At 68.0% G+C, this 229122-nt stretch carries 220 protein-coding genes, 8 pseudogenes and 3 riboswitches (2 of these 231 only partly in view); of the genes and pseudogenes, 129 read left to right on the top strand and 99 right to left on the bottom strand.

Annotated features, from left to right (window positions below; all coding sequences use genetic code 11):
• Window positions 1-442 carry the 3' end of a recombinase family protein gene (locus W7U_RS17575; protein ID WP_072501373.1) on the top strand. Its footprint begins 998 nt before the window's first position, so only the last 442 of its 1440 coding nucleotides appear in the window; the start codon falls outside the window, past its left edge; the stop codon is at window positions 440-442.
• Here W7U_RS17575 and W7U_RS17570 read toward each other — a convergent pair.
• The 12 genes from W7U_RS17570 to W7U_RS17520 form a co-directional block, all read right to left on the bottom strand.
• Window positions 439-1065 (bottom strand): GNAT family N-acetyltransferase, encoded by a 627-nt coding sequence (locus tag W7U_RS17570; RefSeq protein ID WP_008260795.1) that lies wholly within the window; start codon window positions 1063-1065, stop codon window positions 439-441. The genes W7U_RS17575 and W7U_RS17570 overlap by 4 nt on opposite strands.
• Window positions 1066-1671: 606 nt before the next feature.
• The gene (locus W7U_RS17565; RefSeq protein ID WP_008260794.1) at window positions 1672-2646 is read right to left on the bottom strand and encodes an ImmA/IrrE family metallo-endopeptidase; all 975 of its coding nucleotides are present in this window, start codon (window positions 2644-2646) and stop codon (window positions 1672-1674) included.
• Window positions 2643-3233: a hypothetical protein gene (locus W7U_RS17560; RefSeq protein WP_225325531.1), complete on the bottom strand. Its 591-nt coding sequence runs from the start codon at window positions 3231-3233 to the stop codon at window positions 2643-2645. Before W7U_RS17560 ends, W7U_RS17565 begins: the two co-directional genes overlap by 4 nt.
• 203 nt (window positions 3234-3436) lie before the next feature.
• On the bottom strand, window positions 3437-3985 hold the full coding sequence (locus W7U_RS17555) for a hypothetical protein (protein ID WP_008260789.1): 549 nt from the start codon (window positions 3983-3985) through the stop codon (window positions 3437-3439).
• A 66-nt stretch (window positions 3986-4051) separates the two neighbouring features.
• Window positions 4052-4258 (bottom strand): hypothetical protein, encoded by a 207-nt coding sequence (locus W7U_RS17550; protein WP_008260788.1) that lies wholly within the window; start codon window positions 4256-4258, stop codon window positions 4052-4054.
• A gap of 104 nt (window positions 4259-4362) precedes the next feature.
• On the bottom strand, window positions 4363-4773 hold the full coding sequence (locus W7U_RS17545) for a hypothetical protein (RefSeq protein ID WP_041321066.1): 411 nt from the start codon (window positions 4771-4773) through the stop codon (window positions 4363-4365).
• A 308-nt stretch (window positions 4774-5081) separates the two neighbouring features.
• Window positions 5082-5825 carry a hypothetical protein gene (locus tag W7U_RS17540; protein WP_008260785.1) on the bottom strand — a complete coding sequence of 248 codons (744 nt, stop codon included), beginning with the start codon at window positions 5823-5825 and terminating at the stop codon, window positions 5082-5084.
• Window positions 5822-6763 carry a hypothetical protein gene (locus W7U_RS26535; RefSeq protein ID WP_014942904.1) on the bottom strand — a complete coding sequence of 314 codons (942 nt, stop codon included), beginning with the start codon at window positions 6761-6763 and terminating at the stop codon, window positions 5822-5824. The genes W7U_RS17540 and W7U_RS26535 overlap by 4 nt, the downstream gene beginning before the upstream one ends.
• Before the next feature lie 590 nt (window positions 6764-7353).
• Window positions 7354-7515, bottom strand: coding sequence for a hypothetical protein (locus W7U_RS26530; protein ID WP_008260783.1), 162 nt, complete (start codon window positions 7513-7515; stop codon window positions 7354-7356).
• Window positions 7508-9010, bottom strand: coding sequence for a replication initiator (locus W7U_RS17530; RefSeq protein ID WP_310917267.1), 1503 nt, complete (start codon window positions 9008-9010; stop codon window positions 7508-7510). Before W7U_RS17530 ends, W7U_RS26530 begins: the two co-directional genes overlap by 8 nt.
• 2 nt (window positions 9011-9012) lie before the next feature.
• Entirely contained in the window at window positions 9013-10449 is a 1437-nt protein-coding gene (locus W7U_RS17525) for an FtsK/SpoIIIE domain-containing protein (protein WP_008260781.1), read from the bottom strand.
• 83 nt (window positions 10450-10532) lie between these two features.
• Window positions 10533-10874 (bottom strand): hypothetical protein, encoded by a 342-nt coding sequence (locus W7U_RS17520; RefSeq protein ID WP_008260780.1) that lies wholly within the window; start codon window positions 10872-10874, stop codon window positions 10533-10535.
• Between the two features lie 248 nt (window positions 10875-11122).
• Here W7U_RS17520 and W7U_RS17515 point away from each other — a divergent pair, with 248 nt between their 5' ends.
• Both W7U_RS17515 and W7U_RS17510 read left to right on the top strand, forming a co-directional pair.
• Window positions 11123-11923 carry a helix-turn-helix domain-containing protein gene (locus W7U_RS17515; RefSeq protein WP_008260779.1) on the top strand — a complete coding sequence of 267 codons (801 nt, stop codon included), beginning with the start codon at window positions 11123-11125 and terminating at the stop codon, window positions 11921-11923.
• A gap of 7 nt (window positions 11924-11930) precedes the next feature.
• Window positions 11931-12398, top strand: a complete 468-nt coding sequence (locus W7U_RS17510) for an NUDIX domain-containing protein (RefSeq protein WP_008260777.1) — start codon at window positions 11931-11933, stop codon at window positions 12396-12398.
• 7 nt (window positions 12399-12405) lie between these two features.
• Here the strand turns inward: W7U_RS17510 and W7U_RS17505 are convergent, their stop codons facing one another.
• Entirely contained in the window at window positions 12406-12942 is a 537-nt protein-coding gene (locus W7U_RS17505) for an HD domain-containing protein (RefSeq protein WP_036429517.1), read from the bottom strand.
• A 650-nt stretch (window positions 12943-13592) separates the two neighbouring features.
• On the opposite strand from W7U_RS17505, the gene W7U_RS17495 reads away from it, so the two are divergent.
• From W7U_RS17495 to W7U_RS26805, 3 genes and pseudogenes are all read left to right on the top strand, one after another.
• Complete coding sequence (locus W7U_RS17495) at window positions 13593-14666, top strand: IS110 family transposase (protein ID WP_008256196.1); 1074 nt, start codon at window positions 13593-13595, stop codon at window positions 14664-14666.
• Between the two features lie 265 nt (window positions 14667-14931).
• Window positions 14932-15855, top strand: a complete 924-nt coding sequence (locus tag W7U_RS17490) for a cation diffusion facilitator family transporter (protein WP_008260765.1) — start codon at window positions 14932-14934, stop codon at window positions 15853-15855.
• A gap of 355 nt (window positions 15856-16210) precedes the next feature.
• A pseudogene (locus W7U_RS26805) lies at window positions 16211-16514 on the top strand (IS1380 family transposase); the annotation flags it as partial.
• Between the two features lie 128 nt (window positions 16515-16642).
• Here W7U_RS26805 and W7U_RS17485 read toward each other — a convergent pair.
• Complete coding sequence (locus W7U_RS17485; protein ID WP_225325533.1) at window positions 16643-16993, bottom strand: hypothetical protein; 351 nt, start codon at window positions 16991-16993, stop codon at window positions 16643-16645.
• A gap of 541 nt (window positions 16994-17534) precedes the next feature.
• Here W7U_RS17485 and W7U_RS17480 point away from each other — a divergent pair.
• A complete protein-coding gene (locus W7U_RS17480) occupies window positions 17535-19223 on the top strand; it encodes a cytochrome bc complex cytochrome b subunit (RefSeq protein WP_036429510.1) in 1689 nt (562 codons plus the stop codon).
• A gap of 606 nt (window positions 19224-19829) precedes the next feature.
• Here the strand turns inward: W7U_RS17480 and W7U_RS17475 are convergent.
• The 5 genes and pseudogenes from W7U_RS17475 to W7U_RS26800 form a co-directional block, all read right to left on the bottom strand.
• Window positions 19830-21428, bottom strand: a pseudogene (locus W7U_RS17475) (Nramp family divalent metal transporter).
• 74 nt (window positions 21429-21502) lie between these two features.
• Window positions 21503-22795 (bottom strand): CBS domain-containing protein, encoded by a 1293-nt coding sequence (locus tag W7U_RS17470; RefSeq protein WP_008260758.1) that lies wholly within the window; start codon window positions 22793-22795, stop codon window positions 21503-21505.
• A gap of 179 nt (window positions 22796-22974) precedes the next feature.
• Window positions 22975-25218 carry a manganese-exporting P-type ATPase CtpC gene (gene ctpC, locus W7U_RS17465; protein WP_036429508.1) on the bottom strand — a complete coding sequence of 748 codons (2244 nt, stop codon included), beginning with the start codon at window positions 25216-25218 and terminating at the stop codon, window positions 22975-22977.
• A gap of 8 nt (window positions 25219-25226) precedes the next feature.
• A complete protein-coding gene (locus W7U_RS17460; RefSeq protein ID WP_008257367.1) occupies window positions 25227-25508 on the bottom strand; it encodes a DUF1490 family protein in 282 nt (93 codons plus the stop codon).
• Between the two features lie 247 nt (window positions 25509-25755).
• Window positions 25756-25989, bottom strand: a pseudogene (locus W7U_RS26800) (IS21 family transposase); the annotation flags it as partial.
• 152 nt (window positions 25990-26141) lie between these two features.
• Between W7U_RS26800 and W7U_RS17455 the strand changes: the two are divergent.
• From W7U_RS17455 to W7U_RS17435, 5 genes and pseudogenes are all read left to right on the top strand, one after another.
• Window positions 26142-27980: an IS481 family transposase gene (locus W7U_RS17455; RefSeq protein WP_101930931.1), complete on the top strand. Its 1839-nt coding sequence runs from the start codon at window positions 26142-26144 to the stop codon at window positions 27978-27980.
• A 561-nt stretch (window positions 27981-28541) separates the two neighbouring features.
• Complete coding sequence (gene ltrA / locus W7U_RS17450; protein WP_306454289.1) at window positions 28542-30059, top strand: group II intron reverse transcriptase/maturase; 1518 nt, start codon at window positions 28542-28544, stop codon at window positions 30057-30059.
• Between the two features lie 257 nt (window positions 30060-30316).
• Window positions 30317-30541, top strand: a pseudogene (locus W7U_RS17445) (MGMT family protein); the annotation flags it as partial.
• Between the two features lie 52 nt (window positions 30542-30593).
• Window positions 30594-30902, top strand: a complete 309-nt coding sequence (locus W7U_RS17440; protein WP_008260736.1) for a hypothetical protein — start codon at window positions 30594-30596, stop codon at window positions 30900-30902.
• Window positions 30903-30925: 23 nt separating this feature from the next.
• Window positions 30926-31639 carry a hypothetical protein gene (locus tag W7U_RS17435; protein ID WP_008260734.1) on the top strand — a complete coding sequence of 238 codons (714 nt, stop codon included), beginning with the start codon at window positions 30926-30928 and terminating at the stop codon, window positions 31637-31639.
• 40 nt (window positions 31640-31679) lie between these two features.
• Here the strand turns inward: W7U_RS17435 and W7U_RS17430 are convergent, their stop codons facing one another.
• Entirely contained in the window at window positions 31680-32825 is a 1146-nt protein-coding gene (locus W7U_RS17430) for a PPE family protein (protein WP_008260733.1), read from the bottom strand.
• A 362-nt stretch (window positions 32826-33187) separates the two neighbouring features.
• On the opposite strand from W7U_RS17430, the gene W7U_RS17425 reads away from it, so the two are divergent.
• The 3 genes and pseudogenes from W7U_RS17425 to W7U_RS26270 form a co-directional block, all read left to right on the top strand.
• Window positions 33188-33487, top strand: a complete 300-nt coding sequence (locus W7U_RS17425) for a PE family protein (protein ID WP_008260731.1) — start codon at window positions 33188-33190, stop codon at window positions 33485-33487.
• A gap of 12 nt (window positions 33488-33499) precedes the next feature.
• Complete coding sequence (locus W7U_RS17420) at window positions 33500-34669, top strand: PPE family protein (protein WP_008260723.1); 1170 nt, start codon at window positions 33500-33502, stop codon at window positions 34667-34669.
• A gap of 124 nt (window positions 34670-34793) precedes the next feature.
• Window positions 34794-34948, top strand: a pseudogene (locus W7U_RS26270) (IS256 family transposase); the annotation flags it as partial.
• A 387-nt stretch (window positions 34949-35335) separates the two neighbouring features.
• Here W7U_RS26270 and W7U_RS17415 read toward each other — a convergent pair.
• The 7 genes and pseudogenes from W7U_RS17415 to W7U_RS17385 all read right to left on the bottom strand — a co-directional run.
• Complete coding sequence (locus W7U_RS17415) at window positions 35336-37003, bottom strand: NRAMP family divalent metal transporter (RefSeq protein ID WP_008260722.1); 1668 nt, start codon at window positions 37001-37003, stop codon at window positions 35336-35338.
• A gap of 31 nt (window positions 37004-37034) precedes the next feature.
• On the bottom strand, window positions 37035-37379 hold the full coding sequence (locus tag W7U_RS26795) for a CBS domain-containing protein (RefSeq protein WP_225325986.1): 345 nt from the start codon (window positions 37377-37379) through the stop codon (window positions 37035-37037).
• Between the two features lie 347 nt (window positions 37380-37726).
• Entirely contained in the window at window positions 37727-38011 is a 285-nt protein-coding gene (locus tag W7U_RS17405; RefSeq protein ID WP_008260719.1) for a WXG100 family type VII secretion target, read from the bottom strand.
• Between the two features lie 28 nt (window positions 38012-38039).
• Window positions 38040-38336 (bottom strand): WXG100 family type VII secretion target, encoded by a 297-nt coding sequence (locus W7U_RS17400; RefSeq protein WP_008260715.1) that lies wholly within the window; start codon window positions 38334-38336, stop codon window positions 38040-38042.
• A gap of 115 nt (window positions 38337-38451) precedes the next feature.
• Complete coding sequence (locus W7U_RS17395; RefSeq protein ID WP_008260714.1) at window positions 38452-39672, bottom strand: PPE family protein; 1221 nt, start codon at window positions 39670-39672, stop codon at window positions 38452-38454.
• 14 nt (window positions 39673-39686) lie between these two features.
• Window positions 39687-39986 carry a PE family protein gene (locus tag W7U_RS17390; protein WP_036429503.1) on the bottom strand — a complete coding sequence of 100 codons (300 nt, stop codon included), beginning with the start codon at window positions 39984-39986 and terminating at the stop codon, window positions 39687-39689.
• Between the two features lie 293 nt (window positions 39987-40279).
• Window positions 40280-40450: riboswitch (M-box (ykoK) riboswitch) on the bottom strand.
• A gap of 414 nt (window positions 40451-40864) precedes the next feature.
• Window positions 40865-41902 (bottom strand): annotated as a pseudogene (locus tag W7U_RS17385) (IS3 family transposase); the annotation flags it as partial.
• A gap of 81 nt (window positions 41903-41983) precedes the next feature.
• Here W7U_RS17385 and W7U_RS17380 point away from each other — a divergent pair.
• From W7U_RS17380 to W7U_RS17370, 4 genes are read left to right on the top strand one after another with little or no spacing between them, the layout of a single operon-like run.
• Complete coding sequence (locus W7U_RS17380; RefSeq protein ID WP_081614504.1) at window positions 41984-43099, top strand: tyrosine-type recombinase/integrase; 1116 nt, start codon at window positions 41984-41986, stop codon at window positions 43097-43099.
• Entirely contained in the window at window positions 43096-43923 is an 828-nt protein-coding gene (locus tag W7U_RS26790) for a hypothetical protein (protein ID WP_241767551.1), read from the top strand. Before W7U_RS17380 ends, W7U_RS26790 begins: the two co-directional genes overlap by 4 nt.
• 16 nt (window positions 43924-43939) lie before the next feature.
• Window positions 43940-45349 (top strand): tyrosine-type recombinase/integrase, encoded by a 1410-nt coding sequence (locus W7U_RS26785; protein WP_008260709.1) that lies wholly within the window; start codon window positions 43940-43942, stop codon window positions 45347-45349.
• A complete protein-coding gene (locus tag W7U_RS17370; RefSeq protein ID WP_008257513.1) occupies window positions 45339-45794 on the top strand; it encodes a DUF6262 family protein in 456 nt (151 codons plus the stop codon). Before W7U_RS26785 ends, W7U_RS17370 begins: the two co-directional genes overlap by 11 nt.
• On the opposite strand, the gene W7U_RS17365 is transcribed toward W7U_RS17370, so the two are convergent.
• Window positions 45760-46047 (bottom strand): transposase, encoded by a 288-nt coding sequence (locus W7U_RS17365; RefSeq protein ID WP_008257511.1) that lies wholly within the window; start codon window positions 46045-46047, stop codon window positions 45760-45762. The genes W7U_RS17370 and W7U_RS17365 overlap by 35 nt on opposite strands.
• 789 nt (window positions 46048-46836) lie before the next feature.
• On the opposite strand from W7U_RS17365, the gene W7U_RS17360 reads away from it, so the two are divergent.
• From W7U_RS17360 to W7U_RS17335, 7 genes are all read left to right on the top strand, one after another.
• Window positions 46837-48177 carry a pyridoxal-phosphate dependent enzyme gene (locus tag W7U_RS17360; protein WP_306454288.1) on the top strand — a complete coding sequence of 447 codons (1341 nt, stop codon included), beginning with the start codon at window positions 46837-46839 and terminating at the stop codon, window positions 48175-48177.
• Between the two features lie 145 nt (window positions 48178-48322).
• Entirely contained in the window at window positions 48323-49354 is a 1032-nt protein-coding gene (locus tag W7U_RS17355) for a cation diffusion facilitator family transporter (RefSeq protein WP_008260705.1), read from the top strand.
• 219 nt (window positions 49355-49573) lie between these two features.
• Entirely contained in the window at window positions 49574-49810 is a 237-nt protein-coding gene (locus W7U_RS26975) for a hypothetical protein (RefSeq protein ID WP_306454287.1), read from the top strand.
• Window positions 49811-49919: 109 nt separating this feature from the next.
• Window positions 49920-51065, top strand: a complete 1146-nt coding sequence (locus W7U_RS17350; RefSeq protein WP_036429502.1) for a PLP-dependent cysteine synthase family protein — start codon at window positions 49920-49922, stop codon at window positions 51063-51065.
• Entirely contained in the window at window positions 51062-52366 is a 1305-nt protein-coding gene (locus W7U_RS17345; protein ID WP_008260700.1) for an MFS transporter, read from the top strand. The genes W7U_RS17350 and W7U_RS17345 overlap by 4 nt, the downstream gene beginning before the upstream one ends.
• Complete coding sequence (locus W7U_RS17340; RefSeq protein WP_036429500.1) at window positions 52363-52662, top strand: PE family protein; 300 nt, start codon at window positions 52363-52365, stop codon at window positions 52660-52662. The genes W7U_RS17345 and W7U_RS17340 overlap by 4 nt, the downstream gene beginning before the upstream one ends.
• A gap of 14 nt (window positions 52663-52676) precedes the next feature.
• Window positions 52677-53867 carry a PPE family protein gene (locus W7U_RS17335; protein ID WP_008260696.1) on the top strand — a complete coding sequence of 397 codons (1191 nt, stop codon included), beginning with the start codon at window positions 52677-52679 and terminating at the stop codon, window positions 53865-53867.
• Window positions 53868-54245: 378 nt separating this feature from the next.
• Here W7U_RS17335 and W7U_RS25705 read toward each other — a convergent pair whose 3' ends face one another.
• From W7U_RS25705 to W7U_RS17325, 3 genes are all read right to left on the bottom strand, one after another.
• Entirely contained in the window at window positions 54246-54581 is a 336-nt protein-coding gene (locus W7U_RS25705; protein ID WP_014942886.1) for a zf-TFIIB domain-containing protein, read from the bottom strand.
• Between the two features lie 122 nt (window positions 54582-54703).
• Window positions 54704-55441 (bottom strand): DUF1275 family protein, encoded by a 738-nt coding sequence (locus tag W7U_RS17330; RefSeq protein ID WP_008260692.1) that lies wholly within the window; start codon window positions 55439-55441, stop codon window positions 54704-54706.
• 330 nt (window positions 55442-55771) lie between these two features.
• On the bottom strand, window positions 55772-56425 hold the full coding sequence (locus W7U_RS17325) for a cation transporter (RefSeq protein WP_043955849.1): 654 nt from the start codon (window positions 56423-56425) through the stop codon (window positions 55772-55774).
• Window positions 56426-57035: 610 nt separating this feature from the next.
• On the opposite strand from W7U_RS17325, the pseudogene W7U_RS17315 reads away from it, so the two are divergent.
• The 11 genes and pseudogenes from W7U_RS17315 to rplO form a co-directional block, all read left to right on the top strand.
• Window positions 57036-57422 (top strand): annotated as a pseudogene (locus W7U_RS17315) (hypothetical protein); the annotation flags it as partial.
• Between the two features lie 230 nt (window positions 57423-57652).
• Window positions 57653-58021, top strand: a complete 369-nt coding sequence (rplN, locus tag W7U_RS17310; RefSeq protein ID WP_003403649.1) for a 50S ribosomal protein L14 — start codon at window positions 57653-57655, stop codon at window positions 58019-58021.
• A complete protein-coding gene (gene rplX / locus W7U_RS17305; protein WP_008260626.1) occupies window positions 58022-58339 on the top strand; it encodes a 50S ribosomal protein L24 in 318 nt (105 codons plus the stop codon).
• A gap of 1 nt (window position 58340) precedes the next feature.
• Window positions 58341-58904 (top strand): 50S ribosomal protein L5, encoded by a 564-nt coding sequence (rplE, locus tag W7U_RS17300; RefSeq protein WP_008260625.1) that lies wholly within the window; start codon window positions 58341-58343, stop codon window positions 58902-58904.
• A 4-nt stretch (window positions 58905-58908) separates the two neighbouring features.
• Window positions 58909-59094 carry a type Z 30S ribosomal protein S14 gene (locus tag W7U_RS17295; protein ID WP_003873499.1) on the top strand — a complete coding sequence of 62 codons (186 nt, stop codon included), beginning with the start codon at window positions 58909-58911 and terminating at the stop codon, window positions 59092-59094.
• Between the two features lie 138 nt (window positions 59095-59232).
• A complete protein-coding gene (gene rpsH, locus W7U_RS17290) occupies window positions 59233-59631 on the top strand; it encodes a 30S ribosomal protein S8 (protein ID WP_008260619.1) in 399 nt (132 codons plus the stop codon).
• Window positions 59632-59642: 11 nt separating this feature from the next.
• Window positions 59643-60182 carry a 50S ribosomal protein L6 gene (gene rplF / locus W7U_RS17285; RefSeq protein ID WP_008260611.1) on the top strand — a complete coding sequence of 180 codons (540 nt, stop codon included), beginning with the start codon at window positions 59643-59645 and terminating at the stop codon, window positions 60180-60182.
• Window positions 60183-60223: 41 nt separating this feature from the next.
• A complete protein-coding gene (rplR, locus tag W7U_RS17280; protein ID WP_008260609.1) occupies window positions 60224-60592 on the top strand; it encodes a 50S ribosomal protein L18 in 369 nt (122 codons plus the stop codon).
• Window positions 60593-60629: 37 nt separating this feature from the next.
• Window positions 60630-61310 carry a 30S ribosomal protein S5 gene (rpsE, locus tag W7U_RS17275; protein WP_008260606.1) on the top strand — a complete coding sequence of 227 codons (681 nt, stop codon included), beginning with the start codon at window positions 60630-60632 and terminating at the stop codon, window positions 61308-61310.
• Window positions 61307-61507: a 50S ribosomal protein L30 gene (gene rpmD, locus W7U_RS17270; protein ID WP_008260597.1), complete on the top strand. Its 201-nt coding sequence runs from the start codon at window positions 61307-61309 to the stop codon at window positions 61505-61507. Before rpsE ends, rpmD begins: the two co-directional genes overlap by 4 nt.
• The gene (gene rplO / locus W7U_RS17265) at window positions 61504-61947 is read left to right on the top strand and encodes a 50S ribosomal protein L15 (protein ID WP_008260595.1); all 444 of its coding nucleotides are present in this window, start codon (window positions 61504-61506) and stop codon (window positions 61945-61947) included. Before rpmD ends, rplO begins: the two co-directional genes overlap by 4 nt.
• Here the strand turns inward: rplO and W7U_RS17260 are convergent.
• On the bottom strand, window positions 61944-62870 hold the full coding sequence (locus W7U_RS17260; protein ID WP_008260593.1) for an LLM class flavin-dependent oxidoreductase: 927 nt from the start codon (window positions 62868-62870) through the stop codon (window positions 61944-61946). The two genes, rplO and W7U_RS17260, sit on opposite strands and share 4 nt — an antisense overlap.
• Window positions 62871-62908: 38 nt before the next feature.
• Between W7U_RS17260 and sppA the strand changes: the two genes are divergently transcribed.
• Window positions 62909-64696, top strand: coding sequence for a signal peptide peptidase SppA (sppA, locus tag W7U_RS17255; protein WP_008260591.1), 1788 nt, complete (start codon window positions 62909-62911; stop codon window positions 64694-64696).
• Between the two features lie 13 nt (window positions 64697-64709).
• On the opposite strand, the gene W7U_RS17250 is transcribed toward sppA, so the two are convergent.
• From W7U_RS17250 to W7U_RS17240, 3 genes are read right to left on the bottom strand one after another with little or no spacing between them, the layout of a single operon-like run.
• Window positions 64710-65624, bottom strand: coding sequence for a class I SAM-dependent methyltransferase (locus W7U_RS17250; RefSeq protein ID WP_008260589.1), 915 nt, complete (start codon window positions 65622-65624; stop codon window positions 64710-64712).
• Between the two features lie 10 nt (window positions 65625-65634).
• Window positions 65635-66543 (bottom strand): class I SAM-dependent methyltransferase, encoded by a 909-nt coding sequence (locus W7U_RS17245; protein ID WP_008260587.1) that lies wholly within the window; start codon window positions 66541-66543, stop codon window positions 65635-65637.
• Entirely contained in the window at window positions 66536-67480 is a 945-nt protein-coding gene (locus W7U_RS17240; protein WP_008260575.1) for a class I SAM-dependent methyltransferase, read from the bottom strand. The genes W7U_RS17245 and W7U_RS17240 overlap by 8 nt, the downstream gene beginning before the upstream one ends.
• A 97-nt stretch (window positions 67481-67577) precedes the next feature.
• Here W7U_RS17240 and W7U_RS17235 point away from each other — a divergent pair, with 97 nt between their 5' ends.
• Window positions 67578-68342, top strand: a complete 765-nt coding sequence (locus tag W7U_RS17235) for an SDR family NAD(P)-dependent oxidoreductase (RefSeq protein WP_008260573.1) — start codon at window positions 67578-67580, stop codon at window positions 68340-68342.
• Window positions 68339-69571 (top strand): zinc-binding dehydrogenase, encoded by a 1233-nt coding sequence (locus tag W7U_RS17230; RefSeq protein WP_008260571.1) that lies wholly within the window; start codon window positions 68339-68341, stop codon window positions 69569-69571. The genes W7U_RS17235 and W7U_RS17230 overlap by 4 nt, the downstream gene beginning before the upstream one ends.
• A gap of 9 nt (window positions 69572-69580) precedes the next feature.
• On the opposite strand, the gene W7U_RS17225 is transcribed toward W7U_RS17230, so the two are convergent.
• The 3 genes from W7U_RS17225 to W7U_RS17215 are packed head-to-tail and all read right to left on the bottom strand — an operon-like array spanning window position 69581 to window position 72128.
• Window positions 69581-70498, bottom strand: a complete 918-nt coding sequence (locus tag W7U_RS17225; RefSeq protein WP_008260549.1) for an MBL fold metallo-hydrolase — start codon at window positions 70496-70498, stop codon at window positions 69581-69583.
• Window positions 70498-71151, bottom strand: a complete 654-nt coding sequence (locus W7U_RS17220; RefSeq protein WP_008260548.1) for an L-fuculose-phosphate aldolase — start codon at window positions 71149-71151, stop codon at window positions 70498-70500. Before W7U_RS17220 ends, W7U_RS17225 begins: the two co-directional genes overlap by 1 nt.
• Window positions 71148-72128: an NAD(P)-dependent oxidoreductase gene (locus W7U_RS17215; RefSeq protein WP_008260547.1), complete on the bottom strand. Its 981-nt coding sequence runs from the start codon at window positions 72126-72128 to the stop codon at window positions 71148-71150. The genes W7U_RS17220 and W7U_RS17215 overlap by 4 nt, the downstream gene beginning before the upstream one ends.
• 30 nt (window positions 72129-72158) lie before the next feature.
• On the opposite strand from W7U_RS17215, the gene W7U_RS17210 reads away from it, so the two are divergent.
• Window positions 72159-73520, top strand: coding sequence for an FGGY-family carbohydrate kinase (locus W7U_RS17210; RefSeq protein ID WP_036429609.1), 1362 nt, complete (start codon window positions 72159-72161; stop codon window positions 73518-73520).
• A gap of 9 nt (window positions 73521-73529) precedes the next feature.
• Window positions 73530-74198, top strand: coding sequence for a GNAT family N-acetyltransferase (locus tag W7U_RS17205; protein ID WP_008260545.1), 669 nt, complete (start codon window positions 73530-73532; stop codon window positions 74196-74198).
• 19 nt (window positions 74199-74217) lie between these two features.
• Here W7U_RS17205 and W7U_RS17200 read toward each other — a convergent pair whose 3' ends face one another.
• Window positions 74218-75141 (bottom strand): class I SAM-dependent methyltransferase, encoded by a 924-nt coding sequence (locus W7U_RS17200; RefSeq protein WP_008260544.1) that lies wholly within the window; start codon window positions 75139-75141, stop codon window positions 74218-74220.
• 246 nt (window positions 75142-75387) lie between these two features.
• On the opposite strand from W7U_RS17200, the gene secY reads away from it, so the two are divergent.
• Genes secY through W7U_RS17160 form a run of 8 tightly spaced genes read left to right on the top strand, consistent with a single transcriptional unit; the run spans window position 75388 to window position 81829 of the window.
• Window positions 75388-76713 (top strand): preprotein translocase subunit SecY, encoded by a 1326-nt coding sequence (gene secY, locus W7U_RS17195; protein WP_008260543.1) that lies wholly within the window; start codon window positions 75388-75390, stop codon window positions 76711-76713.
• Entirely contained in the window at window positions 76710-77255 is a 546-nt protein-coding gene (locus tag W7U_RS17190; RefSeq protein ID WP_008260542.1) for an adenylate kinase, read from the top strand. Before secY ends, W7U_RS17190 begins: the two co-directional genes overlap by 4 nt.
• Window positions 77256-77257: 2 nt before the next feature.
• Window positions 77258-78061, top strand: a complete 804-nt coding sequence (gene map, locus W7U_RS17185) for a type I methionyl aminopeptidase (RefSeq protein WP_008260541.1) — start codon at window positions 77258-77260, stop codon at window positions 78059-78061.
• Between the two features lie 39 nt (window positions 78062-78100).
• The gene (locus W7U_RS17180; RefSeq protein ID WP_036429496.1) at window positions 78101-78646 is read left to right on the top strand and encodes a sigma-70 family RNA polymerase sigma factor; all 546 of its coding nucleotides are present in this window, start codon (window positions 78101-78103) and stop codon (window positions 78644-78646) included.
• A 30-nt stretch (window positions 78647-78676) separates the two neighbouring features.
• Window positions 78677-79396, top strand: a complete 720-nt coding sequence (locus W7U_RS17175) for a zf-HC2 domain-containing protein (protein WP_036429494.1) — start codon at window positions 78677-78679, stop codon at window positions 79394-79396.
• Between the two features lie 14 nt (window positions 79397-79410).
• Window positions 79411-80619 carry an NAD(P)/FAD-dependent oxidoreductase gene (locus W7U_RS17170; RefSeq protein ID WP_008260538.1) on the top strand — a complete coding sequence of 403 codons (1209 nt, stop codon included), beginning with the start codon at window positions 79411-79413 and terminating at the stop codon, window positions 80617-80619.
• 23 nt (window positions 80620-80642) lie between these two features.
• Window positions 80643-81209 carry a DUF4389 domain-containing protein gene (locus W7U_RS17165; protein WP_008260537.1) on the top strand — a complete coding sequence of 189 codons (567 nt, stop codon included), beginning with the start codon at window positions 80643-80645 and terminating at the stop codon, window positions 81207-81209.
• Window positions 81206-81829: a class I SAM-dependent methyltransferase gene (locus W7U_RS17160; protein ID WP_008260536.1), complete on the top strand. Its 624-nt coding sequence runs from the start codon at window positions 81206-81208 to the stop codon at window positions 81827-81829. The genes W7U_RS17165 and W7U_RS17160 overlap by 4 nt, the downstream gene beginning before the upstream one ends.
• Here the strand turns inward: W7U_RS17160 and W7U_RS17155 are convergent.
• Both W7U_RS17155 and W7U_RS17150 read right to left on the bottom strand, forming a co-directional pair.
• Window positions 81816-84332 (bottom strand): ABC transporter permease, encoded by a 2517-nt coding sequence (locus tag W7U_RS17155; RefSeq protein WP_008260535.1) that lies wholly within the window; start codon window positions 84330-84332, stop codon window positions 81816-81818. The two genes, W7U_RS17160 and W7U_RS17155, sit on opposite strands and share 14 nt — an antisense overlap.
• On the bottom strand, window positions 84329-85024 hold the full coding sequence (locus W7U_RS17150) for an ABC transporter ATP-binding protein (RefSeq protein WP_008260530.1): 696 nt from the start codon (window positions 85022-85024) through the stop codon (window positions 84329-84331). The genes W7U_RS17155 and W7U_RS17150 overlap by 4 nt, the downstream gene beginning before the upstream one ends.
• Before the next feature lie 54 nt (window positions 85025-85078).
• On the opposite strand from W7U_RS17150, the gene W7U_RS17145 reads away from it, so the two are divergent.
• Genes W7U_RS17145 through W7U_RS17125 form a run of 5 tightly spaced genes read left to right on the top strand, consistent with a single transcriptional unit; the run spans window position 85079 to window position 90079 of the window.
• The gene (locus W7U_RS17145; protein ID WP_051070699.1) at window positions 85079-86854 is read left to right on the top strand and encodes a thiamine pyrophosphate-dependent enzyme; all 1776 of its coding nucleotides are present in this window, start codon (window positions 85079-85081) and stop codon (window positions 86852-86854) included.
• Window positions 86835-87482 carry a hypothetical protein gene (locus W7U_RS17140; RefSeq protein ID WP_008260527.1) on the top strand — a complete coding sequence of 216 codons (648 nt, stop codon included), beginning with the start codon at window positions 86835-86837 and terminating at the stop codon, window positions 87480-87482. The genes W7U_RS17145 and W7U_RS17140 overlap by 20 nt, the downstream gene beginning before the upstream one ends.
• A 7-nt stretch (window positions 87483-87489) precedes the next feature.
• A complete protein-coding gene (locus W7U_RS17135; protein WP_008260525.1) occupies window positions 87490-88509 on the top strand; it encodes a ketoacyl-ACP synthase III family protein in 1020 nt (339 codons plus the stop codon).
• Entirely contained in the window at window positions 88509-89564 is a 1056-nt protein-coding gene (locus W7U_RS17130; protein WP_008260524.1) for an aminotransferase class I/II-fold pyridoxal phosphate-dependent enzyme, read from the top strand. The genes W7U_RS17135 and W7U_RS17130 overlap by 1 nt, the downstream gene beginning before the upstream one ends.
• 8 nt (window positions 89565-89572) lie before the next feature.
• Complete coding sequence (locus W7U_RS17125; RefSeq protein ID WP_008260522.1) at window positions 89573-90079, top strand: MarR family transcriptional regulator; 507 nt, start codon at window positions 89573-89575, stop codon at window positions 90077-90079.
• A gap of 82 nt (window positions 90080-90161) precedes the next feature.
• Here W7U_RS17125 and mmsB read toward each other — a convergent pair whose 3' ends face one another.
• Genes mmsB through W7U_RS17110 form a run of 3 tightly spaced genes read right to left on the bottom strand, consistent with a single transcriptional unit; the run spans window position 90162 to window position 93778 of the window.
• Window positions 90162-91049, bottom strand: coding sequence for a 3-hydroxyisobutyrate dehydrogenase (mmsB, locus tag W7U_RS17120; RefSeq protein ID WP_008260520.1), 888 nt, complete (start codon window positions 91047-91049; stop codon window positions 90162-90164).
• Window positions 91050-91061: 12 nt separating this feature from the next.
• Entirely contained in the window at window positions 91062-92231 is a 1170-nt protein-coding gene (locus W7U_RS17115) for an isobutyryl-CoA dehydrogenase (protein ID WP_008260518.1), read from the bottom strand.
• Window positions 92232-92257: 26 nt separating this feature from the next.
• Window positions 92258-93778 carry a CoA-acylating methylmalonate-semialdehyde dehydrogenase gene (locus W7U_RS17110; protein ID WP_008260516.1) on the bottom strand — a complete coding sequence of 507 codons (1521 nt, stop codon included), beginning with the start codon at window positions 93776-93778 and terminating at the stop codon, window positions 92258-92260.
• Window positions 93779-93881: 103 nt separating this feature from the next.
• Between W7U_RS17110 and W7U_RS17105 the strand changes: the two genes are divergently transcribed.
• From W7U_RS17105 to W7U_RS17080, 6 genes are all read left to right on the top strand, one after another.
• Window positions 93882-95318 (top strand): hypothetical protein, encoded by a 1437-nt coding sequence (locus tag W7U_RS17105; protein WP_008260514.1) that lies wholly within the window; start codon window positions 93882-93884, stop codon window positions 95316-95318.
• A 78-nt stretch (window positions 95319-95396) separates the two neighbouring features.
• Window positions 95397-95912 carry a sigma-70 family RNA polymerase sigma factor gene (locus tag W7U_RS17100; RefSeq protein WP_224125954.1) on the top strand — a complete coding sequence of 172 codons (516 nt, stop codon included), beginning with the start codon at window positions 95397-95399 and terminating at the stop codon, window positions 95910-95912.
• A complete protein-coding gene (locus W7U_RS17095; protein ID WP_008260511.1) occupies window positions 95909-96607 on the top strand; it encodes a Rieske 2Fe-2S domain-containing protein in 699 nt (232 codons plus the stop codon). The genes W7U_RS17100 and W7U_RS17095 overlap by 4 nt, the downstream gene beginning before the upstream one ends.
• A 30-nt stretch (window positions 96608-96637) precedes the next feature.
• Window positions 96638-97036, top strand: a complete 399-nt coding sequence (locus tag W7U_RS17090) for a cupredoxin family copper-binding protein (protein ID WP_036429491.1) — start codon at window positions 96638-96640, stop codon at window positions 97034-97036.
• Window positions 97033-97968, top strand: a complete 936-nt coding sequence (locus W7U_RS17085; protein WP_008260508.1) for a metallophosphoesterase — start codon at window positions 97033-97035, stop codon at window positions 97966-97968. Before W7U_RS17090 ends, W7U_RS17085 begins: the two co-directional genes overlap by 4 nt.
• Complete coding sequence (locus tag W7U_RS17080) at window positions 97965-98351, top strand: hypothetical protein (RefSeq protein ID WP_008260507.1); 387 nt, start codon at window positions 97965-97967, stop codon at window positions 98349-98351. The genes W7U_RS17085 and W7U_RS17080 overlap by 4 nt, the downstream gene beginning before the upstream one ends.
• On the opposite strand, the gene W7U_RS17075 is transcribed toward W7U_RS17080, so the two are convergent.
• From W7U_RS17075 to W7U_RS17030, 10 genes are all read right to left on the bottom strand, one after another.
• Entirely contained in the window at window positions 98284-99372 is a 1089-nt protein-coding gene (locus tag W7U_RS17075; protein ID WP_008260506.1) for an acyltransferase, read from the bottom strand. The genes W7U_RS17080 and W7U_RS17075 overlap by 68 nt on opposite strands.
• Window positions 99373-99470: 98 nt before the next feature.
• On the bottom strand, window positions 99471-100637 hold the full coding sequence (locus W7U_RS17070) for an acyltransferase (RefSeq protein ID WP_008260504.1): 1167 nt from the start codon (window positions 100635-100637) through the stop codon (window positions 99471-99473).
• A gap of 94 nt (window positions 100638-100731) precedes the next feature.
• Entirely contained in the window at window positions 100732-101865 is a 1134-nt protein-coding gene (locus W7U_RS17065) for an acyltransferase (protein WP_008260502.1), read from the bottom strand.
• A 144-nt stretch (window positions 101866-102009) separates the two neighbouring features.
• A complete protein-coding gene (locus tag W7U_RS17060) occupies window positions 102010-103134 on the bottom strand; it encodes an acyltransferase (RefSeq protein ID WP_008260501.1) in 1125 nt (374 codons plus the stop codon).
• A gap of 200 nt (window positions 103135-103334) precedes the next feature.
• Entirely contained in the window at window positions 103335-103952 is a 618-nt protein-coding gene (gene rfbC, locus W7U_RS17055) for a dTDP-4-dehydrorhamnose 3,5-epimerase (protein ID WP_036429607.1), read from the bottom strand.
• A gap of 1 nt (window position 103953) precedes the next feature.
• Window positions 103954-104949 (bottom strand): dTDP-glucose 4,6-dehydratase, encoded by a 996-nt coding sequence (gene rfbB / locus W7U_RS17050; protein WP_008260499.1) that lies wholly within the window; start codon window positions 104947-104949, stop codon window positions 103954-103956.
• A 27-nt stretch (window positions 104950-104976) separates the two neighbouring features.
• Complete coding sequence (locus W7U_RS17045) at window positions 104977-105843, bottom strand: LLM class F420-dependent oxidoreductase (protein WP_008260498.1); 867 nt, start codon at window positions 105841-105843, stop codon at window positions 104977-104979.
• A gap of 20 nt (window positions 105844-105863) precedes the next feature.
• Window positions 105864-106712 (bottom strand): LLM class F420-dependent oxidoreductase, encoded by an 849-nt coding sequence (locus tag W7U_RS17040; RefSeq protein WP_008260497.1) that lies wholly within the window; start codon window positions 106710-106712, stop codon window positions 105864-105866.
• A gap of 39 nt (window positions 106713-106751) precedes the next feature.
• Complete coding sequence (locus W7U_RS17035) at window positions 106752-108278, bottom strand: ATP-binding protein (RefSeq protein ID WP_008260495.1); 1527 nt, start codon at window positions 108276-108278, stop codon at window positions 106752-106754.
• Window positions 108275-109939, bottom strand: a complete 1665-nt coding sequence (locus tag W7U_RS17030) for an FAD-dependent oxidoreductase (RefSeq protein WP_008260494.1) — start codon at window positions 109937-109939, stop codon at window positions 108275-108277. Before W7U_RS17030 ends, W7U_RS17035 begins: the two co-directional genes overlap by 4 nt.
• A gap of 253 nt (window positions 109940-110192) precedes the next feature.
• On the opposite strand from W7U_RS17030, the gene infA reads away from it, so the two are divergent.
• The 8 genes from infA (at window position 110193) to truA (ending at window position 114870) form a co-directional block, all read left to right on the top strand.
• Window positions 110193-110414, top strand: coding sequence for a translation initiation factor IF-1 (infA, locus tag W7U_RS17025; RefSeq protein ID WP_003418601.1), 222 nt, complete (start codon window positions 110193-110195; stop codon window positions 110412-110414).
• A gap of 51 nt (window positions 110415-110465) precedes the next feature.
• On the top strand, window positions 110466-110579 hold the full coding sequence (gene rpmJ / locus W7U_RS25700) for a 50S ribosomal protein L36 (RefSeq protein ID WP_003879483.1): 114 nt from the start codon (window positions 110466-110468) through the stop codon (window positions 110577-110579).
• A 158-nt stretch (window positions 110580-110737) separates the two neighbouring features.
• Window positions 110738-111112, top strand: a complete 375-nt coding sequence (gene rpsM / locus W7U_RS17020) for a 30S ribosomal protein S13 (RefSeq protein ID WP_008260257.1) — start codon at window positions 110738-110740, stop codon at window positions 111110-111112.
• Between the two features lie 6 nt (window positions 111113-111118).
• On the top strand, window positions 111119-111535 hold the full coding sequence (gene rpsK / locus W7U_RS17015; RefSeq protein WP_008260256.1) for a 30S ribosomal protein S11: 417 nt from the start codon (window positions 111119-111121) through the stop codon (window positions 111533-111535).
• A gap of 9 nt (window positions 111536-111544) precedes the next feature.
• On the top strand, window positions 111545-112150 hold the full coding sequence (gene rpsD, locus W7U_RS17010; protein WP_008260255.1) for a 30S ribosomal protein S4: 606 nt from the start codon (window positions 111545-111547) through the stop codon (window positions 112148-112150).
• Between the two features lie 76 nt (window positions 112151-112226).
• A complete protein-coding gene (locus tag W7U_RS17005; protein WP_008260253.1) occupies window positions 112227-113270 on the top strand; it encodes a DNA-directed RNA polymerase subunit alpha in 1044 nt (347 codons plus the stop codon).
• A 117-nt stretch (window positions 113271-113387) separates the two neighbouring features.
• On the top strand, window positions 113388-114032 hold the full coding sequence (rplQ, locus tag W7U_RS17000) for a 50S ribosomal protein L17 (protein WP_008260250.1): 645 nt from the start codon (window positions 113388-113390) through the stop codon (window positions 114030-114032).
• Entirely contained in the window at window positions 114019-114870 is an 852-nt protein-coding gene (truA, locus tag W7U_RS16995; RefSeq protein ID WP_081614503.1) for a tRNA pseudouridine(38-40) synthase TruA, read from the top strand. Before rplQ ends, truA begins: the two co-directional genes overlap by 14 nt.
• Here truA and W7U_RS16990 read toward each other — a convergent pair.
• Together W7U_RS16990 and W7U_RS16985 are read right to left on the bottom strand one after the other, a co-directional pair.
• A complete protein-coding gene (locus W7U_RS16990) occupies window positions 114867-115502 on the bottom strand; it encodes a cutinase family protein (protein ID WP_026071200.1) in 636 nt (211 codons plus the stop codon). The genes truA and W7U_RS16990 overlap by 4 nt on opposite strands.
• A gap of 42 nt (window positions 115503-115544) precedes the next feature.
• Complete coding sequence (locus tag W7U_RS16985) at window positions 115545-116426, bottom strand: cutinase family protein (protein ID WP_036429488.1); 882 nt, start codon at window positions 116424-116426, stop codon at window positions 115545-115547.
• Window positions 116427-116547: 121 nt separating this feature from the next.
• Here W7U_RS16985 and eccB point away from each other — a divergent pair, with 121 nt between their 5' ends.
• Window positions 116548-117918, top strand: coding sequence for a type VII secretion protein EccB (eccB, locus tag W7U_RS16980; protein ID WP_008260244.1), 1371 nt, complete (start codon window positions 116548-116550; stop codon window positions 117916-117918).
• On the opposite strand, the gene mycP is transcribed toward eccB, so the two are convergent.
• Entirely contained in the window at window positions 117883-119151 is a 1269-nt protein-coding gene (gene mycP / locus W7U_RS16975; RefSeq protein WP_051070698.1) for a type VII secretion-associated serine protease mycosin, read from the bottom strand. The two genes, eccB and mycP, sit on opposite strands and share 36 nt — an antisense overlap.
• Window positions 119152-119195: 44 nt before the next feature.
• Window positions 119196-120605 (bottom strand): type VII secretion integral membrane protein EccD, encoded by a 1410-nt coding sequence (gene eccD, locus W7U_RS16970; RefSeq protein WP_008260242.1) that lies wholly within the window; start codon window positions 120603-120605, stop codon window positions 119196-119198.
• Window positions 120606-120698: 93 nt separating this feature from the next.
• Between eccD and eccCb the strand changes: the two genes are divergently transcribed.
• From eccCb to W7U_RS26635, 9 genes are all read left to right on the top strand, one after another.
• Window positions 120699-124388, top strand: coding sequence for a type VII secretion protein EccCb (gene eccCb / locus W7U_RS16965; RefSeq protein ID WP_008260241.1), 3690 nt, complete (start codon window positions 120699-120701; stop codon window positions 124386-124388).
• Window positions 124385-125614: a type VII secretion-associated protein gene (locus W7U_RS16960; protein ID WP_036429605.1), complete on the top strand. Its 1230-nt coding sequence runs from the start codon at window positions 124385-124387 to the stop codon at window positions 125612-125614. Before eccCb ends, W7U_RS16960 begins: the two co-directional genes overlap by 4 nt.
• Window positions 125615-125657: 43 nt before the next feature.
• Window positions 125658-125975, top strand: coding sequence for a WXG100 family type VII secretion target (locus W7U_RS16955; protein ID WP_008260234.1), 318 nt, complete (start codon window positions 125658-125660; stop codon window positions 125973-125975).
• 9 nt (window positions 125976-125984) lie between these two features.
• Window positions 125985-126287: a WXG100 family type VII secretion target gene (locus W7U_RS16950; RefSeq protein ID WP_085976855.1), complete on the top strand. Its 303-nt coding sequence runs from the start codon at window positions 125985-125987 to the stop codon at window positions 126285-126287.
• A 262-nt stretch (window positions 126288-126549) separates the two neighbouring features.
• Window positions 126550-126993 (top strand): 50S ribosomal protein L13, encoded by a 444-nt coding sequence (gene rplM / locus W7U_RS16945; protein WP_008260230.1) that lies wholly within the window; start codon window positions 126550-126552, stop codon window positions 126991-126993.
• Window positions 126994-127073: 80 nt separating this feature from the next.
• Window positions 127074-127529, top strand: a complete 456-nt coding sequence (gene rpsI, locus W7U_RS16940; RefSeq protein ID WP_162288437.1) for a 30S ribosomal protein S9 — start codon at window positions 127074-127076, stop codon at window positions 127527-127529.
• Window positions 127530-127678: 149 nt separating this feature from the next.
• Window positions 127679-129013: a phosphoglucosamine mutase gene (gene glmM / locus W7U_RS16935; protein WP_008260219.1), complete on the top strand. Its 1335-nt coding sequence runs from the start codon at window positions 127679-127681 to the stop codon at window positions 129011-129013.
• 48 nt (window positions 129014-129061) lie between these two features.
• Window positions 129062-129391: a hypothetical protein gene (locus W7U_RS16930; protein ID WP_008260218.1), complete on the top strand. Its 330-nt coding sequence runs from the start codon at window positions 129062-129064 to the stop codon at window positions 129389-129391.
• Window positions 129392-129394: 3 nt separating this feature from the next.
• The gene (locus tag W7U_RS26635) at window positions 129395-130774 is read left to right on the top strand and encodes a hypothetical protein (RefSeq protein WP_008260217.1); all 1380 of its coding nucleotides are present in this window, start codon (window positions 129395-129397) and stop codon (window positions 130772-130774) included.
• 4 nt (window positions 130775-130778) lie between these two features.
• Here W7U_RS26635 and W7U_RS16920 read toward each other — a convergent pair whose 3' ends face one another.
• Genes W7U_RS16920 through W7U_RS16905 form a run of 4 tightly spaced genes read right to left on the bottom strand, consistent with a single transcriptional unit; the run spans window position 130779 to window position 133299 of the window.
• Window positions 130779-131819 (bottom strand): LLM class F420-dependent oxidoreductase, encoded by a 1041-nt coding sequence (locus tag W7U_RS16920; RefSeq protein WP_008260216.1) that lies wholly within the window; start codon window positions 131817-131819, stop codon window positions 130779-130781.
• A gap of 38 nt (window positions 131820-131857) precedes the next feature.
• A complete protein-coding gene (locus W7U_RS16915; RefSeq protein ID WP_008260215.1) occupies window positions 131858-132208 on the bottom strand; it encodes a nuclear transport factor 2 family protein in 351 nt (116 codons plus the stop codon).
• 10 nt (window positions 132209-132218) lie between these two features.
• Window positions 132219-133058, bottom strand: coding sequence for a dienelactone hydrolase family protein (locus W7U_RS16910; RefSeq protein WP_008260214.1), 840 nt, complete (start codon window positions 133056-133058; stop codon window positions 132219-132221).
• Window positions 133059-133101: 43 nt separating this feature from the next.
• A complete protein-coding gene (locus tag W7U_RS16905) occupies window positions 133102-133299 on the bottom strand; it encodes an Rv1535 family protein (protein WP_008260212.1) in 198 nt (65 codons plus the stop codon).
• Between the two features lie 443 nt (window positions 133300-133742).
• On the opposite strand from W7U_RS16905, the gene glmS reads away from it, so the two are divergent.
• The 14 genes from glmS to W7U_RS16835 all read left to right on the top strand — a co-directional run bounded on the left by glmS (window position 133743) and on the right by W7U_RS16835 (window position 148361).
• The gene (gene glmS, locus W7U_RS16900) at window positions 133743-135608 is read left to right on the top strand and encodes a glutamine--fructose-6-phosphate transaminase (isomerizing) (RefSeq protein WP_008260209.1); all 1866 of its coding nucleotides are present in this window, start codon (window positions 133743-133745) and stop codon (window positions 135606-135608) included.
• Between the two features lie 109 nt (window positions 135609-135717).
• Window positions 135718-136611, top strand: a complete 894-nt coding sequence (locus tag W7U_RS16895; protein ID WP_008260207.1) for a DUF4436 domain-containing protein — start codon at window positions 135718-135720, stop codon at window positions 136609-136611.
• Between the two features lie 66 nt (window positions 136612-136677).
• Window positions 136678-137388: a rhomboid-like protein gene (locus tag W7U_RS16890; RefSeq protein ID WP_026071203.1), complete on the top strand. Its 711-nt coding sequence runs from the start codon at window positions 136678-136680 to the stop codon at window positions 137386-137388.
• A 66-nt stretch (window positions 137389-137454) separates the two neighbouring features.
• The gene (locus tag W7U_RS16885; protein WP_008260202.1) at window positions 137455-138876 is read left to right on the top strand and encodes an NAD(P)H-hydrate dehydratase; all 1422 of its coding nucleotides are present in this window, start codon (window positions 137455-137457) and stop codon (window positions 138874-138876) included.
• Between the two features lie 21 nt (window positions 138877-138897).
• Window positions 138898-140280, top strand: a complete 1383-nt coding sequence (locus W7U_RS16880; protein WP_008260200.1) for a glutamate decarboxylase — start codon at window positions 138898-138900, stop codon at window positions 140278-140280.
• A 111-nt stretch (window positions 140281-140391) separates the two neighbouring features.
• The gene (alr, locus tag W7U_RS16875; RefSeq protein WP_008260199.1) at window positions 140392-141567 is read left to right on the top strand and encodes an alanine racemase; all 1176 of its coding nucleotides are present in this window, start codon (window positions 140392-140394) and stop codon (window positions 141565-141567) included.
• A 52-nt stretch (window positions 141568-141619) separates the two neighbouring features.
• The gene (locus W7U_RS16870; RefSeq protein WP_170320625.1) at window positions 141620-142669 is read left to right on the top strand and encodes an alpha/beta hydrolase; all 1050 of its coding nucleotides are present in this window, start codon (window positions 141620-141622) and stop codon (window positions 142667-142669) included.
• A gap of 40 nt (window positions 142670-142709) precedes the next feature.
• On the top strand, window positions 142710-143201 hold the full coding sequence (tsaE, locus tag W7U_RS16865; RefSeq protein ID WP_036429481.1) for a tRNA (adenosine(37)-N6)-threonylcarbamoyltransferase complex ATPase subunit type 1 TsaE: 492 nt from the start codon (window positions 142710-142712) through the stop codon (window positions 143199-143201).
• Complete coding sequence (tsaB, locus tag W7U_RS16860) at window positions 143198-143824, top strand: tRNA (adenosine(37)-N6)-threonylcarbamoyltransferase complex dimerization subunit type 1 TsaB (RefSeq protein WP_008260196.1); 627 nt, start codon at window positions 143198-143200, stop codon at window positions 143822-143824. Before tsaE ends, tsaB begins: the two co-directional genes overlap by 4 nt.
• Window positions 143821-144282, top strand: a complete 462-nt coding sequence (gene rimI, locus W7U_RS16855; RefSeq protein ID WP_008260195.1) for a ribosomal protein S18-alanine N-acetyltransferase — start codon at window positions 143821-143823, stop codon at window positions 144280-144282. The genes tsaB and rimI overlap by 4 nt, the downstream gene beginning before the upstream one ends.
• The gene (gene tsaD / locus W7U_RS16850; RefSeq protein ID WP_008260194.1) at window positions 144279-145304 is read left to right on the top strand and encodes a tRNA (adenosine(37)-N6)-threonylcarbamoyltransferase complex transferase subunit TsaD; all 1026 of its coding nucleotides are present in this window, start codon (window positions 144279-144281) and stop codon (window positions 145302-145304) included. The genes rimI and tsaD overlap by 4 nt, the downstream gene beginning before the upstream one ends.
• 239 nt (window positions 145305-145543) lie before the next feature.
• Window positions 145544-145846, top strand: coding sequence for a co-chaperone GroES (gene groES, locus W7U_RS16845; RefSeq protein WP_007167930.1), 303 nt, complete (start codon window positions 145544-145546; stop codon window positions 145844-145846).
• A 95-nt stretch (window positions 145847-145941) separates the two neighbouring features.
• Window positions 145942-147564, top strand: a complete 1623-nt coding sequence (gene groL, locus W7U_RS16840; protein ID WP_008260188.1) for a chaperonin GroEL — start codon at window positions 145942-145944, stop codon at window positions 147562-147564.
• A gap of 134 nt (window positions 147565-147698) precedes the next feature.
• Window positions 147699-148361, top strand: coding sequence for a hypothetical protein (locus W7U_RS16835; protein WP_008260187.1), 663 nt, complete (start codon window positions 147699-147701; stop codon window positions 148359-148361).
• A 95-nt stretch (window positions 148362-148456) separates the two neighbouring features.
• Here W7U_RS16835 and W7U_RS16830 read toward each other — a convergent pair whose 3' ends face one another.
• Window positions 148457-149029 (bottom strand): TetR/AcrR family transcriptional regulator, encoded by a 573-nt coding sequence (locus W7U_RS16830; protein ID WP_008260186.1) that lies wholly within the window; start codon window positions 149027-149029, stop codon window positions 148457-148459.
• Window positions 149030-149147: 118 nt separating this feature from the next.
• Here W7U_RS16830 and W7U_RS16825 point away from each other — a divergent pair, with 118 nt between their 5' ends.
• Entirely contained in the window at window positions 149148-150092 is a 945-nt protein-coding gene (locus tag W7U_RS16825; protein WP_008260185.1) for an oxygenase MpaB family protein, read from the top strand.
• A 49-nt stretch (window positions 150093-150141) separates the two neighbouring features.
• Here W7U_RS16825 and W7U_RS16820 read toward each other — a convergent pair whose 3' ends face one another.
• The 5 genes from W7U_RS16820 to W7U_RS16800 form a co-directional block, all read right to left on the bottom strand.
• A complete protein-coding gene (locus tag W7U_RS16820) occupies window positions 150142-150792 on the bottom strand; it encodes a DUF1345 domain-containing protein (protein ID WP_008260184.1) in 651 nt (216 codons plus the stop codon).
• A gap of 22 nt (window positions 150793-150814) precedes the next feature.
• The gene (locus W7U_RS16815; RefSeq protein ID WP_008260183.1) at window positions 150815-151228 is read right to left on the bottom strand and encodes a hypothetical protein; all 414 of its coding nucleotides are present in this window, start codon (window positions 151226-151228) and stop codon (window positions 150815-150817) included.
• A gap of 55 nt (window positions 151229-151283) precedes the next feature.
• Window positions 151284-152012, bottom strand: coding sequence for a superoxide dismutase family protein (locus W7U_RS16810; RefSeq protein ID WP_008260182.1), 729 nt, complete (start codon window positions 152010-152012; stop codon window positions 151284-151286).
• A gap of 70 nt (window positions 152013-152082) precedes the next feature.
• Window positions 152083-152562: a hemerythrin domain-containing protein gene (locus tag W7U_RS16805; protein ID WP_008260180.1), complete on the bottom strand. Its 480-nt coding sequence runs from the start codon at window positions 152560-152562 to the stop codon at window positions 152083-152085.
• Entirely contained in the window at window positions 152559-153350 is a 792-nt protein-coding gene (locus W7U_RS16800) for a Rieske 2Fe-2S domain-containing protein (protein WP_008260178.1), read from the bottom strand. Before W7U_RS16800 ends, W7U_RS16805 begins: the two co-directional genes overlap by 4 nt.
• Window positions 153351-153785: 435 nt before the next feature.
• Between W7U_RS16800 and W7U_RS16795 the strand changes: the two genes are divergently transcribed.
• Entirely contained in the window at window positions 153786-154283 is a 498-nt protein-coding gene (locus W7U_RS16795) for a GreA/GreB family elongation factor (protein ID WP_008260175.1), read from the top strand.
• An 8-nt stretch (window positions 154284-154291) separates the two neighbouring features.
• On the top strand, window positions 154292-154438 hold the full coding sequence (locus W7U_RS26510) for a hypothetical protein (protein ID WP_014381054.1): 147 nt from the start codon (window positions 154292-154294) through the stop codon (window positions 154436-154438).
• A 25-nt stretch (window positions 154439-154463) separates the two neighbouring features.
• Here the strand turns inward: W7U_RS26510 and W7U_RS16790 are convergent, their stop codons facing one another.
• The gene (locus W7U_RS16790; RefSeq protein WP_008260171.1) at window positions 154464-154766 is read right to left on the bottom strand and encodes a WhiB family transcriptional regulator; all 303 of its coding nucleotides are present in this window, start codon (window positions 154764-154766) and stop codon (window positions 154464-154466) included.
• A gap of 363 nt (window positions 154767-155129) precedes the next feature.
• On the opposite strand from W7U_RS16790, the gene W7U_RS16785 reads away from it, so the two are divergent.
• The 3 genes and pseudogenes from W7U_RS16785 to W7U_RS16775 all read left to right on the top strand — a co-directional run.
• Window positions 155130-155960 carry a hypothetical protein gene (locus W7U_RS16785; protein WP_008260168.1) on the top strand — a complete coding sequence of 277 codons (831 nt, stop codon included), beginning with the start codon at window positions 155130-155132 and terminating at the stop codon, window positions 155958-155960.
• 90 nt (window positions 155961-156050) lie between these two features.
• Entirely contained in the window at window positions 156051-156629 is a 579-nt protein-coding gene (locus W7U_RS16780) for a sigma-70 family RNA polymerase sigma factor (protein WP_014381051.1), read from the top strand.
• A pseudogene (locus W7U_RS16775) lies at window positions 156616-157203 on the top strand (anti-sigma-D factor RsdA); the annotation flags it as partial. The gene W7U_RS16780 and the pseudogene W7U_RS16775, both read left to right, overlap by 14 nt.
• A 20-nt stretch (window positions 157204-157223) precedes the next feature.
• On the opposite strand, the gene W7U_RS16770 reads toward W7U_RS16775, so the two are convergent.
• Window positions 157224-157637 carry a DUF5319 domain-containing protein gene (locus W7U_RS16770; RefSeq protein ID WP_007773416.1) on the bottom strand — a complete coding sequence of 138 codons (414 nt, stop codon included), beginning with the start codon at window positions 157635-157637 and terminating at the stop codon, window positions 157224-157226.
• Window positions 157638-157858: 221 nt separating this feature from the next.
• Here W7U_RS16770 and guaB point away from each other — a divergent pair, with 221 nt between their 5' ends.
• The 3 genes from guaB to W7U_RS16755 all read left to right on the top strand — a co-directional run bounded on the left by guaB (window position 157859) and on the right by W7U_RS16755 (window position 162459).
• On the top strand, window positions 157859-159454 hold the full coding sequence (guaB, locus tag W7U_RS16765) for an IMP dehydrogenase (RefSeq protein WP_008260154.1): 1596 nt from the start codon (window positions 157859-157861) through the stop codon (window positions 159452-159454).
• Window positions 159455-159461: 7 nt separating this feature from the next.
• Window positions 159462-160589 carry a GuaB3 family IMP dehydrogenase-related protein gene (locus W7U_RS16760; RefSeq protein WP_008260152.1) on the top strand — a complete coding sequence of 376 codons (1128 nt, stop codon included), beginning with the start codon at window positions 159462-159464 and terminating at the stop codon, window positions 160587-160589.
• A gap of 121 nt (window positions 160590-160710) precedes the next feature.
• Window positions 160711-162459 (top strand): GMC family oxidoreductase, encoded by a 1749-nt coding sequence (locus W7U_RS16755; RefSeq protein ID WP_008260142.1) that lies wholly within the window; start codon window positions 160711-160713, stop codon window positions 162457-162459.
• 50 nt (window positions 162460-162509) lie between these two features.
• Here W7U_RS16755 and W7U_RS16750 read toward each other — a convergent pair whose 3' ends face one another.
• Window positions 162510-163412, bottom strand: coding sequence for a TauD/TfdA family dioxygenase (locus W7U_RS16750; RefSeq protein ID WP_008260141.1), 903 nt, complete (start codon window positions 163410-163412; stop codon window positions 162510-162512).
• A gap of 60 nt (window positions 163413-163472) precedes the next feature.
• On the opposite strand from W7U_RS16750, the gene W7U_RS16745 reads away from it, so the two are divergent.
• Window positions 163473-164048, top strand: a complete 576-nt coding sequence (locus W7U_RS16745; RefSeq protein ID WP_008260139.1) for a TetR/AcrR family transcriptional regulator — start codon at window positions 163473-163475, stop codon at window positions 164046-164048.
• Here W7U_RS16745 and W7U_RS16740 read toward each other — a convergent pair.
• The 3 genes from W7U_RS16740 to W7U_RS16730 all read right to left on the bottom strand — a co-directional run bounded on the left by W7U_RS16740 (window position 164042) and on the right by W7U_RS16730 (window position 168942).
• A complete protein-coding gene (locus tag W7U_RS16740) occupies window positions 164042-166408 on the bottom strand; it encodes a glycoside hydrolase family 65 protein (protein ID WP_008260137.1) in 2367 nt (788 codons plus the stop codon). The genes W7U_RS16745 and W7U_RS16740 overlap by 7 nt on opposite strands.
• Window positions 166405-167154: a beta-phosphoglucomutase family hydrolase gene (locus W7U_RS16735; protein ID WP_008260135.1), complete on the bottom strand. Its 750-nt coding sequence runs from the start codon at window positions 167152-167154 to the stop codon at window positions 166405-166407. Before W7U_RS16735 ends, W7U_RS16740 begins: the two co-directional genes overlap by 4 nt.
• 204 nt (window positions 167155-167358) lie before the next feature.
• Entirely contained in the window at window positions 167359-168942 is a 1584-nt protein-coding gene (locus tag W7U_RS16730) for a PPE family protein (RefSeq protein WP_008260130.1), read from the bottom strand.
• A 267-nt stretch (window positions 168943-169209) separates the two neighbouring features.
• Here W7U_RS16730 and guaA point away from each other — a divergent pair, with 267 nt between their 5' ends.
• From guaA to W7U_RS16710, 4 genes are all read left to right on the top strand, one after another.
• The gene (guaA, locus tag W7U_RS16725; protein WP_085976864.1) at window positions 169210-170802 is read left to right on the top strand and encodes a glutamine-hydrolyzing GMP synthase; all 1593 of its coding nucleotides are present in this window, start codon (window positions 169210-169212) and stop codon (window positions 170800-170802) included.
• 179 nt (window positions 170803-170981) lie between these two features.
• Entirely contained in the window at window positions 170982-172187 is a 1206-nt protein-coding gene (locus tag W7U_RS16720) for a DUF1214 domain-containing protein (protein ID WP_008260126.1), read from the top strand.
• Window positions 172184-173329: a sulfotransferase gene (locus W7U_RS16715; protein WP_008260123.1), complete on the top strand. Its 1146-nt coding sequence runs from the start codon at window positions 172184-172186 to the stop codon at window positions 173327-173329. The genes W7U_RS16720 and W7U_RS16715 overlap by 4 nt, the downstream gene beginning before the upstream one ends.
• Complete coding sequence (locus W7U_RS16710) at window positions 173316-173996, top strand: TetR/AcrR family transcriptional regulator (RefSeq protein ID WP_008260120.1); 681 nt, start codon at window positions 173316-173318, stop codon at window positions 173994-173996. Before W7U_RS16715 ends, W7U_RS16710 begins: the two co-directional genes overlap by 14 nt.
• Here the strand turns inward: W7U_RS16710 and W7U_RS16705 are convergent.
• On the bottom strand, window positions 173941-174516 hold the full coding sequence (locus W7U_RS16705; RefSeq protein ID WP_008260118.1) for a carboxymuconolactone decarboxylase family protein: 576 nt from the start codon (window positions 174514-174516) through the stop codon (window positions 173941-173943). The two genes, W7U_RS16710 and W7U_RS16705, sit on opposite strands and share 56 nt — an antisense overlap.
• Window positions 174517-174525: 9 nt before the next feature.
• On the bottom strand, window positions 174526-175338 hold the full coding sequence (locus W7U_RS16700; RefSeq protein ID WP_008260117.1) for an SDR family oxidoreductase: 813 nt from the start codon (window positions 175336-175338) through the stop codon (window positions 174526-174528).
• An 85-nt stretch (window positions 175339-175423) separates the two neighbouring features.
• Between W7U_RS16700 and W7U_RS16695 the strand changes: the two genes are divergently transcribed.
• The 5 genes from W7U_RS16695 to W7U_RS16675 all read left to right on the top strand — a co-directional run bounded on the left by W7U_RS16695 (window position 175424) and on the right by W7U_RS16675 (window position 181001).
• On the top strand, window positions 175424-176428 hold the full coding sequence (locus W7U_RS16695) for an NAD-dependent epimerase/dehydratase family protein (RefSeq protein ID WP_008260115.1): 1005 nt from the start codon (window positions 175424-175426) through the stop codon (window positions 176426-176428).
• Entirely contained in the window at window positions 176425-177021 is a 597-nt protein-coding gene (locus tag W7U_RS16690; protein WP_008260113.1) for a TetR/AcrR family transcriptional regulator, read from the top strand. The genes W7U_RS16695 and W7U_RS16690 overlap by 4 nt, the downstream gene beginning before the upstream one ends.
• Window positions 177018-178217, top strand: a complete 1200-nt coding sequence (locus W7U_RS16685) for a cytochrome P450 (protein ID WP_008260112.1) — start codon at window positions 177018-177020, stop codon at window positions 178215-178217. Before W7U_RS16690 ends, W7U_RS16685 begins: the two co-directional genes overlap by 4 nt.
• A gap of 501 nt (window positions 178218-178718) precedes the next feature.
• The gene (locus W7U_RS16680; RefSeq protein WP_008260111.1) at window positions 178719-179399 is read left to right on the top strand and encodes a hypothetical protein; all 681 of its coding nucleotides are present in this window, start codon (window positions 178719-178721) and stop codon (window positions 179397-179399) included.
• 48 nt (window positions 179400-179447) lie between these two features.
• Window positions 179448-181001, top strand: a complete 1554-nt coding sequence (locus W7U_RS16675; protein WP_008260110.1) for a DNA polymerase Y family protein — start codon at window positions 179448-179450, stop codon at window positions 180999-181001.
• Here the strand turns inward: W7U_RS16675 and W7U_RS16670 are convergent.
• From W7U_RS16670 to W7U_RS16645, 6 genes are all read right to left on the bottom strand, one after another.
• Window positions 180992-182149: an alpha-hydroxy-acid oxidizing protein gene (locus W7U_RS16670; RefSeq protein WP_008260109.1), complete on the bottom strand. Its 1158-nt coding sequence runs from the start codon at window positions 182147-182149 to the stop codon at window positions 180992-180994. The genes W7U_RS16675 and W7U_RS16670 overlap by 10 nt on opposite strands.
• Window positions 182150-182208: 59 nt before the next feature.
• The gene (locus W7U_RS16665; RefSeq protein WP_008260108.1) at window positions 182209-185382 is read right to left on the bottom strand and encodes an FAD-binding and (Fe-S)-binding domain-containing protein; all 3174 of its coding nucleotides are present in this window, start codon (window positions 185380-185382) and stop codon (window positions 182209-182211) included.
• Window positions 185379-187190, bottom strand: coding sequence for a thiamine pyrophosphate-requiring protein (locus W7U_RS16660; protein WP_008260106.1), 1812 nt, complete (start codon window positions 187188-187190; stop codon window positions 185379-185381). The genes W7U_RS16665 and W7U_RS16660 overlap by 4 nt, the downstream gene beginning before the upstream one ends.
• Window positions 187191-187501: 311 nt before the next feature.
• Complete coding sequence (gene kasB, locus W7U_RS16655) at window positions 187502-188761, bottom strand: 3-oxoacyl-ACP synthase KasB (RefSeq protein ID WP_008260105.1); 1260 nt, start codon at window positions 188759-188761, stop codon at window positions 187502-187504.
• A gap of 117 nt (window positions 188762-188878) precedes the next feature.
• Complete coding sequence (locus W7U_RS16650) at window positions 188879-189331, bottom strand: hypothetical protein (protein ID WP_008260093.1); 453 nt, start codon at window positions 189329-189331, stop codon at window positions 188879-188881.
• Window positions 189328-190371 (bottom strand): nucleoside hydrolase, encoded by a 1044-nt coding sequence (locus W7U_RS16645; RefSeq protein ID WP_008260091.1) that lies wholly within the window; start codon window positions 190369-190371, stop codon window positions 189328-189330. The genes W7U_RS16650 and W7U_RS16645 overlap by 4 nt, the downstream gene beginning before the upstream one ends.
• 39 nt (window positions 190372-190410) lie before the next feature.
• Between W7U_RS16645 and cmaA1 the strand changes: the two genes are divergently transcribed.
• On the top strand, window positions 190411-191298 hold the full coding sequence (gene cmaA1, locus W7U_RS16640) for a cyclopropane mycolic acid synthase CmaA1 (RefSeq protein WP_014712303.1): 888 nt from the start codon (window positions 190411-190413) through the stop codon (window positions 191296-191298).
• Here cmaA1 and W7U_RS16635 read toward each other — a convergent pair whose 3' ends face one another.
• Window positions 191299-193317, bottom strand: a complete 2019-nt coding sequence (locus tag W7U_RS16635; RefSeq protein ID WP_008260087.1) for an SDR family oxidoreductase — start codon at window positions 193315-193317, stop codon at window positions 191299-191301. It abuts the gene before it with no gap.
• A gap of 50 nt (window positions 193318-193367) precedes the next feature.
• Entirely contained in the window at window positions 193368-194084 is a 717-nt protein-coding gene (locus tag W7U_RS16630) for a histidine phosphatase family protein (protein ID WP_008260081.1), read from the bottom strand.
• 93 nt (window positions 194085-194177) lie between these two features.
• On the opposite strand from W7U_RS16630, the gene W7U_RS16625 reads away from it, so the two are divergent.
• The gene (locus W7U_RS16625) at window positions 194178-195044 is read left to right on the top strand and encodes a MaoC family dehydratase (protein ID WP_008260079.1); all 867 of its coding nucleotides are present in this window, start codon (window positions 194178-194180) and stop codon (window positions 195042-195044) included.
• On the opposite strand, the gene otsB is transcribed toward W7U_RS16625, so the two are convergent.
• Window positions 195045-196187, bottom strand: a complete 1143-nt coding sequence (otsB, locus tag W7U_RS16620) for a trehalose-phosphatase (protein ID WP_008260078.1) — start codon at window positions 196185-196187, stop codon at window positions 195045-195047.
• A gap of 55 nt (window positions 196188-196242) precedes the next feature.
• Between otsB and W7U_RS16615 the strand changes: the two genes are divergently transcribed.
• Together W7U_RS16615 and W7U_RS16610 are read left to right on the top strand one after the other, a co-directional pair.
• The gene (locus W7U_RS16615; RefSeq protein WP_008260077.1) at window positions 196243-199530 is read left to right on the top strand and encodes an error-prone DNA polymerase; all 3288 of its coding nucleotides are present in this window, start codon (window positions 196243-196245) and stop codon (window positions 199528-199530) included.
• An 86-nt stretch (window positions 199531-199616) separates the two neighbouring features.
• Window positions 199617-200261: a nitroreductase family protein gene (locus W7U_RS16610; RefSeq protein ID WP_008260076.1), complete on the top strand. Its 645-nt coding sequence runs from the start codon at window positions 199617-199619 to the stop codon at window positions 200259-200261.
• Between the two features lie 59 nt (window positions 200262-200320).
• Here W7U_RS16610 and W7U_RS16605 read toward each other — a convergent pair whose 3' ends face one another.
• Both W7U_RS16605 and W7U_RS16600 read right to left on the bottom strand, forming a co-directional pair.
• Complete coding sequence (locus tag W7U_RS16605) at window positions 200321-200656, bottom strand: YciI family protein (protein ID WP_008260074.1); 336 nt, start codon at window positions 200654-200656, stop codon at window positions 200321-200323.
• A gap of 48 nt (window positions 200657-200704) precedes the next feature.
• On the bottom strand, window positions 200705-201169 hold the full coding sequence (locus tag W7U_RS16600; RefSeq protein WP_008260072.1) for a tRNA (cytidine(34)-2'-O)-methyltransferase: 465 nt from the start codon (window positions 201167-201169) through the stop codon (window positions 200705-200707).
• A gap of 17 nt (window positions 201170-201186) precedes the next feature.
• Between W7U_RS16600 and W7U_RS16595 the strand changes: the two genes are divergently transcribed.
• From W7U_RS16595 to W7U_RS16570, 6 genes are all read left to right on the top strand, one after another.
• Window positions 201187-201792, top strand: a complete 606-nt coding sequence (locus tag W7U_RS16595; RefSeq protein WP_008260070.1) for a class I SAM-dependent methyltransferase — start codon at window positions 201187-201189, stop codon at window positions 201790-201792.
• Window positions 201793-202048: 256 nt separating this feature from the next.
• Window positions 202049-204859: an ATP-binding protein gene (locus W7U_RS16590; protein ID WP_008260067.1), complete on the top strand. Its 2811-nt coding sequence runs from the start codon at window positions 202049-202051 to the stop codon at window positions 204857-204859.
• Window positions 204856-205266 carry a serine protease inhibitor gene (locus W7U_RS16585; protein WP_008260065.1) on the top strand — a complete coding sequence of 137 codons (411 nt, stop codon included), beginning with the start codon at window positions 204856-204858 and terminating at the stop codon, window positions 205264-205266. Before W7U_RS16590 ends, W7U_RS16585 begins: the two co-directional genes overlap by 4 nt.
• Before the next feature lie 6 nt (window positions 205267-205272).
• The gene (locus tag W7U_RS16580; RefSeq protein ID WP_008260063.1) at window positions 205273-205656 is read left to right on the top strand and encodes a DUF742 domain-containing protein; all 384 of its coding nucleotides are present in this window, start codon (window positions 205273-205275) and stop codon (window positions 205654-205656) included.
• Between the two features lies 1 nt (window position 205657).
• On the top strand, window positions 205658-206224 hold the full coding sequence (locus W7U_RS16575) for an ATP/GTP-binding protein (RefSeq protein ID WP_009956844.1): 567 nt from the start codon (window positions 205658-205660) through the stop codon (window positions 206222-206224).
• Window positions 206221-206784 carry a pentapeptide repeat-containing protein gene (locus tag W7U_RS16570; protein WP_008260061.1) on the top strand — a complete coding sequence of 188 codons (564 nt, stop codon included), beginning with the start codon at window positions 206221-206223 and terminating at the stop codon, window positions 206782-206784. The genes W7U_RS16575 and W7U_RS16570 overlap by 4 nt, the downstream gene beginning before the upstream one ends.
• 18 nt (window positions 206785-206802) lie before the next feature.
• On the opposite strand, the gene W7U_RS16565 is transcribed toward W7U_RS16570, so the two are convergent.
• Genes W7U_RS16565 through W7U_RS16555 form a run of 3 tightly spaced genes read right to left on the bottom strand, consistent with a single transcriptional unit; the run spans window position 206803 to window position 213099 of the window.
• Entirely contained in the window at window positions 206803-209154 is a 2352-nt protein-coding gene (locus W7U_RS16565; RefSeq protein WP_008260060.1) for an ATP-binding cassette domain-containing protein, read from the bottom strand.
• Between the two features lie 36 nt (window positions 209155-209190).
• On the bottom strand, window positions 209191-211854 hold the full coding sequence (locus W7U_RS16560) for an FHA domain-containing protein (protein WP_036429601.1): 2664 nt from the start codon (window positions 211852-211854) through the stop codon (window positions 209191-209193).
• Window positions 211855-211884: 30 nt separating this feature from the next.
• Complete coding sequence (locus W7U_RS16555) at window positions 211885-213099, bottom strand: NADH:flavin oxidoreductase (protein ID WP_008260057.1); 1215 nt, start codon at window positions 213097-213099, stop codon at window positions 211885-211887.
• A gap of 137 nt (window positions 213100-213236) precedes the next feature.
• Here W7U_RS16555 and W7U_RS16550 point away from each other — a divergent pair, with 137 nt between their 5' ends.
• Both W7U_RS16550 and W7U_RS16545 read left to right on the top strand, forming a co-directional pair.
• Complete coding sequence (locus W7U_RS16550) at window positions 213237-214082, top strand: bifunctional methylenetetrahydrofolate dehydrogenase/methenyltetrahydrofolate cyclohydrolase (protein WP_008260055.1); 846 nt, start codon at window positions 213237-213239, stop codon at window positions 214080-214082.
• Window positions 214079-214360: a DUF3017 domain-containing protein gene (locus W7U_RS16545; protein ID WP_008260053.1), complete on the top strand. Its 282-nt coding sequence runs from the start codon at window positions 214079-214081 to the stop codon at window positions 214358-214360. The genes W7U_RS16550 and W7U_RS16545 overlap by 4 nt, the downstream gene beginning before the upstream one ends.
• Here W7U_RS16545 and W7U_RS16540 read toward each other — a convergent pair.
• On the bottom strand, window positions 214357-214914 hold the full coding sequence (locus tag W7U_RS16540) for a DUF732 domain-containing protein (protein WP_170320609.1): 558 nt from the start codon (window positions 214912-214914) through the stop codon (window positions 214357-214359). The two genes, W7U_RS16545 and W7U_RS16540, sit on opposite strands and share 4 nt — an antisense overlap.
• A gap of 271 nt (window positions 214915-215185) precedes the next feature.
• Between W7U_RS16540 and W7U_RS16535 the strand changes: the two genes are divergently transcribed.
• Window positions 215186-216550 (top strand): HNH endonuclease signature motif containing protein, encoded by a 1365-nt coding sequence (locus W7U_RS16535; protein ID WP_008260048.1) that lies wholly within the window; start codon window positions 215186-215188, stop codon window positions 216548-216550.
• A 26-nt stretch (window positions 216551-216576) separates the two neighbouring features.
• On the opposite strand, the gene W7U_RS16530 is transcribed toward W7U_RS16535, so the two are convergent.
• The 4 genes from W7U_RS16530 to W7U_RS16515 are packed head-to-tail and all read right to left on the bottom strand — an operon-like array spanning window position 216577 to window position 220317.
• A complete protein-coding gene (locus W7U_RS16530) occupies window positions 216577-217011 on the bottom strand; it encodes a VOC family protein (RefSeq protein WP_008260047.1) in 435 nt (144 codons plus the stop codon).
• Window positions 217012-217034: 23 nt separating this feature from the next.
• Window positions 217035-217769 (bottom strand): class I SAM-dependent methyltransferase, encoded by a 735-nt coding sequence (locus W7U_RS16525; protein ID WP_008260046.1) that lies wholly within the window; start codon window positions 217767-217769, stop codon window positions 217035-217037.
• The gene (locus tag W7U_RS16520; protein WP_008260045.1) at window positions 217766-218914 is read right to left on the bottom strand and encodes a homoserine O-acetyltransferase; all 1149 of its coding nucleotides are present in this window, start codon (window positions 218912-218914) and stop codon (window positions 217766-217768) included. Before W7U_RS16520 ends, W7U_RS16525 begins: the two co-directional genes overlap by 4 nt.
• A 14-nt stretch (window positions 218915-218928) precedes the next feature.
• A complete protein-coding gene (locus tag W7U_RS16515) occupies window positions 218929-220317 on the bottom strand; it encodes a bifunctional o-acetylhomoserine/o-acetylserine sulfhydrylase (RefSeq protein WP_008260044.1) in 1389 nt (462 codons plus the stop codon).
• A 178-nt stretch (window positions 220318-220495) separates the two neighbouring features.
• Window positions 220496-220612: riboswitch (SAM riboswitch) on the bottom strand.
• 150 nt (window positions 220613-220762) lie between these two features.
• Here W7U_RS16515 and W7U_RS16510 point away from each other — a divergent pair.
• A complete protein-coding gene (locus W7U_RS16510; protein ID WP_008260043.1) occupies window positions 220763-223000 on the top strand; it encodes an NADP-dependent isocitrate dehydrogenase in 2238 nt (745 codons plus the stop codon).
• 18 nt (window positions 223001-223018) lie between these two features.
• On the top strand, window positions 223019-224260 hold the full coding sequence (locus W7U_RS16505; protein ID WP_008260041.1) for an NADP-dependent isocitrate dehydrogenase: 1242 nt from the start codon (window positions 223019-223021) through the stop codon (window positions 224258-224260).
• Here the strand turns inward: W7U_RS16505 and W7U_RS16500 are convergent.
• Window positions 224253-225074 (bottom strand): alpha/beta hydrolase, encoded by an 822-nt coding sequence (locus tag W7U_RS16500; RefSeq protein ID WP_008260039.1) that lies wholly within the window; start codon window positions 225072-225074, stop codon window positions 224253-224255. The two genes, W7U_RS16505 and W7U_RS16500, sit on opposite strands and share 8 nt — an antisense overlap.
• Before the next feature lie 240 nt (window positions 225075-225314).
• On the opposite strand from W7U_RS16500, the gene trpS reads away from it, so the two are divergent.
• Window positions 225315-226334 carry a tryptophan--tRNA ligase gene (trpS, locus tag W7U_RS16495; RefSeq protein ID WP_008260038.1) on the top strand — a complete coding sequence of 340 codons (1020 nt, stop codon included), beginning with the start codon at window positions 225315-225317 and terminating at the stop codon, window positions 226332-226334.
• 11 nt (window positions 226335-226345) lie between these two features.
• On the top strand, window positions 226346-227383 hold the full coding sequence (yhjD, locus tag W7U_RS16490; RefSeq protein ID WP_008260037.1) for an inner membrane protein YhjD: 1038 nt from the start codon (window positions 226346-226348) through the stop codon (window positions 227381-227383).
• Here the strand turns inward: yhjD and W7U_RS16485 are convergent.
• The 3 genes from W7U_RS16485 to W7U_RS16475 all read right to left on the bottom strand — a co-directional run.
• On the bottom strand, window positions 227380-227694 hold the full coding sequence (locus W7U_RS16485; protein WP_008260036.1) for a multidrug efflux SMR transporter: 315 nt from the start codon (window positions 227692-227694) through the stop codon (window positions 227380-227382). The two genes, yhjD and W7U_RS16485, sit on opposite strands and share 4 nt — an antisense overlap.
• 13 nt (window positions 227695-227707) lie before the next feature.
• A riboswitch (guanidine-III (ykkC-III) riboswitch) is annotated at window positions 227708-227770 on the bottom strand.
• 12 nt (window positions 227771-227782) lie between these two features.
• A complete protein-coding gene (gene nagA / locus W7U_RS16480; protein WP_008260035.1) occupies window positions 227783-228910 on the bottom strand; it encodes an N-acetylglucosamine-6-phosphate deacetylase in 1128 nt (375 codons plus the stop codon).
• Window positions 228901-229122, bottom strand: the 3' end of a protein-coding gene (locus tag W7U_RS16475) for a sugar porter family MFS transporter (protein WP_008260034.1). The gene runs 1131 nt beyond the window's last position; only the last 222 of its 1353 coding nucleotides appear in the window; its start codon lies off the right edge, out of view — the gene reads right to left on this strand; the stop codon is at window positions 228901-228903. Before W7U_RS16475 ends, nagA begins: the two co-directional genes overlap by 10 nt.

The raw sequence follows: 229122 nt of genomic DNA, 5'->3' as shown, positions 1-229122 counted from the left end.
CGTCGAGGACCTTCTCACGGACGCGGTGCTGACCCGGTTGGACTCTCCGGCACTGGCCGATGCACTAGTGGGGAAATCCAGCGTGGATGCCAATGTCGCAGAGTTGTCGGTTCAGCTCGACGCCGACACCGCCCGTTTGGATGAGCTGGCCGCGCTGTATGCGGACGGTGCCGTGACCGCGCGGGAGTGGATCGCCGCCCGTGACCCCATCACCGCCCGCATCGCCCAAACGCGTAAAGCGATCGCCGCGGCCACCGACACCGCAGACGTCAACGAACTCGCGGGCACCGGACACCTGCTCCGCGAGCAATGGGACAGCTTGGACATCGACCGCCAACAAGCGGTCATCAAGTCCGTGCTCGGTCACGCCGTGATCGCCCCGGGTACTCCCGGCGCACGCAGCCTCGACATCAACCGCGTCCATCCGCATTGGCGCATCTAGGTCAATCCGGTGACGAAGAGTCGGTCGCTGCCGGTTGGCTTTATCAGGGTGGGGAAGCCCATTACTTCGGTGAGGTTGAGCGCCTGGTCCGTTTCGAGTACTTCGAACCCGCACCGTTCGTAAAACGTTGGCAGGGCGGGCCGGTCAGCATGGAACTCACCGTAAAGGACGAGATATCCCGACTGGCGCGCAATGTCGGTCCCTACCCTGACTAGCCGCGATCCGATGCCCGTGCCGTGCACGGTTGGATCGACCGCTAGGACACCTAGTTTTGCGACGTGAAATAAGAACGCGGCATTCTGGCCATTGAATTGCGGTCCTCGTTGCAGCAGCGCTGGGGGCGGCCCGAGAAGCAACAGCCCCACTGTTTTTGCACCGCTTCGCGCCGACAGGACCAGAGTTCGCGCGCAGAGGCTGTCGAACATGTTGGCGTACTGGTTGATTGATCGCGCGTGCTTAATCCCCCCTCGTAGTGCGTGACTTAAGACGCCCGACTCCTTTGCCTCAGCGAGGTCTTCGCCCAGCGCACTGCCGGGCCCAATTCCAGCAAGTATTTGCCACCGTTCCAGGTCCTCAATTTCCGCGATACTGGCGTCCTGGATGCCGATCTTCTTCCTCGCCACCGATGTCACCTTTCCTTTGCGTCAAGCATGCTGGGAGTGATCGCCCGTGCCGCTTCGGCTTTGGCTGCGGATGCTAGCGGTTGCCTCCGACATGTCCGCCAAACGCATTTCGTTGAGCAGTCGCGACACGAATGCTGGTGAGCGGCCTCAGCTATCCTTGGCGCTACAGCCTGAGCGCCGCCGCGGCTGTCGGGGTGTCCACCTCGGTGACGCACCCGATGGTGGGTGTGCTTTCGTTCCCCGGCGCACCGCCACCGTGTGCCTGGGTCTGCTGAGCGGTCAAGGCCTAGCTCCGGTCGGTCGAACCACTGTTCGAACTCGGACAGCCCGCCTGCCCCATTGGAGCGGACAGTAGACGAATCGGTCAGCGCACGGAATCTGGCCTAATACAACCCTTTCCCTGGCCACAAGCGCATCCCGTTTCTGGACCTTGCGCGGGCAGTCTTCTTGAGTCTTGGCGCGCTGCATGACACCGGTATGAGGTCTACTGGTTCTCCTGAAATGGATCTTCCGGTGACCGGAGTGAAAAACTGAAGTGCCCCATAGCTTCATTGAACGCCGGCCTTGATTTGCCGGGGATTGACTATCGGGCTGTCGCCATCGTGTTTACGCTAGCCGAAGGTGGCTCCAGTTCACGACTGCAGCAAGGTGTTTGGGATTGATTCCGAGGCGTTTCGCAACGTCCTGCGTGCCTCCGTGGACCTCAACGAGGCGCTGAAATAGTGTTCCTGTCGCAGGTTTGAATTCGCCGGGCTCGGTTCGGCGCCACTTCGACATCTGGATTTGTAGGGCACGGTAGCGAGCATCGTCGATGTAGTCGAGTTCGTGTGCGCGGTAGATGATCGCGGCCACTGACATGCCCCATGAACTCTTCAACTGAATGAAGTCGGCCAACTTGGGCTTATCGATCATCGCGGCGTCGAAATCTGCACGCGGAAACAGCAGTGCACCTGCAAACTGATTCGCTTCGCTTTCCACGGAATCGTGACGACGATCGTGAAATATCAAGTGGCCGCATTCGTGTCCCAAACTGAACCGGAACCTATCGCCCGGAACTGCGGGATTGAGACCGATGACCGGTACACCATTCACCCACGCGGACAAGCCGTCTAGCCCGGGAAGGCTAGGAATCGGCACAAGACAGATCCCCGCGCGTTCGACGAGCGCGGTCAGATTGCGGATGGGCCCCGATTCCTCCTGGCCCAGCACAGCACGGATGTCGCCGGCCAGTTCCTCGATTTCATCGGGGCCGGCCCCTGGCCCATGTCGGTGCAGGAGAATATCGGGGGCCTTCGGCGTGACGTTAAGCAACTCGCCGAAGACTTCGCCGGCCAACCGGAGAAGCTCCTTGGCCCGCTTCTTTGCCGCAACCGATGTCGACGCTCGGGCCCGATGAATGGGTTCGGACATGTCAGGCAAGCTCAGTCGATCATTGCGGTAACCCAGGGCCGCGAGATCGCCTCCGAAGCTTCGGCGACCGCTTTCGATCGCTGACACCATTGGTACCGACAGGCCGAGAATCTCTGCGAGGTCGCCCTGGTTGAGCCCTTCGATGTCGCGGAATGCTCGCAGCCTGTTCACAGGCCGTCTGCCTCCCCGAAGTCCAAATCCTCGCCGAGGTCATCGAACGGATCGTTCTCGCCTTGGTCAAATTTCAAGTCGCCGCCACCGTCTGGCGGCGAATCGGCCGCGAAGGGCCAGAATCCAACGTGGTCCAATTCTCCTGCGGGTACCAGTCGCTGCCGATTGACCATCCGCTTGGTTGCACAGGCCCACAGTCGCATGCCGCCCCGTTCGAAGGTGTAGGCGAGCAGCTTGGGGTGTCCGCTACGATTCTGGCGCGGTGGTTCGAACAAGACAAGTTGTTCGGCCCCGGAAAGGGCTTCCTCAATGTCGATCGCGGCCTTGCTGCGGATCAGGTAGGAATCTCGCGTGCTCATGTCGGTGACTTGCACGCGTCCCGATTCCATGTATTCCTGGTGCAGCGCGAATTGATCCGACTGAGCAATCTGCGCCTGGGCGATTGAGCGGAATCGATGCGACTTATCCATCCGGGTGGGCGGTGAACCCCATTCCGCGGTGAAGGTCCGCGCATCGGCGGCCGCACCGACGTATGCCGCTAATAGGATCTGGGCGAAAGCATCGACCTCGTGCCGCTCTAGCTGCATGCTGTACATACTACATTGCTTGTAGAAATTTTACTGCGAATGTTGCATCGTGTCGGTGACGCGCCAGCGGCTCCATCCACCGTCAGGTGGAGTTACCGCTACTTCGCTCGGCCGGGAGACGGGCAGCGATTCGGTATGAACTTTAATCCGCTTGCATACCATCGAGTTCAACGGAGAGATCCCAGTTCGGCTGGCGTGGGTGCTCACCATTTGACGAGTTCTGGGTGGGTTGCCCATATTTGGGGTAGCGACAGTTCCCCGAAGGGGGTGACCGCGAACGGCATGGTGACCCTCGTATTGCCTGTGCCGGGATCGAAGTGTGGCGACACGATTTCCAGGCTGGAGCCGCGTCGTTGCGGTGCGGCGTACAGGGTGAACTCGTAGCCGTCATAGGAGCGGCCGACGAGCGTGTAGCCGTCTCCGACCGGGGGTAGTCCCAGGGTGGCGGTCCATCCCCACATCCGCCACAGTTGTTGCAGCCGCTCACATACCGTTGAGGCGTCCCATTCTCCGCCGGGGTAGAACACATATCCCACGGTGAAGCCCAGGTTGTTACCGTGCGTTGTCGGTTGGGCGTGGTCCATCCATTGTGACCATTCCGTGCCCACACGCGCGCGGGGTAGGTGCAGGAACACCCGCTGTTGGTCGGGCAGGTCGCGCAGTGTGTCCGCCATATATTTGATCAATTCTTCTCGAATCACCCGCCCGCTGTCGGGCGGCACGCCGTCACCATTGTGTGTCCCAATGTCCACCTCGACCTCGTTTCTTTTGCGACGGAAGTCCCAGCGTTGTGCCCGCAAAGGACAGCCCACCAATCATCAATTATGTTGCCGCACACCATCTCTATGCGCGACCTGGCCCAGGAATGCATCGTCGAATCGGTAACCGGTCGGGCCGAACTCGAACCCTCGTCCGCTGCCTTGGTCATAGCAGTACACCCCGCCGTTGCGCAGGGAGCGACAGGTGAGCATGGCGGCACCCAGCGATCCGTACGTGGCGGTTTGGCCGGCATCGAGCACCTCCATCGACAAGGGCGCACCGAGTGGCCCGTCGGCGCACACCGACTGTGGGCCCCTCGCCCGCGCGTAGCGCCACGATGGCGCCGTACCACTTGCTCTCGCACAACGGGTTAGCGCTCACGGCTTGACGGCGCAGACCGTCTGCGAGTTGGCAGCGCACCGACGGCCTCGAACCGGCCGGTGGCCTCGCACACCACACCGGCCGTGGCAAACCATGAGGATCCCGCCAGTGGGGCCGGGTTCTCCAAACGGTCACCGGTGAACTCGCGCACCTGCCCAGCCGCCTGCCACAGCGCCCATCCGGCCACCAGCACGCCCGCCGCAGTAGCTGCCAGCTTGGTCGCACCCTTGACCACGGACCCCCCCGCACCCCACCCGCTGCGCCGACCGTCGATGACCTGGGCAGCTCGCAGGGCGTCCTGCTGGCCCAAGCGTGGGGCCGCCGCTCGGCGCCGCTGCACGTACGGCGGCACCCTGCGGCCGTTGCAGTCGGTGTAGCCGCTGATCGGTACCAACCTCATGCTCGGCATCGTGCACGTGCACACCGACAACCTTCCGTGCTCCGTTAATACGCCGTCACGTGATCGAGCCCGCTGAAGCCGGCCTGGCCTTTGCTGATCAGCTAGTCACGAGGAATATCGAGTTGGCTTAGTGCAAGGCCAGCGGCTGGAGGCTGCGGTTCGTCAAATGTTGTGTCAGCCATGCTGGTCGCCCTTCCTTATTTGACGGCACAGCCGTCTCAAGTCACCGCAGAGCGACCGCACGTCAAAATAAAGACGAAAGATGCTCGAAGGTGGCAGCAAATTATGTTGATAGAGGGGTCCTAATGTCAGCGTGGCGCGAACGCGACGTGCTGGCGAAGCAGAACCCGCACCCGGGCCGGAACTAGCCGGGGCGGGCTGACGATCATCCGTCCCGCTGCCCGAGCTGCGTCTTTGCGCTCACCGAACTTGGTGACAGCGGGATCATGCATCCGCCACGGCGAAGCGCGGTACTTCGGTTGCGACGCAACGATCTCCAGCATCGTCTCGATGTCCTTCACGTCGCGGTCGGAGTGCCGCACTGTCCATGCCAGCATCTTCATCACGAACGCGGCCTCAACGTCGGGAAGCGGGACTTCGAATTCCAGATAGGTGCCGTCGGTGAGCCGCGCTGTGACCGCGACCTGGATCGGCGGTGACGCCAGCGCCAGGCGCAATCCGGGCGCCCCGTCAAAGGCCCGTTCCCCGAGGTATCGCTTGCCCGCCTTGGCCTCGGTGGGTACCAGGAGATCGACCGCCTGCCCACCGAGCTCGTATCGGTTTCCGCTGGTGTCCGTGTAGCCCAGCGCAGTGAGCTGGTCGTGCAAGTCGCCGGCGACAGCTACCTGCTCGTCAATTCCGGTATCGGCATCGGAGGTCACCCGCGGGATTCCCGGCACGTCATAGACATGACGTAGCAGCCGCACCATGTGGCCGCCGATGACGCGGTAATCCAGGTCAGCGGCTACGGTGAACACGTCGTGCAGCGCGCGCATCCCGTTGTCATCGGCCACGGCGGTGCACGCGACGATGACCGATACCGCGCCGGTCACCGGCCCGCGATCCAGTCGTCGAGTCGTTGCAGGGCGCCGTCACCAGCATCAGCACCGGCGTTCATATCCTGCAGGACAACCACCGGGTCTGCGGTGATGATGTCGGAATGCTGCACATCGGTGAGCTGGTTCCACCACGCGGCGGTCGCCCACACCGTCGAGTCGGCAGGAACACGTACGGTCAAGGTTGCTTCCTCAGCGGTGGCTTGCACCAGACCGAAGTCGGTGAGGTCGATCAGCTCCTGGGCGTAGACCAGGCCGTGTCTCGGCACCCGCCACGGCGCCAGCACGTCGGCGGCGACCTCACCGCCGGCGATCACCGGCACGGTCAGCTCTGCGCCGAGCCGGATCGCGCTGCGGACCTGGTCGGTGACGGGGTCCATCCCGTACCAGTAGGTCTCAACGACTCCGTCATCGGCTGGCACTGACGCCAGCTCGACGAGCGACTCCCGACGAGCGTCGGGCGCCATGGGGGTATCTGGCAGCGGCTCCTTCTCGACCATCTTCGATACCGCCTGCTGGCTGACGGCGATGGCCGCGGCGAGGTCGCTTTGGCGCAGGTGCTCGCGGGTGAGCACGCAGACCCGCTCGGCCGCGCGCCGCCGCCAGCTACGTTCGCCTGCGCCTCGGTGTGGGCGCGCCCCCACGGGGGCACGATAGGTCGTCCCGGAGAGCACCAGTTCGCCGGTGCTGGCGACGCTGAGGTCCACGTTAGTGTCGGCCAGCAGAGCTGAACGTGCCTCCTCGGATATGGTTTCGCAGATGAGGAAGATCCGGTGGCCGGGGCGGCGATCGCGGCCCAGCACGGATGCTGGTGACGACACTCGGTCGGCCAGGACGAGTTCGGCGGTGACCGCGTGGTTGCCATCGCGGTAGGTGATGCTGCGGGCATCGCCTGTGACCACCGGCACTCCGGCTTCGACCAGGCGTGCAGGCACCGACGTAGGACGCATTTCTTTACTCTAACACCGAGGGAAAGTCAAACAACTATATTTGCGGATGGGGGCACACAGTTGTTTGACTGGTACTGCGGAAGGCGGGTATAATTGGGTTCCCCGACGATGGCTGCGCTGCTTCGTCTACGCGCCGGGTCTTTCTAGTCCATCAGGCCGGGTCTTTCTAGTCCATCAGGTAGACCATCTCGGGTCTTGGCTTCGGTGTCGTATCCAGCGACCTTGGCATGTGGCGCTCGTGCACCACGAGCGCCCGTCGCGGTGGCAAAACTGGGGCGTCGGGTCGGGTATCGGGGTGGTAGCTCATCGCACACTGTCCCGGGCGACCCGGATAACTGGCCAGTGCGCATCGCGTAGTGAACCGGTCGCTGAATCACGGCTGTCCTGTTGCCTGGTCGCAGTCGAGTGTGTGTTGGCTGACGCTTGGCGTCAAGGCTCAACCCCTGGTTGACCGCCGGCGGCACGGCCTTGACATCAACTGTCAGCCAACGGATTGCGCTGATATGGCCAGGCAAGGAACAACTCGAACGTTGATACTCTTTCGTGGCCAGCACCCGGATGTGTCGGCTGTGAGCTCAGCGCAGCAAAGTGGCGATGTCGGCAAGGATGGCGGGGTTGGCGATGGTGACTGCGAGTTGTTGGCGCTCACAGGATTTGATCAGCCAGGCGGTGAATTCTTCACGGCTATAGGGTTTCTCACTCCGCTGGCTCGCGGCGTGCGCCGGGAAGCTAGCCATCGGGCACCTCGACAGGAAAGCCGCTGCGCTGCGGTTGTTGTGCCTCGCGCGCGGTATGACGCTGTTGAATGCGCCGTAGTGAGGCACTGATGATCAAGGTCCGCTCACCGAGGCTGGCATGGCCGGCGCGGTCAAACTCCCACCCCACCAGATCCTCATTATCAACGGGGCTAGCGGAATCGTCACTCGATCCTGAACCAAATTGGCGTGCAGTGCTTTTCGAGTGTTGTTCGCGAGTCCAGGTAGCGCGGCGTTCACGTAGGGAGGTCATCGTGGTGGAGTAACGGCGGGATTTGCTGGTGATGTGGCCGCGGAACCCGAGGGTGTGCAACCAGCGTCTGATGCCGCTTAGCCCTTGGTCGGCGAGCTCGCTGATAGTGGTCAGGATGGCGCGCACATGCTCAGACACATCCAAGTCCGGGATCGCCTCGGTTGAGAGACGGCGTGCGTTGATCCCCAGGTCGGCCACTGATTTAGTGACGTATTTGGCGAGATAGCGCGCCACCTGTCTGCCGGATAGCGATCGGCCGGTAGGTGGATTCTGTTCTGTTGGGGCACTCGTCACCGGCTCACAGGATGCGCTGATGGGCTGGGTGTCGAGCTGTGTGCCGAAAATGATCGTCCGCACGGCGCTGTCGGCGGTTGGGTCCTGGATGGTGAGCGTCACGGCGCGGGCGGCGTACTGAATGATGCTGGCGAGGTCTGTTGCGCTAATCGGTGATTCCCACTCGGTCTGATCGGGATCGTCGTGGGGGTCAAGGCGAATCAGAGCGTGGATGTGCGGGATGGCGCGGGCCTGCAGTTCGACGATTTTGATGAAGCTGACCCGCACCGTATCCAGGTCGCATGTGGCGGCTTTCAGTTCTTTGCGTAGCGCGCGTCGCAGGGCGATGGTGAAGCGGCGCCATAGTTCGGGAAGGTGCCAGGTGAACAGCACGTGCCCGGCATAGTCGTAGCACTCTCGGCAGAGTGGCTGGCCGACGTGTGGATCATCATGGTCGTGGGTGGTGCTGCACCATAAGGGCTTTCCGTGCGGGCAGCGGCGGTATCCACCAATCCGACGGTGGCCGCGGCATACCTGCTGGTCCTTGTCCCTTGACTTCGTGGTGGTGTGGACAGCCCCGTAGCTGGGGGCGGTGAGGGTGACAAATACTTGCGGGCGGTGCGCCACCGCGGCGGGCATGTCGTGGTGGCCGCCTGCGGCGCCGGCGTGTACGAGTTGCCAGGTGTCGCGGGCGTAGAGGTCTGAGCATGAGGGGCAGATGTGGGCGCGTCGGTTGTTGCACCGTGTCCATACCACTCGATCCCGACCGTATTCATCGGTGCTGACCAGTTGAATGGGGTGGGCGCAGAAGCCGACGGATTCTGCTCGTTGCCACCATGTTTCATATCCGAATGAGGAGGCGCGGCGCACCATCTGATCCACCACAGCAGCGGTGTCGATCGAATCAGGAACGCCGGGCAACACCATGGCACCCTTTGGTGTGATGGCCATCGTCACGGACGATCCCCACCCAAGTCGGGACTGCTGGCATTGCGTGGCGTGTCACCGCCGTACCGGCGAACTGGTGCGCTGAACCGCGCAGCGAGGGTGGTGATGTCGTGGTCGGTGACATGGAAGGCTCGCACCCGTTGCGGTTGGGCGCTGCCGTCGATAAGCACATAGCCCACACCCGGCGTCGCATCGGAGATACGGTCACATTCAGCGCCGGCGTCGCGTGCGCCCTGGCCGAGGACCATGGTGGTTTGGGTGGCTTCGGTCAGCCGCAACCCGATGCGCACAGTGAAGAGTTGCCGCACGGGCAGTGTCTCTTTGGCCGGATCTTGCACCGCGGCCACCACACTAATCCCCACGGCCCGGCCCTGGGAGAGCAGCAGACCGAGAAGTTGTTCGATTTCGGCGCGGATTTTGCGGTCGGTGACGTAGGCGGTGAGCGCGGCAATCTCATCAATGACCACGACGAATAGCGGTTCGGATGGTGTGGGGGTGTGTAGACGGGTCTTGCCGCGCAGCCGGTTTGCTCTGGCGTGCATCACCTCCACCAGTTGGCGCAACAGGCGCAGGGTGGTGTCGGTGGCGTCGTGGGTGAACACCGTGAACAGCGGTGCCCCGGCGCCCAGTTCCATGCCCCCTTTAGGGTCGATCACGCATAGCCGCACGAGCCCGGTTTTCACGGTGGGGGCAATCCCGGCGATCAGTGACCACAACACGCTGCCTTTGCCGGCCCCGGTGGCCCCAGCTGTCAGCACGTGATGGCCCAACAGGGGCAGGTACCACCAGTGGCGAGTTTCGGTGATCCCGACCGGCACCGCCCGTAAATCCACTGAGGTTGTCGAAGTGGCTATGGGCAGGTCGACGTGGTCAGCCAGCACGTCGCCGCGCATGAGGGTGATGCGGAGCTCTCCAGGTGCGGTCGAACGGATAGTGATCCGGTCGGCGCGCCAGGCGGCGGCCAGTGCGTCGGCTTGTTTGTGCCAATCAATCAGGGATTGCCCGGTGACCATCCGCAGCGTCAGAACGTCGGTGGTCTTGCCGATGTGTACCGACTGCAGGGTTGGCACGAGGGTGCATTCACCTAGGCGGGCAGTCAGTCCGTGCAAGATGCACACCGATTCCCAGGTGCGGGTGTAGCGCGACCAGGTCAGCCAGCGGTGCCGCACCGGTTCGGTCACCCAGGCATGAAATGACCGCGGGTCAAGCCATGCCCATCCCACATACGCGGCACCGAACGCGACGGCGGTGATCAGGCCCGGCTGTGGGCCGTGGGTGATGGCGACCGCCAGACTGGCGATGATGGGGATACTAATGGCGGGGAAGAGAATCGACCACCACAGCAGGTACCCCATGGCCTTGGCCAGAGACAGAATCGGATCTTCGAACCAGTCGCCTTGAGTCGACCCAGAGCTGTTGGTGTGCTTGTTGTTTGATGCCATGACAAGTGCCTTCCGCGAGTTTCGGCGATAACAGTCCCGTGTTGGGGCGCGACAGGCGCCCACGCCGCGCCCCAACAATCGGGTTATTTCTGCGGGCGCGCCTGTTCGCTGGATATAGCGGCGCCGGTCGTGGGGGTAATGGCGTCGGCGCGGAAGGCCACGCCGTTGCGGTCACCTTGAGCCCAGGGGATGGCCACCAGTCCTGACACCGATACCTGCTGTGTCACACCGATTTTCGGGTCACCGGCTACGGTCACATTGAGTACTTCGCCGCCGGTGTCATCCAACGCCAGCAGCTGCGCAGCGTAGAGCGGTACGCCGGTCGCGGTGTCGACTTTGGGGCTGCCGGTGTCGAAATTCAGCCGCGGCTCGGCCGCCCTGGTGACAATGAACCGCGTCCCGGATGTATCAATTCTCAAACGCATTGTCCTGCTGTTCCTTTCGTGATCTGTACACGCCCGATCAGGCGCAGATTTCAGTTCACGCGGACACAGCAGGCATCACCAGGGACCTTTGCCTACGTTGCCGACACGGCCACGGGCATTACAGACACAGGCAGGGACATAACCGCCGGCATTGCCCGACACCGGGCCAGTCGCCGCCGTCATGGCACACTGGAACCCGAGGCCGCCACACGCGGCGGCATCGACACGGGAGGTCTGTGCGAGGGGCCATGGAAAGTGCCGATGATTGCCCGGTTTTCGCGATGATGCCCAACGAGCGGCTCAAACAACGACTCCACGCCAAGGGGCTATCGCCGGCTCAGTTCGCCCGCGCGATCGAGGTGGACCTCAAGACCGTTCGACGCTGGCTGTCCAACACCGATCTCAACGTCCGGGGGGACAATGCCCGCCGCGCCGCCGACGCACTCGACTGCACTCCACACGACCTGTGGCCCAACCAATTCCCGCCCTCCACGATCAGCACACTCTCTACGATCACCAGTGCGCCATTCACCGCGACGCTCTACGCCAGCCGCACCCAGTTACCGATCACCGCATGGAAGCAGCATTTCGCTCATGCGAGCACCGGCATCGACATTCTGGTGATTGCGGCTACGTTCCTGTTCGACACGCTCGACGGATTCCTCGATATCCTGCTCGACGCCGCCAAGCGCGGCGTGCAGGTCCGTTTTCTCACCGGAGACCCCGACAGCGCCGCCATGACCATCCGCGGCGCCGAAGAAGGCATCGGAGAAGCCGTCATCGCCCGCTGTCGCACCTCCGTCGAACTCCTCACCCCATATACGGGCACACCGGGACTACACATCCGCACCCACGACAGCACGCTGTACACGTCAATCTTCCGCGTCGATGACACCATGATCGTCAACTTCCACATCTACGGCTCCCCGGGACGCAACAACCCTCTGCTCGTGCTGTCCCGCCACCATGAACCACGCCTCTGGACCACCCTCGAACAGGCGTTTGACCGTGTCTGGGACAACGCCACCGCCCTGACCAGGAAAGGTTGATTTTGGAATGCGGACCGACTACTACAATGACCCTAACGCCCCCCAACCCAACAGCGTGGTCCCGTCCGCCTCAGCCATCGTCACCGACGAACAAGGCCGCATCCTTCTGGTCAAACGCCGCGATAACACCCTATGGGCACTGCCCGGCGGCGGACACGACATCGGCGAAACCATCGCCGACACCGCCGCGCGCGAAGTCAAAGAAGAAACCGGCCTCGACGTCGGAGTCACAGGGCTGGTTGGCGTCTACACCAACCCCCATCACGTCGTAGCATTCTCCGACGGGGAAGTCCGCCAACAATTCTCGCTGTGCTTCACCACCACCGTGCTCGGCGGCACCCTGGCCATCGACCACGAAAGCACCGACATCACCTGGAGCCACCCCGACGACATCGCCGCGCTGGATATGCACCCCTCGATGCGACTGCGCATCGACCACTACCTGCAACACCGCGACCGCCCCTATCTGGGCTGAGCTGGTCTCACAGCCAGCCGCGCACCCGGCCCACCGCTGCCAGCAACTCCTCCCGCGCGGCATCAACAGCCCGATGCACCGGATCATCGGGCCCATAGCGTGCCAAGACATCGCTGAGCCGATCCTCGACCGACACCGCAGAACCATCAGGTCCAGTCGTCAAATCACAAAACGTCAACGCGTCCAACACCTCTCGGGGAGGCTCGCTGAATGCCGATAAGCCCGACACGCCCCGTTCGCATGCCTCCCCGCGCGCTCCGCTATGAAACGCCACCAACGACGCAACCAGCTCCCCAAAGCCTGCCGATCGGGCAAACATCGCGCCATCGAGGGGATGGAAACCGGTTTGGCGCACCGACGGCGCATAGCCGATATCGTGTAGCCAGGCAGCCGCCACCAGACAATCAGCAGTCTCGGCGTCGAAATGTCGGCCAAGCTGCCCCGCTGCCGCGACCACACCCCGCACATGCGCCAACCGCCGAGGCTGCCGAGCAAGCCGCGTCTCGGCCTCCCACCGTGCACGCTCTGCCAGCACCCCGCTCACACCAGCCAGCCTACGAGGCCCACCGTCATCTCGCAGTCCCCATCCCACACCTGCACACCGAACACAGCGTGTAACCAGCACGCATCCAGTGGCCACCTGCGGGCTTCGCTTCGCTCCCTGTGCTCCCGTCCGCTGACGCTCCCGTCCGCGCCGGTCGCTACGCTTCGCCCTCCGTCCGCCACCACAGCAGCGCCCATCAGCAACGACCTCCGCGTGCGCCCTGGCATTACTGAACGGCCGGCGACTCCGCAGCCCCGCCCCACTGCCAGCATGATCCCGGGAAGCTGATCCTAGCTCAGGGCGACGCCACCCCGCTCGTACCAACCGGGCCGGACCGCCTCTGACCTGCGGTGTGAGAATTTTCTTTACTGCTATTAAAGAACTACCGGCGTTTCCGCGGCCTCGCGAAGCGGGGCGTCGGTAGGGTCCGCGTCCGAACCGGTGCGGTCTGACTCATTTCTTTACCGGCCGCGAGCAGTGTGGCGTGCCTGCAATCGTCAGATCCGTCGACCGTGCCTGGTTCGGCGCGGAACCGCCGGACGGAATGACCTGATAGGAGCGCGACCAAGCATCCCGTAGCAGTATCGTCCCCGCCCGACGGCTTCGCCCTTTCACCCCATCCAGGAAATCCCGGTCACAGGAAGGCCGCAATGCAATCCACCATCGCCGCATCCACCCAACCACAGGTCACCGTCGGTGTCGACACGCACAAGCAGTTCCACGTCGCCCACGCCGCCGATCAGCTGGGCCGTCCGCTGGGCAGCCACCGCATGGCAGCCAGCACCGCCGGGTACCGTCAATTCGTGTCCTGGGCTCACGGGCTGGGCCAGCTCGTCATCGTCGGTATCGAAGGCCCCGGCCACTACGGCGCGGGCCTGGCCCGCTACCTGCGCGCCGAGGGCATCGCGGTCACCGAGGTCGGCCGCCCCAAACGGCAGCGCCGGGCACGCTACGGCAAATCCGACGACACCGATGCGGCCGGAGCCGCCGCGATCGTGTTGGCCGGCGAAGCCCTCGGCGACCCCAAGTCCGCCGACGGTGCTGCCGAAATGGTGCGGGTGCTGCGGGTGGCCCGTACCAGTGCGGTGCGCGCCCGCGCCAAGGCCTACACCGCCCTGCAGGACCTTTTGGTCACCGCTCCCGCAGCGCTGCGTGAACAGCTGGCCGGCCTCTACAAAAAGCGTCTCATCCAGGCCTGCAAACAGTTGTCTGAGTCCGAAACGCCAAGCAGTCCAACCGATGCCATCACGATGGCGATCAAATCACTGGCGGCGCGCTGCGAGCAACTCGACGTCGAAGCCGCCCGGCTCAAACACCACATCGACACCATCACCGCCACCGCCGCACCGCAGTTGCGCGCCGTCTACGGTGTTGGCCCCGACACCGCCGCCACGCTGCTGGCAGCGATCGGCGACAACCACGATCGGATCACCAGCGACGGCGCCTTCGCTAAACTCTGCGGAGTCAGCCCGCTGCAGGCCTCCAGCGGCAAAACCGTCCGACACCGACTCAACCGCGGCGGCAACCGTGATGCCAACCGGGCGCTGCATGTCATCCTGGTCGTGCGGCTGCGCCGCCACCAACCCACCCGTGACTACATGGCGCGGCGCCTCGCCGAAGGGAAAACCAAAAATGAGGTCATGCGCTGTCTCAAGCGCTACCTCGCCCGCGAAATCTTCCACGCCCTCCAACCGTCAAGAAAGGCAACAAAAATCGTTGCCTGAACATAGGAGCATCTGGTATCAAGCGGCTGTCCGGTCGGCTATTTCCTGGATTCGCTTGCCGTGTGGCGCGAAGCGCACCGGGCTGGCACTCACCCCGCCTTGGCCCCACCTGCTTTCTGCGCCCGCTGCTGGCAGTATGGCGGGTGAACTTTGCCGAGATGGCGACGGCGACGACCCTCAGCTCGCTAGCGTGAAATATGTAGTGGTCATTTAGCTAAACGCGGGAGACATCCAGATGAGCTCATCCAGCAAGCGCGATAACACTATGGAGCCCACTCCCAGCCGGCCCGATGGTGACGGGCACGGGCTGCGCATCGGCAGCGCCGGTGAACGCCATCAGAAACCGTTGATGATCGCATTCGCGTTGACCGCCACCTATGCCATCGTGGAGGTCATCGGCGGTATCGTCACCGGGTCCCTGGCGCTGATCAGTGACGCTGCCCATATGGGTACCGATGTGCTCGGACTCGGGCTCGCCTTGTCCGCGATCTATATGGCAAAGCGGCCGGCCGCAGACCAGCGCACCTATGGCACATACCGGTTGGAGGTGCTGGCCGCAGTAATCAATGGGCTGTTGCTATTTGGCGTCGCCTTTTACGTCCTCTATGAGGCGGTGCGGCGCTTCCTCGCGCCGCCAGAGGTACTGGGTGTGCCGATGTTGATCGTGGCCACGGTCGGGCTGGCGGTCAACATCATTTCCTTTCGGCTGCTCACCGCAGGCGCCAAGGAGAGCCTGAATGTCAAGGGGGCCTACCTGGAGGTGCTCTCCGACATGCTCGGTTCGATCGGCGTCATCGTCGGAGCCATCGTGATAGCAATCACCGGATTCCGCTATATCGACGCCATTGTCGCCGCGGCTATCGGCCTGTTCATCCTTCCGCGCACCTGGCAACTCATGCGTCAAGCGCTGCGCATCATCATGGAGGTCGCACCCCCCGGAGTCGACGTCAACGGCGCCGCCCGTGACCTGACCGCAATTCCGGGTGTCCGTGAGGTCCACGACCTGCACATCTGGACGGTCACCAGCGGCATGGAGGCCGCAACCGCACACGTGGTGATAACCGATGGCGCCAACTGGCACGCTGTGCTGGACTCAAGCCGCCAACTCCTTGCCGAACGCTACGGGGTAACCCATTCCACAATCGAGGTCGAGCCTGCCGGCCACGTCGAACAACCCGCCGGCTTCTGACCGCAGCGAGCAAACGGGTGTCCGAAGCGAAGCCTCGACACCAACGTGGGCCGCCGGAAGCCGCTGACGACACCTTGCATCTGTCGTGAACCAGGCTCGCGCGACGCGAAACGTTTACACCGCGCAGTCTGAACGACCACCAGAGAACGGCAGTGTGCTCGCTTCTCGTCGGCTCAACAACGCGTTCGGCACGGTTCCAGCCGGGTGCATGGAACATGCTGGTACCACACAGCAGTGCGAGTCGGGCACCCGGGCATTTGGACCCGTAAGCCTATGGGCACGTTCCTACACAACGCGTCCCAGGAGGTCCAATGATTGGAGGTCGGCGGCTGATCTTACGCCCGAAGTTGCGCGTGTGTTCGCCGACCTGATCAACGGACCACTGGCGCGGACGCCCTTGGAGCGTTCGGCGCCAACAGGATCCGATCCCGCTGCCTTCGCCCACAACCTGCCGCGCGTTGCCGCAAGCTGGGATCAACCGCAACTCCGTCGCGCGGGACGCCACACTGCGCCACAAGGTCGTCGACGTTTCGGCCCGCCTGACCCGACCTCAACGCCGACCTCTTCTGCATCTGCTCAGCCATTGGCCCTGGGCTGACGCATGGCTGACGTTGTGGTGCAACATGATCGGACAGCGCCCACCACGGCTGACCGCCTGACGATCGCCGAGAAGGCCGGAGCGGAGCAACAAGGAAGCCGGGCAGACCAGCGGATACAGCACGCCGTCCGTCGAAATCATGATCAGACCAGTCGGCGTCAGCTAACACCAGCCCCCGGTGGATTCAGGCTAAGGCAGCGACGGCAGCGTGATCTCCGATGGCAGCGTGATTTTCGACGGCAGTGATGGGAGGGTGATTTCCGACGGCAGCGACGGCAGCCGAAAGCCGCCCGACGTGCTGGTGGTCGGCGCGGTAGTTGCCGTAGTTGTCGTTATGGAGGGGCTGCCGCCCTGGCCGCCTGTGAACAGAGCGACGATGCCCCAGGTGATCAGGGCGATGAGGATCGCGAGGACCGCTCCTAACAACACCACGCGCCTGCGATACCAAGGGGTGAGACGCGGCTGGTTTCGACTCTGGCCGAGATTTGTATAGCTAATCTGGTCATCGCCACCGTTATTCGGAGATTCGTAGCGGGCCACGGTGCCCGATCGTAACAGTTACCATTCACGCCCGGAACGCTTCCGGGTCGATGGGCGCGAGCCAGGTGGTATCGCTGGCGCCCAGCCGCAGTCGCAAAGTGAAGAACGGGCTACTGCGCGTGGGCAATTGCTGGGTTCCCCTCATGACACGAAATTTGAAAGCCGTCACGGAGTTTAGCGCTGCTACTGACAGCGATTCTACTGCAGGTGAGCACTTAACCGCGTGACATCCGCGGGCCAGATATCCACGACGCGGTGGCGCGGAGCCGCGATACTGATGACGCGAACAGTCGACCCGAACAGTCGACCCTGCTTGCCGTGGTGCTTGGCCGTAGGTAAGCAGTATGCACGCGCCTCAAAGCATGGGGGGTGTGCCGCGAACGAGCCTCGACTATTGTGCCTGCGGCCCACTGCTGCGGGTTCGCCGCCCGGGGCAGCCATTGGGGGATCGCGCTACGCGTTTAACGGCCCCAGAAATGGTAAACACTTTCGCCGTGAAGCGATGCGTCCACTGCTCACTTTCGCGGCATCTGCGTTGCCGATGAGCCAAAAATTCGATGACGTGCTCGTTGATCAGGGCGGCGCGCTTGATTCGCGGTATCACCCCTCGGCGGCGCTACGGCGTCAGCTCAATAAGGTGTTTCCCACGCATTGGTCGTTTCTGCTAGGCGAGGTGGCCCTGTACAGCTTCATCGTGCTGGTGATCACGGGGGTGTATCTGACCCTGTTCTTTGACCCGTCGATGACTGAGGTCACCTACAACGGGGTCTATCAACCGCTGCGCGGCGTGGCGATGTCGAAGGCCTACCAGTCGACGCTGGGTATCAGTTTCGAAGTGCGCAGCGGGTTGTTCGTCCGGCAGGTCCACCATTGGGCGGCGTTGATGTTCGCCGCGGGGATCATGGTGCATCTGGCCCGAGTCTTTTTCACCGGGGCGTTTCGGCGGCCCCGGGAAGCGAACTGGGTGATCGGCGCGCTGCTGCTGATTCTGGCCATGTTCGAGGGCTACTTCGGCTATTCGCTACCCGATGATCTGCTGTCGGGCACCGGGCTGCGCATCGCGTTGTCATCGATCACGATGAGCGTCCCGGTAATCGGCACATGGCTGCACTGGGCGCTATTCGGTGGCGACTTTCCCGGCGACATCATCGTTTCGCGCATGTACGCCATCCATGTCCTGATTCTCCCGGCGATCTTCGCGGCACTCATCGGCGTGCATGTGGCGTTGGTGTGGTTTCAGAAACACACCCAGTTTCCCGGTCCCGGCCGCACCGAGAACAACGTGGTGGGTGTGCGGGTCATGCCGGTGTTCGCGGTCAAGTCCGGCGCGTTTTTCGCGATGACGGTAGCCATCTTGGGTCTGATGGGTGGGCTGTTGCAGATCAACCCGATCTGGAATCTCGGTCCCTACAAGCCGTCGCAGGTGTCGGCCGGTTCCCAACCCGATTTCTATTTGATGTGGACCGAGGGGCTGGCTCGCCTTTGGCCGGCGTGGGAACTGTACGTGTGGGGCCACACCGTGCCCGCGGCGTTCTGGGTGGCGCTGCTCATGGGAGTGGTATTCGTCCTGTTGACGAGTTATCCGCTCATCGAGAACAAGATCACCGGCGACAACGCCCACCATAACCTGCTGCAGCGGCCGCGCGACGCGCCGGTGCGCACCGCCATAGGGGCGATGGCGATCGCCTTCTACCTGGTGCTGACCTTCAGCGGAATGAACGACATCTTGGCCTACAAGTTTGAAGTCTCGCTGAACGCTACGACCTGGATCGGTCGCATCGGGATGGTGGTGCTGCCGCCGATCATTTACTACATCACCTACCGGTGGTGCGTCGGACTCCAGCGCAGCGACCGCGCGGTGCTTCAGCACGGCGTCGAGACCGGCATCATTAATCGCCTTCCGCACGGCGCCTACATAGAAATACATCAACCGCTAGGAGACGTCGACGAAGACGGTCACCCAATTCCATTGGAATATCAGGGCGCGGCAGTACCCAAGCGGATGAACAAGCTCGGCGCCAGCGGCGCCCCCGGCACGGGCAGTTTCCTGCGGCCAGATCCGGCCGAGGAAAGCGACGCACTCGCCCGCGCCGCGCAATCCGCTGAACGGCACGCGATCGCTGCGCTGCGGCAACGCCAGACAGTCACTAGTTCAGGCGACGGGCGAGCGATCAGAGACGACAGCCAGAAAGCCGAGATTCCCCCGAGGTCGCAGAGGCATCAGCTATAAGGGGTAGCGATGTAGAAAAACCGAAGAAGTACGACAGAGAGTTACGCGGAGCAGCGGTTCGGATGCAATCCCACCCCGTAGGGGATGCCATTCGGCGACGTCAACACCCGTTCTTTGACCGAGGAGGGCACCACCCCACACCCGGGCAGGCCGCCGCCGTTTCGTCAGCCGTGAACACGTTGCACCACCCAGACCTCGCCGGCGCGCCGCTCGCACGCTCAACCCGTGGCAAGCCAAACAACGATGTCGTAGCCCCACACACGGTCCTTGTCCTTGCAGCGCCGCAGCAAAGAGCAGTATTATGCTGGTCGTCGACCGTTTCCCACGAGACATATTCGTTTGGGCCACTGGTTTTCCCTCAGGGTGTCAAAGGTCTTTTAACGCGGGAGCGTTGCGGACCACCGACATGATTTCGGCTGGTGCGCGCGCAACATCATCGACATTCGATGATCATGAACGGCACTGCCAGAGCGGCCGCAATGGTGGCGAGGATGGCGTTCCGGTGATCTGTTGGATGTCGTTGTAGTGCGGTAGGTATTTGGCTTCGGCGGCGAATCGCCCGTTGCGTGGCGTGCTCATTTGGTGACCTTTCGGATTGGCCCAAATTCATCGGCCGCTGAGCTGGACAGCCTTGACGATGAGCAGGACGGCGCCGACGACGAGGTAGCCGCGCAGCGCAATCATGCCTAGACGGGTCCCTGGCGACCACGTCACGGGCTCTAACAAGGTCAGTGGTGGCATTCGCCAGCTATTGCGGTCAATAGGCCGCGCCGGGCTCGATGCCGCCGGTGGTGAGGGCTGGCGGCGACCCATCCAACGAAGTGCCGGTACCGTGGCTGCGGCGAGTATGACCAAGGTCAGTGCCAGGTAGCCGGCGACAACGATCACGTCGAGGCCGGGGAACAAGGTAGTCGCCATCAGGATTCCCGACAGCAACAGCAGGACGCCGACGATCAGCCCGGCAACCCAGTTGAGCCAGGGCCGATTCACCCAGGGGGCCCAATACTTCCCGGTCGTTGCACAGCAGCAGGAGGAACACGCTGGCGCTGGGCAACAGCAAGCCAGCGAGGGCCTGCACGGCGGTGGTGATCAACCCAAGGGGGGCGCCAGGAATCAGCACGATCGCCGCCGCAAACGACACCATCGCGCTGTAAGAAAGGTAGAACGGTTTGGCATCGGCGAACCCCCGGTGCAGCGAGTGTTTCAGGCCGAATACGTCGCCAAAGGCGTAGCTGGTGGCCAGGGTCACTGCGGCGGCGCCGACGATCGAGGCGTCCATCAGCACGATCGCGAACAACCAGCCGAGCGTCGAATTGTGTTGGCCCAGCAGATGCGAGATGGCGCCGGCGTCGGTGAAACCACCTGCTGTGCCAGTGGAGCGCGCCGCCCAATCGCCGATCATGACCAGCGCGGTGGCGCCGATCACCACGATGAACGCCCCCAACACCGTATCGGCGCGCTCGTAGCCCATAAATCGAGGTGTAATGCGCTTGTCGACGACGTTGGACTGCTGAAAAACAGCTGCCAAGGCGCCACGGTGGTGCCGACGATGGCAATGATCAAAAGCACCGCATCCGAGGTCACGCCACCGGAGATGTTCGGCACCACAAATGATTTGGCGGCCTGGGCCCACTGTGGGTGCGCCATCAACAGGATTGGGATCTGCACCAAAGTGATGGCGATGAAGACGAACATAGCCCGCTCCCACCGGCGAAAGCTGCCGCTGGCCATGATCGCGATGAGCGCGATCGCTGAGACCGGAACGACAATGTATTTGGAGATACCGATGTAGGTGGCGGCCAAAGTGATGCCGATGAACTCGGTGACGATCGTGAGGAAGTTGAGCAGGAACAGGTCGCCGACGGAGAACCAGCCCCAGCCGCGGCCGAAGCGTTCGTTGATCAAGCGGGCGTGTCCGACGCCGGTAACCGCGCCGAGCCGGACCACCATCTCTTGGTTGACGATGAGCACCGGGATGAGCAGGAGTAGCACCCACAGCAGGGAGTAGCCATAATTTTGGCCAGCTTGGGTGTAGGTGGCCACCCCGCCGGCATCGTTATCGCCGACCATCACAATGATTCCGGGACCGATAATGGCAAGCAGCGTCAGCAGCCGCGTCTTGAAAGTGCGGGGATGGTCGGTTTCCGCGACGTTAATGCGCCCGAAGGCGCCCTCGATATTACCGAGGTGAGCCGAGTCAAGCACAGCGGTGCGCTTCGGTGGTGGCGACTCGGATCGGTGAGTCGCTGCTGCGTGGCCGGTGGCCTTCTCGCCGGAGGTCACGGCGCCTCACTCTCTGGTGCAGGCGCGTCGCGATCGTCATGCGGTGGGGTGATTTCGCGGACCGGGCGGGGGGCGGGTTCGCGGCGACGCCAATCCTCGGGGATGGTGGCTTCTAGCACGTCGTCGACGGTGACAACCCCGAGCACGCGGTCCTGGCCGTCGACGACGGGGATGGAGTAGAGGTTGAAGTCGGCCATCAATAGGGCGACGTCGGTCAGATCGGCTTCAGCGCCGATTCGAATTGGGTCGCAATCCATCAGTGCTTCAACGGTTTGACCGGGTTCGGCTTGCAGCAGGTCGATCACCGACACGACACCAGCCAGGCGGTTGTCTTCATCAAGGACATGCATCTTGACCAATGCCTCGGGCTGTATCGTCGTGGCGCCCGCGATCAGTGCCAGCGCCGTGCCGGCAGTGGTGCTTGCGGCGCAGGAGACGAAGTCGACGTTCATCAGGCCGCCGGCACTGTCGGGGTTAAAGCCCATCAGGGTGATCACCTTCGTGCGCTGCGGGCCCGGCATCAGCTCCAGGACGCGCCGGCGCCGCGATTGACGCAGGTCTGCGATCGCGTCGGCGGCGTCGTCGGCGCGCATCCGGCCCAATAGTGCGGCGACCTCGTCATCGGCCATGTCATTGAGCAATCGGCTGGCCTTGTCAGGGTCGAGTTCTTCGAACACGTCGGCTTCCAATTCCGGGTCGCTGCGGACCCGGTCGAGGATCTCCCCACCCTCGGCTTTGTCAGCGTCTTCGAGAAGATCAGCGATGTCGGCGGGTTTGAACCCGCCGAGCCGGCCTGACTGACGTCGCGATGCACCGGAGCGGGCGTGGCCGATCAGTGGTTCGAATGCCTTCCAATCTCGGGCCGCATGCCCACCCCGACTTTTGACTAGTCCGAAGAACCGCGCCGGGCGGCGGGTATCCAGACGGGCAAGCACCCACCCGCCGCCGGTATCTTCGAGCTCCACGTCATAGGCGCGTACCAACTCCACGGCAGCCACATCGATCAACCGGTGTCCTAGCACATCAGCGCGCAGCAACACCTCGCCGTCGCGGCGTTCGAAACCGCGCAGATCGATTTTGTGTGTCGCCAATACCACGCGGTCTGGGGCGTACTGAGAAATGGAGGGGCTGCCGATGAACACCCGCCGCCTCCCCACCACAGCGACGATCCCACTCACCAACGGATACTCGTCGGCGCCGCGCAGCCGCACGATCACGTCCTGCACCCGGCCCACAGCCTCGCCCGACCGGGCCAGGACCGGCGCGTGCAGCAACTCTGAGAGATGCATAACCGGGTGCGACCCGACCTGCTCAGCCGACGGCTTTGGTCCACTCACTTGTGCTCCCCTTTCTCACCGGGCGCTCCTCGGCCTCAGGCGTTAAGCGGCCCACTCGAACGGGAGGCCCGTGAGCCCAGACACGCGCCCTTTAAGGATGGCGCTGCGGGGAGGCGCGACAGCATGGGCAATCAATTGGCGACCGGGGACGACACCGCGGCTTGCTGACGGGTGGTGCCGACAGGCGCCCCCGTTGAGTGTTCGTTCGCGGTCGCGGTTTGACCGTTCATCAGGCGGTAGCGGATGAGTCGAGAGCTGTTGGTGACCACCGCGACCGAGGATGCGTTGTGCAGGATCGCGGCGAGCACCGGCGATAGGGCCCCTCCGGCGCCCATGAGCAGACCGACGGAGTTGACGGCGATGGACATGCCGTAGTTCTGCCGGATCACCGCGACGGCTCGTGCACCCAGATCGGGTACGTCAAGCAGGCGCTGCAGGTTGTCGTTGGCCAGTGCGATATCGGCGGTTTCCACGGCGACGTCGGTGCCGGCCAGCCCCATGGCGATCCCGATATCGGCGGTCGCCAGTGCCGGCGCGTCATTGACGCCGTCACCGATCATCGCGACGACGTAACCTTCGTCTTGAAGTTGGCGCACCGCCTGAAGCTTGTCTTCGGGTAGCACCTCGGCGCGCCACTCGTCGATACCGAGTTCGCCGGCCACCACCTCGGCGGTATCCGGATGATCACCAGTCAGCATCACGATGCGCCGAATGCCCTTGCTGCGCAACTTGTTCAGCACGTCGGCGGCCTCGGGGCGGATTTCGTCGCGCAGGCTAATCAGCCCGACCAGCGTGCCGTCCACGGCAAGCAGCAGCGGGGTCTCGGCCTGGCGGCGCAGTTTGTTGACCCACTCGGTTGCCTTCTTGGACACGCGGACTTTTTCGGCACGCAGCAGCGAGGGGCTACCCAGCAGCAAAACGCGGCCATCAGCCCAGGTGCGCATGCCCAGGCCGACCAGCACTTCGCACTGTTCGTGCGGCGGGATCGTGATGTGGCGTTCGGTGGTCGAGCGGATCACCGCTTCGGCGAGCGGATGACGTGAGTGGATCTCTGAGCTGGCCGCGTAGGCCAGGACCTCTTCGGGTTGCCAGTCCTTCTGGAAGGCAACAACATTCGTCACGACGGGGCGCCCAACGGTCAGCGTCCCGGTTTTGTCGAACACGATGGCGTTCACTCGCCCGGCTTGTTCGAGGTGTGACCCGCCCTTGATCAGGATGCCGCGGCGCGCCCCGTTGCCGATCGCGGCGCTGATCGCGGTCGGGGTCGACAATCCCACCGCGCATGGGCACGCGATCAACAGCATGGTCATCGCGCGCCGGATGTCGCCGGTCAGCAGCAGAGTTGCCGCGGACACGATGAACGAGATCGGGACAAATCGGCGCGAGAAGTTCTCACCGACGGTTTGAATCGGTGCCCGGTCGTGTTGGGCCTCTTCGACGCGGGAAATGATGCGCCCGATCGTGGTTTCGCTGCCCACCGCGGCCGCGCGCACCACCAGGCGTCCGCGTACCACCACCGATCCGGCGTGTACACGGGAGCCGACGACCATGCCGACCGGCAACGTCTCTCCGGTGATCGCCGACTGGTCGACCACCGCTTCGCCGTCGAGCACCTCGCCGTCCACCGGGATCGCCACGTGATCGTGAATGACGACCTCGTCGCCGATTTGCAAGGTATCGATGGGGACTTGGACTTCGCTGCCATCATTGGCCCTGATCCAGGCGGTGTCCGCGGTGCCGCGCAACAGGTCGGCGATGGCCCGCCGGGTGCGGCGCAGCGTCAGGTCCTGCAGGTACTCGCCGATATTGAGTAGCCACAGCACGGTCAGTGCGACCACGTTCTCCCGCAACACCATGCTGGCCACCGTGGCCACCGTCACCAGCGTGTCGGTGCCGGCGCGGCCAGAACGAAGCGAGCGTAGCGCCCCGCGGAAGAACGGATAGCCCATGAACACCGTCGCGCCGGTGGCCACCAACTGACCCTTGGGGCCCAGCAGCGGCGGGCGGCGGAAACCGTAGCGGCGCACACCCAACAACACCAGCGCCGCCCCGCCGATCGCGATGCGCAGTACCTCAGTGTTGCGGACGTCCGCCGAGCGCGGCGTACGCGCGGGAATCAGCTCAGCTGCAACGTCTTTGGCCGCCGCAATGGCCGCCATGATCGCCGAGCGATCGCAACGCTTGGGTGAATACCACACCACGACCGATCCGGTGTGGGGATAGGCGTGCACCGCGCGCACCCCGGTCTGCTTGTCCACCTTGTCTTCGACGGCCACCGCACGACGGGAATCCGAACGAACCCACGGAACATGCAATCTCATCCGCCCCGCCGCATCGGAGAGAATTTCTACGGCGGTGTCCTCGACAACAGTCATAACAGCGATCAGTGGTCGTGGTCGTGGACCGCGGCCGCAGCCGGTGGGGAAGCCTCTTCGCCGATGCGTTCACGCGCCTCGGCGACCACGTCAGCCGCCTTCAGCCGAGCCGACTCCGCTACCACTTCTGCGCGACGCGTCCCTCGCAAACTCAACTCCGCGGCCGCGACCGTCGCCCGACGCACCGGCGCCCCACCAGCCGCCTTACGCAACAGCTCATAGGCACTCACGCCCACCAATCCCGTGAACACCGTAGCGGCCGCCTTCGCCGCTAGCGCATGCGGAAACATCAACTTCCTCCTCGTGTTCGGCCCTGTCGGGCGCATTTCATCTACTACTCATTCGACCGTAACATAGATACATCGCAATATCACTATGAATCGACCTTTGGCGAACATCATCAGGGGGGACGTACCCGGATCGTGTTCCCTAGGTCCGGGATTGCAATAATGAGGTGTAAACGGCCATCGGCCACAGCGTGTCGGGCCGGAGGGGCCGTCTGATGACTAAGGCGCGTCGGGCCGAACGCCACGGCTCCCCGTAGTGTTTGGCCGCCCGGGCGAATGCGGCCGTGACTCGGCCGTTTCCGGGGTCGCAGAGGGTGGCCATTCGGTCGAATCTCCAGACTCGGGTCACGCCGCCGAGTTCACGGGTCACCTGGTCCAGGGCGGCGAGCAGGTGCGGTTGATCCTGCGACGGCGACCACGCCGCTCGCCACTTGCCGGAATGGGCCAGAACTCGACGATTGACAACGAGCAGGTGCGCGGTTTTGTCTTACCCGCAGGACTCAGGTTAGTTGGCAGTTTTGGCGAGTCCCTGTCGGTGTTTGGTTTCAAGAGATCTTTGACGGTCTGTTCTCAAGAGACGCTTGACGTTTCGGCCTTATTCGTGATCTTGTTCGGTCCGGCTTTGTTGGTGTCGGGGTGGGCGGGGTTGTGGATCAGCAGGGGTTGGTGGAGTACCGGTATCGGGCGGTGTGCGAGGTGCTGGGTGGCTCGCCGATCGGTGAGGTCGCGTTGCGCTACGGCACGACGCGCCAGTCGCTGGACTCGTGGCGGGCGCGGTTTAAACAGGAGGGCATGGATGGGCTGGCTGATCGGTCTCGTCGGCCGCATTCCAGCCCGAGCATGTTGTGCGCTGATGTCGAGGCCCTGATCTGTCAGATGCGTCGGCAGCATCCGCGCTGGGGGGCTCGCCGGATCAGCCATGAACTGGGACGTCAGGGTCTGGAGCGAGTGCCGTCGCGGGCAACGGTGCATCGGGTGTTGGTGCGCAATGGCCTGGTCGATCCCCAAGCCCAGCAGCACAAACGCAAATACAAGAGCTGGCAACGCGAAGCGCCGATGCATCTGTGGCAGCTCGACATCGTCGGCGGGGTGCCGTTGGCCGATGGGCGCGAGTGCAAACTATTGACCGGCGTCGATGACCATTCCCGGTTCGTCGTGGTGGCCACTGTGTTGGCCACTCCGTCCGCGCGGGAGGTGGCTGAGGCTTTCACCGCGGCGATGCGCCGCTACGGGGTGCCCGCCGAAGTGTTGACCGATAACGGTGGTCAGTTCACTGGGCGGTTCATCAAGCCGCTGCCGGTTGAGGTGATCTTTGAGAAGATCTGCCGCGACAACGGCATCAAACAGCGGCTGACCAAGCCCCGCTCACCGACCACGACCGGCAAGATCGAACGATTCCACAAGACGCTGCGCACCGAGTTCCTCGATCACGTGGCGCCGTTCGAATCGATCGTTGCCGCCCAGCAAGCGATCGACGGTTGGATCGCCGCCTATAACCATCAGCGCCCGCATCAAGCGCTGGATATGGCGGTGCCGGCCAGCTTGTTTCGACCCAACGGCCCGACTCGCCTCGACGCCGAGCAGTCCACTGCTCCCGGGGTTGCGGCCCCGGCGGCGCTGGTGATCGATGTGATCGAGCCACCCCCGCTGCCGCCCGCTGCGGGCACTGCCCTCGAGTTCGACGTGCGGGTCCCGCCCAGCGGAGAGGTCACGATCCGCTCCGGGCGCCAGTCGGTCGCCGTGCATAAGAGCCTGGCCGGACGAACCCTGCACGTGTGGGCCGATCTGCGCAGCATTCACGTCAGCCTCGACGGCGAGGTCCTGCGCACGGTGCGCTCTCGACTCATTCCCGATGATCTGCGATACATGGCGATGCGCGGGGCCCGGCCGGCCGGCCCCGAACCCGAGCGCCCCGCGTTACGCCGCGCCAACGGCACCGCGGTGATCCGGCCCGGTGATGCGGTGGAGATCGAACGCACCGTCACCAAAGACGGCACCGTCTCGATCGCCGGCACCACCCACCTAATCGGGTTCGCCTGGGCCGGACGGCGCGTCACGCTGCGCCTCGACGGACACTTGATGCACGCCGTGATCGACAACGCCCTCGTCGGCACCTGGCCCTGCCCCATAGACACCGGGCAGCTGGGCCGTCTGAGCGGCGCACGTCCACCGGCCACGCCGCTGCCACCCCCACCGATGCCCGCGGGATCGCTGCGTGCTCAACGCAAGGTCCACGACAGCGGCCGGATCATGGTCGCTGGCCAAAACATCAAGCTCGGTCCCCGTCACCGCGGCAAGATCGTCACCGTCGTCATCGAGGACACCCACTTGCGCATACTGCACGGCGAGGAAGAGATCGCCGTCCGTCCCCGACGAAACCTCAAACCCATCACCCGGTTTCACGTCAGCGGCGCAGGAGCCATCCCCCAAAATCGTCAAGCATCTCCTGACGGCAAAACGTCAAAAATGTCCTGAGCCCATACATTGAGTGCGCCGTGAGGCGCTGTGTATTCGAGAGGGGGTGTGAGACCTCCTCTGCCGATCCTGTCGCAGCAGGGCGGTGAAGCTGGGGGCAGCCCGATCCGGGTGATGCCGGTGAGGGTGGCAAGCGGCCCCGACAAAGTCGGAACGTGTCAGCACTGCCAGATGGTGCGGGTCCGGCGAGCGAGATGGAAAGGAGTACGAGAGGAACCGGCGTTTACGTCTCTCAAGGCTGGATCGGCTCGAACCTGGTGGATGTGGGCCGAGAGCGGTGCGTCCCAACATGTTTAGCGTGTTGTTGGGAACTCCTGGGTCGGCTTCAACGACCGACCCGGAGACCACGGTGAAGTGCTGCGGGGTAGTCGTGGTGATGCCGCAGGGACCGAGTCGGGCTCCTCCTTCATCGAGCGAATCACAGTGAACACGGGAACCGTTCTGGTCTCGCCGGTGTTCCGGGCATCCAGTCTTGGGGCGTCGGCTGGGCGCATCGACAGCCGATCAGTCCAGGACGGGGCGGAGCCGCCGTAGTACTTCGAGCCGGGGAAAGCCCGGCACATGGGGAAGGGCGGCAGCGGTTATCGAGAAGGGAAGGACACTGCAATGCCGGAAGATGCGCCAGTGAATACCGGCGCTCTCGATCAGGATGCCCCGCTGGGGCCTTGGTCGCGGGTATCGGGGATGCAGACCAAGCTTCACCATTGGGCAGCGGCCGATCCCGGCCGCAGGTTCGATGATCTGTTCAACTTCGTGTGCGACTCGGCGACGCTGCTGGTGGCGTTTGACCGGGTCGCAGGCAACACCGGCGCGAAGACTCCTGGCGTGGACGGCATGACCGTCGTGACGATGGAGGACACCGTCGGTGTGGCCGGCTTCCTGATCGACCTGCGAGCCCAGTTGAAATCGGGTTCGTTCCGCCCGCTACCGGTACGGGAACGCATCATCCCCAAGCCCGGTGGGAGCGGAAAGGTGCGGCGGCTGGGTATTCCCACCGTCGCCGACCGGGTGGTTCAGGCGGCGCTCAAGCTGGTGCTGGAACCTATTTTCGAGGCCGACTTCGTGCCGGTCTCTTACGGGTTTCGGCCGATGCGGCGAGCGCACGACGCGGTCGCGGAGATTCAACGTTTCGGCACCAAGGGTTATCGCTGGGTGCTGGACGCGGATATCGAAGCGTGTTTCGACTCGATCGAGCACTCGGCCCTGATGGATCGGGTGCGCGCACGGGTCAAGGACAAGCGCGTGCTCGCGCTGGTGAAGGCGTTCCTCAAGGCCGGGGTGATGACCGAACTCGGCATCCGTGAGGCCAGCTTCACCGGCACGCCGCAGGGAGGCATCTTGTCCCCGCTGTTGGCCAACATCGCCTTGGGCGCGCTCGATGAGCACGTGCACGGGCCGTGGATGCCTGGCGGGATCATGAGCACTCCTCGCCGACGCGCCCGACGTCGCGCCAAGGACCTGCCGAATTGGCGAATCGTCCGCTATGCAGATGATTTCGTCGTCCTCGTGCACGGCAACCAGGCCGACGTCGAAGCCTTGCGCGAAGACATCGCCAAGGTGCTGATTCCGCTGGGGTTGCGGCTTTCCGAGGCCAAGACCCGGATCGTGCACATGGGTGACGGGTTAGACTTCCTTGGGTTCCACATCCAGTGGCGCCGCAAGCGTGGAACGACCAAGTGGTACGTCTACACCTTCATCGCCGACCGGCCCGTCCGGTCGTTGAAGGACAAGGTACGTGCCCTGACGAGCAGGTTGTCGCAGCAACCACCCAGGGTCGTGCTGATCCGGCTCAACCAGATCATGCGCGGCTGGTCGGCTTACTTCCGGCATGCAGTGGCTAAACACACCATGAGCTCCCTGGAAAACTTCGTGTGGCACAGGGTGATTCGATGGTTCCGAAAGCTGCACCGCTGGAATGGAAGAGACATCCGCCGACATCACACCGGTCTGCATGGCCGGTGGACCAGACCCTCGGCGGACGGGATCGAACTGTTCAACCTGGCCTCGGTACCCATCACGCGGTACCGCTACCGGGGCAACACGATCCCCAACCCCTGGACGGTGGCACACCCCGCCTGACGGCAGATGCCGTGGAGAGCCCGCTGCGTGGAAACACGCACGGCGGGTTCGGAGAGCGGCCTGGGGAAACGGACCGATGGCAACACCGGCACCGCGCCCCAGGCCGACTCAACCAGTCCCAGTGGATTTCGTCGAACGCTCCGCCCGTTGGCGCCCGTGGTGTTCCTAGGCCATCCAATATCTTTGGGTCATTCTTGAGCTTCCGGTAAACCATTGGCCGCCGTCGAGGTCGCATATCGAGTGCCGCACCCCCGACAGGGGAGACGAGGTCGTACGGACGCATCGCCGAGCAGATCGGCGCTGCGGGGTCCGCGCGCGCGGTGGGATTGGCCAATGGGCATAACCCGATCGCGATCGTCGTGCCGTGCCACCGGGTGATCGGCGCGAACGGCAGCCTCACGGGCTACGGCGGCGGCCTGCAGCGCAAACGCGCCCTGCTGGACCTGGAAAAGATCCACGGTTGCGCGACGCTGTTCGATTAATGGCTCGCGCTTCTTTTGCGGGGTCGGTCGAACGGCGCTATCGTCCATAATTGTGGACGACAGTGCGAAGGACCCGGCGGTGGTGCTGCCGTACCTGGTCGGTCGGCCTTTGGCGGCTACCGAGGTCTACGAAGCGTTCGGCTACCGCAAGTCCGCGTACTATAAGGCGGCTCGCGAAGGCAGGTTGATTACCGCGGACAACTTGATCAGGGCGGCCAAGTATTTGGGGTTGAATCCGGTTGACCTGCAAGTCCGCTTCGGCTTGATCGACCCCGACTCGGTCACCGAGTATGTGGAGTCCCAGGCCGGCCCGCCCAGGCTGCGTGATCTTCGTCCCGATCCCAACAGTCCGCCGGTCTGAGCGGGACTGCCGGGACCGTTTGAATGATCAAAACCGCACTCATCGTCGCCACCTTGGCCGCCCTGCTGTGCAGCCTGTGGATCCGGCGCGACACCTGGCGCTCGAGGTGGGAGGCCGGCGCTACCCGCAACATCGCATTGCATGGCTGCGCGGTGCTGCTGATGTCGCAGTGGGCCGCGGCCGCGCTCGGACCGCTCCTGCACCGCATCTTCGGGCTGTGGAACGTACAACATCTGCTCGGCCACATCTGCTGGATCTTCGCGGTGACGGCGATCATCCGCCACGGACTCATCCGCCTGGTCGACGAAACCCACGAGAGCGAGCTGTTGCGCAAGCACGTGACGCGCCCGCTACGGATTGGGGTTCCGTTGCTGGTGGCGCTGTTCGTCATCGCCGACGAAGGCCATCATCTTGACTTTTTCGCGGCCCCCGCCGACTTCTGGTTGCTGGCCTATTGGCTGGTCCTGGGTGCCCTGATGATCTACCTGCTCTCCTACGCCGGGCGAGTGCTGCTGATCCTGCGGACGGATCCCCGCTCAACGACGACCGTCGACCTCTATCTGATCTCGGCGGGATTCGGGGTGGCGGCGAGCGTGATTCAAATCGGCACCGCTTGGGCGGGCACCGATATCGCCTTGTCCGTCTGGTTGTGCGCCTGTCTGAGCGCCATTGGCTTCGCGTATGGATCTGCCCGGTCTTGGCAGGCGAAGGTCGCCTGGTTCACGTCCGGCAAGTAGGCCCACGCCGCGCGTTCGCCGCGCCGCGGACCCTAAGCGTCTATCCGCCGACGACGTGCCGAGCCACCACCATCGGGCGGAACCCGTACCGCTGCCCGACAATCTTGCCGCCAGCCGCCCGGCCCGTGCCCGTCAGCGGCATGCCGCGGAGCAACCCGCTTCCCTTGGCCTCGGAGCCGGCGCTGACGGTGCTGACCGCCGGGGGCGCTGTTTCCGCGCTTGTCGCCGGTGCCGCGGCGGCCCAACTCTGCGGCACCGACAAGTGACCCACCGTGGCCGCCCTGCCCAGACCCGCCGAGACGGGCGAGGCAGAGGACGTCGGGCCACCGCCCAGGGTTCCGCCCAGGGTTCCACCCAGACGAGGCACGGCCGCCGCGGCCTGAGTTCCTTTGCTGGCGGCGGCCGGCCTCCCACCTAGCCAGAGCTTCATAAAGTGGTCATAGTCGCCCAGTTGGTAATATAGGATGCCAAGGTCGCTGGTATACATTTTTACCCAGTCTTTCCAGGCCACCGGTTTGGATGATTCCGATGACGCAGCCGATGCATTCAGTACTGCGCTGGAGGCCGATGTTGGGTTTGCCAGCCCCGAGGTGGACGCGCTGGATTGCGCGCTTGTTTCGGCCGCGTTGGCGACCGCGGTGGCTTGACCGGCCTGCCCCGCCGGGTTGGTGGTGGATGGCGGCCGGTCGAAGGTGGTCAACGTTGAGGCGCCGGCTGACGCCGCGGCGTAGCCATACATCGCGGCCGCGTCCTGGGCCCACATTTCGGCGTACTGGGCCTCGGTGGCCGCAATCGCCGGCAGGTTTTGGCCGAAGAAGTTCGTCGCGATCAGCATCATCAGTTGCGCGCGGTTGGCCGCGATCACCGGCGGCGGAACCGTCATCGCGAACGCCGCCTCGTAGGCACCCGCGGCGGCCTTCGCCTGGACGGCCGTCTGCTCAGCCTGCGCGGCCGCCGCGGTCAGCCACGCCGCATACGGGGCCGAGGCGGCGGCCATCGTCGCCGAGGCCGGACCCCTCCACACGGCGGTGAGTTCGGCGATCAACGAACTGTAGGAGGCTGCCGTGGTGTACAGATCGATGGCCACCCCGTCCCAGGCTGCGGCCGCGGCCAGCATTGGCCCCGACCCCGCGCCAACGTACATCCGCCCGGAGTTGATCTCCGGCGGAAGCGCCCCGTAGTCCACTAATGGGTCCCTTCGTCTTGTCGACGGCGGTCGCACGCACCCCAACGCCGCCCGAAACCGTGGTCAGATACTGGTGCGCGAGTACCGTCCAGCGCCGCCGACACCGTCGGCCGTGGAGTCACGAACGCGATGCCGTTCCGCGGCCGCGGTGGCTACCCCTCAAGCGTGGACGTTTGTACACATATGCGATTCTAAGAACATATATGTACGTCACAGTTCACAGCTATGAACTGAATCTAGCTGACGATGAACATTTGTCTTTGGACATACACTATTGCGCGCGCAGCACTTAACCTCGCGGAGGAGCGGCTTTAGCGGCCCTTCCACACCGTTGACCGGAACCAGCGAGGAGAGAAATCACCGTGTCGTTCGTGACCACCCAACCCGAAGCGTTATCCGCCGCAGCCCAGAACCTGGCAACTATCGGCGCGGCGCTGGCCGCACAGAATGCGGCGGCATCGGCGCCGACGATGGGCGTGGTTCCCGCGGCGACCGATGAGGTCTCAGTGCTGATCGCGGCCCAGTTCGCCACGCACGCCCAGATGTATCAGAACGTCTGCGCCCAGGCCACGATGATTCACGACAGCTTCGTGAGAATGCTGCACTTCGGCGCCGGTTCCTATGCGGCCACCGAAGCCATCAACGCCGCCGCGGCCAGCTAAGGAGGGTGACAAGTGCTGGATTTCGGAGCGCTACCCCCCGAATTCAATTCTGCGCGCATGTATTCCGGCCCCGGTTCGGCATCGATGATGGCCGCGGCATGGGCCTGGAACATGCTGGCCGCCGAGCTGGACTCTGCAGCCACCGCCTACGACACCGTCATCACACAACTGACCAGCGAAGGGTGGATGGGCCCGGCATCAGCCCAAATGGCCGAGGCGGCCCAACCTTATGTGACGTGGATGCGTACCAGCGCGGCGCAAGCCGAACAGGCCGCCACATCAGCCAGAGCCGCCGCGGGGGCGTACGAGACCGCGTTCGCCGCCACGGTGCCCCCACCACTGATCGAAACGAACCGCACCCTGCTCACCCAGGCGATTTCCACCAATGTCCTCGGCCAAAACATTCCGCTGATCACCCAACTCGAGGCCCAATACGGTGAAATGTGGGCGCAAGACGCCGCCGCGATGTACGGCTACGCGGCCCAAACCGCACCAACTGCCGAAGTGACGCCGTTCACCGAGCCGGCCCAAACCACCAACCCCGCCGGACAGGCCATGCAGGCCGCCGCGGTCACCCGAGCCGCCGGCACCTCGGCCGGCACGGACGCGCAGACGCAACTGTTATCCTCCACGCCCTCTGCACTGCAAAGCCTCGCATCACCTAGTTCATCAACCGCATCCACAACACCGATCTCGGATGCGTTGAAACAGAACGAGTTTGTGAGCTTGTGGTCGCAATACGCCAGCCCCACCCAGAACACCCTCGCGATGATGTATCGCGCTACCGGCATGACAACGCACTTTCAATCACTCGGCAAGGCACTAGCACCCGCCGCCAAAGCCGCCAGCGACGGCGCCAAGGCCGCCGCGGCCCTGCCCACCGTTGGCGCGTCGCTGCGCGGCGTGGCCGGTGGTGGCGGCGCCATATCGGCAAGTTTGGCTTCTGCTGCACCGGTCGGTGGGCTGTCCGTACCGCCCACCTGGTCTGCCGCGACCCCGGCGGTCCCTTCGGGGGCATCATCGATCCCGGTCAGCCGCTTCATCACCACGCCCGACACGTCAGGGCCCGGAAACCTGCTGGGCGGAATGCCGCTGGCGGGCGTCGGCGGAAGTTCGGGCGGCACCGGTCCGCGCTACGGGATCCGCCCGACGGTGATGGCGCGCCCCCCGTTTGCCGGATAACGCGACGACGTCCCAACCATTTGCGCCGAGATCCAGTTCAGCGCAACGCTGTTCGAGTGGCCCACGGACACCGCGCCGCTTTTTGAGCGCGGCTGGGCCATCCGTGTCCGCGGACACTTCCCGCTTCCCGACCAATCAGGCTGCACTCGAATACCTCTACTTAATCACGCGGTCACTGCACCTGACCGGGACAGGACAGAAGCGATGGATATGCGTTCAAGATTGGCAGTGAACGCCTTCGCGATCTGCTTCGCCGACCGCATGCCGGAAAGTGAAACACCTAACCGAAGATGCCGCTTACACCGTAATCTGACGGACCCCGATGGGCCGGCCCCAGGATGTCTAAGCGGCATCCCAGCAATGCCATCGATCGCGACCCGCCGGCGAGGAATCTTCAGATGTTTCCCACCGCTCAAGCCTGCGCGTTCATTGGCGGGGCGCTCGCGGTCCAGCTTGGACGGCACCGACAGCTGTTCGATCGAGCCCGCTCAGCCGACGCGCGTGAAGGTTTTGTTGCCCAGACCTGGTTGCGCGGCGACAGAGTTCGCAAGCAGGTCTGCTCGGTGAAGCTGCGGTTACAAGTGCGTGGGGGGGCGTTTGGGTGAAGCTCACTCGCGCTGGCGAGGCCACTAAGTGAGCTGCTGCGTCCGACGCGCACGGTCGTCGTCAGGTGCTACCGAGTTGGATGGCTTTGGCCACGAGCAAAATCGCCCCGACTACGAGGTAGCCACGCAAGGCCAGCATGCCTAGCCGAGTTCCGGCCGACCAGGACACCGGTTTCAACGAGGTCAACGGCGGCATTCGCCAGGTGGCCCGTTGGGCTGTGGCCAGGTCAAGGGGGGGGCTGGTCAGGCCATTGTGTTTCGGGCGGTGGCGGCCATACCACCGCAGCACACCGAAAACGGTTGCGGAGCATAGGGCGATACCGACGGTGAGGTCGGCGGCGAGTGAGACGATGTCGAGGCGGGGGAATACGGTCGTGGCCATGAGTATTCCCGAAAGTAGCAACAGCACACTGACGATGAGCCCTGACGCTACGTTGAGCCACGGCCGGTTCACCCAGGGGCCTAAGACTTCCCGGTCGTTGCACAACAGCACCAAAAAGACAGTCGCGCTGGGCAGCAGCAACCCGGCCAGCGCTTGCACGCCGGTCGTGATCAACCCCAACGGCGCCCCGGGGATTAGCACGATCGCTGCGGCGATCACGACCATCCCGGTGTAGGACAGGTAGAATGGCTTGGCGTCACCGAAGCCACGGTGCAGGGAATGCTTGAGCCCGAGTACATCCCCGAAGGCATAGCTGCTGGCCAGGGTCACCGCAGCCGCCCCAATGATGGAGGCGTCGAGCAACACGATCGCGAACACCGACCCGAGGGTGGTGTTGATTTGGCCGAGCAGGTGCGCAACCGTGCCGGCGTCGGCGAAGCGCCCACGGCTGTTGGTGGCCCGCGCGGCCCAGTCGCCGGTCATGATCAACGCCGCCGCACCGATCACCACGACGAAGGCACCCAGTGTGGTGTCGGCGCGCTCGTAGCCGATGAAACGCGGCGTGATGCGCTTGTCGACAATGTTGGACTGCTGAAAGAACAGCTGCCACGGGGCCACCGTGGTGCCGACCATCGCGATGATCAACAGCACCGCGTCCGAGGTGACTCCGCCACGCATGCCCGGGATGACAAACGATTTCGCGGCGCGCCCCGCATCTGGATGGGACATCAACAACATTGGGATTTGCAGCAGCGTGATCGCGATGAACGCGAGCATCGCGCGTTCCCAGCGCTGGAAGCTGCCGGTGGCCATGATGGTGATCAGCGCGATCGCGGCCAGCGGGACGACCACATATCGGGGGATGCCGATGTAGTCGGCCGCCAGGGTGATGCCAATGAATTCGGTGACCAGGGTCAGAAAGTTCAGCAGGAACAGGTCACCCACGGAAAACCAGCCCCAGCCGCGGCCGAACCGCTCATTGATCAACCGCGCGTGTCCGACCCCGGTGACCGCACCGAGCCGGACCACCATCTCCTGGTTAACAATCAGCACCGGGATCAACAACACCAGCACCCACAGCAGGCTGTAGCCGTAGTTCTGTCCGGCCTGCACGTAGGTCGAGACGCCTCCGGCGTCGTTGTCGCCGACCATCACGATCAAGCCGGGCCCGATGATCGCCAGCATGGTGGCTAGGCGGATTTTCAGGCTACGCGGACGGGCGTTGTCGCCGAGGCCGATTCGGCCCAGCGCACCTTCGATGTCGCCGACGTGTGCGCTGTCCAGCACCGCGGTGCCGTGCGGCGCCGCCAACACTGTGTCGGAAGTGGGGCGGTCCAAGAGTGTCATAGCCAGTCTCCTTCTTCGCTGCTCATCGAGGTCAGGTCTTCGCGAACCAGGCGTGGCCCGGGCGCTCGCTAGCGCCAGTCGTCGGGAATGGTGGCCTGAGCACGGCATCGACGGTCACCACCCCCAGCGCCTGACCCTCGTCATCGACGACCGAAATGGTGTGTAAGTTGTAGTCGGCTATCAATACCGCGGCATCGATCAGATCGGCATCGGGAGTCACCAAGATGGGATTCGAATCCATCAGTGTCGCAACCGCATCCGCAAGGTTCGATTGCAAAGTGCGATCACTGACACCACGCCGGCCAGCCGCCCGCGCTCGTGGAGGACGTGCAGCTGCAGACGCCCATGTTTCGCAGGAGACAATGTCGAGGTTCATCAAACGGCCTGCGCTGTGCGGGTTTGAATCCCAACAAGGGCGATCACCGTGGGAGCGCTGGGGTGCGGGCATCAATTCCAGAACACGGCGCCGGGTGGGACTGGCGCAAAATGAAGGCCGCGTCGTCGGCGTCGTCGGCACGGATCCGGGCGCGCAACGCGGCGACCTCGTGGGAGGGCGGGCAACTTGGCCGCCGGGTGTCTTCAGCAGTCCGAGCAGGCGGAGCGGTCGTCGGGTCTCGGTCGCCGGTTTGTTCATGGATCTCTCCTTGGCGCAACATGTGGATCAGTGGTGGGTGGTGGTAGCACGGGAGCGGCAATACGGCTGCCGCGCTTGGGGTTAGGCGGTTAGGCCCAGCTGGAGCCCACGGCGCTGTCGGTGCTGGCCATGTGGGAACCGGCCGTTTGTACTTTGGAGCCGTGAGCGTTGGCCTGCTCGTAGATCACCTGGAAGTTGCGGCCCAATTGGGTGATGAACTCCTGGCAGGCCAGTGAGCCCGCGCCGCCCCAGAAGTCGCCGGCGGCAAGCACATCGCGAATGATGGCCTGATGCTCAGCCTCTAGGGTGGCGGCTTGGGTGCGGATCAGCGCACCGTGGGCGTCGACGTCGCCGAACTGGTAGTTGATCGTCATCGGTGTTCTCCTCACGGGTGCAAAGCAGTTAGTTGCCCAGGATCTGCTGGGAGGCCTGTTCTTGGTCCTCGTAGTTGCTGGCGTCACGAATCAGGTTGTCGCGCACCCCGTGCAGCATGGTGACGATATTGCGAAAGGCGGTGTTCATCTGGCTCACGGTGTTGTAGGAGGTGGCTTGAGCGCTACCGCTCCAGCCGTCGCCGGCGATGTTTTGCGAGGACGCCAGTATCTTGCGGGCCTCGTCCTCCACGGTTCGGGCGTGCACTTCGAAACGCCCTGCCATCGAGCGCATCTCGTGCGGGTCGGTCGTAAAACGCGTAGTCATCTGAATGTCTCCTTATCTAGAAATCATCGAGTGCCACATAAGCGGTGAATCGTGGCCGAACTGCTTATGCGGTTGGGGCCGTCGAACTGAGGCTCGCAGCCGATCCCCGTATCTGCTATCCGGCGATGGGTGAGCGGGCCATTACGGTGAGCCGGAGCCCGTATTTGGGAGCACTGCCTATGTGGCTTCCGGCCGTGTTCGCCATCGGCATGCCGGGCATCATGGGCATCACACCTGCCGGAGCCGCGGTGAGGGGCGTGCCGCCCAGCCCTGAGGCAAGAGAGCTAGGGGGTGGGGTTAGGGCGGTCCAGCTCGCGGGCACCGATAGCGGGCCGATCGACGCGGCCCGTCCAAGGGCCGCGGATGCGGCGCCGCCGGGTCCCAGGCTCGTCAGACCCAATAGGCCTCCGAGGGGGCCGGTTGTGACAGCTTCTCCGATGGCGTTTCCCGCGGCGCCCCCGGCTGCGCCGGCGCCCAACAAACTCGTGAAGGCACCCAATGTGTTACTGGGCGTGTAAAACCCGGACGAGAAGATGGTGTTCCAGATGTTCGCGTTGGGCCCCCACTGGTTCCAGAAGTCGTTGAGCTGTGAATTCCCAGACCCACCAGAGCCAGTCAGTTGGCCGAGGATTTCCGAAAGTCCCGACGTCGACGACGAAGACGACGCGGGTGAAGCGAGGCTCTGCAACTTTGTGGGTACCGTGGAGGTCAGCTGTGACAGTGCCGTCTGCGTGCTCGTGCCTGCCGACGTAGCAGTGGCCTGGCTGACCGTCGCGGCCTGCCCGTCCAGCCCCGCCGCATTGGTTGTCTGTTGTGGCGCGGTGAATGGCGTCACCGTCGAGGCGGCCGCCGAAGCGGCGGCGTAGCCGTACATTGCGGCAGCGTCCTGGGCCCACATTTCGCCGTAGTGCGCCTCGGTGGTCGCGATCGCCGGCGTGTTCTGCCCCAAGACGTTGGTGGCGACCAACGCGCTCAAAAGGCTACGGTTGGCCGCGATTACCGGTGGGGGCACCGTCATCGAGTACGCGGTCTCATAGGCACCCGCGGCTGCGGTGGCCTGGGTAGCGGTTTGTTCAGCCTGCATCCCAGTCGTGTTCATCCAGGCGACGAGAGGTGCTGCGGCGGCCGCCATCGATATCGACGCCGGGCCGCGCCAGCCTTCGCTGCTCAATCTCGAGATCGTCGAGCTGTAGGAGGTTGCCGCCGAACGCAATTCAGCGGCCAGCGTGTCCCAGGCCGCGGCGGCGCTAAGCATCGGCGCTGAGCCCGCGCCGGAATACATTCTTGCGGAATTGATTTCCGGCGGCAACGCGCCGAAATCGATCATGACAGTCATTGGACACACTTCCTTTAGCCGGCCGCGATTGTGTTGAGGGCCTCGGTGGCGGCGTACGAAACGGCACTGGCCGCTAAGGTCCGCACGAACAGGTCACAAACTGCTGCGGCTTGTGCGCTCACCGCTTGATACAGCTGCGCGTGCGCAACGAACTGGGTCGCGGTCAGCGCCGAAACCTCGTCGGCCGCTGCAGGAATCACGCCTGTCGTAGGCGTAGATGCGGCCGCGTTCTGGGCGGCGAGCCCTGAGCCGATATTGCGCAAATCATTGGCTGTCGTCGCCAGTATTTCTGGCTGTGCGGTCACAAAAGACATCGGACTTCTCCTCAAGGGGAATGCAGACTGAAGCTGCGGCTGTGGTCGTGTCAGAGCACGCCAAAAAGACGCACGTCCACGAAGCGGGACGCGGGCGAGTGCGAACCGAAGCGGCGCAAGCCGATTCAGATAGTGGAAATGGTGCCGGGGCCGGATCCGAACGAAATGCTCATCGGACTCGGATAGGGACTATCACCGCGACTCATCTCGCTCTCACCTCCTCACGGCCAGGGCACACGGGGGTGCCAACAGTCGCACACCGGGGATGAGGCAACCCGGCGATTCAGCCGGGCGCGGCACCCCTCTCGTCACAGCTTTGGCACCACACGGCGTATCCGGCTGAGCCGGAAGCCACTTGGGCTCAACCCTTAAGCCGGGAAGAGCTGTCCTGACCCGGGGCGTCTCTCGACGTTCGAGGTCAGTGGCCTATGTCCGTGCAGACGCCTCACCTACCGAGGTTTATGCGAACGTTATCTTGGCACTCAAGGCGGCACCAGTCAACCCGGCGCGTTGACTCACCAACAATGCCCGCCTGCCCCCTTCGTTGTCCCAAAGAGAAATGCTGCCCGCGAAGTGGCGTGTTGAAGCGGCGAAACCGGTGCGGCGCAGCAGGCCCAGACGATGGGATTGACGGTGGGTGAACGCCAGCGTTTGCACCGGGCCTTTACTAGGCCGTGCTGGACATGCCGGCTGGCATGTGGCTGGCGCCGATGCTGGGTGAGCTGGTGAGGATCTTGCGGCGGTTCGGCGCACTGGACATTGATGGCGACACCGGGGGCGCCGCTATGACCGCGCCATATCGTCGGCCATCTATTGCCGTGTGGCGCCCGAAGGCGAGAAGTACGAATTGAACCGCCCCGAGTTCGATGCACACGCGGTTATGGGTGTGCAGCCTCTGATTGGGCTGTGTTCGTAGCGTAGTAGATCGTCTCGTACTCGGTCGGTGGGATGCGGCCCAGGCGGTGCATGAGCCGGCTGGTGTTGTACCAGTGCACCCAGTCGGCGGTGAGCAGTTCCACGTCGGTCAGGCGCTGCAGGGGGCCGCGCCGGAAGGGCGAATCCGCCCGGACGGCTTCGGTCTTGTACAGCCCTATCGTTGTTTCGGCCAGAGCGTTGTCGAAGGCGTCCCCGACAGTGCCGATTGAGGCCACCAGCCCGGACAGGGTCAAGGTTTCCCCGAACCGCACCGACGTATATTGCGACCCTGCGTCCGAATGGTGAATAGTGTTGCCCATCAATGGATTGCCTTCATTGAACCGCAGTTGCGCCGCATGCCTGATCGCCTGACGCACGAACCGGTCTTCCTTGCTTGCCGAGCAGGTCCAGCCCACGATCCGCCCGGCGTAGGCATCGAATGGCGAACGCGGTGTAGACGAACACCCCGGTGGCCAGGCGCACGTAGGTGAAATCCGCGACGAGCAGCACGTTGGGGGCGCGCACCCGGAACTGGCGTTTGACCAGATCCGCCGCCCGGGTCGCGGCCGGGTCGGCCACGGTGGTGCGGACCTTTTTGCGCCGGGTGACCCCGCGCCAGCCGTTGACGCGCATCAGTCGTTCCACGGTGCAGCGGGCCACGGTGATGCCCTGGCGTTGCAAGTGAGCCCACATTTTCGTGGCCCCGTACAAGGACTCCGGTTTGCGCCGGCCGTGCTCGTCGGGTTCGTAGTAGCCGGCCAGCACCTCGGTAATGACGGTGTCCCACAGGGCCCGCGCCGACGGTGGGCGGGCCAGCCAGGCATAGAAGGTTCTCGGGGCGATCACGCAGCCGTGCTCAGTGAGCACGCGGCAGATCGGAGCGACCCCGAACCGAGCACGATGCTCGGCGATGAACGCACAGATCAACGGTGTCGCGGGTCGCTCTCCCGCACGAAGAAACTTGTTGCCGCCTTGAGGATTTCGATGGTTATCTGAGGTTCTCAGCGTCCTGTCGATGATGTAAACGACACGCGGTCCGGGGTGCGCCGAGATCCGTTGTGGGCTGGTTATCTTCGGTGTCTATGACGGGGCTGGGTATCCGGGTGCAGCGAGTCGAGATGCCGTTCGGCGATCCGCGGTCGTGGACGGTGACTGACGACGGCTCGGTGGTGGAGCCGGCGGAGTCGTTCCTGGCGCATCTGCATGCGGTGGAGCGCTCGCCGAACACGGTCAAGGCTTATGCGCACGATCTGCGGGACTGGTTCGAGTTTCTCGACCAGCACGGCCTGGTGTGGTCGGCGGTGCGGCTCGAGGATGTGGGGCGCTTCGTGGCCTGGCTGCGGCTGCCGGCGGGGTCGCGGGCCGGGAATGTGACCGGGCTGCCGACGGCGGCGAGCATGTGTTCGGAGTCGACGGTGAACCGGAAGCTGTCGGCGGTGTCGGCGTTCTACGAATTCCAGCAGCGTCACGGCGGGGACCTGGGCGATCTGCTGGTGACCTGGCAGCGACGTGGGACAGGCGGCGGGTCCTGGCGGCCGTTGTTGGCGCACTTGGGCTCTCGACCGGAACGAATCCGCCGGATCGCTCTGCGCGCCGATCGGCGCATCCCCGGCACGCTCGACGGCGAGCAGGTAGCGGCCATCATGGCGGCGTGCGATCGGCTGCGGGATCGGTTTCTGTTCACGTTGCTTGCCGAGAGCGGGTTTCGGGTCGGCGAGGCGCTGGGGTTGCGGCACAGCGACATCGACGCCGCATCCCGGCTGGTCGCGGTGACGCCACGAATTAACGGCAACGACGCTCGAGCTAAGGGTGGCGGTCGGCAGGTGCCGGTGCCAGCGCGGGTGATCCGCCTCTACTCCGACTATCTGCACACCGAGTACGGCGACCTAGACAGCGACTACGTGTTCGTCAACCTGTGGTCCAGCCCGGTTGGAAGTCCGTTGACGTATCCGAGTGTCTACGACCTGACCTGCCGGATCCGCAAGCGGACCGGGACGATGTTCGGACCGCACATGTTTCGGCACACCTACGCCACCGAACTGTTACGCCGCGGCGTCGCGGTGGAGGTGGTCGCCAAACTGCTGGGGCATACCTCGATCACGACCACCAGCGACACGTACGCGCACCTGAAGATCGAGGATGCTCGGCGGGCGCTGGTGGCGGTGGGCTGGTTGACGGACGAGGACGTGCAGCGGTGAGTGTAGAGGCGCTGGCCACCCAGCCGGGTACAAGCCTGCATGGTCGCCTGGATACGTTGTTGCGCAACGAGTTCCGAGTCGATGTGCTGGTGCCCGCGGCGGACGACCCGATCCTCGGCACGCCCGCCTGCGAGGTCAGCGACTGCGTGCATTCCAGCCGCTATGGCGGACTCTGTTCGGCTCATCTGCGGCGATGGAACCTCGAGGACCGTCCCGGCCGGCGGGCTTGGGTGGCCTCTGCGGATCCGACCGTGATGGGACACCGTCCGCTTCAGCCGTGCCAGGTCATCGGCTGCGGATACGGGCAGCATCGATACCGATTGTGTTACAGGCATTCCCGCGATTGGGACAAAGCCGGACGCCCGACCGTGGATCAGTGGACGCCGACCCTGGCCTCCATGACGAGCGTGTGCGCGCTGCCGGGGTGCTCGTTGTGGGCTGAGTTGGATGGCGGCTGGTGCCGGTCACACCACGCTCGGTGGCGGCAGCGAGGCCGGCCACCGGCGGCGGAGTTCATCGCCTACTGCACCAGCTACGGTGAAGACCAATTCGACTTCGGGCCGCTGCCACCGCAATTGCGGCTTGAGATCCAGTACGCGATCCAGTGCCGCGTCGATGCCAACCGCACCCGCACCACACCGCGATCGATCAAACCACTGTTGGACCATCTCGCGGGCAGCGCCTCCGTCTCGCTGCTGGACCACTCGGTGCAGGACTGGCTGGCCCGACTGCCCGCCGCCGCCTCGACCACCTCACCGCGGGCTTTCCTCGGCTTCGCGATCGACTGCCTGCTCGACGTCCGCGACGGAACCGGATGGGACTAGCGAATACCCGCGTGATGTGTGGTTACTGCGACGGCTCGGCGTCGCGGCCGGCCACGGCGCCAGGTTGGACTTCACACCGGTGCAGCCACGCTGGCTGCGGGAGCTTGCCAAACGCTGGTGCCGATGGCGCATCTCCTGCGGCATCGGGCTTGGCCAGCTGCGCAAGGATCTCATCGCCATCGTGCGGCTGTCGCGGCTGACACCCGGACTGGCAGCCTCGATGGGTCCCGCCGCGCTGGACCGGGCGGCGCTGGAAAGCTACCTGGCTCAGCTGGCGGTCGCCGTCCCGCACGCGAAGACCCGCAGCAGCGACATCAGTTCCGTCACAGGGCTTCTCCGCGCCGTCCGCCAGCACCGCTGGGCGCGGCTACCCGCCGAGGCGGAACTGTATCCCAGTGACCATCCTCGCCGCGCCGAAGCGTCAGCGCCGCGCGCGATCCCCGAGTTCGTCATGAACCAGCTCGAAAGCGCCGACAACCTCGCCCGCCTCACCGATCCGCGGATCCGGCTGCTGGTCGAGATCCTCATCCGCACCGGGCTGCGCATCGGCGACGCCACCCGACTGGGGCTGGACTGCCTGATCCGCGACCACCAGGGAGCGGTCTACCTGCACTACCGCAACCACAAGATGCGCCGCGACGCCATGGTCCCCATCGACGACGAACTCACCGCCAAGATCGAGGCCCAACAGATCCACGCCCGAAAACGGTTCCCCGACACCAGCGTCCTGCTGCCGCGTGGGCATGCCAACCCCGACGGTCGATTCCCCATCCACACGGGAACTTTCGACATGCGGCTCAAGCGATGGATGGCCGATATCGCGGTCATCGACGAATTCGGCTGCCCCGTCAAAGTCACACCCCACCAGTTCCGGCACACCTACGCCACCCGGCTGATCAACAACGACGTGCCGCAGGAAGTGGTGCGTCGCCTGCTCGACCACACCAGCCACACCATGACCGCCCGCTACGCGCGCCTCGCCGACACCACCATCCGCGAACAGTGGGAACGCGCTCAGAAGATCAACATTCGCGGCGAGCCCGTCGACACCAGCACCGACGGTCCGCTCGCCGACGCCGCTTGGATGAAACAGAACCTGTCTCGCGCGAAAATGGCTCTACCGAACGGCTATTGCGGTCTGCCGATGCAGAAATCGTGCCCACACGCCAACGCCTGTCTCACTTGTCCGCTGTTCGTCACCACCGCCGAGTTCCTGCCTCAACACCACCAGCAGCTCGCCGCCACCCGCGCTCTGGTTACCCGCGCCGAAACCGACGGCCACGTCCGCCTTGCGGAGATGAACCGCGCCGTCGAGACCAACCTGCTCACCATCATCAGCACCCTCGAACACGACCCCAGCTGCCGGTGCGGCCACACACCATCTGGCGGAACATGCTGCGGAGGAGGAACATCCGATGCGTTCTGACAACACCCACCACCTGCTCGCCGCCGCTCAACGGCGCCGTGACAGCACTCTCGAACGCGCACAGCGCGCCCTGCGGGAGCTCAGCGAGACCGGTCAGCGCTACACGGTCACCGACGTCGCCGCCCGCGCTGGTGTCTCCCGCGCCTGGCTCTACGCCCAAGCCGGGCTACGCGACCAGATCCGCCAACTCACCGACCAACGCACGCCAAGGCCGGGAATCGACCAAACCCAGCGCAGCACCGACGCGTCCCTGCGGCAACGGCTCAAACTCGCCCACGCCCGCATCACTGAACTCGACGACGACAACCGTCGCCTGCGCCACCAAGTAGCCCAGCTGCACGGCCAACTCCGCACCACCCGCCTGCACGGGCCACCTGTCGCAGACACCGTCCACAACGAGAACACCCTGCTCACGCTGCCGAACGACCGAACCGACGCAAGATAACATTGGTTTCCTCAAGTTCGCGGTTCTTGCGTTTGAGCTCACGCAACTCGCGCACGGTATCGGTGGGCGCCCCGTCGCGGACCCCGGTGTCGACCTCGGCCTGGTTGATCCAGCGTCGTAACGATTCATACGACACCCCCAAACGCTTGGCGACCGCGGTCAGGCAGGCCGTACGGGTGGCGTACTCCTCGGCATGGTCGCTGACCAACCGCACCGCCCGGGCCTTGAACTCCTCGTCGTACTTCTTCGGCATGATGCGAACAACCTTCCCTCGAAAGAAGGTGTGCATCGAACTCGGGGCGGTTCAAATTGACGGACCGTTGACGCAACCGAACCGCGGTCATGCAAAGCAGCCAAACCGGCGCGGGTTAACGCTCGATCTGGTTCGTTAAGTGAGCTGGTGGTGAGCAAGCGCTGAACGAGTCGTGACAAGTGGGGCACATATTGTCGTAGCTAGGCTTTTGCCGACGACATCGTTCCCGTGCGGTGCTAGCTTCGGGGTTGTTATGAGAATCGACGTTGCCGATCCGACAATGCTGCGATCCCGTTTGGTCGCGGTAGCAGCCACAGTGTGGTTGATGTTGTGGATGGTAATCGGTGGCGCACACCACCACGAAAGTAGAACTAACTCAACGGATCTGGAAATCGTTGCCGGTGAAGCGCTGACTTCGCTTGAATCGTCGCAAGTGGTCAGGGATCAGCTTCCCCCAGACCATGCGCACGCAGAAAGGGATTCGTCGACACACCACGACGACCAGTTCATGGCCGCCGCCTTGACACCGTCTGTGGCCGCGTTGGCGAGTTTCGGCGCCGCGGTCAGCCCGGTTGGGGGGGCGGGGTGGTCGGCTTATCCCGCGGCGGCGCCGGGGCGGGGTCCGCCCACTGTGCTTGCAGTGCGTTGCGCCGGTCGAGATCTGTTGACTCGGCTCTGCTTGTCTCGTCGCTGATCAGTCGCCGTCAGGCCGTTGCGCTTCGCGTCGCCGGCCGGTGAACGCTTCTTACCAATTGTCGCGTGTCGCGCGTTGATGGAAGTGACGATCAGATGATTGACGTTGTTCACACTGGCAATAATCTTGCGGGCAGTCCACCTCGTACCGCCACCGGGGCGCGCTCCTGCTGGCGGCGCAGGCCTGCCACCTATGGGCGGCTGGTGTCTTGGTGTGACATGCTTCGGTGCCCAGGATCTCGGCGTCCCAGAGCATTGCGGAACCGTGGTTTCTGGGCGAAGCTTGAGTGCTTCAACCCAGGTGGCAGCATGAAGGAAGTCCTTGCCACGCAGTTGGTCGATAAGGCGCGCGACCGCGGCGGGTTGCTGCCCGAAGCTCGGACCGCGGAGTTTTCCGGCGGCAACCTATGTTTGGGACTGGTTCTAGCGGGCGAGGTGTGCGTGGGTCCGGTAGCGGTTGTCATCGATACCGGGATGATGGAACCGATCATTGGGCGGATGCTTGCTGCCTACTGCGCCGACGTTGTCCTCGTCGATGCACCGCGCCCGGTTGGTGGATGGGAACAAGCCCGCAAAGATCGGGTCGTGCAGGCGTTGGCCACCGATCACGGTGCATGGATTCCGGTTCAGTACACCAACTTTGACAACGTTGTCGGTGATCAATCCCTGGATTTTGAATTGCCCGTCCAGCGCGGTGGAATCGATGTACGGGTGTGCCTGGCGGCTACCGGCAGCTATTCGGCAGGAGTTGTGCGAATGCTACTTCAACAGAGCGAGCAGGCGCCGAGATCCGCATCGGTTTTGCAGGATTGGCGGATCATCCTGGTCAACGGGTCTTTGCTGCTCTTGGCCGCGATGATGGGTTTGTATCTAGTGACTTTCCAGGTCTATCTTGTCCTGCCTGTGCAGGTGTCGGTGCTAACGCCGTGGTCCCAATGCTGTTTTGCCGCTGGTGTGTTCGCGATTTCAGGTGTGGTGGTCGTTGCCGGCCAGTTGCGGACCACCCCATGGTTGTCCGACAGATGGGGTTGCTGGCGTAGCTTGATCGCCGGTCTAGCCATCCTGGCAGTGTCGTATCTGCCGCTGATCATCCTGGCCGACGATCGGAGCTCAAGTTCGCCACCGGACGTCGAAGCACTCGCAGTCTCCGCAGCGCTGCTTGCGCTAGGATCGGCCCCGGCGATCCCATTCGAACTGCATGCTGCAAATACTTTTACCCGTAACCGTTCGGGGGCAACACCTTACCGGTTCTATGGCACCGTCGTCGCAATCAGAACCCTGATCTGCAATGGGCGACAGCGGCAATCTCCGGCACAGCGGTACATCGCGGGCATCACGAAATGCTCTGCGCTGCATTGTTTTTTGTTAGCGCCGCCGCAGCACTTGCGCTCAATCCGCTCTATCGCGAACAGCGGTCAGGCAACCGCGATCATCTGAACAAAGGCCTTAAGCCGTGCGTCACGGCGTAGTCAACACGAGGAAAGAAAAGAGGCGCAACTCATATGGAAAACCGAACAGGAACGTCTGACAGAGCAAGTCTAGCCGGGGATTTAGTCCCCAGCCGGCCGCCGAGGGTGCGGCCATGAGCGGGCACAGCCACGCCCACGGGCACGGGCACACAACCGATGCTGACCGGCGGTGGCTAGCCGGCGCCCTGGCGGTGATCACAGCATTCATGGTCGGCGAAGTGGCGGTAGGAATCGTTGCACGATCCCTCGCACTGATCTCGGACGCGGCGCACATGCTTACCGACGCGGCCTCAATCGCTTTGGCGCTGTGGGCTATCGGGTTGGCAGCACGGCCGGCAGCGGGCCGTATGACCTACGGTTGGCGACGGGCGGAAATCTTGTCTGCGCTGGCCAACGGCCTGACTTTACTAGTTTTGGCGGGCTGGCTGGCCTATGAGGCGGCCCGTCGACTAATTGACCCGCCGCCGGTCACCGGCAGGCTGGTGCTGATGACGGCACTGATCGGGGTCGTGGTGAACGTGACCGCGACGTGGATGATCAGCCGCGCCAATCGCTCCAGCCTGAACGTCGAGGGTGCTTTCCAGCACATCCTCAACGACCTGTTCGCTTTCATCGCAACGGCAATCGCCGGCGTGGTGATTGTGTTCACCGGGTTCGCACGCGCCGACGCCCTCGCCACGCTCGTCGTGGTGGTGTTGATGGCGAAGGCCGGGACGGGATTGGTGCGTGCTGCAAGCCTGGTACTCCTGGAGGCCGCGCCTCGCGGGTTCGAGCCTGAAAAGATTGGCCAGGCGATGGCGGCACGCGACGCGGTGGTCGAAGTTCACGACCTGCATGTTTGGGAAATAACGTCAGGGCAAACGGCACTTTCAGCGCACGTGATCGTGGATGAGGACCGCGATTGCCATGAAACCCGGGCCGAGTTAGCGGCGTTGCTGGCGCACACGCACGGAATTTCACACATCACCCTGCAGCTTGAGCACCAAAAATCAGGCAGGCTCAACGAACACGGTTTCGCAGGCGCATGCGCGCACTGCGCAGAACCGCACGGGCTCACCCACCGCTCAGTAAACAACCAAGCCCATTATCACGAGTCGGATACAGGCGGCACCGACTCCTCGTCGTTGTCGCATCTCCGCGGTTAAGAACGGGCTGTAATGAGGTTGGGCGGCGCTAGCTGGTTACTACGGCTGCGGTATGTGGCGGTGGTGGGAACTGCAGTGTGGTTGGCGGCGTGGGGCGTGCTAATCGGCGCCGACAGTGTGATCATGCCTTCGCACTCATCGGTGGCGCGGCCTGCACCTGCGGTTGTGGCCTCGACAAGTGGTGGTGATCATCCCAGTTTCGGCGTCGATCATTCGCATGTGGGCAAAGGATTGTCGGGCGAGCATCCTGAGCAGTTCACCACGGCGGTGTTGCCGCGCTCGGGTACTGCGGTGGCCGCGCTGGCCGCGTTGGGTGTGGTGTTGGCCGTGGCCGTGGCCGTCGCTGGTGGGCTGGCCTGGTTTGGGGTGCCCGCCGGGCGCGGCCCCCCGCGTGCCCCGGCTTTTTCTGTTACCGGTCAAGACGTCTTGACCCGGTTCTGCTTGTCTCGTCGCTGACTGGTCAGCGCCAGGCCGTTTCTGCCCTTTGTGGCGGCGGCCGGTGACCGCTGACCCATGTCAAGTGCCGCGCTCTGGTTCGCGGCTTCGCAGGAAAGCGACGATTCCGATGACTGAAGTTCGTTCTTTTGACAACATTTGTGTTCATTCCGTTGCGGCGCTGACGGTCCTCGAGCCGCGCGACTGCGGCCAGCGTGCCCCTGGTACCTATCGGCGACCCGCCGCGCTGGTGGGTAACACGCCGGTGTTGCGGATCTCGGCCCCGCTGGTCCCGCCCGGACGCGGGTTTTGGGCCAAGTTGGAGGGGTTCAACCCCGGCGGCAGCATGAAAGACCGCCCCGCCCTGCACATGGTCGAAGCCGCCCGGGCCCGCGGCGAACTCACACCCGGGGCCCGCATCGTGGATTCCACCAGCGGCAGCCTCGGATTGGGCCTGGCGCTGGCCGGGCAAGCCTACGGGCATCCGGTCACCGTGGTCACCGACACCGGCATGGAACCGATCGTGCGCCACATGCTGGCCGCCTACGGCGCCGATGTCGAGCTGGTCACCGAGCCGCACCCGGTGGGGGGCTGGCAACAGGCCCGCAAAGACCGCGTCGCCCAAGTCCTGGCCGCCGAGCCGGGGGCTTGGTGCCCCGACCAATACAGCAACCCCGACAACATCACCGGCTACCGATCGTTGGCGTTGGAGCTGCTTGATCAGCTCGGCAACGTCGACGTGCTGGTCTGCTCGGTAGGCACCGGGGGACACTCCGCCGGCGTGGCGCGGGTGCTGCGCCGATTCAACCCCGACATGAAACTGATCGGGGTCGACACCATCGGCTCGACCATTTTCGGCCAACCGGCCACCACCCGGCTCATGCGCGGACTGGGCTCCAGCATCCACCCGGCCAACATCGACTACCCCGCCTTCAACGAGGTGCACTGGGTGGCCCCACACGAAGCCGTCTGGGCGGCACGCACTTTGGCGGCCAGCCAGTTCGCCAGCGGCGGCTGGAGCGTCGGCGCCGTCACGCTGGTCGCCGGCTGGGCCGCGCGCACCTACCCCAAAGACACCCGCATCGCCGCAGTGTTTCCCGACGGACCCCAACGCTACTTCGACACCATCTACAACGACGACTACTGCCGCGAGCACCAGCTGTTGAACTGGCAACCCGTCGCCGAGCCCACCACCCTCACCGACCCCAACCAACACGTCATCACCTCCTGGACCCGCACCACCACCATCACCAACCCCACACTGGTGTCGCGATGAAGGGCTTTATCGCGCGGTTTCGCGGATTCGACGGGCCCAGCCGGGTACTGATGATCAACCAGTTCGGCATCAACATGGGTTTTTACATGCTGATGCCGTATCTGGCGGGGTACCTGGCTGGCCCGCTCGGGCTGGCCGCCTGGGCGGTGGGATTGGTGCTGGGCGTGCGGAATTTCTCCCAGCAGGGCATGTTCATCGTGGGCGGCACGCTGGCCGACCGGCTGGGCTACAAGCCGTTGATCGTGGCTGGATGTCTGTTGCGCACAGGCGGTTTCGCGCTGCTTGTGGTGGCTCACTCGTTGCCGGCTGTGCTTATCGCCGCGGCGGCAACCGGTTTCGCCGGCGCCTTGTTCAACCCGGCGGTGCGTGCCTATCTGGCCGCTGACGCCGGAGATCGCCGGGTGGAGGCCTTCGCCATGTTCAGCCTCTTCTATCAGGCCGGAATCCTGTTGGGTCCGCTGGTCGGACTGGTCCTGGTGGCCGTTGACTTTCAGGTCACGGCGGCGGCAGCGGCGGCCGTGTTCGCAGTGTTGACCGTGGCGCAGCTGTTGGCGTTGCCGCAACGCGGTGTCGATTCGGCGCCGCAGCAGAAGTCGTTTCTGCAGGACTGGCGGGTTGTCGCCGGCAACCGGCCGTTCCTGCTCTTCGCGGCGGCGATGATCGGCTCCTACGTGTTGACGTTCCAGGTGTACCTGGCGCTGCCGCTGCAGGCGTCGATGCTGACGCCGCGCTCTGGAAAGGCTTTGGTTGCAGTTCTTTTCGTTGTCTCTGGCCTGGTTGCGGTGATCGGACAGCTGCGCATCACCCGTTGGTTCACCAAACGCTGGGGATCTGGACGTAGCCTGGCCATCGGTGTGGCCATCCTGGCGGCCTCGTTTGTGCCGCTGACGGTCGTCCCCGACGGCCATCGGTTCGGGACACCCGCGGCGGTGGGGGCCCTGCTGGTGTCGGCGGCACTGCTGGCCGTCGGTTCGGCCGCGGTCTTCCCCTTCGAGATGGACACCGTCGTCTCGCTGGCCGGAGGCCGGCTCGTGGCCACCCATTACGGGTTCTACAACACCATCGTCGGAGCCGGAATCCTCGTCGGCAACCTGGCTACCGGATCGATATTCGGTGCGGCACAACGGCTCAGCGCCGGCGCACTGGTGTGGGGCGGGCTGGTTCTCATCGGCATCATCGCCACAGTTGCCCTGCACCACCTCAACCCCGCCCGCTCCGCCGGACCCGCGTTCTCCGATGCGCGGGTTGAGTCGTGTCCATCAGAAGAAGTCCAGGCGGAAACAGTGAGGAGCAGCCCATGATTTTTGTGACTACCCAGCCGAAGGCTCTGACTGCACCGGCAGACGATATGCAGGGCATCGGCTCGGCGATGAGCGCCGAAAACGCGGCCGTGGCCGCCCCGACGACCGGGGTGGTTCCCGCCGCCGCCGGTGAGGTGTCGGCGTTGACGGCGCTGCAGTTCGCCGCGCGCGCGCAGATGTACCAGGCCGTCAGCGCCCAAGCTGCGGCGATCCACGAATTAGTCGCGAAACCCCTTGGTGTCAGAGCTGATTCGTATGCGCTCACCGAGGCCGCCAACGCGATCGCGGCCGGCTAAGCACTCCGAGGTGAATGATGGATTTCGCAGCTTTGCCACCCGAGATCAACTCGGCAAGGATTTATGCCGGTCCGGGCCCGGGCTCGATGCTGGCCGCAGCGTCGGCCTGGGCGGGGCTCGCCGAGCAGCTATATGCGGAGGCCGCTTCGTATTCCTCGGTGGTTTCAGGGCTGACGAGCGGACCGTGGCTGGGTCCGGCGTCGGCGGCGATGGCCGCCGCGAGCGCCCCTTTCGTGGCGTGGATGGACACCACTGCCGCCACGGCACAGCAGACGGCTTCGCAGGCCATGGCGGCCGCGGCCGCCTATGAGTCGGCCTTTGCGATGACGGTGCCGCCACCAGTCATCGCGGCCAACCGCAGCCTGTTGCTGTCGCTGATCGCGACCAACATCCTCGGGCAAAACACGCCCGCGATCGCGGCCACCGAGGCACAGTACGCGGCGATGTGGGCCCAAGACGTCGCCGCGATGTATGGCTACGCCGCCGCCTCGGCCAGTGCGTCGCTCCTGACCCCGTTCACCCCGCCGCAGCCCGCCAGCAACCCGGCCGGCCTGGCCGGACAGGGGACCGCGGTCGGCCAAGCTGTCGGCAGCTCGGCCAGCACCGACGCGCAAGCGGTCCTGTCTCAGGTGACCTCCACGGTGCCCACGGCCCTGCAGCAGCTCGCCTCCCCGCTATCGTCCACGTCCGAGTCATCGACGGGGTCGCTGTCGTCGTTGAGTTCGTCGCTCAGTTCCATGAATCCGGCGTTGTCGATGACAAGTTCGGTTGGGTGGATATCGAGTGCGCTGCTCTCGAACGCGAATCAGCTGAAATCTCTGATGCCGGCCGTCACCGCCGCCAGCACCGCAGCTTCGGGACCGGGGCTGACGGGCGCGCTTGCGTCCAGCGCGCTGGGAGCACCCGGCTCAGCAGGACTCGGCGGGGCGGCCGTGTCGGCGGGCGTGGGCCGGGCGGCCACGGTCGGGGCGTTGTCGGTGCCCCAAACCTGGGCATCGGCGGCCCCAGCAATGAGTTCTGCCGCGACGGCGCTGCCCAGCACCAGCCTGGCCACTGCCCCAGGAGCCACAACGGGGGCTCCCGCAAGCATGCTCGGCGCGCCGCTGGCAACGATGGCCGGGCGCGGCATAGGCAACGTCGGCGAAACCGACCTCCGGTTCATGCCCCGCCTGACAGTGCTACCACCCTCGACGACCCTCGGATAACAAAGGAGGAACACCACACCGCCGTAGTCCGGGGCTGTGGCCATATCGAGCAGAAGTGTGGGGTCCCGCCGCACCGCTTCATCTCACATGTGTTAAAAGATGACTCGAGGGGACGCCAGGTCGCGATCGTGAAACGGACCGACACCGTCGCACCGAAAAACGTCAAGCTACGCTGCGATCCGCGCCGCACACAGACGACCCGTTGCGGCGATTTACAAATCAATGCCAGGATCGCGCCGCTCAGATCCTGGGCACGCCGGCGCTGAGTTGGCTGAATTGACTAATTCAAGAACAACCCAGCATGGCATCAGTTACGGCGGACGCTACCGGTAGCAGACCACGACCAATCCTTAACCGGACCGCGTCAACACATCAATGTCAGTGATGTCCGCCGCGATATCCTCCGTGGCGACCACCGTAATAGCCTTCTCCGAACAATCCACCCAAAAATCCTCTAGGGCGGGGATTTTCGACGTACGCGGGCTGCGCTGGGTACTGCGCAGGCGCATACCCTCCCGGCGGTGGCGCGGGTTGGGGTGGCTGTTGGGCGGCGTAGAACTTGGCCTCGGCCTCGGAGAGTTGCTCTAGTTCGCCCCGGTCCAGGAAGACGCCGCCGCAACCCGTGCACTGATCGATCGTCACGCCGAAGCGCTGCACCGGCAGCATCTGCGACACACACCGCGGACACAGCAGCGTTGACTCTTTGGCCTCCATTGATCCGCGCTCGTCTGCCATTTGGACCTCCCTAATCAGGCAACGGCGATGCCTTACCCGCCCAGACTAACAAACTATAAACGCATGCGCATATACGAATGCGCATGGCTTGGGCTCCGCGGTTACCCCGCCGTCGCCTGATCAGCAAGGGAGCGATGCGAGCGCTCGGGGGCCGATATCGCGCGGGCCAATCGGGTGCTGCGCCGCCGGCTATACAGCAGGCTGGCTATCGCGACAGCCAGGCAGGCGGCAGCTGGAAGAAGCAGTGCGTTGTGGCCCAACCGGCCGCCAATGAGGGCGCCCGTCGCGCCGCCGCCGACGAATAGCACCACGGTCGTCGTGAGCACCGCGGCCTTCCACTTGTCCATCCCGTGGCGGCGGCTGCGGCCCAGTATCAATCCGAGGTCGGTGATGGTGCCGGTGAAGTGCGTTGTGCGGATTGCCATCCCGGGCGAGTTCGAGGTCATCGCGTTTTGCAGCCCGCACGCGGCCGCAGCCAGCAGCGCCTTGAACCCGGGAATCTCGATACCGGCTGCGGCCAACAGCAGCGCGGCCTCGGCGAGCAGGACCGCGGCGTGGCGCGCACTGGTGTGGGTTTGCACCGGCGCCAGTACAGCGCCGGCCCCGGCGGCTCCGGCCAGAAATCCGCCTACGATCAGTGCGATCATGCAGCTCTCGTACAGCAGCGGATTGGCTGAATCCATGCCCAGCTGGGTGCTCAACGCGGTCAGGTTGCCCACCGGAAACGCCAAGACCAGCAGCGCCACCGAATTGATGAATCCGGCAACCCCGGCCAGCAGCCCGTTGTAGCCGAGCACCAGCGCCCGCAGGCGCGTCTCACGGGTTGGCGTGTCCGGCATGTCTTTCCTGTCCGGTGATAGGCGGTGGCACAACGCTACCAAGACCGCGTTAAGAGAAGTCGCCTCCGCCCAACGCTGCTGCCCGAGAAAACCTATAAAATTTCGGATTGGGGGCCACTGCTGGCGCCATCACAACTGCCAGTCGCCATGGTTGTTCGACATGGGAGGTGCCCGCATAGCGGGCCCATTGGTGAACGCGAGTTATGGAGTAGTCCCAAAGGCGGGGGTGGTCAGCGATCCGGCACAACCACGGCCGATGGCGGAGGTCACCAGCAGCCGCCTGCCCCATCCCCCCGCGGCTGACGGTGCTCGCTGACGTGTCGTTCTGATTCAACATCCACAGTCCTCGCCGCGCCAGGCTCGAATGCCTTGCCACACGGCGACCGCGGCGATCGCAAGCCCGATCGCCGGATCAAACCACCAGCTCCCCGGCCAGTGGGCAGTTACCGCCAGGCCGACCAACACCGCGGCGGCCTGGGCCGCACAAAGATAGTTCTGGGTACCTTCGCCAGCGGTGGCCGGCGAGCCCAGCCGGACGGCGAGTTGCTTTTTGGCCCGGCCGAGGATAGGCATCGCCAACAAGGTAGCGGCCGTCAACACGATACCGATCATCGACGTCTCAGCGTGGTGCCCACCAGCGAGGTGCCGAATAGATTCGGCGGCGATGTAGGGGGCTGTCAGCCAAAACGACACCGCAACACCGTGCTGGGCGCGCCGTTCGGCGGTCTCGGACAGAGTCCGCGAGCCGGTGAACCGCCACGCCACCATCGCGCTGGCCAAGCCCTCTGGCGCGCTGCTTAGCGCCCACCCAGTCAGTGCGATAGACCCGACCGCCAGGCCCTGCCACAGCCCCACGACACCCTCGGTGAGCATCGCGATCAGGCTGACCCAGGCCAGACGCCGCGCCCAACGCGCGGCGCGATGCCATTCCCCGTCCCGCGCCAGAGACGTCTGCCCGACGTGCGTGGACTCCGCGCAGCACAGATCATCTGCAAGCTCGGTGGGATCGCCGACTGGACGGAAACTACTCACGAGGTTGGCTCCGTTAGCCAGCCGTCCGCGCCGCAGCTCGGGCACAAACCCACCGCATGGCCCATCACGGCCGACACGGCCCCCGAATAGCTGAGCCCATCAGCGAATGAGTGCTGCATCAACCGGGACAACAAAGTCAGCCCCGGTGGATCGGACACCGCCACGCCTCGGAGATGTAGGCAAACAGCGCATATCGATATCACCGACCGCTCCAAAACCACCAGCTGCAACTCATTAATAGACTGCAACATTTGCACTGGGCCATCTTATAGCCGGCGCGCAACCGCCCCGGCACCGCCACACTGTGACGGCTTCCGTTGAATTTGCGCAACATGGTGCGCGCACGCTCACTCCCATCCCGGGGTTCTGCGGTGGTAAACATCGAGGTCTCAGATGGCAGTGCTGATCCCGGTGCGGAGTTCTCAGCCCTGGCGTGGCGCGGTGGACTCCGATGAGGTGACGATGTGGCGCATCCAACCAGCACTCGCCGTGTGCCCGGTTTGCGGATCCTTAACGCGAATCCTTCTAGGCCCAAAGTAAGCGGGCACATTCATGACTTATCACTAACCTCAAGGCGCTGTGCCGTACGCATCATTTGGTGAAAACGTTTTGGGGCTGGCGTGACCAACAGCTGCCCGATGGCACGCTGATCTTCACCTCCCCGGCGGGTCAGACTTATGTGACCACCCCGGGTAGTGCGCTGTTGTTTCCCAGCTTGTGCGCGCCCACCGGCGACCTCCCCGCGCCCGCTGCGCCGCGGCCCGAACCCTGCGGCGAGCGCACCGCGATGATGCCCCAACGCCGCCGCACCCGCACCCAAGACCGCGCCGCCCGCGTCGCCGGAGAACGCAAACACAACCGCGACGCCCGGCTGGCCCGGCGGGCCCTGCCGGCGACGTGCTCCTGGCCCACCGTCTACGGTCCCGACGACGATCCGCCGCCGTTTTAGGTGCAGAATTTCCTGATCTCGATGCCGCCGAAGCGGAATTTGGCTCTGAGCTGGTCGTCCCCTAGACTCTAGGGGTTGCCTTGGGCAGACCTCGGCCGGTGCGAATCGGCCCCGCGTGCCCTTCGGTGACAAAGACCGCGCACGTCAGGTTTTTTGGTGGGTCATGCCCGCCGAATGCCCACCCAGGTGGGTTCTCCTGCCGTGCACACGCAACCAGGTCAGGAGATCGAGTGATTCAGCAGGAATCGCGGCTGAAGGTCGCCGACAACACCGGCGCCAAGGAGATCTTGTGCATCCGTGTGCTCGGCGGTTCGTCGCGACGCTACGCCGGCATCGGCGATGTCATCGTCGCCACCGTCAAGGACGCCATCCCCGGCGGCAACGTCAAGCGTGGGGACGTCGTCAAGGCCGTCGTGGTGCGCACGGTCAAGGAGCGCAGGCGTCCCGACGGCAGCTACATCAAATTCGACGAGAACGCCGCGGTGATCATCAAGCCCGACAACGACCCACGCGGGACGCGCATCTTCGGGCCCGTCGGCCGCGAACTGCGCGAGAAGCGGTTCATGAAGATCATCTCGCTGGCTCCGGAGGTTTTGTAGATGAAGGTCAAAAAGGACGACACCGTCCTGGTGATCGCGGGTAAGGACAAGGGCGCCAAAGGCAAGGTGCTCAAGGTCTACCCCGAGCGCAACCGGGTGCTGGTCGAGGGCGTCAACGCCATCAAGAAGCACACCGCGATTTCGACCAACCAGCGCGGAGCCCAGTCGGGTGGAATCGTCACCCAGGAAGCCCCGATCGACGCGTCCAACGTGATGGTGGTCGACTCGGACGGCAAGCCGACCCGCGTCGGCTACCGGGTCGACGAGGAGACCGGCAAGCGCGTCCGCATCTCCAAGCGCAACGGCAAGGACATCTGACATGACCACTGCAGAGAAGGTGCAGCCGCGCCTGAAAGAGCGCTACCGCAACGAGATTCGCGATGCGTTGCACAAGGAATTCGGCTACGGCAACGTCATGCAGATCCCGACGGTGACCAAGGTCGTCGTCAACATGGGTGTCGGCGACGCCGCCCGGGACGCGAAGTTGATCAACGGCGCCGTCAGCGACCTGGCGCTGATCACCGGGCAGCGGCCCGAGATCCGTCGCGCCCGCAAGTCCATCGCGCAGTTCAAACTGCGTGAGGGCATGCCGATCGGCGCGCGGGTCACCCTGCGCGGGGACCGGATGTGGGAGTTCCTCGACCGTCTCACGTCGATCGCGCTGCCCCGTATCCGCGACTTCCGCGGCCTTTCGCCCAAGCAGTTCGACGGTGTCGGCAACTACACCTTCGGGCTGGCCGAGCAGTCGGTGTTCCACGAGATCGATGTGGACAAGATCGACCGGGTCCGCGGCATGGACATCAACGTCGTCACCTCGGCGACGACTGACGAAGAAGGACGAGCGCTGCTGCGGGCCCTCGGCTTTCCCTTCAAGGAGAACTGAGTAAATGGCAAAGAAGGCACTGGTCAACAAGGCCGCACGCAAGCCGAAGTTCGCGGTGCGCGGCTACACGCGCTGCAACAAGTGCGGCCGGCCGCGCGCGGTCTTCCGCAAATTCGGCCTGTGCAGGATCTGCCTGCGCGAGATGGCGCATGCGGGCGAGCTGCCCGGCGTGCAAAAGAGCAGCTGGTAACAGCCCGACCCCCTAAGACCAACCCAGAAAAGTGCGCGACAGGCCCGGACCGGGAACCACCGCGAGGAAGGTGACAGACACTGTCATGACCGCGACATCGACGATGCAGAGCGCAGCGATGAAGAGGAGTGGCGCTCGATGACTATGACGGACCCGATCGCAGACTTCTTGACACGTCTGCGCAACGCCAATTCGGCGTATCACGACGAGGTGACGTTGCCGCACTCGAAGCTCAAGGCGAACATCGCCCAGATCCTCAAGAGCGAGGGCTACATCAGCGACTACCGCACCGAGGATGCCCGGGTCGGCAAGTCGCTGATCGTTCAGCTCAAGTACGGGCCGAGCCGGGAGCGCAGCATCGCCGGCTTGCGCCGCGTGTCCAAGCCCGGCCTGCGGGTGTACGCGAAATCCACCAATCTGCCGCGCGTGCTCGGCGGCCTGGGAGTGGCGATCATCTCCACCTCCTCGGGCTTGCTGACCGACCGCCAGGCAGCCCGACAGGGCGTGGGCGGCGAAGTCCTCGCGTACGTGTGGTGAGGGGGTAAAAGATGTCGCGTATTGGTAAGCAGCCGGTTCCGGTTCCCGCCGGAGTCGACGTAACGATCGACGGTCAGAAGGTCTCGGTGAAAGGCCCCAAGGGCACGCTGGATCTGACCGTGGCCGAGCCGATCACCGTGGCGCGCAACGACGATGGCGCGATCGTGGTCACCCGCCCCAACGACGAGCGGCGCAACCGCTCGCTGCACGGGCTGTCCCGCACCCTGGTGTCCAACCTGGTCACCGGCGTGACGCAGGGCTACACCACCAAGATGGAGATCTTCGGTGTCGGTTACCGCGTGCAGCTCAAGGGCTCCAACCTCGAGTTCGCGCTGGGCTACAGCCACCCCGTGGTGATCGAGGCGCCGGACGGCATCACGTTCGCCGTGCAGTCGCCGACGAAGTTCACCATCACCGGGATCGACAAGCAGAAGGTCGGCCAGATCTCGGCGAACATCCGCCGTCTGCGTCGCCCCGACCCGTACAAGGGCAAGGGCGTGCGCTACGAGGGCGAGCAGATCCGCCGCAAGGTCGGAAAGACAGGTAAGTAATCATGGCGCAATCACAAGCTGGCGCCGCCGCGCGAAAGCCGGTGGGGCAGAGCGTTTCCGCGACTCGGCGCGTCTCTCGGCTGCGCCGGCACGCCCGGCTGCGCAAGAAGATCGAGGGCACGCCGCAGCGTCCGCGGCTGGTGGTCAACCGGTCCGCGCGACACATTCACGTGCAACTGGTCAACGACGAGAACGGGACCACGGTGGCCGCCGCGTCGTCGATCGAGGACGACGTGCGCAGCCTGCAGGGGGACAAGAAAGCCCGCAGCGTGCGGGTGGGCCAGCTGATCGCCGAGCGCGCCAAGGCCGCCGGCATCGACAGCGTGGTCTTCGACCGCGGCGGATACACCTACGGCGGACGGATCGCGGCGCTGGCCGATGCCGCACGCGAGAACGGATTGCAATTCTGATGACTGAGAACGTGTACACGACTGGAAGGACCGCATAATGGCGGAGCAGCCCGCCGGCGGACAAGGCGCCGGCGACAGCCGTGACTCGCGCGGTGACCGCGACAGCCGCGGTCGGCGCGGCGACGGCGGTCGTGGCCGCGACCGCGACGGCGACAAGAGCAACTACCTGGAGCGGGTCGTCGCCATCAACCGCGTCTCCAAGGTGGTCAAGGGTGGTCGGCGATTCAGCTTCACCGCGCTGGTGATCGTCGGTGACGGCAACGGCATGGTCGGCGTCGGCTACGGCAAGGCCAAGGAAGTTCCCGCCGCCATCGCCAAGGGCGTCGAGGAGGCCCGCAAGGGCTTCTTCCGGGTGCCGCTGATTCGCGGGACCATTACGCACCCGGTGCAGGGTGAGGCGGCCGCCGGCGTGGTGCTGCTGCGCCCGGCCAGCCCGGGTACCGGTGTGATCGCCGGCGGCGCCGCCCGCGCGGTGCTGGAATGCGCTGGCGTGCACGACATCCTGGCCAAGTCGCTGGGCAGTGACAACGCCATCAACGTGGTGCACGCGACCGTCGCCGCGCTCAAGCTGCTGCAGCGCCCCGAGGAGGTTGCCGCCCGCCGCGGACTGCCCATCGAGGACGTTGCGCCGGCCGGAATGCTCAAGGCGCGACGGGAAAGCGACGCGCTGGCCAGTGCGGCGGCACGTGAGGCGCAGATTTCGGGGACCCAACCATGAGCAGTCAACTGAAGATCACCCAGGTGCGCAGCACCATCGGGGCCCGCTGGAAGCAGCGCGAGTCCCTGCGCACCCTCGGCCTGCGGAAGATCCGCCACTCGGTGATCCGCGAGGACAACCCGCAGACCCGCGGCCTGATCGCGGTGGTCAGCCACCTGGTCGAGGTGGAGTCGGCGCCCGAAGGGAAAACACAGTGACTATCAAGCTGCACGACCTGAAACCCGCCCGCGGCTCGAAGACCGCCCGCACCCGCGTCGGTCGCGGTGAAGGCTCCAAGGGCAAGACCGCCGGCCGCGGTACCAAGGGCACCAAGGCGCGCAAGAACGTGCCGGCCACCTTCGAGGGTGGTCAGATGCCGATCCACATGCGGCTGCCCAAGCTCAAGGGGTTCCGCAACCGGTTCCGCACCGAGTACGAGATCGTCAACGTCGGCGACCTCAATCGGCTTTTCCCGCAAGGCGGTTCGATCGGCGTGGACGAGCTGGTGGCCAAGGGCGCCGTTCGCAAGAACTCGCTGATCAAGGTCCTCGGCGACGGCAAGTTGACCGTCAAGGTCGAGGTGACCGCGCACAAGTTCAGCGGCAGCGCACGCGAGAAGATCACCGCCGCCGGCGGCTCGGCCACCGAGCTGTCCTAACTCAGCTGCGGAATCACTTCCGCGGCAAGGCGTTCCATCTGCTCGCGGTTCTCGCTCGCGTCGATGCCGACGGGATTCAGTAACAGCATCTGCGCCCCGGCGTCGATGACCTCGCGCAGCCCGCGGGCCACGTCGTCGGGGGTGCCGGAGACCGGCACGTCCTGCACGCCGGGCATCCGCCCGTAGATGCGATCCAGCCCGGCGAGCACGCGCTCCCGCGCCCTGGCGGCGTCGTCGTCGACCGTCAGGTAGACCCGCTTGGCGATGGTGAACCCGGCGGGGTCCTTGTGTTGCGCGTCGAGCTCGCGGCGCACGACGGCGACGGCCCCGGCGAACGCCTCGGTGGTCGACGAGCCGGCGCCCAGGAACGAATCGCCGTGCCGCACGGCGCGGGCCAGGGCCTTCGGGGCGAGGCCCCCGAACCAGATCGGCGGGTGCGGTCGCTGCACCGGCTTGGGCGCGACGGGCAGGTCGTCGACCTCGCGGAAACGGCCGTGCAACGTCACCCGGGGGGCGTCGGACCAGGCGGCCTTCATCAGCTCCAGGCCCTCGGTGAAATACGAGATGAAGGTGTCCTTGTCCACGCCGAAGGCGGCGAATTTCCGCCGCCCGCCACCGGGGGCGACACCCACGTCGAGGCGGCCGTGGCTGAGCCGGTCGACCGCGGTGATCGCCGAGGCCAGCTGCAGCGGCTCGTGCAGCGACGTCACCAGCACGCCGACGCCTAGGCGCAGCCGCTCGGTGCAGGCGGCGCAATAGGCCAGCAGCTCCATCGGGGCTAGCAGCGGTGCGGGACCGATGATCTGTTCGAGCACCCAGCCACCCTCGAACCCGAGCTCCTCGGCGCGGGTGAGAAAGGATCGCAGCCCCGCCGCGTCGAACGTCTCGTAGTCGAACTGCGGGATGGCGATGGAAAACCTCACCGGACCACCGTACGGTGGCCGGTCGGTAGTCTGCAGGCATGTTCGCTTTCCTGCCCTCGATACCCGGTTTGTCAAAAGGCGCGGACGAGGTGCGCGCGCTGGCCGACCGGGTCGACACCGCACGTCATCACGGCGTGCCCAACGGCTGCGTGCTCGAATTGGATCTGCGCTCAATGCCGCCGGAGACGTCGGGGTTCGACCCGCTGGCGATGATCACCGGCGGGAGCCGTCCGGTGTCGCTGCGCGACACGGTGTCCGCCATCTACCGGGCGGCCGAGGATCCGCGGGTCGCCGGGCTGATCGCCCGCGTGCAACTGACGGCGTCGCCGTCGGCCGCCGTGCAGGAACTGCGCGAGGCCATCGTCGCGTTCACCGCCGCCAAGCCGTCACTGGCCTGGGCCGAGACCTACCCGGGCACGTTGTCGTACTACCTGGCCTCGGCCTTCGGCGAGGTCTGGATGCAGCCGGCGGGAAGCGTCGGGCTGATCGGATTCGCCAGCAACGCCACCTTTTTGCGCGACGCGTTCGACAAGGCCGGCATCGAAGCCGAAGTCGTCGCGCGCGGCGAATACAAGTCGGCGGCAAACCGTTTCACCGAGCACGGCTTCACCGAGGCCCATCGCGAGGCCGTCACCCGGATGCTCGAGAGCATCCGGGAGCAGGTCTGGGAAGCGGTGGGGGCATCACGCAAGCTCGACGCCGCTGCCCTGGACGCCCTGGCCGATCGCGCCCCGCTGTTGCGCGAGGAGGCCGTGTCCTCGGGCCTGGTCGACCGGATCGGATTCCGGGACGAAGCCTATGACCGCATCGCGGAACTGGTTGGCGTGAAAGATGTTTCGGAGGAGAATGCGCCGCCGCGGCTGTATCTGTCGCGCTACGCCGGGGCGGCCCGGTCGCGGCTGGTCCCGCCGGCGCCGTCGGTGCCCGGTCGCCGGCCCAAGCCGACGGTGGCCGTCATCAACGTCGACGGCACGATCGTCGACGGTCGCGGGGGACCCCAGTTCCTGCCGTTCGGCACCTCCACGGTCGGCAGCGACACCATCGCGCCGGCGCTGCGGGAAGCCGCCGCCGACGATTCGGTGTCGGCGATCGTGGTGCGGGTCAACAGCCCCGGCGGCTCGGTCACCGCGTCGGAAACCCTGTGGCGCGAGGTGAAAAAGGCCCGCAAACGGGGCAAGCCGGTGGTGGCGTCGATGGGGTCGGTCGCCGCCTCGGGCGGTTACTACATCGCCGTGGCGGCCGACGCGGTCGTCGCCAGCCCCGCGACGATCACCGGTTCGATCGGCGTGCTCACCGGCAAGCTGGTGATCCGTGATCTGCTCGGGCGGCTGGGCGTCGGCTCGGACACCGTGCGCACCAACGCCAACGCCGACGCCTGGGCGATCGACGCGCCGTTCACGCCGGAGCAGCGCGCCCACCGGGAGGCCGAGGCCGACCTGCTGTACGCGGACTTCGTGGCGCGGGTGGCCGAAGGGCGCAACCTGACCAAAGACGCCGTCGACCGGGTCGCGCGGGGCCGGGTCTGGACCGGCGCCGACGCGCTGGAGCGGGGCCTGGTCGACGAGCTGGGTGGGTTCCGAACCGCGCTGCGGCGCGCGAAAATCCTTGCCGGACTGGACGAGGACGCCGACGTGCGCATCGTCACCTACCCGGGCGGCTCGCTGCTGGACATGCTTCGGCCCCGGGCGTCCTCGCAGCCGGCCGCCGCGTCGCTGCCCGACGCGCTGGGCGCGCTGCTGGGCCGCACCATCGGCGGCATCGTGGACAACGTCGAACGGTCCGTCAGCGGCGCCAGCGCGCTGTGGGCGGGGCCCTGGCGGCTCTAGCCCGATGGCGGCTTTAGCCGCCGAGCCTGCCGCTGATGAAGACGATCTCACCGAGCGGGTCGTCGTCCTCCGGGGCGCGCACGTCGAAGCCGCCGCGCTCGAAAAGCTCGGTGCGGGTCACGCCCTCGGCGTGCCACCCGGTGCTCGACAGGTAGTCCACGACATGGTTGCGGTCGCCGGTGTAGACCAGTGACGCCATGTCGATGTCCACACCGTGGTCCCGGAACGAACCGGACATCTCCCGCACCTTCTCGGCGTCGAAATCCACTATGCCGGGCACGAATTCGGTGGCGATGGTGCTGCCGGGCGCGCTGAGCGCGGTGATGTTGTCGAACAGCCGGTCCTGGGCGTCCGGCGGCAGGTAGATCAGCAGGCCCTCGGCCAGCCACGCCGTCGGTGCCGCCGTATCGAACCCGGCGCCGGCCAGCGCGGTCGGCCAGTCCGCCCGCAGGTCGATGCCGACGGTGCGCCGATCGGCGGTCGGCTCGGCGCCGATACCGGCCAGCGTGCTGGACTTGAACTCGATCACCTGCGGCTGGTCGATCTCGTAGACGACCGTGCCGTCCGGCCACGGCAACCGGTAGGCGCGCGCGTCCAGCCCGGAGGCCAGGATCACCACCTGACGCACCCCGGCGCCGACGGCGTCCATGAAATAGTCGTCGAAGTACCTGGTGCGCACCGTCATTCCGTCGATCATCGCCTGAACGCGCACCGACGAGGCGTTCTCGATCGCATCGATGTCGAGCTCGCCGTCCATCATCTTGGTGAAGAATTCCACCCCGACCGCCCGCACCAGCGGCTCGGCGAACGGATCGTTGATCAGGCCCCGCGGATCCTTCGTCGCCATCGCCCGCCCCGCCGCGACCATCGTCGCGGTGGCGCCGACGCTGGACGCCAGATCCCAGTTGTCGTCGTGAGTGCGTGGCATGGGAAAAACCTTACTCGAGCGTCGCGGCGACGTAGCTCAGGTCGCCGAAGGTGGCCGTCATATCGTCCGCGGGAAATTCAAACCCGTTGCGGGCGTATAGTTCCCGGGCGGGGTGCGCGCTCACCTGCCAGCCGTGACCGCTCAGGTAGTCGACGACGACGTTGCGCTCGCCCCGGTAGAACAGGTCGGCCGCATTCAGGTCGAAGCCGAAGCGCTGCCAACGCTCGGAGATGCGGCGCAGGCGTTCGTCGGAGAACGCGTTGGGGTCGGGCACGTGTTCGGTCGCCACCCGGCTGCCCGGTGCGGACAGCGCGGTGATGTTGTCGAACAGCCGGTCCTGGGCCTCGGGCGGCAGGTAGGGCAGCAGCCCCTCGGCGCTCCAGGCGGTCGGTTGGGTGACGTCAAAACCTCCCTCGCGCAAGGCCGCCGGCCAGTCGTCGCGCAGGTCGATGCTGATCGTGCGGCGCTGCGCGGTGGGGGCGGCGCCGAGGCCGGCCAGCGTGTCGGTCTTGAAGGCGATGACGTCGGGCTGGTCGATCTCGTAGACCACGGTTCCCGCCGGCCACCGCAGGCGGTAGGCCCGGGTGTCCAGGCCGGAGGCCAGGATGACCGCCTGCTTGATGCCCGCGTTCGTCGCGTCCAGGAAGAAGTCGTCGAAAAACCTGGTGCGCACCGTGATCTGCTCGGCCCGCGCCCTGCGGTTGAACAGCGGGTCGTCCTCGAAGTCGATCTCCCCGTCGATGATCCGGATGAAGGGATCCAGGCCGACGGCGCGGACCAGCGGGTCGGCCAGCGGATCGTCGAGCAGCGCGTCGGGACCCTTCGACGCGACCGCGCGGGACGCGGCGACCATGGTCGCCGTCGCCCCCACGCTGTGTGCCGGCCCCCAGCTGTCGCCCTCGGCGCGCCCCTCACTCATAGGTGCCGCTCGTGTAGAGCATCTCGCCCATCCGCATGTCGTCGTCGCCGAGCGGGTCAAGCCCGTTGGCGGCGAACAGATCCCGGATGCTGGCGCTGTTCAGGCGCCACCCGTGAGCGGCCAGGTAGGGGGCGGCCTCGTTGCGGTCGCCGAAGTAGACCAGCCCCGCCATGTCGAGATCGAAGCCGTGCGCGCGCCAGCGCTCGGAGATCGCCTGCATGCGCTCCTTGAGCTTCTCGTCGTCGCCGGGTTCGGGGTTGGGCGCGCTCTCGGTGGCCAGCCGGCTGCCCGGCGCGCTGAGCTCGGTGATGGTGTCCAGCAGGCGATCCTGCGCCTCCGGCGGCAGGTAACCGAGCAGGCCCTCGGCGCTCCACGCCGTCGGCTGGGCGGGATCGAACCCGGCGTCCTTGAGCGCGGCGGGCCAGTCGTCGCGGAGGTCGACGGCCACCACGCGCCGCTCGGCGGTGGGGGCGGCGCCCAGCTCGGCCAGCGAGCGGGTCTTGAATTCGATGACCTGCGGCTGGTCCACCTCGTAGACCACCGTCCCGGCCGGCCATGCCAACCGGTAGGCGCGCGCGTCCAGCCCGGAGGCCAGGATCACCGCCTGCTTGATGCCCGCGTTCGTGGCGTCCACAAAGAACTCGTCGAAGAACTTGGTGCGCACGGCCATGTTGTCGGCCATCCGCGACATCGCCCCGGCGGAGCTGGCGGCGCCGTCGTGGACGTCGTTCAGCTCGGCCGGGTCGAGCTCGCCGCCGGCCAGCCGGGAGAGCAGGTTGACCCCGACCGCCTTGACCAGCGGCTCGGCGAACGGGTCGTTGATCAGCGGGCGCTCGGCGCGGGTGGCCATCGCCCGGGCCGCCGCGACCATGGTGGCGGTCACGCCGACGCTGGAGGCGAGGTCCCAGGTGTCGCCCTCGTACCTGGTGGAAGTCATGGTGGTGCCCCTATCGGAGGTAGTCAATCTAATATTTAGCCGATATAACAAGCTTCCCCCACTGTACGCTTCCCCCGATTCGCGGCAACCTTTACTGATGGCGTACGAGCGGGTGCTGATCACGGGCGCTTCGTCGGGTCTGGGCGCGGCCCTGGCCCGGCGGCTGGCCGGCGGTGGCGCGGTGGTCGGGCTGGTCGCGCGCCGCCGGGATCGGCTGGACGAGGTCCTGGCCGACTGCCGGCGCACCGCCCCGGGATCGGCGATGTGGGTCGCCGACCTGGCCGACACCTCCGCGCTGCGTGACCTGGCGGCGACCGCCTGGGACACGCTCGGGGGCATCGACGTGCTGATCAACAACGCGGCCGTCCCGAAGCGGCGCCCGGTCACCGCGCTGGATCCCGACGAGGTCGAAGCGGTCATGCGGGTCAACTTCTTCGCCCCGATGCGGTTGACGCTGGCCCTGTTGCCGCGGATGCGCGAGCGGGGATCGGGCATGATCGTCAACGTGTCCAGCGTCGGCGGCCGGCTCGGGATCATCCACGAAAGCGCCTACTGTGCAAGCAAATTCGCGCTGTGCGGCTGGAGCGAGGCGATGGCCGTGGACCTGCACGGCACACCGATCGCGGTGAAGCTGATCGAGCCCGGCCCGGTGGACACCGAGATCTGGGATCACCCGGGCAGCGAGGAACCCCTCTACCGGGGTCCCAAGGTTTCCGCCGACGAGGTGGCCGACGGCATCCTCGCCGCCCTGGGCACCGAGGGCTTCGAGCATTACGTGCCGGACATGAAACCGGTCGTCGACGCCAAGAACGCCGACCTCGACGCGTTCATCGCCGGAGCGGCGGGGCTGGCGGCGCCATGAGGGCGCTGGTCTACGGCGTGCCACCGGAGCCCGTCGAGGTGCCCGAGCGCGCCAACGCGCTCACCCAGAACCTCGCCCGCACCCCGACCGCGCTGCGCGAGGTGCCGGATCCGCAACTGCCGCAGGAGGACTGGGTGCTCACCCGGCCGCGGCTGACCGGCATCTGCGGGTCGGATTCCAAGCAGATCCTGATGGACTTCGGCGAAGGCGACGCCGACAACGCCATGTCCGCGTTCTGTTCGTTCCCGCAAGTCCTGGGCCACGAGGTGGTGGCCGACGTGGTGGCGCTGGGCCCCAGGGCGCGCGGCCTGCAGGTGGGGCAGCGGGTGGTGCTCAACCCGTGGCTGTCCTGCGGGCCGCGGGGCATCGCGCCGCCCTGCCCGGCGTGTCAGGCCGGCGACTACAGCCTGTGCTGGAGCTTCACCGACGGCGCCCTCAGCCCCGGCATCCATACCGGCGTCTCGGCCGACGTGACGGGCGGCTACGCCGAATTGATGCCCGCCCACGACAGCATGCTGTTCGCGGTGCCGGACTCGATCCCCGACGAGGTGGCCGTGTTCGCCGACCCGTTCTCGGTGTCCCTGCACGCGGTCACCCGCCACCCCCCGCCCGATACGGGCGCGGTGCTGGTGTACGGGGCCGGCTCGCTGGGGTTGTGCGCGGTCGCCATCCTGCGGGCGCTGTATCCCGGCGTGGCCGCGGCCGTGGTGGCCCGTTTCGGTGCCCAGGCCGAGCTGACCCGCCGGTTCGGCGCCGCGAAAGTCCTTGCCCACGAGCCGCGTTCGGACCTCATCGAGGAGCTCGTGGCGTGGGGCGGTGGCCGGCTGCGCCGGCCGCTGCTGGGCCTGCCGATGGCCCACCCCGGCGCGGTCGACGTCGTCTACGACACGATCGGAAAGCCCGAGACCTTCGAGGTGGGCGTCCGGGTCCTGCGCTCGCGGGGCACCCTGGTGAAGGCCGGCGTGCACGCGCCCGGCCGCTGGGAGGACAGCCCGCTCTACTTCAAAGAGATTTCCCTGGTGGGCTCCAACGCCTTCGGCGTCGAGGAGGTCGACGGGCAACGCAAGCACGCCATCGCCCACTACCTCGACCTGGCCGGCGCCGGACGCGTCGACCTGCGACCCATGCTCACCCATACCTTCGGGTTGGCGCGGTGGCGCGACGCTTTCTGGGCGCTCGCCGATCAGGGCGAGAGCGGCGCGGTCAAGGTGGCGATCGATCAGCGGTGACCTCGCACGTCACAGGGCTGGAATGTCCAGCCACTCACCGACTTCGAATTCGTCGCCGACCGCGCGGATCGTCGCGCCGCCGCGGCCGGGATAGTGCGCGGGTATCACCGTCGCTGTCGCCTGCGCGGCCTCGGTGAAGATGCGGCGGCGGGTCACTGCGGCCGCGGCGGCGTCGATGTCGAAGGCGCACGCGTCGCCGGGGCGACGCACCTGCAACGGGCTGTGGGTGAGGTCACCGACGAAGACCGCGGGTTGGCCCGCGTCCAGCCACAGCACCGAGGAGCCCGGCGTGTGCCCGGGGGCGGGCCGCAGCCGCAGCGAATCGCTGACCGCGTAGTCGTCCGACCACCGGATCAGTTGCCCCGCGGCGCCGATGGGTAACACGCTGTCCGCGAACACCAGCTGGTCGCCGCGCTGCTGGGCAGCTTCGGCTTCGGTGCGCGGCGACCGCCGCGCGGCGGGCCCGTCCGGTTCGAAGTGGCGATAGTCGGCGGCGGGCAGCAGGTACCGGGCGTTGGGGAACGTCGGCACCCAGTTGCCGTTGTCCAGCATGGTGTTCCAGCCGACGTGGTCGGAGTGCATGTGGGTGTTGACCACGACGTCGACGGCGTCGCGCTCGACGCCCGCCGAACGCAGCGCGGCCAAGAACGCCGTGTTCAGGTGGTCCAGGGGCGGCATGTGCGGGCGCAGCCGGTCGTTGCCGACGCCAGTGTCGACGATGACCGTCAGGCCGTCGACCTGTATGACCCAGCTCTGGATCGCGATGTGCCACTGATCGGTGTCGGGATCGAAGAAGTCGGGCACCAGCAGGTCGGCATTGTCGTGCCACCCCGACGGCGGGGTCCGGGGAAAGGACTTGGCGCCCAACGAGAATCGCAGTTCGACTACCCGCGCCAGGGTGGCGCGGCCGAGCCGGAACCGCCGCATCAGGCGTTGGCCCGCAGATAACCGTAGACCGCGGCGAAGTTGTTGTTGACGTCCTCGGGGATCGGCACCGGCCCTCCGAGAGCGCGTGCGCCCCACACGATTTGGGCGGTGCGCTCCACCAGCGCGGTGACGTGCAAAACCTTGTCGGGCCGCGGTCCCACCGCCACCAGGCCGTGGTTGGCGATCAGGGCGGCGGCGCGGCCCTCGAGCGCGGCGACCGCGTTGGTACCCACGTCGGCGGTCCCGGACGCGGCGTAATCGGTGCACCGGACGTCCCCGCCGCAATACACCGCGAACTCGTCGATGCACGCCGGGATCGGTTGGTGGGCGATGGCGAACATGGTCGCCCACACCGGATGACTGTGAATGACGCTGCCGATGTCGTCGAACGCGGCAAAGCAGGCCAGGTGCAGCTGCATCTCCGAGGACGGCGACCGGCCGTCGGCCGCCTGCAGCACCGAGCCGCCCGGATCGACCAGCACGAGGTCGTCGAGCTGCATGTCGCGGTAGTCGACGGAAGACGGGGTGATGACGATGTTGCCGTCGGCGCGGCGCGCCGAGATGTTGCCGGCGGTGCCCTCCACCAGGCCGCGGCGCAGCATGTCCTTGGCCGCGTCCAGCACCGAGGTCTCCGCGTTCTCGACGAATTTCATGGGCCTAGCACCTCCGGGTTGACGAGATGGGCGGGCGCGTCACCCTTCAGCAGCGCCTCGAGGTCGTCGGCCACCATCTGCGCCTGCCGGACCTCGGTGTTCCAGGTCGCGCCGCCGATGTGCGGCGTCAGCACGACGTTGTTCATCCCGACCAACGGGTGGTCGACCGGCAGCCATTCGCCGGCGAAGTGATCCAGGCCCGCGGCGGCCACCTTGCCCGCGACCAGGGCGTCGACCAGCGCGTCGGAGTCGTGCAGCTGGGCGCGGGCGGTGTTGAGGAAGACCACGCCGTCGCGCATGCCCGCGAACTGCCCGGTGCCGATCATGCCGGCCGTGTCATCGGTGACCGGCGCGTGCAGCGACACGATGTCGGCCTCGGCCAGCAGCTCGTCGAGGCTGTGCCGCGCGTCGGGGTTGTACGGGTCGTGCGCGATGACCCGCAGGCCCAGCCCGGACAGCCGCCACTGGGTGGCGCGGCCGACGGCGCCCAGGCCCACCAGCCCGGCGGTGAGCCCCGCGATCTCGCCGCCGCGGAAACGCTGATAGGGGATGCTGCCGTCGCGAAAGATGTTGCCGCTGCGCACATCCGCGTCCGCGGGCAGCACGTGGCGGGTGGCGGCCAGCAGCAGCGCCACCGTCATCTCGGCGACGGCGTCGGCGTTGCGGGCCGGGGTGTTCAGCACCGGGATGCCGGCCGCGGTGGCCCCGGCGATGTCGACGTTGTTGGGGTCGCCGCGGGTGGAGGCGATCGCGCGCAACCCCTGGGCGAACACCGGGCCGCGCACCGAATCGCTTTCCACCACCACGATTTCGGCGCCCTCGCTCGCGATCCGTTCGGCCAGCTGCTCGGCGCTGTAGATGCGCAGCGGGGTCTGTTCGATCCAGGGGTCATAGATCACGTCGGCCAGTTCCCGCAGCTTGGCGAAGCCCGGGCCCCGCATCGGGGCCGTGACCAAGGCGCGCGGTTTGGACGTCACGAATGCCAATGCTGGCGTACGGTGACGCCCGTGTCACGCAAAGACGTCACAATCGGCATCGACGTCGGCAGCACCGCGGTCAAGGCGATAGCCGCCGACGCCGACGGCAACGTGGCGGCGCGGGTGCGCATCCCCCACGCGCTGCGGGTCCCGGCGGCCGACCGCCTCGAGCACGACGCCGACGAGGCGTGGCGGCGGGGGCCGTCGGCGGCCCTGGCCGAACTGGCCCACCGGACCGACGTCGCGGCGGTGGCCGTCTCGGCGATGGTGCCGTCGATGACCGCCGTCGACGCCACGGGCACGCCGATCACGCCGGGGCTGCTGTACGGCGACGGCCGGGGCCGCACCCCCGGCGGGGACGCGCAGCCCCTGCCCGCGCTCGGCGAGGCGGCGGAGTTCCTGCGGTGGACGGCCGCGCAGGCGCCCGACGCCGCCGGCTACTGGCCCGCGCCGGCGGTGGCCAACCACGCGCTGGCCGGCGACGCCGTGATCGACATCGCCACCGCCGCCACGGCGTTCCCCCTGTTCGACGGGACCGGCTGGGACCCCACCGCCTGCGCCGAGCGCGGCGCCCGCATCGAGCAGATGCCGCGGGTGGAAAGCATGGGGGCCGTCGTCGGGGAGGTGCGCGGCAGCGGCGCCGCGCTGGCCACCGGCGCCATCGACGCGCTGTGCGAACAGATCGTGGCCGGCGCCGACCGCGACGGCGACGTGCTGGTGATGTGCGGCACCACGCTGATCGTGTGGACGACGATTTCCGAGCCCCGGCAGATGCCCGGGCTGTGGACCATTCCCCACACCACGCCCGGCAAGAGTCAGATCGGCGGGGCCAGCAACGCCGGCGGGCTCTTCCTCGGCTGGGTGGATCGCGTTGTGGCGCAAGCGGATCCGACGGCCGTCGAACCCGGCCGCGTACCGGTGTGGTCGCCCTACCTGCGCGGCGAGCGCAGCCCGTTGCACGACCCGGACCGCCGCGGCCTACTCGAGGCGCTGGATCTGACCCATGACGCCGCCGCGCTGCGGCGCGCCGCCTACGAGGCGTCCGGCTTCGTGGTGCGCCAGCTCATCGAACTGTCCGCCGCGCCGGTGTCGCGCATCGTGGCCACCGGCGGCGGCACCCGGGTCGGGCCGTGGCTGCAGGCCATCGCCGACGCCACCGGGCGCCCCGTCGAGGTGTCCGCGGTGGCGGAGGGGGCCGCGCTGGGGGCCGCCTTCCTCGCCCGCATGGCCGCCGGCCTGGAGACGACGATCGCCGACGCCGCCCGGTGGGTGCGCACCGAGCGCGTCGTCGAGCCCGATCCCGCGTGGGCGGCGGCGCTCGAGGACCGCTACCACCGCTTCCTACAGATGGCAGACCGCCGATGTGGCGCGGTGGCACCACCGCCGTTCTAGGCTGGTGCAATGACCGACCACGACCGCAAAGCCACCCGCCGGGAAATCGCCGACGCCCTGTCGAAAGCCGTGGAGCGGCGGCACGAAATCGCCGACGCCATCGTGGAATCAGAGAACAGGGCGGCCGCGGTGGAGGCGATCGTCCGGCTGCTCGACACCTCCCACCTGGCCGCCGAGGCGGTGATGGGCATGTCGTTCGATCAGCTCACCATCGACTCGCGCCGCAAGATCCTCGCCGAACTCGAAGACCTCAACAAGCAGCTGAGCTTCACCCTCGGCGAGCGCCCGGCGAGCTCGGGGGAGACCCTGGAGCTGCGGCCCTTCTCCGCCGCCACCGACCGCGACATCTTCGCCGTGCGCACCGAGGAGATCGGCGCGGCCGGCGACGGCTCGGGCGGGCCGGCCGGCAGCCTGGACGACGAGATCAGCGCGGCCCTCGGGCGCGTCGACGACGAGGAGGCCGCGTGGTTCGTGGCCGTCGACTCCGGCCAGAAGGTCGGCATGGTGTTCGGCGAGCTGGTCCGCGGCGAGGTCAACGTGCGGATCTGGATCCACCCCGATTACCGCAAGCGGGGCTACGGCACCGCCGCGCTGCGCAAGTCGCGCTCGGAGATGGCGTGGTGTTTCCCCGCGGTCCCGATGGTCGTGCGCGCACCGGCGGCCAAGCCCCCGGGCTGAGCGCTGGGCGTGGCCGCGGTTATGAGCCCAATGTCGCGGTGACCGCGACGATGTTGGGGTGCGGCGACGACCCGTCGTCGTCGGGGAATTCCAGGCCGTAGTCGCCGAACAGATCGCGGCGCGCCCGGGTGGCCACCTGCCACCCAAGGCCGGTGAGGTAGTCGACGACGTTGCTGCGCTCGCCGTCGAAGAACAGCCCCGAAAGGTCGATGTCGCAGCCGACTTTGGCCCACCTGTCGTTGAACTCCCGGGCGCGTTGCATCATCGTCGTCCCGTTGTCGGCGTGGAATTCGGTGGCCAGCTTGCTGCCGGGCGCGCTGAGCGCCGCGATGTTGTCGAAGAGCCGGTCCTGCGCGTCGGGCGGCAGATACATCAGCAGGCCCTCGGCGCTCCACGCCGTCGGTCGCGTCACGTCAAAACCGCTGCCGCGCAACGCCGCCGGCCAGTCCTCGCGCAGGTCGATGCCGACGGTCCGCCGGTCCGCGGCCGGGGCGGCGCCCAGGCTGGCCAGGGTGGCGCTCTTGAACTCGACGACCTTGGGTTGATCGACCTCGTACACCACGCTGCCGGGCGGCCAGCCCAGCCGGTAGGCACGTGCGTCGAGGCCGGCGGCCAGGATCACCGATTGGCGAATCCCGTCGCGGGCGGCGTTGAGGAAGAAGTCGTCGAAGAAGCGGGTGCGCACCGCCATCGAATCGGTCTCCAGCGCCAGCTCCTTCGCGCCGCCTCCGGGCGCCCCGTCGGCCTCGGCCTCGGTGACCTCGCCGTCGACCAGGCGGCGGAAGAAATCCAGGCCGACCGCCCGCACCAACGGCGCGGCGAACGGGTCGTTGATGATCGGATTGGTTCCCCCGCTGGCCAGCGCGCGGGCCGCGGCGACCATCGTGGCCGTGGCGCCGACGCTCGACGCCAAGTCCCAGCTGTCTTGGTCGGTGCGTGTCATACTGCTCCCAAGTTACTTAGCAAATGCAACGAGACAGCCGCACTCTACGCCCCCGGCCTGACGGCTTCCTGTGCTACTTCCGGGGCCCGGTCGCAGCATTTCCGGTGGCCGCGGGAAAGGCCCTGACCGGACCTGACCGGACCAGCTGTTAGTCTCGTACACGGTTCGACGCGCGACGCCGTACGTCCTGGCCTGCGGGAGTTGGGCGCGTGATGCAGGAAACCCCCGGCTGCGCAGGAGGAAGAGTTGCTTTCCGCTTTCATCTCATCGCTGCGGACAGTCGACCTGAGACGGAAGATCCTCTTCACGCTTGGCATCGTCGTCTTGTATCGGGTCGGCGCCGCGCTGCCGTCCCCGGGCGTCAACTATCCGAACGTCCAGCAGTGCATCAAAGAGGCCAGCGGCGGCGCGGCCGGACAGATCTATTCGCTGATCAACCTGTTCTCCGGCGGCGCGCTGCTCAAACTCACGGTGTTCGCGGTGGGCGTGATGCCCTACATCACCGCCAGCATCATCGTGCAGCTGCTCACCGTGGTCATCCCGCGGTTCGAGGAACTGCGCAAGGAAGGCCAGTCCGGCCAGGCCAAGATGACGCAGTACACCCGCTATCTGGCGATCGCGCTGGCGATCCTGCAGGCCACGAGCATCGTGGCGCTGGCCGCCAACGGGGGGCTGCTGCAGGGCTGCTCGCTGGACATCATCGCCGACCAGAGCATCTTGACGCTGATCGTCATCGTGTTGGTGATGACCGGCGGCGCGGCCCTGGTGATGTGGATGGGTGAGCTGATCACCGAACGCGGCATCGGCAACGGCATGTCGCTGCTGATCTTCGTCGGCATCGCGGCCCGCATCCCCGCCGAGGGCAAGACCATCCTGGACAGCCGAGGCGGCATGATCTTCACCGCCGTGCTCATCGCCGCGCTGATCATCATCGTCGGCGTGGTGTTCGTCGAGCAGGGCCAGCGGCGCATCCCGGTGCAATACGCCAAGCGCATGGTCGGCCGCCGGATGTACGGCGGCACCTCGACGTATCTGCCGCTCAAGGTCAACCAGGCCGGTGTCATCCCGGTGATCTTCGCGTCCTCGCTCATCTATATCCCGCACCTGATCACCCAGCTGATCCGCAGCGGCAGCGGCGGCGTGGGCAACAGCTGGTGGGACAAGTTCGTCGGCAGCTACCTGTCCGACCCCAGCGATCCCGTCTACATCGGCATCTATTTCGGGCTGATCATCTTCTTCACGTACTTCTACGTGTCGATCACCTTCAACCCCGACGAGCGCGCCGACGAGATGAAGAAGTTCGGCGGGTTCATCCCCGGGATCCGGCCGGGCAAGCCGACCGCCGATTACCTGCGGTTCGTGCTGAGCCGGATCACGTTGCCGGGTTCGATCTACCTCGGTGCGATATCGGTGCTGCCCAACCTGTTCTTGCAGATCGGCAACGGCGGGGCGGTACAGAACCTGCCGTTCGGCGGCACCGCGGTGTTGATCATGATTGGCGTGGGCTTGGATACGGTCAAGCAGATCGAGAGTCAGCTCATGCAGCGCAACTATGAAGGGTTCCTCAAGTGAGAGTCGTTTTGCTGGGTCCGCCGGGGGCGGGCAAGGGGACGCAGGCGCAGAAGCTCTCCGAAAAGCTGGGGATCCCGCAAATCTCCACCGGTGAGCTGTTCCGCAGCAACATCGAGAACGGCACCAAACTGGGCCTGGAGGCCAAGCGCTACCTGGACGCCGGTGACCTGGTGCCCTCGGAGCTGACCAACCAGCTCGTCAACGACCGGTTGAGCGACCCGGACGCGGCCAACGGCTTCATCCTGGACGGGTTCCCGCGGTCGCTGCAGCAGGCCAAGGCGCTGCACGAGATGCTCGAACGCCGCGGCACCGACATCGACGCGGTGCTGGAGTTCCGGGTCTCCCAGGACGAGCTGCTGGCGCGCCTCAAGTCGCGCGGCCGCGCCGACGACACCGACGACGTCATCCTGAACCGGATGAAGGTCTACCGGGACGAGACCGCCCCGCTGCTGGACTACTACAGCGACGAACTCAAGACCGTCGACGCCATCGGCACCATGGACGAAGTGTTCGCCCGCGCGCTGCAGGCGCTGGGCAAGTAGACATGACCCCGCTGGCGCGGCTGCGGAGTCGCAAGGTGGTGCCGCAGCGCAGCGCCGGCGAACTCGACGCGATGGCCGCGGCGGGCGCGGTCGTGGCGGCCGCGCTGCAGGCCGTCCGCGCCGCCGCGGTGTCCGGCGTGTCGACGCTGAGCCTCGACGAGATCGCCGAATCGGTGATCCGGGACGCCGGCGCGGTGCCGTCGTTCCTGGGCTATCACGGCTACCCGGCATCGATCTGCGCGTCGGTCAACGAGCGGGTGGTCCACGGAATCCCTTCGGCCGCAGAGGTTTTGGGCTCCGGTGACCTGGTATCGATCGACTGCGGCGCCGTGCTGGACGGCTGGCACGGCGACGCCGCGATCACCTTCGGGATCGGGACGCTGGATGCGGCCGACGAAGCGCTGTCGCAGGCCACCAGGGAATCGCTGGAGGCCGGGATCGCCGCGATGGTGCCCGGCAACCGGTTGACCGACGTATCGCACGCCATCGAGATGGGTACGCGCGCGGCCGAGGCCCGCCACTCGCGGTCCTTCGGGATCGTCGAGGGATACGGCGGCCACGGCATCGGCCGGCAGATGCACATGGACCCGTTCCTGCCCAACGAGGGTTCACCCGGGCGCGGCCCGCAGCTGGCCCCCGGGTCGGTGCTGGCCATCGAGCCGATGCTGACGCTGGGAACGGGCAAGACCGTGGTGCTCGACGACCAGTGGACGGTGGTCACCACCGACGGCTCGCGGGCGGCACACTGGGAGCACACCGTCGCGGTCACCGAGTCCGGACCGCGCATCCTGACCCTGGTGAACTAAACCTCTGCTCTGCTCGTTTCCCGGGCAGGAGGTGATCGAGTGGCTCGTGTGGCTGGTACTCGGAACGCGTCAGCGGCTGCCGAAGCCGCTCTGATGAAGGCGCTCTACGACGAACACGCCGCGGTTCTGTGGCGCTACGCGTTACGCCTGACGGGGGACACGAGCCAGTCCGAGGATGTGGTCCAGGAAACGCTGCTGCGGGCGTGGCAGCATCCCGAAGTCGTCGGGGACACCGAGCGCTCGGCGCGGGCGTGGTTGTTCACCGTCGCCCGCAACATGATCATCGACGATCGGCGCAGCGCGCGGTACCGCAACGTCGTCGGTTCGACCGACGTTTCGGGGGCGCCCGAACAGTCCACGCCGGACGAGGTCAACGCGGCCCTGGACCGATTGCTGATAGCGGACGCGATGGCCCAGCTGTCCGCCGATCACCGAGCGGTGATCGAACGGTCCTACTACCGCGGTTGGACCACCACGCAGATTGCTGCAGACCTCGGCATCGCCGAGGGAACGGTGAAGTCGCGACTACACTATGCCGTACGGGCGTTGCGACTCACTCTGCAGGAACTTGGGGTTACCCGATGAGGGGCTCCGAAGGCTTGAGGGGTGAAGGACATGGATGAAATGAACACGCCGGTGGCCGATATCGGCCCTCCCGAAGACCGCTACGCGATGTGGGATGCCGCATACGTGCTGGGGTCGCTGTCGGCCGCGCAACGCCGCGAATTCGAGACGCACATGGCGCGCTGCCCGGCCTGCCGTGAGGCGGTCGCCGACCTCAGCGGCGTGCCGGCCCTGCTTTCGCAACTGGACCGCGACGAGGTGGCCGCGATCGACGAGTCCGGTCCGGCGCCGGAGATGTCCGAGGAGATGCTGCCGTCGTTGCTGGCCGCGGTGCGGTGGCGCCGGCGGCGTACCCGGGTGGTGACCTGGGTGGCCTCCGCCGCGGCGGCCGCGGTGCTGGCGATCGGGGTGTTCGTCGGCCTGCAGGCGTGGTCGTCGACTCCCGCCCAGCAGGTGACCGCGTCGGCCGAGCCGATGGCGCAGGTGGGCACCTCGCTGCTGACCTCCAGCGTCCAGGTCACCGGCCAGCACTGGGGCACATCCATCGCGCTTCGGTGCGTGTGCCTGGCCCCGCTGAACGCGCACCATGACACGCTGGCGATGGTCGTGGTGGGTCGCGACGGCAGCCAAACCCGGCTGGCGACCTGGGTGGCCGTGCCCGGTCACACGGCGACACCCGTGGGCGCGATCTCGACCCCGGTCGACCAGATCGCCGCCGTGCAAGTGGTCGCCGCCGACAGCGGCAAGGTGTTGTTGCAGCGTTCGCTGTAGAGATCGGAGCCAGCGTGTTCGGGCGTCCGCTTCGGGTGCTGGTGGTGGGCGCCGGCGTGGCCGGCATCTCCGTCGCCCGCGGCTTGGTGAGGGATGGACATGACGTCACCGTCTTCGAGCGCCGGCCCGACGTGCGGGCGCCCGGCGGTGCGGTGACGATCTGGTCCAACGGCGAGGCGGTGCTGAACCAGCTGGGTGTCGACATGGGCGGCGCCGGCCGGCTGCTGGCCACCGTGCGGGCCGTGACGTCCCGCGGCCGGCCGCTGGCCACGCTGGACGTCACCGCGATGGTGCGGCGGCTGGGCGCACCCGTGCGGATGGTTCCGCGCCGAGTATTGCTGGAACGCCTTCTCGACGGGTTCGACGCCGAGCGCATCCGGTGCGGTTCCCCGGTGATCGCGGTGAACCGTACGGACGTCGGTGTCTGCGTGGAGTTCGGCGACGGCACCGTGGCTGATGCGGACGTGGTGATCGGTGCCGACGGTCTGCACTCGATGGTGCGCAATTGCGTTGGCGCGCAAGCCGCCAAGCCGACCGGCTGGTGCAGTTGGCAGGGGCTTGCCACTGTCCCGGAGATCGCGGATTCCGATGCCGCGCTGATGATCATCGGTGCGCGCGGAAACCTCGGCCTGTGGCCCGCCGGCGGGTCGGAGGTGCAGTGGTGGTTCGACCTGCCGTGGTCGCATGGCTTCGTCCGACCGCAGCGCCCGATCGAGATGATCCGGTCCCACTTCGCCGGATGGTCCGACTCTGTCGACCGGGTGCTCGCGACGCTGAGCGACGACGACCTGGCCGGCTCGCCGTTCCCGCATTTTCGCCATCCGATTCCGGGCCCGGGGCACGGCCCCGTCACGTTGCTCGGCGATGCCGCGCACGCCATGCCGCCCACCCTGGCGCAGGGGACCAACCAGGCGCTGCTCGACACGATGGTTTTGTGCAAGGCGCTGAGGGGTTTTCGCGGTGGGACCAACGGCGGCGCCGATGTCTCGGCCGCCCTGCGGTGGTACGAGAGGATCCGTCGACGCAAAGTCATGGCCGTGTCCTGGGTGGCGTCACTGCCGGTGTCGCACGGTGAGTTCGTGCTGCGACCGGCCGCGCTGATCTCCGACCGGCTGCAGGCCGGCGCGCTGACGACGTTTCTGCGCCTTACCAGTCACCGCCGGATGTCCGCCGAAATCAGCCGAAACTTGGGGGTAGCGGCGACGGTCCCGTCCAGCCCGTGAACAGCCCGGCCGATTCCGTAAGAGTGCGAGGCGATTTCGACGCGCCCTCGCGCTGGCTCTGGCTGGTGAAGTGGTGCGTGCTGGCCGTGCCGCACTACCCGATACTGATACTGCTCTACCTGATCTATCCGTTCTCGACCGTGGCGGCCGGCGTGGCCATCCTGTGCACCGGGCGTTATCCGCGGCCGCTGTTCGCATTCAACGTCGGCGTGCTGCGCTGGTCGTGGCGGGTGATGAACTACCGCTTCCCGATGAACAGCACCGACAGGTATCCGCCTTTCACGCTGGCGTCTCGGCCCGACTACCCCGGCGATCTCGCGGTCGACTATCCCGAGCGGCTGAAAAACTGGGCGGTGCTGGTGAAGTGGCTGCTGGCCATCCCCCAGGTTCTGCTGTGCTGGTCGATGGAGGCGCCGCTGCAGGTGCTGTGTGTCATCGCCGCGCTGGCGCTGCTGTTCACCGGGACGATCCCACCGGGCGCGTTCGATCTACTCATGGGCATGGTCCGCTGGCGATACCGGGTGGCGGTGTACGTGTCTTTGATGCGCGACGAATACCCGCCGTTCCGAATGGATTTGGGCGCCCGATGACCCTGCGAAGCAGGGCGTTCCCCTACGTGTACCGATTCGGCCAGCCGCTTTTCGACCGGCTCTTTTACCACCGCTACCGACGGGCGGCGCTGAGTAACGCGACCGGCCGGCTGCTGATGCTCGGGCTGGGGCCGGGAACCGACTTGATGTTTCTGCCCGACACGGTGACGTCGGTCGCCGCCGTGGAGCCCGCGGCGCCGTTCCGGCGGATGGCCGCCAGGCTCGCCCGGCGCCGCGGCATCGCGGTCGACCTCGTCGAGGGAACGGGCGAGTCGATTCCCTTCCCGGACAACTCTTTCGAATCCGTCCACGCCGGGCTGGTGTTGTGTTCGGTCGGCGACGTGGCCGCAACCCTCGGCGAGATCCGGCGGGTGCTGGTGCCCGGCGGCAGGCTCGTGGTCCTCGAGCACGTGCGCGGTGGCGGCGCGACCGGCCGGTTCCAGGATCTGATCGCCAAGCCGTGGTCGTGGCTGGCCGGTGGCTGCGAGCCGAACCGGCGCACCCTCGAGGCCATCGCCGCCGCCGGATTCGACACCGCCGCGGTGCGCAGCATCCGAACGCCGGTGCCCTTCCCGTGCAAACCCCATCTGCAGGGATTCGCCACCGTCACTCGACGCTGACCGCCTCGATGATGGACAGGCGCGCAGCGCGCCGTGCCGGTGGCACCGAGCCGAGCAGGCTGATCGCCAGCGCCCCGAGCGTGAAGGCAAGCGCCGGGGGGCTCGGGTGGAAACCGACTTCGAAATTCATGATGTCCCCGCTGATGCGGCTGAACAACCACTGGTCGGTCAGGCCGAGCGCCAGCCCCAAAACGCCGCCGACGACACCGATTCCGGCCGCCTCCGCCAGCACCATCCGCAAGGTGAACCGCCGGCTGGATCCCATGGCGCGCAGCACGCCGATTTCGCGGCGGCGTTCGTTCACCGAGAGCGTCAGCGTGTTGAGCAGTGCGACCGCGGCCACCGCCACGACGATGACCCACACCGCGTTGGCGATGAACATGCTCTGACGCAGCGGGGCCTGCAGCCCCGCCAGCGCGGTGGGGCCGTCGTACACGTGGTTCGGGGCCGGCGCCGCCTCGCGGACGCCGGCCAGCAGCCGCTGCCGATTCACCCCCTGGGCGGCGGCGATTTGCAGTGTCGTCGCCGCCGGGCGATCGAACCAGGCCCGCATCTGGTCGAGGTCGATTCCGACGGTGCCGATCACGGTCGAGAAGAACGGCACCAGAGCCAGCACGGTGACCGACCGCGGGCCGTGCGGCGTTTGGAGCCGCAGTTGGTCGCCCGCCCGGACGTGCAGAGTGGTGCCGAGATTCCGCGTCAGCACCACACCGCGGCCGGCGAGCACCTCGGTGCGCGCCCGTTCGTCGAGCGCCCGGAAGAGCGCATCGTTGCTGCCGGCGGAAAACCCGTCGAGCAGGACGCGGGTACCGCCGACCACGGCGAAACCGAACGCTCCCTCGGTCACCCGTGCCACGCCGGGAAGCGCGGCGACCTTCGCGGAAAGCCCCTGTGGCAGAACGTCGGTGGGGTAGCTGTCGGGAGGGTCCGCGCTCACCCACACGTCGGTATCGGTGACCGGTGCGAAGGTGTCGCGCGCGGACCGAATCATGTCGGCGTTCGTGCCGGTGATCACGACGGTGGTGAGTACCCCGATGAGCACGGTCATCACGGTCGCCCACACCCGGCGCGGCGCACGCTGGATCGTCGCCGCGGCCAGCGCCCCGGACGACCCCAGCGTGCGCGCCATCGCCGCCGTGGCGTGGACGATGGGCGCGGTGAGCGCGAAGCCCAGGGCGATCTCGGCGCCCAGCACCGGGGCCATCGCCACGACGGCGTAGCTGCCGCGCTGGCCGGTGACGACCGGCGTCGACACCGCGAACACCGCCACCGCACCAACCCCGCCGGCGATGCGCAGCCACCGCGGCACCGTGTCGGCCGCCGAGGCCCCGACCGGCGCGAGCGCCTCGATCGGCGAGACCTTGTACACCTGCCGCGCCGCCATCGCCGAGGCCGCCACGCTGGTCAGCGCCGTCGCCGCGAGCGCCAGCGGTATCGCATAACCGGGCAGCCAATACTGCACGCGGGCTTCGAGCCCTTGCGTCATCGCCGGGGGTAAGCGCCCAATCGCGATGTGGCCCGCCACAATTCCCATGCCGGACCCGATAGCCCCGCCGATCAGGCCGAGCACCGCCGCCTCCGCCAGCATGTCGCCGACGATGGTGGCGCGCCGGCCGCCGATCGCCCGCAGCATCGAGATGACCGGCCGGCGCGCGGTGATCGCCATCGTCATCGTGGTGTAGATCAAAAACGCGCCGACCACCAACGCGACCGCGGCGCCCAGCAGGGCCATGTAGTTCATCAGCCTGACGCCGTCGCCGGCGCGGGCCGCCCGAAAGCTCGGGGCCGCGACGATCGCACGGCCGTGCACGGCGGCGGTGACCGCGGCGCGGACGGCGCCGGGGTCGGCGCCCCGCTTCATGGTGATCAGTATCGAGTCGAGTTGACCGGTGCGGCCGGTGGCGTTCTGCGCCAAGGCAAGTGGCGCAAGCACGTAGTGCCCGCCGTTGAGGTCCTCGTATCGCTTGCCCGCGAGCACATCGGTCACCGTGACCGACGCCGAACCCAGTTGAAACGCCTGGCCTTTCGCATAGCCGACGCGGGGTCCGGCCTGAACGCCGGACGGGGTCGAGGACAGCGCCTGCACCGGCCGGGTGACCACGTCCTTGAGGGCGCCGCCCAGGGCGGCGGTGCTCGCGTCGGCGCCCAGCAGCAGCACCGGACCCGACGGTGTGGACGCCGACGCCCGGATCATCGGTGCGGCGGTGGCTACGCCGGGGACGGCGGCCACGTCGGCCAGTATCGAGTCGGGGAATCCGCCGTCGGTGATGCCGGACACCTCGAGCGCGGCGACGCCGGCGATCCCGTCGGCCAGCCGGCCCACCGACCCGGTGATCGACCCGAAGATGCCGAAGATCGCCACCAAATACGTTGCCGAGACTGCCATTACGGCGATCGACGCGAACGTGCGGCGCCGATGCACGGCCAGCTCGCGCAGGCTGAACACGCGCAGCCTGCTCGCCGCGGCCGCGAGCTTGAAGCCGCGCCGCGCCCCGGGCCTCACCCCGCGACCGCCATGACGTCCGAACCGACGCGACCGTCCTGCAGCGTGATCACCCGGTCGGTGGCCGCGGCCGCGTCGGCGTTGTGGGTCACCATCACCACCAGCCGACCCCCACCCTCCTCGTGCGCCACCTCCGCCAACAGCGCCAAAATGGACGCGCCCGTCGCGGAGTCCAGGTTCCCGGTCGGCTCGTCGGCGAGGATCAGCGGCGGGTTCATCATCAAGGCACGCGCGACCGCGACCCGCTGCATTTGGCCGCCGGACAGTTCCGCCGGCCGGTGCTGCGCCCGGTTGCCGAGCCCGACCCGGTCCAGCAGGCGGATCGCATCCGGCTTGGCCCTGCCCAACCGGACTCCGTCGAGCAGTTTGGGGATCGCCACGTTCTCCCAGGCCGACAGCGTCGGCAGCAGGTTGAAGAACTGGAAGATGAAACCCACCCGCCGATGGCGGAACCGCGACTGCTGTTCATCGCCAAGACGGGCGATTTCCTCGCCGTCGAACGCGATCGACCCCGAATCGGGGGAATCCAAGGCGCCGAGCAGGTGCAACAGCGTGCTCTTGCCCGCCCCGGACGGCCCGACGACCGACACGAACTGCTCGTCCGCCAGCCGCAGGCTGACGCCGTCGAGCGCCCGCACCGTTTGACCGCCGACCCGGTATTCGCGCACGACGTTGCAAAGTTCGACCGTCATTCAGACATCACGATGACCGGCGGTGAACGGTTCATGTACTGGATCTGGACGACGATGAACCGACCGGGCCGCTACCTCGTTTCTTCAGGCATGCTTGGCAGGCACCGGGTGGTCGACCACATCGTCGGGCACCTCGCGGCGATCGGAGTCGATCACATCTTCGGTGTGGACGGCGCCAACATCGAGGACGTGTACGACTCCGCGCACTTTTGCCCCGACATCGACGCGGTGTTGGCCAAGCACGAGTTCTCCGCGGCCACCATGGCCGACGGGTACAGCCGAAGCGGGGCCGGGGTGGGCGTGGTGGCCGCGACCTCGGGCGGCGGAGCGCTGAACCTCGTTGCGGGTCTGGGCGAGTCGCTGGCGAGCCGGGTTCCGGTGCTGGCGTTGGTCGGCCAGCCCGCCCGCACGATGGACGGCCGCGGCAGCTTTCAGGACACCAGCGGCGCAAACGGATCGTTGAACGCCGAGGCATTGTTCTCGGCGGTATCGGTGTTCTGCGAGCGGCTGCTCACGCCGGCCGACATCGTCTCGCTGCTGCCCCGGGCCATCGCCGCGGCGCGCACCGGCGGACCGGCGGTGTTGTTGCTGCCCAAGGACATTCAGCAGGCCCATCTCGACGCCGGGCGTGACGACGATGACGCGGATGGCATGCGGGCCGCGATCGGCAACCCGCATCCGATCGCGGCCGAGCTGCGGCGGGTGCAGGGGCGGGTCACGATCCTGGCCGGCGAGCAGGTGGCGCGCGACGACGCCCGCGCCGAACTCGAAGAGCTACGCGCGCTGCTGCACGCGCGGGTGGCGACCGTCCCGGACGCGAAGGATGTCGCTGCTGCAGACGGGGGACCGGCCGCGCTGGGGGTGACCGGTGTCATGGGTCACCGCAACGTGGCCGAGGCGGTGGCCGCCAGCGCGGTGTGCCTCATCGTCGGCACCCGGCTGGCGGTCACCGCGCGCGGCGGCCTGGACGAGGCGCTGGCGGCGGTGCGGACGGTCTCGATCGGTTCGGCGCCGCCGTATCTGCCCTGCACCCACGTGCATACCGATGATCTGCGCGGCTCGCTGCGCGCGCTGACCCATGCGGTTCGCCACCGCGGGCGGCCGGCCGGTCCGCGCATCCCCGGCGCGGGCCGGCCCGCCGAAATGACGCCCCCGCCCTTCACCGGGCCGGGCGTGCGGTACCGCGAGGCCATGGCGGTGCTGGACGATGTCGTGCCCGACGGGTCCGACATCGTGGTCGACGCCGGCAACACCGGCGCCGCGGCCATCCACTATCTCCCGGTGCGACGCGGCGGCAGGTTCGCCGTCGCGCTCGGCATGGGCGGCATGGGCTACAGCTTCGGCGCCGGGATCGGAATGACGTTGGGGCGAGCCAACACCGGCCGCCCGGCCGGCCGCACCGTGGTGATCGCCGGTGATGGCGCGTTCTTCATGCACGGCATGGAGGTGCACACGGCCGTGCAGTACCGGCTACCGATGACGTTCGTGTTGTTCAACAACAACGCGCACGCCATGTGCGTGACCCGCGAGCAGCTGTTCTACGACGACCTGTACAGCTACAACCGGTTTCGTCCCAGCCGGCTCGGCGCCGGCCTGGCGGCGATGTTCCCCGGCCTGGCGGCGGTGGACGTCAGCGACGCCGATGGATTCGCCGCGGCCATGGGCGCGGCGCTCGACATCGACGGCCCGGCGGTGGTCAGTGTCGAGTGCGCCGCCGACGAGATCCCGCCGTTCGCACCATTTCTCACCGCCGCGCCCGCCAAAGGCCATGGGGTGGACCAGATTTCACATGCTGAGGAGAACTTGACCAATGTCGCTGCCAGCGCTTGAGGATATCCCGGACCTCATCGACGGGGTCACCCGCATCGAAACCAGCCCCAGGGAGAAGGCCACGCCGATCATCATGGACATGATGCGGTCGGTGTACCCGCACGACCAGGTCTTCGGGCAGTACTGCACCGTCAACGACTACGTCGACTGCCCGCCCGACGAGCTCTACGAGTACATGGCCGACACCCGCAGCCTGGAGGAGTGGACGTACAGCCTGCGCGGGTTCACCCCCACCGACGAGCCCGGATTATGGCTGGCGCACGACCGGCTCGGCTCGGAAACCGAGATCTACACACGCACCGTCGCCAACGCCCAGGCGCGGACCGTGGATTACCACTGCGCCTGGGATCAAGGCAAGCATCTGTGGATGATCTACCTGATGCGTGTCGTCGACGCCCAGACCGTCCTCGACAAGCCGGGATCGGTTGTGCTGTGGACGAATTGTCACCACCCCTTCTACGACCACAACCCGTACCCGGAGACCGCTCCGGCGCAGCGGCCCGTGTGGGTCGGCGACTTCTGGGACATGTTCGCCGCCGGCCACCTGCTGGAGTTGCGCAACCTCAAGGCGATCGCCGAGTACCGCCACCGCAACGGCCTGCCCGTGACGCCGGTGTGGATGAGATGAGCAGACCATGGCTAAGCCGACTGTCAGCCTGATCGACGTTTCCACCTATCTGCCGGGCGAGCCGATTCCCGCCGGCTACTACGCCCGATTCGCCGAATCCGACGACCTGCGCGACAACGTGATGTTCCGCGCCCCGAAGTTTCGCCATCACGTCGGCGCGGACGAGAGCTCGGTCGACATGATCGAGCGTGCGGCCCGGGGGCTGATCGAACGGCACGGCCACGACGTCGTCGAAGGTGCGGACGTGCTGATCACCCACACCCAGGTACCCGACATGGCGTTCTACGGCCAGGGTGGCGGCATCGCGCATCGGCTGGGCATGCGGCCGTCCTGGGTGCTCGACCTGAACAACGGCGGCTGCGCCGCATTCGTGTTGGCGCTCAACGTGGCCCGCACATTGCTGTCCGCGGGCCAGGGGCGCACCGCGCTCATCGCGATCGCGCAGAACGCGGCCGGACAATTCTTCGATCAACCGACCATCCGCCGCAAGGCGCAGTCGGCGGTGCCCGGTGACGGCGCCGCCGTGGGACTGGTCGCGCTGAGCGAACACTCGCCCATCCTGGATGTCGAGTGCCGCACCTACGGCGAGTATGCGGGCGAAATGACGCTGTCCTACGACCCGCCGCGCAAGTGGTGGCAGGCCGGCCCCGGCGAGGGCAGCATCGGTTTCACGGAGAGCAAGATCACCAAGGTGCTGGCCCGCGGCAACCGGCAGGTTCCGGAAGTGGCGCTGGCGGTGTGTGACCGAATCGGGTTGGCCGCCAAGGACCTCGACCTGCTGGTCACCAACCAGCCCAACCGGGCGTTTCTGCGCAATTGGCGCGACGCGCTCGAGTTGCCCCCGCAACGCCATCGGGACACCTTTGACGAGTGCGGCAACCTGTTCGGTGCCGGGATCCCGATCAATCTGGACCGCGCGATCGCCGACGGCCAGCTGGGCGCCGGGGAAGTGGTCATGATGGCGGCCTTCGCGCATGCCGGCGACTTCGCCGGCGCCGCCGCGGTGCGCTGGGGCGGACGAGGCTGATGCACGCGGTTCCGGCCCCGGTTGCCGGCCAGATCTGCGATGCGCTGCCCAACGCGGTGGATCCGTTCGCCCTGTCGCTCAACGAGAATCCGTTTCCGCCGCTACCGTCGGTGCGTTCGGCGTTGATTCGGTCCGTTTCCGCGGCGAACCGGTATCCGGAGTTCTTGCCGGAGCGGTTGCGCGGCCTGATCGCCGGCCACATCGGTGTGCCCGCCGACCGGGTGGTGCTGGGCGCCGGGGCGACGGGCGTCGTGTTGCAGGCGCTGCAAGCGCTGACCGCGCCGGGCGACACGATCGCCATGGCGTCGCCGACGTTCGATGGCTATCCGATCGTCGCGCAACTGGCACGATTGAACTCGTCGCTCGTCCCGCTGGACGCGCACGGCCAGCACGACCTCGACGCGCTGGCCGAGGCGGCCGGCGCCGCCCGTGTGGTGGTGGTGTGCCGGCCGCACAATCCGACCGGCACGCTGGAGCCCGCGGCCGCCGTACTCCGGTTCCTGCGCCGGGTGCCGCACGACACCGTCGTGCTGCTCGACGAGGCCTATATCGAGTTCACCGCTCCCGAGCACCGTTTCGACGTGGCGGCACTGGTCACGCGTTTTCCCAACGTCGTGGTGGTGCGGACCTTCTCCAAAGCCTACGGCCTGGCCGGGCTGCGAATCGGTTACGCGGTGGCGTCCCACCAGCTGGCGCCGACGCTGTGGACCCAGCAGCTGCCGTTCGGCATCGCGATCACCGGCCTGCTCGCTGTCGCGGCGTCGTATGCCGCGGAAGGTGAACTGCTGCGCCGGATCCGGCTGATCACCGCCGAACGCCGCTATCTCCGGATGCGCCTGAGCGCGCTGGGGATCTACACGGCCGACGCGCACGCGAACTTCATGTATCTGCCGTCTCAACAGGGCTGGTCGTGGCGTGAGGCTTTCGGCGACGACGCTCCGCGCGTGCGGTATTACGCGGACGGTGCCGCGCGGATCACCGTGGGCGGTCGCGCATCGACGACGGCGGTGCTGTCGGCGTTGGGAAAGGCCACGCTCGGGCTCCAAGTGCGGTAAGAAGGGGCGTGGCCGACTCACGACCGGACAAGCGTGATCCGATCGCCGCGGCGCGGGCCAACTGGGAGCGCGCCGGGTGGGGTGACGTGGCTCCGGGCATGGTCGCGGTGACGTCGGTGATGCGTGCGCACCAGATCCTGCTGGCCCGCGTGGAGACGGCGCTGCGGCCCTACGACCTCAGCTTCTCCCGGTACGAATTGCTGCGGCTGCTGGCGTTCAGCCGCTCCGGCGCGCTACCCATCACCAAGGCCTCCGACCGGCTGCAGGTTCACGTCACCAGCGTCACCCACGCGATCCGCCGGCTGGAGGCCGACGGGCTGGTGCAGCGGGTTCCGCACCCCACCGACGGGCGCACCACGCTGGTCCAGATCACCGACCTGGGCCGCTCGACGGTCGAGGACGCGACGATCACGCTCAACAAGCAGGTGTTCGCCGATCTCGGGATGTCCGACGCCGAATCGCAGGACCTCGCGTCGTCGATCGAGACGTTGCGCCGCAACGCCGGCGACTTCTGAGCTCGTCGTCCCGCGCCCCCAACGTCGAGTTGTTGCGGCGAATCGGCTTATTTCCCGCCACAAGTCGACGTTCGGCGCGCGGTCAACGCAGCGTCTCGATGATCGCGCTGAAGTCCTTGTCACCGTGGGAGGCGTCCGACGCAACGAACTCAGCGTAGATCTCGGCGGCGTGGCGGCCCAGGGGGGCGGTCGAACCGCTCGAGGACACCGCATCCATCGCCAGTCCAAGGTCCTTGTTCATCAGCGCGGTCGCAAACCCCGGCTTGAAGTCGTTGTTGGCCGGCGACGTCGGGACCGGGCCCGGCACAGGGCAATTGGTGTGCACGGCCCAGCAGTTTCCGGTCGCCCCGGTGATCACGTCGAACAGCGACTGCGCCGACAGGCCGAGCTTTTCGGCCAGGACGAACGCCTCGCCGATCGCGATCTGCTGCACCGCCAGCACCATGTTGTTGCACACCTTGGCGGCCTGGCCCGCCCCGGCGGCGCCGCAGTGAATGATCTTGCCCGCCATGGGTTCCAGCACCGGCCGCGCGCGTTGCAGGGCGGCGTCGTCACCGCCCACCATGAACGCCAGCGTCCCGGCGACCGCGCCGTTCACCCCGCCCGAGACGGGCGCGTCCAGCTGGGCGATGCCGCGCGACTCCGCCAGCGCATGCACCTCGCGGGCGTCGGCGACCGAGATCGTGGAGCTGTCGATGAACAGAGCACCGGGCCGCGCCGCGGGCAGGATCTCCGCGTAGCAGCGCTTCACCAACTCGCCGTTGGGCAGCATGGTGATGACCACGTCCGCACCGGCCACCGCGTCGACGGCGGTGTCGAAGGCGGCGACGCCGGCCGCCGCGGCCGCGGACAGCGCCGCGGGCACCGGGTCGAATCCGCGCACCGCGTGGTTGGCCGCAACGAGGTTCGTCGCCATGGGCCCGCCCATGTGGCCCAACCCCAGGAAAGCCACGGTCACGTGCTCGGTCATCTGAAGACCCTTCTATGCGGTTGCCGGAGAAGCTCTGAACCGTGCGGCTTCTGCCCGACCGATGACCACTCGCATGATTTCGTTGGTGCCTTCCAGGATCCGGTGCACCCGCAGGTCGCGCACGATCTTTTCCAGACCATACTCGCGCAGGTAGCCGTAGCCGCCGTGCAGCTGCAGGGCCTTGTCGGCGACCTCGAAGCAGGTGTCGGTGACGTAACGCTTGGCCATCGCGCACAACTCGACCTTGTCGGGATCGTCGGTGTCCAACGCATTGGCCGCGCGCCACAACATCATGCGCGACGTCTCGAGGCCGGTCGCCATGTCGGCCAGGGTGAACCGGATGGTCGGTTCGTCGAGCAGGGACTTGCCGAACGCCTGCCGATCGCGAACGTAGGTTCCCGCCTTGTCGGCGGCGGCCTGGGCGCCACCGAGCGAGCACGCGGCGATGTTGAGCCGGCCGCCGTTGAGGCCGTTCATCGCGATGCCGAATCCGGCGCCCTCGCCGTCCGCGCCACCCAGCATCGCCTCGGCCGGCACCCGCACGCCCTCCAGGATCACCTGGGCGGTGGGCTGGGCATGCCAGCCCATCTTCTCCTCCGGCGCGCCGAAACTCAGCCCCGCACTGTCCTTTTCGATGACGAACGCCGAGATGCCGCGCGGGCCGTCGCCGCCGGTCCTGGCCATCACCACGTAGACGTCCGAGGCGCCCGCGCCCGAGATGAACTGCTTGACCCCGTCGAGGACATAATCGCCGCCCTCTTTGACCGCGCGGGTGCTCAACGCGCTGGCGTCGGAGCCGGCGCCCGGCTCGGTGAGGCAGTAGCTGGCGATGACGTCCATCGAGGCCAACCGCGGGACCCAGTCCTTGCGCTGTTCGGCGGTGCCGAACGTGTCGATCATCCACGCGCACATGTTGTGGATCGACAGGAACGCGGCGGTGGTGGGGTCGGCGATCGCCAGCTGCTCGAAGATGCGGACCCCGTCGAGCCGGCGCAGCCCGCTGCCGCCGACGTCCTCGCGGCAGTAGATCGCCGCCATGCCGAGCTCCGCCGACTCACGCAGCACGTCGGTCGGAAAGTGCTTGGCCGCATCCCATTCCAGGGCGTGCGGGGCAAGGCGCTTGGCGGCGAACGCGGCGGCCGTCTCGGTGATCACCCGTTCGTCGTCGTCAAGGGTAAACATAGTGAGGCCGGAATTCCTTCTCGGTTCTAATCCATTGTGGGAATGACGAATTCGGCGCCGTCCTTGATGCCGGACGGCCACCGCGACGTCACCGTCTTGGTCTTGGTGTAGAAGAGGATCGACGACGGACCGTGCTGGTTGAGGTCGCCGAAGCCGGAGCGCTTCCAGCCGCCGAAGGTGTGGTAGGCCACCGGCACCGGGATCGGCACGTTGACACCGACCATCCCGACCTGCACGCGGGAGACGAAGTCGCGGGCGGCGTCGCCGTCGCGGGCGAAGATGGCCACGCCGTTTCCGTACTCGTGCTCGGACGGCAGACGCAGGGCCTCCTCGTAGTCGTGGGCGCGCACGATGCACAGGACGGGCCCGAAGATCTCGTCGGTGTAGATCGACATGTCCGGGGTGACGTGGTCGAACAGGGTCGGCCCGATGAAGAAGCCGCCTTCGAGGTTGGCGTCACCGAAAGTCAGGTCGTCGCTGGCGCGTTCGCGGCCGTCGATGACCAATTCGGCGCCCGCGTCGACGCCCTGGCCGATGTAGTCGCGCACCCGCGCCACGGCGGCTTCGGTCACCAGCGGACCGTAATCGGCCTTGGGGTCCAGGCTGTGGCCCACGCGCAGGTTGTTGATCCGCTCGATGAGCCGGGCGCGCAGCCGGTCCGCGGTCTGCTCACCGACCGGGACCGCGACGCTGATCGCCATGCAGCGCTCGCCCGCGCTGCCGTATCCCGCGCCGATCAGCGCGTCGACGGCCTGGTCCAGGTCGGCATCGGGCATCACGATCATGTGGTTCTTCGCGCCGCCGAAGCACTGCGAACGCTTGCCGGTGGCCGCGGCCCCGGCGTAGATGTACTGAGCGATGTCGGAGCTGCCGACGAACCCGACCGCCTGGATGTCCGGGTGGTTCAGGATGGCGTCGACGGCCTCCTTGTCGCCGTGCACGACCTGGAACACGCCCGGTGGCAGGCCGGCCTCGACGAAGAGTTCGGCGAGGCGCACCGGGACCGACGGGTCGCGCTCGCTGGGCTTGAGCACGAACGCGTTGCCGCAGGCCAGCGCCGGGCCGGCCTTCCACAACGGGATCATCGCCGGGAAGTTGAACGGCGTGATGCCCGCGACCACGCCCAGCGGCTGGCGCAGCGAATAGACGTCGATGCCCGGACCGGCGCCCTCGCTGTATTCGCCCTTGAGCAGGTGCGGGATGCCGATGGCGAACTCGATGACCTCGATGCCGCGCTGGATGTCGCCCTTGGCGTCGGCCAGGGTCTTGCCGTGCTCGCGCGACAGCAGCTCGGCCAGCTCGTCGTTGTGTTTGTTGACCAGCTCGATGAAACGCATCATCACCCGCGCGCGGCGTTGCGGATTCGTTGCGGCCCAACCTTTTTGGGCCTCGAGGGCCGACGCCACCGCGGCGTCGATGTCGGCCTGGCCGGCCATCGGCACCTGGGCCTGGACACTCCCGGTGCTGGGGTCGAAGACGTCGGCGGTGCGGCCGGGCTGGCCGGCGGTGCGCCGACCGTCGATGAAGTGGGGAATCTGTGTGGTCATGGGGCCCTCGGATGTGGTTGACGCGCTCAAGCGGATACTTGCATATCCTAGTAACCCGGTTCGGGCCTTGGCAAGGTGGGTGGCGGGCTAGCCTGACAGCGGTATGCACACCATCGAGGCCGACTACCTGGTGGTCGGGGCGGGCGCCATGGCCATGGCGTTCATCGACGCGCTGGTCGCCGAAGCCTCAGCGGCGCAGGCCCGCGTCGTGGTGGTGGACCGCAACCACGCGCCCGGCGGGCACTGGACCATGGCCTACCCATTCGTGCGGCTGCACCAGCCCTCGGCGTTCTACGGCGTCAACTCCCTGCCGCTGGGTGGCGACGCCATCGACAAAGTCGGTTGGAACCGGGGGCTTTACGAACTGGCCACCGCCGGCGAGATCTGCGCCTACTACGACCACATCATGCGCCGGCGGCTGCTGCCCAGCGGGCGGGTCAGCTACTTCCCGATGAGCGAATACCTCGGCGAACACCGTGGTGAAGCCCGGTTCCGCACGCTCGCCGGCGCCGACTACACCGTCCGGGTGGCGCGCCGCATCGTCGACGCCACCTACATGCGGGTCACGGTCCCCGCGATGCGCCCGCCGCCGTATCGGGTCGCGCCCGGCATCGACTGCGTCCCGCCCGGCGACCTGCCACGCCGCGGCGCCCACGAGCGCTACGTGATCGTCGGGGCGGGCAAGACCGGCATCGACACCTGCCTGTGGCTACTGGGCCAGGGTGTCGAGCCGGGTCGGCTCACCTGGATCATGCCGCGCGATTCCTGGCTGCTGGACCGCGAGACCATGCAGCCCGGCGCGTTGTTCGCCGAGAAGATCAAGGCCGGCTTCACCGCGCAACTGCGCGCCATCAACGACGCGGCGTCGGTGCGGGATCTGTTCGACCGCCTCGAAGAGGCCGGCCTGCTGCTGCGGATCGACCCGGCGATCCGTCCCGCCATGTACCGCTGCGCCACCGTCACCCGCCTCGAACTCGAGCAGCTGCGGCGGATCACCGACGTCGTGCGGATGGGGCACCTGCGGGCCATCGAGGCCGACACGATGGTCCTCGACCGGGGCGCCGTGGCGGTCAGCGGCCGCGAGCTCTATCTCGACTGCACCGCCGACGGCGCCGAAAAGCGGCCCGCCACACCGATATTCGATTCCAACCGCATCACCCTGCAGAGCGTCCGGGGCTGCCAACAGATCTTCAGCGCGGCGCTGATCGCCCACGTGGAGGCCGCGTACCGCGACGACTCGCTGAAAAACGAGCTTTGCGTGCCGCTGCCGCATCCGGACACCGACATCGACTGGCTACGGCTGGCGTGGGCCGATTACAGCAACCAGCTGCGCTGGTTGGACGACCCGGACTTGATGTCGTGGTTGTCGACGGCGCGCCTGGACCTGTTCGGTCACCTGATCGGCCACCTGCTGCCGTCCGCGTCGGCGAAGCCCCGGGTCCGCGACCGGATACTGGGCATCGCCAAGTCCGTGTTTTCCGCCACCGCCACCAAGCTCGACGAGCTGATGGCCGCCGAGGCCGCGCTCGCCGCGCGCTGACCCGTGTAACCCGAGCCGATATTGATCGGGTGAAGGAGGCATGTGGCGGCAAGAAGCGATCCCGTCGGGCCGCGACCCCTGCGCGCGGTACCCGGCGCCGGGCATGAGCCCGGCTACCCGGACTGGGAGGCCGTGTACTCCGACAACGTGGGGTGGGTGTACCGCACGCTGTTCGCGCGCGTCGGCAACCGGACCGACGCCGAAGACCTCACCGCCGAGGTGTTCCTCGCCGCGCTGCGGCCGCTGCGCCTGACCGTGAGCGTGGCCGAGGTGCGCGCCTACCTGCGGGCCACGGCCAGGACGGTGCTGGCCGCACACTGGCGCCAGACCCTGGGACGGGAGATCACCTCGATCGAGGACATCGAGCAACCGGCCGACAGCGAGGAGGCGATCAGCACCGCGCCGCAGCGGGTGGCCCGCGTCCTGGACGCCCTGCCGGATCGGTATCGCCTGATCCTGGAATCGCGCTTTCTGCGCGGCAATTCGATCAAGGAGTCGGCCGCGGAACTCGGAATCAGCGTGCCCAATGCCAAAGTGCTCCAGCACCGCGCCCTGCGGCTGGCGGCGCAGGTCAACGATGGGGGCAAGCAATGAATGCGCGGGGCTTGCGACGCTATGTCGACGATCTGTTGCGGGGGCGCCGGCCCAGGCCGTTCGCGCCCGACGACTTCGAGGCGGCGCAGCTGCGCACCGCCATCGAGCTGCGGGCCGCCCGCAGCGGGGATGACACGCCGCGCCCGGAATTCCTCGCCGATCTGCACCGTCGCATCGGCGAGCAGATGTCAGGCACGCCGCCGCGAACCCCGCCCGGGCGCACCGGCACGCGCCGCCAGGTCATCGTCGGCACGTCGGCCGCGGCGACGGCCGCGGTCGCCGCGGTTTCCCTCGATCGCGCAGTGATCTCCGGTCGCCATCGGCGACCGAGTGCCCCGGATAACGCCGCCGGGCAACTCACCCCCAACGAGGGAAGCTGGCAGCGCGTCGCCTCCAGCTCGGACGTGCCCGACGGGGCCATGCGCGCTTTCGATCTGGGTTCGGTGACCGGATTCGTCCGGCGCATCGACGGCAACGTGCACGCGATATCGGGGGTGTGCACCCATCAAGGGTGCAAGCTGTGGTTCGACGCGCCCGAAGACACCTTGCGCTGCCCCTGCCACACCACGTCGTTCTCGCCCAGCGGGCAGGTGCTCACCCACCAGTTGCCGATCGCACCAAAACCGTTGCCCGAATTGATGGTTCGTGAGGTCGACGGTGCTATCGAGGTCTTCGCTCCGGGGCGCCGCGCCTGAACGGTGTAACCCGCCGCCCTATCTGTGGGCATGGATATCGCCCTGCGTCGAAGGCTTTTGGCGGCCGTGCTGGCCGCGAGCGTGATCTCATCGCCCGGCTGTGGCCGGCCGCGCTCCGTGGCGACCACCCCCGCGCCCACCGCCGGGGTGTCGATCACCGCGCCGCCCCCCGCAGCCGGCGCCAACCAGGTCACCATCGACGGCTTCGCTTTCGCGCCGCCGAACCTGACGGTGCCGGCCGGGACCACCGTCACCTGGACCAACCGCGACGAGGAACCCCATACGGTCGCCGCAAGTGACGGCTCATTTCACTCACCCGGCATGGGAACCGGAGCGACCTTCGCCCACACCTTCTCCGCCCCTGGGACTTTCGACTATGTCTGCTCGATTCATCCGATGATGCGCGGCACCGTGGTGGTGACGGGATGACCGGCCGCCCGGGCGACGATGCCATGACCCGGCGCCAGCTCCTCCGGCACACGGCGTGGTTCGGGGCGGCGGTCGGGTTGACCGTGGCCGGGGGCGAGGTCATCTCGCATGTCGCCGGGGAAGCGGCGGCTCAGCGCGCGCACGTCCGGCCCGCCCTGCGGTTCGCCCAAATCAGCGACAGCCACCTCGGCTTCAACGGTGCGCCCAACAGGGACGTCGCGGCGACGTTCAGCGACGCGATCGACAAGGTCAACAGCCTCGGCTACACACCGGATTTCGTCATCCACACCGGCGACCTCACTCACCTTTCCAGCCCCGAACAGTTCGACCAGGCGAAGCAGATGATGAGCGGTCTGAAGACGCCCCACGTGTTCACCGTGCCGGGCGAGCACGACTCCGTCGACGACGCGGGACAGAAGTACCGAAACACCTTCGGCGCGGCCGCGGTTGGCGACGGCTGGTACAGCTTCGACATCGCCGGTGTGCACCTGATCGCGCTCGTCAACACGTTGAACCTGCGCAAGCTGGGCCATCTGGGGGTGGATCAGCTGGAGTTCGTCAAGAAGGACGTCGCCCATCTGCCGAGCGACACCCCGATCATCGTGTTCAGTCACATCCCCTTGTTCGCGATGTACCCCCAATGGGGCTGGGGCACCGACGACGCCGCCCAGGCGCTGAGCTACCTGCGCCGGTTCTCCTCCGTCACGTGCCTCAATGGCCATGTCCACCAGCTGTTTTCCAAAACGGAGGACAATGTGACGTTTCACAGCGGCACCGCCACCGCGTACCCGCTGCCCAGACCCGGTGACGGGCCCGCGCCCAAACCGGTGACGCTGCCGGCCGGCAAGCTGCGCGACGCATTGGGTATCCGCGAGGTCGGCTACACCACGGGAGAGTCCGCGCTGGCGCTGAAAGAGCGGGCGTTGCGGTGATCGGCGCCCTGGTGCGGCTCGGGCTCGCCGCGTCGTTGGCCCTCAGCGCCGTCAGCCACGCCTACCTCTATGTCCATGGCTACCAACGCATTCCGGCCATCGGCACGGGATTCCTGGTGCAGGCCAGTGTGTCATTGGCGATCGCTCTGCTGATCGTGGCCGGCGGTCCCGCGTGGCTGCGCTGGGCCGGTGCCGCGATGGCCGCCGGATCTCTGGTCGCCTTCGCGCTGTCGCGGACCGTGGGGCTTTTCGGCTTCTCCGAACGGGGCTGGGATCCGTCGCCTCATGCGGCGATCAGCGTGGCCGCCGAAGTGGTCATCCTGCTGTTGTGGTGGCGGGGTGGCCGCCTTCGGCTTTCGCGGCGTCAGACCACTTCCGTTTGAGCCGGCGCTTGAGAGCCATCGAGGGCTTTTCGATGAGGAACCAGCTTGCCGCGGCCACGGGTAGCGTCGCCGCGGCGGCGACGAGAAAGAACGCAACGGGTTGAAGACGCGCAAGGCCGCACACGGCCAAGAGTTGCTGGGTCGGGAACGCGTAGATGTAGACGCCGTAGGACAGATCCGTGCGTAGCCTCAAGCGGCTGCTCTTCAGCAAGGCTCCGGACACGATGATCGCGTAGGCCAACGGAAGGGCGGCGACCGTACGGTAATCGGGCAGCATGCTGGACGCCAGCACGATGACGACGCTCACCCCGACGAGCGGCCACCGCGCGGGGATCACCTCTCTCCATTGATAGAGGACGGCTCCGGCGGCGAACATGATCGCCGAACGCACGGCGATCTGGGGGATGGTCCATACCCCCGGGAACGTCATCGGCGGCATCGCCGTTGCCAGACCCGTAGCCACGACGAGTATTGCCGGAGAGACCCAGCGGTGATGGGCCAGGCCCGCCATACCGATACCGGCGACGGCGAGATAGCAGATCACTTCCCAGACCAGCGACCACAGCGAACCGTTCCAGAGCCCGGAATGTGGTATCCCGCTTGGTGTTCCGCCGACATCGAGATGGACATAAGCCACCGCGCTGTTTTTCAGGACGTATTCGAGCGGCCCGCCGGAGCACACGAGCTCGCCGACCGAGCCGCCCTGGATAGCCACGGTGAGGGGGGCGAAGGCGAACGCCGTCACGATGAGGCAAGCGTAGTAGCCGGGCAGGATACGAAGGGCGCGGGCGGTCAGGTAGTCACGCACGTGCGGGTCGTCGAGCCAACTCCTGGTGATGAGGAACCCCGAGATCGCGAAGAAGCCGTCCACCCCTATCGAGAACAGAAGTTGCAGCGTCGCCGCGGGTGGCATCCGGCCGGTGATGGGCCAGCAGTGCCACAGCATCACCTCGGCAGCCAGCACCAGCCGCCACGCGTTCAGCGCGTTGTTTCCCCCATTGAAAGCTTGTCCGAGGGTCATCGGCCACCGCCCGTCGTGCACCCCCCGCTTCGCGGATGTTACCGCTGTTGGAGCGGGGACGATTGAGCCTTTTTATTTTGTCAGAGGGCCGAACCCGGCTAGGCGGCGCCGGTGCCGTTCGGGGCCGGCCGGTCGGCCGTCGCATCGGCCGTGGCAGCGGGACGTTCTGTGTCGGTCTCTGCCACCCTGGGGTCCGATTCGGCCGCGGCGGGCCCGGACCACCTCTTTTTGAGTCGGCGTTTGAGAGACATCGCAGGCTTTTCGATGACGAACCAGCTCAGCGCGGCCAGCGGAAGGGTGCACAGTGTGGCCACTATCGAGAACACGTTCGGATTCAGAACGCCAACCCCACAGATCACCAGCAACTGTTGAGTCGGGAACGCGTAGATGTACACCCCATACGAGAGATCGGTACGTAACCTCAAGCGCTTGTTTCGGATCAGTGCGCCCGAGACGATGATCGCGTACGCAAGCGGTATGCCTCCGAGCCTGCGGTAATCCGGCAGTAGGGTCCCGCCCAGCAGGACGACTGCGACACTCACCCCGACGAGCCACCACCGCGCCGGAATGACGTCTCGCCACTGGTAGAGGAGCGCTCCCGCAGCGAACATGATGGCGAAGCGGGCGCTGGCGGCGGCAAATTGGAGCGTGAATGGTTCGTGCACGCTGAAGGGTGGCAATAAGGCTGCGCTAAGCACGGCCATCGCCAGGATTGCCGGCGAAACCCAGCGGCGATTGGCGAACCCGACCACACCCAGGCCGGCAACGACGAAGTAGCAGGCGAGCTCGAACATGAGCGTCCACAGCGAACTGTTCCATGTTCCCGGATAAGGGATCCCGGTCGGTGTTCCGCCGACATCGACCTTGAGCGTCGCCACCGCGATGTTCATCAAGACGTACTGGAAGGGCGCGGCTGAGAAGAGGAGCTTCAGCGCTGCGCCACCCTGAATCGCCACACCGATGGGAGCGATGATGAAGGCGGTGACGATAAGGCACACGTAATACCCGGGCAGAATGCGAAGAGCTCGCGCCGTCAGGTATTCCCGCAGTTGGGGTTGGCGCAGCCAGCTGGCGGTGATGAGGAATCCGGAGACCGCGAAGAAGCCGTCAACCCCTCCTGAGCCAAGAAGATGCCCGACGATTCCCGTCGGGGACGGGCGGCCCGTGAGCGTGAAGGAGTGCCCCATGATCACGGAAACTGCCAGCACCAACCGCCATGCGTTGAGTGCGTTATTCCGCGTGTCGAATGCCTGCCCGAGCTTCATTGCCCTCCACCCGTTATCCCCAGTTGTCGGCGGCAGTCTATGCCACTCCGTCGAGACGGCTGGCGTTTTCAGCGGGTTTGAACGCGATTGGGAGCTAGGCGGTTTCGCTCAAACCCGGACCGGGCCGGTCGCCAATGACGTCGGCTTTGCTGACTGGGGGCGGCTCCTCGGAGCTGGAGGTGACGGGGGCGGACCACTTGCGGCGTAGGCGCCGTTTGAGGGACATCGAGGGCTTTTCGATGAAGAACCAGCTGGCGGCCGCCAGCGGCAGGGTAGCCGTCGCGGCAACGAGGAAGAACAGAACTGGCTGGAGGTGAGAGAGCCCGCAGACGGCCAATAATCGTTGGATTGGAAAGGCGTAGATGTAGACGCCATAGGACAGGTCGGTGTGCAATCTCAAGCGACGGCCCTGCAGTAGGGCACCAGATACGATGACGGCATAGGCCAGCGGCAGGGCGCCGACGACCCGGTAATCGGGAAGCCGATTGGCCGCCAACACAATTGCGACGCTGACCGCCACGAGCGACCAATTGGCCGGAATCGTGTCACGCCACTGGTACATAAGCGCCCCGGCTGAAAACATGATGGCCGAGCGCACAGCCAACTGTGGGATGGTCCATAACCCGGGGAAAGTCAGCGGGGGTAACACAGTCGCGAGACCGGTAGCCAGCATTAAGATCGCGGGAGAAACCCACCGGCGGTTGGCTAGTCCCGCCACGCCCAGTCCGGCAACGGCGAAGTAGCACAGCAACTCCCAGATCAAGGACCACAGCGAACCATTCCAAGCAGTTCCGCCCTGTACACCGTTCAGTGTTGCGCCGACATTGGGCTGCAGATAGGCGACCGCGCTGTTTTTCAATACGTATTCAAGGGGCGCGGTGGATCGAAGCAAGTTGGCCACCGAACCACCCTGGATCGCCACGCTGAGCGGGGCGAAGCCGAACGCGGTCACGATCAAGCAGACGTAGAAGCCGGGCAGGATACGAAGGGCGCGGGCTGCGAGGTAGTCGCGCAGGCGCGGGTCGGTGAGCCAACTCCGAGTGATGAGGAAGCCTGAGATAGCAAAAAACCCGTCTACTCCAACCGAGAATAGGAGCTGGAGGAAAGTCTTCGGTAGCGTATGGCCCGTAATCGGCCAGGAATGGAACAGCATCACCTCAGCCGCCAGCGCCAACCTCAGTGCGTTCAGCGCATTTTTGCGCGGATCGAATACCTGCCCGAGTTTCATCGGCCTCCGTCCACGTGTACGCCGCGCTCCCTCGGGCGCCATCGTATCGGTCGGGCGACATAGGCGGGCTCGGTCGGGCGACAACGACCAAAACGACGTGCCGGTGGACCGGTGACCTAACGTCGATACACGCCGTGACCGGTGCTAAGCAGCACCCGAGACCTCTGGTGGCAATGCGACCGGCGCTTGCGACCGAGAGGCAAAAGGTTTCCCTTTGAAACGCGACTTCAGGGACCTGGCCGGTTTCTCAATGAGGAACCAGCTTGCCGCGGCCAGCGGCAGGGTCGCTACCGCGACGGTGAGGCAGAACACGATGGGGGTGAGGCTGATGAACCCAAGGACGATCAGCAACTGCTGGATCGGGAAGGCGTAGATGTACATGCCGTAGGACAGGTCAGTGCGCAATCTCAACCGCCTGCTTTGCAGCAGGGAGCCCGAGACGACGACCGCATAGGCGAGCGGGATGGCGGCGACCACCCGGTAGTCCGGCAGCTGGCCGGCCGCCAGCACGATGACCACGCTCACCGCGACCAGCGACCAGCGAGCGGGAATCACGTCCCGCCATTGACACAAGAACGCTCCAGCCGCAAACATGATGGCGGCGCGGCACGCCATGAAGATGAGAGTGGTCGCTATGTTGCCCTCGGGGTGATGGAACACGTCGGGGAACCGGACGGGCGGCATGAGTGACGCGCCGATTGCCGCCATCACCAAAATCGTCAACGAAACCCACCGGCGGTTGGCGAGTCCGGCGATGCCGATGATCGCGACGACGAGATAGCACATCACTTCCCAGAACAACGACCACAGCGACGCGTTCCAGATGCCCGCGTTGGGAATGTCGTGCGGGGTGCCGCCGACGTCGGGCTTGAGCCACATCACCGCGATGTTCTTGAGGACATATTCGAACGGGGCGAACGAGAACAGCAGCCTGGCCGCGGAGCCGCCCTGGATCGCCACGCTCAGCGGGGCGAAGACGAACGCCGTCACGATCATGCAGACGTAGAAGCCGGGCAGGATGCGAAGCGCCCGCGCGGCCAGGTACGCGCGCAGCCGCGGGTTGCTGATCCAACTCGCGGTGATGAGAAAGCCCGAGATCGCGAAGAATCCGTCGACGCCGACGCAGAGCAGCAGCTGAAGAACCGCCCGCACCGAAGGCAGATGACCCCGGACCGGGTAGGTGTGCCAGAAGATGACCTCGCCCGCGAGCGCTAACCGCCATGCGTTGAGCGCATTGCTTCGCGGATCGAACACCTGCCCGAGTTTCATCGGCGCAATCCTAGCGCCACCGAATACTGAATTGGGCCGGTTTACGGTACTGGTCCAATTCGGCCCCCGCAATGGGGAACGTTAATAGATATGCGTCTAATAGGCAGCTCAGGCGGTGAAAATGATTTTGCGCGCCGCGCGCGTCAACAATGGTGCGGGATAACGCACATCGCTCGAATGGGCGACGCCGATCACCCGCGTCAATTCGCGGGCTTTGCCCGCAAACCCTCGACGAACGCGTTCGTCTCCTCCCAGGTGGGGAGCAGGCCGGAGGCGCGTACGTCGTCGAGGCTGGGGGCCGCCGCGTCGCGGTCGGACAGGGTGGGCGGCGCGCCGTCCACCAGAGGCCAATCGATCCCCAGCGCCGGATCGGTTGCGCAAATGGTGTGTTCGCGTTGCGGGTTGTATTCCGCCGAGCACAAGTACATCACCGTCGAATTGTCTTGCAGCGCCAGGAAACCGTGTCCGAGGCCCTCGGAGAGGTAGATCGTCCTGTGCTCGGTGTCGTCGAGCAGCACCGAGTCCCACTGACCGAATGTCGGTGAGCCCACCCGGATGTCGACGACGACGTCGAATACCGCCCCGCGCACGCAGGTCACGTACTTGGCCTGGCTCGGCGGTACCTGGGCGAAGTGCAGGCCGCGCAGCACGCCGGCCGATGACACCGAGCAATTGGCCTGCCGAACCTCCAGCCGGTGACCGGCGAAGGACCTGAATCCCTTGTCGGTCAGCCATTCGAAGAAATGGCCCCGCGAATCGCCATGAACGGCGGGGGTGATCTCCCAGGCGCCGGGAACTTTCAGCTCGCGAACTTCCACGTCACTGCCCACGTTCTTCGTAGCGGGCTTCGGAGGCGTCCTTCAACGGGCGCCACCATGATTCGTTCGCGCGGTACCAGTCGATGGTCTCACGCAGCCCCTCCTCGAAGTCGGTATGCTTTGGCGCCCAACACAATTCGTCGTACAGCGTCGATGGGTCGATCGCGTAGCGCAGGTCGTGGCCGGCGCGATCGGTGACATGGTCGAAGTCGTCGGGTTCGCGGCCCATCATCTGCAGCAGCGTCCGCAACACGGTCAGGTTGTCGCGCTCGCCCTCGGAGCTGATCAAATACGTCCGGCCGATCTCGCCCTTCTCCAGGATGCGCCGCACCGCGCTGTTGTGGTCGTCGACGTGGATCCAGTCCCGGACGTTGGCGCCGGCGCCGTAGAGCTTGGGCCGCCGCCCGGTGAGCACGTTGGTGATCTGCCGCGGGATGAACTTCTCGACGTGCTGATACGGCCCGTAGTTGTTGGAGCAGTTCGAGATCGTCGCGCGCACCCCGTATGAGCGCACCCAGGCCCGCACCAGCATGTCGGCGGCGGCCTTGGTCGCCGAATAGGGGCTGGACGGGTTGTACGGCGTCGCCTCGGTGAACCGCTGGGGGTCGTCGAGCTCCAGGTCGCCGTAGACCTCGTCGGTCGAGATGTGGTGCAGCCGCACACCGTAACGCCGCACCGCTTCGAGGATGGTGAAGGTGCCGACCACGTTGGTGTGCAGGAACGGCTCGGGGCCCTCCAGCGCATTGTCGACGTGGCTCTCCGCGGCGAAGTGCACCACGGCGTCGGATTCGGCGACCAGCCGCGACACCAGTTCGGCATCGGTGATGTCGCCGACCACCAGCTCGATGGCGTCCTCGACGCCGGCCAGTGACTCGCGCCGGCCCGCATAGGTCAGGGCGTCGAGCACGGTCACCGAGTCCTCGGGGTGCTCGCGAACGGTGCTGTGCACGAAATTGGCGCCGATGAAACCAGCGCCGCCGGTGACCAGTAACCGCATGCCCCAAACCCTAACCGAGCCGATGGGTCAGTTTGCGGCAGTTAGCCCCAGAGCGCCGGCCAATTCGGTCAGCGCAGGTAGCAGGGTTTCTTCGGAATAGCCGCCCAGCACCTGGATGGCCACGTGGTCGGCCCCGGCGTCCAGGTGCTCGCGCAGCCGGCCCGCGATCGCCTCCGGGGTGCCGTGGGCGACCACCGCGTCGATCAGCCGGTCGCTGCCGGGCGTGCGCACGTCGGCTTCGGTGAACCCCAGCCGCAGCCAATTGTTCACGTAGTTGCTCAGGCCCAGATAATGCTCGACGGTCTGGCGGCCGATCTCGCGGGCCTGTTCGGCGTCCGTGCTCAGCACCACCTTGTGCTCGGGCGCCAAATACACTGCCCCGCCGAGCAACTCGCGCGCCTTGGCCGTGTGTTCCGGGGTGGTCAGGTAGGGATGTGCGCCGGCGCTGCGTCGCGCGGCGAGCCGCAGCACCCGCGGCCCGAGCGCGGCAACCACCCGGCGGCTGGTCGGCACCAGCGCCGCGTCGAGTTCGTCGAGGTAGGAGACCAGGGCGTCGTACGGTTTGACGTACTCTCCGGTGTGCTCGGGGTGGCCGACCCCGACGCCGAGCAAAAACCTTCCCGGGTGGTGAGTTTCGATGCGGCGGAACGACTCGGCGACGGCCGCGGCGGGCGCCGACCAGATGTTGACGATTCCGGTGGCCAGCTGCAGCGACGTGGTGCGCGCCAGGGCCGGTTCGACCCAGGACAACTCGGCGTCCGGCGAGCCGCCGATCCAGGCGGCGCCGTAGCCCAGCGATTCGATCCCCGCCGCCAACTCGGGTTGGATGGATCGCGTCGGCAGCCACACGCCGAACTGGCCCAGGTCGGGCTTGAGCGAAACTCCCTCGGTCATCCAGCTCCCCCTGCCGGTCGTCAGGACGGATTCAGTCCCAGTGGCCCCGCCAGTTCGGCCAGCGCCGAGACCAGGTTTTCATCCTTGGTCAGGACCTGCACCGGGACGTGATCGGCGCCGGCCTCGAGGTGCTCGGTGAGCCGCGCCGCGATCTGGTCCACGGTGCCATAGGCCACCACCGCGTCCACCAGCCGGTCGCTGCCCGGCCGGGTGACCTCGTCCTCGCCGAAACCCAGCCGCTTCCAGTTGTTTCGGTAGTTGGCGAGATTGAAATAGACGTCGAGCGCCTTGCGGCCGACCGCCCGTGCCTTCTCGGCGTCGGTGGTCAGGATCGCCTTGTGCTCGGGGGCCAGGAACGCCGACGGGCCGATGATCTCGCGGGCCCGCGCGGTGTGTTCCGGCGTGGTCAGGTAGGGGTGTGCTCCGGCGGAGCGCTCCGCGGACAGCCGCAGCACGCGCGGCCCGAGCGCGGCGACGACCCGGCGGTTGGCGGGCACCCCGTAGTCGTCGAGCTGCTTCAGGTAGTCGACCAGGGCGTCGTAGGGCTTGCGGTACTCGGTGTGAGCCTCGGGATGGCCGACGCCGATGCCCAGCAGGAAGCGGCCCGGGTACCCCTTGTCGATGCGGTGGAAGGACTCGGCGACGGGCCCCGCGGCCGCGGTCCAGATGTTGACGATGCCGGTGCCCACCTGCAGCGTCGTCGTGGCTTCCAGGAGGGGTTCGACCCAGGACAGCTCGGCGGGAGGCGACCCGCCGACCCAGACGGCCCCGTAGCCCAGCGCCTCGATGTCCTTGGCCTGCTGGGGTGTGACGCCGCGTCCGAACGATCCGAACCGGCCGAGATCGGGCTTGCTTGCTGCATCGGTCATGGTCTTCCCAACCGGGCGCGGTGCGGCCCTATTCCAGTCCTATTCCGGGGTCGTGACGTTTTCTTCCGGGCCGTCGAGGTCGGGGGCGATGTCGGCGGCGGGCGGTTGCAGTGGCAGCAGCACGATGAATCGGGTGTCGCCGGGCGCCGATTCCACTCGCAGGTCCCCGCGATGCTTCTTGACCACGATGTTGAACGCCAGATCCAGGCCCAGGCCGGTGCCCTCGCCGAACGGCTTGGTGGTGAAGAACGGTTCGAAGATGTGCTCGCGCACGTCCTCGGGTATGCCCGGGCCGGTGTCGCAGATCTCGACGCGGGCCATGTGCTCGCCTTCCCGGCAGGTGCGGATGGTCAGCGTGCCGCCGGTATCGCGCATCGCGGCGATCGCGTTGTCGATGATGTTGGTCCACACTTGATTGAGATCACCCGGATAGCAAGGGATTTCGGGAAGCGACTGGTCGAAGTCCTTGACCACGGCGATGGCGTGCGAGTTTTTGCCGCCGTCCTTGGTCAGCCGGTCGGCGAACATCACCAGCGTGCTGCGCAGCAGCTCGTGCACGTTGGTCACCTGGAACGGCGCGCGATCCAGCTGCGAATACTGTTTGGCGTCGGCGACCAGGGCCGAAATCCGTTTGCTCGCTTCGAGGATCTGGTTCATCAGCAGTTCGCTCTCGATGGTGTAGTTGATCCACCGGATCGCCTGCTCCGCCGACGTCGACGCGAGCTCCTCGCTGACCGCGGAAATCCGCTCCAGCCAATCGGTGTCGATGCCGCCCTCGACGAACGTCGGCGCGATGTCCCAGCCGCCGTCGATGCCGTGGGCCTCCAGCCAGTCGCCGACGGCGTCCTCGCGGTCGGCGGTCTCCAGCGCGCTCAGATGCTGCGAGGCGGACTTCGCGACCTGCTCGGCGACCCTCTCCTGCAGCCGGACCAGGGCGCTGAGCGCCTCGGGGGAGACGGTGCCGTCGGCGAGCATCGCCAGCTTGTGCCGCATGCTGGCCACCCGTTCGCGCAGATCCGACGCGGCCCGCGAGATCGCCGCGGCCGGGTTGTTGAGCTGGTGGGTCAGCCCGGCCGACAGCCGGCCCAGCGCCAGCAGCTTCTCCCGGTTGTCGATGATGCGGCGGGTCCGGTCGGTGCCGACGGCGATGCCGTCGAGCAGGTGGACGGCCATCGGGAACTGGTCGCGCATGAATTGGGCGAACACCGGCGCGTCCATCACGAAGAACCGCGACGGCCGGGTCACGTGCACCGAGGCGTCGTAGCTCTTCTGTTTTCCGCCGGTGAACGCCCGCCAGGCCCCGCAGTACACGCCGCGCTGCGAGGTGCGGTTGGTCTCGATGTCCTGGCCGCCGGAGAGCTTGGACATCATCAGCTCGCCCTCGATCAGCACGTAGAAGCAGGTCGCCGGTTCGCCTTCGACGCAGATCGGGCCCGGTTCGTAGGTTTCGATGTGGCCCGCCGCGCACAGCACCGCAAGCTGCTCGTCGGTGAGCGCCTCGAACAGAAACAGGCTGCGCAGCTCGTCGGGCTCGCAGGGGACCTTGATCGATTCGGCGCCGGTCATGATTCGGCCAGGTAGCGGTGGACCAGCATCACGGCCATCGACCCTTCGCCGACGGCCGCCGCGACCCGCTTGGCCGACGTCGAGCGGACGTCGCCGGTGGCGAAGACCCCCGGCACGCTGGTTTCCAGCTGATGCGGCGGGCGGTCCAGCGTCCAGCCGCACACGTTGCGCAGGTCCGGGCCGGTCAGGATGAAGCCGTGGTCGTCGCGGGCCAGCACCCCGTCCAGCCAGTCGGTGCGCGGGGCGGCCCCGATGAAGATGAACATCCGGCCGCAGGTGACGTCCTCGGTCTCGCCGGTCCGGTTGTTGACCAGGCTCAGCTGCTCGAGATGGCCGTCGCCGGTGGCGCGCTGCACCTCGGTGCAGGTCAGCACGTTGATCTTGGGGTTGGCCTCGATCTGCTGGATCAGGTAGTAGGACATCGACGCCTCCAGGGAGGGGGCGCGCACCACGATGTTGACCGATTTGGCCGTGCGCGACAGGTACATGGCGGCCTGCCCGGCCGAGTTGGCCCCACCGATCACGTAGACCTCTTCGTCTTCGCACTCCGCGGCGATCGAGACCGCCGCCCCGTAGTAGATGCCGCAGCCGGTGAGCTCGGCGCACCCTTCGGCGTCCAGCTGGCGGTAGGCGACGCCGGTGGCCAGGATGACCGCGTGCGCGTCGATCGAGCCGCCGTCGGCGAAGCGCACGGTGCGCTTGGACCCGTTCACCTCGAGGGCGGTCGCCTTGCGGGCGGTGATCAATTCGGCGCCGAACTTCTCGGCCTGGCGGCGGGCGCGGTCGGCCAGCTGGCCGCCCGAAACCCCGTCCGGGAAGCCCAGGTAGTTCTCGATGCGCGAGCTCTGCCCGGCCTGACCGCCGGTCGCGATGTGCTCGATGAGCACGGTGCGCAGGCCCTCGGAGGCGCCGTACACGGCGGCGGCCAGGCCCGCGGGCCCGCCGCCGACCACGATCAGGTCGTAGAACTCCTGCGACGGCGTGGTGGTCAGGCCCAGGGTCTCGGCCAGCTGTGCGTCCGTGGGTTCGACGAGGGTGTCGCCGCGCTGGGTGACCACCACCGGCAGCCGCAGGCCGTCCTCGCCGGCCGCGTTGAGCAGCCGCTCGCCGGCGGGCTCGTCGGCCATGAACCAGGTGTAGTAGAGGCCGTTGCGGGCCAGGAAGTCGCGCACCTGCCAGGACCGCGCCGACCAGCGGTGGCCGATCACCTTGGTGTGCGGGACGGGGTGCTCGGGGGCGGCCCGCCAGGCGTCCAGCAGCCCGTCGATGACGGGGTAGAACTTCTCCTCGGGCGGGTCCCACGGCTTGAGCAGGTAGTGGTCCAGGTCGACGACGTTGATCGCGTCGATGGCGGCGTGGGTGTCGGCGTAGGCGGTCAGCAGCACGCGGCGCGCGGCCGGATACAGGTCCATCGCCTGCTCGAGGAACTCGATGCCGCTCATCTGCGGCATCCGGTAGTCGGCGATGAGCAGCGCGACCGTCTCGCCGCGCAGTTTGAGCTCCTTGAGGGTGCCCAGCGCGTCGGGCCCCGACTCCGCGCGCACGATCCGGTGCTCCTCGCCGTAGTGGCGGCGCAGGTCGCGGGCGACGGCACGGGACACCGAGGGGTCATCGTCGACGGTGAGCATGACGGGCTTGCGCTGGCTTGAGGGGTTGGTCATCGGCGTTAAGTATGCGCTCGTCAGCGGGCGTGTGGGAGGTCGAGCGGGCGGCCCGCCTTCCGCCGACAGCGATTTTGGTGGACGCCGATGACCAGGTATCGTGGAACGACGGTGCGGCATCCGCGCCGACTTTTTGTGTGTCCAGTCCTAGGAATTTCCTGTCACCGGCTCACGTTGCAAGTCGGTGCGCCATGTCGCGCCGATCTGGGCGCAGACGCGAACGAGACTAAACGATGAGGATTCTTAACTAGTTATGGCCAAGAAAGACGGCGCCATCGAGGTCGAAGGCCGCGTGGTCGAGCCGCTGCCCAATGCGATGTTCCGCATTGAGCTGGAGAACGGTCACAAGGTGCTTGCCCACATCAGTGGCAAGATGCGGCAGCACTACATCCGCATCCTGCCCGAGGACCGGGTGGTGGTGGAGTTGTCTCCCTACGACCTGTCCCGGGGCCGCATCGTGTACCGGTACAAGTAACAAGCCCGATCAGAACAACCTACGAACGACACAGAACAGGATCGAACAGCCGTGAAGGTGAACCCGAGCGTCAAGCCAATCTGTGACAAGTGCAGGGTGATCCGTCGGCACGGGCGGGTCATGGTGATCTGCTCCGATCCGCGCCACAAGCAGCGCCAAGGCTGAGCCAGGCGCCCCGCGGTACCAACACAACTGAATGCAGACCTCCCAGCACCACTGAGCGAATACGTCGCTCATCCACGCACGGACGGAGGCCGGGCCCCGGATAGATCGGGAACGGGCTGGGATCAGACCTCCGCCGAGAAAAAGAGGAAACGCCACCTATGGCTCGACTAGTAGGCGTCGATCTGCCGCGTGACAAGCGGATGGAGATCGCGCTGACTTACATCTTCGGCGTCGGCCGGACCCGTTCGAACGAGATTCTCGAAGCGACGGGGATCGACAAGAACCTGCGCACCAGGGACCTCACCGACGACCAGCTGACCCACCTGCGCGACTACATCGAAGCCAACCTGAAGGTGGAGGGTGACCTGCGCCGCGAGGTCCAGGCCGACATCCGCCGCAAGATCGAGATCGGCTGCTACCAGGGCCTGCGGCACCGCCGCGGCCTGCCGGTGCGCGGCCAGCGGACCAAGACCAACGCGCGCACCCGCAAGGGGCCCAAGCGCACCATCGCCGGCAAGAAGAAGGCCAGGTAACCCCCCATGCCACCAGCCAAGAAGGCAGCGTCCGCCCCCAAGAAGGGGCAGAAGACCCGTCGCCGGGAAAAGAAGAACGTCCCGCACGGCGCCGCCCACATCAAGAGCACGTTCAACAACACGATCGTGACGATCACCGACCCGCAGGGCAACGTCATCGCCTGGGCGTCGTCGGGTCACGTCGGGTTCAAGGGCTCGCGGAAGTCGACGCCGTTCGCCGCGCAGCTGGCCGCCGAGAACGCGGCCCGCAAGGCGCAGGAGCACGGCGTCAAGAAGGTCGACGTGTTCGTCAAGGGACCGGGCTCGGGCCGGGAGACCGCGATCCGGTCGCTGCAGGCCGCCGGACTGGAGGTCGGCGCGATCTCCGACGTCACCCCCCAGCCGCACAACGGCGTTCGCCCCCCGAAGCGCAGAAGGGTCTAGGAGATACTCATGGCTCGTTACACCGGACCCGTCACCCGCAAGTCGCGCCGGCTGCGCACCGACCTCGTCGGTGGCGACCAGGCGTTCGAGAAGCGCCCCTACCCGCCCGGCCAGCACGGCCGCGCGCGGATCAAGGAAAGCGAATACCTGCTGCAGCTGCAGGAGAAGCAGAAGGCCCGCTTCACCTACGGCGTGATGGAAAAGCAGTTCCGCCGCTACTACGAAGAGGCCGTGCGGCAGCCCGGCAAGACGGGTGAAGAGCTGCTGCGGATCCTGGAAAGCCGGCTCGACAACGTCGTCTACCGCGCCGGGCTGGCGCGCACCCGCCGGATGGCCCGCCAACTGGTCAGCCACGGACACTTCAGCGTCAACGGCGTGCACGTGAACGTCCCCAGCTACCGGGTGTCGCAGTACGACATCATCGACGTGCGGGACGGCTCGCTGAACACCGTGCCGTTCCAGATCGCGCGGGAGACGGCGGGCGACCGGCCGATCCCGAGCTGGCTGCAGGTCGTGGGGGAGCGTCAGCGCATCCTCGTCCACCAGCTGCCCGAGCGGGCACAGATCGACGTCCCGCTCACCGAGCAGCTCATCGTCGAGTTCTACTCGAAGTAAGTGACTTTCGGGCCGGCCGGCCCGAAAACCCAACGGCATCAAATAGCGGGTGCCGAGAAGGAGAAGAAGAAACACCATGCTGATCTCTCAGCGACCCACACTGTCGGAGGAAGTCCTCACAGACAACCGCTCCCAGTTCGTCATCGAGCCGCTGGAGCCCGGATTCGGTTACACCCTGGGCAATTCGCTGCGCCGGACGCTGCTGTCCTCGATTCCGGGCGCGGCCGTCACCAGCATCCGCATCGACGGCGTGCTGCACGAGTTCACCACCGTCCCCGGCGTCAAGGAAGACGTCACCGCGATCATCCTGAACCTCAAGAGCCTGGTGGTGTCCTCCGAGGAGGACGAGCCCGTCACGATGTACCTGCGCAAGCAGGGTCCGGGCGAGGTCACCGCGGGCGACATCGTCCCCCCAGCCGGTGTCACGGTGCACAACCCCGACCTGCACATCGCGACGCTGAACGACAAGGGCAAGCTCGAGGTCGAGCTGGTCGTCGAGCGTGGCCGTGGCTACGTGCCGGCCGTTCAGAACCGGGCCTCGGGCGCCGAAATCGGCCGCATCCCAGTCGATTCCATCTACTCGCCGGTGCTCAAGGTCACCTACAAGGTGGACGCCACCCGCGTCGAGCAGCGCACCGACTTCGACAAGCTGATCCTCGACGTCGAGACCAAGAGCTCGATCAACCCCCGCGATGCGCTGGCGTCCGCGGGCAAGACCCTGGTCGAATTGTTCGGCCTGGCACGCGAACTCAACGTCGAGGCCGAGGGCATCGAGATCGGGCCGTCGCCGGCGGAGGCCGACCACATCGCGTCGTTCGCGCTGCCGATCGACGACCTGGACCTGACCGTGCGGTCCTACAACTGCCTCAAGCGCGAGGGCGTGCACACCGTCGGCGAGCTGGTGTCGCGCACCGAGTCCGACCTGCTGGACATCCGCAACTTCGGTCAGAAGTCCATCGACGAGGTGAAGGTCAAGCTGCACCAGCTGGGCCTGTCGCTCAAGGACAGCCCGGCGAGCTTCGACCCCTCGCAGGTCGCGGGCTACGACGTCGCCACCGGCACCTGGTCCACCGAGGCCGCCTACGACGACCAGGACTACGCGGAAACCGAACAGCTCTAAAGGCCGTCCGGTGACGATGCGGCCGTGCAGCGGCAGCTGAGGAACCGGACACAACTGGCGAAAGTCCGTCCCGGTCCTACCTGATACGGGGACCGGCCCCAATTAGGAGAAGTCGCAATGCCCAAGCCCACCAAGGGCCCTCGCCTCGGCGGGTCGTCATCGCACCAGAAGGCCCTTCTGGCCAACCTGGCGACGTCGCTGTTCGAGCACGGCCGTATCAAGACGACCGAGCCCAAGGCGCGTGCGCTGCGGCCGTATGCGGAAAAGCTGATCACCCACGCGAAAAAGGGTGCGCTGCACAACCGCCGAGAGGTGCTGAAGAAGATCCGCGACAAGGACGTCGTGCACACCCTGTTCGAGGAGATCGGGCCGTTTTACGCCGACCGCAACGGCGGCTACACCCGGATCATCAAGGTCGAGCCGCGCAAGGGCGACAACGCGCCCATGGCCGTGATCGAGCTGGTGCGGGAGAAGACGGTCACCTCCGAGGCCGATCGGGCCCGCCGGGTGAAGGCGTCCAAGAAGTCCGACGCTCCTGTCGCGGCGGCGGCGGCGCCTCAGGCCGCCGTCGAGCCCTCCGAAGCCGTCGGGCCGACGGCCGAGGAAGCCACCGCCGAGGCCGGGGAGACCGAGGCCTCCGAGGCCTCAGACGAGCCGACCAAGGCCCAGGCCGAGGCCGAAGACAAGGCCGACAAGGCCGTGGCCGCGCGGGCCGAAGCCGAGGCCGCCGAGAAGGCGAACGACGAGGCTGACGAGAGTTAGCGAGGACGTCCGTCTGCGGCTCGATATCGCCTACGACGGAACAGGTTTCGCAGGCTGGGCCACTCAGACCGGCCAGCGTACCGTGGCCGGGGTTCTCGACGAGGCGCTGACGACCATCTTCCGCACGCCCGTGCGGCTGCGGGCGGCGGGGCGCACCGATGCCGGAGTCCACGCCACCGGGCAGGTGGCCCATGTCGACGTGCCCGCGGCGGCCCTGCCGAACGCGTACTCGCGTGCGCCGCACGTCGGTGAGGCGGAGTTTCTGCCGTTGCTGCGCCGGCTGGGCCGGTTCCTGCCCGCCGACGTCCGGGTCGTCGACGTCGTCCGCGCCCCTGCTGGTTTCGACGCCCGGTTCTCGGCGCTGCGGCGTCACTACGTGTACCGGCTGTCGACGGCGCCGTGGGGTGTGGATCCGCAGCAGGCCCGCTACGTCACCGCCTGGCCGCGCCCCCTGGACGTCGAGGCCATGGCCACCGCCTCGCGGGATCTGTTGGGATTGCACGACTTCGCCGCGTTCTGCCGTCACCGCGAGAACGCCACCACCATCCGCGACCTGCAGCGGCTGGAGTGGACGCGCGGGGGTGACCTGATCACCGCGCGGGTCAGCGCCGACGCGTTCTGCTGGTCGATGGTGCGCTCCCTGGTCGGGGCGCTGCTGGCCGTCGGCGAACACCGCCGTCCCGTGTCCTGGTGCCGCGAACTGCTGTCCGCCACAGCCCGATCCAGCGACTACGCGACCGCCCCGGCGCACGGGCTGACACTGGTCGGCGTCGACTACCCGCCCGACGACCAGCTGGCCGCGCGCAACCTCATCACCAGGGACGTGCGCTCGCGCTAGACCCTCGCCGCGGCGAAACTCGCGGCCTTGTTGGTCAATCCGGGCACGTAGCTCAAATGCGACGCCCACCGCAGGCCGCCCGAACAGATCGGGTCACCCGGGTTGCACAGGTCGATGGTCTTGCCCTCGAAATTCGGGCTCAGCGCGCTCATCAGGTTTCCCGCCCGGCCGGACGGATTCCCGAAGAGAGCGACGGCGGCGACGTGATCGGCGGCCGCCGGCGGCAACGGCCTGCGAAACCCGAAGCCGGACACCGGTGCGGCCGTGACGATGTCGATGACGGCGGCCCCCTGCGAGTAGCCGCCCAGCACCAGCTTGGTGTTGGGGCAGTTCACCGCCATGCGCTGGATGTGGCTGCTCGCGTCGTTGGCGCCGTCCGCGGCGGCCAGGAAGTCCTTGTCGGCGGGATAGTTCACGCCATATGCGCCAACGCTTTTGCGGGTCTGCTCGCGCAACGAGTTGACGAACGCCCCGCCCACCTTCCCGACACCGGGCGCCTCATCCGTTCCCCGGGCAAACACCACTTCGACGCCGGGGCAGGACGCCGATGCACGGGGAACCAATTGCGGGGCAACCAATAACGCTGCCCCCGCGAGCAATCCGACGCCCAGCCCTAAAGGGATAAGCCTCACACAGAGATGTTAAGCGCGCGTTGATAACCCGCCGGTAACGATTTAGACGAGAGGTGCTTGCGGTACGGACGTGGCCGGCCCGGGCGCGAGCGGCGCGGGCGCCGGGGCGGTGCCGGTGCCGCCGTGGATCGAGGGGCCCGACCCGGGCGGGGTCTGCCCGTACACCGGCGTCTGCTGGCCGTAGCCGGGCTGGCCCGGAACCTGCGGGCCGGCGCCGGGGAACGACGGGCCGTACCCGGGCACCGACTGGCCGGCGCCGACGAGCTTGGACGCGACGAACGCCGCGGCCTGGGTGGTGTAGACGGGGACGTAGCCCTCGGTGTGCCCGCTCCACTCATTGCCGGGGCCGGCGTGGCAGATCGGGTCGTTGGGGTTGCACAGGTCGATGGCCTTGGAGCCCAGCAGCTTGCTCTGGCTGGGCAGCGTGCCGCCGGCGCGGTCGGCCACGTCGCCGAAGGTGGCGACGGCCGCGATGTTGTCGGCGTACTGCGGCGGCAGCGAGTTGCCCCAGTTGATGCCGCCGATGGGCACGCCGGCCACGATGTCCATCACCGAGGCGCCCTGCGAGTAGCCGCCCAGCACGATCTTGGTGCTCGGGCACTTCTCCACGCTCTTCTTCACGCGGTCGATGGTGTCGTTGGCGCCGTCACCGCCGTGCAGCTGCAGCTTGCTGGCGGCGTAGTTCACGCCGTAGGGCAGGATGTTCAGCCCGCCCGTCTGCTGGCGCAGCGAGTCCACGAAGGCGTCGCCGACCCGGCCCAGGCCGGGCGGCTCGTTGGTGCCGCGGGCGAAGATGACCTCGACGTCCGGGCAGTCATCGGCGGAGGCGACCGGCGTCGCGGCCGGTGCGGCGAGGAGGCCGGCGGCGGTCACCAGGGCGGAAGCGCCCAGGCCGACGAGGCGAGCTGCACGGTGAGTTTTCACCGGGCAATTTTACCCAATTTCGGCCGGGGCGAAACTCCTACGACCTGTGGATAAGCGCTCCGGCGGGGCCGTTCAGCGGCCTACCGTGAGCCCAGACGGATTTCGCAGGGTGGGGGGATCAGTGCCGCGTCAGCCGACCACGTGGCTGCGCGTCAGCGCTCACCGGTATCTCGTGCGCCGCACCGAATGCGCGTTGCTGGGCGAGGCGATATACCCGACCGGTCCACGGGCGCGGATGCTGTCGGCATCGCTGGCAGCCGGCTGTGTGTTCACGGTCCTCGCGCTGGCGGGCTGTGCGCTGCTGGGTTTGCTGAGCCCGCACGTCGCGCTGGATCGGGCGCAGATCGTGATGTCCCGGGATTCGGGTGCGCTGTTCGTTCGAGTGGGCGATGTCTGGCATCCGGTGCCGAACCTGGCCTCCGCGCGGCTCATCGCGGGGACGGCCGCCGATCCGCAGCCGATCCGCGAGGCCGACCTGGAGCGCGCCAAACGCGGCCCGCTGCTGGGCATCCCGGGTGCACCGCAGTTCGTCGGCAGGCCCCTGCCCGCACAGGACGTCGCCTTCTCGATGTGCGACAGCGATGGCGCCAGCAGCACGACGGTCATCGTCGGCCCCCTCGCCGACAACGCGGTCACCCGCATGCCCCCCGGGCAGGCCATCCTGGCTGCCGTCTCCTCGGGTTCGCCGGCCTATCTGCTCTACGACGGGCACCGGGCCATTGTGGACCTGGAAGATGCCGCGGTCGTGCGGGCGCTCCGCCTCGAGGGCCGCGCGCCGCGGCTCATCTCGCAAGCGTTGCTGAACGCCATGCCCGAGGCGCCACCGATCTCGGCGCCCCGCATCCGCGGCCTCGGGAGCGCCGCGCCCGAACTGCCGGGGTTTCACGTCGGCAGTGTGCTTCGCGTCACACGCGCCGACGGTGACGAGTATTACGCGGTGCTGGCCGCCGGCGTGCAGCGGATCGGCCAGGTCGCCGCCGACCTGATGCGCTTTAGCAGCTCCCGGGGCACGGTCAGTCCCATCACCGTCGCGCCCGCGGCGATCCGGGCCGCGCCCGTCGTCGCCGAGCTGCCCGTGGCCGGTTTCCCCGACCGGGCGCCGACGCTGCCGGAGGCCGCCGGCACGTTATGCGCCAGCTGGGCGGGCGGGCGAGGGGTGGCTTTGCTGGCGGGGAGCCGGCTGCCGGTGCCGCCCGGTCAGGCGGCGGTGACGCTGGCGCAGGCGGACGGCCGCGGCCCCGCGCTGGATGCCGCGTACGTGCCGACCGGCCGCAGCGCCTACGTGCGGGCGGGCGACAAAGCCGGCACCCGCTACCTGATCGTCGACACCGGGGTGCGATTCGCCATCCCCGACGACGACGCCGCGCACGATCTCGGCCTCTCCGAGCCGACCCCGGCGCCCTGGCCGATCCTCACGCTCTTGCCGGCGGGACCGGAGCTGAGCAGACGCGGCGCGTCAATCGCCCGGGACGCGGTCGCGGCCTCCCCGTAACCGGCTTCTGACCCCTCCGGCGGCGAGCGCGACCGTCAGCGCGACGAGGCAAACCGCGGCGCCGCGCACCGCGGTGTCCCGGGCGCGGGTATCGCGCGATCGGGTCGTCGGCGGCGACACGGCGGCCGGCGCCGCGGCAGGCGGCGGCTTGGGACTGGTGGCGGGCGGGCCCATCCCGGTGCTGACCGCGGCGAGCGGATCGATGGTGCCGTTGCCGACGAGCGGATCCCACCCCGCGGGCGGATGATGCGCGGTCGACTCGATGCGCTGCATCACCTGCCGCGCGGTCAGCGCCGGGAAGCGGGCCCGGATGAGCGCGGCCAGCCCGCTCACCACCGGGGCGGCATAACTCGTGCCCGACACCGGATCCGGCGCGAGGGAGGCCACGGCCTCGCCGGGCGCGGCGACATCGACCCAAGGCCCGGCAAGGCTGAAACCCGAGGGCGCACCTTCGGCGTTCACCGAACCGACGGTCAGCACGTAGTCGTCGTACCACGCGGGACTGACCGCGACCGTGATGGTCTGCCAGGTCGCGTCCGGTCGCTGCGGCGGGCACTGCGCGGCGCCGCCGGTATTCCCCGCCGCCGCAACCACGACGGCATTCTTGACGTCGACGGCGTAGGCCAGCGCGGCGCCCAGCGCACGGTCGTCGAGCGCGGCGGCCACCGGAACGCACGCCACCGAGGAAATGTTGATCACCGACGCGCCCAGATCCGCTGCGGTCCGAACGGCTTTCGCCATGGTGTCGACGTCACCCACCCCGGAGCGGGACCGGTCGGTGGCGGGCGCGAACTTCGCGCTGGACTGCCGAATGCTGATCAACGTGGCCTCCGGAGCGATCCCGCTGAAGCCGTCCGACTTGGAATCCGGTGCGGCCGCGATGATTCCCGCGACCAGCGTGCCGTGCGCGTCGCAGTCCTGCGTGCCGTCGCCGGTCGACACGTAGTCACCCCCGGGCACCACGTCGGGCAGCCGGCGATGGCGCGAGACCCCGGTGTCGATGACCGCGATCCGTTGTCCGGCGCCGCGGGTGAGGCGCCACACCCCCGAGAGATCGAACGCCCCCGGCGGCTGGTTACGGCCCGGCCTCGAGTCGAGCGTCAGTGCCGCGCAGACCTCGCGCTGCACGGTCGGCCGCGTCGGCGCGGGCAAGGCGGGCTCGGGCAGCCACTTGTCGTCAATGCCGGGTGGCGAAACCGCCTGCGCCGGTGGCGTTCCGAGCGTGGAGAGCATCGTCAGCGCCGACACCGCGAGCACGCGCCCAACGTGCGAGTTCCTCACGTGAGATTCAATCCCCGGACCGCGCCGTAGAGTCCGCTGATCCAGCAGGCCAGCGGGACCAGTGCCGCCCACGCCAGCCACTCCAGCACTTCGACACATCGGAGCGCGACGGGCGAGGAGGATGTCGCGGCAAAGCCGAGGTACATCGCGCCGGCGGCCAGCGCCGTCGCCGCCGCGAGAAGCGGTCCGGGCATCTGCATTTGCAGTACCGTGACGCCGAAGGTCGTTGCCGCGATGAGGGTTCCGCCGGTGGCAAAGCTCAGCAGCCCGGCGCCTGCGCCGGACCTGCAACGGAGCAGGAACAGGGCGGCGGTGACGGTCCCGAATGCCATGCAGGACAGCCGCGGAGCGCCGGCGAGCACGGTGAGAGCGGCGCCGACGCCGGCTGACGACGACAGCCCCGCGCGCAGGCTCACCAACCACCGCTCGGCGCGGATCGCTTGCGCGGGCACCCGCGAGTCAATCGGTTCGGGGTCAGCGAAGTCCGTCGTCGCAAGTCGGGGCGACAACCCCGCCAGCGCAATGGACATGCGCGGCGCCGCCCCGAGCAGACCGAGCGACAGGACCGCGGATGCCGACGCGACGACATGCACAGGCGCGGCGGTGATCGCGCCCACCAGCGCCGCCGCGGCGACGGCCGCCGCGAAGCACGCCGCCGCCGTCAACGCGACGACGCCGCAGCCCGACAGCCGCATCGCCAGCACGGCGGTGACGGCCGCCGCCGCCGCGGCCAGCAACACGTTGGAAACGCTTGGGCCACCGGGCACCATCACAAACCCGGCCACCGCCGCGAAGACGGTGGCGATCACGCTCAGCGCCAGCCCGGCGATCGGGTCTCGGTAGGCCCGGTGCGCGACCGCGGCAAGCCCGAGCGCGACAAGGGCGGCCGATCCCAAAGCGGCGCCCGTCATCCCGACGTCTCGAGGGTGGTCGTCGCTGAAGGTGTTTCGGACCAAAGCCAGCCCGCCCACCGCCGTCAGGACGACGGCCGCGGTCGCTCCGCAGAGCCGGGTGACCCGCCGGGTCGCGGCGCCGCCACGCAACCGAGCGGGCCCCTCCAGGGCGGCCGCCACCTCCCGCGCGACGTCGACGTAACGCGGCGCGGGTAACGGCACGGAGGGTGTGCTCAGCACCAACACCGCGCCGTCGCCGATGCGGTTCTGCGCCAACGTCGTCGACGGGTCCAGCGCGGACGCGCCGGGAATCGACACCTGGTAGCGCACCGCCTCCTGGTCGGCGTGACGGACCCCGAGCGCGTCGATGAGCGACGGAATCAACACCGCGACAGGCACTCCGGCGGGAAGCGCCAGATCGGCGACGGCGGTGCCCCAATGAACGCGGACCCGGCACAGCCCGGTATCGGATGCAGCCAACGGCGATCCCTTCGGTCGGATCCTGGCGAACATAGCCGCGTTTCGACGCCCCGGCATCCGGCTGTCCACAGGTGACTTGTCGCCGTTTTCGGTGCTCCCTACCGTCGTCGAACTGGAGGCGATGCGATGACCGAGATGTTGTTGCCCGAGGCACAACAGGCGCCGATCGTGGTCGAGGCGCCACCGGACCTGCCGCCACCGGCGGGGCCCGGCCTGCTGCCCCGCCTGCTGCCGGTGGCGATCTCCGTGGTGAGCATCGGCATCATGGCCGCCGCGTTCGCGTCGGGGACCGCCATGGCCCGCAACCCCGTGTTCCTGGCCTTTCCGCTGATGATGCTGGTCTCGGCCCTGGCGTCCGGGCTGACCGGCCGGGCGCGCCGGCGCGGCGATGGCATCGATGCCGACCGCGGACGGTATCTCGACTACCTGAGTCGGCTCAGCCAATCCGTATCCGAGGTCGCTATGGCGCAGCGCGCGTGCGCCATTCGGCGTCATCCCCATCCCGACACACTGTGGACGTTGGTCGGCGGCGCTCGGATGTGGCAGCGCGGACCGGGCGACGCGGACTTCTGCGTCGTGCGGGTGGGCATGGGCCCCCAGCCGCTCGCCCGTCGTTTGGTGGCGCCGGAGCTCGCCGCCGAGGAGCTACGCGATCCGGTCACCGACACGGCGTTGCGCCGGTTCCTCCACGCATATTCGACGGTCGTCGCGCCGGTGCCGATCGACCTGCGGGACGGATCGCTGGTGACGATCGACGGCGACGCGAGGGCCGCGCGTGGCTTGCTACGCGCGATGATCTGCCAGCTCGCCGTGCAGCATGCGCCCGATCAGGTGCGGGTCGCGGCCGCGGTCAGCGACCCGCATCGCGCCCACTGGGAATGGCTGAAATGGTTGCCGCACAACCAACATCCCGGCGAATCCGACGCGGCCGGTCCGGCGCGGATGGTCTATTCGGATGCCGCGCAGGCGCAGGGCGCGCTCGTGGGCGTTGCGGCGACTCGGGTGGTGGTGGTCGCCGAGCTGGACGAGGGTCCCACCGCGGTCGGCGGCGCCATCACCATCGCGATCGGCGGCGGCAATGACGGTGCCCCGCTGACCATCCGGCAGCCCGGCGAGACCGCGCCGGTTTCGTGCCCCGACCGGATGGAGCCCGTCGACGCGCTGGTGTGCGCCCTCCGGCTGGCCGGGCATCGGGGGAGCGTGGGGGGCGGTGATCCCGGTTGGCCCGGATTGGTCGGTCTGCGCGACGCGCAACGTTTCGACCCGGCGACGCTATGGGGCGGCCAGGCGCGCCGCGACCGCCTGCGCGTCCCCATCGGCACCACCATGCAGGGCGCACCGCTCGAGCTGGACATCAAAGAGCCGGCCGAGGGCGGGATGGGCCCGCACGGCCTGTGCATCGGTGCCACCGGGTCGGGAAAATCGGAGCTGTTGCGAACGATCGCGCTGGGCATGATGGTCCGTAACTCCCCGATGACGCTCAACCTGTTGCTCATCGACTTCAAGGGCGGGGCAACCTTTCTCGACTATGCGCGAGCGCCACACGTGGCCGCCGTGATCACCAACCTGGCCGACGACGCGCCGCTGGTGAGCCGCATGCGCGACGCGCTGGCCGGCGAGATGAATCGTCGCCAGCAGCTGCTGCGGACAGCCGGCTGCGTCAGCGTCGAGGCCTACGAAGCCGCGCGCCGCGGCGGCGACCCGCCGGGGGCGCTGCCGGCCCTGCCGACGCTGTTCGTCATCGTCGACGAGTTCTCCGAATTGCTCAGCCAGCAACCAGATTTCGCCGACACCTTCGTGGCAATCGGTCGTCTCGGCCGATCCCTGGGCATGCACCTGCTGCTGGCCAGCCAGCGCCTCGACGAGGGCCGGCTACGCGGGCTCGAGGCCCACCTGTCGTACCGCCTGTGCCTGAAGACCCTGTCCGCCGCCGAATCCCGCACGGTGCTGGGCAATCTCGATGCGTACGAGCTGCCCGCCGCGCCCGGCGCCGGCTTCCTGCGGATCGGCGGCGGCGAACCGATTCGCTTCCAGGCCGCCTCGGTTTCGGGACCACTGCGGACGGACGCTTCCCCGGACGCGGCCCCCGCCGCGGCGCGCTCGGTCCAGGCATTCACGACCCGGGTCACCGGCGCGGTCCGCCGCACCCGCCGGGCGAACGTGACTTCCCCGCCGGCCATCTACCATGCAGTCCTGGACCGGCTGCGCGGCCAGGGGCCGCCCGCGCACCGGGTTTGGCTGCCCCCGCTGGGGCCGGCGCCGCAGCTGCACACCCTGCTGCACGGCGCGGAGCCCACGCCGGCCGGCCTGACCGCCGTCCCCATCGGCCTTGTCGACCGCCCCTTCGAACAGCGCCGAACGCCACTGATGATCGACCTGTCCGGCGCCGCCGGCAACGCGGCGATCGTCGGTGGGCCGCAATCCGGCAAGTCGACGGCGCTGCGCACACTCATCACCGCCCTGGCGGCCACGCACGACGCGAGCCAGGTGCAGTTCTACTGCTTGGATTTCGGTGGCGGGACGCTGTCGTCGGTGCGGTCGTTGCCGCACGTCGGCGCGGTCGCCGGCAGGGCCGACTCCCGACTCGTCGGGCGGATCGTCGCCGAATGCGAGTCGGTCGTGCGGCGGCGTGAAGCCATATTCGGTGAGCACGCGATCGGCTCGATCGCAGACTATCGCCGGCGGGCCGCTGCCGGCGTCGCCAACGATGATCCGTTCGGCGACGTCTTCCTCGTCATCGACGGCTGGGCAACCGTGCGCCAGGAATTCGAGGCGCTGGAGGCCTCGATCACCGCCCTTGCGGCCCAAGGGCTTTCGTTCGGTGTGCACGTGGTGTTGTCGGCGTCGCGCTGGGCCGACGTCAGGCCGTCGCTGCGGGATCAGCTCGGCACCCGCGTCGAGTTACGGCTCGGCGATCCCGCCGACTCCGAACTGGACCGCAAGGCCGCCGCGCACGTCCCGCACGACAGCCCGGGCCGGGGGCTGTCCCGTGACGGGCTGCACATGGTGGTCGCAAGGCCCGTAGCCGAGGTGCTCGCCGGTAACTCGGTTGCGCCGCCGTTACCGCTCTTGCCCGATCACGTGGACCTCGAGACCTTGGTGCGCGGGCCGGGGGCCGAGCTTCGCGCCCGAGTGCTACTCGGCCTGCGAGAGCGCGAACTGCGCCCGGCGGCAATCGATTTCGACGGTCAGCCGCATCTGGTGATCCTCGGCGACAGCGCGTGCGGGAAGACGGCGACGCTGCGTACCTTGTGTCGTGAGCTGGTCCGGACGAAGACCGCCGCGCAAGCGCAACTGTTGATCGTCGACTTCCGGCGCACGCTGCTCGGCGTGGTCGAGTCGGAGCATCTCCGCGGGTATGCGATGTCACCGGCCGCGTTGGCCGCGCTGCTGCCCGACGTGCTCGCCCTGCTGAGCGCACGAATGCCGCCGCCCGACGCGAGCCAGGCCGAGTTGCGCAGCCGCGCGTGGTGGTCCGGGCCGCAGATCTACGTCGTGGTCGACGACTACGACCTGGTCGCCACGCCGACGGGAAATCCGCTGGGACCGATCACCGAATTCCTGCCCTACGCACAAGATTTGGGATTGCACCTCGTCGTCGCCCGCCGCGGCGCCGGGGCGGAGCGCGCGATGTTCGAGCCTGTGCTCGCGGGTCTGCGTGACCTCGGTTGCATGTCGCTGATGATGAGCGGATCTCCCAGCGAGGGCGCGCCGTTCGGCCGCGCTCGGCCGGCGCAATTGCCGCCGGGCCGCGGCTTGCTGACCAACCGTACCGGCGACGAAGACCTCGTCCAGGTGGCTTGGAGCCCGCCGTGAGCGAACACCGTCCGATCATCGAGGCCGGGCCGGGCACAATCCGCCGGTTATGTTGTGGCACAGGAACGATCGACGAGGGCGAGACGGCCTGCGTCATCCGGTCCGCCCTGGAGGCGATCGACGACCAGGTCACGCTGGTGGGGGAGCGGCCGGTAACCGTCGACGCGTTGTGGGAGGCCGCGCTGCGGGCGGTAACCTGCGGGTCCGCCGATGGCATGGTCGTCGTGCACCCGTCCTGGTGGTCCTCCCCGCGCGTGGGCGTGGTGACCGCGGCCGCCGCGAGGGTGGCCGGTGCGGTGCGGACGCGCCCGAGAACATGGCTGCTGAGGCACGCGTCTCGCGCGGAACCGACGGTGGCGGTGGAAATCGCCGAGCGGCTGGTGGCGGTCACCGCGAGCGAGATCGCCGCCGTACCGCGCAACGCCGACCCCCAATCCGTCGCCGAAGCCGTCGCGGCTGTCATCGACGGCGCGGCCCCCGCGTCCGTGCTGATCGACACCCCGAGCACGGTCGCCGGGGCGTCGGCGCTGGCGGCGTCGATCATCCACGCGCTAGGCGGGAGCGGGGCGTCGGCACCAAGTGTGCTGGAAATCAACGATATTCGGTTCACCCGGCTTGCGCGGGCGACCATCCCGCAGCGCCCGGTGCTGTCGGGGGCGCGTCCCACCGCCCGCCCGTCGCGGGTGCGGGCCCTGGGCACACTGGGGGCCGCCGCCATCGTCGTCGCCGCGGCGGCGCCGGCTGCGATGGCGCCGGACCGGCCCGGCGGGGTGCCCCCGACGCGAGTAGAGGCCACGCCCACGACATTTTTGGTGGAAGGCCGGGTGGCGCTGTCGGTCCCGGCGACATGGCCGGCGCGACGGGTGGTCACCGGGCCGGGCTCGGCGCGGGTGCAGATCACGTCTCCGGCCGATCCCGAGGTCGCGCTGCACATCACCCAGTCGCCGGTGGCCGGCGAGACGCTCAGCGGCACCGCCGAACGATTGAAACGCGCGATCGACGCCGAGCCCGCCGGGGTGTTCGTCGACTTCAACCCGTCCGGCACCAGCGCGGGCCGGTCGGCGGTGACCTACCGCGAGGTGCGCCCGGGTCATGAGGTGCGCTGGACGGTGCTGCTCGACGGCCCCGTGCGGATCAGCGTCGGATGCCAGAGCAGACCCGGCGACGAGGGCGGGGTCCGCGATGCGTGCGAGCAGGCGGTCAGATCCGCCCACGCGATCGGATGACAATTCGTGGAACCGAACGGCGGTTGCCACGGTCGTAATAGGTATGGCTGCACCAAACCCACTGAGCGCCGACGTCGACCTGATGCGGTCGGTGGCGGGCACCACCGACGCGCGCAACGAGGAAATCAGGGCAATGTTGCAGGCGTTCATCGGCCGGATGAGCGGCGTGCCGCCGTCGGCGTGGGGCGGGCCGGCGGCCACGCGCTTCAAAGACGTGATCGATCGCTGGAACGCCGAGTCGGTGCGCCTCTACCACGCCCTACACGCCATCGCCGACACCATTCGGCAGAACGCGGCCACCCTGCAGGAGGCCGGCCAAAGCCACGCCGACCGCATCGCCGCCGCCGGCGGAAACCTGTGAGGAGGAAAGATCCCCGTGGATTCGGTGTTGTCCTACAACTTCGGTGAAATCGAATACTCGGTGCGCCAGGAAATTCACTCGACATCGGCCCGTTTCAATGCCGCGCTCGACGAGCTGAGAGCACACATCGCGCCCTTGCAGCAGCTCTGGACCAGCGAAGCGGCCGCCGCCTACCAGGCCGAGCAGCTGAAATGGCACCAGTCGGCGACCGCGCTCAACGAGATGCTGGCCGCGCTCGGAAACGCGGTCCGCGACGGCGCGGACGAGGTGGCCAACGCCGACCGCCGCGCCGCCGGCGTGTGGGCGCGGTAGCGGCCGACGAGACACCGCGCGGTCTGGCCGCGCGTGAGACTGTGTGGTCCTGACGGAGGAGAGCCGTCGGGACCACACAGTCATTTTGACCTGCGGGGATGGCGGTCGGTAAGCTGCTCCGTTGGCGTGCGGTACGCCAGGGCCTCGGGTCAACGTCGGTCGCCGAGACCAAGCCCTTACCGCGGACGCCTGACCGGCACCCGGTCACACCGGGATCCACAGCCTCGGAACAGAGGCTCGCAGAGAAAGAGTGGTAAGCGCTGTGCCTACGTACACGCCAAAGGCGGGTGACACCACGAGGTCGTGGCACGTCATCGACGCCACGGACGTGGTGCTTGGCCGCCTTGCCGTCGCGGCAGCCAACCTGCTGCGCGGCAAGCACAAGCCGACGTTCACCCCCAACGTCGACGGCGGTGACTTCGTCATCGTCATCAACGCCGACAAGGTCGCCTTCAGCGGCCAGAAGCTGGACAAGAAGCTGGCGTACCGCCACTCGGGGTACCCCGGCGGTCTGAGCAGCCGCACCATCCGCGAGCTGATGGCCAAGCACCCCGACCGCGTCGTGGAGGACGCGATCGTCGGCATGCTGCCCAAGAACAAGCTCGCCCGGCAGATCGCGCGCAAGCTGCACGTCTACGCCGGCCCGACCCACCCCCACGTCGCACAGCAGCCCGTTCCGTACGAGATCAAGCAGGTGGCCCAGTGACCGAAACGCCCGAGGGCCTTCAGAACCCAGAGAACCCGGACAACCCAGAGACCGCAGAGGAAACAGTGGCCGTCGCCGAGGTGACCGAAGCCCCGGTCGAGGCCTCAGAGACCGCCGACGTCGCCGCGCCCGCCGAGCCCTACGTGTTCGAACGGCCCATCCAGACCGTCGGCCGCCGCAAGGAGGCCGTGGTGCGGGTGCGGCTGGTGCCCGGCACCGGCCAGTTCAACCTGAACGGCCGCACCCTGGAGGGCTACTTCCCCAACAAGGTGCACCAGCAGCTCATCAAGGCCCCGCTGGTCACCGTGGACCGGGTGGAGAGCTTCGACGTCTACGCCCATCTGCACGGCGGCGGCCCCTCTGGGCAGGCCGGCGCGCTACGCCTGGGCATCGCGCGGGCGCTCATCGTGGCCTCGCCGGACGACCGCCCCGCGCTGAAGAAGGCCGGGTTCCTCACCCGTGACCCGCGCGCCACCGAGCGCAAGAAGTACGGCCTGAAGAAGGCCCGCAAGGCGCCTCAGTACAGCAAGCGCTGATCAGCCGTCGCTTTCCGGCCACAACTTGGCATCGCGGTGCACAAGTTGTGGCCGGTTGCGGCGTGTCTGCGCCCACCCGCGCCCCGTTTCGGCCACAAAGGAACGGGCACGTTAGGTGCTAGCCCGACAACTGTGAGAGGTTTGTTCGCATGGGTCGACTATTCGGCACCGACGGTGTCCGTGGGGTCGCCAACCGCGAGTTGACCGCCGAGCTGGCGCTGGCGCTGGGTTCCGCGGCCGCGCGGCACCTGGCGAGCGCGTCGGCACCCGGCCGCCGCGTCGCGGTGATCGGCCGCGATCCGCGGGCCAGCGGCGAGATGCTGGAGGCCGCGGTGATCGCCGGGCTGACCAGCCAGGGCGTCGACGCGCTGCGGGTGGGGGTGCTGCCCACCCCCGCGGTGGCCTACCTGACCGGCGCCTACGACGCCGACTTCGGGGTGATGATCTCCGCCTCCCACAACCCGATGCCCGACAACGGCATCAAGATCTTCGGGCCCGGCGGCCGCAAGCTCGACGACGGCACCGAGGACCAGATCGAAGCCCTCGTCGGGGATCCGGGGCCGCGCCCGGTCGGAACCGGCATCGGCCGGGTCGTCGACGCCGAGGACGCGGCCGACCGCTACCTGCGTCACCTGAGCAAGGCCAGCACGCTGCGCCTCGACGGGCTGACCGTGGTGGTGGACTGCGCCCACGGCGCGGCCTCGGCGGTGGGCCCGCGCGCGTACCGCGCGGCCGGCGCGCGGGTGATCGCGATCAACGCCGAGCCCAACGGGCTCAACATCAACGACAACTGCGGCTCCACGCACCTGGATTCGCTGCGCGCGGCGGTCGTCGCGCACCGCGCCGACCTGGGCCTGGCGCACGACGGGGACGCCGACCGGTGCCTGGCCATCGACGCCGACGGCAACCTCGTCGACGGCGACCACATCATGGTGGTGCTCGCGCTGGCCATGCACGAGGCCGGCGAACTGTCCTCGCGGACGCTGGTGACCACCGTGATGAGCAACCTGGGGTTGCATCTGGCCATGCGTTCGGCCGGAATCACGGTGCGCACCACCGGCGTCGGCGATCGCTACGTCGTGGAGGAACTGCGGGCCGGCGACTACAGCCTGGGCGGCGAGCAGTCCGGGCACATCGTGATGCCCGCGCTGGGCTCGACCGGCGACGGCATCGTCACCGGGCTGCGGCTGATGAACCGCATGGCGCAGACCGGCTCGTCGCTGGCGCATTTGGCCTCGGCCATGCAGACGCTGCCGCAGGTGTTGATCAACGTCACGGTCGCCGACAAGGCCACGGCCGCCGCCGCGCCGTCGGTGCAGTCCGCCGTCGGGCAGGCCGAGGCCGAGCTGGGCGACACCGGTCGAATCCTGTTGCGCCCGTCGGGAACTGAGCCCATGATCCGCGTGATGGTGGAGGCCCCCGAAAAGGAGATCGCTGCGCGGATCGCCACCCGGGTCGCCGAAGCGGTCAGCGCCGCGCACTGATCCCGCAGCGCCGGGAACCCCGACCCGCCTACCGGCGTCGGATTAGGCATGAAATTCGTTGGGGGAACACGGCCTGTCGCCGCTGCCCGCGCCCAGATCGACGCGTCGGCCACGCACCGGGTCGCTAACCAATTCGCCATGGCAGCGGAATTTCTCGACCGCGCGGTCAGCGATCACCTGGCCAGGCTGGCCTTCGGCGGGGCCTGCGCCGGGCGGGCGCACACCGCGCGCGGCGACGCGCTCCGCGTCGAGTTGGGGCGCCTGACGCAGCAGGTGACGCAGTGGTCGCGCGCGTCCTCCGAGATCGCCGCCGCCCTGCGGTCCAGCGCGGAGCGCTACGCCGACGCCGAACTGTATGCCGCGGCGCGGATCGCGTAGCTCGTGGCCGACCGGTTGGACGTGGACGCGCGCCTCGCCGAGGGCCGGGTTGCCGTCGAGCACACCCAGACCTACGTGCAGGCGTCCCACGCGCTCGGCTACCAACATCTTGACCTGACAGCGCATCCCGCGCAGATCCGGGAATGGTATGCGAGCGAGGACGGACTCGACCTGCGCGCGCTCGACCGTGACTGCGCGGAGCTGCGGGCCGCCGGCGTGGTGGCCGCCGAGGCGCTGCGCATGCAGCGCGCCCAGGTGGCCGAGCTGGCCGCGGCGTGGCAGGGCGCGGGCGGCGACGCCGCGGTGCAGCTGTTGCAACGGCATTGCGACAGCGCGGACGGGGTCGTCGGCGAACTGCGCGCGGCGGCCCAGCGATGCGAGTCGCTGCGCGACAACCTGTGGCACCTGGTCGATTCGAAAGTCGCGACGGCCATCGCCGTCGACGACCGCGCGCAGGCGCAGCGGCCGGCCTGGTTGGCCGCCGCCGCCGCGGTCACGGCCGGGGACCGGCGGGGCGCCGAGGATGTGGTGCGGCATCAGGTGATTCCCTACGTGGACAACGACATTCGTAACGACTGGCTGGCCGCGATGCGGTCCACGTCGGACGGGGTCCAGACGTCCTACGCCATGGTGATCGACAGGGCCGCGGCCGCCCCGGCGGCGCGGTTCGAGTTTCCCGGTGATCTCGGGGCGGGCGTCGTTCCGGTGCAGCTCGCCCCGCCGGTGGCCGCCGCGTCCGCACCGCGGGTGGACGACCCCGCGGCGACGGTGGCGGCCGCGGCGCCGGCGCCGGTCGCCCCCCTGCCGGCCCCGCCGGCGCCGGTCGCGGGCTGGGGTAGCGGCCTCGGTGACGCGTCGGGGTGGCCCGCCGAAAGCTTGGGCGATCTGGGCGGGCTCGGCGGCGGTGGGCTCGGCGACGGCCTCGGCAGTGGTGGGCTCGGTGGGGGTGGCGGCGGTCTTCTTGGGCTCGCCGCCAGGATCGTCGACGCGATGGGCGATCTGCTCGGGTCGGCGGGCGACGGGTCGGATGGCGCGGCCGCGCTCGGCGATTCGGCGGACGGAAACGCGTTCGACGAGAACCCTTTTCACGCCGAGGATCCGACTGACGCGGAGGGCACGGAGGACGCGGGCGATGTCGAGGACGCGGTCGAGGACGCCGCCGAACCCGCCGAACCCAGCGGGCCGGAGCCCGATCAGCAAGCCCAACCGGTCGAGACCCCGCCACCGGGCGAGACCCCGCCACCGGCCGAGCCACCGGCCGAGTCACCAGCCGAGCCGCCGGCTCCCGCGGCAGCGCCGGCCTCCGATCCCGCACCCGCCGCGGGCGAGGGGTCGACGCCGTGCGAGATTGCCGCGGACCAGCTTCCGCAGGCCGGGCAGTGACCGCTCAGGGCTGCAGTTGCAGGGCTTCCTCGACGAAGCGCATGGACTCGTCGCGATCGGTGGCCTGCGGGCTCAACAACAGCGTGGTCACCCCGGCCTCGGCGAAGGCGGCCATCCGTTCGGCCACATACCCGCGCGGCCCGATCAGCGACATGCCCCGCACCAGCTCGTCGGGCACGGCGTCGATGGCCTCCTGCTTGCGGCCGGACAGATACAGCTCCTGGATCCGGTCGGCGACCTCGCCGTACCCGTAACGCGTCGCCAGATTGTGGTAGAAATTGCGGCCTTTGGCGCCCATCCCGCCGATGTAGAGCCCGAGCTGCGGCTTGACCCAGGCCAGCCGCTCGTCGACGTTGTCCCCGATGGCCAGCGACGCGTGCACCATGACGTCGAGCGGACCCAGCGCGGGATCGCGTTTGGCGGCGCCGGCGGCCAGCGGCTCACCCCAGATCGACGCGGCCTTGTCCGGAAGATAGAAGACCGGCTGCCAGCCCTCGGCGATCTCGGCGGTGAGCTCGACATTCTTGGGACCCAGCGCGGCGATGCTGATCGGAATGCGTTCGCGCACAGGGTGATTGATGAGCTGCAGCGGCTTGCCCAGACCCGTTCCGCGGTCGGCGGGCAGCGGCAGCTGGTAGTGCTTGCCGGCGTACTGCACGCGCTCGCGGCGCCACACCTTGCGGCAGATCTCCACGATCTCGCGGGTGCGCCCGAGCGGGGCGTCGAACGGGACCCCGTGAAAGCCCTCGATCACCTGCGGCCCGGAGGTGCCGATGCCGAGGCGGAATCGCCCGTCGGACACGAAATCCAGGCCAGCGGCCGTCATCGCCAGCAGCGACGGCGTGCGGATGTAGAGCGGAAGCACCCCGGACGCCAGTTCGACCGTGTTGGTCTTGGCAGCCAGGTATCCCAGCTGGCTGATGGCGTCGAACGAATACGCCTCGGCCACCACCGCGACCTCGATGCCGGACTTTTCGAGTTCGACGACGCGGTCCACGGCTTCGTGAAAGCCACCCGAATAGTTGAGAGCGATCCCGATTCGCATCCATGACACTTACCACGCGCCCGTGCGGGACCGGGCGCTCAGCCCGCGGAAGTGCCCGTCCAGTACTCGGCGAACCGCCGGCCGTCGGCGGCCAGGCGCAGGATGTCGTTGCCGGTGAACGAGACCGGGCCGTGCGGGCCGTGGCCGGTGCCCACCCAGCGCCCGGCCACCAGCTCACCCTCGGACGACGGGCCGACCACGATGGCGAAGCCCAAGTCCGAGAACATGTTTCGTGTCTGCTCGATGATCTGCGCGAGAGCGTCCGGTCCCTGTACCTCCCGGCCGGGCCAGTGACCGACGAAGTCGTCGGTGACCAGCTCGGCCGCGACCGGCCGTCCGTTCCAGAGTTCGGTGATCCAGCGGGCGTACAGCGCGTGCGCGCTCGACATCAACTCCCCCTCACTTCAGCAGGGCGACGATCTTTTCTTCCAGGGGAATCGCCTCGGCCTCGGGATCGATGGCGTCCGTCCCGGGCAGGTGCACGTCCGGGTCGGCGAAATCGCGATACTTCTTGTCGCCGCCGAGCGTGTAGAGCAGGTAACCGGTCAGCAGCGCCCGAACCGACCGCTGGGTACGCCGGTGCGGGCCGGGCAGGCCGAGCACCGTGGCCAGCCGCCGACCCTCCACCAGCCCGCCGGGCTCGGCCTTGCTGACGATGCGCAGCGTCGCCGGCTTCCACGCCTCGGCAAGCGCCAGCGCGTTGGAGTTCAACGTCGTCCGGTCGCCCGGCGCGGTGAAGATCACTCCCGGCACCTTGAGCGTCGCGGCGGGCTGCTGGGCCGGCGGGCTGGTGACGCTGGGGAAAATCGCCGCCACCGCCGCGAGCTTGGCGGGCATTCCCGCGGCGGCGAATACCGCGGCCGAGCCGCCGAAACCATGACCGACCACGCCCAGCTTGGCGGGATGCACGCTGATCTTGCCCGGCCCGAGGCGCACACCCGACACGATGTCCAGGGCGGTGCCCAGATCGAAGGCGAAGTTCAGCACCGAGGGGGCCACACCCCGCTGGGTGTCGGGAGCGCCGGCCACGATCCCCCACGACGCCAGATGCTCGAGCAGATTCGAGTACCGGGCGGCGCCGGCCAGCCACTCGTGGCCGAACGCCACGCCGGGCAGATTCAGGCCCTCCTCCGGGGTGTACACCACACCCGGCAGACCGGCAAAGGCCAGGTCACCCCGCAAAACCCGGTGCGGACCACGGCGGTGCAGAGCGGCGACGAGCTTGCGGATGCGGGCCACGCGTCGACGTTAGCGCATCGCAATCGCGCGCCGGCGCAGATGACTAGGCCGTGACCTCGATGACCCCCGCCCGCCACAGCGCCGCGTAGAGCTGGTGCAGCGTGGCGGTGAGCACGTGGGTGGTCAAGTCCATCAAGGCGTTTCCGGAGCCCGCGGACGGGTGCCGGCGTGGCCGGGCGGCGTGCCCGGGGGCCGGCGCCGAGGGGGCGGGCACCACTTCGTCGTACCGAACTGCGGTCATGATTGCCTCCTCATGGCGCACGGTTGTCGGTCGGAGCAAGTTACGCATTTCAATGCGACCCGCTGCACAATTCCCGGTGAACAACCATCGACGGCTGAATTCATGTGTCGGCGAAAACGGGAATCGAGGTAGCCAGAAACTCTGGGCAGCCTCACGCAGCTCGTCCTTTGGTCGGTGACGATCTTTGCTGACAATTTGGAATGCTAGAGGCGTTAAGCGCGGCCGCGATGACGTGAACGAAAACGTCGCGCGCACATCAGATGAAAGAACTCCCGCCGGTTATGACGGTGACATGAATGGCTGGGGACTGGGCGGATTGGTCCAGGACGTCCACCTGAGGCCGTCCCAGTCGCGGTGCCCGGGCACGCCTTCCTGCAGGTGGGCGGCCTAACCATAGCGCCGGATTGCGGGCCCGGTGTGCCGCCTGCACTACCCTGGTCAGAATGTGCGGAATTGTCGGCTATGTCGGGCAGCAGCCCGCCTGTGACGTCGTCATGGCCGCGCTGCGGCGGATGGAGTACCGCGGGTACGACTCGTCGGGCATCGCGCTGGCGAACGGCGACGGCACCCTGACGGTGAGCCGCCGCGCCGGCCGGCTGGCCAACCTGGAAGAGGCGGTCGCCCAGATGCCGCGGCACTCGCTGACCGGCACCACCGGCCTGGGCCACACCCGGTGGGCCACCCACGGGCGCCCCACCGACCGCAACGCCCACCCGCACCGCGACGCCGCCGGCAAGATCGCGGTGGTCCACAACGGCATCATCGAGAACTACGCGAACCTGCGCCACGAGCTCGAGGCCCAGGGCGTGGAGTTCGCCAGCGACACCGACACCGAGGTCGCGGTGCACCTGGTGGCGCAGGCCTACCGCCACGGCGAGACCGCCGGCGATTTCCCCGCGTCGGTCCTCGCGGTGCTGCGCCGCCTCGACGGCCACTTCACGCTGGTGTTCGCCAACGCCGACGACCCCGGCACCATCGTCGCCGCCCGCCGCTCCACCCCGCTGGTGCTCGGCATCGGCGACGGCGAGATGTTCGTCGGCTCCGACGTCGCGGCCTTCATCCCGCACACCCGCAACGCCGTCGAACTCGGCCAGGACCAGGCCGTGGTGATCACCGCGGACGGCTACCGGATCACCGACTTCGACGGCAACGACGATGTCGAATACCGCGAGTTCCATATCGATTGGGATCTGGCCGCCGCCGAAAAAGGTGGCTACGAGTACTTCATGCTCAAGGAGATCGCCGAGCAACCCGCCGCCGTCGCCGACACCCTGCTGGGCCATTTCGTCGACGGCCGGATCGTGCTCGACGAGCAGCGGCTCTCCGATCAGGAACTGCGCGAGATCGACAAGGTGTTCGTAGTGGCCTGCGGCACCGCGTACCACTCCGGGCTGCTGGCGAAGTACGCGATCGAGCACTGGACGCGGCTGCCGGTCGAGGTGGAGCTGTCCAGCGAATTCCGTTACCGGGACCCGGTTTTGGACCGCAGCACCCTGGTGGTCGCCATCTCGCAGTCCGGCGAGACCGCCGACACGCTCGAGGCCGTCCGGCACGCCAAGGAGCAGAAGGCCAAGGTGCTGGCGATCTGCAACACCAACGGCTCGCAGATCCCGCGCGAGTGCGACGCGGTGCTCTACACCCGCGCCGGCCCGGAGATCGGGGTGGCGTCGACGAAGACGTTCCTGGCGCAGATCACCGCCAACTATCTGGTCGGCCTGGCGCTGGCGCAGGCCCGGGGCACCAAGTACCCCGACGAGGTCGCGCGCGAGTACCACGAGCTGGAAGCCATGCCGGACGTCGTCGCGCGGGTCCTCGCGACGATCAAGCCGGTGGCCGCGCTGGCCTACCAATTCGCCCAGTCGCCGACGGTGCTGTTCCTGGGCCGCCACGTCGGCTACCCGGTGGCGCTGGAAGGTGCGCTCAAACTCAAGGAACTGGCCTACATGCACGCCGAGGGGTTCGCCGCCGGCGAGCTCAAGCACGGCCCCATCGCGCTGATCGAGGACGATCTGCCCGTCATCGTCGTCATGCCGTCCCCCAAGGGGTCCGCGGTGCTGCACGCCAAGCTGCTGTCCAACATCCGCGAAATCCAGGCCCGCGGGGCGATCACCATCGTGATCGCCGAGGAAGGCGACGACACCGTGCGCCCCTACGCCGACCACTTGATCGAAATCCCTTCCGTGTCAACGCTTTTGCAGCCCCTGCTGTCGACGATCCCGCTTCAGGTGTTCGCCGCGTCCGTGGCCCAGGCGCGCGGCTACGACGTGGACAAGCCGCGCAACCTGGCCAAGTCCGTCACCGTCGAGTAGGCAGCGCGCACCGCTTCGCGCGTATCGGCGACGGACCCGCGGCCGATCCATTACATTGCCCTGGGAAGCATTTCGGCCAGCTGGTCACGGCGTCCGTGCGGGAGGAAGTATGCGATCGGGCGGCATCAGATACGTCGTCGTGGGCCTCGTCGTGCTCATCGTCGCGGCATACATCGTGTCGATCATGATGTACGCCCAAGGCGATGCCGTCCGGCGTCTGGACGGTATAACCCCGGTCGTGAGCGCCGACGAGCCCTCGGCGACGATCAACGTCGAAGAGATCCAGTCGAACTACAGCGTGCTCGCCGTCAACCTCGCCTTCAATCCGGGATCGGCGTTGCTGGATCCGAAAACCCACCATCTCAAGGAGGATCTCAGCCTCCGCGTCCGATCCTCGGCGATGCCGTCGCGGCACACCTGGACCAAGGGCATGCTCCCCGGCCTGATGTCGGTCCCGCTGACCATCGCCGGGCAGATCGAACGCTGGCCGTTCGACCAATACCGCTCGGGGCTGATCGAAGTCGAGATCTTCTACGGCCCCGACACCGACCGCGCGCCCGCACACGTGCCCGTCACGTTCGTCGACCACCTCTCGGGGTGGCAGCTCACCGCGACCAGGCCCCAGGCGGACGGCCCCTACCGGCTGCAACTGCGGCGGTCGCTGAGCACCGCGGCGTTCGCCATCGTCATCCTCGGCGTGCTCATCACGATCGCCAGTCTGGCTGTGTTCGTGGCGGTTCAGACCGCGCGGGACCGGCGGCCGTTCCAGCCACCGATGACGACCTGGTACGCGGCGATGCTGTTCGCGGTGGTGCCGTTGCGAAACGCCCTGCCCGGTTCACCACCCTTCGGCAGCTGGGTCGACATCACCGTCGTGATCTGGGTCCTGGTCGCGCTGGTGGCCTCGATGGTGCTCTACATCGGCTGCTGGTGGCGACATTTGACACCGCCGGCGCCCGCCGCCGCGCCGCCGGCCGAGGTCCCCGCGCCATCGGGTAGCTGAGGGGTGGCGGCGTGTTAGCCGCCGAAGTCGTAGGGGCGCGGCGCCCCGCGTGCGAAGGTTGATGTCGTGGCGCCTGCATCGGTTCGAGCACGAGTGCGCAGCATGACGCTGGCGGTGTGGCATTTCGTCAGCACCGCGCCGCTGACCTACGGCTGGCTGTTGGTGCTGATGGTCACGACGATCATCCAGAACCATCTCACCGGCCGGCAGTTGCACTCGGTGTTGTTGCACCGCTCCACCAACATTCACGAGTTGGGCAAGGATCCACTCCACGTACTGTTTTCCAGTCTGCTGTGGATCGACGGCAAAAGCTTCGAGCCCTACCTGCTGCTGTTCACCCTGTTTCTCGCGCCGGCCGAGCATTGGCTCGGTCAGCTGCGCTGGCTCAGTGTGGGATTGAGCTCTCACATCCTGGCCACCTACATCAGCGAGGGCATCCTCTACTTCGCGATCGAGGAACGCGATGCGTCGCAACGCCTCGTGCACGCCCGCGACATCGGGGTCAGCTATTTCCTCGTCGGCGTGATGGCCGTGCTGACCTACCACATCGCCCGGCCCTGGCGCTGGGGCTATCTGGGGGTGCTGTTCGTCATCTTCGGCTTCCCGCTGATCACGATGGACCGCGTCGACCTCGACTTCACCGCGATCGGGCATTTCGCCTCGATCCTCATCGGACTGTGCTTCTACCCGATGACCCGCACCCGGTCCCGGCGCAGCCGGCAATTGAGTCCCGCGCGACTCAAGGCCATGGCGCGCCGCAGCGTGCCCCCGAGCTGATGGCGGTCCGCGGCGAAAGATGGTGGGCGCCAAGCCCCCGCGACGGCGACACGTAATCTGGCTCTGATGCGGCATTACTACTCCGTAGACGCGATCCGCCAGGCCGAGGCGCCGCTGCTGGCCAGCCTGCCGGACGGCGCCCTGATGCGGCGCGCGGCCTACGGGCTGGCCGCCGAGATCATCGGCGAGTTGGCGGCCCGCACCGGCGGGGTGAGCGGGCGACGGGTGTGCGCGGTCGTCGGCTCCGGAGACAACGGCGGTGATGCGCTGTGGGCGGCCACCTTCGTGCGCCGTCGTGGCGCGGCCGCCGACGCGATCCTGCTCAACCCCGAGCGCACCCACCGCAAGGGGCTGGCGGCGTTCCGCAGGGCCGGCGGCAGGATCGTCGAAAGCGTCTCGCCCGCAACAGATCTCGTCATCGACGGGGTGGTGGGCATCTCCGGCTCGGGGGCGTTGCGGCCCGCCGCGGCCGAGGTGTTCGCCGCGGTCGATGACGCGGGGATCCCGGTGGTTGCCGTCGACATCCCCAGCGGCATCGACGCGGCCACCGGGGCCACCAGCGGCCCCGCCGTGCGCGCCGCGGCGACCGTCACCTTCGGCGGGCTCAAACCCGTGCACGCGCTCGGCGAGTGCGGGCGGGTGCGGCTGATCGACATCGGCCTGGACCTGCCCGCCACGGACGTGCTGGGCTTCGAGGCCGCCGACGTGGCGGCGCGCTGGCCGGTGCCGGGACCCCACGACGACAAGTACACCCAGGGTGTCACGGGCGTGATGGCCGGCTCGTCGACATACCCGGGTGCGGCCGTGCTGTGCACCGGCGCCGCCGTCGCGGCGACCTCCGGGATGGTCCGCTACGCCGGCAGCGCGCACCGCGAGGTGCTCGCGCACTGGCCCGAGGTGATCGCCTCGCCCACCCCCGCGTCGGCCGGGCGGGTGCAGTCCTGGGTCGTCGGGCCGGGATTGGGCACCGACGACGCCGGGGCCGCGGCGCTGTGGTTCGCGCTCGATACCGATCTGCCGGTGATCGTGGACGCCGACGGGCTGACCATCCTGGCGGCCCATCCCGAGCTGGTGGCCAATCGAAGCGCGCCGACGGTGCTGACCCCGCACGCGGGTGAATTCGCCCGCCTCGCGGGTAACCCCCCCGATGATGACCGGGTGGGCGCGTGTCGCAAGCTGGCCGACGCGTTCGGCGCCACGGTGTTGCTCAAGGGGAACGTCACGGTCGTCGCCGATCCGGTCGGTCCGGTCTACCTCAGCCCGGCCGGGCAGTCCTGGGCGGCCACCGCCGGCTCCGGCGACGTGCTGTCCGGCATGATCGGCGCGCTGCTGGCGGCGGGCCTGCCGCCGGGGGAGGCGGCCGCGGCCGCGGCCTTCGTCCACGCGCGCGCGGCGGCGAGCTCGGCCGCCGACCCGGGCCCCGGCGACGCGCCCACCTCGGCCTCGCGCATGGTGCCACACATCCGAGCCGCCCTGGCCGCCCTGTAGACCTATCGAGAGGATTCCCCAGTGCCACAACACCCTTCGCTGCCCGCGCACTCCATCGCCCCCGCCTACACCGGCCGGCTGTTCACCGCGCCGGTCCCCGCACTGCGGATGCCCGACGAATCGATGGATCCCGACGCCGCCTACCGCTTCATCCACGACGAGCTGATGCTCGACGGGAGTTCGCGGCTGAACCTGGCCACCTTCGTCACCACCTGGATGGACCCCGAGGCCGGCAAGCTGATGGCCGAGACGTTCGACAAGAACATGATCGACAAGGACGAGTACCCGGCGACCGCGGCCATCGAGCAGCGCTGCGTGTGCATGGTGGCCGACCTGTTCCACGCCGACGGCCTGAACGACGCCGACCCCTACAGCGCGTGCGGGGTGTCCACGATCGGCTCCAGCGAGGCGGTGATGCTCGGCGGGCTGGCGATGAAGTGGCGGTGGCGCGCGAAAATCGGCAAGGACTGGAAGGGCCGCACCCCGAACCTGGTGATGGGGTCCAACGTCCAGGTGGTCTGGGAGAAGTTCTGCCGCTACTTCGACGTCGAGCCCCGCTACCTGCCGATGGAGGAGGGCCGCTACGTCATCACCCCCGAACAGGTCGTCGACGCCGTCGACGAGAACACCATCGGCGTGGTGGCGATCCTGGGCACCACCTACACCGGCGAGCTGGAGCCGGTCGCCGACATCTGCGGCGCGCTGGACAAGCTGGCCGCCGGCGGCGGTGTGGACGTCCCGGTGCACGTCGACGCCGCCAGCGGCGGGTTCGTGGTGCCCTTCCTGCACCCCGAGCTCAAGTGGGATTTCCGGCTGCCCCGGGTGGTGTCGATCAACGTCAGCGGCCACAAGTACGGGCTGACCTATCCCGGCGTCGGGTTCGTGGTGTGGCGCAGCAAGGAGTACCTGCCCGACGACCTGGTGTTCCGGGTCAACTACCTCGGCGGCGACATGCCGACCTTCACGCTGAACTTCTCCCGCCCCGGTAACCAGGTGGTCGGCCAGTACTACAACTTCCTGCGGCTCGGCCGGGAGGGCTACACCAAGGTCATGCAGGCGCTGTCCGGGACGGCGCGCTGGCTCGGTGAGCAGCTGCGGGTCAGCGAGCACTGCGAGCTGGTCTCCGACGGCTCGGCGATCCCCGTGGTCGCGTTCCGGCTGTCCAAGGACCGCGGCTACACCGAGTTCGACGTCTCCCACGAGCTTCGGACCTACGGCTGGCAGGTGCCCGCCTACACCATGCCGGACAACGCCACCAACGTCTCCGTGCTGCGCATCGTGGTGCGCGAGGGCCTGTCCGCCGACCTGGCCCGGGCCCTGCACGATGACGCCGTCTCGGCGCTCAGTTCGCTGGACAAGCTCCGGCCCGGCGGCCACTACGCGGATCAGCACTTCGCGCACTGAGGTGGTGGCGCCGCGCCGTCGAGCGTGGAGTTGTTGCACCGATCACGCCGAAATCTCGCCAACAAGTCCACGCTCGGCGGCGGGTGGCGCGGTTCTGGGACAATGGCGCCCATGACCGGGCGGGCCGCTACGCCGATATCCCTGACACCGGGCCTCCTCGCCGAGGCCCTGGTGGACCTCGGCGCCATCGCGCACAACGTGCGGCTGCTGTGCGAGCAGGCCGGCGGCGCGCAGGTGATGGCCGTCGTCAAGGCCGACGGGTACGGCCACGGAGCCGCCCAGACGGCGCGCGCCGCGCTGGCCGCGGGGGCCGCCGAGCTGGGGGTGGCCACCGTCGACGAGGCGCTGGCGCTGCGCGCCGACGGCGTCCGCGCGCCGGTGCTGGCCTGGCTGCACCCGCCCGGCTTCGACTTCGCGCCCGCGCTGCTGGCCGACGTCCAGATCGCCGTGTCGTCGGAGCGCCAGCTCGACGAGCTGCTCGACGCCGTGCGCCGCACCGGCCGGACCGCGACGGTCACCGTCAAGGTCGACACCGGGCTGAACCGCAACGGCGTGCCGCCGGAGCACTACCCGTCGATGCTTACCGCGCTGCGCCGCGCCGTCGCCGAGAACGCCATCGTGCTGCGCGGCCTGATGTCGCACATGGTGTACGCCGACCAACCCGCCAACCCGGTCAACGACCTTCAGGCCCAACGGTTTACCGAGATGCTCGCCCAGGCGCGCAATCAGGGCGTGCGGTACGAGGCCGCGCACCTGTCGAACTCGTCGGCCACGATGTCGCGGCCCGACCTCGCCTTCGACATGGTGCGCCCCGGCATCGCGGTGTACGGGCTGAGCCCGGTGCCCGAACTCGGCGACATGGGACTGATTCCCGCGATGACGGTGAAATGCCCAGTGGCACTGGTGAAGTCGATCCGTGCGGGCGAGAGCGTGTCCTACGGGCACACCTGGACCGCGCGGCGAGACACCACCCTCGCGCTGCTGCCGGTGGGCTATGCCGACGGCGTTTTCCGGTCCCTGGGCAACCGCCTGGAGGTGTTGATCAACGGCCGGCGCCGACCGGGGGTCGGGCGGATCTGCATGGACCAGTTCGTCGTCGACCTGGGACCCGGCCCCGCCGATGTCGCCGAGGGCGACGAGGCGATCCTGTTCGGTCCGGGCGCGAGCGGCGAACCCACCGCGCAGGATTGGGCGGATCTGCTCGGCACCATCCACTACGAAGTGGTGACCAGCCCCCGCGGGCGGATCACCAGGACCTACCGCGAGGCGCGAACCATTGAGCCCTGACGGAACCCGCAGGCGCTACAGGGGCAGGGCATGGCTTGCGGGTGGTGCGGGGCTGACGGCCATCGCCACGATCATCGGAGCCTCGGCCCGCCGCTCGATCACCCAACGCGCCACGGTCGAAGACCCTTACGCCCATGAGGATTTCAACCGGCTCGAGGACGACCGCAGCCTGGTGGTGACCACGCCCGACGGGGTGCCGCTCGCGGTCCGCGACGCGGGCCCCGCCGACGCGCCGCTGACGCTGGTGTTCGTGCACGGATTCTGCCTGCAGATGGGGGCCTTCCACTTTCAGCGGACCCGGCTGCCCGACCAGTTGGGCCCCGACGTGCGCACGGTCTTCTACGACCAGCGTGGCCACGGTCGATCCGGCGAGGCCGCGCCCGAGACCTACACGCTGACCCAGCTCGGCAGGGACCTGCAGACCGTGCTGAACGAGGTGGTGCCCCGCGGAATGATCGTGCTGGTGGGCCACTCGATGGGCGGCATGACGGTGTTGTCGCACGCCCGCCAGTTCCCCGAACAGTACGGGCGCCGAATCGTGGGCGCCGCGCTGATTTCCTCGGCGGCTGAAGGTGTGGCGAGATCACCACTGGGCGAGATCCTGAAAAACCCTGCGCTGGAAGCGGTCCGGGTCGCAGCGCGGTCCGCGCCGAACCTGATGCACCGCGGCCGCAACGTATCCCGCTCGCTGATCGGCCCGGTGCTGCGCGCCGCGTCCTACAGCGATCTGCAGGTCAGCCGGAGCCTGGACGCGTTCTCGCAGCGGATGATGAACAGCACGCCGATACCCACCATGGTGGGGTTTCTGGACGCGTTGGAAAAGCACGACGAAACCGCCGGGCTGTGGACCCTCCTGCGGGTCCCGACCCTGATCGCCTGCGGGGACCACGACCTGCTGACCCCGGACGAGTATTCGCGAAAGATGGCCGCCAGCCTGCCGCGGTCCGAGTTGGTCATCGTCGTCGGCGCGAGTCACCTGGCGCTGCTGGACAAGCCGGAGGCGATCAACGGCGGCCTGGTGCGGCTGGTCAGGCGCGCCACCCCGACCAAGGCGGCGCTGCGGCTGCGGCGGATACGGGAAAGGCTGTGGCGTCGTGGCTGAGTTTGATGGCGGCGACCCGCCGCGCCCGGCTGCGCCGCGCTTGCGATCGCCGCGGGGTGAGGGCACCGCGACCTGCGAGCGCGTCGAGGACACGATCGCGTTGGGGACCCGGCTCGGTGAGCAGCTGCGGGCGGGCGACGTGGTGGTGCTCTCCGGTCCGCTCGGTGCGGGAAAGACCGTGCTGGCCAAGGGGATTGCCGCGGCCATGGACGTCGATGGCCCGGTCACCTCGCCGTCCTACGTGTTGGCGCGGGTGCATCCGCCGCGACGGGAAAACGCCCCGGCAATGATTCACGTCGACATGTACCGGTTGCTCGACCACACCGACAACCGGGGCGCCGACCTGCTCGGTGAGCTCGATTCGCTGGACTTGGACAGCGATCTCGACGACGCTGTCGTCGTGGTGGAATGGGGTGAGGGCCTGGTCGAGCGCCTCGCGGAACGCCACCTCGACATCAAGCTGGAGCGCCTCAGCGGGTCCGACGTGCGGATCGCGACCTGGCGGTGGGCCGACAGCGGGGCCGGTTCATGAGCACCCTCGTCCTTGCCCTCGACACCTCCACCCCGGCGGTGACGGCCGGCATCGTGCGGCGCGAGGACCTGTGCGTGCTGGCGCAGCGGGTCACCGTCGACGCCCGCGCCCACGCCGAACGCCTGACCCCGAATGTGCTTGCCGCCCTTGCCGATGCGGGGCTGGCAATGGCCGACCTCGACGCCGTCGTGGTGGGCTGCGGCCCGGGTCCGTTCACCGGCCTGCGGGCCGGGATGGCCACCGCCGCCGCCTACGGGCATGCGCTCGGCATCCCGGTGCACGGCGTGTGCAGCCTGGACGCCATCGGCGTGCACACCACCGGGGACGCGCTCGTGGTGACCGACGCCCGCCGGCGCGAGGTCTACTGGGCCCGCTACCGCGACGGCGTCCGGACCGGCGGACCGGGCGTCGATGCCCCCGCCGACGTCGACCACGGCGGCGCGCAGGCGGTGGCCGGCTCACCCGACCACGCGGCGATGTTCGGCCTGCCGGTGTGCGGTCCCGTCCACCCGGCACCGGCCGGACTCGTTGCCGCGGTGGGGGATTGGCGCGATGACCCGGCTCCGCTGGTGGCCCTGTACCTGCGTCGGCCCGACGCCAAACCCCTGGCGGCGCGGCAATGATCGCCGAGCCGGTGACCGTCGGGGCGTTGACGCGGGCCGACGCGCAGCGCTGCGCCGAGCTGGAGGCGCAGCTCTTCGACGGCGACGATCCGTGGCCGGCGGCGGCGTTCAACCGCGAATTGGCCAGTGCCCACAACCATTACGTGGGCGCTCGCGTCGGCGGAACGCTCGTCGGCTACGCCGGCATCTCGCGATTGGGCCGCACACCGCCCTACGAGCACGAGGTCCACACCATCGGCGTGGACCCCGCCTACCAGGGGCAGGGCATCGGCCGCCGGTTGCTCGACGAGCTGCTGACGTTCGCCGACGGCGGCGTCGTGTACCTGGAGGTGCGCACCGACAACGAGGCGGCCATCGGGCTGTACCGCAGTGTCGGGTTCGAGCAGATCGGTCTGCGCCGGCGCTACTACCGGGTCAGCGGCGCCGACGCCTACACCATGCGGCGGGAGGCGCTGTGACGACGATCTTGGCCATCGAAACCTCGTGCGACGAAACGGGAGTCGGCATCGCGCGGCTGGACACCGACGGCACCGTCACCCTGCTGGCCGACGAGGTCGCGTCCAGCGTCGACGAACACGTGCGGTTCGGCGGCGTGGTCCCCGAGATCGCCTCGCGCGCGCACCTGGAGGCGTTGGGGCCCGCCATGCGCCGCGCGCTGTCGGCCGCGGGCCTGGACAGGCCCGACATCGTCGCCGCCACCATCGGGCCCGGGCTGGCGGGCGCCCTGTTGGTGGGAGTTGCTGCGGCCAAAGCCTATTCGGCCGCCTGGGGGGTTCCGTTCTATGCGGTGAACCATCTGGGCGGGCACCTGGCCGCCGACGTCTACGAGCACGGGCCGCTGCCCGCGTGCGTGGCGCTGCTGGTCTCGGGCGGCCACACCCACCTGCTGCACGTGCGCTCGCTCGGCGAGCCGATCGTCGAGCTGGGCAGCACCGTCGACGACGCGGCCGGCGAGGCCTACGACAAGGTGGCGCGGCTGCTGGGGCTGGGCTACCCGGGCGGCAGGGTGCTCGACGAGCTGGCCCGCACCGGCGACCGCGACGCGATCGCCTTCCCGCGCGGCATGACGGGGCCGCGCGACGACCCCTACGCGTTCAGCTTTTCCGGCCTCAAGACGGCCGTGGCCCGGCACCTGGAAAGCCACCCGGACGCGGTGAACGCCGACGTCGCCGCCGGGTTCCAGGAGGCGGTGGCCGACGTGCTGACCCGCAAGGCCGTGCGCGCCGCGACGGACCTCGGCGTCTCGACACTGCTGATCGCCGGGGGAGTGGCCGCGAATTCGCGGTTGCGGGAGCTGGCGGAGCAGCGCTGCGCGGCGGCCGGCCTGACGTTGCGCATCCCCAGGCCCCGGTTGTGCACCGACAACGGAGCGATGATCGCGTCGTTCGCCGCGCATCTGGTGGCGGCCGGGGCGCCGCCGTCCCCGCTGGACGCGCCCAGCGACCCGGGCCTGCCGGTGGTGAAGGCGCAGGTCGGCTGATCGCTGAGGGCGAACACGCGGGGAGCAGCGGGGCCCCCTTGAGTGCTAGCACTCCCGTGTATAGAGTGCTAGGTGGCAATCGGCCACGCCCTGTGTCGGCACCCGCGACGACGGCGCTCGGGCATGGACGAATGCCGAACACCTGATAATTCGGCAGGTTCGGGCCCGCCCCGGACCGGCCACCAACTCCCGGTCCGGGCTCGTCCCGGACCCGACCCAAACACTGGAGGGCTCCAATCGTGGCGAAGGTGAACATCAAGCCACTCGAGGACAAGATTCTCGTGCAGGCCAACGAGGCCGAGACCACGACCGCGTCCGGTCTGGTCATTCCCGACACCGCCAAGGAGAAGCCGCAGGAAGGCACCGTCGTCGCAGTCGGCCCCGGCCGGTGGGACGAAGACGGCGAGAAGCGCATCCCGCTGGACGTCTCGGAAGGCGACACCGTCATCTACAGCAAGTACGGCGGCACCGAGATCAAGTACAACGGCGAGGAGTACCTGATCCTGTCGGCGCGCGACGTGCTGGCTGTCGTCTCCAAGTAAGAACCGTGTCCCGCCCCGGCGATCCCCGCGTCCGCGCGGGTGATTTCCGGGGCGGCATGCGTTAGAGCCTCAGAGCTGGGGCGTGAAGGAGCCTGATGAGCAAGATTATTGAGTACGACGAAACGGCGCGCCGCGCCATCGAGGCGGGCGTGAACACGCTCGCCGACGCGGTACGCGTGACGTTGGGCCCGCGCGGCCGGCATGTGGTGCTGGCCAAGGCATTCGGCGGGCCCGCGGTCACCAACGACGGTGTCACCGTCGCGCGGGAGATCGACCTGGAAGACCCGTTCGAGAACCTGGGCGCCCAGCTGGTGAAGTCGGTGGCGACCAAGACCAACGACGTCGCCGGCGACGGGACCACCACGGCCACCGTGCTGGCCCAGGCGCTGGTCAAGGGCGGCCTGCGCCTGGTTGCGGCCGGCGCCAACCCCATCGAACTCGGTGCGGGAATCTCCAAGGCCGCCGACGCGGTGTCCGAGGCCCTGCTGGCGTCGGCCACCCCGGTCTCCGGGAAGGAAGCGATCGCCCAGGTGGCGACCGTGTCGTCGCGCGACCAGCTCCTCGGCGAGCTCGTCGGCGAGGCGATGACCAAGGTCGGCACCGACGGCGTAGTCAGCGTCGAGGAATCCTCCACGCTGAGCACCGAGCTCGAGTTCACCGAGGGCGTCGGCTTCGACAAGGGCTTCCTGTCGGCGTATTTCGTGACCGACTTCGATGCCCAGCAGGCCGTGCTGGACGACCCGGTGATCCTGTTGCACCAGGAGAAGATCAGCTCGCTGCCCGACCTGCTGCCCATGCTGGAAAAGGTCGCCGAATCCGGCAAGCCGCTGCTGATCATCGCCGAGGACATCGAGGGCGAGCCGCTGGCGACCCTCGTGGTCAACTCGATTCGCAAGACGCTCAAGGCCGTCGCGGTCAAGGCGCCGTTCTTCGGCGACCGCCGCAAGGCGTTCCTCGAGGATCTGGCGATCGTGACGGGCGGCCAGGTGATCAACCCCGACGCCGGCCTGCTGCTGCGCGAGGTCGGCACGGACGTGCTGGGCTCGGCCCGCCGCGTGGTGGTCAGCAAGGACGACACCGTCATCGTCGACGGCGGCGGCGCCAAGGACGCGGTGGCCAACCGCATCAAGCAGCTGCGCGCCGAGATCGAGTCCACCGACTCCGACTGGGACCGCGAGAAGCTGCAGGAGCGGCTGGCCAAGCTGGCCGGCGGTGTCGCCGTGATCCAGGTGGGTGCCGCCACCGAGACCGCGCTCAAGGAACGCAAGGAGAGCGTCGAGGATGCCGTCGCGGCCGCCAAGGCCGCCGTCGAGGAGGGCATCGTCGCGGGCGGCGGCTCGGCGTTGCTGCAGACCCGCAAGGCGCTTCAACAGCTGCGCGGCTCGCTGACCGGTGATCAAGCGCTCGGCGTCGACGTCTTCTCCGAGGCGCTGGCGGCCCCGCTGTACTGGATCGCCACCAACGCCGGGCTCGACGGTGCGGTGGCGGTGCACAAGGTGACCGAGCTGCCCAACGGCCACGGGCTGAACGCGGACAAGCTCACCTACGGTGACTTGATCGCCGACGGTGTCATCGACCCGGTCAAGGTCACCCGCTCGGCGGTGCTCAACGCGGCGTCGGTGGCGCGGATGGTGCTGACCACCGAGACGGCGGTCGTCGACAAGCCGGCCGAGGAAGCCGATGACCACGGCCACGGCCACGGTCATCACCACCACTAGGCGACTAGACACGGAACACCCCCGGCGAAACCGGGGGTGCTTCGTTTTTGGAGGCAATTTCTGGCGTCGCACCTAACCGCCCAAAAGGCTGCATCGACATCGAATGTAATTCTGGTTCAGGTAAGTTGCGGCAAGTGAACTCGCAGGGGCGATTGGTGCCGCGGATCCTGCTGACTCTCGTGCTGACCTTGTCGGCCGCGGGTTGCGGCAGTGGCACATCGGATTCAAGTAAGACCACGACTGCTACGACGGCCTCGACCGCATCCGGCGCCCCCACCCAACGCATCCTTTCCGAGAAGGCGCTCACCGAGGCGCTACTTGGCGTGCAGGACCTTCCTGCCGGGTACAGCCAAGACCCTCCCTCGGACAGGTCGGTCGACAAGACATTCTGCGACTACAAGCCGGCCTTCCAAGAGAAAAGCTATGTGAAGCGGGACTTCACCAAGGGAGGTGGCCTGTCCGCTGAATTTCTCAAAGTCGGGTTGCGCCAGTACGCCGACGCCGATCAAGCTAGAGCGTCGTTCAAGTCCTTAACCGATGCCCTCGCAACCTGCACGGGCGAAACCTACAACGGTTCCAATCTCACTTACGCGCCGATGTCCGCGCCAAAGGTCGCCGCTGGCTCAGTCGGAGTCAAGATCACTGCCGATGGCGCCAGCCTGCTTTCGTTCTTCGCGGTCGATGGGCCTGTCCTCATCAATACTGGCGGTGGCGGATTAGTGAATGCCAACGCCGACGAGGTCATAAAAACCCTGGAATCCCAAGTTAAGAAGTACGAAGCATTGGCGAAGTCATAGCCAGCTTATGCTTCCGAAGCTCGATGTGCGGACCGCCGCATGACCCGGGGTAAGTCTCTCGATTCTTCCGCCCCGGCGCCCCGGGGTGTTTTCCTTCAGGGCTCGGTGCGGCCCGCGGCCAGCAAGCCGGCGGACGCGAACTTCAGGCCGGCCCGCAATTCGTCGAGCCGGATGGGATCGTCCGACTCGATGTAGCGCATGGTCGTCGCCACGGCCATGTTGAAGAACAACCACACCAACGCGCTGGGGCTGAGCTCGTCGCGGTATTGGCTGCGGTAGTGATTCATGTGCAGCGTGGTCATCGCCAGCAGCGTGGCGTTGAGTCCCGAGACCTTGTCGAACGTGCGGACGTGGTCGGGCCGTTCGGCGAGGTAGCGGATCAGCCGACGGTTGGCGATGGTGTAGTCGATCAGGATGTCGATCGATGACTCCATCGCCGACTCCGGCCGGTCGAGGGTGATCCCCCTGAGCATGTCCTCGATTGCGGGAGCCTGCTCGGCGGCGAGCCGTTCGATCGCCGCGTTGATGATTTGTTCCTTGTCGGCGAAGTACTGATAGATCGAGCCCTTGCTGACGCCGGCCTTCTCGGCGATCAGGTTGGTGGTGATCTGCTCGGGCGCGTGCTGGCGCAGCAGCAATGTTGTCGACGACACGATTTTCGCGACCATCTCGCGAGAGCGTGCTTGCTGCGGCGCTTTTCGGCGCCTTGAGCTGGACTTTGCGGTGCCCACATGAACTCCTAACGCGACTTGAACGCGACCTTACGGTCACATTAGCGTCGGCGCCATGACCGCAAGTCCCGAAGTCGATGTCCGCCGGCACTCCGAGGACCAACAGGACGCAGAAGAGATCGAACTCGTTCCGCCGGAATCGCTGACCGCCGAGCACACCGGGCGCTGGACATTCCTCATCCTCGAGGGCGCGGCGTTCATGATGCAGGCCATGCACCCGGTCATCGCCGAAATCACCGGCCGCTACTCCGCTGCCTTCCACGGGGACCCCGGCGGCCGCGCGATCCGTTCCGTCGACTCGGTCCTGCGCTGGACCTATGGCGGCACCGAGGCCAGGGCGGAAGGTGACCGCGTCCGTGCGATGCACCAGCCGATCACCATGAAAAGCGCCGAGACCGGTAGGCAGATCAGCGCTTTGAATCCCGAGGCCTATCAGTGGGTGATCGCCACCGGCTACATCGTCAACGCACAGGCCGGGCGGTTGTTGATCGGGCGCGAGTTCACCGAGGCCGAGAAAGAGGAGCTGCTGCGCGACAACCGCCGGCTGGCCCGGCTGCTCCACGTGCCCATGCGCGGCTATCCCGAGTCGCAGCAAGAGATGGCCGACTATTTCGAAGCGATGATCGACACGCTGCGGGGCACGCCCCAGGCGCTGCAGCTGATGGAGGACATGAAAACCGGCAGGGTCGACGTGCCGCCGTCGTTGCCGAAAGCGCTGGCGCCGTTGGTGCGGGCCGCGGTGCTGCCCGCGCTCCGGCTCAACTACCTGTCCGTCGTGGGGTTGCTCGACCCGCGTCTTCGCGAAAAGCTCGGCGTCACTTGGAGTCCCAAGGAGGAACGTCAACTCATCCGCGTGTACACCGCGATCCGCACCGCCTACCGCGTGCTGCCCGACCGGCTCACCTACTTCCCGCTGGCGTATCACGCCCGCAAGCACCACCAGTGCCTGGAGAAGATGAAGCAGCGTCAAGAGAAGTCGTTCGCCTATCACCTTCGGTGACGTTTCCGGATAGGTCTGTGGCGCAACGCGTTCCACTCGACCGCACGCGTCAGAACTTGGCGCCCAATCCCGCGATCAGGTTGATGGTGACCGCCAGGACGACCGCGCCGAGCAGGTAGGACAGCAGCGCCTGGCGCAGCACCGTGGCCCTGATGGAGGTCAATCCGATCTCGGTATCTGACACCTGATAGGTCATGCCGACCGTGAAGGCGACATACGCAAAGTCGCGAAAGCGCGGCGGCTCCGGGTCGTGGAAGTTGATTCCGCCCGGTTCGTCCGAGTAATACAGCCGCGCGTAGTGCACGGTGAACAGCGTGTGCACGGCGAACCAGGACGCCGCGACGGTCAGGATGCCGACGACGGCGGCTTCCACGGCGCCGGGACCCGAACGCGACGCCGCGGCGACCACGTAACCGACCCCGCCCAGGCTCGCGACGCTCGCCGACACGATGACCGCGTCGGATGCCCACCGGGTGGGATCCTCCCGGGTCGCATATTCGCGGGTTTGATCGGCATCCATTCCGCCCAGGATGAGCCGCGTCCACACCACGTAGACACCGGCGGTGACGATCCAGCCGGCCAGCGCGAACCGCCAGCCGACCGTGTTGCCCACCCCAAGGGCGACGGCGACTCCGAGCACGGCGGCCACCGCTATCCGCGCCCCGACCGTGTCGCGAAAGAAGTCGGCGAGGGGTTTCACAATCCCGACCTAAGCACGATCCTCAGCGCCCGACGAGGACCCCGACGATGACGATGCCGACGCCCACCACCACCGCCAGCGAGAGCGACACCAACCCGAAGCTGACAAAGCTCTCCTTGGCGGCCGAGGCCTCAAAGTCGCCCGCCGCGATGGGCGCGAATCTGCGACCGGCGCCCCACACCGCCGCGAACAGCGTCGTCAACCAGTTCGCGTAGGCCGCGTACACGATGAGCGCGACCGCCGCGATTCCCCACGCGTGGGCCAGGTGGATATGTGGCCACAGCAGACCGAGCAACACGAGGAACATGCCGTTGAGCAACGCCTCGAGGTGGCTCGACAACCCCATGCGCGCGTTCTTCAGTGCGGGCACCGCCAGCCCGGTGAGCAGGCCGAGCAGAAACAAGACCAGACCCAGGGTGAACAGCGCGGTCTGCATCTCAGAACAGTAATTCGCCGCCGCGGGGCGGGCGCCGTTTTTCGGGCCTAAAGGGTCAGCGGGTTCCCGGGGGCAGGCTCGGCGGGGTCGTCACGGTCGTGGTCGGCGTGGACGTCACGGCCGGGGTGCTGGTGACCGTGACCGTGCTCGTGCTGGTGCTGATCGATGGCGGGGGCACCGCGACGGTTGTGGTGCTGGTCGTGACGCTGGTGGTCGACGAGGTCGTCGTCGCCGACGCCGCGGCGATCACGCCGCAGGCGATGCGCTTGTTCGACTCGGCGGTCGGGCTGGTGCCCAAGTTGTCGACACTCTGGTGCAGGATCAGCGCGCTGCCCGAGCTGCTTCTCAGGTCCGCGGCGGTAAACGAGTTGCTGGTGGTGACCAGTTTCGCCGAGCCGTCGGAGCGCACCTGCAGCGCGGTCAGGTCTCCGCTGGCGGGGTAGCCCGTGTGATCGGCCGCCTGGTAGACGCTTCCCGCGGAGTCGAAGTCGCCCTCGCATTTGCCGACCGAATGGATTTGCAGCCCATGGAAACCGGGGCTCAGCACCTGGTTGGGGCCGGCCTCCACGGTCACCGTGGCGTAGCCGTTCGCGAATTCCAAGGTCGCATTGGCGACCGGAATCCCGTCGGCGGTCTTGAGCTGGGTGGTCAGCCGCTCCGCGCCCGGGGCGGGGCTGGTCAGCGGCGACGTATTGGGTTGGCTGCCCTGCTGGTTCGCGCAGGCGGCCAGCGGTGCGAGGGTCGCGGTGAGCGCCGCGACCGCGAAGGATGCGCCCTTGTTCATGGGCGGTGCCTACCCAATTCGCCGATTTCAAAAACGGGCACGCCTCGCCGCAGCGCCAGATCCCCGCCCGTCACAGCGAACTGAGCAGGGCCGCGCGGCCGCGGACGCGGAGCCGGTTGAGCGTCGACCCACGCAGCCGGGCGATGCGCTCGATCATTCGGTTGCCGAGGCGCTCGAGCATGTCCTCGCTCAAATCTATTGGGGCCGGGCATAAGTCGCGTTCCTCCTCGCTGGCATGGGCATCGAGGACGGTGACGAATGAGCGCCATTCGTCTTCGTAGTCCGGCGCGGTCGGCGACGTCCGAAGGAGCACCGCCAACTGATCCCAGACCTGGCGATGCTCCGCATGGGCGATCGCGACGAGTGTGCTCGCCGCCGACACGGCGGGGTAGAACAGGTCGTCCTCGATCCGCATGTGGACGTCCAGCTCAATCAACAGCTCGTCGAGGGCGACTTGGCGCTCGTCGGCCTCGGGCGGTATCGCTGTGATCCTCTCGCAGAGTCCGCGTAAAACTCTGTGGTGCTCGAACAGCACGTCGTAGGCGTTCACTGCGCGACTCCGCGCACCTCGATCAGCCCGTCGCGGATCCGCACCGGATAACTCGGCAGCGCCGCTGTTGCCGGTCCGCGCAACACTTCTCCCGATTCGCACGCGAACCTGGAACCGTGCCAGCGGCAAACGATTCGATCGCGGTCGATCCAGCCGTCGTTCATCGGCGCGCCCAGGTGGGGGCAGTGCTCGCCGACGGCCAACACCCGGCCTTCGTTGCGATAGAGCACCACGCCGACGCCGGCCACCTCCACACGCCGCGGCTGGCCATCCAAGGACGCGACCGCCAGCACCGGTGTCCACCGGTCTCCGCTCAGCCGGGCGCCGGAGCGGTCAACCCCGGTGCCCGATGCGAACACCAACGTGCCGCCGAGGTAGCCGGCGCCGAGGGTGAGGCCGTAGCCCAGCGCGCTCGCCGCCATCCCGCGCCGGTGCCGCCCGCCCCGGCGGTCCCACCATGACGCCGCGTACAGGCCCGTCGCTATGGCGTTGAGGGCGCCGTGGACGAGACCGATTCGACGCGATTGTTCGTGGGTGTGCTGCCAATCCGTCAGTCCGGTGGCGGCCGCGCCGACGCTGCCGGCGAGCCCGACGCCCAGCGCAAACCTCGACGCGTCGTGCAGCGGCGCGGCGCGGCGCGGCAACACGCTGACCGCATCCATTGCGACCGTCGTCGTCAGCGCTCCCATCGGAATCGACGTCAGAGCCGGATGCAGCGGATGACCGAGCCAGGTGCCGTGCAAGAAATTGCTGATCCGATCCCGGTGCCGACCCGCCGCGGCGAACACGAAGGTCAGAGCGTGCTCGAGTCGGTAGCTCGGCCGATCCAGCCACGCTTGTCGTCCCAGTGTGGTGCGCCCATGTGCCACGGTGCATCCCCTTCGGGTGCGAGGACCGGCGCGGCGCAACGCGTCTCGACGCCGCGTCGGCTATAGACCGCGGCTGGCCCGCCGCGTCCATGTCTGGTTCACGGACTGCGGATGCGAATCGTTCATTCGACGGCCGGCCGGGCCGTGCGGCGGCGATGACATTGTCGGGGCTCGACAACGAGCCCCCTCCCCGTTGTCCGGTGGGGGCAAGCGCCGGCGCGACGGGTCACGCGACCATGGAATCAGCGACGGACGAAGACTTCGCCCCCCGGGCGACCCGAGTCGTCAGGGGCGGTGCACCGGCCCGCCCGCCCCTGGCGGCAACCCCTCCGACACGAAAGGACGCCACGCGCCATGACCACCATCCAGCGCATCCGGATGACGCCTCAGGACTACACCCGATTGCACGACGAACTGGCCGGGCTGCGTTCGCGCCGCGGGGCCGAGGTTCCCGACGACCTCATGGACTACAACCCGAATCGCCGTGCGCGCCAGTCCGTGTGGCGCGCGCGCATCTGCGAGATCGAGGGCCTGCTGTCCCACGCGGTCGTCGTCGGCGAAGGGGCGGCCTTTGACCCCGTCGCCGAAGCGGGCATGGTGTTGACCATCCGCTACGACGACACCGGCGAGACGGAGACGCTTCTGCTCGGCCGGCCGTGCCCCGAGGCCGCCGGCATCAAGGCCTATTCGATGGCGTCCCCGCTGGGTCGCGCGATTGCCGGCGCCCGCCCCGGCGACCAGCGTTTCTACGCCATCCCGGGTGGGACGGGGCGGTCCGTGACGGTGCTGAGGGCCCTGCCGTACGAAATGCATGCGGCGAAAAGCCTTGGGCCACAGGTGGTCTTGCGATGATGCAGACGATGGAAGCAACCATGCCCGCGGAGAAGGCGAAATCGCTGTTCACCCAGCGTGATTCGGCGCACGTTCCGGACAAGCAGATCCACCGCTGGGAAGGCGAGGGTGGCGCGGAGTACCTGCCCAGGTCGCGTCGACGGCCGGAATACTAGGCCGCCGCCCGCGAAGGACGATCGGTCAGGCGCTGCGGCGGATGCCGCGGCCGAGGTCACCCTTGAGCAGGAGGTCGCGCTCGGATTCCGACAGGCCGCCCCACACCCCATAGGGCTCGCCGACTTCGAGGGCGTGCGAACGGCATTCCTGGATCACCGGGCATTGCCGGCACATTTCCTTGGCGCGTTGCTCGCGTTGCATGCGGGCGCGCCCGCGCTCGCCGTCGGGGTGGAAGAACATTGCTGAGTCAACGCCGCGGCACAAGCCCTGCAGTTGCCAATTCCAGATGTCGGCGTTGGGTCCAGGTAGCTGCTCCGGCTGTGGCATTGGTTCGTTCCCTCTCTGCACGGCCCGCCCACGTGCGGTCGGGTTCGCGAAAGCGATTGTGTGCAACTTAAATTAAGCGGAGTGGAGTCCCCGATGACTACCCGTCGTGTGTAGACGTTAGGGGCGACGGTGAATTTCCGTCAATAGCCACTTAGCCCGGCAAAGTATGTGTCCTTTGGTGCAAAATTAACGTTGCGTTCATCTCGAATGAAATGGCGCCTCCGACGGGGCGCTACCAGGCGGTTGTCCGAAACGTGATTTCCCAGCTCAGCGCCGACCGCGCCCGCGGGCCGAATTTATCCATGGGCTATAGTGATTAACTGTTCGGTAACAGGAAGACCACAAACTGTTTACTACATCATTGTGATTGAAACTCGTCACACTTCCTTGATTGGGCGGCGGTTGGCCGACGCCGCGTTCGGAGACGGGCCCGGCGACTGGCCGCTGCCGTCGGCGACGACGCCGGCGCAACTGTGGCTGCGCGCCGTCGCGGCCGGGGGACAGGGGCGCTACGGCGCCGCGCAGCGCGACCTCGCGGCGCTGCGGCGCGCCGCGCCGGCCGGCCGGCTGGCCTCGCTGGGCATGAGCACGCAGGGATCGTTCCTGCGCCAGCTCGGTTGGCACACCGTCGCGCGACGCTGGGACGGGCGCGCCCTGGCGCTGGCCGGCGCCGATCCCGAGGCGGGCGCCGACGCCCTGATCGGGCTGGCGGCCGACGCGCTGGGCGTGGGGCGTTTCGCGGCCGCGGCGGCGCTGCTGGCGCGCGCCGACCCGCTACTGGCAGCCACGGACCCCAAAACGCCCGTGCCCGACCGGATTCCGGTGCGCCGGCGGTGGGTGGCCGCCGAACTCGCGATGGCCCGCGGCGAGGGTGACGTCGCCGTCCGCCATGCCGGCGAGGCGGCGGAGCTGGCGGCGGCCATGAGCGTCCCGTCGGCCCGGCACCGAGTCAAGAGCGAGGTGGTGCTGGCCGCCGCGCTGTGCAGTGCGGGAAACATCGAGCGCGCCCGCGCGGTCGCGGACGCCGCGCTGCAGACCACCGGCCGGTTAGGTCTGCTCCCGTTGCGTTGGGCGTTGGCGTGCTTGCTGATCGATATCGAAAGCGTCACGTTTTCGGCACAGCAACTGCACGAAATCCGGGATGTCTGCGCAGGCCAGGTGCGGCACGCCGGTGGAACGTGGCGTTCCGCTTGAATCGGGCCCCCGCCCGTTATTGTCATTTCGTTAGTTAGCCCAGTTGGCCCGCGATGTGTCCGGTTCGTAACGTTAGGGATATCACCGTCGATGACAATTCCAGCAGGGGAACGTCTCGATGCCGTGGTCGCCAAGGCCGTCACCGGAGACCACGGCGCGCTGAGGGAGGTGCTGGAGACCATCCGTCCGATCGTCGTGCGATATTGCCGGGCCCGCGTCGGCACGGTCGATCGGGGTGGCCTGTCAGCGGATGACGTGGCGCAGGAGGTGTGCTTGGCGACCATCACGGCGCTGCCCCGCTATCGCGATCGCGGACGCCCCTTCCTCGCGTTCCTCTATGGCATCGCGGCCCACAAGGTCGCCGACGCCCATCGGGCCGCCGGTCGTGACCTCGCCTATCCCACCGAATCGATTCCCGAACGGTGGTCGCCCGACGCGGGGCCCGAACAGCTTGCCATCGAAGCCGATTCGGTGAGCCGGATGAGCGAACTGCTCGAAATCCTGCCCGCCAAGCAGCGCGAGATCTTGATCCTGCGCGTCGTCGTCGGCCTGTCCGCCGAGGAGACCGCGGCCGCGGTCGGCAGCACCACGGGGGCGGTCCGAGTTGCCCAGCACCGCGCGTTGTCGCGGTTGAAGTCCGAGATGATTGCGGCAGGTGACTGTGCCTGAATCCCTGGATGAATTCGCCCGCACAGACCTGCTCCTCGATGCGCTGGCCCAGCGCCGGCCGGTGAGCGTCGAGGACCCCGACGTCGACGTGCTGACCACGATGCTCGAGGACTGGCGCGACAACCTGCGATGGCCGCCGGCCAGCGCGCTGGTGACGCCCGAGGAGGCCGTCAACGCGCTGCGGAAAGGACTGGCCGAGCGCCGGCGGGGCCGTCGCGGCCTGACCGCCATCGCCTCGGTCGCCGCCGCGCTGATCGCGCTCAGCGGTTTCGGGGCCATGGTGGTAGAGGCCCGTCCCGGCACCCCCCTGCACGGGCTGCACGCGATGTTCTTCGACCAACCGCGGGTCCACGAAAAGCAGGAAATGCTGGCCGCCAAGGCCGACCTGGCCAAGGTGCAGGAATCGATCGACCGCGGCGAGTGGGAGCAGGCCAAGAATCAGCTGACCGACGTGAGCAGTTTGGTGCAGTCGATCGACGACCCCGTCGCCAAGCGGGAGCTGATGAATCAGCTGAAGCTGTTGAACGCCAAGGTCGAATCGCGCAACCCGAACGCGACGCTGCCCTCGTCGGCGGCTACGCCGGGTGCGCCCAATCAGTGACGGCGGTGGAAGCCGTCGGCGTCTGACGTCGCCTCGTTGAGCGAGGCGTCGGCGTAGCCCCGGCAGTAATCCCACGTGACGTAGGCGTCCGGCTCGGGGTCATAGGCGGGCTCGTGCGGGCGCACGGTGCCGTCGATCAACAGCTGCAGCAGGTTGGCCCGCAGCATGTCCCAGTCGTGGTAGTGATCCTGCTGACACTCGTCGCAGCAGACGACGAGCCCGCGAATGCCTTTGTGCGCCAGCAACGCTTCGTACACCGCCAGATCCGCGAGGTCGGCCTCGACGGCCATCCGCTCCTGCTGATCCAGGGGCTGGCCCGGCTCGACGGCTTCCAGTGCCGCCGACGGATCACAGGGGTCGTCGGCGAAAGGATCGGGCGGCAAACCCGGTGGGAGGTGGTCGCGCACGCCCCTAGCCTACGCAGCCCGGTCGGGATAACGCCAGCAGGGAGCTGCCCGCCGTTCCCGTTCCGTTCGGGGTGTGCGGCGCGCCCCGAGCAAGCGAACTCTCACGCTGTGCCCGATTGGCCGGCTTCCTCCTCGCGCCGTCCCGGCGCGCATCGTCACCCGGCGAAGGGGAGCCGATAGGATGGGTTTTCTCACGCCGCATCGTATGGAGGGCCCCACTGATGACCCGTGGCACGTCCCACCTGGAAGCCAGCTCTGACCTCGTCGGCAGTCCGTATGTGCGGGTCGGCGGCCTGGTCGATGACCCGGTGCCCACGGGGGGCGACAACCCGCACAAGATCGCGATGCTGGGGCTGACCTTCGACGACGTCCTGTTGCTGCCCGCGGCCTCCGACGTGGTCCCCGCCACCGCCGACACGTCCAGCCAGCTCACCAAGAAGATCAGGCTCAAGGTGCCGCTGGTGAGCTCGGCGATGGACACCGTCACCGAGTCGCGGATGGCGATCGCGATGGCGCGCGCCGGCGGCATGGGTGTGCTGCACCGCAACCTGCCGGTCGCCGAACAAGCCGGCCAGGTCGAGATGGTGAAGCGCTCCGAGGCCGGCATGGTCACCGATCCGGTCACCTGCCGCCCGGACAACACGCTGGCCCAGGTCGACGCGCTGTGCGCGCGGTTCCGCATCTCCGGCCTGCCGGTGGTCGACGAGTCGGGCGCGCTCGCCGGCATCATCACCAACCGCGACATGCGGTTCGAGGTCGACCAGACCAAGAAGGTCGCCGAGGTGATGACCAAGGCCCCGCTGATCACCGCGCAGGAGGGGGTGTCCGCCGACGCGGCGCTGGGCCTGTTGCGGCGCCACAAGATCGAGAAGCTGCCGATCGTCGACGGCCACGGCCGGCTGACCGGGCTGATCACCGTCAAGGATTTCGTCAAGACCGAACAGCACCCGCTGGCCACCAAGGACAGCGACGGCAGGCTGCTGGTCGGCGCCGCCGTCGGCGTCGGCGGCGACGCCTGGGTGCGGGCGATGATGCTGGTCGACGCCGGGGTGGACGTGCTGATCGTGGACACCGCGCACGCGCACAACCGGCTGGTGCTCGACATGGTCGGCAAACTCAAGGCCGAGGCAGGCGACCGCGTCGAGGTGATCGGCGGCAACGTCGCCACCCGGTCGGCGGCCGCCGCGCTGGTCGCCGCCGGCGCCGACGCCGTGAAGGTGGGCGTGGGGCCGGGGTCGATCTGCACCACCCGGGTGGTCGCGGGCGTCGGCGCGCCGCAGATCACCGCGATCCTGGAGGCCGTCGCCGCCTGCGGGCCGGCCGGGGTGCCGGTGATCGCCGACGGCGGGTTGCAGTACTCCGGCGACATCGCCAAGGCGCTGGCCGCCGGGGCGTCGACGGCCATGCTGGGCTCGCTGCTGGCGGGCACCGCCGAGGCGCCCGGCGAGCTGATCTTCGTCAACGGCAAGCAGTTCAAGAGCTACCGCGGCATGGGGTCGCTGGGGGCCATGGCGGGCCGGGGCTCCGGGACCGGAAAGTCGTACTCCAAGGACCGCTACTTCGCCGACGACGCGCTCTCCGAGGACAAGCTGGTGCCCGAGGGGATCGAGGGCCGGGTGCCGTTCCGCGGCCCGCTGTCCTCGGTGATCCACCAGCTGACCGGCGGTCTGCGCGCGGCGATGGGGTACACCGGATCGTCGACCATCGAGGAACTGCAGCAGGCCCAGTTCGTCCGGATCACGGCGGCCGGGCTGCGGGAAAGCCACCCGCACGACGTCGCGATGACGGTCGAAGCCCCCAACTACTACGCGCGCTGAGGCCCAGATGGTCGAGATCGGGATGGGCCGCACCGCCCGTCGCAGCTATGAACTGAGCGAAGTCAGCATCGTGGCGTCCCGGCGCACCCGGTCGTCGCAGGACGTGTCGACCGCCTGGCAGCTCGACGCCTACCGGTTCGAGATCCCGGTGCTGGCGCATCCGACCGATGCGCTGGTGTCGCCGGAGTTCGCGATCGAGCTGGGCCGCCTCGGCGGGCTGGGCGTGCTCAACGGCGAGGGGCTGATCGGCCGGCACGCCGATGTCGAGGCCAAGATCGCCCAGCTGGTCGAGGCCGCCAGCAAGGAGCCCGAACCCTCGGCGGCGATCCGGCTGCTGCAGGAATTCCATGCCGCCCCGCTGAACCCGGACCTGCTGGGCTCGGCCGTCGCCCGTATCCGGGAGGCCGGCGTCACCACCGCGGTGCGGGTCAGCCCGCAAAACGCCCAGGCGCTCACCCCGGTGTTGCTGCAGGCCGGCATCGACCTGCTGGTCATCCAGGGCACCATCGTCTCGGCGGAGCGGGTCGCCAGCGACGGCGAGCCGCTGAACCTGAAGACCTTCATCTCCGAGCTCGACGTGCCGGTGGTCGCCGGCGGCGTGCAGGACCACCGCACCGCGCTGCACCTGATGCGCACCGGCGCCGCCGGCGTCATCGTCGGCTACGGCGCCACCCGGGGCGTGACCACCAGCGACGAGGTGCTCGGCATCAGCGTGCCGATGGCCACCGCGATCGCCGACGCCGCCGCCGCGCGCCGCGAATACCTCGACGAGACCGGCGGCCGGTACGTGCACGTGCTGGCCGACGGCGACATCCACACCTCGGGCGAGCTGGCGAAGGCCATCGCCTGCGGCGCCGACGCGGTGGTGCTGGGCACCCCGCTCGCCGAGTCGGCCGAGGCGCTCGGCGAGGGATGGTTCTGGCCGGCCGCGGCCGCGCACCCGTCGCTGCCGCGCGGGGCGCTGCTGCAGATCGCCGTCGGTGAACGCCCGCCGCTGCGGCAGGTGCTGGGCGGGCCGTCCGACGACCCGTTCGGCAGCCTCAACCTGGTCGGCGGCCTGCGCCGGTCGATGGCCAAGGCCGGTTACTGCGACCTCAAGGAATTCCAGAAGGTCGGGCTGACCGTCGGTAGCTAGCTCGTCATCGGCGAGTGCCCGGCCAGCCGGGCGCCGGACGCCGACCGCCCGGCCAGCCGGGCGCCCGCGCATCGGCGGAGGCCGCTGGTTTGTTACCCGCGAGTAAGGCCATACTGGTGCGATGAAGCCGGATTACGACGTACTGATCATCGGTTCGGGTTTTGGGGGCAGCGTCAGCGCATTGCGGCTGACGGAAAAGGGCTACCGCGTCGGCGTCCTCGAGGCCGGACGCCGGTTCGCCGACGAGGATTTCGCCGAGACGTCCTGGGATCTGCGCAAGTTCCTGTGGGCACCGAAGCTGGGTTGCTACGGCATCCAGCGCATCCACCCGCTGCGCAACGTGCTGATCCTGGCCGGCGCCGGCGTGGGCGGCGGCTCGCTGAACTACGCCAACACGCTATATGTGCCGCCGGAGCCGTTCTTCAAAGACCAGCAGTGGTCGCACATCACCGACTGGCGCGACGAGCTGATGCCGCACTACGACCAGGCGCGACGCATGCTGGGCGTGGTGGAGAACCCGACCTTCACCGACGCAGATCGCGTCGTCAAGGAGGTCGCCGACGACATGGGCTGCGGCGACACGTTCGTGCCGACGCCGGTCGGGGTGTTCTTTGGCCCCGACGGCACCAAGGCGCCGGGCAAGACCGTGCCGGACCCGTACTTCGGCGGCGCCGGACCCGAGCGCACCGGCTGCCTGGAGTGCGGCTGCTGCATGACCGGGTGCCGCTACGGCGCCAAGAACACCCTGCTGAAGAACTACCTCTATCTCGCGGAATCGGGTGGGGCGCAAGTCATTCCGATGACGACGGTGAAGCGGTTCGAGCAGCGCCCCGACGGGCTGTGGGAGGTCCGCACGGTGCGCACCGGCAGTTGGCTGCGCCGCGACCGGCGCACCTACACCGCCAAGCACCTGATCCTGGCCGCCGGGACGTGGGGCACCCAGCACCTGCTGTTCAAGATGCGCGACGAGGGCCGGCTGCCCCGGCTGTCCAACCGCCTCGGCGTGCTGACCCGCACCAACTCCGAGTCCATCGTCGGGGCCGGGCGCCTGGAGGTCTCTCCGGATCTGGACCTCACCCACGGGGTGGCGATCACGTCGTCGATCCACCCGACGCCCGACACCCACATCGAGCCGGTCCGCTACGGCAAGGGTTCCAACGCGATGGGGCTGCTGCAGACGTTGATGACCGACGGACCCCCTGGGCCCGGAGGGCCCGATGGGACGTTCGTGCCCCGCTGGAAGCAGTTGCTGGACACCGCCCGTGCGGATCCGCGCGGAATGCTGCGGCTGCTCAACCCACGCCAGTGGAGTGAGCGCACCATGATCGCGCTGGTGATGCAGCACCTGGACAACTCGATCACGACGTTCACCAAACGCGGCAAGCTCGGCATCCGCTGGTACACCAGCAAGCAGGGCCACGGCGAGCCGAACCCGACGTGGATCCCGGTGGGCAACGAGGTCACCCGCCGCATCGCCGCCAAGATCGACGGCGTGGCCGGCGGCACCTGGGGCGAGCTGCTCAACATCCCGCTGACCGCGCACTTCCTCGGCGGCGCGGTGATCGGCGACAACGCCGACCACGGGGTCATCGACCCCTATCACCGGGTCTACGGCTACCCGACGCTGTACGTGGTGGACGGCGCGGCGATCTCGGCGAACCTGGGCGTGAATCCGTCGCTGTCCATCACCGCCCAGGCCGAGCGGGCCGCGTCGCTGTGGCCGAACAACGGCGAAAACGACCGGCGGCCTGCGCAGGGCGAGCCGTATCGCCGGCTGGATCCGATAGCGCCGGCGCACCCGCGGGTGCCCCTCTCCGCCCCGGGCGCGCTGCGCTGGTCACCGGTCGATCCGGTCAGCTCGGTCTCGTGACGATCGCGAGCGCGGCGTAGCCGGGCGCTGCGGGTCGTCACCATCGGGCGCTAGCTCGCCAGCACCTCGAGCGGTGTGCCGCTGACCACCCGGCTGCGCTCGCCGCGCACGTTGACCGGCACATCGCCCATCAAGGTGATGCGGTGCATGAGCCGGGGCTGGTCGTCGTAGTCGTCGATGGCCCGGTGCTGGGTCGCGCGGTTGTCCCACATGGCGACGTCGCCCGGCGCCCAGGCCCAGCGAATGGTGTTCTCCGGCATGGTGATTCGCCGCTGCAGTAGCTCCAGCAGCACGCTCGACTCGTGGTTGTCCAGGCCCACGAAGCCGCGCACGAAATCGCCGGCCAGCAGCGCGCGTTCACCGGTCTCCGGGTGCACCCGCACCACGGGATGTTCGGTGCGGAAGTCGGGCTTCTCGAAGGCTTGCCGAAACGCCCGCTGCGCGTCGCTCATCGACAGAACCGCCTCGGTGGACACGTAGTCGTAGCGGTTGGTGTGCAGCGCCCAGAGGTTTTCCACCAGGTGCTTCAGCGGCTCCGGCAGATGCTGGTAGGCCGCCACGGTGGAGGCCCACAGCGTCGAGCCGCCATAGGAGGGCAGGGTGACGGCCCGCAGGATCGAGGCCGCCGGGTAGTTGGCGGCGAACGTCACGTCGGTGTGCCAGCGGGTCGCCTTGCCGTACTCGGAGTCGATCGGCGTGATCACCGGCATGTGCTTGGCGGCCAGGGCCGACGCGGCCGGGTGGCCGATGGGGGTGCCCAGCAGGCGCGCGAAGTCGAGCTGCTGCTCGTCGTCAAGGTGGTGCTGGTGGCGAAAGAAGACGACCTTGTGCGTTAACAGCGCCCGGCGGATCGTCTCGACCGCGGCGTCGTCGAGGTGGCCGCCGAGGCTGACGCCGTCGATTCGGGCCCCGATGCGACTTCCCAGCTTGGTGACGGTGATTTGAGCAGTCATGTCGTGTTCCTCGAGTCAAAACGGGTGTAGTCAAGCGACTACGTTTGATAGTGTAGTCAGATGACTACAACGTCCGCAAGGGGCCGCGGGAAACCCCCGACCGGGCGGGCGGAAGTGGCCGCGGCGATCCTGGAGGCCGCCACCGAGCTGTTCGCCGAGCGCGGCCCGGCCGCGACCTCCATCCGCGACATCGCCGCGCGGTCCAACGTCAACCACGGGCTGGTTTTCCGGCACTTCGGCACCAAGGAACAACTCGTCGGCGCCGTGCTCGACCACCTGGGGGACGACCTGAGCGCCCAGCTGGAGACCGACACCCCCGCCGAGGTAGTGCAGCGCTCCCTGGACCGCCAGATGCGGGTGATGGCCCGCACCGTGCTCGACGGCTATCCGGCGGGCCAGCTGCAGAAGCGCTTCCCCAACATCGCCACCCTGCTCGACGGGGTGCGGCCGCTCTACGACGACGAGGTCAAGGCGAGGCTCGCCGTCGCCAATGCCCTTGCCCTGCAATTTGGTTGGCGGTTGTTCGCGCCGGTCCTGCGCTCGGCGACCGGGATCGAAGAGCTGACCGACGCCGAATTGCGCGCCGCGGTGGGCGCCGAAGTGGAGCGGATGCTCGGGCCCGCCGACACTCAGTGAGGCCGCGACAGCACCCGCCGGTGCATGGGCGCGCGCCCCAGCGGCTGCTGCGGCGGCGGCAGGAGCGGCTTGCGGGGACGCACGGCGACCGTCGTGGGCGATTCGGTGCTCAGCTCGAGGTCCTCGCCGGCGTGCCGGATCGTCAGCTCGCCGCCGGGCCCGTCGCGCAGCGTGTACGTGACGTCGACGTGGTTGACGTCGATGGTGACCCGGAAGTCGCGCCACCGCAGCCGGAATCGCAACCGCGAAATCCCGTCCGGTAGCGCGGGATCCAGTGACAGCACGCCCTCGTCGTCGCGCAGTCCGCCGAACCCGGCCACCAGCGCGGTCCAGGCGCCGGCGAGCGAGGCCATGTGCAGGCCGTCGCGGGTGTTGTGGTGCAGGTCGCGCAGGTCGATCAGGGCGGCCTCGTAGGCGTAGTCGTGCGCCAGCTCCAGATGCCCGACCTCGGCGCACATCACCGCCTGGGTGCAGGCCGACAGCGACGAGTCGCGCACCATGCGCGGCTCGTAGTAGTCGACGTTGCGGGCCTTCTGTTCGGGGGTGAACGCGTGGCTCTGCCAGTGCATCGCCAGCACCAGGTCGGCCTGCTTGATCACCTGCGCGGGATAGAGCCGGACGTAGGCCTCGTGCAGCAGCAGCGGGTAGGTGGTGTTCTTCTCGAAGTCCCATTCGGCGTAGGTGGTGAACCCCTCGCACTGCTGGTGGACCCCGAGCCCGTCGTCGTAGGGGATGTGGGCGGCGTCGGCGGCATCGCGCCACGCGGCCGCCTCCTCGGTGGTGACCCCCAGCGCCTTGGCCGCGTCGGGATGGCGGTTGCACGCGTCGGCGGCGGTGTGCAGGTTGTGCGCGGCCATCAGGTTGGTGAAGGCGTTGTCGCGGACGACCGCGGTGTACTCGTCGGGGCCGGTGACACCGTCCAGGTGCCAGACGCCGTGCCGGTCGTGATGGCCGAGCGAGAGCCACAGCCGGGCGGTCTCGACCAGCACCTTCAGGCCGCAATCGGCTTCCAGCTCGTCGTCACCGGTGACGATGCGGTAGCGCTCGAAGGCCATCGCGATGTCGGCGTTGATGTGCCAGGCCGCCGTGCCGGCCGGCCAGTACGCCGAGCACTCCTGCCCCCGGATGGTCCGCCAGGGGAAGGCGGCGCCCTCCAGTCCCAGTTCGGCCGCCCGCTCCTTGGCCAGATCCAGGGTGGAGGCCCGCCACTTCAGCGCGTCGGCCACCGTGTGCGGCGCGGTGTAGGTCAGCACCGGCAGCACGTAACCCTCGGTGTCCCAGAAGGCGTGCCCGTCGTAGCCGGTTCCGGTGAGTCCCTTGGCGGCGATGGCGCGGCGTTCGGCGCGGGCGCTGGCCTGCAGCAGGTGGAAGAGCCCGAAGCGCACCGCCTGCTGGGATTCGGGGTCGCCCTCGACCTCGACGTCCGCGCAGTCCCAGAAGTCGTCCAGATACTTCCGTTGCGAATCCAGCAGCCCTTGCCAGCCGCTGTAGCGGCCGCCGTGCAGCGCGGCCGCGACCTGGTCGCGCAGCGCCGGACGCGAGCGCATGCTCGACCAGCCGTAGGCCAGGTATTTGACGATGCGCAGCTTTTGTCCTGCGCGCAGCCCGCAGATCACGGTGGTCCGCGCCAGGTCGGCGCGCGAATCGGTGCTGACCTCGACCCGTCCGGGAACCTCCACCTCGTGATCCATGCCAGCGGCCATCATCAGCGCGCTGCTGCGGGTGCGGTGCATGAGAACCGCACCGGTATCGGTGTTTTCGTGGTCGACCTCTTCGAGCGGGTTCTCCAGGATGGCCGACACCCGCGGGTCGCCGGAGGTCTGCGGCTGGTCCTCGTTGGTGACGAGTTCGGACTGCACCGTGACCCGCACGAATTCGCCGACCGCTTCCACGACGTACTCGATGGCGGCGAGGCCGCGGTGGGGCAGGGAGACGAGCCGGGTGGAGACCACGTTGACCTCTTTGCCCGCCGGCGAGCGCCAGTGCGCGGTTCTCTTCAGCGTGCCGGCGCGCAGGTCGAGAACGCGCTCGTGCGAGAGCAGTTCGCCGTAGCGCACGTCGAAGGGCTCGTCCTCGACCAGCAGCCGGATGATCTTGCCGTTGGTGACGTCGACGAGCGTCTGGCCGGCCTCCGGGTAGCCGTAGCCGGCTTCGGCGTAGGGCAGCGGCCTGATCTCGTAGAAGGAGTTCAGATAGGTGCCCGGCAGGCCGTAGGGCTCGCCCTCGTCGAGGTTGCCGCGCAGCCCGATATGCCCGTTGGACAGGGTGAACAGGGATTCCGACTGGGCCAGCAGGTTGAGGTCAAGCTGGGTTTCGCGAACGTGCCAGGGGTCAACGGGAAACGCTTCGTCGGTGATCATGACTGCAGCAACTCGGCGAGGTCGCTGACCACCACGTCCGCGCCGTTGCGGCGTAAGTCCTCGGCTTGGCCCACTCTGTCGACACCTATCACGCACCCGAAGTTACCGGCCCGCCCGGCGGCCACCCCGGACAAGGCGTCTTCGAACACGGCCGCCGCCTCCGCGGGGACGTCGAGCAGTTGCGCCCCGCGCAGGTAGGAGTCGGGCGCCGGCTTGCCGGCGATGTGTTCCTGGCGCAGGGTGATGCCGTCCACCCGCTGTTGCACGAACCGGTCCAGGCCGGTGACCTCGAGGACGTCGCGGGTGTTGGCGCTCGAGGACACCACCGCGATGCCCAGGCCCGCGGCCGACGCCGCCTCGAGGTAGCGCCGCGAACCCTCGAAGACCTTGACGCCGTCCTGCTTGAGGACCTTCTGGAACATGTCGTTCTTGCGGTTGCCCAGGCCGTAGACGGTCTCGGCGTCATCGGGGTCATCGGGGCTGCCGTCGGGCAGTTCGATGCCGCGGCTTTCCAGAAACGACCGGACCCCGTCCTCGCGTTTCTTGCCGTCCACGTATTTGCGGTAGTCCGCGGCCGCGTCGAAGGGGACGAATTCGTCGCCGGTGCGCCGGGCCCGGTCGGACAGGTAGGCGTCGAACATCGCCTTCCACGCCTTGGTGTGCACGCTGGCGGTGTCGGTGAGCACGCCGTCGAGGTCGAACAGGCAGGCGCGCACCTTTTCTGGCAGACCCAGCTCTGAGCTCACCGGTGGTCCTCGCTTTCTGGTCTCGGGGGCTGGTTGACCGATACCCACTCCACCATGTCCGCCATGCGTGCCGCCAGCGTTTCGGTGCCCGCCGCCGCGGCGGGGCGGATGCCGCGAGGACCGGCGGACGCGGTGGGCTGGCGGGTAAACGCGTTATCACGCTGCGCCGCAATCGATTACGCCGACAATGAACTTCACTTCCCGCTAGTCGTGCGCCCCCTTGCCGTCCTCGCGGGGCCAGGTGCCCGGCATCATCGGCATGCGGGGGGCGTCGCCGAATTCGTCGGCCGCCAGGGTGGTCAGGCCCGCCGCGGCGACGGGTTCCTTGCGTGCCGTGCCGGCGAAGCCGAGGTTTCCGGCACCGCCATGCGACGCCGTCGTCTCCGGCTCGTTCCAGTCCGGATGGACGTCGACGTTCATGTCCATGAACTCGTCGCCGTGCCCGCGCTGCCGCGCCCGCCGGCGCCGGCGATTGCGCGCCGCCTCCCGCGCCGCCGCGGCCGCGACGGCCGCGGCCGAATCGGGTTCGGGCGCCTTCTTTTTCGCGCCGGCGGCGGCGCCCGCGCCCATACCCGAACCGAACCCGATGCCGGGAGGCGCGAGGGCATAAGGAGGGGTGAAGGGGACCGCGCCCGGGGCCGGTGGGGCGGGCGGTGCCGGGCTGGTCACCGTGGCCGCCGCGGACGCGGGCGCGGGAGCGGGTGCCGGCGCGACGGCCGCGGCGGGCGCGGCGACGGGGCCCATGGCGGGTGCCGCCGGCAGGCTCGGGGACGCGGCAGGGGCCGGGGCGGCCGGCACCGCGGCGGGCGGGGCCGGGGGCGCCGGCGCGGACAGGCCGGCAAAGCCGGCCAGCGCCCCGAAGGGGGCCGTGGCGACGAGCATCGGCAGCAACAGCAACTGGGGCTGCGTCGGGAGCCAGCTGGCGAGCTGGGCCAGGTGTGTCGGCCAGTCGAGCAGCACGAGTTGGGTGATGAACTCGAAGGCCGCCGCCGGGTTTTCCTGCAACAGGGCCCCGAACTGCTGGAAATCGGAAAACAGTTCGAGGGCCCGGACCACCCACCACATCAGGTCCCCGGGGTTGGTGTAGGCCTCGTAGGGCAGGCCGTTGAGGGTCCCCTCGACCGGATCCCAGTCGAGGCCGAACAGCCGCAGGATCTGGGCGACGAACTGGTTGAGCGGGCTGTCGAACCCGTGCTCGTGGTCGTGGTGGTCGTCGTCCTCCTCGTGGTCGTGGTGCGCGGTGGCCTCGGACTTCAGGATCGGCGGCGCGGGGTCGGTCGGCGGTACGGCCGCCACCGTCGCCGTGGAGACGGCGTCATAGGTCGCCATCGTGCCGGCGGCCTGGACCCACATCCGCGCATAGTCGGCCTCGTTGACGGCGATCGGAATGGTGTTGATCCCAAAGAAATTCGTCGCCACCAGGGCTTCGTGGACGACGTGGTTGGTGGCCAGCTCCGGCAGGGTCGGCATCGCCGCCAGCGCGGCGGCATACGCGGTGCCCGCCGCCTCGTGCTGGGTGGCCGCCGCGGCGCTGTGCGCACTGGCCTGCGTCAACCACGCCAGGTACGGGGCGTGCGCGGCGACGTAGGATTCGGCGCTGGGCCCTTGCCACGCGCCGGCCTGCGTCGACGCCAGCAGCGCGCCGAGTTCTTCTGCGGCCGAGGCGTATTCGGCGCTCATCGAGCTCCACGCCGCCGCCGCGGCGAACAGCGACGCCGGCCCCGGGCCGCTGCTGAGCAGCGCGGAGTGCACCTCGGGCGGGGACGCCATCCACACCGGCGCGGTCATCGGCAGGCGCCCCCGTGGTCGGCCATCGGCGGGGTGATTGTGGCGGGTGACGTTGTCACGGCAACTCCTGGGCTGGGGCGGGCGTGCAGATCCGCGACCAGTCAATTGAAAATGATTGTCGTTATCAATACTCGGGCGCCGACCTCATGCCAAAGGCATAGAATTCGCCGCGGCGGCGCGTTACGCACCGCGTTTTCGCCGTGGGCCTCTCGGGCGGCGCCGGCGCAGCCGGCCATTAGACTCGCCTGCGTGGCCGAATCCAGGGAAATCGAGGCAACCGAGGCGGCGGGCGCGTCCGGAGCGACCGCTCGTCCGGTGCTCGTCGTGGACTTCGGCGCGCAGTACGCGCAGTTGATCGCCCGTCGGGTCCGCGAGGCGCGGGTTTTCTCCGAGGTCATTCCGCACACCGCCACGGCCGAGGACATCAAGGCCCGCGACCCAGTGGCGCTGGTGCTCTCCGGTGGGCCGTCCAGCGTCTACGCCGACGGCGCGCCCCAGATCGACCCGGCGCTGTTCGACCTCGGGGTGCCGGTGTTCGGCATCTGTTACGGGTTTCAGGCCATGGCCCAGGCGCTGGGCGGGACCGTCGCCCACACCGGCACCAGCGAATACGGCCGGACCGAGCTGAAAGTCCTTGGCGGCGAACTGCATTCGGGCTTACCGAGCGTCCAGCCGGTGTGGATGAGCCACGGCGACGCGGTCACCGCCGCGCCGGACGGGTTCGAGGTGGTGGCCAGCAGCGCGGGCGCGGCGGTCGCCGGGTTCGAGAGCCGGGCTCGTCGGCTGGCCGGCGTGCAGTACCACCCGGAGGTGATGCACAGCCCGCACGGGCAGCAGGTGCTCAGCCGCTTCCTGCACGACTTCGCCGGGCTCGGCGCGGACTGGACGGCCGCCAACATCGCCGAGGCGCTGGTCGAGCAGGTGCGCGCCCAGATCGGCGACGGCCATGCGATTTGCGGGCTGTCCGGCGGCGTGGATTCCGCGGTGGCCGCCGCGCTGGTGCAGCGCGCCATCGGTGACCGGCTGACCTGTGTCTTCGTCGACCACGGGCTGCTGCGCGAGGGCGAGCGCGCGCAGGTGCAACGCGATTTCGTCGCCGCCACCGGCGCCAACCTGGTGACCGTCGACGCGGCCGACACCTTCCTCGACGCGCTCGCCGGCGTGACGAATCCCGAAGGCAAGCGCAAGATCATCGGCCGCCAGTTCATCCGGGCGTTCGAGGGCGCGGTGCGAGACATCGTGGGGGACAACGCTTCCGACGGCTCCGGCGTCGAGTTCCTGGTCCAGGGCACGCTGTATCCCGACGTGGTGGAGTCCGGTGGCGGCAGCGGCACCGCGAACATCAAGAGCCACCACAACGTCGGCGGCCTGCCCGGCGACCTGACGTTCACACTCGTCGAGCCGCTGCGGCTGCTGTTCAAGGACGAGGTGCGCGCGGTCGGGCGCGAGCTGGGCCTGCCGGAGGAAATCGTTGCGCGCCAACCGTTCCCGGGACCCGGCCTGGGCATCCGGATCGTCGGCGAGGTCACCGCGGAGCGGCTGGACACGCTGCGGCGGGCGGACTCGATCGCGCGCGAGGAGCTGACCGCCGCCGGCCTGGACACCCTGATCTGGCAGTGCCCCGTGGTGCTGCTCGGTGACGTGCGTTCGGTCGGCGTGCAGGGTGACAACCGCACCTACGGGCACCCGATCGTGTTGCGGCCGGTGACCAGTGAGGACGCCATGACCGCCGACTGGACCCGGGTCCCCTACGAGGTGCTGGAACGCATCTCGACCCGCATCACCAACGAGGTGGCAGAGGTCAACCGCGTGGTGCTGGACATCACGAGCAAGCCGCCGGGCACCATCGAGTGGGAGTAGCCGCCCGGCCGTAACGCGCCTGGCTCGCGGCGCCGCCCCATTGACAGTCCCCGCATCCGGGTGGTACTCATGGCGCAATTGAAAACAACATTTTCAATTGGTCGTGGCGCCGACGCCGGCTGGAGGACAACGTGGCCGAGCAAACCCGTGAACAGGCACAACCAGCCTGGAAGAACCCGATGGCCTGGCTGCCGCACTCGATCGCGGAGGCGGCGCTGTCACCGGGGGAGGGCCCGGCGGCCGACCTCGCCCAGGCGTGGGCGCACCTGCAGGAGCGACTGAACGCGGCCGAACAACTCGTCCGGAGCACACCGGTCAACAAGAACCGCCTCGACCATGCGTCGGGGATGCGGCACCTGATGGTGCTCCTGGCGGTCGGCACGGACATGGCGCTGCGCGCCGATCCCGACCCGGTGCTCGCCGTCAATCGCGCCAGGATGGACGACGTCGTCACCTGGGGCCTGGAATGCCCCGACTGCGTGTACCTGAACGCGAGCCTACGCGCGGGCGAGACCTATCGGCTCTTCGGCAACCGGGGGACGGCCCGCTACGTCGGGTTGCAAACCATGGACGGAATCGCTGCCACCGCCAATTGCCTCGTCGACGACCTCGACGTCGACACGGACGGGCGCTTCGAGGCGATCCTCTCGGCCGACGAGCACGAGGGCAATTGGTTGCTCCTGGCCGGGGAGCATCCGACGCTGACCGTACGGAACTTCTTCTACGACTGGGACACCGAGGTTCCCGCGTCGCTGCGCATCGAGCGCGTCGGTGACGAAGTGGTACCCGAAGTCCGTTCGGTCGAGCTGGATACCTCGGTCGCCCAACAGCTTTACGCGCTGGGGGACTTCGTCCACGACAACCTGAAGTTCTTCCTCGACTTCGGTGCGATGCCGCCCGCCAACGGATTCATTCCCCCAATGGACATGACGGAGATGGGAGCGGCAGCCGAAAACCGGCCCGTCATCGGACGATTCGAGCTCGAGCCCGACGAGGCGCTCATCCTGGAGGTGCAACCGCCCGACGGGGTCTACTGGAGCATCTCGCTGGGTAACCCGTGGTTGGAGACGATCCACTACGGCCGCCATCAGTCCAGCCTCAACGGGCATCAGGCGGTCATCGACCCCGACGGGGCCTTCCGCGCCGTCATTTCCGCGACGGATCCCGGAGTGGCGAACTGGCTCGACACCGCCGGCCACAGCAACGGTGCGATGCTCTTGCGTTGCGTCCGAACGAAAACCGCGCCGGTGCCGGACACGCGCGTCGTGAAGGTCGACGACGTCGTGGCGGCGCTCCCGGCCGACACCACGATGACCACGTCCGCCGAACGCGCGCACGTCATCGACGCCCGCCGCCGCGCCGTACACCAAAGGTTCTACCGATGAGCTTTTCCGCTGACGCACTCGAAGACGGCGCGCGGGCGGCCACCGGGCTCGAGGACTTCGGCTCGTCCTACTACCGCGAGGGCCTCGAGCGCACCGTCGATGCCCTGAACACCGAAGCCGAACTCAACGACCTCGGCCGCGTCATGCAGCACGCCACCATCAGCAACGCCCTCATCCAGCGGCTGAAGATCGTGGAAACCTACAAGCAGCACCCCGAGATCGCCGACGAGGTGGTCGAGGGCCCGGTCGTCGTCCTCGGTCTGCCGCGCACGGGCACCACCGCCCTGAGCCAATTGGTTTCTGCCGACCCACAATTCAGGTCGCTGCGGGTGTGGGAATCTCAGGCGCCCACCCCGCCGCCCGAGGCGGCCACGCAGCGCAGCGACCCGCGCATCGCGCAGGCCGCCGAGGGCATCGCGATGATCGAGCAGATGTTTCCCGACTTCCGGGCCATGAACAGTAACGAGCCCGAGGCCGCGACCGAATGCCAGGACCTGATGGGGATGAGCTTTCGCACCTTCCACTTCGACGGCGTGGTGCGCGTTCCCGGCTACGTGGAATGGTTGCTGGGAAGCGACATGCGCGAGACGTACGCCTTCCACAAGGATGTGCTCAAATTGCTGCAGTGGCATTGCAAGCCGAACCTGTGGCACCTGCGAACCCCGGTGCACATGTTCGCCCTCGACGCGTTCGTCGACGCGTATCCGAATGCGAAATTCCTGTGGAGTCACCGTGATCCGGCCAGGGTGCTGGGGTCGGTGTGCAGCCTCATCGCCTACGTCCGCAGCTGGAGCAGCGACCGAAAAGATCCCGAAGAGCTCGGCGCCGAGCAACTGGCATGGTGGGCCGAAGGCATGCGGCGGGCCATGGAATTCCGCAGGAAGTTCGGTGACGAACGGTTTGTCGACGTGTCGTTTGCCGCCCTGCAAACCGACCCGGTCGCGACCGTGGCCGACAGCTACGAAAAGCTCGGTCTGACGTTCACCGACTCGGCGCGGGCCAAGGTTCGCCAGTGGGCGGACGAACACAAGCCCGGTCACCGCGGCACCCACACCTACGACCTGGCTGACTACGGGTTGACGCCGGAACGCGTGCACGAAGCGTTCAGCGACTACATGGCCACCTACGATGCTTCGGCCTGACCGGACCGGCGGGCGCCAGAAACTCGAACCCGATCCGCAGGTACACGCCGCGATCGTGTCCGCCGCCGCCGAAGTCGTTCGGACCGAAGGGGTCCAGGCGCTGTCGGTCGCTGCGCTGCTCAGCAGGACGCAGCTGAGCACCCGGGCGTTCTACCGCCACTTCGACTCCAAGGATCAGCTGGTTGCGGCGGTGTTCCTGGAGATGGCCCGCGGTGAGGTCGCGCGGCTGCAGCAACGCATGTCGGGAGTCGATCCGGTTCGTGCGGTGTTGGCGTGGATCGCCGGCCGACTCGACCTCGCCTTCAATCAGCAGATCCGGGCGGACCTACGCCAGATGTCGATCGAGGCGCAACGCCAGATGTTCGCCGCCCCCGAAATCGTTGCTCCCGCGTACCGCGAAATACTGCACCCGCTTGTCCAAGAACTCGCGCGCGGAAGGGATCTGGGCATATTTCCCGAGATCGATCCCGATGTTGAGGCGCTCTCCATCCAGGGCGTGGTGTGGTCCAATGTCGAACGGCACTGGGCGACGGCGAGCCGGGACCCCGACCAGATCCGGGATCGCGTGCAGCGTTTCTGCCTCGGCGGCCTGGGGTTGACGCCCGAAGCGATCAGCGCTGCCCTTGCGGATGGGCAGCATCGACCTGGTCAGGGGAGTAGTCGATGACCGGGATCGATTCGCCGTACACGTCGAGCGTGTGCAGAAAGCGGTGCAGCCCCATCGTCGAGGCGCAGGTGAAGCCGAGTTCGACGATCTGGGCGGCGGTGAAATGCTCGCCCAATCGCCGATAGAACTCGTCGTCGATCGAATGATGGTCGCCCGACAGGCGGTCCAGGAATTCCACGGCCAGTCGTTCCTGCGGCGTCAACGAGTCGTGCTGTGGTGCCAGCAGGCACGCCACGTCGTCCTCGGTGATCGACTCGTGCTTGCGTGATTGGCTGCACGGCTCGCACTCGCCCAGCTGGGCGCTGCGTATGCGCAGCAGTTCCAATATCCGGCCACCCAGCAGCGTGTCCGCTCCCAGGTGTGTTCTGGCCATATCCACCTGGGCCAATTGCGCACTGCGGTAAGCAAATATCTGCAAGGGCACCGGTGTGGCGTAGCGGCCGTCTGCCACGCCCGCCTCCACGATGCGCCGCGAAGCCGTGCTCAATCGATCCATCGGGACCGGCGCGATGCGTGGCATGGGTTCGTCCTAGCTGTTGGTGGGCCCCAGGGCGTAGGCGCCGGTCTCGGGGTGGTGGTACCAGCCACCGGCGGCGTGGGTGCCGCCGTCGACATGGATCGTCTGGCCGGTGATGTAACTGGACATGTCGGACGCGAGAAACACTGCCGCACCGGCCATCTCGTCGACCAGGCCCGCACGTCCCATCGGGACCGTGAGCCCGAACCGCTCTTCGGAGCCCGGGGGCGCCACGTGCATGATCCCTTCGGTCAAGGTGATGTCGGGGGCCAGGCCGTTGACCCGGATCCCGTGGGGCGCGAGTTCGAGGGCCGCGGTTTTGGTGTAGTTGATGACCCCGGCCTTGGCCGCCGCATAGGTGGCGTAACCCGGTGCGGCGCGGACGCCTTCGATCGAGGTGACGCTGATGATGCTGCCCGCCAGGCCCCGCTCAACCAGGCCGCGCGCGACCCGCTGGGTGCACAAGTAGACGTGGCGCAGGTTGGATTTGTACAGCGCGTCCCAGCCGTTCTCGCTGGTGTCGAGGATCGGGGACCAGAAGACGCCACCGGCATTGTTGACCAAGATCGTGACCGGACCGAGTTCGGCCGTGGTCTGCGCCAGTGCTGCGTCGACCGCGGCGCTGTCGCGGACGTCGGCGGGGATGCCGAGCGCGCCGATCTCGGCCGCGGCCGCCGCGCACGATTCGGGGTTGCGCTCCCAGATCGCCACCTTCGCGCCAAATTTCTTCAATCCGACGGCGATGCCGCGACCGATGCCCGCGCCGCCGCCGGTGACGACGGCGACACGGTCGGTCAAAAGGATGCTTGCCGGATCGAGCGCCATGGATTAATCATAGAGTAATAGCAAGTCAAGCGTTACGATATTTACTTGATCTGTTGCATATGTAGTCAGGGGAAGGGGCGCCGCCATGGGCAACACCATCTTCGTCACCGGTGCCACCGGCCAGACCGGCGGCAACGTCTGCGAACAGCTGATCGAGCGCGGGGACCACGTCCGCGCGCTGGTTCGCAACCCGGACGAGGCCGCGGCGCTGGCCGCCATCGGCGTCGAATTGGTCAAGGGCGATATCAGCAACGCCGACGACGTGCTTCGCGCGGCCAAGGGCGCCGAGGCGGCGATCCACTGCGCGGCGCTGCTGGGCGGGGCCAGTCAGGACCTCGAGGATTTCAAAGCGGTCAACATGATCGGCACCACCAACGTGCTCGACGCGGCGAAAAGCCATGGCATGCGTAGGGTCGTCGCCCTGAGCACGGCCACGTTCATCGATTTGAGCACGGACCTCGACTTCGAAGAGGCTCCCGTTCTGCAGCACCCGCCCGACGACCCCTATACGGTCACCAAGCTCGCCGCGTTCCTCGAGGCGCACCAACGTGCCGCCGCCGGCGAGGACGTGCTGACCTGTCACCCCGGCGCGATCTTCGGGCCGGCGCCGGTGGTGGAGCGGGCCCTGCACCGGACTAGCTTCAACCGGGTGCTGTTGGCCGGCATGCGCGGAAAGATCAAGCGCTATCTCGCGTTTCCCGTGACGTGGGTGGCGGGCAGGGACGTCGCGAAGGGCTCGATCGCGGCGTTGGACCGTGGGGTGGCCGGTGAGCGCTATCTGTTGATCGGCCAGCCACAGGACACCGTCAGCACCGCCGCGGGCATCAACCGGGCCTGCGAGATCGCCGAAATCGAGCACCGCGTCGAAGATCTCGATTATCGGTCGGACCCGCAAGCGTTGACGGCAGAGTTCGGGCCGACCTTGATGGCCATCGCGGAGGCCGCGGCCAAGGACGTTCGCAAGCCCAGAGCCGACGACAACCTGACCACCAGGCGGCTGGGCTACGACCCGATGTCCTTCGACGACGGGCTGCGCCTGCTGATCCCCTGGCTGCGCGAACTCGGCCGGCTCGATCCGGTGGCCGCATGAAAGCGTCGACAGCCGAAACGCGCCGATCCGGTTCCGAGCACGGCGATCTGGGCGATCGGATACTCGACGCCGCGCGACGGCTCGTGTTGCGTACGGGCGCCCGGAAATTGTCGTTGTCGGACGTGGCGGCGCTGGCGGGGGTGTCGCGGCCGACGATCTACCGCTACTTCGACTGCAAAGAGGATCTCATCGACGCGCTGGGAAAGCAGGAGTACCGGCGCTTCAGCACCGCAATGGAAAGGGCGATGATCGGGGTGACCGGAGTCGCGCGACTGGAAGCCGCGATCGACGTCGTGGCGACGTTCGTAGAGGAGCAGCCACCCGGGCGTCAGCTCGACTTGGAGCCCGGCTTCGCCCATCAACAGATGGCCCGTGCGTTACCCATGATCATCGAAGGGCTGCTGCCCGTCTTGGAGAAATGCGCTCGCGAGGACGGCTTCGACACCGCGGTCAACAGCCGCAACCTGGCCGGGGCGATCGCGCGAATCGCGTTGAGCCACTATGTATTCCCGGACACCGACCCGGCGGTGGCCCGCCGTGAGATTCGCGCCGCGGCCGGTCTGCCCGGCGGTGGATCCAGGGGGACGCGTTGACCGCCTCGAAAGTTGTCTTTGACCCGTTTTCGAACGACTTCTTCAACGCCCCCTATGCCACCTACCGGCGCCTGCGCGACGAGGAGCCCGTCTATTACAACGAACATTACGACTTCTATGCGCTGACCCGTCACGCCGATGTCGCGGCGGCCATCAAAGACTTCGAAACATTCTCGTCCTCGCGCGGGGTCGATCTCGAGATGGTGCAGTCCGGTAATCCCGTGCCGCCCCTGATCATCATGATGGACCCGCCCCAGCACCGCCGGATGCGCAACCTGGTGAACAAGGTGTTCACGCCGCGCGCCATCGAACGCCAGCGACGGCTGGTCGTCGAACAGATCGAACGATTTCTCGCCGCGGCCGATCCCGTCGAATTCGATGTTGTGCAGGACTTTTCGGCGTTGTTTCCCGTGGAAGTGATCACCCGGCTGCTCGGCGTTCCCGCCGAGCTCCGCCAGAAGGTCCGCCTTCTCCTGGACAAGACGCTGGAGCGGGAGTACGGCAACGTCGCGACGCCCGAAGAGGGCGTTCGGGCCGGCATCGAGACCGGACTGATCTACTACAACATCATCCAAGAACGGCACGCCAATCCGCAGGACGACATGATCAGCGATCTGATCGCCGCCGAAGTCGAGCGCGACGGTGTGGCAACCAAACTCGACGACGTCGAGATCGCCGGCTTCGCTTCGATGTTGGGCGGGGCGGGCGCCGAGACGGTCACCAAGTTGGTGGGCAACGCGGTGGTCACTTTCGCCGAGCACCCAGATCAATGGCAGATGTTGCTCGACGACCGCAGCCGGATTCCCGCCGCGGTCGAGGAGTTGCTGCGGTGGGAGGCGCCCGCACAGTACCTGGTGCGGTACACCATGAAAGACGTTGAGTTGCATGGCACTACGATTCCCACCGGAAACCCCGTCCTGCTCTGTGTGGGTTCGGCCAACAGGGACGAGCGGGCGTTCACCGACGCGGATATCTTCGACATCAACCGGGACCGCAGCCAGGCGCAGAACCTGGGGTTGGGCTACGGGGTGCACAGCTGCCTGGGCGCCGCGCTGGCCCGAATGGAGAGCGCCGTCGCGCTGAACAAGCTGCTGGATCACATGCCGCGCTACGCGATCGTGCGGGAGGGGCTGCGCCGGGTTGCCATGACCAACGTCATCGGCTGGAACAACGTGCCGGTGCGTGTGCTGGGCTGAGCCGCCGCCTGCCGTTGTGGGCGATCGTCTCGTCGGCGTGCAGCTCGAACAGCTGGTGTCGGAAGCGAAGAACTCTGGCCGCGGAGCGGCGCCGCACAACATGGGTAACGGGCGCCACAGGAGTCGCTGCGCGGGCGGACAGGCGTTGTGCCCACCTCCGAGCGACAATCTCGGGTGGGCCCATGACCAGCGGAAACGTGTTGTCGCTCGGAGGTGGGCACACGCGGTGCGCCCTCCGCCAGGGTCTGGTGTGGCCGATGGGACTTGTGGGACGAGACGTGGGGCGACGCCGGCCGCCGCCGGGGCCGCCGGCGGCCGTCCCATTGACATGGTCAGCGTCGACGGAGTGGGACGCTGCCGGCGAAAAAATCACGCCCGAAAACACCATCAGCCACACCGGCACCGAGCGCATAAAGCAGCCCCTCACGTTGCTTGACGGTTGTCAGAGGGCCGGTGTTTACTTCGAACATACTTTCGAACACCCGGTGAAGGAGGCAGGTCATGACCGCGGCTTTTGCCTCCAGCCACCGCGAAGAAACCCGCGCTGAGCAGCTCGAATCGCTTCGACGGCGGATGGCGAGCATCTCCTCGAAAAAGGCCGGGCCGACCGTCCCCGACGACCTGCTGGACTCGGAGTCCCAGCTGGCGCTGCCGCAGTGGCTGGCGGACCTGCTGCCGGCGCCGCTGCCGCGGGGAACGGTGGCGGTGCTCTCGGGTGCCCGGTCGCTGTTGTTGAGCATGGTCGCCGCGGTCACGGCGGCCGGTGGCAACGCCGCGATCGTCGGCCAACCGGACATCGGGCTGCTGGCCGCCGCGGAGATGGGGGCGGACCTGAGCCGGCTCGCGGTGATACCGGATCCCGGAACCGATCCGGTCGAGGTGGCCGCGGTGCTCGTCGACGGCATGGATCTGGTGGTCCTCGGGCTGGGCGGGCGCCGGGTGCCGCCGACGCGGGCGCGGGCGGTGGTGGCGCGGGCCCGCAGCAAGGGCTGCACCCTGCTGGTCACCGGAGGCGATTGGCAGGGCGCGCCGACGCGGCTGGCGGCCCGGGTCTGTGGCTATGAGATCACCCCGCACTGGGGAACGCCCGCCCCCGGATTCGGGCGGATCAGCGGGGTGCGGCTGCAGGTCAGCGGGATGTGTGCGGGACGACGGGTGATGACCCAAGCGCGAGCGGGGTGAACTCCGGTGGTAACCCCCTCTGGTTCAAGGGTTTTGGCAATCTGGTGCATGGATTGGCCCGCGGTCGCGGCGGCGGCGGCCGCGGATCTGTCCGCGACCGTCCCGGTCGCGGTCACGCTGGCCAACCGGGTGGTCGCCTGTTCGTCGGCCGCCCGCGCGGTGGGGGTGCGCCGGGGGCTGCGACGCCGGGAGGCGGCGGCCCGGTGCCCGCAGCTGCATGTCACCACCGCCGACGCGGACCGCGACGCCCGCTTCTTCGAAGCGGTGATCGCGGCGGTGGATGACCTGGTGCCCCGCGCCGAGGTGCTGCGGCCCGGGCTCCTGGTGTTGCCGGTGCGCGGGGCGGCCCGCTATTTCGGGTCCGAGACCGTCGTCGCCGAACGACTGATCGATGCCGTGGCCGCCGCCGGCGCCGAGTGTCAGGTCGGGATCGCCGACCAGTTGTCCACCGCGGTCTTCGCGGCGCGGGCGGGCCGTGTCGTCGAGCCGGGAGGCGACGCGAGGTTTTTGTCGGTGCTGTCCATCCGCCAACTCGCCACCGAGCCGAGCCTGTCCGGTCCGGGCCGGGAAGAGCTGACGGACCTGTTGTGGCGGATGGGGATTCGCACCATCGGGCAGTTCGCCGCGCTGTCGCGCAGCGACGTGGCCTCCCGGTTCGGCGCCGACGGGGTGACCGCGCACCGATTGGCCCGCGGCGAGCCCGAACGGCCGCCCTCCGGGCGGGAGCCGCCGGCCGAGCTCGAGGCCGTGCTGGACTGCGATCCGCCGATCGACCGGGTCGACGCCGCGGCGTTCGCCGGGCGCTCGCTGGCCGGAACGCTGCATCAGGCGCTGATGGCCGCCGGCGTGGGATGCACCCGGCTGGCCATTCACGCCGTCACCGCCAACGGCGAAGAACGCCATCGGGTGTGGCGGTGCGCCGAGCCGTTGACCGAGGACGCCACCGCCGACCGGGTGCGCTGGCAGCTCGACGGGTGGCTGAGCAATCGCACCGCGCGCGATCCACGGCCCACCGCCGCGGTGACGCTGTTGCGACTGCAGGCGGTGGAGGTGGTATCCGCCGAGGCGCTGCAGTTGCCGCTCTGGGGTGGGCTGGGGGAGGAGGACAGGCTGCGGGCCCGCCGGGCGCTGGTGCGGGTGCAGGGGTTGCTCGGCCCGGAGGCGGTGCGAGTGCCGGTGCTGTCCGGTGGTCGCGGGCCGGCCGAGCGCATCACGCTGATCCCGCTGGGCGACGAGCCGGTGCCGCGGGCCGATCCCGATCTGCCGTGGCCCGGCCGGCTGCCCGAGCCGTCACCGGCGGTGCTGCTGGACGATCCGGTGGAATTGCTTGACGCCCAAGGGAACCCGATACGGGTGACCAACCGCGGGCTGTTCTCCGCCGACCCCGCCCGCATGATCAGCCAGGGCCGAGACGAGCGGCTGTGCTGGTGGGCCGGCCCCTGGCCGGTCGACGAGCGGTGGTGGGACGACCGGCCCGCGGGCGGTGCGGCCGGTCAAGGGTCGGGCCGCACCGCCCGCGCCCAGATCCTGCTGGAAAGCGAGCGTGCGTTGCTGTTGTGCTATCGCCAGCGGCGCTGGTACCTCGAGGGCAGCTACGAGTAGGTGGGCCGCAGCGCCTCCGGGGTCAGGTCCTTGAGCGAGGGGTATCCGTCGACGGCCATGATCAGGTCCGCTTCGGCCAGCAGTGAGCGCAGCACGTGCACGATGCCCTCGACGCCCCCGAGGGCCAGCCCGTAGGCGTAGGGGCGGCCGATCCCGACGGCGGTCGCCCCCAGCGCGAGCGCCTTGATGATGTCGGCCCCGCTGCGCACGCCCGAGTCGAACAGCACGGGCAGCCCGTCGGCCGCCTCGAGCACGTCGGGCAGGCAATCCAGGCAGGGCAGCCCCCCGTTGGCTTGCCGGCCGCCGTGGTTGGAGCAGTAAATGCCGTCTACGCCAATGTCTTTGGCGCGGCGAACGTCGTCGGGGTGGCAGATGCCCTTGACCATCAGCGGCAGGTCGGTCTCCGCCCGCAGCCACTCCAGGTCGTCCCACCGGAACGGGCCGCCGAAAATGGGCAGCTTGCGCACCGCCGCCTCGGTGGCGTCTTCGTCCCGGCTCAAGCGGGAGCGAAAAACGGGATCGCTGGTGTAGTTGGCCAGGCACCCGCTGGGCACCTGGGGGTAGTTTCCCCCGCTGAGGTCGCGGGGCCGCCAGCCGGTGACCCAGGTGTCCAGGGTGACCGCGATGGCCTTGAAGCCGGCCGCCTCGGCGCGGTGCACCAGGCTGGTGGCCATCTTGCGGTCCGGCGGCGTGTACAGCTGGAAGAACGCCGGGGTATCGCCCAGTTCGGCGGCGATATCTTCCATCGGGTCGGAGGTGAGCGTGCCCACGAAGAACGGGACGCCGGTGCGGACCGAGGCCCGGGCGCAGAGCATGTCCCCGTGGCCATCCGGGTCGCACACCCCGATGACGCCGATGGGCGCCATGAAGATCGGAGACGGAAACCTCATGCCGAACAGCTCGACGGACATGTCGCGCTCCTCGGGGGCGATCCCCATCCGCGGGTACAGCCCCCACCGTTTGAAGGCCGCGCAGTTGGCGCGCTGGGTGTGCTCGTCACCGGCGCCGCCCGCGACGTACTGCAGCACCTTCGGTGTCATCGCCGCCGCCGCCTTTTTCTCCAGGTCCTCGAACCTGATCGGGTACTGCGGCTGGTTTCCGTGCAGCGACTGGTCGTACAGCTCTTTTTGATAGTCGGCGAAGGCCATAGTCGGTCCAGTACCCCGCACCCCGTGCACCAAACGGCTTAAGCCCCCCGTGCCGGTCCCTAAGCGCCCCTCGCGCCCCGCGTCGTCCAGAGCTGTCGCGCCACGGCCGCACCGGCCAGCGCGGCCGCACTCGCCGCGGCCACCGGCACGGCGATCCGGGTGGCGCGCGTTCGTGAGTCGGGCTCGGGCCGGGCCGGCGGCGACGTGGAACCGATGTCGGCCGAGGTGTTCGCCATGGCCATGATCTGGCCCAGGTGCAGCGCGTTTGCCGTCCCGGAGTCGCGGATCTGCGTCTGGCAGGAGAATCCGTTGGCCACGACCAGGGCATCTGAGTTCTGTCGGATCGTCGGCAGCAGCGCCTGTTCGCCGCAGTCGAGCGAGAGTTGGTACTTGCCCTGCTCGAATCCCCACGAGCCGGCCAGCCCGCAGCATCCGCCGGAGACAGGCTGCACGTCGATGCCCATCTTCTGCAGCACCTGCTGGTCTGCGTCGACACCGCCGGTGGCCCGCTGGTGGCAGTGGCCCCACAGCAGCGCCCGGGCGGCCGACCCGTTGGAGGACACCTTGGGCGGCCCGAGGTCGAACTCGGTGAAGAACTGTGCGAAGTGATAGCTGTTGCGCGCCAAGCGGTCCGCGTCGTCGTCGTGCGGCAGCAGCTTCTTGAGTTCGTCCTTGAAGACGGCCAGGCAGCTCGGCTCCATGCCGACGATCGGTGTGCCGGCGCGTATTTCGCTGCGCAGCTGCGCCAACACGTCGTGTAGATAGTGTTCGGCGACGTCGAGAAAGCCGTAGTCATACAGGGGGCGGCCGCAACAAATGTGTCCGGTGGGCATGACGACGCGCCAGCCCGCCGCCTCGATCGCCTCCACGCACGCCACCCCGACGTCGGTGTGCAGGCGGTTGTTGAAGGTGTCGGGGAACAGGATCACCCGCGGCCCCGTGGGGTTGACGACGGGGCGCTTTGAGAACCACTGTTGCAGCGTCATCGGCGCGAAGGTGGGCAGCGGCCGCCGGCGGTCGATTCCGCCCACCGCCTTGGCGATTCGGGAGAGCACCGGCGTCTGGGTGGCGAAGTTCGCCACCTCGGGGATGGCACTGGCCAACCGCGCGGCCCGGTCGATGAACCCGAACGCGTACGCATACCGCGGCCGCCAGCGGCGCAGCGACCGGAAGTGGTGGTAGAGGAATTCCGCCTTGTAGGTAGGGATGTCCACCTCGACCGGGCAGTCGCTGGTGCAGCCCTTGCAGGCCAGGCACAGGTCCAGCGCGTCGGCGACCTCGTCTGACTGCCAGCCGTCGGTGATCACCTCGCCGCGCAGCATCTCGAACAGCAGCCGCGCCCGGCCCCGCGTGGAGTGTTTCTCCTCCCTGGTCACCTGGTAGCTCGGGCACATGGTGTCCTGCGCCTCGGGCACCCGGCACTTGCCGACCCCGACGCAGCGCAACGCGGCATGCGAGAAGTCGCCGTGGTCCTCGGCGTAGGCGAACTTCACCTGCGGCCGCGGGGGATTGTAATCCGTGCCCAGCTTGAGGTTTTCGTCGAACCGGTACGGGTCGATCACCTTGCCGGGGTTCATCTTCCACTCGGGATCCCAGATCAGCTTGAACTTGCGCATGGCCTCCATCAGCCGCGGACCGTACTGCTTGTGCAGCAACTCGGCGCGCTGCTGGCCGTCGCCGTGCTCGCCGGACATCGACCCGCCGTAGGACGCGACCAGGTCACCGGCCTCCTCCATGAAGTTGCGGTAGTTGACAAGACCGTCCTTGTGACGCAGGTCGAACCCGACCCGCGAGTGGATGCAGCCCTCCCCGAGGTGGCCGTACATGGCGCCGCGCAGGTTGTGTTTGGCGTAGAGCTGCTGCAGGTCACGCACGTAGTCACCGACCCGCCGCCAGGGGACCGCGGAGTCCTCCCACCCCGGCCAGTGATTGCCGCTGTCCACCGGGAACGCCGTCGAGCCCAGCCCCGCTTCGCGGATCGCCCACAGCTCGGCGCTGTTCCCGCCGTCCTGCTTGCTGCGGGCCAGCACGATGCGGTCGTCCTCGACGTGCTTCTTCTTCTTCAGCCAGCGAACGAATTCCTCTGCCCGATCGAGTGATTCGTGCGGCTCGTCGGAGCCGAACTGGATCATCAGCCAGGCGCCGTGGGAATCCGGGCGCGGCAACGCGGCCCGGCCGGCGGCATTGGTTCCGGTGAGTTCCTGGTCGTGCACGAGCATGTGGTCGACGGCCTCGATCCCGATCGGCTTCCACTCCATCATCTCCGGCGCGAGGTCACCGGCCGCGCCGAGCGAATCGAACTCCACCACCACCACCGTGCGGTGCAGCATGGCCGGGGTGAGCATCACCGTCGCGGTCAGGGCCACCGCGCAGGTGCTTTCGGTGCCGACCAGGGCGCGGGCGACGTTGAACCCCCGCTCGGGCAGCAGCTCGTCGAGGTTGTAGCCGGACACCCGCCGGGGCACCTCTTCGACGTCGGCGTACCCCTTGCGGATGTCGTCGGCGTACTCGTTACGCAAATCCCGTAGCGCGGCATAGATTTCGCCCTTGCGGCCGCCGGCGGCGATGATGGCGTCGAGGTCCTTCTCCTCGTTCACGCCGACGGTGAACCGGGCGCCGTCGTAGGTGACGATGTCGAGCGCGTGGGTGTTGTCGGAGGTGCGGGGCCCCGGTCCGTAGAAGCGCGATTGGACCGAATGCACCCCGCAGGAGTTGTTGCCGATGTTGCCGCCCAGGGTGCACCGCGAATGCGACGACGGGTCGGGGCCGAACACCAACCCGTGCTCGCCGGTGGCCTTGTTGAGCTGTTCGTTGATCACCCCGGTCTGCACGGTGGCCAGCCGGCGTGGCGCGTCGATGTCGATGATGTCGGTGAGGTACTTCGAAAAGTCGATCACCACCGCCACATTGACGGTTTCCCCGGACAGGCTTGTGCCGCCGCCACGGCACAGCACCGGGGCGTGGTAGGCGTGGCAGGCCCGAACCGTCTGCACCACGTCCTCGATCGTCTTGGGAACCACGACCCCGATCGGAACCTGCCGGAAGTTCGACGCGTCGTTGGCGTACATCGCCAATGTGGCCGTGTCGAACCGCACTTCGCCGCTGACGTGGCGGCGCAGCTGATTTTCCAGGCCGGTGACGTTGACCTTGTCGACGGTGGCCATCCCGGCGACGAAGCGCGTATCGGGGCGGGCCGGGATGGTCCGCGACTGATCGGCCTTGAGCAGGCTCATTCGTTGTCGCCCCTACCGCCGACGCTCTTGATGGATTCGGTGAACTCGTGCATCTTCTGCTTGGCGCCCTTCTTGGCGATGCTCACCCGGTCGGGATCCTTGACGACGGCCTTGGCGGTCTTCTTCGCCATCATCTTCTTGATGTGCGGCGGGACCGGCGGGATGTCCTTGTCGACGACCACCTCCAGCACCACCGGACCGCTGGCCGCCAGCGCCTGGTCCCAGGCCTCGCCGATCTTTTTCGGATCGTCGCAGCGGATGCCGGTCAGCCCGAGCAGCTTGGCGAACTCGGCGTAGGGAACATCCGGAATATATTGCGAGCCTTCGAATTTCGGCTCGCCACCCATCGCGCGCTGCTCCCAGGTCACCTGGTTGAGGTCTTCGTTGTTGAAGACGCAGAAGATCAGCGGTCCGTCGGAGAGCCGATCCTTGTAGCGCTTGACGGTGATCATCTCGGCCAGCCCGTTCATCTGGAACACTCCGTCGCCGACCAGCGCGATCACCGGACGGCCCGGATGCGCGAACTTGGCGGCGATCGCATACGGCGTCCCCGGCCCCATGGTCGCCAGGTTTCCGGCCAGCGACGCCGCCATGCCCGGGCGCATCTTGAGGTGCCGGGCCCACCAGTTGGCGACCGAACCGGCGTCGGTGGTCAGGATGGCGTTGTCGGGCAGTCGTTTTGACAGCTCATGGGCCACCAGCTCGGGGTTGAGCGGATCGGCCTTGTCGTGCGCCCGCTTGTCGAGCACCGCCCACCACTCGGAGACCTCCTTTTCGATCCGGTCTCGCCATGACCTGTCGTCCTTGCGCTGCAGCAGCGGAACTAGTTCGCGCAGCGTGTTTTTGGAGTCCCCGACCAGGTTGGCCTCCATCGGGTACCTGGTCCCGATCATCCGGCCGTCGAGGTTGATCTCGACCCCGCGGCACTGGCCTTCCTCGGGCAGCCATTCGGCGTAGGGGAAGCTGGTGCCGACGAAGAACAGGGTGTCGGCGTCGGACATCATGGCGTGGCTGGCGGTCGAACCCAGCAGCCCGATCGGTCCGGTGACGTACGGCAGGTCGTCGGCCAGCACGGCGCGTCCCAGCGAGGTCTTGGCCACGCCGGCGCCGAGCAGTTCGGCGGCCTGGATGACTTCGTCGACGGCCTCGGCGGCGCCCTGCCCGACGACCATCGCCACCTTCTTGCCCTCGTTGAGGATCTGCGCCGCCTTCTCCAGCTCGGATTGCGGCGGAATCACCCTGGGCTTGGTCCAGCCGACGCTGGTGTAGACCGCGCCGTGCATCCGGGGCGGCGAGGGGACCGCCTCGGACTCGCCCACATCCTCGGGCAGGATGATCGTCGCCACCGTGCGGTTGTTCAGCGCCACCTTGCACGCCCGGTCGACGAGTTGCCGCGCCTGCTCGGGCGCCATGCAGATCTGCACGAAGTCCGACGAGACGTCCTTGTACAGCGACAGCGGGTCGATCTCCTGCTGGAACGCCGCGCCCAGCGACATCCGTTTCTGCTGACCGATGATGGCGACGACGGGGTGGTGGTCCAGCTTCGCGTCATAGAGGCCGTTGAGCAGGTGGATCGTGCCGCCGCCGGACGTGGCCAGGCAACAACCGATCTCGCCGGTGAACTTGGCGTGCCCGGTCGCCATGAACGCGGCCATCTCCTCGTGACGGGGCTGGATCAGCTCCGGGTCGCCGCCGGCCCGATCCAGCGCGCCGAGCATCGACAGGATCCCGTCGCCGGGATAGCCGAATATTCGGTGGATGCCCCATTGGCGCAGGCGATCGACGATGAAGTCTGCGGTTTTCGGCATGATCCCTCCTCCGGTCCGGCCAGCGGCCAGCTCGCCGTTCGATTCCTTCGGCTGTGTGGATCAACCGGATCAACGCCATCGACCGTCCACCGACGGGTGTGCCAGTGGCAACGGTTGCAGGCGGCCACGATCGGTTGCTTACCCTCCGCAGCGGAGGTCAAACGGGCGGGTCGTCGCGGTTATCGGGTGCGCCGCGTCGCACCCCAGCGGGCGCCCGAAGGGCGGGGTCAGCGCGGCCGACGAAAGGTATTGGGGGCCAGGCGTTGCGCCGCCCACGGGTCCGCCGCGGACGGCGCTTCGCTATGCGCGCGTCAGTAGCGTCCGAAGACGGTCGCCACGTTGTGTCCGCCGAATCCGAACGAGTTGTTGATCGCGTACTCGTAGTTGCCGGGGCGGGGTTTGCCGGCCACCACGTCGAGGTCGATCTCGGGGTCGAGGTTTTCCAGGTTCAGCGTCGGGGGAACGACCTGGTCGCGCAGCGCGAGCACGGTCAGGATCGATTCGACGGCGCCCACGGCGCCCACGGAGTGGCCCAGGGCGGCCTTGGGGGCGTAGACGGCGGCGTTGCCGCCGTGGGGGCCCAGGGCGTTGTTGATGGCCCTGCCCTCGGCGACGTCGCCGACCGAGGTGCCGGTGGCGTGGGCGTTGACGTGGTGGATGTCGCTGGGGGACAGGCCGGCGAGCTGGATGGCGCGGGTCATGGCGTGCCCGGCGCGTTCGCCGTTGGGGTCGGGGGCCACCATGTGGTAGCCGTCGGAGGTGATGCTGGCGCCCATGATGCGGGCCAAGATGTTGGCCCCGCGGGCCTTGGCGTGCTCCTCGGTCTCGATCACCATCAGGGCGCCGGCCTCGCCGAACACGAAGCCGGTCCGGTCGCGGTCGAACGGGCGGCACGCGCCGACGGGGTCGTCGTTCTTCGTGGACATCACGATCCGCATCTGCGCGAACGCCGCGATCGCGACGGCCTCGATCCTGACCTCCACGCCACCGCAGATCGCGATGTCGGCCTCCCCGAAGACGATGTTGCGCCACGCCTGGGCGACGCCCTCGGAACCCGACGCGCACGCCGACACCGGGGTGATGACCCCGGCCTTGGCGTGCCGCTCCAGGCCCACCGCCGCGGCGGCCCCGTTGGGCATGTACTTGGACACCGCCAGCGGGGAGACACCCTTCATCCCGCGGGCGCGCAGGTCGTCGTAGCTGAACACGATTTGCTCCGCCGAGCCCAAACCCGTGCCGACGGATACCATCAGCCGGTTGCTGTCGACCTCGGGCGAGCCGGCGTTCTCCCAGACCCGCCGGCCCAGGACGGTCGACATCATCTGCAGGTAGCCCATCCGGTGGCGTTCGGCGCGGGTGAGTCCGCCGTCGAAATCCTCGAGCAGATGACCGCCGATGCGCACCGGCAGGTCAAACTCCTCGACGAACGAGTCCTCGAGTTTGCGGATACCACTTTGCCTGTCCAGCAACAGCTTCCACGTGGCCTCGGCGTCGGTCGCCAGTGCGGTCGTCATGGCAATGCCCGTGACGACCACGTTCGGCAGCGTTTTCCCCGTAACCAGCTCCGCCATGACTTCCGAAACCTTTCATTTGATGAGAGCTGCTAACGAATTGACGCCGAGCCCCACTCATCCCACCAAATCATGCCAACACAAACCCTCATTGTCCCTGACGTCAAGGGCGTGGCGTTAATCGGCGCGTACCGCCTGCGCCTGCGCCACCAGGGCGCGGCCGCCCGGCAACGCCCGCAGAACGGCGCGGGCCAGCCGGTCGCGGCCGCGCAGAGCGCCGGTCCTGGCCTGGCCGGTGCGCAGGTGGCGCCACCCCAGGCCCGCCCACGACGCCGCGACCACGGCGTCGGTCACCCCGCCGCGGGCCCGGCGCCGGTCGACGAGGGCCAGGCCGAGCGCGGTCGCCGAGTGCACCGTGTCGACCCAGACCCCGGCCGCCAGCTCCTCCGGCCCGGGGTCGACCCCCGACAACGCCGCCTGGACCAGATGGCGAGCGCCCAGGATCCGGGTGACGACGATCGCCTTGCGGTCGACCCGTACCCCGTGGATGTGGCTCAGCACCTCGGCGGGGGCGGCCAGCAGCACGCCGCCCCACCCCGCCCGGATCAGCTCGATGGCACGAAACTTCATGGGGTATCGGCTAACCGGCGCGCGAAGGGGCCCACCCGCTCGATGAACCGATCGAAGAACGCCGCTGCGGTCCCACCCTTGAGGTCAATCCCGATGAGCGCGTTGGGTTCTCGACGACCCGACCAGTCGGTCACCGTCATGGCGCGGGTCAGGGTCCCGGTCAGTTCGATGTCCACCGTCGCCGGCCGGGTCGTCACGAGCCCCGGATCCAGCGCGATGGCGGCGGCGACCGGATCGTGCATGTGTGCTTGATACCCGTGGCCGAGGTCGTGGTAGGCCTCCAGGTAGAACCGGGTCGCGTCCTCGATCACCCTGATCAGGGGGTTGGACGCCGTGGACCGGGTTGCGCGTTCGTCGTGTTCGCTCAGCGGCGTGGTCGTCGACCCGGCGGTGGCCGCCAGCCGGGCCAGGTGCTCCGGTGTCATCGCGACCTTACGGGTCAAGTCCAGCCCGCACAGGATCGGAAGCCGTTGGCGCCCAACGGTTTCCTTGCCCCAGGCCGCCAGCACCTCGGCCGCGGCCTCCGGGTCCACGCTGATGTTCCATTCCGCGACCGCGGTGGTGTTGCCCCGGTGGTCATAGGAACCCCCCATGATCACCAGCCGGCGCAGCAGCGACGGCAGGGCGGGTTCGGCGCGCAGCGCCAGCGCCAGATTGGTCAACGGGCCGGTCGCCACGCCGATCAGCTCCCCGGGGTGGGCCTTCGCAGCCCGCACCCACGCGTCCGCCGAGTCGTAGTCGGTGAGCCCGTCCCCACCCGGGGGCAGCTCGGCGTAGCCTAATCCCCTGGGGCCGTGGACTTTTGACGGCAAACACATCGGTCCGGTCAGGGTTTCATCGGAGCCTCTCGAAACCGGTATGCCGGTGACCTCGCACAGCCGCAGCAGGCCGAGATTGTTTTCGCAAACCTGCTCCACGCCGACGTTTCCACCGGTCGAGGCGATGCCGATCACCTCGGCGTCCGGGCTGGCGAACAGGTAGATCAGGGCCAGCGCGTCATCCACGCCGGTGTCGACGTCGACGAAAACGGGAGCGTTCATTGTCTACAACATAGCCATCACGGCTATTAGGCTGAGCTGATGCCCACAACGTCGGAGCCCCCGGAGGGCACTGAGTTAACGCCGCACTTCGACGACGTGCAGGCCCACTACGACTTGTCGGACGACTTCTTCCGGCTGTTCCTCGACCCGACCCAGACGTACAGCTGCGCCTACTTCGAGCGCGACGACATGACGCTGGAGGAAGCGCAGATCGCCAAGATCGACCTCGCCCTCGGCAAACTCGGGCTGCAGCCGGGCATGACGTTGCTCGACGTCGGCTGCGGCTGGGGCGCCACCATGATGCGCGCCGTGGAGAAATACGACGTCAACGTTGTCGGCCTCACCCTGAGCCGCAACCAAGCCGAGCACGTCGATCGGCTGATCGCGCAGTCGAAGAGCCGCCGTTCCGCCCGGATCCTGCTGCAGGGCTGGGAGGAGTTCGACGAGCCGGTCGACCGGATCGTCAGCATCGGCGCCTTCGAGCACTTCGGGCACGAGCGCTACGACGCGTTCTTCACCATGGCGCATAACCTGCTGCCCGACGACGGGGTCATGCTGCTGCACACCATCACCGGTCTGCACCCGACCGAGATGGCCGAACGCGGCATGCCGCTGTCGTTCGAATTCGCTCGGTTCATCAAATTCATTGTCACCGAGATCTTTCCGGGTGGGCGGTTACCGTCGATACCGATGGTGCAGGAGCGCGCCACCGCGAACGGCTTCACCGTGAGCCGCATCCAGTCGCTGCAGCCGCACTACGCGAAGACCCTCGACATCTGGGCCGCCGCGCTGCAAGCCCACAAGGAGCAGGCCATCGCGGTGCAGTCCGAGGAAGTCTACGAGCGGTACATGAAATATCTGACCGGCTGCGCCGACGCCTTTCGGGTGGGCTACGTCGACGTCAACCAGTTCACGTTGCAGAAGTGATCACCAGTGCACGCCGGGCACCCGGCGCACCAGCCGCTTGACGCCCCGCGGCGTGCGCAGGCCGCCGGTGACGGCGCGGACGGGCCGGTTGGGCTTGCGGCGCACGGCCGGCGGCGGCGCTTGGGCGGCGGGTGCCAGCCCGCGCGCCGCGGCCGAGTCGGGATAGCCGAGATAGAGCTGGTGCAGGATGCGCCGAGAAGTCCTGGGGACGAAGTAATTTCCGGCCTCGGCGAGCGTGCCCAGCGGGGTGTCGATGCGCGCGGGCTTGTCCACCAGCCCGCGCACCACCATCGCCGCCGCGCGTTCGGGACTGATCGCCCGGACCGGGTTGAGCCGGTGCGACGGCACGATCATGGGGGTGCGCACCAGCGGCATGTGGATGTTGGTGAAGGTGATGTGATCGGACAGCACCTCGGATCCGACCACGTCGGAGAACGCGTCCAGCGCGGCCTTGGTCGGCAGGTAGGAGCTGTATTTGGGGTTGCGTGCCTGCACGCCGGCGCTCGACACGTTGACGACATGGCCGAATCGCCGCTCGCGCCAATGCGGCAGCAGCGCCAGCACCATTCGCACCGCGCCGAAGTAGTTGACCGCCATCACCCGCTCGTAGTCGTGTAGCCGGTCGGTGGAGTTGACCACCGAGCGGCGGATCGAGCGGCCGGCGTTGTTCACCAGGTAATCGACGTGGTCGAAGCGCCCCAGGATGTCTTTGACGGTGTGCTCCACCGACGCGGAATCGGTGACGTCACAGGTAAAGGCATGGGCGGCACCGCCATTGGCGCGGATCTCGGCGACCAGCTCATCCAGCGCGGCGCCGTTGCGGGCCAGCGCGAACACGGTGGCGCCGCGCTCGGCGATCGCGATCGCCGAGGCCCGGCCGATGCCGCTGGAGGCGCCGGTGATGATGACGTGCCGGCCGTGCAACGGTCCTCGCGGATCGTCGCGGCGCGCGCGGTCCGGATCGAGGTGTTCCGCCCAGTACCGCCACAGCTTGGGCGCGTAGGAGGAGAACTCGGGAACCCGTATCCCGTAGTCCCGCAAGGCGTTTCGGGTCTTCTCGCTGACGAAGGTGGGCGGCAGGTCGACGAGGTCGAACACCTCGGCGGGGATGCCCAGCTGGGTGGCCGCCATGTTGCGCAGCACCCTGGCCCGGCCGCGCACGTTGAGGACGGGGGCGGCCACCGAGCGGGGCAGCGACCCGCGCAGCGGCGGCAGCCCGGCCGCCTTGGCCACGCCGCGGTAGATGCCGCGCAGGCCGATCGTCTTCTCGGCGGTGAGGTGGAACGTCTGCCCGTCACGACCGTCGGCGTGCGCCAGCGCGACCAGCGCGTCGACGACGTAGTCGACAGGGACGATGTTGGTGCGGCCGGTGTCGGGCAGCAGGATGGGGGTCAGCGACGGCAGGACGGCCAACTTGGCCAGCACGCCGAAGAAGTAGTACGGCCCGTCGACCTTGTCCATCTCGCCGGTGCGCGAATCGCCCACGACCACCGCCGGGCGGTAGATGCGATGGCGCAGGCCGGGCGTCGAACGCACCAGCAGTTCGGCCTCGAACTTGGTCTGGTGATAGGGCGTCGGCAGTCGCTGGCCGACGTCGAAGTCGTCCTCGGTGTATTCGCCGCGGAAGTCACCCGCCACGGCGATCGACGAGACATGGTGCATCGTCGCGCCGAGGCGCTGCGCCAGGGTGATCACCGCGCGGGTGCCCTCGACATTGGCGGCGCGCTGCTCGGACTCGCCGGCGGTGATGTCGTAGATCGCCGCGCAGTGCACCACGTGGTCGATCTCGCCCAGCTCGGCGAGGACCTCGTCGCTCAGGTCCAGCTCCGGCAGCTCGGCGACCAGCGGTTTGACCCGATCGCCCCACTGATCACCCCACGCCGCCGCGAGCCGTTCGAAGCGGCCCAGCGACCGCCGTCGCACCAGCACCCACACCTGCGCGTCGGGCCGGGATTGAAGAAGACGAGACACGACGCGGCGACCGATAAACCCGGTACCGCCGGTAACGACATACCGCATGAGGACATGGTGGCGTCGGCAGCCGCCCACGTCAACTGCCGATCTGCCGACTAGCTGTGGAAGTCGCGGATCCCGTCCCAGTCGACCAGCGTCCAGCCGGTCATCGGGTTGCCGGTGATCACCACGCGGCCGGTGTTGGGCAACGGGTGGGTGTTCATCAGGCTTTCCTTGCCGTTGCGGGTGTTCATCAGCGTCCACACCATGATCGAGTTGGCGTGCGAGAACACCACCGGGTTGCGGTGGCCGCTGTTGTAGACCTTGTTGACGGCCGCGGTGAACTGGTCGTTGAACTCTTTTCCGTTGATCGAGCCGGGGATGCTGTAGGACACGTCGCCCTTGATCCAGTTCGCCGGGGCCACCAGGTAGGTCGACTTCGCCATCGACTCGGGTTTGCCGTTGTACCAGCCGGCGTTGATCTCCTGGATGCCGGGCAGGATCTCGACCTGCTTGCCGAGTTCGGCGGCCAGCGGCGCGGCGGTTTGCTGCGTCCGGGTCATCGTGGAGGCGTAGACGCTGTCGTAGTCCTTGCGGCCGAGTTGGTGCGCGATCTGTTCGGCCTGCCCCTTGCCCTCCGGGGTCAGACCCGGGCCCGGCACGTCGGTGTCGATGGTGCCGGCGGCGTTGGCCTCCGACTGGGCGTGCCGGACGAACGTCACCGTGATCGACCGCGCCTGCGGCGAGCCGCCGCCGCAGCCGGCGACGATTACCGTTGCGGTGAGGGCGGCGACCGCCACCGAGGCCTTCCGGAACCAGCTGCGCTTGGGCATGGGAGATAGCCTGCCCTGCCGACGGCTTCGGTGGGAAGGGTTTGCGATGGTTACGTGCGGAAAAGCTATCGATTTCTGGAAAAGGAGGCCCTGATGGCGATTGACCCGAGTGCCGTCGGCGCGGTGACCGAACCCATGCCCTTCGAATGGACCGACCGGGACACGCTGCTCTATGCGCTCGGTGTCGGCGCCGGGATCGACGACCTGGCGTTCACCACCGAGAACAGCCACGACATCGACCAGCAGGTGCTGCCCACCTACGCGGTGATCTGCTGCCCGGCCTTCGGCGCGGCGGGCCTGGTCGGAAAGTTCAACTGGGCCATGCTGTTACACGGATCGCAGAGCATCCGGCTGCACGCGCCGCTGCCGCCCGCGGGCAAGCTCTCGGTGGTGTCCGAGGTCGCCGACATCCAGGACAAGGGTGAGGGCAAGAACGCGATCCTCGTGTTGCGCGGCCGGGGCACCGACCCGGACTCGGGGCAGCTGATCGCCGAGACGCTCACCACCCTGGTCATCCGCGGCGAGGGCGGCTTCGGGGGGATGCCGGGCCAGCGGCCGGTCGCGCCGGAGTTCCCGGACCGTGAGCCCGACGCGCGGATCGCGCTGCCCACCCGCGAGGACCAGGCGCTGATCTACCGGCTGTCCGGCGACCGCAACCCGCTGCACAGCGACCCGTGGTTCGCCCGCGAGCTCGCCGGGTTCCCCAAGCCGATCCTGCACGGGCTGTGCACCTACGGGGTGTCGGGTCGCGCGCTGGTGGCCGAGCTCGGCGGGGGCGTCGCGGCCAACATCACCTCGATCGCCTCGCGGTTCACCTCGCCGGTGTTCCCCGGTGAGACGCTGACCACGCTGATCTGGCGCACCGGGGAGGGCAAGGCGGTGTTTCGCACCGAGGCGTCCGGCGCCGAGGGTTCCGGGGTTCGCGTGGTGCTCGACGACGGCGCGGTGGAATACGCCTGACTAGGCTTCGAGCTGATCGGCCAGCCGGTCGGTGAACGCCGCGGCCCGCGCGGGGTTGTCCAGCGCGAACAGCGCCGCGGTGGCGCGGTCGCCATCGTCGCTGTGCCGCACCAGGATCGGAACGCCATCGTCGTGTACCGCGTCGAACGCGTCCTCGTCGGTGATGTCGTCGCCGAGGTAGACCGGCGTGAGTGATCCCGACCCGGCCCGGTGCAGGTGATCGATCACCCAGCGCAGCGTTTTTCCCTTGTCCCAGTCCAGATCCGGGCGCAGCTCGATGACCTCGCGCCCGGTGGTCACCCGGAGCGTGTCGCGGCGCCCCGCCGCGCGCACCGCGGCCAGCACCTCACCGACGCGGTCGCGTTCGGCGTTGCGGTAGTGCACGGCGACGCCGAATCGCTTGTGCTCCACCACCACTCCGGGGATTCCGCCGAGCTGGTCGCGCAGCCGGGCCGCCGCCTGCTCGAGCACCGGGATGGCCGCGGCCGCGGCGTCGTTCTGATGGTGTGTCCCGTCGGGCGCGGTCAGCTCGAAACCGTGACTGCCCGCATACCAAATGTCCGGCACGCCAACGCGATTCGTCACATCGGCGAGATCGCGGCCGGACAGCACCGCGACCGGACAGCCGGCGGCCAGCTTCGCCAGCGCCTCGGTGGCCCCGGCGACGGGCCGCGCGGCGTCGGGGTCGTCGACGATGTCCGAGAGCGTGCCGTCGAAGTCGAAGAACACGGCCGGCCGCCGGTCGGCCAGGCCATCGGCGGTGTCGGTCAGGGCCGCCATCGCATCCGGCAGTTGCGACATCCGAAGGTCCCCGGTGCGCACGTCGACCTCGCCGAGGTCGCTGACCACGGCGTCGGCCCCGGCGTCACGCAGCGCGCCGGCGCTCCCGGCCGGCCCGACGCCGATCACCGACGCGAATCCCGCGGCGCGGGCGGCCTCGACGCCGGCCGTCGCCCCGGAGACCACGACGGCGCGGCCCGGGCGCACCTTCAGGTCCGCGGCCGCCCGCGCCGGGCCGTCCGCGGGGACGACGGCGGTGCCCACCCCGACGTCACGCAGCCGCGCGGCCAGCGTTGAGCCGAGGTCGGTTTCCAGGTCGAACAGCACCGCGTCGTGGCGGCGCGGGTCGATGATGACCGGCATGTGCCAACCCTCTCACGACGACCTCCATCGAACATATTTTCGATAGACTGCGGGTGTGGGCTGGTTCAACGGGCCGCCGAGCTGGGCGGAAATGGAGCGGGTGCTCGACAGCAAGCCGCGCCGTGCCGGTGAGCCGGCGGGCCTTCCCGAGGATGCCCCCCTGTCGCGCAAGCGCGCCACGTACCGGCCGCCGGGGGACACGCGCCCGACCCACACCTGCCTCCCGTATGCCGAACTGCATGCGCATTCGGCGTTCAGCTTCCTGGACGGGGCGAGCACGCCCGAGGAAATGGTGGAGGAGGCGGCCCGGCTGGGCCTGCGCGCCCTGGCGCTCACCGACCACGACGGCCTGTACGGGGCGGTGCGGTTCGCCGAGGCGGCCGCCGAGCTCGACATGCGTACCGTGTTCGGCGCCGAACTGTCGCTGGGCGGCGAGGCCCGCACCGAGCGGCCGGACCCGGCCGGCCCGCACCTGCTGGTGCTGGCCCGCGGCCCCGAGGGCTACCGGCGGCTGTCGCGGCAGCTGGCCGCGGCGCACCTGGCCGGCGGCGAGAAGGGCAAGCCCCGTTACGATTTCGACGCGCTGACCGAGGCCGCCGGCGGGCACTGGCACATCCTGACCGGGTGCCGCAAAGGCCATGTGCGCCAAGCGCTTTCCGACGGGGGTCCGGACGCCGCCGAGCGGGCGCTGGCCGACCTGGTGGACCGGTTCGGCGCGCAAAGGGTCAGCGTCGAGTTGACCCATCACGGGCAACCGCTCGACGACGAACGCAACGCGGCGCTGGCCGCGCTGGCCCCGCGCTTCGGGGTCGGCGTCGTCGCCACCACCGGCGCGCATTTCGCGGGGCCGTCGCGGCGCCGGCTGGCCATGGCGATGGGCGCCATCCGGGCCCGGGAGTCCCTGGACTGCGCCGCCGGATGGCTGGCCCCGCTGGGCGGTTCGCACCTGCGCTCCGGCGCGGAGATGGCCCGGCTGTTCGCTGGGGCCCCCGACGTGGTGACCGCGGCCGCCGAACTGGGCGAGCAGTGCGCGTTCGGGCTGGCGCTCATCGCGCCCCAGCTGCCGCCGTTCGACGTGCCCGACGGGCACACCGAGGACAGCTGGCTGCGGCAGCTGACCATGGCCGGCGCGCGTGACCGCTACGGTCCGAGCGCACCGCGCGCGTACTCCCAGATCGAGCACGAGCTCAAAGTCATTGCCCAGCTGCGGTTTCCGGGCTACTTCCTGGTGGTGCACGACATCGCCCGGTTCTGCCGGGACAACAACATCCTGTGCCAGGGCAGGGGATCGGCGGCCAACTCCGCGGTCTGCTACGCCCTCGGCGTCACCGCCGTCGACCCGGTGGCCAACGAGCTGCTGTTCGAGCGCTTTCTGTCGCCGGCCCGCGACGGGCCGCCCGACATCGACATGGACATCGAGTCCGACCAGCGCGAAAAGGTCATCCAGTACGTCTACGACAAATACGGCCGGGACTACGCCGCCCAGGTCGCCAACGTCATCACCTACCGGGGAAAGATCGCGGTGCGCGACATGGCCCGCGCCCTGGGCTTCTCGCAGGGCCAGCAGGACGCGTGGAGCAAGCAGATCAGCCACTGGGGTGGATTGGCAGGAGGCTCGCCGGATTTGGATGTTCCAGAGGACATCCCCGAGCCGGTGATCGACCTGGCGAACCAGATCCGGAACCTGCCGCGGCACATGGGCATTCACTCCGGCGGCATGGTGATCTGCGACCGCCCGATCGCCGACGTGTGCCCGGTGGAGTGGGCGCGGATGGAGAACCGCAGCGTCCTGCAATGGGACAAAGACGACTGCGCGGCAATCGGTTTGGTGAAGTTCGACCTGCTCGGGCTGGGCATGCTCTCGGCGCTGCACTACGCCATCGACCTGGTGGCCGAGCACAAGGGGATCGAGGTGGACCTGGCCCGCCTGGACCTCTCCGAGCCGGCGGTGTACGAGATGCTGGCCCGCGCCGATTCCGTCGGCGTGTTCCAGGTGGAGTCGCGCGCGCAGATGGCCACGCTGCCGCGGCTGAAGCCGCGGGTGTTCTACGACCTGGTGGTGGAGGTCGCGCTGATCCGCCCCGGCCCGATCCAGGGCGGGTCGGTGCACCCCTACATCCGGCGGCGCAACGGCGAGGACCCGGTGGTCTACGACCACCCGTCCATGGAACCGGCGCTGCGAAAGACGCTGGGGGTGCCGCTTTTTCAGGAGCAGCTGATGCAGCTCGCGGTCGACTGCGCCGGGTTTTCCGCCGCCGAGGCCGATCAGCTGCGCCGCGCCATGGGATCCAAGCGCTCCACCGAACGCATGCGACGGCTGCGCGGCCGGTTCTACGAGGGCATGCGCGCGCTGCACGGCGCGCCCGACGAGGTGATCGACCGGACCTACGAAAAGCTGGAGGCATTCGCCAATTTCGGTTTCCCGGAAAGCCACGCGCTGAGCTTCGCGTCGCTGGTCTTCTACTCGTCGTGGTTCAAGCTGCACCACCCGGCGGCGTTCTGCGCCGCGCTGCTGCGCGCCCAGCCGATGGGTTTCTACTCGCCGCAGTCGCTGGTGGCCGATGCGCGCCGGCACGGCGTGACCGTGCACGGCCCGGACGTCAACGCCAGCCTGGCGCACGCCACCCTGGAAGACTCAGGAAACGCCGTCCGGCTCGGTCTGGGTGCGGTCCGCCATATCGGCGACGACCTGGCCGAGCAACTGGTCGAGGAGCGAAAAGCCAACGGGCCCTTCGCCTCCCTGCTGGATGTGACGTCGCGGCTGCAATTGAGCGTGCCGCAGACCGAGGCGCTGGCCACCGCCGGGGCTTTTGCCTGCTTCGGCATGTCCCGGCGCGAGGGTCTGTGGGCGGCCGGGGCGGCCGCCACCCAGCGGCCGGGCCGCTTGCCCGGGGTGGGCTCGTCCTCGCACGTCCCGGCGTTGCCGGGGATGAGTGAGCTGGAACTGGCCGCCGCCGACGTGTGGGCCACCGGCATCTCCCCGGACAGTTACCCGACGCAGTTCCTGCGGGAAGACCTGGACGCGATGGGGGTGGTGCCCGCCGAGAAGCTGGGATCGGTGCCCGACGGCGACCGCGTGCTGATCGCCGGGGCGGTGACCCACCGGCAGCGCCCCGGCACGGCCCAGGGGGTGACGTTCCTGAACCTGGAGGACGAGACCGGGATGGTCAACGTGCTCTGCGCGCCGGGGGTGTGGGCGCGGCATCGCAAGCTGGCGAACTCGGCGCCGGCGCTGCTGGTGCGCGGGCAGGTCCAAAACGCCACCGGCGCGATCACCGTCGTCGCGGAGCGGTTGGGCCGCATCACCCTGGCGGTCGGCTCGAAATCGCGCGACTTCCGGTGAGGTGCCGCGAGAGTGCAACTGCTGACGGTGTTACTCGAGAAATGTGTCGCTAGTTGCACTTTCGCGGCAGTCGGTAGGCTCCACCCATGACCCTCAACCTGTCCGTCGACGAAGTCCTCACCACCACCCGCTCGGTCCGCAAGCGCCTCGACTTCGACAAGCCGGTCAGCCGCGACGTGCTGAGGGAATGCCTCGAACTCGCGCTGCAGGCGCCCACCGGCTCCAACGCGCAGGGCTGGCAATGGGTGTTCGTCGAGGACGCCGAGAAGAAGAAGGCGATCGCCGACGTCTACCTGGCCAACGCCCGCGGCTACCTCAGCGCCCCGGGGGCCGCGTACCCCGACGGGGACACCCGTGGCGAGCGGATGGGCGCGGTCCGCGATTCCGCCACCTACCTCGCCGAGCACATGCACTCCGCGCCGGTGCTGTTGATCCCCTGCCTCGAGGGCCGCCCGGACAAGTCGCCGTTGGGTGGGGTGTCGTTCTGGGCGTCGCTGTTCCCGGCGGTCTGGAGCTTCTGCCTGGCGCTGCGCTCGCGGGGACTGGGGTCGTGCTGGACGACGCTGCACCTGCTGCGCGACGGCGAGCAACAGGTCGCCGACATCGTGGGCATCCCGCGCGACCGTTACAGCCAGGGCGGCCTGTTCCCGATCGCCTACACCAAGGGCACCGACTTCCGCCCGGCCAAGCGGCTGCCCGCCGAGCAGGTCACGCACTGGAACAGCTGGTGACCGCGGCGTTCGCGCGGGCGACTTAGCCGGGCGCGGCGGGTCGCCACGATCAAAGAGAGCTAGGTCGGCCAGGACATCAGCGGCCACACCTCGACGACCCCGTGCGCGACGGCGCACGGGGTCTGGCTCACCCGCTCGATCGCCGCGTCGAGATCGTCGGCCTCCAAGACCGCGAACCCGGCAATCGGCAGCGCCGAATGCAGATAGGGCCCGGGCTCGATCCGCACGCCGGCGCCGTCCGGATTGCGCACCTGAACGGGGTGTCCGGCGGTCCCGATGAGGGCACCCGCGGCGCGCAGCGCGTCATCGCGCGCGTGCGCGGCCTGCCTGCACTCGTCGCTCACGCGGTGGTACCCGGCCGCGTCCCCGTAACCGATGGTGATGAAGGTAGCCATGCCGTGCTGACTTCCCGCGGGCGCGAAACTCACCGCGGCGATCGCGACCTAGGTCGCCCCGGCGTACTCGTGCTGCCGCCACGCCTCGTAGACGGCGACCGCCGCGGCGTTGGACAGGTTCAGCGAGCGCCGGCCCGCCAGCATCGGGATGCGGACCTGCCCGGTGATGTGCGGGTCGGCCAGCGTCGCCGCGTCCAGCCCGGTGGGCTCGGGGCCGAACATCAGCACGTCGCCCGCGCGGTAGCGCACCTGCGCGAACGAGGTGGGCGCGTGCGAGGTGAACGCGAAGACCCGCTCGGGCGACAGCGCGTCCCAGGCCGCCGCCAACGAGGCGTGCACGGTCACCGAGGCCAGGTCGTGGTAGTCCAGCCCTGCCCGTCGCAGCTTGGGTTCGGACAGGTCGAAGCCCATCGGCTCGACCAGATGCAATTCGCAACCCGTCGCCGCCGCCGTGCGGATGGCGTTGCCCGTATTGGGGGCGATGCGCGGGGAGTAGAACATCAGCTTGAACACAACGCGATAATGGTCGCATGGTCGAGCAGAGCATTTGGATGCAGAAGGTCGCTGCCGATCCCGGGCATTCGCATTGGTATATCGAGCGGTTCCGCGCCATGGCCCGCGCGGGTGACGACCTGGCCGGCGAGGCCCGCTTCGTGGACGCCATGGCCCCCCGCGGCGCCCGCATCCTCGACGCCGGCTGCGGGCCCGGCCGGTTGGGCGGCTACCTGGCCGGCGCCGGCCACCGGGTGGTCGGCGTGGACGTCGACCCCGCGCTCATCGCCGCGGCCGAACAGGACCATCCCGGCCCGCGCTGGCTGGTCGGCGACCTCGCCGAGCTCGACCTGCCCGCGCGCGGCATCGCCGACCCGTTCGACGTCATCGTCTCCGCCGGCAACGTCATGACGTTTCTGGCCCCCAGCACCCGGGTCCGAGTGCTGAGCCGGCTGCGCGCCCACGTCGCCGGCGACGGTCGCGCGGCGATCGGCTTCGGCGCCGGGCGCGACTATGACTTCGACGTGTTTCTGAACGACGCGGTCGACGCGGGATTCGCGATCGACGTGCTGCTGTCCACCTGGGATCTGCGGCCGTTCACCGACGACTCCGACTTCCTGGTCGCAATCCTTCGGCCCGCCTAGCGTTTTCGCGGGATCGGTGTTTGCCAGGACCGACCGCGGGCGCGCGGCGCCACCTTGGAGGGACCTGTCTGCTCAGTAACGATTCTGGTGGGCTGGGCCGCGGGCTGTCATACTCGTCGGATTGCCACACTTACACGCGCGCGCCTATCTGGCGCGGGGCGGGTGGAAATAAAGCAGGAAGTTTCATGAGCCTCTCGTTTTGTTCAGCGCTCAGGGTCAGCGCGGCGGCCGGTCATGCGGCCGCGATGACGTGACCATGTTCGCCCGCCCGGCCGGTGCGGCCGAGGCGGATGCCGCCCCGCCCGCACCGGTTCCCGGCGCCACCAGCCACACAGCGGGGGCGGCCAAACGCCCGCCCGCCTGGTCGCTGAGCAACTGGCCGGTCGGCTGGAAGGTGCTGGCGATCGTGCTGGTGCCGCTGATCTTGGTGACGGTTTTCGGTGTGCTTCGCATCCACACCGCGATGGACAGCGCGGCGCGCCTGAAACTGGCCGCCACCCGCGCCGACGTGGTCCCGGTGATCACCAAATACATGTCGGCCCTGGACGTCGCGCTGCAGGCCGGGTCCGCCGGGCGTGACGTCGAGGGCGCCAAAAAGAACTACGAGGCCCGCAAGGGCGAACTGCAGGGCCGGCTGGCCGACACCGACGTCACCGACGACGTCCGATCGGGCGTCAACACGCTGCTCGACGCCGGCCAGATGCTGGTGAGCAAGGCGTCGGACAGCGGCCTCGGTCTGCGGGAGCGGGTGACCCTGTACGCGCCGATCCTGTTGACGGCCGAAGACGTCATCAACGCCTCGGTGCGGGTCGACGACGAGCACATCCGGGCCCAGGCCCAGGGCTTGAGCCGGGCGGTCGGCGCGCGCGGGCAGATGACGATGCAGAAGATCCTCATCACCCGCGGGGCCGAACTGCCCGAGCCGCAGCTGCGCACCTCGATGGCCACCCTGGCGGGCACCGAACCGTCGACGCTGTTCGGCATGAGCGAAGTGCTCGGGGCCGGGTCGCCCGAGGCCAAGACGCTGCAACAGCAGATGGTGGCCCGGATGGCGATCATGTCCGACCCGGCCAGCGTGCTCGTCGACAACGCGGACCTGCTGCGGTCCGTCCAAGCCACCGACGACATCGCCGACCAGGTCATCAAGAACGTCACCGCCTCGGTGACCAAGGCGGTGCACGCCCAGGCCGCAGACCGGCGCAGCGCCGCGATCGTCGACACCGTGTTGGTGCTGGCGGCGATCGTCATCGCTCTGGTCGTGGTGCTGCTGGTGGCGCGCGCGTTGGTGCGGCCGCTGCGCATCCTGCGCGACGGCGCGCTCAAGGTCGCCCACACCGATCTCGAGGAGGAGGTCGCCCGGGTGAAAGCCGGTGGGGCCGAACCGATTCCGACGCCGCTGCCGGTCTACACGACCGAGGAGATCGGTCAGGTCGCCCACGCCGTCGACGAACTGCACACCCAGGCCCTGCTGCTGGCCGGCGACGAGGCGCGGTTGCGGCTGCTGGTCAACGACATGTTCGAGACCATGTCGCGGCGCAGCCGGTCGCTGGTCGACCAGCAGCTGGCGCTCATCGACCGGCTGGAGCGCAACGAGGAGAACCCCGAACGCCTCGACAGCCTGTTCCGGCTGGACCACCTGGCGGCGCGGCTGCGCCGCAACAGCGCCAACCTGCTGGTCCTGGCCGGCGCGCAGCTTGCGCGCGACCAGCGCGACCCGGTGCCGCTGGCGACGGTGATCAGCGCCGCGGTGTCCGAGGTCGAGGACTATCGCCGCGTCGAGATCGCCGGGCTGCCCGAGTGCGCGCTGGTGGGCGCGGCCGCGGGCGGCGCCATCCACCTGTTCGCCGAGCTGATCGACAACGCCCTGCGCTACTCGCCGCCGACGACGTCGGTGCGGGTCTCGGCGTCGCGGAGCGGCTCAGATTCTCAAGGCGGGGTCGTGGTGCGGATCGCCGACTCCGGTCTGGGGATGAACGACGCCGACCGCCGCATCGCCAACATGCGCCTGCAGTCCGGCGGCGACGTCAGCCCCGACAACGCGCGGCACATGGGGCTGTTCGTGGTGGGTCGGATCGCGGGCCGGCACGGCATCCGGGTGGGGCTGCGCGGCCCCGCGGCCAACGAAAAGGGTACGGGCACCACCGCCGAGATCTACCTGCCGCCGACCGTGCTCACCGGCCTGGCAGCCGCGGAATCGGCTGCGCCCCGGCACATTCGGGCGGTGTCGTCTCCGAGCGCCAAACTCGCCAGCGCGATCGCCGCGCCCCCGCCCGCCGACGACGCGCGGCGGCACGACGGCACGCGCGAGCCGGCGGCCCGCAACGCCGCGCCCGCGCCCGGGCCGTCGGTCACCCTGCTGCCGCGCCGCAACCCGGGTTCCAGCGGCATCACCGATGTCCCGGCCCCGCCCGCCGAACCACCGCCCCCGCGGCGGCGCCGCGAGCTCGCGACCCCCTGGTGGGAAAACGCGCCCCAGGCCGCGCCGGCCGCCAGGCCCGCCGAGCCCGAGGCCGCACCGGAGCCACCACCGCAGGCCAAGCCCGCGCCGGAGCCCGCGCCCGAACCGGCGCCGCCTCCGCCGGTGCGGGCGGCATCGGACACCTCGGCCTTCTTCGCCGCCCGGCCCCGCGAACCCCGGCAAGACAAGCCCGCCGACCCGGCGACCGACGATGACGTCATCTACCGGCGGATGCTCTCGGAGATGCTGGGCGACCCGCACGACCTGGTCAACAGCCCCGACCTGGACTGGCAGTCGGTCTGGGACCGCGGCTGGACCCTGGCGGCGGCCGCCGAGGACACGCCCGTCGAAGCGCACACCACCGACCACGGCCTGCCGGTCCGCACGCCCGGCGCCCGGCTGGTGCCCGGCGGCGCCAACGGAACGGGCCTGGGCGAACGGGACGAGCCCGAGCACGGCCAGAACGGCAGATCGCACCGGGAGCCGCAGCACGCGGCCGTCACCCGCGACCCCGAGGCGGTGCGCGCCTCGTTCAGCAACCATTTCGGCGGCGTGCGCAGCGGACGCTCGCATGCCCGTGACACGGAACAAGGACCCGACCAACAATGACTTCCGCGACCTCCCCCGACAACTCACTGGACTGGCTGGTGACCAGGTTCGCCCGCGAGGTCCCCGGCGTCGCGCACGCGCTGCTGGTGTCCGTCGACGGGCTGCCCATCGCCGCCAGCGAGCACCTGCCCAGGGAACGCGCCGACCAGCTGGCCGCCGTCGCCTCCGGGCTGGCCAGCCTGGCGACCGGTGCCGCGCAGCTGTTCGAGGGCGGGCAGGTGCTGCAGTCGGTCGTCGAGATGGCCAACGGCTACCTGCTGTTGATGCGCGTCGGGGATGGCTCGCATCTCGCGACCCTCGCCGCGACGTCGTGCGACATCGGTCAGATCGGCTACGAGATGGCCGTCCTCGTCGAACGGGTCGGGGGCGTGGTGCAGTCGACCCGCCGGTCCGCCGCCCACTCGTGAGCCGCGATGGACACCCCCGAGAGCTGGCCCGCACACCGTAAGGGGAACCTGGTCCGCCCGTACACCCTGACGTCCGGCCGGACCGACACGAACGTCGAGCTGCCCCTGGAGGCGCCGCTGCAGACGCTGCAGCCCGGCGCACCCCACCGGTGGCCGCCCAACGATGCGCGGGGCAGAATCATCCAGCTGTGCGGCCAGGGTCCGCCGAGCCCGTCGGTCGCCGAGATCTCGGCCCGGCTGGACCTGCCGCTCGGCGTCGCGCGCGTCCTGGTCGGGGATCTGGTGCTGTCCGGCTACCTTCGGGTGCATAGGACGTTGTCCGAGCGTTCGACCCGCGATGAGCGTCACGAACTCATAGGAAGGACCCTGCGTGGCTTACGCGCACTCTGAGGTGCAGCAAGATTCCGGCGCCCACGCGTCGACGAAGATCGTGATCGCCGGCGGATTCGGGGCCGGCAAGACCACCTTCGTCGGGGCGGTGTCGGAGATCATGCCGCTGCGCACCGAGGCGATGCTGACCGACGCCTCGACCGGCGTCGACGCCCTCGAGGCCACCCCGGACAAGCGGACCACCACCGTCGCGATGGACTTCGGCCGGATCACGCTGGCCGAAGACCTGGTGCTCTACCTGTTCGGCACGCCGGGGCAGCGCCGCTTCTGGTTCATGTGGGACGACCTGGTCCGCGGCGCCATCGGGGCGGTGGTGCTGGTCGACTGCCGGCGCCTGCAGGACAGCTTCGCCGCCGTGGACTTCTTCGAGCACCGCAACCTGCCGTTCCTGGTCGCGGTCAACGAGTTCGACGGGGCGCCGCGCTACCCGGTCGCCGAGGTGCGCGAGGCGCTGACCCTGCCCCCGCACATCCCGGTGATCACGGTCGACGCCCGCGATCGCCGGTCGGCGACCGACGCCCTGATCGCGGTCAGCGAATACGCCCTGGCCACCCTGACGCCCAATTGAGCGAGGAGTGGGTCGACCGCGAGTTCGACGGCCACGACTTCACCGACGAAGACCTGAGCCGCTTGCGGACCGAGCGGACCGTGTTCACCGAATGCGATTTCAGCGGCGCCAACCTGGCCGAGTCGCAACACCGGGGCTCGGCCTTCCGCAACTGCACGTTTCACCGGACGTCGTTGTGGCACAGCTCTTTCGCCCAATGCTCGATGCTGGGGTCGGTGTTCGTGCAGTGCCGGCTGCGGCCGATCACGTTCGACGAGGTGGATTTCACGCTCGCCGTGCTCGCCGGCATCGACCTGCGGGGCGTCGACTTCAGCGGCTGCCGGCTGAGGGAGGCCAGCCTGGTGGAGGCCGACCTGCGCAAGGCCGTGCTGCGCGGCGCGGACCTGCGTGGCGCGCGGACCGCCGGCGCCCGGCTCGACGGCGCCGATCTGCGCGGCACCACCGCCGACCCCGGGTTGTGGACGACCGCGTCGCTGGCCGGCGCCCGCGTCGACGTCGACCAGGCCGTGGCCTTCGCGCTGGCGCACGGGCTTCGACTGGATGGGGGCCCGCACGACTGAGCCATCAGCGGCTGAGGTTCAGCGCGCGAGCCGGATGCGCCAGCGCACCAGCGCCCCGTAGCCGACCGAGAGCACCGCGAGCATGCCCATGTCGAGCAGCCAGGCCGCCGGCGCGTGCTGGAAATGACTGTCCCGCGGGCTCTGCGGGCCGGGCGACACCGCCCACAGGTCGACGGTCGACCCCTGCGCGGCGTATCCCCACCGCGACGGCATCAGCCAGGACGCCTGGTCGAGAAGGATCCGGTCGGTGACCGGCACCATCCCACCGCAGAGCACCATCTGCATCATCAGCGACACCACCAGCATCGGCATCACCTGCTCGCCCGTGCGCGCGAGCGCCGAGAGCAGCAGGCCCAGCATGGCCGCGGCCACGCACGTCGCCGCCACGGCGACGAACAGCTCGACGGTGGCCGCCGAACTAGAGGGACCGAGCAGCACCGCGGGCCGCGTCGGCGGCCCCTTGCCCAGCACCACGATGGCGGTGGCGATGGCCGCCTGGACGACGGCGAACCCGCAGAACACCGCGACCTTGGCCAGCAGGTACGCGGTGGTCGACAGGCCGACGGCCTGTTCGCGCCGGAAGATCGGCCGCTCGCCGATGAGGTCGCGGATGGTCAGCGCGGTGCCCATGAACGCGGCCGCCATGGTGAGCAGGGTCAGGATCATCCCGGCCTCGCCCGCCGACTCGCCGGCCGGGTCGGCGTAACCGAAGCCGGCGCTGCCGGGAACGGTCAGCGACAGCGCGCCCATGACGAACGGCAGCACGGCCAGGAACACGAAATAGGCGCGGTCGGACACCACCAGCCGGACCTGGCGGCGCGCGATGGTGGAGAACTGGTGGCGCTTGCTGGTGCGCGGCGGCGCGCCGAGCTCGGCCGGCGCCTGGGTGCGCCGCGGGGGCGGCGGTCTGTTCTGGGCCAGAAAGCGGCGATTGGCCTCGTCCGGGTCGGCGCCCACCTTGGCGAAGATGTGCGCCCAGTTGGTGGTTCCCATGGCCGGACCGATCTGGCCGGGTGGACCCAGGAACGCCGTCTTGCCGCCCGGCGCCATCAGCAGCACCTGGTCGCAGACGTCGAGGTAGGTCAGCGAGTGGGTCACCACCAGCACGACGCGGCCGGCGTCGGCGAGTTGCCGCAGCATCGTCATGACCTGCAGGTCCAGCGCGGGGTCCAGGCCCGATGTGGGTTCGTCGAGGATCAGCAGCGACGGCCCGGTGAGCAGCTCGAGCGCCACCGACGCGCGCTTTCGCTGCCCGCCGGACAGCCTGTCGACCCGGGTGTTCGCGTGCTCGGTCAGGCCGAGCTCGTCGAGCACCTCGGCGACGACCCGGGCCCGGTCGGCTTTGCTGGTGTCCGGCGGCAGGCGCAGCTCGGCGGCGTATCCGAGCGCCTGGCTGACCGTGAGCTGCCGGTGCACGACGTCGTCTTGGGGGACCATCCCGATCCGGGTGCGCAGCGACGCGTACTCGGTGTGGATGTCGTGGCCCTCGAAGGTGACCGAGCCCGACGTCGGGGTGGCGTACCCGGCGATCAGCCGCGACAGCGTCGTCTTGCCCGCGCCGGAGCCGCCGATGAGTGCGGTCAGCGTGCCGGGGCGGGCGGTCAGCGAGATCCGTTCCAGCAGGCGCTTGTCACCGATGCCGAAGTTGACCTCACGCACCTCGAGGCCGCCGGCGCGGGTCGCCGCCTCTTGCATTCGAACCAGCGCGCCGCCGCGCAACACCAGGTCGACGTTGCCGATCGTCACCACGTCGCCCTCGGACAGCGCCGCCGAGGTGACCCTGACCCCGTTGACGAAGGTGCCGTTGCTGCTGTTCGCGTCGCGGATCTCGGGGCCGGCCGGTGTCGGCGTCACGAAGGCGTGGCGGCGCGAGGCCAGCACGTCGTGGATGACGATGTCGTTGTCGAGCGCGCGGCCGATCCAGGCGGCCCGCCCGGTCACCGGCCGGCGATCGGCTTCGGGTCCCGCGACGGCGACCCGGGTGGTGGGGAACTCCCCGGCGTCGGCCGGCGGCTGCGGCGCGGTGCGCCCGGCGTCCCTGCGGCGAAACGAGCGTGCGGGCGGCCGTCCCACTTCGAAGGTGATCCGCGGGCCGTCGGGCTTGCCGATGTTGATGCTCTGGCCGTCGCGGATGTCGACGACCGGCACCCGCCGGCCGTCGAGGTAGACGCCGTTGAGCGTGTTGTTGTCGACCGCGAGCCACCGGCCCCGATCGAAGCGCAACAGCAGGTGCGCGCGGGCGATCAACGGGTGCGCGACCCGCAGGTCGGCGCGCAGGTCGTTGCCGACGACGACGTCGCGGCCGGCGGTGAAGCTGCCCTGCGAGTGCTCGGATCGCGCCGTCAGCAGGGGCTGGGCAGGTCGGGTCATCGCATCCCAGATTAGGGTCGCCGCCTGAGAGCCGCCTCAGCGTTTCAGCCGGATGTGCCAGCGCACGATGCCGGTGTAGGCGATCGAGAGCAGCGTGAGCATGGCCATGTCGAAGACGAAGATGTGCTTCGAGTGCTGCCAGATCGGATCGTTGGTGGGGATCTGCTTGACCTTCACCAGCGACGGGAAGTCGATCGAGGACGCGCCCGCCGCGTAGCCCCAGCGGGCGGGCGTCAACCACGCCAGCTGTTCCAGCCCGATGCGCTGATACACCGGGATCATCCCGCTGGAGAACACCAGCTGCGACATGATCGACACCACCAGCAGCGGCATGATCTGCTCGTTGGACTGCGCCAGCGCCGACAGCAGCAGGCCGAGCATGGCCGAGGCCACACAGGTGCCCGCGACGGTGACGAACAGCGAGAAGGTGGAGTTGCCGAAGAACTGCGGGTGCGCGGTCGGCGCGCCCTTCCCCAGCCGCACGATGATGGTCGCGATCGCCGCCTGGCCCGTGGCGAAGACGCAGAACACCGCGATCTTGGCCAACAGATAGGCGGTGGTCGACAGGCCGACGGCCTGCTCCCGCTTGAAGATGGCGCGCTCGCCGATGAGATCCCGGATGGTCAGCGCGGTGCCCATGAAGACGGCGCCGATGTTGAGCAGCACCATGATGTACTGCGGCTGGGTGGGTGCGGGGCCCATCGGGTCGGCCGGCCCGAGGCCGGGGTGCGGGCCCTTCACCGTCAGCGACAACGCGCCGATGAGGAACGGCAGGATCGCCAGGAAGATCGTGTAGCCACGGTCGGACACGACGAGGCGAACCTGGCGGCGCGCGATCGTGGACAGCTGCCGCCACAGGTTGGTTTGGGGTGGTTCGCCCAGGTCCGCCGGGCTCTGCGGGGTCGGCGGCTGCGACGACTGCTGATTGCGCTCCTTGAAGCGTCGGTTGGCCTCGTCCGGGTCGGCGCCCACCTTGGCGAAGATGTCGGCCCAGTTGCGGGTGCCCATGGCCGCCTCGACCTGGTCGGGTGGCCCGCAGAACGCGGTCTTGCCGCCGGGCGCGACCAGCAGGATCTGGTCGCACACGTCCAGGTAGGACACCGAGTGGGTCACCACCAGCACCACGCGGCCCGCGTCGGCGAGCTGGCGCAGCATCAGCATGACCTGGCGGTCCAGCGCCGGGTCCAGCCCGGACGTCGGCTCGTCGAGCAGCAGCAGCGACGGCTGGGTGAGCAGCTCGAGCGCGACCGAGGCGCGCTTGCGCTGGCCGCCCGAGAGCTTGTCGACCCGCGTCTCGGCGTGCTGGGTCATGTCGAGTTCCTCGAGCACCTGGGCGACGACGCGGGCGCGTTCCTCTTTGCTGGTGTCGGGCGGCAGGCGCAGTTCGGCGGCGTAGTTGAGGGCCTGGTTGACCGTGAGCTGGCGGTGCACGACGTCGTCCTGGGGGACCATCCCGATCCTGCTGCGCATGGACGCGTACTCGGTGTGGATGTTGTGGCCCTCGAAGGTCACCGTGCCCGACGTGGGGCTGGTGTAGCCGACGATCAGCCGCGACAGCGTGGTCTTCCCGGCGCCCGAACCGCCGATGATGGCCGTGAGCGTCCCGGGCCGGGCGGTCAGTGAGATGTGGTCGAGCAACTGCTTGCCGTGGTCGACGGTGTAGCAGACGGAGTTGACCTCCAGGCCGCCGGTCCGCGTCGCCGCCTCGGTGCGCCGGACCAGGCCGTCGCCGGTGAACACCAGGTCGACGTTGCCGATGGTGACCACGTCGCCCTCGGTCAACACCGCGGACCCGACCCGGACGCCGTTGACGAAGGTGCCGTTCACGCTGTGCGCGTCGCGGATCTCGGTGCCCAGCGGCGTCTGGATCAAGAACGCGTGATGGCGCGAGGCGAGCACGTCCTGGATGACGATGTCGTTGTCGGTGGCCCGCCCGATGGTTTGCGACCCGGCCGGTTTCTGGATCGCGCCGGACCGCGACGGCCGCAGGGCCTGGAACATCTTGGTCGCCAGGTTCGCCACCTCGGGCGGCTTGGCGTTGGCGGGTGCGGCCCGGGTGGGCGCGGGGATGTGCTGCGCCGGCGGGGGGCTGTGGACGGGGGCTTGCAGGGGGGAATTGTGCGGCGGGGGTGGCGCGGCGGGCGGGTAGGCGGGCGGTCGCCCACCGCCGGCGCCGTACATGGTTTGCCCCGCCGGTCCGGGCCGGGGAGCGGGCTGCGGCCGCCGCGGAGGCGCCACCCAGTTGGGCGTGCGCCCGGCTGGAGGCGGCGGCGGCCCGGGTGGAGCGGCGACGGGCGGGCCCGGTTGCGCCGACCACGCCGCCGGCTGCGGCGGGGCCGCCACCGGGATGTTCATCGATTCGGTCTTGGGCGGGCGCCCGGCCATGCCTTGGTGGCGGCCGACGTCGAACGTCAGCAGCGGCCCGTCGGGGTTGCCGATGTTGAGGGTCTGCCCGTCGTGGATCTCGACGACGGGCACGCGCCGGCCGTTGACGAAAGTTCCGTTGAGCGAACCGTTGTCGATGGCCAGCCACTTGCCCTGGTCGAAACGCAGCAACAGGTGGGCCCGCGAAATCAGCGGATGCGTGATGCGCATGTCGGCCCGCAGATCGCGCCCGACGACCACATCGTGGCCGGCTGCGAAGGTACGTTCGGACCCTTCGTGATGGACGGTTAGCGCTGGCGGGGCTGGTGCTGACATCGCCACAACTGTAGCTTGCGGCCCTGTGGATCAGCGTGGAGCGGCCGCGGCGTCGGGCGCGCCGGTCACGACGCAGTGCGTCCGGCTGTAGATCGTCGGCATGCACTGATTGCAGTGCGTGCAGGCGGAGTGCACCCGGTGCTGGGCGTCCTCGGCGGCGATCCGGTTGATCAGGTCAGGCTCGGCGAGCAGCGCGCGGGCCATCGCGACGAACTCGAAACCCTCGGCCATCGCCAGGTCCATCGTCTCGCGGTTGGTGATGCCGCCGAGCAGGATCAACGGCATCTTCAACTCGGCGCGAAACAGCTTGGCGTCGCGCAATAAATAGGCCTCGCGGTAGGGGTATTCGCGCAGGAACTTCTTGCCCGTCATGCGCATGCCCCAGCGCAGCGGCGGCTTGAACGCGCCCGCGAACTGCTTGAGCGGCGCGTCGCCGCGGAACAGGTACATCGGATTGACCAGCGAGCTGCCCGCGGTCAGTTCGATCGCGTCGAGCCCACCGTCCTCTTCCAGCCACTTGGCGGTGGTCAGCGATTCGTCGGTGCTGATGCCGCCGCGAACGCCGTCGGCCATGTTCAGCTTGGCGGTCACCGCGATCGGCGTGCCTTCCTTTTCGACCGCGCGGCGGACGGCCATCACGATCCCGCGGGCGACCTTCGCCCGGTTCTGCAGCGATCCGCCGAATTCGTCGTCGCGGCGATTGATCAGCGGGGACAGGAACGAACTCGCCAAGTAGTTGTGGCCCAGGTGGATTTCGACGGCGTCGAAGCCCGCTTCGATGGCCAGCCGGGCGGCGTTCGCGTGGCCTTCGATGACGTCGTCGATATCCTCACGGGTGGCCTTCTTGGCGAAGCGCATCCCGATCGGGTTGAAGAATCGGACCGGCGCCAGCGCCTTCGCCTTGTTGGACTTGGCGTTGGCGACCGGGCCGGCGTGGCCGATCTGCGCGCTGACCGCCGCGCCCTCGGCGTGGATCGCGTCGGTGAGCCGCCGGAACCCGGGCACGGCCTCGGGCCGCATCCAGATGCCGTTGCCCTCGGTGCGACCGCCGGGGGAGACGGCGCAGTAGGCGACGGTCGTCATGGCGACCCCGCCGGCGGCCGGCAGCCGGTGGTATTCGATGAGGTCGTCGGTCACCAGCGCCTCGGGCGTGCGCGCCTCGAACGTGGCTGACTTGATGGTGCGGTTACGCAGCGTTATCGGACCGAGCTTCGCGGGGCTGAAGACGTCCGGAGGGGTAGACATACCGGGAGCCTAATGGCGATCGCGAGCGCGGCGTAGCCGGGCGCGGCGGGTCGCCATCATCGATCTAATGGCGATCGCGAGCGCGGCGTAGCCGGGCGCGGCGGGTCGCCATCATCGAGATCTGCCAGACTGTCAGCGTGGGAGCAATCACGCTGGACGGCAAGGCCACCCGGGACGAGATCTTCGTCGACCTCAAGCAGCGCGTGGCCGCATTGACCGCATCGGGACGCACCCCCGGTTTGGGCACCATCCTGGTGGGCGACGACCCTGGCTCCCAGGCGTACGTGCGGGGCAAGCACGCCGACTGCGCCAAGGTCGGGATCACCTCGATCCGCCGTGACCTGCCCGCCGACATCAGCACCGCCACGCTCAACGAGACCATCGACGAGCTCAACGCGAACCCCGACTGCACCGGTTACATCGTGCAGTTGCCGCTGCCCAAGCACCTGGATGAGAACGCGGCGCTGGAGCGCGTCGACCCGAACAAGGACGCCGACGGTCTGCACCCGACCAACCTGGGCCGGCTGGTGCTCAACAACCCTGCCCCGCTGCCGTGCACGCCGCGCGGCATCGTGCACCTGCTGCGCCGCTACGACGTCGAGATCGCCGGGGCGCACGTGGTCGTCATCGGCCGCGGTGTGACTGTCGGTCGCCCGTTGGGGCTGCTGCTGACCCGCCGTTCGGAGAACGCGACGGTGACGTTGTGCCACACCGGAACTCGCGACCTGCAGGCGTTGACCAAACAGGCCGACATCATCGTGGCCGCCGTCGGGGTCCCGCACCTGCTGACCGCCGACATGGTGCGTCCCGGCGCCGCGGTGCTCGACGTCGGGGTGAGCCGGACCGACGACGGACTCGTCGGCGACGTGCATCCCGACGTGTGGGACGTGGCCGGGCACGTATCGCCCAACCCGGGCGGCGTGGGCCCCTTGACCCGGGCGTTCCTGCTGACCAACGTCGTCGAGCTGGCCGAACGGGAATGACCGCGCGGACCGTGCTGCGAGCCCAGTGGCCGATTCTGTTGGTGGGCTTGATCTTTGCCGCGGCACTGGTATTAGTGGGAGCCAACTTCTGGCGGCGGGGCTCGCTGTTGATCGGCATCGGTGTGGGCGTGGCCGCGCTGTTGCGATTGGTGCTATCCGAGGAGCGGGCCGGCCTATTGGTGGTGCGCGGCAAGGGAATCGACTTCATCACCACCGCGGCGGTCGGGGCGGCGATGGACTACATCGCCTGGACGATCGACCCGCTGGGCACCGTCTAGTAACTCGGCAGCGCCGGAACCTGTCCCGGCATCTGGCCCGCCATGCCCGGGATTTGGCCCGTCATTCCGGGGATCTGGCCCGCCATGCCCGGGATCTGGCCCCCCATGCCCGGGATCTGGCCCCCCATCCCCGGGATCTGGCCGGGCATTCCCGGAACCTGCGGCATGGCACCGGACAGGTTGCCGCTGGCGATGTTCGCCATCTCCTGGGGGCAGTACGTCTGGATCGCGATCGTGGTGAACATGCTCGCCATCTGCGGGGACATGCCACGGCCAGAGATGCTGGACGCTGCCCCGGCGAAGCTGCCGCCCGGCTGCGCGAGCATCGGGCAGATCGACTCGCCTACGGCCATCGCGTTTCCGGGTTCGCCGAAGTCGATGCCGGCGTGATTGAGCGCGTCGATGAAGTCGTCGCCGTTGCCTTCCGCTTCGGCCGGCGCCGCAAAGGCCGAGGCCACGGTGAGCAGTCCGGCGGCCGCGGCGAGCAGGCGGATGGTAAGCGGCTGTTGGCGCAAGACCCAGATCCATTGATGAGTTCGTGCAAGTGCCTTCACGCCAGCCTCCCCGTCCGCATGGAGTGCACCGACGGCACTCGAATCACGCCTACGAACTCTGATCTATCACTGTCACGTTTACGAAACGGTGGGGTAAAGGTTCGCACAATAAGCGTTTCGTGAGGTCGTTGTGTTCGCGATGTGGCTTATTAAGCAGCCGGAGGATCGGCCTTGTTCTCGGGATGGGATTTTTCGAAACCAATTGCGCGAGTGTGAATCTAGGGCGGCCTCAGAGCCGATTTTTGTCGGTGTGTGTCGATAGTTTGGCGGTGTGAGTTCCACTGGTCTGCCCGATGTCGACGCGGTGTTCGACGCGCTCGATGCTGAGGTGGACCGCGCGTGTGCGTTGGTGCTCGACGTGTTGACCGTGCAGCAGCAGCTGGCGGTGTTGGAGCGCTGTGAGAGGCTGCGCCGGCGCATCCCGGTCATCGAGCATCCGCTGCTCAATTCGCTGGCCCGCCAAGTCCCCTCCCAGGAGCTCGGCGGCGGGCTGGCCCACGCGCTGACCGAACGCACCCTGATCAGTCGCCACGAAGCCTCTCGGCGTATCAAGGAAGCCCGCGACCTGGGACCCCGCCACGGACTGACCGGTGAACCCCTGCCACCCGCCCTGCCCGCCACCGCCGCGGCCCAGCGCGCCGGAGACCTGGGCGCGGGTCAGGTGGCCGTGATCCGCAAGTTCTACCACCAACTTCCCGGCTGGGTGAGCGCTGCGGCCCGTGAGTTCGCCGAAGCCCAACTGGCCGGGTTCGGCACCCAGTTCGGCCCCGAACACCTCAAAGAATTGGCCCGCGGAATGTCCGATGCGCTTAACCCCGATGGCCTCTTCACCGATGAGGACCGGGCCCGTAGCCGCGGGGTGACCCTGGGCAACCAACAAGCCGACGGCATGTCGGAGTTGCGGGGGCTGATCACCCCCGAGCTGCGCGCCACCTTCGAGGCCGTGGAGGCCAAACTCGGTGCCCCGGGCATGTGCAACCCGCTCGACGACATCCCGTGTGTCGACGGCACGCCCAGCCAGGCCGCCATCGATCGTGATACCCGCTCGAAGGCTCAGCGCGGCCACGACGCCCTGCTGGCCGGGCTGCGTGGGCTGTTGGCCTCCGGGGAGTTGGGTCAGCACAACGGGTTACCGGCCTCCATCATCGTCACCACCACCCTGGCCGAGTTGGAGGCCGCCGCCGGGCGAGCCCTGACCGGTGGCGGCACCATCCTGCCGATGAGTGAGGTGATCCGCCTGGCCCGCCACGCCCACCATTACCTGGCGATTTTCGATAAGGGCAAGGCCCTGGCGTTGTATCACACCAAGCGGCTGGCTTCCCCGGGACAACGAATCGTGTTGTACGCCAAGGACCGCGGCTGCACCGCTCCGGGCTGCACCGTGTCGGGCTACTACTGCGAAGTCCATCACGTCACCGACTACGCCACCTGCCACAGCACCGACATCAACGACCTCACCTTCGCCTGCGGCCCGCATCACCGCATGCTCAACCCCGGCGGCTGGACCACCCGCAAAAACCCCCGCGGCGACACCGAATGGAAACCACCACCCCACCTCGAGCGTAATCGGCCACGCACCAACACCTTCCACCATCCGGAGAAACTACTGCGTGACGACGACGATGACGGGTGGTAACCGGGCCGGGGTACTTGAACGACGGATCAGCCTTCCGAGAAGTCGGGCACTGTGATCGCGCCGTCGTCGGCTAGCGCGAACCCAGGGTTGTGGGCGATTTCCCACGCGTGACCATCGGGATCGCGGAACGCACCCGCATACCCGCCGTAGAACGTCTCGGCAGCGGCGCGTGTGATGGTGGCTCCGGCATCTGTTGCCGCGGCCAGGATCTCGTCCACCTCGGCGCGCGACCGCACGTTGTGAGCCAAGGCGATGCCGCCGAAACCGTCATCGCCTTGGTCGGCGATGCCGAGATCGGCCGAAAGCTTCTCTCGCGCCCACAGACTCACCGCGAGACCGCCGGCCTGAAAGAAGACGGTCTCCTGCACCACTTGACCGCGCCAGCCCAGGCACTCATAGAAGCGGCGGGCGCGGTCCAGATCGGCAACGCCCAGGGTGATCAGACTCAGTCGCTGCTCCATGCGACGAGACACTACGCGGGCGCTCAGTCGGCCAGCGTCGCCCGGGTGCACATGGTGACATAGGGCAGCGCCAGTCCGGTCGCATTCGCCAGCGCCGGATGGGTGGCCAGCAACTGGCGCACCTCGTCCAGCGTTCTGGAGCGAACCTCGGTCGGCGAGGTGATGCAGTAGCTGCGCGACGCGACGAGGTCGATCAATGCTTGCGGCGTAAGGTAACTCGTCCACTCGACCCGATGCTGCGCGAGGTCGGTGAACGGCTCGGGCAGTCGCACTTGGGTGCGGCCGCCGTCGCCGTCGCTGCCGATGATCCGCCCCAGTTCGCGCACCCAGCCGAGCCGTTCGTCGCGGGTGTTCCACACCAGGCCCAGCCGCCCGCCCGGCCGTAGCACGCGGGCCACCTCGGGTATCGCGCGCTCGGGGTCCACCCAATGCCAGGCCTGGGCCACCAGCACCACGTCAACGCTGTTGTCTTCCAACGGAATCTCTTCGGCCGTGCCCAGCAGGGCGCGGGTCTCGGGCAGCGAGGTCCGCAGCACCTCCAGCATGTCCGGGATCGGGTCGACGGCCACCACGTCCAGGCCGCGCTCCACCAGCCGGGTGGTCAGCTTGCCGGTGCCCGCACCCAGGTCGAGCACCTGGCGCGCGCCGACAGGCAACAGCCAGTCGATCGCTTCCGGGGGATAGGACGGGCGGCCACGCTCGTAGGCCGCGGCCGCCGAGCCGAATGACAAGGAGCGGTCGTGCCGCGAGCGGGTCACCGTTGCGACGTGCCTTCCCTGCTGTCCGCGCCGGCCAAAACCAGTGTCTCGCGGATCAATTCACCCACCGCGTCGGATTCCACCAGGAAGCCGTCGTGCCCGCAGAGGGAGTCGACCACCTGCAAAGCGGTGCAGCCCGGCAGGTGCTCGGCCAACTCCTCCTGCAGACGCAGCGGGTAGAGCCGGTCGGACGTGATGCCGCCCACCACCGCCGGCACCGGGCAGCCGCGCAGCGCCTTGGCCACCCCGCCGCGGCCCCGGCCGACGTCGTGAGTGTTCAGCGCCTCGGTCAGTACGACGTAGCTGCCCGCGTCGAAGCGCTCGAGCAGCTTGTCGCCCTGGTATTCCAGGTAGCTTTGCACGGCGTAGCGGCCGCCGGCGGCGGGATCCTCGTCGCCCTGCGCGTCATTGGCGAACCGGGTGTCCAGGTCCACCTCGCCGCGGTAGGTCAGGTGGGCGAAGCGCCGCGCGATCGCCAGCCCGGTTCCCGGCGCCAGCCCGGTGTCGTGATAGTCGCCGCCCTGCCAGTTCGGGTCGGCCTCGATCACCGCGATCTGTGTGGACTGGGTACCGATCTGATCGGCGGTGGCGCGCGCGCCCACCGCCAGCAGCAGCCCGGCGCGGACCCGGTCCGGGTGACCGACCATCCACTCCAAAGCCCTTGCGCCGCCCATGGATCCACCGACCACCGCGGCGACCTCGTCGATTCCCAGCGCGGCCAGTGCGGCGATGTCGGCCTCCACCTGGTCGCGGATGGAAATGCGCGGGAACCTTGAGCCCCAAGGCTTTCCGTCCCGGGTCCGCGAGCTAGGTCCGGTGGAGCCGCGGCAACCGCCGAGCACGTTGGTGGCCACCGCGCACCAGCGGTCGGTGTCGATCGGGGCTCCCGGCCCGACCATGCCGTCCCACCAGCCGCCGGTGGGATGTCCGGGTCCGGCCGGGCCGGTGACGTGCGAGTCACCGGTCAGCGCGTGCAGCACCACCACGACGTTGTCGCGTGTGGGCGACAACTCGCCCCAGCGCTGCACGGCGATGTGCACGTCGTCGATCACCGCGCCGCTTTCCGTGGTCAGCGAGCCGATGTGGACGAAGCCGATTTCGCCTTCGTCGGGCAGCGTTTGGGTGGGCACGTCGGGGATCGTCATCGGAGCGGTCTCCTTCAGAACGCCGCCACGGCGTGCGGATCGGTGCCCGAGGCTCCCGCGGTCGCGCCGAATTTGGCCGCCGCGGCGAAGCCGAGCTCCAGGTCGGCCAGGATATCGTCGATCCCCTCGATGCCGACCGCCAGCCGCACCAGGCCCGGGCTGACCCCGGTGCTCAGCTGCTCCTGCGGGGACAGCTGGGCGTGCGTCGTGGAGGCCGGGTGGATCACCAGGGAACGCACGTCGCCGATGTTGGCGACGTGGCTGTGCAACTTCAGCGCGTTCACGAAGGCCTTGCCGGCCTCGATGCCGCCGGCCAGCTCGAACGAAAGCACCGCCCCGGTTCCCTTGGGCGCCAGCTTCTTTGCCCGCTCGTGCCAGGGCGAGCTGGGCAGTCCCGCATAGTTCACCGAGAGCACGCCGTCGTGGCCGGACAAGAACTCGGCCACGTGCTGGGCGTTGGCGACGTGACGCTCGACGCGCAGGCTCAGCGTCTCGATGCCCTGGGCGACCAGGAACGCGTTGAACGGCGCGGCGGCCGAACCGAGGTCGCGCAGCAGCTGCACGCGCGCCTTGAGCGCGTAGGCCGGCGGACCGAGCTCGGCGAATACCACGCCGTGGTAGCTCGGGTCGGGGGTGGTGAACCCCGGGAAACGGCCCTGCGTCCAGTCGAACGTGCCGCCGTCGACGACGACCCCCGCGATCGCCGAGCCGTGGCCGCCGAGGTACTTGGTGGCCGAGTGCACGACGATGTCCGCGCCGTGCTGCAGCGGCTGGATCAGGTAGGGCGTGGCGATCGTGTTGTCGACGATCAGCGGGACGCCCGTGTCGTGGGCGACCCCGCCGACACCGGGGATGTCCAGGATGTCGATCTGCGGGTTGGAGATGGTTTCGGCGAAGAAGGCCTTGGTATTCGGCCGCGCCGCGGCCCGCCACGAATCCAGATCGTCGGGGTCCTCCACGAAGCTGACCTCGATGCCGAGCTTGGCCAGCGAGTAGTGGAACAGGTTGTAGGTCCCGCCGTAGAGCCTGGGGCTCGAGACGATGTGATCTCCGGCACACGCGATGTTCAAGATGGCGAACGTGGCCGCCGCCTGGCCCGAGCTCAGGAACAGCGCCGCCACGCCGCCCTCGAGCGCGGCGACGCGCTGCTCGACGACGTCGGTGGTCGGGTTGCCGATCCGGGTGTAGATGTTGCCCGGCACCTCCAGCCCGAACAGGGCGGCGGCGTGCGTGGTGTCGTCGAAGACGTACGAGGTGGTCTGGTAGATCGGCAGGGCGCGGGCGTTGGTGGCCGGGTCGGGCTGCTGCCCGGCGTGCACCTGCTTGGTCTCGAACGACCAATGCGCGGTCGGATCGGTGTTCTCGCTGGTAGTGCCGTTGGAAGAAGAACTGTCGGAACTCACGTGGGTTGGCTTTCTCCTGAAATATGGGCTCGGGTCTTCAGCGGGGCCTTACAGCCGGCCGGCTAGCAGCGGCGGACGGTCGCGCACATCAGCGGCTCCACCAAGGCGAGCCGACGATCGCAAGGAGCTGGACAGAAGCACATCACGTGTCCCCTCTAGTCAGGGGTCCGTTATGGCGGACCCGCGCTTGCCGCGCAGCCTGTGGCTACTAGACCTGGTCATCACCCGGGGCACCCCACCGCGGTTGGAGGGTTGCCGGCCAGCAAGCCGGGGCTTGTCGCTGGCGCTCATGACCAATACGAAGACTATCTTACTGTGCCGACCCGCTGCCAACTGTCGCGGTGCAGACGCAGGTCGACACCTGTCCAAACACCCTTGATAACGTGGCAGTTAGATTGCTGAGCCCCCAAAATACGAACCCATCATTGCCGCCGGGAGAGGGACCGTGAGCGCCGAAAAGCCGACCGTCATCTACACGCTGACCGACGAGGCGCCGCTGCTGGCGACCTACGCGTTCCTGCCGATCGTGCGTGCCTTCGCCGAACCCGCGGGCATCGAGGTCAAGACCAGCGACATCTCCGTGGCCGCCCGGATCCTCGCCGAGTTCCCCGAACACCTGACCGAAGAGCAGCGGGTCCCGGACAACCTCGCGGAGTTGGGCCGGCTGACGAAGCTGGCCGACACGAACATCATCAAGTTGCCCAACATCAGCGCCTCGGTGCCCCAGCTGATCGCCGCCGTCAAGGAGCTGCAGGGCAAGGGATTCAAGATTCCGGACTTTCCGCAGAGTCCGAAGACTGACGAGGACAAGGAAATTCGCGACCGCTACGCCAAGTGCCTGGGCAGCGCGGTGAACCCCGTACTGCGGCAAGGTAACTCGGACCGACGCGCGCCCAAGGCCGTCAAGGAATACGCCCGCAAGCACCCGCACAGCATGGCGGCATGGTCGCCGGCGTCGCGCACCCACGTCGCGACCATGAAGGGCGGCGACTTCTACCACGGCGAGAAGTCGATGACGCTGGACCGCGCGCGCAACGTGAAGATGGAGCTGGAAACCGAAAGCGGCAAGACGATCGTGCTCAAGCCGATGGTGTCGCTGCGCAACGCCGACGTCATCGATTCCATGTTCATGAGCAAGAACGCCCTCGTCGAGTTCTACGAGGAGCAGATGCAGGACGCCTACGAGACCGGCGTGATGTTCTCGTTGCACGTCAAGGCGACGATGATGAAGGTCTCCCACCCCATCGTCTTCGGGCACGCCGTGAAGATCTTCTACAAGGAGGCCTTCGCCAAGCACCAGGAACTCTTCGACGAACTCGGCGTCGACGTCAACAACGGATTGGTCGATCTGTACAGCAAGATCGAGTCGCTGCCGGCGTCGCTGCACGAGGAGATCATCCGCGATCTGCACGCGTGCCACGAGCATCGGCCCGAGCTCGCGATGGTCGATTCGGCCAAGGGCATCACCAACTTTCATTCGCCCAGCGACGTGATCGTCGACGCGTCGATGCCGGCGATGATCCGCGCGGGCGGCAAGATGTGGGGCGCCGACGGTCGGCAGAAGGACACCAAGGCCGTCAACCCCGAGTCCACCTTTTCCCGCATCTACCAAGAGATCATCAACTTCTGCAAGACCCACGGGCAGTTCGATCCGACGACGATGGGCACGGTCCCCAACGTCGGACTGATGGCGCAGCAGGCCGAGGAGTACGGCTCACACGACAAGACCTTCGAGATCCCCGAGGGCGGCGTCGCCAACATCGTCGACCTCGACACCGGGGAGGTGCTGCTGACCCAGAACGTGGAGGCCGGCGACATCTGGCGCATGCCCATCGTGCGGGACGAAGCGATACGGGACTGGGTCAAGTTGGCCGTCACCCGGGCGCGCAACTCGGGCATGACGGTGGTGTTCTGGCTCGACACCGAACGCCCGCACGAGGTCGAGCTGCGGAAGAAGGTCAAGGAGTACCTCAAGGAACACGACACCGAGGGCCTGGACATCAACATCATGCCGCAGGTGTGGGCCATGAGGTACACGCTGGAGCGCGCGATGCGTGGCCAGGACACCATCGCCGCCACCGGAAACATCCTGCGCGACTACCTCACCGACCTGTTCCCGATCCTGGAGCTGGGCACCAGCGCCAAGATGCTGTCCATCGTGCCGTTGATGGCCGGCGGCGGAATGTACGAAACCGGCGCGGGCGGCTCGGCGCCCAAGCACGTCCACCAGCTCGTCGAGGAGAACCACCTGCGCTGGGACTCCCTCGGTGAATTCCTGGCTCTGGGAGCCTGTTTCGAGGATATCGGCATCAAGACCGACAACGAGCGCGCCAAGCTGCTGGGCAAGACGCTGGATGCCGCGATCGGAAAGTTGTTGGACAACAACAAGAGTCCGTCGCGCAAGACGGGTGAGCTCGACAACCGCGGCAGCCAGTTCTATCTGGCGCTGTACTGGGCTCAGGAACTCGCCGCGCAGCACGACGACGAGGAGTTGCGCGAGCGCTTCGCCGCGCTGGCCGAGTCGTTGGGCGAGAACGAGGAGACCATCGTGGCCGAACTCGCCGAGGTGCAGGGTGAGTCGGTCGACATCGGCGGGTACTACTACCCGGACAGCGAGAAGACGACGGCGGTGATGCGGCCGAGCAAGACGTTCAACGAAGTGCTGGCCGCCGCGCACGGCTGACGCCGCAGGGAGGCACCGATGTCGAGCCCGGGTTCCAAAGAAGCCAAGATCAAGGTCAAGGGCCGCGTGGTCGAGCTCGACGGCGACGAGATGACCCGCGTCATCTGGAAGCTGATCAAGGACCAGCTGATCCTTCCGCACCTCGACATCGATCTGGACTACTACGACCTGGGCATCGAGCACCGCGATCGCACCGACGACCAGGTGACGATCGACGCGGCCTACGCCATCAAGAAGCACGGCGTGGGGGTCAAGTGCGCGACGATCACCCCCGACGAGGCCCGCGTCTCCGAGTTCAACCTCAAGAAGATGTGGCTGTCGCCGAACGGGACGATCCGGAACATCTTGGGCGGCACCATCTTCCGCGAACCGATCGTCATCTCCAACGTGCCACGCCTGGTTCCGGGCTGGACCAAACCGATCGTCATCGGCCGCCACGCGTTCGGCGACCAGTACCGGGCGACCAACTTCAAGGTCGACAAGCCCGGCACCGTCGCCATCACGTTCACCCCGGCCGACGGCAGCGAGCCGATGGTCCACGAGATGGTGTCCCTGCCCGACGACGGCGGCGTGGTGATGGGGATGTACAACTTCAAGGACTCCGTGCGCGACTTCGCGCGCGCGTCGTTCAAGTACGGCCTGAACGCCAAGTGGCCGGTGTACCTGTCCACCAAGAACACCATCCTCAAGGCCTACGACGGCATGTTCAAAGACGAGTTCCAGCGCATCTACGACGAGGAATTCAAGGAGCAGTTCGAGTCCGAGGGCCTGACCTACGAGCACCGGCTGATCGACGACATGGTCGCCGCCTGCCTCAAGTGGGAGGGCGGCTACGTGTGGGCGTGCAAGAACTACGACGGCGACGTGCAATCGGACGCCATCGCCCAGGGCTACGGCTCGCTGGGGCTGATGACCTCGGTGCTGATGACGGCCGACGGCAAGACGGTCGAAGCCGAGGCCGCGCACGGCACCGTCACCCGGCACTTCCGCCAGTACCAGGCCGGCAAGCCCACCTCGACCAACCCGATCGCCTCGATCTTCGCCTGGACGCGGGGACTGGCGCACCGCGGCAAGCTGGACGACACCCCCGAGGTGGTCGAGTTCGCGCAGACGCTGGAAAACGTCGTCGTCTCCACCGTCGAGAGCGGGAAGATGACCAAGGACCTCGCCATCCTGATCGGGCCTGAGCAGGAGTGGCAGCAGAGCGAGGAATTCCTCGACTCGATCGCGGAGAACCTGGAAAAGGAACTGGCTAGCTAGCCGGCGGCCGGTGCCGGTCGGAAAGCCGGTCCGGCCCCGCGGTGCATTCGTCGATGAAGTCGGCGATGGCCGCGGTGACGCGTTCGGGCGCCTCGAACATCGGCACGTGCCCGACGCCGTCGAGCTTGGTGATCTTCGTTCCCTCGGGCAAAAAGTCGGTGAAATGCCGGCTGAACCTGCTGGGCGGCACCACCCGGTCCTTCTCGCACAGCACCAGCTGCACGGGCACGGCGGTCTGCGCCAGCTCCAGCAAGCCCGGCTGCAGCAGCGACTTGATCAGCAGCTGGAAGTAGGCCGGGCAGTGCGCGGCGTCGTCGACCACACCGCGCAGTTGCTCGTCGCTGACCCCTTCCGGGGTGGCGCTCAGTGGCAGGGTCGCCAGCCGGCGGCTCAGCGGCAGCCGCAGCGCGCGCGGGCCCAGCAGCCGGGCCAGTCCCAGGATCGGCATCCCGGCGATGAACTTGCTGATCACCTCGAATTTGACCGGGCTCCAGCGCGTCCACCCGCCCGCGGCGCCGACGCCGGTGACGCTGCGCGCCCGCCCGCGCCGCTCGAGCTCGAAGGCCACCCAGCCGCCCAGCGAGTTGCCCACCAGGTGCGCGCTCTCCCAGCCGAGTTGGTCGAGCTGACGTTCGACGTGGTCGGCCAGCACCGACGAGCTCAGCAGCCAGGTGCCCGCGTAGGGGCCGCCGTTGTGCCCGGCCATGGTTGGGGCGAAGACCTCGTAGCGGCCCTTGAAACGGTCGCTGTCGGCCAGCCGCGGCGCCACCGGCTCCCACACCGTCTGCGACATCAAAAACCCGTGGAGCAGCACGACCGGCTCGCCGGAACCGAGATGGATCGGGGGACGGGCCGAGGGCGATGCCGAGTGAGCGGGGCTCACGAGCGAGGAGCCGAGCAGACGAGGTTGTGCATAACCCGACATTAAAGGCGGTACCGCCGGTATCGCAAGGCGGGCCCATCGCGGGTGTCCGGCGCGCAGCACATTCGGCATCGAGGGTGAGGCTGGCCGCACACCGGGCGGGGCGGCCGCGCGTGAAAAGATCGGTGCATCATGAGCACCGCTACCGGATCCAGCCGCATCTTCTCCGGCGTGCAGCCCACGTCCGATTCGCTTCACCTGGGTAACGCGCTGGGCGCCGTCACCCACTGGGTCGAACTGCAGGACGACCATGACGCGTTCTTCTGCGTGGTCGACCTGCATGCCATCACAGTCGCCCAGGATCCCGAGGCGCTGCGGCGGCGGACCCTGGTCACCGCCGCCCAATACCTGGCCCTGGGCATCGATCCGGCGCGCAGCACCGTCTTCGTGCAGAGCCACGTGCCCGCCCACCCCCAGTTGGCATGGGTGCTGGGCTGCTTCACCGGCTTCGGGCAGGCGTCGCGGATGACGCAGTTCAAGGACAAGTCGCTGCGCCAGGGCGCCGACTCCACCACCGTGGGTTTGTTCACCTACCCGGTGCTGCAGGCCGCCGACGTGCTGGCCTACGACACCGACCTGGTGCCGGTGGGCGAAGACCAGCGCCAGCACCTCGAGCTGGCCCGCGACGTGGCGCAGCGGTTCAACGCCCGATTCCCGGACACGTTCGTGGTGCCCGACGTGCTCATCCCCAAGGCGACCGCGAAGATCTACGACCTACAGGACCCCACGTCGAAGATGAGCAAATCCGCGGCCACCGACGCCGGGCTGATCAACCTGCTCGACGATCCGGCGTTGTCGGCCAAGAAGATTCGGTCGGCGGTGACCGACAGCGAGCGCGAGATCCGCTTCGACACCGACGCCAAGCCCGGCGTGTCCAACCTGCTGACCATCCAGTCGGCGGTCAGCGGCGTCGGCGTCGACAAGCTTGTCGAGGGCTATGCCGGAAAGGGTTACGGCGATCTGAAGAAGGACACCGCCGAGGCGGTGGTCGAGTTCGTCGCCCCGATCAAGGCCCGCGTCGACGAACTGACGGCCGACTTGGCCGAATTGGAGGCCATTTTGGCGGCCGGCGCCGAACGGGCCCAGGATGTCGCCGGGAAAACGGTCCAGCGGGTTTACGATCGGCTTGGGTTCCTTCCGCAACGGAGGTAAGACGTTTCACCATGAGCGAGCCGGCCGAGGAGGGATTTCTTGATCGGCTGCGGTCCCGGCACGGGTGGCTCGACCATGTCATCCGGGCCTACCAGCGTTTCGACGAGCGCAACGGCGGCTTCTTTGCCGCCGGCCTCACCTATTACACGATTTTCGCGTTGTTCCCGTTGCTCATGGTCGGTTTCGCGGTATTCGGCTTCGTGCTGGCCCGGCGGCCGCACCTGCTGAGCACGATCGACGACCACATTCGCTCGCAGGTGTCGGGCACGCTGGGTAATCAGCTGCAGGAGTTGATGAACTCGGCCATCGACGCCCGGACTTCGGTGGGTGTCATCGGTCTGGTCACCGCGGTATGGGCGGGCCTGGGCTGGATATCGCACCTGCGGCAGGCGCTGACCGAGATGTGGTGGGACTCCCACCTCGAGTCGCCGGGCTTCGTGCGGAGCAAGTTCTCCGATCTGCTGGCGATGGTGGGGACGTTCGCGGTGATCGTGGCCACCGTCGCGCTGACCACCGTCGGCCACGCCGCGCCCATGGCCGCGTTGCTGAAATGGCTTGGCGTACCGCAATTCGCGGTGTTCGACTGGCTGTTCTGGCTTTTCTCGATCCTGATCGCGACCCTGGTGTCGTGGCTGCTGTTCACGTGGATGATCGCGCGCCTGCCCCGGGAGAAGGTCAGCTTCGTCGATTCGATGCGGGCCGGGCTGATCGCGGCCGTCGGCTTCGAAGTGTTCAAGCAGGTGGGGTCGATCTATTTGAAGACGGTGTTGCGCAGCCCCGCGGGCGCGGCGTTCGGCCCGGTGCTGGGATTGATGGTGTTCGCCTACATCACCGCCTATCTCGTGTTGTTCTGCACCGCGTGGGGGGCGACGGCATCCACCGACCCGCGCGACCGCCCTGTGGAGCCCCCGGCCCCGGCGATCATCGCGCCGCGGGTGCACATGGATGAAGGTCTGAGCACCCGCCAGACGCTCACCGCGATGGGGCTGGGAGCCGTTGGGGCGCTGGCGCTTTCGCGGATCGCCGGGTTGGCCCGCCGTGGCCGCTAGCTGACCAGCTTCAAGCCCGCGATGCAGGCCACGATCCCGCCGATCAGCAACAGCTTGGTCAACGACGCCGGTTCCTCGCCGATCAGCGCCGCGTAGCCCACCGTCAGCACGGCCCCGACGCCGACCCAGACCGCGTAACTGGTTCCGACCGGCAACGTGCGCATCGCGGTTGCCAGCCCGGCCATCGAAAGCGCCAGCGCGACAACGAAGACCAGCGAAGGGCCGAGCCGGGAGAAGCCGTCGGACTTGTTCAGGGCGGTCGCCCACACCGCCTCCAGGACGCCCGACGCGATCAAGACGAGCCATGCCATTGCGCACCTCCACGGCGCCCGTCTTGTCGCTGGCCGGGTACGGGGCCCCTCGTCCGGTGTCAGGTGCTGACGTCTCCGATGTTAACGCTCAGAGCCAGTCGCCGCGCGCCATGACGTCGCTCACCCGCAAATCACGGTCGAGCACCACAAGATTGGCGTCGTACCCGGGCCGCAGGCTGCCGACCCGTTCGAGCCCCAGCGCGCGCGCCGGGGTCGCCGATGTCACCTGAACCGCCGCGGCCAGCCCGGCGTCGCGGTCCGCGCCGAACCCGGCCACGGCGCGAAAGAGCCGATCCATGGTGGCCGTGCTGCCCGCGATCGTTGACGTCCCCTGCACCCGCGCCACGCCGGAGACCACGTCGATGCGCACCGCGCCGAGCCGATACGCGCCGTCGGCGCGGCCCGCCGCGGCGATCGCGTCGGTGATCACGGCGACGCGGTCCGCGCCGGCCGCCTCGATCACCGCGCGCGCCACGTCTGGGTGCAGGTGCACGCCGTCGACGATGAGCTCGACCGTCACCCGTGGGTCCCGCAGCAGCGCGAGCGCCGGGCCGGGCTCGCGGTGGTGCAGCGGCGGCATCGCGTTGAACAGATGCGTACCCACCGTGGCGCCCAACTCGATGGCGCGGCGGGTCTGCTCGTAGCTCGCGTCGGTATGTCCCAACGCCACAACGACTCCCGCGTCGACGAAGCGGCTGATGGCGGCGTCGGTGCCGGGCAGCTCCGGCGCCAGGGTGACCATCTTGATCGCGTCGCCGCCGGCGGTCAGCAGCCCTTCGATCTCGTCGGGGTCCGGGTCGCGCATCTGGGTGCGGTCATGGGCCCCGCACTGTGCCCGGTTCAGCCAGGGGCCTTCGAGATGAATGCCCGCGATCGTGCCCCGCCGGGTGGCGTCGGTGAGCGCGCGCACCCCGCCGAGTAGTTCCTGGGGAGCGGCGGTCACCAGGCTGGCCAGCGTCGTGGTGGTGCCGTGACGCAGGTGGAAGGCGGCGGCGTCGCCGATGGCGTCGGCGTCGGTGTAGGAAGCGCCCCCGCCGCCGTGCACGTGCATGTCGATAAATCCCGGCACCACAGTGCAATCGGGGTAGTCGCGGTCGGGCGGGCGCGGCGGCGGCCCGGGCGCGGCGGCCGCGATCCGCCCGCCAGCGGTCTCGAGCCAGCCCGGTCGGCAGAGCCGCCCGTCCACGACCATGGTTCCCGCGGCGATCAGTCCCACCGGCCGCCATTCTCCCAGAAGTGGCGGATGTCCTCGAGCTGGCGCCCCTTGGTCTCCGGCGCATACCGATAGACGAAGACGAACGCGATCAACGCGAGCGCGGCGAACGCCGCGAAAGTCCCTGCGCCGCCCAAGGAATGCAGCATGGTCAGGAAGACGGCGGCGATGATGGCGTTGGCCACCAGGTTGGAGGTGAGCATGGTGCTCGACCC

The organism is Mycobacterium sp. H4Y, from assembly GCF_000364405.1.
In the GTDB taxonomy this organism is placed as follows: Bacteria; Actinomycetota; Actinomycetes; order Mycobacteriales; family Mycobacteriaceae; genus Mycobacterium; species Mycobacterium intracellulare.
This window is presented reverse-complemented; position numbering and strand designations above follow the sequence as displayed.

Bases quoted from the DNA above. Each gene is read 5' to 3' on its own strand.
- W7U_RS16585 (WP_008260065.1), top strand. From the start codon at position 204,856: ATGACTTCCGCGACCTCCCCCGACAACTCACTGGACTGGCTGGTGACC.
- W7U_RS16610 (WP_008260076.1), top strand. From the start codon at position 199,617: ATGACCCTCAACCTGTCCGTCGACGAAGTCCTCACCACCACCCGCTCG.
- W7U_RS16595 (WP_008260070.1), top strand. From the start codon at position 201,187: ATGGTCGAGCAGAGCATTTGGATGCAGAAGGTCGCTGCCGATCCCGGG.
- W7U_RS26795 (WP_225325986.1), bottom strand. From the start codon at position 37,379: ATGAACCTCGACATTGTCTCCTGCGAAACATGGGCGTCTGCAGCTGCA.
- W7U_RS16730 (WP_008260130.1), bottom strand. From the start codon at position 168,942: ATGACCGCGCCGGTGTGGATGGCGTCCCCGCCCGAGGTGCACTCCGCG.
- yhjD (WP_008260037.1), top strand. From the start codon at position 226,346: ATGAGCGAGCCGGCCGAGGAGGGATTTCTTGATCGGCTGCGGTCCCGG.
- W7U_RS17365 (WP_008257511.1), bottom strand. From the start codon at position 46,047: ATGCCGAAGAAGTACGACGAGGAGTTCAAGGCCCGGGCGGTGCGGTTG.
- W7U_RS16810 (WP_008260182.1), bottom strand. From the start codon at position 152,012: ATGAACAAGGGCGCATCCTTCGCGGTCGCGGCGCTCACCGCGACCCTC.
- W7U_RS16710 (WP_008260120.1), top strand. From the start codon at position 173,316: ATGCTTCGGCCTGACCGGACCGGCGGGCGCCAGAAACTCGAACCCGAT.
- W7U_RS16700 (WP_008260117.1), bottom strand. From the start codon at position 175,338: ATGGCGCTCGATCCGGCAAGCATCCTTTTGACCGACCGTGTCGCCGTC.
- W7U_RS16605 (WP_008260074.1), bottom strand. From the start codon at position 200,656: ATGGCTACCTTCATCACCATCGGTTACGGGGACGCGGCCGGGTACCAC.
- W7U_RS17550 (WP_008260788.1), bottom strand. From the start codon at position 4,258: ATGGAGGTGCTCGATGCCGGCCAAACCGCCACGTACGGATCGCTGGGT.
- W7U_RS17130 (WP_008260524.1), top strand. From the start codon at position 88,509: ATGCACGCGGTTCCGGCCCCGGTTGCCGGCCAGATCTGCGATGCGCTG.
- otsB (WP_008260078.1), bottom strand. From the start codon at position 196,187: ATGCCGGTCATCATCGACCCGCGCCGCCACGACGCGGTGCTGTTCGAC.
- rpsK (WP_008260256.1), top strand. From the start codon at position 111,119: ATGCCACCAGCCAAGAAGGCAGCGTCCGCCCCCAAGAAGGGGCAGAAG.
- W7U_RS17480 (WP_036429510.1), top strand. From the start codon at position 17,535: ATGAGCCAAAAATTCGATGACGTGCTCGTTGATCAGGGCGGCGCGCTT.
- eccD (WP_008260242.1), bottom strand. From the start codon at position 120,605: ATGTTCGCCAGGATCCGACCGAAGGGATCGCCGTTGGCTGCATCCGAT.
- W7U_RS17105 (WP_008260514.1), top strand. From the start codon at position 93,882: ATGCACACCATCGAGGCCGACTACCTGGTGGTCGGGGCGGGCGCCATG.
- rplX (WP_008260626.1), top strand. From the start codon at position 58,022: ATGAAGGTCAAAAAGGACGACACCGTCCTGGTGATCGCGGGTAAGGAC.
- W7U_RS17405 (WP_008260719.1), bottom strand. From the start codon at position 38,011: ATGACGATCAACTACCAGTTCGGCGACGTCGACGCCCACGGTGCGCTG.
- W7U_RS16630 (WP_008260081.1), bottom strand. From the start codon at position 194,084: ATGCCCAAGCGCAGCTGGTTCCGGAAGGCCTCGGTGGCGGTCGCCGCC.
- W7U_RS17040 (WP_008260497.1), bottom strand. From the start codon at position 106,712: ATGACCGATGCAGCAAGCAAGCCCGATCTCGGCCGGTTCGGATCGTTC.
- W7U_RS17235 (WP_008260573.1), top strand. From the start codon at position 67,578: ATGGCGTACGAGCGGGTGCTGATCACGGGCGCTTCGTCGGGTCTGGGC.
- W7U_RS17065 (WP_008260502.1), bottom strand. From the start codon at position 101,865: ATGAAACTCGGGCAGGTATTCGATCCGCGCAAAAATGCGCTGAACGCA.
- W7U_RS16505 (WP_008260041.1), top strand. From the start codon at position 223,019: ATGTCGAGCCCGGGTTCCAAAGAAGCCAAGATCAAGGTCAAGGGCCGC.
- rplF (WP_008260611.1), top strand. From the start codon at position 59,643: ATGTCGCGTATTGGTAAGCAGCCGGTTCCGGTTCCCGCCGGAGTCGAC.
- W7U_RS17360 (WP_306454288.1), top strand. From the start codon at position 46,837: ATGATTGACGTTGTTCACACTGGCAATAATCTTGCGGGCAGTCCACCT.
- W7U_RS16755 (WP_008260142.1), top strand. From the start codon at position 160,711: ATGAAGCCGGATTACGACGTACTGATCATCGGTTCGGGTTTTGGGGGC.
- W7U_RS16650 (WP_008260093.1), bottom strand. From the start codon at position 189,331: ATGAAGTTTCGTGCCATCGAGCTGATCCGGGCGGGGTGGGGCGGCGTG.
- kasB (WP_008260105.1), bottom strand. From the start codon at position 188,761: ATGGCGGAGCTGGTTACGGGGAAAACGCTGCCGAACGTGGTCGTCACG.
- W7U_RS17510 (WP_008260777.1), top strand. From the start codon at position 11,931: ATGCGGACCGACTACTACAATGACCCTAACGCCCCCCAACCCAACAGC.
- W7U_RS17395 (WP_008260714.1), bottom strand. From the start codon at position 39,672: ATGACTGTCATGATCGATTTCGGCGCGTTGCCGCCGGAAATCAATTCC.
- tsaB (WP_008260196.1), top strand. From the start codon at position 143,198: ATGAGCACCCTCGTCCTTGCCCTCGACACCTCCACCCCGGCGGTGACG.
- sppA (WP_008260591.1), top strand. From the start codon at position 62,909: ATGTTCGCTTTCCTGCCCTCGATACCCGGTTTGTCAAAAGGCGCGGAC.
- W7U_RS17350 (WP_036429502.1), top strand. From the start codon at position 49,920: ATGACTGAAGTTCGTTCTTTTGACAACATTTGTGTTCATTCCGTTGCG.
- W7U_RS16915 (WP_008260215.1), bottom strand. From the start codon at position 132,208: ATGTCGAGCGCGCACGCGCTGTACGCCCGCTGGATCACCGAACTCTGG.
- W7U_RS17200 (WP_008260544.1), bottom strand. From the start codon at position 75,141: ATGACACGCACCGACCAAGACAGCTGGGACTTGGCGTCGAGCGTCGGC.
- W7U_RS17390 (WP_036429503.1), bottom strand. From the start codon at position 39,986: ATGTCTTTTGTGACCGCACAGCCAGAAATACTGGCGACGACAGCCAAT.
- W7U_RS16745 (WP_008260139.1), top strand. From the start codon at position 163,473: ATGACTACAACGTCCGCAAGGGGCCGCGGGAAACCCCCGACCGGGCGG.
- W7U_RS17470 (WP_008260758.1), bottom strand. From the start codon at position 22,795: ATGCATCTCTCAGAGTTGCTGCACGCGCCGGTCCTGGCCCGGTCGGGC.
- rplQ (WP_008260250.1), top strand. From the start codon at position 113,388: ATGCCCAAGCCCACCAAGGGCCCTCGCCTCGGCGGGTCGTCATCGCAC.
- W7U_RS17295 (WP_003873499.1), top strand. From the start codon at position 58,909: ATGGCAAAGAAGGCACTGGTCAACAAGGCCGCACGCAAGCCGAAGTTC.
- W7U_RS16635 (WP_008260087.1), bottom strand. From the start codon at position 193,317: ATGCGGTATGTCGTTACCGGCGGTACCGGGTTTATCGGTCGCCGCGTC.
- W7U_RS16590 (WP_008260067.1), top strand. From the start codon at position 202,049: ATGTTCGCCCGCCCGGCCGGTGCGGCCGAGGCGGATGCCGCCCCGCCC.
- ltrA (WP_306454289.1), top strand. From the start codon at position 28,542: ATGGGGAAGGGCGGCAGCGGTTATCGAGAAGGGAAGGACACTGCAATG.
- W7U_RS26530 (WP_008260783.1), bottom strand. From the start codon at position 7,515: ATGGCTAGCTTCCCGGCGCACGCCGCGAGCCAGCGGAGTGAGAAACCC.
- W7U_RS17495 (WP_008256196.1), top strand. From the start codon at position 13,593: ATGCAATCCACCATCGCCGCATCCACCCAACCACAGGTCACCGTCGGT.
- W7U_RS17355 (WP_008260705.1), top strand. From the start codon at position 48,323: ATGAGCGGGCACAGCCACGCCCACGGGCACGGGCACACAACCGATGCT.
- W7U_RS17075 (WP_008260506.1), bottom strand. From the start codon at position 99,372: ATGACCCTCGGACAAGCTTTCAATGGGGGAAACAACGCGCTGAACGCG.
- W7U_RS17245 (WP_008260587.1), bottom strand. From the start codon at position 66,543: ATGAGTGAGGGGCGCGCCGAGGGCGACAGCTGGGGGCCGGCACACAGC.
- W7U_RS17095 (WP_008260511.1), top strand. From the start codon at position 95,909: ATGAATGCGCGGGGCTTGCGACGCTATGTCGACGATCTGTTGCGGGGG.
- mmsB (WP_008260520.1), bottom strand. From the start codon at position 91,049: ATGACCGAGCACGTGACCGTGGCTTTCCTGGGGTTGGGCCACATGGGC.
- rpmD (WP_008260597.1), top strand. From the start codon at position 61,307: ATGAGCAGTCAACTGAAGATCACCCAGGTGCGCAGCACCATCGGGGCC.
- W7U_RS16830 (WP_008260186.1), bottom strand. From the start codon at position 149,029: ATGGTCGCGAAAATCGTGTCGTCGACAACATTGCTGCTGCGCCAGCAC.
- W7U_RS17520 (WP_008260780.1), bottom strand. From the start codon at position 10,874: ATGCGTTTGAGAATTGATACATCCGGGACGCGGTTCATTGTCACCAGG.
- W7U_RS16920 (WP_008260216.1), bottom strand. From the start codon at position 131,819: ATGCGAATCGGGATCGCTCTCAACTATTCGGGTGGCTTTCACGAAGCC.
- W7U_RS16795 (WP_008260175.1), top strand. From the start codon at position 153,786: ATGACCACCATCCAGCGCATCCGGATGACGCCTCAGGACTACACCCGA.
- rplE (WP_008260625.1), top strand. From the start codon at position 58,341: ATGACCACTGCAGAGAAGGTGCAGCCGCGCCTGAAAGAGCGCTACCGC.
- W7U_RS17345 (WP_008260700.1), top strand. From the start codon at position 51,062: ATGAAGGGCTTTATCGCGCGGTTTCGCGGATTCGACGGGCCCAGCCGG.
- rpsM (WP_008260257.1), top strand. From the start codon at position 110,738: ATGGCTCGACTAGTAGGCGTCGATCTGCCGCGTGACAAGCGGATGGAG.
- W7U_RS16885 (WP_008260202.1), top strand. From the start codon at position 137,455: ATGCGGCATTACTACTCCGTAGACGCGATCCGCCAGGCCGAGGCGCCG.
- trpS (WP_008260038.1), top strand. From the start codon at position 225,315: ATGAGCACCGCTACCGGATCCAGCCGCATCTTCTCCGGCGTGCAGCCC.
- W7U_RS17220 (WP_008260548.1), bottom strand. From the start codon at position 71,151: ATGAAATTCGTCGAGAACGCGGAGACCTCGGTGCTGGACGCGGCCAAG.
- W7U_RS16720 (WP_008260126.1), top strand. From the start codon at position 170,982: ATGGCCTGGCTGCCGCACTCGATCGCGGAGGCGGCGCTGTCACCGGGG.
- rimI (WP_008260195.1), top strand. From the start codon at position 143,821: ATGATCGCCGAGCCGGTGACCGTCGGGGCGTTGACGCGGGCCGACGCG.
- W7U_RS26510 (WP_014381054.1), top strand. From the start codon at position 154,292: ATGGAAGCAACCATGCCCGCGGAGAAGGCGAAATCGCTGTTCACCCAG.
- W7U_RS25705 (WP_014942886.1), bottom strand. From the start codon at position 54,581: ATGGAGGCCAAAGAGTCAACGCTGCTGTGTCCGCGGTGTGTGTCGCAG.
- W7U_RS17525 (WP_008260781.1), bottom strand. From the start codon at position 10,449: ATGGCATCAAACAACAAGCACACCAACAGCTCTGGGTCGACTCAAGGC.
- W7U_RS17160 (WP_008260536.1), top strand. From the start codon at position 81,206: ATGACCCTGCGAAGCAGGGCGTTCCCCTACGTGTACCGATTCGGCCAG.
- W7U_RS17435 (WP_008260734.1), top strand. From the start codon at position 30,926: ATGATCAAAACCGCACTCATCGTCGCCACCTTGGCCGCCCTGCTGTGC.
- W7U_RS17115 (WP_008260518.1), bottom strand. From the start codon at position 92,231: ATGTTTACCCTTGACGACGACGAACGGGTGATCACCGAGACGGCCGCC.
- eccCb (WP_008260241.1), top strand. From the start codon at position 120,699: ATGACCGAGATGTTGTTGCCCGAGGCACAACAGGCGCCGATCGTGGTC.
- W7U_RS16895 (WP_008260207.1), top strand. From the start codon at position 135,718: ATGCGATCGGGCGGCATCAGATACGTCGTCGTGGGCCTCGTCGTGCTC.
- W7U_RS17085 (WP_008260508.1), top strand. From the start codon at position 97,033: ATGACCGGCCGCCCGGGCGACGATGCCATGACCCGGCGCCAGCTCCTC.
- W7U_RS16740 (WP_008260137.1), bottom strand. From the start codon at position 166,408: ATGATCACCGACGAAGCGTTTCCCGTTGACCCCTGGCACGTTCGCGAA.
- W7U_RS17335 (WP_008260696.1), top strand. From the start codon at position 52,677: ATGATGGATTTCGCAGCTTTGCCACCCGAGATCAACTCGGCAAGGATT.
- W7U_RS17140 (WP_008260527.1), top strand. From the start codon at position 86,835: ATGTCGCTGCCAGCGCTTGAGGATATCCCGGACCTCATCGACGGGGTC.
- W7U_RS16625 (WP_008260079.1), top strand. From the start codon at position 194,178: ATGGCGATTGACCCGAGTGCCGTCGGCGCGGTGACCGAACCCATGCCC.
- W7U_RS16675 (WP_008260110.1), top strand. From the start codon at position 179,448: ATGGATTGGCCCGCGGTCGCGGCGGCGGCGGCCGCGGATCTGTCCGCG.
- W7U_RS16705 (WP_008260118.1), bottom strand. From the start codon at position 174,516: ATGCCACGCATCGCGCCGGTCCCGATGGATCGATTGAGCACGGCTTCG.
- W7U_RS17005 (WP_008260253.1), top strand. From the start codon at position 112,227: ATGCTGATCTCTCAGCGACCCACACTGTCGGAGGAAGTCCTCACAGAC.
- W7U_RS17400 (WP_008260715.1), bottom strand. From the start codon at position 38,336: ATGACTACGCGTTTTACGACCGACCCGCACGAGATGCGCTCGATGGCA.
- cmaA1 (WP_014712303.1), top strand. From the start codon at position 190,411: ATGCCCACAACGTCGGAGCCCCCGGAGGGCACTGAGTTAACGCCGCAC.
- W7U_RS16660 (WP_008260106.1), bottom strand. From the start codon at position 187,190: ATGCCGAAAACCGCAGACTTCATCGTCGATCGCCTGCGCCAATGGGGC.
- W7U_RS16695 (WP_008260115.1), top strand. From the start codon at position 175,424: ATGGGCAACACCATCTTCGTCACCGGTGCCACCGGCCAGACCGGCGGC.
- W7U_RS16930 (WP_008260218.1), top strand. From the start codon at position 129,062: ATGAAATTCGTTGGGGGAACACGGCCTGTCGCCGCTGCCCGCGCCCAG.
- W7U_RS17150 (WP_008260530.1), bottom strand. From the start codon at position 85,024: ATGACGGTCGAACTTTGCAACGTCGTGCGCGAATACCGGGTCGGCGGT.
- W7U_RS17545 (WP_041321066.1), bottom strand. From the start codon at position 4,773: ATGAGGTTGGTACCGATCAGCGGCTACACCGACTGCAACGGCCGCAGG.
- W7U_RS17175 (WP_036429494.1), top strand. From the start codon at position 78,677: ATGGATGAAATGAACACGCCGGTGGCCGATATCGGCCCTCCCGAAGAC.
- W7U_RS16530 (WP_008260047.1), bottom strand. From the start codon at position 217,011: ATGGAGCAGCGACTGAGTCTGATCACCCTGGGCGTTGCCGATCTGGAC.
- W7U_RS17530 (WP_310917267.1), bottom strand. From the start codon at position 9,010: ATGGCCATCACACCAAAGGGTGCCATGGTGTTGCCCGGCGTTCCTGAT.
- W7U_RS16780 (WP_014381051.1), top strand. From the start codon at position 156,051: ATGACAATTCCAGCAGGGGAACGTCTCGATGCCGTGGTCGCCAAGGCC.
- W7U_RS17135 (WP_008260525.1), top strand. From the start codon at position 87,490: ATGGCTAAGCCGACTGTCAGCCTGATCGACGTTTCCACCTATCTGCCG.
- W7U_RS17340 (WP_036429500.1), top strand. From the start codon at position 52,363: ATGATTTTTGTGACTACCCAGCCGAAGGCTCTGACTGCACCGGCAGAC.
- W7U_RS17205 (WP_008260545.1), top strand. From the start codon at position 73,530: ATGACCGACCACGACCGCAAAGCCACCCGCCGGGAAATCGCCGACGCC.
- W7U_RS16825 (WP_008260185.1), top strand. From the start codon at position 149,148: ATGACCGCAAGTCCCGAAGTCGATGTCCGCCGGCACTCCGAGGACCAA.
- glmM (WP_008260219.1), top strand. From the start codon at position 127,679: ATGGGTCGACTATTCGGCACCGACGGTGTCCGTGGGGTCGCCAACCGC.
- W7U_RS17230 (WP_008260571.1), top strand. From the start codon at position 68,339: ATGAGGGCGCTGGTCTACGGCGTGCCACCGGAGCCCGTCGAGGTGCCC.
- W7U_RS16905 (WP_008260212.1), bottom strand. From the start codon at position 133,299: ATGACCGCAGTTCGGTACGACGAAGTGGTGCCCGCCCCCTCGGCGCCG.
- W7U_RS16555 (WP_008260057.1), bottom strand. From the start codon at position 213,099: ATGTCTACCCCTCCGGACGTCTTCAGCCCCGCGAAGCTCGGTCCGATA.
- W7U_RS16790 (WP_008260171.1), bottom strand. From the start codon at position 154,766: ATGCCACAGCCGGAGCAGCTACCTGGACCCAACGCCGACATCTGGAAT.
- ctpC (WP_036429508.1), bottom strand. From the start codon at position 25,218: ATGACTGTTGTCGAGGACACCGCCGTAGAAATTCTCTCCGATGCGGCG.
- W7U_RS17225 (WP_008260549.1), bottom strand. From the start codon at position 70,498: ATGCGGCGGTTCCGGCTCGGCCGCGCCACCCTGGCGCGGGTAGTCGAA.
- rfbB (WP_008260499.1), bottom strand. From the start codon at position 104,949: ATGCGGTTACTGGTCACCGGCGGCGCTGGTTTCATCGGCGCCAATTTC.
- W7U_RS17560 (WP_225325531.1), bottom strand. From the start codon at position 3,233: ATGCAGCTAGAGCGGCACGAGGTCGATGCTTTCGCCCAGATCCTATTA.
- W7U_RS16680 (WP_008260111.1), top strand. From the start codon at position 178,719: ATGACCGCGGCTTTTGCCTCCAGCCACCGCGAAGAAACCCGCGCTGAG.
- alr (WP_008260199.1), top strand. From the start codon at position 140,392: ATGACCGGGCGGGCCGCTACGCCGATATCCCTGACACCGGGCCTCCTC.
- W7U_RS17030 (WP_008260494.1), bottom strand. From the start codon at position 109,939: ATGACCAACCCCTCAAGCCAGCGCAAGCCCGTCATGCTCACCGTCGAC.
- W7U_RS17415 (WP_008260722.1), bottom strand. From the start codon at position 37,003: ATGACACTCTTGGACCGCCCCACTTCCGACACAGTGTTGGCGGCGCCG.
- W7U_RS17330 (WP_008260692.1), bottom strand. From the start codon at position 55,441: ATGCCGGACACGCCAACCCGTGAGACGCGCCTGCGGGCGCTGGTGCTC.
- W7U_RS17035 (WP_008260495.1), bottom strand. From the start codon at position 108,278: ATGACCGGCGCCGAATCGATCAAGGTCCCCTGCGAGCCCGACGAGCTG.
- infA (WP_003418601.1), top strand. From the start codon at position 110,193: ATGGCCAAGAAAGACGGCGCCATCGAGGTCGAAGGCCGCGTGGTCGAG.
- W7U_RS16750 (WP_008260141.1), bottom strand. From the start codon at position 163,412: ATGACTGCTCAAATCACCGTCACCAAGCTGGGAAGTCGCATCGGGGCC.
- W7U_RS16815 (WP_008260183.1), bottom strand. From the start codon at position 151,228: ATGCAGACCGCGCTGTTCACCCTGGGTCTGGTCTTGTTTCTGCTCGGC.
- rpsH (WP_008260619.1), top strand. From the start codon at position 59,233: ATGACTATGACGGACCCGATCGCAGACTTCTTGACACGTCTGCGCAAC.
- W7U_RS17145 (WP_051070699.1), top strand. From the start codon at position 85,079: ATGAACCGACCGGGCCGCTACCTCGTTTCTTCAGGCATGCTTGGCAGG.
- mycP (WP_051070698.1), bottom strand. From the start codon at position 119,151: ATGCTCTCCACGCTCGGAACGCCACCGGCGCAGGCGGTTTCGCCACCC.
- W7U_RS17110 (WP_008260516.1), bottom strand. From the start codon at position 93,778: ATGACCACACAGATTCCCCACTTCATCGACGGTCGGCGCACCGCCGGC.
- W7U_RS17250 (WP_008260589.1), bottom strand. From the start codon at position 65,624: ATGCCACGCACTCACGACGACAACTGGGATCTGGCGTCCAGCGTCGGC.
- W7U_RS17070 (WP_008260504.1), bottom strand. From the start codon at position 100,637: ATGAAGCTCGGGCAGGCATTCGACACGCGGAATAACGCACTCAACGCA.
- W7U_RS17090 (WP_036429491.1), top strand. From the start codon at position 96,638: ATGGATATCGCCCTGCGTCGAAGGCTTTTGGCGGCCGTGCTGGCCGCG.
- W7U_RS16545 (WP_008260053.1), top strand. From the start codon at position 214,079: ATGACCGCGCGGACCGTGCTGCGAGCCCAGTGGCCGATTCTGTTGGTG.
- W7U_RS16580 (WP_008260063.1), top strand. From the start codon at position 205,273: ATGGACACCCCCGAGAGCTGGCCCGCACACCGTAAGGGGAACCTGGTC.
- W7U_RS17490 (WP_008260765.1), top strand. From the start codon at position 14,932: ATGGAGCCCACTCCCAGCCGGCCCGATGGTGACGGGCACGGGCTGCGC.
- W7U_RS17370 (WP_008257513.1), top strand. From the start codon at position 45,339: ATGCGTTCTGACAACACCCACCACCTGCTCGCCGCCGCTCAACGGCGC.
- W7U_RS16690 (WP_008260113.1), top strand. From the start codon at position 176,425: ATGAAAGCGTCGACAGCCGAAACGCGCCGATCCGGTTCCGAGCACGGC.
- W7U_RS16485 (WP_008260036.1), bottom strand. From the start codon at position 227,694: ATGGCATGGCTCGTCTTGATCGCGTCGGGCGTCCTGGAGGCGGTGTGG.
- W7U_RS16715 (WP_008260123.1), top strand. From the start codon at position 172,184: ATGAGCTTTTCCGCTGACGCACTCGAAGACGGCGCGCGGGCGGCCACC.
- W7U_RS16645 (WP_008260091.1), bottom strand. From the start codon at position 190,371: ATGAACGCTCCCGTTTTCGTCGACGTCGACACCGGCGTGGATGACGCG.
- rpsE (WP_008260606.1), top strand. From the start codon at position 60,630: ATGGCGGAGCAGCCCGCCGGCGGACAAGGCGCCGGCGACAGCCGTGAC.
- W7U_RS17380 (WP_081614504.1), top strand. From the start codon at position 41,984: ATGACGGGGCTGGGTATCCGGGTGCAGCGAGTCGAGATGCCGTTCGGC.
- W7U_RS17240 (WP_008260575.1), bottom strand. From the start codon at position 67,480: ATGACTTCCACCAGGTACGAGGGCGACACCTGGGACCTCGCCTCCAGC.
- W7U_RS17045 (WP_008260498.1), bottom strand. From the start codon at position 105,843: ATGACCGAGGGAGTTTCGCTCAAGCCCGACCTGGGCCAGTTCGGCGTG.
- guaB (WP_008260154.1), top strand. From the start codon at position 157,859: ATGACCCGTGGCACGTCCCACCTGGAAGCCAGCTCTGACCTCGTCGGC.
- rpsD (WP_008260255.1), top strand. From the start codon at position 111,545: ATGGCTCGTTACACCGGACCCGTCACCCGCAAGTCGCGCCGGCTGCGC.
- W7U_RS17060 (WP_008260501.1), bottom strand. From the start codon at position 103,134: ATGAAACTCGGGCAGGTGTTCGATCCGCGAAGCAATGCGCTCAACGCA.
- W7U_RS16565 (WP_008260060.1), bottom strand. From the start codon at position 209,154: ATGACCCGACCTGCCCAGCCCCTGCTGACGGCGCGATCCGAGCACTCG.
- glmS (WP_008260209.1), top strand. From the start codon at position 133,743: ATGTGCGGAATTGTCGGCTATGTCGGGCAGCAGCCCGCCTGTGACGTC.
- W7U_RS16560 (WP_036429601.1), bottom strand. From the start codon at position 211,854: ATGTCAGCACCAGCCCCGCCAGCGCTAACCGTCCATCACGAAGGGTCC.
- map (WP_008260541.1), top strand. From the start codon at position 77,258: ATGACCCCGCTGGCGCGGCTGCGGAGTCGCAAGGTGGTGCCGCAGCGC.
- W7U_RS16665 (WP_008260108.1), bottom strand. From the start codon at position 185,382: ATGAGCCTGCTCAAGGCCGATCAGTCGCGGACCATCCCGGCCCGCCCC.
- W7U_RS16760 (WP_008260152.1), top strand. From the start codon at position 159,462: ATGGTCGAGATCGGGATGGGCCGCACCGCCCGTCGCAGCTATGAACTG.
- W7U_RS17515 (WP_008260779.1), top strand. From the start codon at position 11,123: ATGGAAAGTGCCGATGATTGCCCGGTTTTCGCGATGATGCCCAACGAG.
- groL (WP_008260188.1), top strand. From the start codon at position 145,942: ATGAGCAAGATTATTGAGTACGACGAAACGGCGCGCCGCGCCATCGAG.
- W7U_RS17460 (WP_008257367.1), bottom strand. From the start codon at position 25,508: ATGTTTCCGCATGCGCTAGCGGCGAAGGCGGCCGCTACGGTGTTCACG.
- W7U_RS16955 (WP_008260234.1), top strand. From the start codon at position 125,658: ATGGCTGCACCAAACCCACTGAGCGCCGACGTCGACCTGATGCGGTCG.
- W7U_RS16520 (WP_008260045.1), bottom strand. From the start codon at position 218,914: ATGACGATCCCCGACGTGCCCACCCAAACGCTGCCCGACGAAGGCGAA.
- W7U_RS16670 (WP_008260109.1), bottom strand. From the start codon at position 182,149: ATGGCCTTCGCCGACTATCAAAAAGAGCTGTACGACCAGTCGCTGCAC.